We start from the raw sequence: 228,043 nt of genomic DNA, 5'->3' as shown, positions 1-228,043 counted from the left end.
CTATCGAGGTTCAACCATGGCGTTTTCCAAGATTGTCCCGGCTCTCGCCCTCGCATTGGCCGCCACCCATGGCATCGCGCAGGACTTGCCCGCGGGCCCCATCCGGATGCTGGTCGGCTTTGCACCCGGCGGCGGCAACGATGTGATTGCCCGCCTGGTTTCGACGCAGTTTCAGTTGAATACCAAGACCACCGTCGTGGTCGAAAACAAGCCCGGTGGCGGCAGCACGATCGCGACCGCCGAGATGACGCGCGGCAAGCCCGATGGCTCGGTGCTGCTGCTCGGTTCGGTGGGCGGGCAGGCGATTGCGCCGTCGATCTACAGCAAGCTGCCTTACGATCCGGTCAAGGGCGTGCAGCCGGTTTCGCTGGTCGCCAAGTCCGCCAACGCGCTGGTGGTCAACAACGATCTGCCGGTCAAGACCGTGCAGGAGCTGGTCGCCTATGCAAAGGCCAACCCGGGCAAGCTGAACGTGACGTCGCCGGGCAACGGCACCATCTCGCACCTGTCGGCCGAGCTGTTCAAGAGCATGGCCGGCGTCTCGATCACGCATGTGCCTTACCGCGGCGATGCGCCGGCGATGCAGGACGTGATGGCGGGCCAGGCGCAGATGACGTTTGCCAGCCTGCCGTCGGCGAAGGCCGGCGCGGATTCCGGCAAGGTCCGCATTCTGGCGGTCACCAGCACCAAGCGCGTCGAGACGATGCCGAACGTACCGACGATCGCCGAGTCCGGCGTGCCGGGCTATGAGGTCGTGTCGTGGTACGGCGTGTTCACCACCGGCGGCACGCCGATGCCGACGGTCAACCGCCTTGCACAGGAAATCGCCGCGGTGATCGCCCAGCCGTCCATCCGCGACGCGATCGCCAAGCAGGGCATGGAGCCGAGCGCGCTCGGTCCGGTCGAGTTCACGCAGCTGGTCAATCGCGACACGCAGAAGTGGGCCAAGGTCGTGAAGACCGTCGGCATCAAGCTGGACTGAATGGCCTGCGGTCCGCTGGCCGGCGGACCTGCCGCCGCCGCGAGGCTGTGCGGCGCGACGCCGAACCTGGTGCCGGTCCGGTAGCGCGTGGCGATGTATTCCTCCCCGGAATACATCGCCGAAAAATCTTCACGCCGGACTTCGCGCGCTACTCCATACTCGCTGCATCATCGAACGCAGCGATCGTGGAGGAGCACCGTGAAAATTGCATGCGCATGGATCTTGATGGCGGGCGCGCTGGGCATGTCGATGCCGTCGGCACAGGCGGCCTGGCCCGAGAAGCCGATCAAGCTGATCGTACCGACCGCGGCCGGCGGCGCCCCCGACATCGTTGCCCGCCTGTTCGGCGACGCGCTGTCCAAGCGGCTGGGCCAGGCCATCGTCGTCGAAAACCGGCCCGGCGCCGGCGGCAACATCGGCATGCAGGCATTGCTGCAGGCGCCCGCCGACGGCTACACCATCGCCTACGGCAACAACGCCACGCTGGCGACCAACCGGTTCCTCTATAGCAAGCTGCCGTACGATCCGGACAAGCTCGTGCCCATCGTCGGGCTCGTGACGACGTTCAATATCCTCGCGGTCAACAATGCGCTGCCGGTCAGGTCCGTGCGCGAGCTGATCGCCTATGCGCAGGCCAATCCCGGCAAGCTGTCGATGGGGTCCGCCGGCAATGGCACGACCAGCCATCTGGGCGGAGAGTTGTTCAAGACCCTGGCCCATCTCAATATCGAACACGTGCCATACAAGGGCAGCACGCCGGCGCTGCAGGACCTGGTCGGCAATAACGTGCACCTGATGTTCGACAACGTGCCGTCGATCGGGCCCTATGTCAGCAGCAACAAGGTGCGGGCGCTCGCCGTGACATCGACCAGGCGCTCACCGCATTTCCCGCAGGTGCCGACGATGGACGAAGCCGGCATCAAGGGCTACGAATTGACCGCATGGGCCGGCCTGGTCGGTGCGCCCGGCATGCCGGCCGAGGTGGTCGACCGGCTCAATCGCGAGGTCAATGCGGTGATCCGCGACCCCGGTTTCCGTGCGCAGCTGGACCGGCTCTCGTTCGAACCGCTGGGCGGATCGCCGCGCGACTTCCAGGCGCTGGTGACATCTGAGACCGTGAAGTTCGGCGAGCTGGTGCGCAAGAGCGGCGCCAAGGTCGATTGAGGGCGAACGGCATGCCATCTCATTTCGATCTGATCATCCGCAACGGCGACCTGATCGACGGCAGCGGCGCGCCCCGACGCTGCGCCGACGTGGCGGTGCGCGACGGCGTCATCGCCGCGATCGGCGTCGCACCCGACGCCACCGCCGACGAGGTCGTCGATGCCGCCGGCATGGTCGTCGCGCCCGGATTCATCGACACCCATACGCACGACGACTGGATGGTCTTCCAGTCGCCGCAGATGCTGCCCAAGGTGACGCAGGGCGTCACCACGATCATCGCGGGCAACTGCGGCATCAGCCTGTTTCCGCTGGTCACCGACACGATTCCGCCCGCGCCGCTCGACATCATGCGCGGCGGCTTCGTCTTCGAGTCGGTGAGGGACTACCGCGAGGCGTTCGCCGCGCGGCCCGCCGCCGTCAACGTATCGGTGCTGGTCGGCCAATCGACGCTGCGCGCGCGGCGTGTGGGAGAGCTGGGACGCCCCGCGCGCGACGATGAGATCGAACACATGCGGCGCGACGTGGAGCAAGCCCTGCTGGAGGGCGCGATCGGCGTTTCCACCGGCACCTTCTATCCGCCGTCGGCGGCGGCGCCCGAGCAGGAGATCCTGCGGATGTGCGAGCCGATGCGGCGGCTGGGCGGCGTGCTGGTCTCGCATATGCGCGACGAAAGCGACAAGGTGGCCGAGGCGATCGACGAGACGGCTCGCCTGGGCCGCGCGCTCGAGGTGCCGACCGTGATCTCGCACCACAAGCTGGTCGGCAAGCGCAATCATGGCCGCAGCCGCGAGACGCTGGCGCAGGTGCGGGAACTGGCGCAGAACATGCCGCTCTGCATGGACTGCTATCCGTACGCAGCGTCGTCGACCATGTTGCGCCCGGAACGGGTGGACCAGTGCGACCGCATCCTGATTACATGGTCTGCCTCGCATCCCGAGGCGGCGGGCCGATATCTGGAGGATCTGGCGCGGGAGTGGCAGCGTTCGCGGCGGGAGGTGGCCGAGGCCTTGCTGCCCGGCGGCGCGGTGTACTTCATCATGGACGAAGGCGATGTGCGGGACATCCTGCGCTACCCCGACACGATGATCGGCTCCGACGGCATTCCGTCCGACGAAACGCCGCATCCCCGGCTGTGGGGTACCTTCCCGCGCGTGCTGGGGCTGTACTCGCGAGATCTCGGCCTGTTTCCGCTCGAGCGCGCCGTTCACAAGATGACCGGTCTGCCCGCACAGCGCTTCGGACTGCAGGGAAGGGGCCACCTCGCCGTCGGCAAGGTCGCCGACATCGCCGTGTTCGATCCGGCAACCGTCCGCGACTGCGCGACCTTCGATGCGCCGACGCAGCCGTCGGTCGGCATCCGCGACGTGTTCGTCTCGGGCCAGGCGACGCTGCGCGATGGCGTGCCCACCGCCAACCGGCCCGGACGCTTCGTGACGTCGACCCTGGTCAGGTCGGGCGCGCCGGCGTGAGCCGATGTCGCGGGCGGTGCGCGTCAGCCTTGGCCGTCTGCAGCAGCCAGTCGAGAAAGGTGACGAGGGTAGGGTTGGCGCGCTTCTCGTCGAGGCAGACGAAGTAGTACGACTTCGGCGACAGATAGCTGGTGTCCGACAGCCGGATCAGGCGGCCGGCCCGCAGGTCGTCGCCGGCCACGAATTCCGGCAGCAGCGCAATGCCCATGCCGCTGACCGCGGCCTGCAGGCCCATGGTCAGCAGCCCGTAGCGCGGACCGTCTCCCGGCCTGGCCACCTTGGCGCCGATCTGTGCGAGATAGGCCGGCCATGCGTCCAGCGCGGTATGTTGATGGAGCAGCGGCAACTGCCGCAGGGCCTGCGAGAGCGAGCCACCGCGCGGCAGCCGGTCCGGCGCGCACACCGGGAACAGCTCCAGCGGCATGACCTCGACGCCGAAATGGCCGGGCGGGGGTCCGCCGCAGTACATGATGGCGGCGTCCAGGCCGCTGTGGGGCAGGTCGACAGGCCCGACCTTGGTGGTGATATTCAGCTGGATCTGCGGATGCTGCTTGGCAAACTGGAGCATGCGCGGCAGCAGCCAGATGTTGCCCAGCGAGACCGGCACCGACAGGTCGAGCCGCCCGCCGGAGCCGCGGCCGGTGAGCACTTCGAGCGTGGCTTCCTCGAGCAGGTTCAGTACCTGCGTGACGCGCTTGAGGTATTCCGTGCCGGTCGCGGTCGCGACGACGCCACCCTTGCGCCGGTCGAGCAGCCGCACGCCGAGGAAGTTTTCCAGCTCCGTCAGCTGCTTGCTGACCGCACTCTGCGTCAGGCACAGCTCGTCGGCGGCCTCGGTCACGCTTCCCTTGCGCACGGTCGCTTCGAGAGCGACCAGATTGGCAAGGGCAGGCAGGTTCCGGCTGGTGGTGCTTTTCATCGCGACATCCTCGGGGCGGGCGGCAGCTTTCGGTGCCATGGCGGAAAACCGGGGCTGCGCCATTGTCGTTCATGTATTCCGTGAAGGAAACCAACACGATGTCCGATCGTTCTGCGGATGAAAGGGCCACCACCGCTGATCCGGCGGCCACCAGCGAGATGGCCCCGGCATCCGATATCTTCGAATTGCCGATCGCGGAACTGGCGCGCCGCATGGACGCCGGCACGCTGACCGCCGAGCAGCTGGTGGCGGGCCAACTGGCGCGCATCGAGGCGTTCGATCGCGCGGGCCCGTCGATCAATGCGATCAGCCACCTGCACCCCGACGCGCTGCGCGAGGCGACTCGGCTGGACCGTGAACGACGCCGGTATGGTGCCAGGAGTCCGCTGCATGGCATCCCGATGGTGGTCAAGGACAATATCGACACCGCGGGATTGCCAACCACGGCCGGCTGCGCGGCACTGTACGACGCGCAGCCCGCGGCCGACGCGCCGGTGGTCGCACGGTTGCTTGCCGCCGGTGCGATCGTGCTCGGCAAGGCCAATATGTCGGAGCTTGCCGCCTCCAATGGACGCTTCGGCTACAGCTCGGCGAGCGGCCTGACCTTGAATCCATACCGGCTGTCCCGCAACGCCAGCGGCTCCAGCAGCGGCACGGGCGCCGCAGTGGCGGCCGGCTTTGCGGTGTTCGGACTCGGCACCGATTCGTTCGGGTCGGTACGCGGACCGGCCTGTGTGCATGCGCTGGTCGGGGTTCGTCCGACCCATGGCCTGCTGGAGGCGGCCGGCGTGCTGCCGCTGGCGCAGTCCTTCGATACGGTAGGACCGCTGGCCCGCAGCGTCGACGACGCGGCCCTGGTGCTGGGGGCGCTGGCCCCACAGGCCGGATTTGGCCACACGGACGACCGGCTTGCCGGCCGGCGGCTCGGTATCGTGATGGATTTCAACGGCGCCAACGACGAGATCGACGCGCTGTTTTCGCGAGCATGCGCGGACCTGGTGACAGCGGGTGCGTCCATCGTGCCGGTCGCGCTGCCGGCCGATGCGCGGCAGCTGTACGAGCGTGTGCTGGGCGATATCGCGCGAAGCGAATGGGCAGGGCAGCTCGACCGCTATCTGGCCGCGCTGCCGTCGTCATGCCCGCGCGATACGGCGGCGCTGCTGGCGCGGATCGATGCACTGGAGGGCGATGCGCAAGGTGGCGATGCGCAAGGTGGCGATGCGTCGATGGCCGGCGCGCGAATCGCCGATGCGTCGCGACGCTCACCGAACCCGGTGACGATCGCCGCGCTGCGCCATGCCCTGGCAACGCGCAACGAACCGCCTCGCCTCGGCCTGTCCGCCGCGCGCGCATTCGGCGCTGCGCTCGCCGGCCTGATGCAGTCCAGTGGCTGTGCCGCGCTGGTGTTTCCCACGCTCGCGTGTCCGGCGTCGCCGCGCTTCGATCGCAACGATCCGACCTACCGCTGCCGCGTCTCCAATCCGCTGGCGGCGATGCACATGGCCAGCGCGGCCGGCTTTCCCGAGATCAGCGTGCCAATGGGCTGGACCGAGGCCGGCGTTCCGGCCGGGCTGTCGCTGCTGGGCCGTGCCGGCGACGACCGCCTGCTGCTCGGCATCGCCCGCGATTACGAGGCGGCGACGCGGCATCGCCGGCCGCCGGGCTTGGGGTAGCGCTCCACACGGGCCCGGAAGCGCCCGAAAAACGACGAGATCGGCAAAGCGCATTGGCGGCATGCCTTTACCCGAATCGATTCCACTGGACCGCGAGGACCGGCCGCAGGACGTACAGGTATTTCTTGTGGCGTACGGTGTCTCCCTGCAAAATCGCCCCCAATCGCGAGTTGGGGCTGACTGGCCGCGTTATGATCTTGAAAAAATTAGATGGCCATTTACGATCAGACCAATACGCCGATGCGCCGCCGTTTCAGCCCAACCCGTATTGCGGAAATTCTGTTTGGCGGATTGGCCAAGGGGACCCTGGCCGTTATGGCAATTGGCCTTGTGGTACTGGCGGTTCTCTCTGGTGACGTCACAGGCCTCACCGGCTTGCCGGACACGCGGCGACATTGGGCGATCTTCGCTGGCATCGTCGCCATCGTGGCGGCAGGAGCGGTGATCTACTACCACAGCATGCGGTAATTCGTGGTCGCCCATGGAGTTATCGTCATTACCCACCCAACATTGAGGTTGCCGACGTTCGTGCCGTGGTGGGAGCAGTCTTAACGGCGAGACACTATCACGCTTGCGCGGCTGCCGGCACCACCGCCGGCCGCGGACCGCGCGCCAGCATCGCCATCGCCGCCGCAACCAGGCACATCGCGCCCGCGGCATACAGGGCCGGCGTATAGGTCAGCAGCAGCGTCCGCGTCATGCCGGCCCCATATGCGGCAACGGCCGCGCCCACCTGGTGGGCGGCAAACACCCAGCCAAACACCATCGCCGCACGCTCCTTGCCGAACGCGCTGCCCGCCAGCTTGACGGTGGGCGGCACCGTCGCGATCCAGTCCAGGCCGTAGAACATCGCGAACACGGACAGGCCAACCAGCGTGAAGGTGGAGTGGGGCAGCCAGAACAGCGACAGCCCGCGCAGCGCGTAATACCAGAACAGCAGCTTGCGGTTGTCATAGCGGTCCGACAGCCATCCGGACAGGATCGTGCCGACGAAGTCGAAGGCGCCCATCATGGCGAGCGCGGACGCGGCGGGCACCGGCGCCATGCCAAAGTCGCCGCACAGCGCGATGAAATGCGTCTGGATCAGGCCATTGGTGCTCAGGCCGCAGATGAAGAACGTTCCGGCCAGCACCCAGAACGTGCGATCGCGGATCGCTTCCCGCAATACCAGGAACGGGCCGGACCAACGCATTGGTGCGGCGGGCGCTGCCGCGACCGAGGTGCTGGGCGCCTCGCCGAACGGCAACAGGCCGACGTCGGAAGGACGATTGCGCATCAGCGCGGCGACCAGCAGCGCCAGCAGCGCGCACGCGAGCAATACCGGCAATACCGCGGTGCGCCAGCTGACATGTTCGATCAGCCAGGCGGCCAACGGAAGGAAGGCGAGCTGGCCGGTTGCCGCGCTCGCAGTCAGAATGCCAATCACGAGGCCTCGCCGCTGGCTGAACCAGCGATTGGCAATGACGGCGCCCAGCACCAGCGCCGTCATGCCGGAGCCGGCGCCGAGCATCAGGCCCCATGCGATGAACAGCTGCCACAGCGTGGTGGCCACCATGCCGAATCCCATGCCGCCGGCGATCAAGGCCAGGGCCGTAAATACGATGCGGCGCACGCCATAGCGGTCGATCAGCATGGCCGCGAAGGGCGCCATCAGCCCGAACAGCGCAAAGCGAATGGCCAGTACGGTCGAAATCCTGTCGGTGTTCCAGCCGTGTTCGTTCGACAGCGGCACCAGCAATGCCCCCGGCAGTCCGAGCGCCGCCGCGGTGGTCAGCATGACGAGGAAGGCCAGCGCTGCAACGATCCAGGCGTAGTGGATGCCGCGCCGTTCGAGGCGGCGCGCAAGCAGTTCAGCAAACATGTTCGAGGTCGGGGAAAGGAGGGTGGATTCGACGGTGGATACGCGCTGCTCGGACAAAACAGGCAAAAAGGGGCCCGCGTTCCCGACAATGGGGAACGAAACGACATGGCAAATCGAATGAGGCCACACGCGCGACAGCGAGCGGCGACCGGTCAGTCTTCGGGTGCCGCCGGGCGCGAGGTTCGCTTCTTGCCTCGGGTCGTGGTCTTGGCGGTGTCAGCGGCGTTGCGGGAGGGCGGTCGGTTTTCCCCGGCGACCGGCCGGGTCAGCGCGGCGAGCGTCGCGGAAAGAATCTGCTCGGACAGCGGCGCGCCGTGCGTGGCGCGGGCCAGCATCACGGCGCCCATCATCATCGCCATCTCGGCCAGCGCCCTGTCACGCCGCGCGTCGTTGGGGCCCGGCAGCGTGCGCTCCCACTGCGCGATCAGGCCTTCGAGGCCCTCGATATAGGACTGGCGCACCGGCTTGTCCGCGTTTTCGCGCGCGACGTCGGCCGCAAGCGCCACGCCGGCGCATCCCGCCCCAGGCGCATCGCGATGCCGCTCCGACAGATAGGGCACGATCACCGCGGCGCGCGCCGCATCGGCGTCCCCGGGATGGGCGTCGATGCGTTGCCGCCATCGCTCCAGCGCCTCGGCAAACGCGCGATCGCAAGCCGTGGCCGCCAGCGCGTCCTTGGACGGGAAATGGCTGTAGAAACCGCCATGGGTCAAGCCGGCGGCACCCATCACATCGGCCACGCTGATGCCCGTCAGACCGCGCTCGCGGAACAGGCGCGACGACGCCTGCTCGATCGCTTCACGGTTCTGGCCGGCTTTTTCGCGGGAGGATCGCGGCATGATGCTTCTCTATGCTGAGTCAATGGACAGCATATTAGATGATGGGTGTCATGTATTCAAGGGGCTGCATCGGGACGATCGGTCTGCATGCATGAAGCGCGTGCGGGGCAGGGACGTAACGGTTTGACTTGATTGTCTTTATTGGCGAGCCAGGTCACACGACGTCGCCAGCAGCATCTGCGGCCGCTGGCGCAACGGTTCTCCGTCCAATGGAGCCGCGACAGTGCCGATCCGTTGCGCCCCGCAGGCGAGATAGAACGGTTCGGCATACGGCTCCGCATCGATGGTCAGGTGCTTGACGCCGTGACCGGCAGCCAACGCCGCCGCATGCCGCAGCAGGGCTCGCCCAACACCACGCCGCATGTAATCCGGTGCGACCCAAAGATGCTCGAGCGCCCATGTCACGGCGTCCGTCGGCAACACCGAATGGAATCCGGCGATCGATCCGTCGATTTCCGCAACGTAGGTCAACGATTGAGCGACATAGGAACCTGTGATGGTCAGGTCCTCGCGCCATGCTTGAAGTTGGGCCTGGGTATATGGCCAATGCGCCTTGGCTTTGTTGGCGATCTCAGTCAGCAAGGGCGCCTCGCATTCGAGGCCGCGTCGGATCTTCATTGGTGGTGCTTCGTGCAAAACCGTATTTTCCAACATCAGGTCCTGGCGGCCGAGCGCCTCGTTCAGCGTCGGCACCCCGGGCAGGTTCGGCAACCGATGCGTTTGTGCCAGGGTCGCGGCGATCGCTGACCGGCGCTCAGCGTCGTAGGTGTCGAGCGGCCGGTATCCGCCTTGCCGCGGTCGACCATTGCGCGCTTCCAGGCGAGGTTGTGTGCATCGTGGATGCCCAGCGATGCGCCTGCCGCTGCGCCACCAACCAAAGCCAGCACGACAAGACAGACGGCGCAGTCGGCTGGACCCGCGCGAGAAGTGAAAACTACCGAATTCTGATTTTGCTTAATTCGGTTTTTTCAGAACTCAGTCTTTCCTTAATTGAGATTTACCTTAAATCTAATATTAATTTTTCGTCTGCTCTTTAAATATGTCTAAATCTGAAAACAATGTTACTTGGTGGTCTTTTTGCAATCTCCGTGTTAAAAATTCCCATGTTCTAATTTTGGAGCAGAGGCAATGAATGGACGGAGCGGCAATTTGTGTCCACCGATTTATGTCATTCCCGGACAAGGCGATAATCCCGTTGGCGCATTGCTCCCTCTGTACCAAAGCGGCCAACTCGCGCGTGCATCGATAGACGAGACGCTCGATGTCATCGAGACAGCGCTAAGCGAACATCATGACGGCTTCGACCCCAAGCTCGTCCGCAAAGTGCTGCTGGGCGTCGCGCCCATCGATGCAATTCCCGTTGGTGTGCCGCAGATGTCGGCATTCGCGACGGCTGTGTGCGTGCACCGGGTACTCGAACGCCAGGGCTGGTGCCCGTTCGCGATCATCGGGCAGAGTCTTGGCGAAATCGCGTCGCTTGTCTGCTCGGGAGTTTGGAGCATCCCCGACGGCGCTCATGCGGTCCTCGCTATGAATTCGGCGTTTCGACCATTCGAGGGGCGAGGCGGAATGGTGGCGATGATAGCGTCCGAAGCCGATACGCTGATGCTGCTCGACACTCTCAGCGATAGCGAACTTGTGCTGGCCTGTGTGAACGCGCCGCGGCGAACCATCGTCAGCGGCCCCGATGCCGCGCTTGCCGAACTGGCGGCCCTGGCGCGCCGTCATAGCATCGGGTCTCAAAAACTTCCGGTCCCGTATCCCGCTCATCACCCGGCATTGCAAGCCGCCGCGGACGAATTCCATGATGCGATCGCGAAATTGCCGCGGCGGGATTTCCAGGTTCCGGTCTATTCCGCGGTCTCGCGTCGGCGCTACACGAATTCGGACAATCTGCCGCGGCTTCTGGCCGATTGCTTCACCAAGCCATACCACATGCCGGCGGCGCTGGAACACGCTGGTATCGGACACGATGCGATTTACGTCGACCTCGGCATGACCGGAATCATGAGTCGCTGCATTCGCGCGATATTGCCATCGGCTAATGTTTTGGTGCCAACTCGCGCCAATCCACTGTCCCCATTTGAAAGGGATATTTCCAATGTATAGCTTTCTCCAACGGAAAATGAGGTGAGAAATCATGGTCACACCTGAAATGTTCAAACGAGCCCACATTGACGATATCGAGGAGGTCGAGGCTGCGCCCGGCATCTTCGTCAAGATGCTGCACCACACCGACGAGGGTGTGATGGTTCGCCAGATTCGATTCGCTCCGGGCGCAGTCCTCCCCATGGAAGACACTCATGACCTTGGCCTGGAAATGGTCTACGTGCTCGAGGGCACGTTCGCCGATGATGCGGGACGCTATCCCGCAGGTTCGCTCCTGTATGGCAAGAAGGGCTCTTCGCACATTCCGGCGAGCCCCGAAGGATGCACGGTTTTCTCCATCAACTTCGTTGACTGACCGACAGGAGGGGGCATGAGCGCCGACAACATCATCGAGTTCTTGCGCTGGTACGCGGGCGAACGACTCAACTCTCGCCTCATTGACGAACACCGACGGCCACCCGTCTCACTGCCAGCCGACCTGGCTTCGGGAGGGCTGCTCGGCCTAAGGATCGGCGCGGAGCACGGCGGCCAGAGCCTCTCCGCGCGCGACACCGCCCGTGTCCTGGAGCAGCTCGGCGCAATCGACGGCAATGTGTCGCTGCTGACGACCGTGCACAACGCGGTGGGAGTCGACCCCATCCTCGCTTTCGCGAACCAGGACACCAAGGACAAGGTGCTTCCCGTTTTAGCTTCCACGGGGGCGCTGGCGGGCGTGGCGGCGACCGAGCCGGAGGTCGGCACGAACTTCCAGGCGATGACGTCGCGGGCCGTGCGCGATGGTTCCGGTTACGTCATCAACGGCACCAAGTCAATGATTTCGCTGGGCGGCTGGGCCAAGTACATCAACCTCACGGTGCGCCTTGACGACAGCCTGACGACGTTCCTCGTGCCGACCCAGACGCCGGGGTGGGTGCCCGTTTCCGAAGCCCTCACGGTCGGAATGCGGGCCGTGCCGCAGCATCACATCGAGATGCGCGACATGCGGCTCGACGCCGATGCTGTGCTCGGCGGGGTCGGCAATGGCGCAGCTGTTGCGACGCACGCTTTCCAGACTGGCCGCTGGATGCTCGCTGCTGGAATCGTCGGCACGATGAAGCGGTGCCTCCAGCTGGCCACCCGCTACGTCTCGCGTCGTACTGTGGCGACCGGGCCGCTGTTGACCAATGGCCGGATTGAAGAAATTCTGAGTGGTTGCGTCGCTTCCGTTGACGCTGTTGATGCGGTAACACGCTTGATCTATGACCGCCTTGACGAGGGGCGCGTCGTTGATTCCACGTACTACACGGTATGCAAGATCGTCAGCGGCGAGCGGTCGTGGAGCGTGATCGACACTTGCGTGCAGCTCATGGGGTGGCGCGGATTCCTTGACTCGAACCCCGTCACGCAGAACTTCAGGGATTACCGAGTTCTTAGGGTCTTCGAAGGTTCCACGGATGGAATCGCCGGCTACCTTGGACGTTCAGTGCTGAAGAACCCAGGAAAGCTGCACACCCTCTTGACGGAGGACTTTCCGGATGCAGATTGTCTTGCACCCCTCTGGTCAGCTCTTGACGAAGCGTCTGCATCATTCCGGTCACTTTCCCCGCAGCGTCAGCACCGTCTCGCCGACCGTACAGCCCATGCTGTGGCGTGGGCCGTGACCGCAGCAGCGCTCCAGAAGGAGGGCGGCGAAACTCGCGCGCACACTGTCGAGTGGGCCACGCGCAGCCTCTCGGGTGCATTGCAAGCCATGCGGCGATCGCACCACGAGGAAGCGAGCGTACTCGCGTCCGCGAAGCTCTCGGAGTACATCGATTCGTACGAGGATCAGATCGGAGACATCGAGCAGGCGTACGGTGGCGAGGTACACACGCTCGATCCGCTGCTGCGGCGCACCTTGTAGGCGTCTTCGTGGCATCGCTTTTGGACTGGGAGCTCGATATCTGGTGGTGACTCGATGTCGGCTCGCCAAATACGCCGGGCTACCTTCAACGCGTACGCGAAGAAACGGAAATCCGGAAGATCGCAGCGTCTTTTACAAGCCTTTCTCATTATGTGATTCAGTTGGGCGTTCGATCTTTCCGGATTCGGTAGCCGGACTTCCATCGCGACTTTTCCGGCATCGACTCGACGTGCGGCGAAAGTGCCACGAGCAGGCGGCGTTCATTCGTAGGGCAGGCGCCAGGCGGTTTCCGGACCGCCGCCTGCGGCCTGCATCGCCGGCCCACTGAGCGAGGTGGGCTCGACGGTCAGGGTTGCAGTCACCAGCAGCCGGTCGTCAGGGCGCGACGACGCTCGGTACGTCCGTATATTGTTATGTCATTTAACATAACAAACATTATCGGCGGTACGGTCAGGCATGAATTGAAATGTCCGCTTCGGGATGATTGGAGATGTCCGAGCTCCCGGGCCCGCCTTAGCCAAATGCACGCCGGATCTTCCTCGCGATCCTCAGCGCCCACGTACCACGCCGCGGCGTTCCCGGAACGTGATCGACCAGCGCAATTCCTTGGTTGGCTCGACGCTGTGTTGCCACTGCCAGCGTGCGTCGCCTTCTATCCGGTAGATCGATCTGGGCTCCACGTCGAGCGCCACAATTTGGCGTCGTAGCGACGTGCTGTATGGATAAGGACGGAAGCGCAGTCGCGCGACACCACCGAGCGATACGCCGAAGATGCGCTCGAAATCGGGCACGTCACGGTGCCAGCCCAAGGGCGTGTCCGGCGCGTACTCCGCCACCAGGGTATGGGCCAAACGTTCGGGCGACATTTCGGCCCATTGCGCGACGCGTTCGCGCAGCGGCAGCAGCCGTGCGTCGAGGGGCTGCGCAGGCAGCAGTTCGTTGCTGTCGAAGTCGTAGCTGCCCCCGAAGCTGACCACCCGCCGCCGGGCCAGATAGCCCTTGTACCGCGCCGCCTGCAAAGGCAGAGATCGAATGATGTCGATCAGGGACGCTTCTTCATCAGGCGAAAGGAAATCGGGCTGGTAAATCAGCCCAGGAATCGAGGCCTCGATCGGGCCCTCGCCGAACAGGCTGAATTGATCCATCACGTTCCTTTTGAATCCCGCTGCCGGGTGCGCGGCGGACCGCCGTTTCGCGCTCCTGGGGGGCGATGCAGGACAAAAAGGTTAGCACGTCGCGTCGCCTCGATTCGGCAGGGGCGGCTTCGATCTCGGCCTCGCCGGTTCGACTTCGCCAGCCAGCCAATAAGGATCGCTATGAAAGTGTGGCGATGGACGCCGTGGCGTGTTCCGTTTCGTGCACAATCGCGCTTCGAATACCGCAAAAGCCACCGCCGAGGAGATTCCACGATGAAGAGAACCCAAAACGCCCTGGCCGTCCTTGCCCTGGTCTGCCTGCCCTGCTCTGCCTTGGCCCAGCCGGCCAATTCGACCTTGAACCGCATCAAGGACAGCGGCACCCTGCGGATCTGCACGCCTGGCGACTACAAGCCGTTCAGTTTCGAGAAGGCGCCCGGCACGTTCGAAGGTCTCGATGTCGATCTGATGCAGACGCTGGCTACGGCCCTGCAAGCCAAGCCGCAATACGTCAAGACGAGCTGGGCGAACCTGATGCCGGATTTCGTCGCCGGCAAATGCGATATCGCCGTCGGCGGTATTTCGGTCACGCTGGAACGCCAGCGCCAGGCTTATTTCAGTGCCCCATACATGATCAATGGCAAGACGCCGTTGACCCGCTGCGAGAACGCCGCCCGGTTCCACACGATCGAATCGATCAATCAGCCGGCGGTGCGGGTCATCGCCAATCCGGGCGGAAGCAACGAGCGCTTTGCGCGGACGCATTTCGATCGCGCCCAATTGAAGATCCATTCGGACAACCTGACGATCTTCGACGAGGTCATCAAGAAGAATGCCGATGTCTTTGTCACGGAAGCCGCGGAAGCGATCGTGCAAAGCAAGGCGCATCCCGAGCTATGCGCGGTCAATCCGCAGAAACCGTTGCAATACGCCGAGATGGCGTACTTGCTGCCGCAGGGCGACGAGGTGTTCAAGCACTTCGTCGATCAGTGGCTGCATCTGAGCACCGCTACCGGCGATTTCGGTCGTGTGCGAGCCAGGTGGCTGCCTGAGTAGGCGTTTTTGGAATTGCAATGACGATTGGCAACGCATTTCTTTCAATTGCATTCGACAATGCTGTTCCATTGCCATTTCCATGGCAATTAATTCTGTATTGAATCGGCCGATACACCGGTAGCGTATAAAGCGGGCACACTCCCCGTCTTGACGCCGAGGCCGACCCGGCAAGCAGTGGTGCGGCCCTTATCCGCGACCGGCCACACATGGAAGACGAGACAGGAGGCCGCCAGCCCGATGCGCTGCCGCCCCTGCTGCTCAGTGCTTTCTGTTCCGCGACGACGGCCGGCGTGCGCGAGCTTGCGGCCTTGCCCGCCGATGTCCTGGCATTCGGTTATCTGGGCGAGCGTATGCCCGACGGGTCCATGCGGTTGTTCCGCCTGGACACGATCGCGCTCGGCGCAAACGACGCCCCGTCTGCAAGCGCACCGCCGCTTTGGTTGGGCGCGGCGCTGTTCAAGGAGCCGCCGCTGACGGCAGCCGTCGCGCCGCCTGGCGATAGCTTGTTCCTGCTGCAGGGCGCCCTGCCCGCTTATCGTGGCCAGGCGCGTGGTACCCCTGTCTATCTGCTGCCGTTGCGGTCGGACTGGGCTGCCGGCACGCTGGGCTATACCCTGTCCGCGCTGCCGCCGGGCGGGCAACTGCCCTTGTCCGTGCCGCTGGCGACGTATCTGCGCGCGCAGATGCTGCTGCTTGCCCGCCTGGCGCCGGGACTGTCCCGGGACGAATCCATCGCCATGGCGCTGGCGACCGCCGAACTGGCCGCCACCCTGCTGCGGACATGGGCCCATGCCGCTGCCGCCTCCCCGCCGGCGGCCACTGCTCCGCCCGGCAGCGCCGTGCCCTCTTCCGCCGCCGCACGGATCTATCGCGCGGCCCTTGCCCATATCGCCTCCCACCTGTCCGATCCGCAGCTGACCGGCCAGCGTCTTGCTCGTGCCGTCGGTTGCTCGCGCCCGACGTTGTACCGGGCCTTCGCCATGCACGGTACGACGGTGGCAACGCAACTGCTGGACGCCCGCATGGCGCATGCGCGGGCCCTGCTGGAAGCCGGCGGCGATGCCGTGAAGCTCGCAGGCATTGCCTACGACTGCGGCTACGCCGATGTATCCGCATTCATCCGTGCGTTTCGCCGGACTCACGGGCTCACCCCACGGCAATGGCGCGATCGCGCGCATTCCCTTCCTTCGAGGGGGGTGAGACAGCCTGCCGACCGGTAGAGACAAACTGCCTGCTGCTGCCCTGTGTCTGCCACCTACGCTGGGTCGCGTCGACGACGTTTGCGTTGACGTTCTCCCCTCCAACCGAAGGAGCATGCAATGAGCGACCAGCAACAGGCACAACAGAACTTTCTCGCGGCGATCGAGGCGCAGATGCGCACGATGCTCGGCAGCCAGCTCAATGGCGAGCTGCGGGCGCTGATCTATCCGCCGGGATTCAATTTTCAGACCACCGTGGGTGCGAACGCGTACTTCAACCCGTTCACGCTGAAGGTGCTGGATTACCCGACGATCGACGGCGGCAACGGTGCGAAGACGCTCGACAACACCGACAGCTATTCCGGGCTGTATATGCGGCTGCTCAAGAGCGCTTCGTACCAGTTGTCCACGGCCGACAATACGCGCGTGCAAAAGGCGCTCGACGACGCAGCCGCGCAGCAACAGGCGCTAATCTCCGCCTGGGAGGAAGCCTACGGGACGATCCGGCTCGACGGCTCCGGCTTCGCCAACAAGGCGCTGTACATCAATGACGTCGTGCGCAAGGAGTACGGCAACGATCCGTCGAAGCTCGACGCCAGCGTGCGAATCGTCTATCTGACCTGGGCACTGGCGGCCGCTCCCGCGCTGACGGTCAAGCAGGCACAGTTCGATGCGCTGCAACGGCTCAATGCCGCGGCGGCCAACGTGCTGAACCCCAGCGCCAGCAACGGTGGCCTGCAGGTCGAAGACGGCAGCTACGTCGCCGCTTTCGACAACATTCCGACGCCGACCGAGCTGCTCGGGCGGCTGCGCAATACCGGCAATACGGTCACCGTCAAGGCCAGCGTGGCCTACAGCGAGAGCGGAACCACGTCGATGTCGGTCGGCGGCGGCGCAGGCGTGGCCATCCCGCTGGACTTCCTGTCGATCTCGGTGGGCGGCTCGGCGCAGTACAACCTGGACAAGATGATGTCGCGCAATCAGTCGATGTCGGTCGAGATGGCGTTCACCGGCGTCACGCCGATTTCGCCGTCGCCGCGCGTGCTGTCGGCCAACGGCCAGAGCGGCTGGTACGACAAGGTCATCGTCGACGAACTGGCGCGCAACAAGGCTGGCGACGACTTCACCGGTTTCTATCTGAGTTCGGACGAATGGAAGGGGCGCGCCGTATTTGGTCCGCAGGGCCGCTTTACCCGTGCCCGCACCCTCGTGCTGAGCCAGCGCCCGACCGTGACGCTGCGTTTCCACAAGGCTGACGCGTCGTCGATCAAGTCGATGTTTCAGGAGAACGTCGGCGTCAAGCTGAACCTGTTCGGGCTGATCCCGCTCGGCCACGCCGAGCAGTCCTACAAGACCACCAGCGCCCGCAGCGACGATGCCAGCGGCGACGTGGTCGTGACCTTCGGACCCGACAGCTTTGACGGCGGCACCGTCAATCCGCGGGACCGTACCTGCTACATCGTCGGCGCCGTGCTCGAAGAGATCGACGGCAAGTAAGCACGCGCGGCCCGCGGTGGCGCCGTGGGCCGTTGATCCATGCCCTGCCCTGCCCGGCTCGCGTCGCCACGCCTTGCGTCGCGTCGTGGGCCGAGCCTTACCTATCCGGTGACACCATGGCCAATATTGCCCCCTTCTTCAATACCGTGGCGCGGCAGCTGACCGCGTCCGTGCCGCGGCCGCATGCAGGCCAGTACCAGATCGTCGATGCCCCGCAGCGGGCCGCCTCGATCGGCTGGCAAGCGGTTTCCGTCCATCCGCTGCAGGTGCTCGAGACCGAGTACCAGCGTCTGGTGCGCGAGCAGCGCGCACAGGCGCAGGACGTCAATGCGAAGCGGGAGGCCGAAGCCGCGGCGCTGGCCCGCTTCTTCGTGCTTGACACGCAGGCTCCCGAGCCGCTGGATATTCCCGATTCGCCGTTGCGGACCCAGCTGCGCAATGCGCCGATGGCCGATCAGCGCCTGCAGGCAATGCGCGAGCAGCTGGAGCGCTGCGAGCGTCTGGCGTCGGCCAATCCGGCGCTGCCGCTGGCGCCGGCATTGGCCGATGCCGTCAACACCTTTCTGCAGCAGGCCATCGGTCTGTGCACGCTGGCGGTGCCGGTGCGCACGGCGGATCTGGTCGCCGATCCGATCTGGGCTGCACTGCAGTACTTGCACTTTATTGACCAGGCCAGCCCGCAGGATGCCATCGGGGCATGGCGGGCCGCCAATGCGGCCAAGGACCCCGCCTCGCTGATCGACGACCTGCATCAGAACGTCATGCGGCCGCTGTCGTCAGCGGCATTGAGCGTGGCTTCGGTGCGGGCGCTCTACAACATCCGCGATTTCTACCTGTACCGGCTGATGCATCGTTTCGAGGGCTATGCCGCGCAGGGCCGTATGGACCTGGAGACCAAGGCAGTCATCAGCGGCGCCGCGACGGGATATTTGCACAGTTCATTCGACTGGCTGACGCCTTGGCACGAAGCCCGCGTGCGAGAGCTGGCCGACGCGATCGCAAACCTGAACCAGCAGCTGCGTCAGCAATTTCACCGCAACGAGGACTGCCTGCGCTTCTTTTTGAAAGGCGGCCGCGCGCTGTACACGGCGTTGGGGGCGCCTGCGGAAGGCGGCAACGACTGGGACACCGGCGTGCTGATCGATCCGACGCTGCCGGCGGCGGACTGGTATGCCGCGTTCGGCGCGGTCAACGATCTGGTGTTGTCCAAGATGGACGTGTTCCGCTTCCAGTTCAACGCGCTGATGTACGCCCATGCCAACGTACTGAACGCCTGGCGGCCGCCGCAGCCGCAAGCGCAACTGGCGGGCGTGCATGACGCGCTGCCGGAGGCGTCGCCCTATAGCGAAGCCGCGATGCACGCGGAGGATCAGGCCGAACGCCTCGGTGCGGCGCCACGCGCCGTCACGGGAATCGTCCTTGCCAATCTCGGAGACCCTTCCGGCCCGGTCGGCATCAATGGGGAGTTGATCGATATCGGCATCGCCACCCGCAGCTCGGTGGAGCTGCGCGAGCACTGGAGCGAGGTGCGGATCGGCGATCGCCCCGGTGTATCGCAGGTGCAACTGCCGGTGCCGGATCTGGGCTATTTCGTCGACGACTTCAGCACCATCGTGCGCGAGGCCCTGTCGACGGGCCAGCCGCCCCGGGACACCAAGCTGGCGAAGCGGCTGGAGCGTCTGGACCGGGCCCTGGGCAGCGGCGATGCCGATTTGCGCAACGCCGTCGCCGCACGCCGACAGGCCTTGGCGGCCGCCGTGCCTGCGTGCGCCGCGGCGCTGGGCAACGCCGACGATACGGTGGCGCGGATACGCGTCTGGTCGCTGGCCGGCCTGCTGGCGGCCTTGCAGGCTTCGACACCGGCGGTCCAGCAAGGCTGGTGCCACGCGCTTGACGCGTGGCTGGCGCCCCAGCTGCGCGCCGGCACGTGGGTCAATCTTGCCGCCGTGAATTTCATCTGGAACGCGATCCGCGACGACGGCGCGTTGCGCGATGCCGAGCGTGCGGCGCGCTGCCGCGAGATTCTGGCCGTGCTGGGCGCGGTGGCGCAGCTGGCCGACACGGCCATGCAGAGTCTGGCGGCACGCGAGCAAGGGTTGACCGCGGGTGAGCCGGGGGCCCGGCGCCTCGATCAGGCGCTGCAGGCGCTAGGCGTCATGCAGATCGCGCTCGACGAGGCGCGGCACGCCGGCACCGTGCTGCTGACGGGTGCCGTGGCGGTACGCCAACAGGCATTGCACGCCGGCCTCACCGCGCAAGACTGGGCCGCCGCCTGGCCGGTCGATGTGGTCGAGGCCGAAGTCCACCTGAATGCGCCGCTGGCGCAGCCGGTTGCCGATACCGTGGCACGCATGCTGATACGGCCGGCGTCGGTCAACCCGTGGCGCTGCTCCCAGTTGGCCGACGGCACCGTGCTGGTTCAACGCGCCAACAGCGACTGGCGCGTCGACGGGACACTGCCCGATGCCGATCCGATCGTGATGGCGCTGCGGCTGGTGGTGCCGGGCGATGCCGACGCGGTACGCGCCGCGGATGTCATCGATGGCCAATCGGTGCAGGCACAGCGGCCGCTGACGCTGTCCTATCGCGATCGCGGCGGCCATGCCGCCGACTTCCGCGTGCGGCAGGCGCTGCGGGCGACGGCCGATCTGGTCGGAGAGGATATTCTCGGCCGCCCCCTGTAATCGGAGGACCGTCGAGCGCTGACCGCATTTGGGCCGGCGGTTGGCGCTCGACACGCGGCTTCAGCAAGGGCTCATGGCGGGAGCGGTATCAGCGGCGCTTTCCTTTGCTGCCGTTCAACACCGCCGCCGCCCGCACCAGCTCCTTCAACGCCTTCTCGTCGATCTGCGCGCCTTGCTGGAAATCGATGGCGCGCCTGGTATTGCCGTCCAGGCTTGCATTGAACAGCCCGGCGGGATCCGGCAGCGCCGCGCCTTTGGCGAAGGTCATCTTGACGACGCTCTTGTAGGTCTCGCCGGTGCAGATGATGCCGTTGTGCGACCACACGGGAACGCCGCGCCATTTCCATTCTTCGATGACGTCGGGAGCGGCTTCCTTGATCAGCGCGCGCAGCCTGGCCAGCATTTCGCCTCGCCAGTCGCCCAGCTCCTCGATCCGTGCATCGATCAGCGCGGAGGCGGATTGGCCTTGCTGCAATTCGTTATTGTTCATATCGGATTCCCTTCCTATTCGAAGCGCGCGCAGTGCAACGTTCACTGGCTGGGGCACGGCATTGCCGTGTGACAATGCGGACCATTGCCACCCTGCCCGCTTCGACCCGTGACCTTCCTAGCCTATACGGCGCTGTTCGTGCTGACGGCGCTGGCCGAGATCGTCGGCTGCTATTTGCCCTACCTGGTATTAAAGCAGGAAAAGAGTCCGCTGCTGCTGATTCCCGCGGCGCTGGCATTGGCGGCGTTCGCCTGGTTGCTGACCTTGCATCCCACGGCCGCGGGGCGCACGTATGCGGCCTATGGCGGCGTCTATATTGCGGTCGCGCTGCTGTGGCTTCGCCTCGTGGATGGCTTGCCGCTGACGCGCTGGGATGTCATCGGCGCGTCCGTGGCATTGGCCGGCATGGCCATTATCGTGCTGCAGCCTGCGTCTGGGACCGGCACGGGTTGATTGCGGATCGGCGTCCGAGAGCATCCGATCCGATCATCGCCGTACCGGTTCCGGCGGCGCGCCGGCCGTTCTGGCGACGGACCGGTCGATGATCCACACCACCAGCATCGTGATCCCCATCAGCGGGAATATCGCACCCAATACCGCCAGCCCTGCCACCCATGCACGCATCGGCGGCGGGCTTGCCGGACGCGACGGCGCGCCCAGCGCATTGGCCGGTTTTCGCTTGATCCACATGATGAAGCCAGTGATCGCCAGCGCCATCAGGCCCAGCGAGATCACGGCGCATACGATCTGATTGGCCATGCCGAAATACCTGCCCATATGGAGCGAGGAGCCGTACGACACCGCCTTGGCGACGGCGCCGTAGTCCTCATAGCGGATATCGCGGACGATATTGCCGCTGTGCGGATCGATATGCAGCGTTCGTTCTCCCCTGGGATCGTTGGGGAAGCAGGAAACCGAGTAGACCGAGCCGGTGCCTGCCGGCAGCGCGACCTGGCATCCCGGACCGGCACCGCGCGCGCGGACGATGGCCAGTACCCGATCCAGCCCGATGGCTGCATGGCCGGTGGAGGCGACGGAACGGGCTGGCACGGCGGTCAATCCCGTTGCCCATGGCACATCGCCAAGCGGCAGCGACTCCATGGTCTTCGTGTGGCCCCGATGGTCTTCCAGGCCGGCATCGCCCCCATTGCCTCGATCGCGGGCCGGTGCGTGCATGTGCCCCGCTCCGCCATCGGCCGGCCGTCCCAGATTCGCCGCGGTGGTGATGGCCTTGAACTGCTTGCCCCAGAGAGCGGTCCACGGCAGACCGGACAGCACGAACAGCAGCGCGCCGACGGCGAGCGACACGCCGAGCAGTAGGTGGATTTCCTTCCACCGCCCTCGCCTGCCGCTTGCCGGCCGCATCCGAAACGCGCCAACGCCTGATTCGCGCAAGCGCGGCCACCACATCGCCAGGCCGGTGGCGATCATCACCAGCGTCCAGCATCCGGCCAGTTCCATCAGCACTTCGCCGGGCTTGCCCGCGAGCAATGCGCGATGCAGCATGCGGACCTGCTTCATCAAGCGGTCCTCGACGCTGAGGCTGCCCAGCACCGCGCCGGAGTACGGGTTCAGATAGAGGCTTTCGCTGTTGCCCGAGGGCAGCCGGAAGATGAATTCGGAGCTGGCGCGCGGGTCATTGCGCAACGTGTACGTCGTGGCGACTGCTCCGGCCGGGGCCGCCGCTCTCGCCCGCTCCAGCAGCGTTTGCGCCGGAAGCGGTTCGCCCTGCGGCGTTACGCGCAATAACTGCGGATACAGCCATGGCTCGATTTGCGGTTGGAAGCAATAGATCGTGCCGGTGATTGCCAGCACGATCAGAAACGGCATCACGAACAGGCCGGCATAAAAATGCCAGCGCCAAAGCGTGCGGTGGGCGGCAGAGGTTCCGGAACGGGTTTGGGAAATCGACACGGGCATCGGCGCGCGGTGATGGTGTAAATCTCTTGGGAAATGCGCCATTGCGGCGCGAGTCCGTACTTTGCGACGAAATCCCGCGGCGGTCCTGCGTCATGGTGTCGCATGTACCGCTAAAGGCGTGGCAAATAGAATCGGGCAGCAAAAAAAAACAACCGCCTCTCTTGGTCGCGCGCCTTTTCCGCCGACACATCCATTTGCCCATGGCCCGATTTCTTCCACGCGAGGTGGCGCTAGCCGCTGCCGCCGTTTGCCTGTCCGCCCAAGCCGCCGATCCATCGCCGGAGATCCACGAACTGGCACCGGTCACCGTCCATGCCGGCGGCCAGACCGGGCTGGACGAACCGGCCTCGATCGGGTCGAATCTCGGCCTGACACCGATGCAGACGCCGGCCAGCGTGGACGTCATCGCCCGCGACCAGCTTGAGATCCGGGGCGATGTGTCGCTGGTCGATGCCATTACCCGCGCCCCGGGGCTGTCCGGGCTTGGCCATCCCGGCAATGGCGGCGCTTCGCTATCCGCGCGAGGCTTTACCGATGCGGCTTCGGTCATGCGGCTCTACGATGGCGTGCGCCAATACGGCGGGATCGGTGTCACCTATCCGTTCGATACCTGGTCGGTCGAACGCATCGAGGTGCTGCGCGGTCCCGCCTCGGTGATCTATGGCGAGGGCGCGATCGGCGGCGTCGTGAACGTGGTGCCGAAGAAGCCGACGCGCGGTCCGATCGAGAACGAAATCCAGGCGACGATCGGCACGGAAAACACCCAGCGGCTCGCGTTCGGCAGCGGCGGCGCCATCGACGAACGCTGGTCATACCGCTTCGATGTCAGCGGCAATCGTACCGATGGGTCGGTGGATTTCGGGGATTCGCGCAATCTGTCGGTGTCGGGCGCGCTGCAATGGGATCCGACGCCCGAGCTTGCGCTCAAGCTGAGTTACGCCAAGGGCTGGCAGCAGCCGGCACGCTATTTCGGCGTGCCGCTGATCAATGGCCGCCAGGATCCGTCCTTGCGAACGCGAAACTACAACGTCAGCGACAGCCGCATCCAGTACGACGACCAGTGGACCGAACTGTCGGCGCGGTGGACGCCGAGCGCCGATCTGACGGTTCGCTCGCGGGCCTACTACATCGACAGCAATCGCCATTGGCGCAATGCCGAGTATTACGACTATCTGCCGGCGAGCGGCCTGATCCAGCGCTCGTCCTATGTCGAGATCCTTCATGACCAGTGGCAGGTCGGCAATACGACCGACGTGGTCTATCGCCATGCGCTGTTCGGCATGAACAACAGCCTGTCGGTCGGCTTCGACATCAATCGGGCATCGTTTCGCCATACCAACAACTCCCCCTACTCCGGCAGCACCGTCGTCGATCCCTACACGTTCGAGCGCGGCCAGTTCATCAACGTGGCCGGCACAGCGCCGCGCTACAGCAACGAGGCGGTCCAGTACGCCTTGTTTGCCGAGAATCGGCTCGAAATCACGCCGCGCTGGTCGGTGTTGGGCGGTTTGCGCTATGACCATGCGCGGATCGAACGCCACGATCTGATGGCCCATCGCGAGGCGTTCGACAGGACCTTTTCGCACGTCGGCTGGCGCGCCGGAACGGTCTACAACCTGACGCCGAATCTCGCGCTATACGCGCAATACTCGGAAGCCGCCGATCCCGTCAGCGCGCTGCTGATGCTGTCGTCCTCCAACAGCCATTTCGACCTGTCCACCGGCCGCCAGATCGAAGCCGGCGTCAAGCAGGACTTCTGGAACGGCGAAGGGGAATGGACGGTCGCGGCTTATCACATTGTCAAAAAGAATTTGGTCACCCGCGACGCAGCCAATCCCGCGCAAAGCGTACAGGTCGGCGAACAATCGTCGCGTGGAATCGAGGCCAGCGTCGGCGTCGAATTCCTGCGCGGCTGGCGGCTCGACGCCAATGCGGCGCTGCTGCAGGCGCGCTATGACGACTTCACGGAATCGGTGAACGGCACGGCGGTCTCACGGGCCGGCAACGTGCCGACCGACGTGCCCGAGCGGCTGGCCAATGCCTGGCTGACCTGGCGCTTCCTGCCGGAATGGACAGCAGGCGCCGGCATCCGCTATGTCGGCCGCCGTTTTGCCGACCGAGCCAATACGCTGGAAATGCCGGCCTACACCACCACGGATCTGCTGCTGCAATGGCGGCCGCGCAAGAACACCACGCTGTCGCTGCGCGGCTTCAATGTGTTCGACCGGCACTATGTCGCGACGGCTTACTACAACCCCACGCAGTGGCTTCAGGGGGCAGGACGGCGCGTCGAATTGACGGTCAATCACCGGTTCTGAGTCGTGGTATTGCCTTGACGATGCGGCATCATAGTGCCCTGGCGCGGTAGGAAAGGCCTACCGCGGTTGGGTTTGCCTTGCTTGCGCCGCTTTTTTTCCGGCAAGGCACGCACCCTGTTGGCAAGCATCGGATCGTGCAAATCACCACCTACGACCATTTCACCTTCGACCTGGCGCGCTTTGGCAATCCCGTCGAGCTTTGCTCGCTGCGTGTCGGCGAGCATGACTTCGGATGGCGATGCCGCTTTACTGTGCCAGTGCGCAAGGGTGGCGACGGCGGGCGATACCAGACGGTACAGGTACGCTTTCTCCATCCGTTGTCCTCCCCCGACTTTGCAGGCTGGTCCGCCCGGCGGTTGAGCATCGACGCCTCGCGGGGAACCTATCGTGCCGGTCGCTGGCAGTCGCTGGACATCAGCGCGCCCGATCTGACGCGATTGCCCTCGCCGCCACGATGGTTTGCCACCGATCGCGACGTGGCGGATTTCGAGAAGCCGCCGGACGATGATGCTGGCGAACAGCAGTACGAATTGCGCGACGACGCACTAGTGTTTGCCGCGTACGACGGACAGGTCTGCGTGCCATGGAGCGAGGTCGTCGCCATCGAATTGACGCGGTATGCCGACGCCCATTCCTGCAGCGAGATCCCGTTGCGGCGAATGAGTTTTCAACTGATGCAAGGCTGCGAGCAACAGTTTGCGCCGCCACGTAGCGCGTCGGACCCGTTCTATGCGTCGCTCCAGCGGCGCTTCGGCATCGAACTCGCGCAAATCGAAGCGGTTCTACAGGCGTCGCGACCTTGCAAGCGGGTGCTGTGGACTCGCTTGCCGATGTTGAAGCTCGACCCGGCCCCGATACTCGATGGCTCGCAAATTGCGGATGCGCTGGCGGCGTGGGTCGATGCAGGCAGCGCGGGCCTGCTGCAGGCCGGCCCCCTGACCATAGCCGAGCTGGATCTGCATCGCCACGATGAACCGTTCGCAAATTTCCCGCCGCGCAGGGCTTCTTTCCGGTTCTCAGGCATCAACGGGTTGACAGACAAGGCGGCGTTGGTTCAGGTGGTAAAGGGGATGCGCGTAGCGGAAGGCGTTGCGCCGGAAATTCGTCCAGATTCGCACATGTTCATGGATTGGCGGAACGACCGGATCCACATCAGCTTGCACTTCGACGTACTCGGCCACGGTTGGCTGAACCTGACAGACGCGGACTATCTTGCGAGGATCCGCGGGCGTTGGCCGCACTGGCAGGAATGCGCCCCGGACGTGTGGTTACCGCTCGGTTTCGAGGTCAGTTCGGTGGACTATGACGGCGTCGATACCGACTCGATATTGCCGCGCGTCGATCCACTTGATGACATGAAGCAAATCGTGCTCTGGACCGCAGGCGATTGGCAGGGCTTCAGCAGCAAAGTCTGGAGTTTCCGATGGCGAGTTGGCGAATTGTCGGCCATCGATACGTGGGAGTCGGATATCTGCGCGGACCGTGGCGGACCTTACTCTCATCTGGCCCTGACGCTGAACGCGGGCGCACGATTTGATATTCGCAGCCGTGAGCCGGTCGATGTCGATATCGTTCGAGCGTTCTTCCGTTGCGGCGGCCATGGAGTCGAAGCTGGCGGGAACCATGCGCGTGGCACTATCGACCGTATCGCCTAGTCTCAGTCCATCGGAATCGCGTCCCTCATGGCTTCCTGTTTGATCGTGTCCTTGCGCCTTTGTGCTTCATCGCCATTCCCGCCATGGCAACGCTGCTGCTCGGCGGATGCGCCCTGCCGCCGCTCGCGGACCGGACGCCTTCCCACGCACTGACACCAGAGCAGTCCCGCGCTACCGCACTCGGGCGTGCCTTGGCGCCGGCCCTGTCCCAGCGCCCGGGTCTATCGGGTATTCACGCGCTGGCCGATCCGCGCGAGGCCTTCGCCGCGCGGGTCCATGGCGCGCGCATGGCCGAGCGCACGCTGGACGTGCAGTACTACATCTGGCGCCTGGACACCACGGGCACGCTGCTGCTCGATGCGCTGCATGAAGCGGCCGAGCGCGGCGTGCGGGTGCGTCTGCTGCTGGACGACAACGGTATTTCCGGGCTCGACGAGATCCTGTCCGCGCTGGATGCCCATCCCAATATCGAGGTCCGCCTCTTCAATCCATTCGTGGTGCGGTCGCCGAAATTCATCGGCTATCTGACCGACTTTCCCCGCCTGAACCGGCGCATGCACAATAAATCGTTCACCGTGGATGCGCAGGCCACCATCGTTGGCGGTCGCAACGTCGGCGACGAATATTTCGGCGCCACCGATGGCGTGCTGTTTTCCGACCTGGATGTGCTGGCCGTCGGGCCGATTGCGGCCGATGTCGAACGGGAGTTCGATCGCTACTGGGCCAGCGCCAGTGCCTATCCGATCAATGCGATCGTGCCGCCTGTCGCACCGGACAGGCTCGAGCAGCTGACCCGGGAGGCTGCCGTCGCGCGGCGCGACCCGGCCGCCGAGGCCTACATGAACGCCCTGAAGGCGATGCCGGCATACCGCCGCATCCTCGATGGCACCTTGGCGTTCGAGTGGGCAAAGACCCGGATCGTCAGCGACGATCCCGCCAAGGTTCTGGGCAAGGCGCCGCGCCATGCGCTGATCGGACATCAGCTGATGGAGACCATCGGCGTGCCGGCGCGGGAACTCGATCTGGTATCCCCCTACTTCGTTCCGACCAAGTCCGGCGCCAACGCCTTCACGGACCTGGCGGCCAAGGGGGTCAATGTGCGCGTGCTGACCAATGCAGCCGAGGCGACGGACGTCAAGGTAGTGCACTCCGGCTATGTCAAATGGCGCTGTGCGTTGCTGGAATCCGGCGTGCAGTTGTTCGAGTTGAAGCGCGAGATCGCGGCGCCGGCGGACAAGGCCGATACCACGCCGCCGACCAGGCCAGAGGAGCGCGCCGGACCGTTCGGCAGCTCCGGCGCGAGCCTGCACGCGAAGACGTTCGCCGTGGATGCGCAGCGCGTCTTTGTCGGCTCGCTCAACTTCGATCCCCGCTCGGCGAATCTGAATACCGAACTGGGCTTCGTGATCGAGAGCCCCACGCTGGCGGGCCGCATTGAATCGGCGTTTGGCACCAGCGTCCCGCAGAACGCCTACGAGGTCCGGCTGTCCGACAACGGCAGCCTGTACTGGCTGGAACGGCGCGGCAACGACACGATTCGCCACGATACCGAGCCCAACACCAGCTGGCTGGAGCGCGTCTGGATCCGCGGGCTGTCGTGGTTGCCGATCGACTGGATGTTATGACGGTGTGATAGGCGAGCACTGACGGTAGCGTGCAAGGCCGCTACGGCGGGAATCCCTGCGAGCGGCCGCCGCATTGCGCCAATGGGCTATTGCGCTGTTGCGCTACTGCCCTATTGCGCGCCCTGCTCGCCCATCATCGCGTCCGGATTCATCCATACCGGCTCGAACAGATGGCCGTCGGGATCTTCGAACGTGCGCAGATACATGAACCCCATGTCCTGCGGTTCACGAATGTCCGCGCGGCCGCCAGCCGATTTCGCGGCCTCGACGATGGCGTCCACATCCTCGCGATTGTCGATCGTCAGCGCGATCAGCATGGCGCTGGTTTCGCGCCCATCGGCGATCGGCTTGCTGGTGAAGGTCCCGTAATAGGCGTGCGTCATCAGATGGAACGTGATGGTGTCCGACCACACCATCGACGACGTCTGGTGGTCGCTGAACTGCTCGTTCTTGACGCAGCCGATCGCCTCGTAGAACCGCGTCGCCGCGGCAAGATCGCGGACCGGCAGGTTCAGGAAAATCATCTTAGCCATCGTGTCTCCTCCGTTGGTTTTACTGCAGGGGGCGCGTGCGCGCCTCGGGTTGCTGATGTCCGCCTGGATTCTCGCGGGGATATTCGAGCTGCATCGCGACCAGGGATTCGGTTCGCGCGCCATAGCGCTGGCCGATGCCGTTCAGCGCCTCGTCCAGCGCCCGCGCCGGCTGCGATTCCGCGGCGAGCGCTATGGTCCGGCCTCGATCCCAGTCCGTGCCGACGTGCTCGGGCACCAGGCGAATGCCGTTTCTCGTCTGGATCGGCCCCGCCCGCTGGGCGAACGATACGGCCTGCGAACGGTATGTCCGCGACCACGCGTCGGCCACCAGCGCCAGCGACACCTCGTCGACGCCAGGCCGTAGCGCGATGCCCAGCCGCTCGCGATTCCAGAACGCCATCGTATTGCCGATCGCCGTCAAGGCGAATGGGCGCGTAAAGGTGAAGGCATCGCTGTCGTGGCGCGCATCCCAATGCGGCAGGCCCAGGTCGCGGGCCACGGCCTGTGCCCTGTCGCGGCCCGCGACGGCTTCGATCAGCGTCAACGTCATTGGCATCGACGCGGAAATGCCGGTGGTCGTGGCGACACGGCCATCGACGACGATGCGCCGGTCGGCAACGTAGCGCACGGTCGGATGCTTGTCGAGCAAGTCTTCCAGGTAGTACCAATGGGTGGTGGCGCGCTTGCCGTCGAGCAGCCCCGCCGCGGCCACGACCTTGGCGCCGGCGCAGATGCCGATGACCGTTGCGCCTTTGGCCGCCTGGCTGCGGATCCATTGCAGCACGGCCGGATCGTCGTCGCGGCTCATCGCTGGCACCAGCACGTAGTCGGCGCCCTGGGGATGCTGTGCGTCGAACTGCGCGATCGTCGCGTCCGGCTCGACTTGGAGCACGGGATAGAGCTTGACCGGCCCCGGCTGCGTCGCCAAGGCAGTCACCTCCCCGATGTCGGCGCGGCGCAGGATGCCGTAGGGCATCAGATAGTCGGTGGTCTCGGTCGCGTCATTGATGCCGACGATGGCAATCACCGGGCGCGGCCGCTTCTGGGGCTTCAGCGCGGCCAGCGTGGCTGTCCGCTCCGCTTCGGCGATCGCCGGCGGTTCAGCGGGAGCGGTGGCGGGCGGCAGGGACAGCAGCCACGCCGCGCCGGCGGCCAGCGCGACGGCCGCGATACCGAGCGCGATCCATGCTGCCAGACGTAGGTTCAGTAGGTTCAGCGGCTTCAGCCGGTTCCACCGGTTCATCGTCGTGGTCTCCTCCTTGGCGTGAGCCAGACCACTAGCTTAGGCGGACGGAATCCCGACGCCAAGCCACGCCAAAGTGTCCACATTGGGCGAGATCGGCCGATGCCGGCATGGCGCGTCGGCAGACGGTAGCCGTTGCGCCTTCGCGCCCTACCCCTTTCGCAATCCTTCCACCGGGTCGGTCTCGAACGCCTGCCACAGCGCATCGCGCCGCTGCAGCGCCTCGATCACGGCAGGCTGGCGTAACTGCGCGACGGCGGATACCAGTGCATTGCACAAGAAGAACGCGGCGGTGTACGAATCGAATGGCGATGCGTTGGCGGTGCGTACAAGCAGATGGTGATCGGACAGCGGCACCAGCGGCGCGGCCGGGCTGTCGCAGATCGCGACGACGCGCGCGCCCCGTTCGCGGAAAGCACGGGCGATGCTGACCGGCGCGCTCGAATAGCGCCGGACGCTGAAGGTCAGCAGCACGTCTTCGGGCTGGACCCACAGCATGGCGTCGGTGGCCGTCACCGCGCCGGCCCCGAGCTCCTGCACATTGGGCCGGCACATGTTCAGATGCAGCGCCAGCCAGGCGCTGACCGGTGCGCTGTTCTTCTGCGCCAGGATGAACAGGCGCCCTTTTCCTCCGGCCAGCAGCCGCGCGATCGCTTCGAACGCGGCGATGTCGAGCGATTCGTGCGTGGCCGTCAGGTTGTGCTGGTCATGCATCAACGCGTCGTCGAGGCACGCCCGCAAGGTTCGCTTGCCGCCGATCAGCGCCGGTGCGCGCTGACCCGCGGTCGGCAGCGCGGCAGTCACGCTCGCCCGCGCTTCGCGCTGCGCGTCGGCATAGCTGGCATAGCCGAGCTTGGCGAACAACCGCACCACGGTCGACGCGCTGGTCCCGTGCTGCGCCGCCAGCGCGGTCGCCGATTCGAGCAGCACGTGCGGATAGCCGCGCGTCAATGCATCGGCCAGTTCGCGCTCGCGCGCGGTCAGCGTGGCCGCCTCGCGCGCCAGCCGGTCCAGCAGCGTGGCGCCATGATCGGCGGTCTCCTTGCGGGAATTCGTCATATTGACACCCTGCAATGTGTATTGCATGATGATATCACCATTGCAACGATCGTTTCATCGCCTGTTTCTCGGCCGATTCACGCACGTTGCACAACGCGTTTCATCACGCCTTTCATCGCGTACCGTTCCCCGGCCGCGAACAGGAACCCCATGCAGGATAGAGAAGTAGCCCAGGGCGAACAGGCCCTGCTGGACTGGCTGCAAGGCCAGCAACAGGCGATGCAGGACTTGCTGCAGAAGATTGTCGACATCGACAGCGGCAGCCGCCATGAAGCCGGCGTGCAGGCCGTGGCCGAGGCGCTGCGCGCGCATCTGGAAGCGGCCGGCATTGCCGTGCGTTTCCATGCGGTGCCCGGATACGGCGTCTGCCTCGATGCGCAGGTGTCCGGCTCCGGCGAGGGCCTGCCGGTCCTGCTGATGGGGCATATGGATACGGTCTATCCCGAAGGCACCGCGGCCAGGCGGCCCTTCCGTGTCGAGGACGGACGCGCCTACGGTCCCGGCGTCGCCGACATGAAATCCGGCCTGGTGCTCAATGTGTTCGTTGCCGAGGCGCTGGCGCGGCTGGGCCGCCAGGCGCCGCCGGTGCGGCTGTTCTTCTCGTGCGACGAGGAGATCGGTTCGCCGGCGACCCGCGAGCGGATCATGGCGGTTGCCCGCGAAGTTCGCGCCGTGTTCAACGCCGAGCCGGGCCGCGTCAGCGGCAACCTGGTGACGGGTCGCAAGGGTTCGATGGTGGTCGAGTTCGAGGTCGAGGGCGTGGCCGCGCATTCCGGCATCAACCACGCCCATGGCGCCAGCGCGATCGACGCATTGGCGCGCAAGATTCTCGAACTGCATGCGCTGACCGACCCGGCCTCCGGCGTCACCACCAATGTCGGCTGCGTGCAGGGCGGCATCGTGCCGAACATGGTCGCGCCGCATGCCAAGGGGCAGCTCGATGTGCGCTTCACCGCGGAAACCGATATGGACGCGCTGTACGGCCGCATCCGCGAGATCGTCGAAGCCGAATCGATTCCCCGTACGCGCGGCCGCATCACCGACATGCGCCGCACGATGCCGATGGCGACGACGCCCGCGTTCCTGCTGTCGCTGTATCAGCGCAGCGCCGAACGCGTCGGCTTCACCGTCGACGGCGAGTTCACCGGCGGCGCGGCCGACAGCGGCCTGACCAGCTCGGCCGGCACGCCGACGCTGTGCGGCACCGGCCCGGTCGGCGGCCATCCGCACACCGAGCGCGAATACTGCGAGCTCTCCACCTTCGTGCCACGGGCCCAGGCCCTGGCGCTTGCCGTTCTCGGACTCCGATGAGCGGCAGGCCCGCCTTCGAGCCAATTCACAAAACCATCCTGCCTTTCTGATCATGCAGAACCTGCCCTTCTCCCGCCGCCGTTTCGTAGGTCTTGGCCTGAGCGCCGCTGCCATCGCCGCCGCTGCGCCGCTTGGCGCCGTGGCACAGGAAAACTGGCCGTCGCGTCCGATCACGCTGGTGGTGCCGTTCCCGCCTGGCGGATCGGTCGACATCATGGCGCGCCAGTATTCGGAGCCGCTGTCGCGCATTCTTGGCGTGCCGGTCGTCGTCGACAACCGCCCCGGCGCGGGTGGCTCGGTCGCGACCCAGGTCGTCGCGCGCAGCAAGCCGGACGGCTATACCTTGGTGGTGTCGTCGCAGAGCAGCCACCTGGCCAATCCGCTGACGCAGCCGCGCATCGGCTACGACCCGATCAAGGATTTCGAGAACATCGCCATCCTGGGCCGCCAGCCCAATGCGCTGGTCGTGCATTCGAGCCTGCCGGTGCGCACGTTCGCCGAATTCATCGCCTATTCGAAGAAGAATCCCGGCAAGCTCGACTACGGCAGCGGCGGTGTCGGCAGCATGGGCCAGCTCAATGTCGAGATGTTCAAGGCCAGCACCGGTGCGGTGGCCACCCATATCCCGTACCGCGGCGGCTCGCAACTGATCACGGCGGTGCTGAGCAACGAGGTGCAGTTCATCCTGGATAACCTGGTCATCATGCTGCCGCACGTCAAGGACGGCAAGGTCCGCGCGCTGGCGGTCGCTTCGGAACAGCGGCTCGAGCAGTTGCCCGACGTGCCGACGCTGGCTGAACTGGGCTATCCGGAGCTGAACCTGAGCTCGTGGACCGGCATCGCGGCACCGGCTGGCACGCCGCAGCCGGTGGTGCAGAAGATCTACCAGGCAGTGCGCAAGGCAGCGAGCGATCCCGCGATGCAAGCCGCCCTGCGCTCGCGCGGCGTGGTCCCGCCCGAAGACATGGCCCCCGCCGCCTTCGAACGGATGATGGCCGACCGCCTGCAGCGCTATGGCGAGGTGGTCAAGCGGGCGAAGATTTCGGCGGAGTAAGGGGCGTTCAGCATTCGGAGCAGCCGCTGAGGCTTCCATCCCCCATTCGGCATCGCCGATGATCCCCGCCTACCGGCGGGGATTACGACGTTCGGAACAGCCTCTCGTCCCAACGCACCGGCTCCGGCGCCGAGACGACGAGCTTGGCTGTGTCCGGGTGCATCGGATTGACTAGCGCGTTCCACTCGAGAGGAGCTACGACCGAGGGCACGATCAGCACGGCGGATCTCATGTCGGCCAGCCAGCGATCGCCGAAGCCGCGAGCCGCGCGGGGATCGTCCAAAGCGTCCCAGCCCCTCGGCAAGTCGTTCGGGCCTGCGCGTTCGATCCCGATGTCGTCGGGCACGTTGGCGACCACCACGACATGCTGCCTCGGCACCTTGCCGATGCGTGAGTGAACGAGAACCTCGAGCATGGCACCTGCGAAGCTGAGGGCGCCGTAGATGACAGGACGGCCCGGGCTGTTGAAACGGCCCCCCATGAGCATGGCGCCGGTACCGTTCCACACGTCATGGCGGCGGTCTGCGATCCGGTAGATCAGCATCACGCAGCCATGCCATAGAAAAGCCTCCAGAGAACTTCCTCGACCCGCTTGGCACCGAGCTCCGTCATCGATACGTCGAGCGGTGTGTTGCCGGCCAAGAGCGGATGCGGCGCATGCAGAAACTCTCGGGCATCCTCTTCGTCATCCCATACGAAATTGGCCGTCGCGAAGATCCGAGCTAGCCGCTCGGTTTTTTCGGACTCGTCCGGCGTCAGACGATCCTTCCGGCGTTTGAAGGTCGCCTCTGGCACGATCCGCGACATCAACATCCGTCGCTCCTCTGACGTTCGTACCACGTGCTCGACGATTTCTCGCAGTGCGGACTTTGGCAATCCTTCTCGCACCGCTGCATCGAGCTCGGCAAGGGAGGCGCGGGGCGGCGAAAGCGCCATGGCGGCGCTGATGCGGTCCGGCGGAACGACCAACATATCGGCACCCATTGGATCAGTTGATTCCAAATTGTAGTCCATTTGATCTCCGCCAGCTAAGTAAGTGGACGAAGAATCTCTCCGATTGAGGCTGTGTGTCGTTTCGTACTGTTACCGCTGTCGTTTACCGACATTAATGGTCGGTCCGATATAGGTGGCGGATGCTGCTTCGGCATGGTCGTCCGTTCGCCTGACACAAACGGGGGTAACCATGAAGCCAGCGTCTCGCTTTCGACAGCGCGTGTTGACCGCCGCCTTGGCGCTGCTCGGCTGCTGGCACGGGGTGGCGGGCGCTGCTGAGCCTCGTGGGGCGCCCGCGCCGGCGGTCGCGCCGGGCACGGTGGTCGCACCCATCACCGACGTCGGCACGCTGAGCGGGTGCACCAACCCGATGATCGGCAAGAACGGCGATACCGGCAGCGGCAAGCGGGCGGTGTTCGTCGACGTCAAGCAGATGCGGCCGGACAGCGAGCCGGTCTACGAGAAGAACGCCATCTTCTGGACCTCGCGCGAGAACCGGCCCGGCCAGAGCGTGTTGATGAGCGGCGCCTTTACGGCGAACCGCAAGACCGTGCGTCTGGTGGCCCTCACGTCCGGGATGACGGACTGGCGCAGCGCGGTCCGTGCCAGCGCAATCACGGTGCCTGCCGTCAATCTGAGCTCGACGGGGTTGACCTTCACCATCCCGGCGAACCTCAAATACGGCCCCTACGCCTACCGCATCGAGGACCAGGATCGCGCGGTGCCGGCGCTGGAGGGCATCGTCAATCGGCCGGAAATCCAGTGGATTCTCGGCACGCCGGATACCGATTCCAGTCTGGAGGCGCCGGCGCATGAACTGGTCAATTGCGGTGCGGAGGCCGGCGGCAAGCTGCGGCTGTTCGGCAAGAACTTCAACGGCAGCAAGGAGGCTTATCTGCAATCGGCCGACAACCGGCTCTATCCGCTGACGGTCGAGCACGCCGACGACACGGCGATGGTGGCCGGCGTGCCCGCCGGCATGGCGCCCGGTTCGTACCACGTCTGGATCGGCTCACAGCACAAGGACCTGACCGCCGCGCTGCCGGTGCCGATCCGCATCCAACCCGCGCCAAAGCCGCCTGCCGTGGTGTCGTGCCCCGGACTGACGGGCGATGGTGTCACCGACAACGCCGCCGTGCTGCAAGGCTGTCTCGACAAGAACCGCAGCAATGGCGTGCGCACCGTCTTCAAGCTGCCGGCCGGACAATTCGCCATTTCACGAACGATTGCGCTGCGCCGCCATCAGTATCTGGTCGGCGAATCCGAGGACGCGACGACGCTGCTCGGCAAGGCGAACAGCGCCGCGGCAACGCCCGCGTCGTGGATCACGGGCGAAAGCCATTTCGGCGTGGCCTCGCTGACGCTGCGCGCGCCCCATCGCGAAACGATGCTGCGGGCCGCCAACCTCGGCAGCGATCCGCGCGCGAACGGCCATATCCTGATCCAGCGGGTCAATTTCGTCGTGTCGGCCGACTACACCAACGGCGCGGGAAGCGCGCAGCTGATCAAGATTGCCGGCCCGGACCTGCGCATCGTCAATTCGACGCTGAGCTCGCGCAAGACGATGTCGATCGACTACGGCGACGGCGTGCTGATCACCGGCAACCGGGCGACCAAGGGCGATTACGGCATCGCCAACAGCCAGAACGTCGTCGTGACCAAGAATCTGTTCGGCGCCCAGGACGAAATAAACGAAGGCGTGGTGATCGGCGCCAGCCGCCCGATGATCAGCGGCGCCACGGCCAACGCCACGCGCAACTTCTATCTCGGCTACAACCTGTTCCGCAACATGACGTACACGCCGACCAACCAGTTCTTCACGACGGACGGCGGCGGTGGCGCGTATCTGGGCAGGCTCGCCGCCAGCTCGGCCAGTTCGGTGACGCTGGCGCGCGATCCGAACTGGGACATGGTCGGCACCAGCAATCCGGAAAACGTCGTGATGTCGATCGTCGCCGGCACCGGAGTCGGTCAATACCGGCATCTGAAATCGATCAAGGGCCGCGTGATGGAATTGGCGACGCCCTGGGACGTGGTGCCCGATTCGTCCTCTGTGATCAACATCACCACCGGCTATCTGCGCATCACCGTCAGCCACAACGAATTCCGCAACATGCATGGCCGTGCGCTGAATTCGATCCTGTTCTTTGGCGGCGTGTTCGACAGCGTGATCGACCACAACTACAACATGAACGCCGGCGACGGCATCGCCATCGCCGCCTATGGGCCCTATGGCGACAATACCTATCTGCCGACCTTCAATATCGATTGCCTCGATAACACCGTCGCCGAGGATGGCGACCCGGTCTTCGTGATGCGCACCGCGGCGCGCAACGTCACGCGCGGGCTGGCGGTGATGGGCATGCCGGGCGCGACGCTGTCCGGCATTCTGGTACGGGGCAATCGGGTCGCCAGCCCCGGCATGATCTTTTTTCCGAACAGCTTCAAGGACAACTACTCGATCCTGGTCGAACAGAACCAGGCGCGCGTCGAACCGTGGTTCGGCGGATCGAGCGGTCCGCCGGGGGCGATGATCCGGAACAACCGTCCGTAGGCGCGGGCGCGAGGCCCTTCGGCGAGGGACGCGAGCCTATGCCAGCGCGGGTCCGCCGCCGGCCGCATCGCCGCGCATCGTGGCCAGCGCGCGCAGCGACAGATGGGCGAACCAGTAGACCAGGAACAGCATCCCGAGCACGCGACCAATCGTCACGCCGGCAAACGCGGCCGGCCCCGGCATCAACAGCGCGATTGCCGCCGAGATCGCCGCGGCGATCAGACCGCTGAGCACGACGCCCGCGACCGCCACGCCGGCAAACGGTAGTCGCCATCCTTTGCTCAGCGCGGAGAATTCGCCGGCCGATGCGCGCTTGCGCAGCGCCAGATACGGCATCAGCCGCATCGCCAGCCACGCCTGCGCGGCGAGGTTGGCCGCGGCATACAGCAGCGGGACCGTGGCAAGAAACTGGATCAGTGCGCACAGCACGATATAGGTGCCGACGTAGTGCGCCAACGCGCCGCGCTGGCCGGAAACGGCGTCGCCCGACGGCCCGGCGGCGGGGTAAGCGCCCGCGATCTGCGCAATGGCGCCCGGCATCGACCACAGTGCGACCAGCAGGATCAGCGCAAGCTGGTACAGCACCACCAGCAGCGTCTGTGCGACGCCGCGCGCACCGCCGTACAGCGCCTGCACCCAGGGCGGTACGACACCGGTCATCAGCATGACCAGCGGCAGCCCGAGAAAGACGGCACCGGCGATCAGCAGCACCACGATCGGGCCGACGGCGAGTTTGAGGGCGCGGGAACTGACGAAACTGGCAAGCGTGGCACGAAAGGCGGCGAGCGACGGCTGCATGGCGATTGGCGTGGAGTGCAAAGTGCGGCAGCCTAGCACATCGGTCCCACGCCGCGCGCCTTGCCGGTGCGCTACATCCGGTACCGCAGCCCGACGAACATACTGCGCGGCGCACCGGGGGCGATGAAGCGCGACGTCGCCGCATCCTGCGGCGCCACGTGCGGCTGCACCAGACGTCCGTCCGGCAGGATGTTCTCTGCCAGCTGGCCATAGCTGGCATAGCGGCGATCGAACAGGTTGTCGACGCGGGCATACAGCTCGAGCTGCTTGCTGACGCGATAACTGGCGCGCAGATTGACGGTGGCATAGCCGGCGGTATCCCAGCGGCGTGCATCCGGTGCCCTGCCCGGCCGCGGATCGCTGGCCAGGCCGTCCTCGTTGCCGCTGATCACGCTGGATGACACGGCCAGCACGTCGGCGCCGATTGCGAACGACGGCGTCACGCGCCAGTCGGCGCCGAACTTCAGCGTGTGCCGGGGCAGCCCGGCAAGCCGCATGCCGGGACGGACATCGATCGTGCGCTCGCCGGCCAGGATACGTCCGTGAGCCTGGTACGTAGCCTGCAGATAGCTGTAGCCAAGCCGCAGCGTCACCGCATCGAGGCGCCAGTTGGCCAGCAGGTCCACGCCCTGGTGGCGGGTGCGATCGAAATTCGAGAAGTAGCCCTGCTGGCTGTTCGGCGCGCGCAGGAACAGGATGTCGTCACGGTTGTCGGTGCGGTAGGCGGTGCCCGACAGTTCCAGGCCGCGCGACGGCCGCCAGCGCGCCCCGACCTCGTAGGTGTGCGAGACCACCTGCTTCAGGTACGGATCGGCCTGCAGGCCCGCCGGCAGGCGGCACGGCTGCGCGGGATCGGCGCAGCCGAGTTCGATCACCGTCGGCACGCGATTGCTCTGCGCGGCGCTGGCAAACAGCGTCAGACCGGCGCCAACCTGCTGGGTCAGGCCGATCGCTGGATTGAGCTTGCTGTAGGTGAAGCGCTCCGTCGGCTTGTCGCTGCCGTCGCTGTCGATCAGCGTGCTGGTCACCTTCAACCGGTTCCAGCGGGCCGACAGGTTCAGATGGGTCGTCGGCGTCAGCGCCCACAGATCGGCCAGATAAACGCCGATCGCGCGCGACTTGCCGTGGGCGCCCGAGAACAGCTCGACCTCGGACCCGGGCGCGGCCGACACGCCGCGGTCCGCGCTCAGCAGCGCCTCCTGTTCGTACTGGGCGTAGCGCACCCGGTTGGCGTCGAAGGTCACGCCCATGTTGATGCGGTGTGCGCCCAGTTCCTTGGCCAGGCTCAGTGCGGCGCCCTGGCCCCGCTGGCGGGTGTGGGTCGTGTTCAACACGGCCGGATGCAGCGCGGCGCCCTGCTCGCGCGTATAGCCACAGTCGTCGTCGGCCGGCGAGCTATCGGCGTTGAAGCCGTCCTCGCAGGCCTCGGCATATTCGGCGTAGTCCTCGCTGACGTCGCCGTTGACGGTGTCGCGCCGGCTGTGGCGGACGTATGCCATGGCGGAGATGCGGGTCGTGTCGTCGAGCCAGTGGCTTCCGTTCAGCGTGGCTTGTGTGACGCGGTTGCGGGTCTGGTCGGGGTAGGTGAACACCGCGCGCCGGTTCCCCGCATACAGGTCGGGCAGCACGGCACTGCCATCGAGCCGATAGTCCGGCACCAGCCCGTTGCCGACGAGCCGGCTGCTGCCATGCAACAGAGACAGGTCCCACTCGGTCGCCCCGCTGCTGCGGCCGGCCTTCACGAACAGATTGCCGAGCCGGCCGTCGGAATGGTCGCGCCAGCCATTCTCTTTGAACAGCGTGCCGGCGACGAAGCCGTGCCAGCCGTCCTCGCTGCGCGCGCCGAACGACAGGTCGGCGCGCTTGCGGGCACCGCTGCCGTACGAGATGTCGGCACCGAAGCCCTGCGAAGTCAGCCCCGATTTGGTCGTCAGCGCCAGCGCGCCGCCCAGCGTGTTCAGGCCGTACACCGGGTTTGAACCCGACACCAGCGCGATATGGTCGAGCGCGGCTTCGGGAATCATGTCCCAGTTGACCACGTCGCCGAACGGCTCGTTGACGCGCACGCCGTCGAGATAGACCGACAGGCCCTGCGGCACGCCAAGAATCGACGAGGCGCGGAAGCCGCGGTAGGTCACGTCGGCCTGGAATGGGCTGCCCTGGATCTCGTTGACATTGACGCCGGCCAGATTGCGGCTCAGGTACTCGACAAGATTGCCGGCGCGCGGACCGGACGCAGTGTCGCGCTCCGCGCCCTGTACGGTGTATGGCAGCGTATCGCGCTCGACGCCGATGCCGGGCAGCGGCGCGGCGGCGACGATGGTGACCGTCGGCAGCGAACTGTCCTGTTGTGACACAGTGCTGCCCTGTTGTGCAACAGCGTGGCCGGCGCCGAACATCGCGATCGCGCAGGCCATGGCGATGGCACGGGGAATGGGGGACCCGGTACGGCGCGTCGCGGCGGGCGCGCGGGGCCTGCCGGCGGCGGCAGCGGTCCGGTTGGCTGACATCTTGCATCTCCTCCTGGTATCGAGCGGACCTCTGTCGGGCCGCACGATCCCGTCGAGCAGGTTCCATACCCCGACGGCCGGGAAAAACTCCCGACCGGGACGGGAACCGGCTCGCCAGGCCGGGATCGATGCGCCGCGCAGCCACGCCACCAGAGCGCGGGGCCGCCTCGATGGAAACGAGGAGACCCCTGCCATGCCCCTGTCCCGCCATCTGCTGCTTCGGGCCGCGCCGATCGCATTGCTGAGCCTGGTCATCGCCACGCTGTTCGCGCTGGCCACGGCCGCAGGCGATATCCGCAGCGAACGGCGCGGCGCCGATGCCACCGCCAGGATGTTCCGTCATCTCGCGGGATTGCAGGCCGACCACGCCGAGGCCCGTAACGGACATTTGCGCGCCCTGCGGGACATCGCGGCTTCCGGCGCGCTGCGCCATCTGCGCCTGACACTGCGGGACGATCGCGGCGTGGTGCTCGTCCCGCAGACCGGCGCTGCCGGCAGTGAAGCGCCCGCGGAACCGGCCGCGTCGTGGACCATCCCGGCGGCCGAGGGGGCCGGATACCGCGTGGCGTTGGACTGGAATCCGCGCAGCGAGGAAAGCGAGGCGCTGAACACCTTCGCCGGCCAGCTGGCGACGTTGACGCTGTACAGCGCGCTGCTGTTTGCCGGCATCGCATGGTCGGCACGACGGGCATTGGCCCCGCTGCGCGGGATGCTGGCGGCAATCCGCCGCTACGAGCACGCCGAATACGATGCCGCGCTGCCGCCGACGCGGATCGCCGAACTCGACGCGATCCGGGGCGCGTTGCAGCAGCTCGCCGCGGCACTGGCGCAGGCGGAGGCTTCCCGCCGCGCGCTGAGCCTGCGGCTGCTCGACGCACAGGAGCACGAGCGGGCCCGGATCGCACGCGAACTGCACGACGAGCTCGGCCAGACGTTGACGGCCATGCGGGCCGACGCGGCCTACCTGTCGCGCCGGCTGACGCACGACGCCGCGCTGCGCAGTGTGTCCGACGGGCTGTCACAGCATGGCGCGCGCATCCAGCAGGATGTCCGCTCGCTGCTGCATCGGCTGCGGCCGCATGGCACGCAGCCGGGCAACGGGCCGGTCCCGCTGGCCCGCATGCTGCAGGACCTGCTGCAAGGGTGGCGCGCGCAGCCGGATTCGCGCACGGACTTTCGCCTGGAGATCGAGCTCGGCGCGGTGGCGGTGCCGCCGGCGCTGGCGCTGGCGCTCTACCGCATGACGCAGGAGGCCCTGACCAACGCCGTGCGGCACGCGGGCGCCGCGACGGTCCAGGCCCGCGTGGCCGCCAACGCCACCGGCGACATCGTCTGGTGCGTCGAGGACGACGGCGTCGGCATCGGCGATCTCGACGCCGCGTTCGAGGCCGGTTGCGGATTGGGCGGCCTGCGCGAACGGGCGTGGGCACATGGGGGGCAACTGGAGCTGAGCGCCTCACGGTCCGGCGAAACGCGACCGGGCCTGAAGCTGCTGGCCCGTTTCCCTGGCGCACTGGCGGCCCAGCCTGCTGCCGTCGCGGCGATTTCGCCGGGTGTGGCAGTTGCGGCGGACCATGCGCCGGACACCGTGGCCCGGGCCGGCGGCCCCGGCCACGGCCGCGTGCCGGAGCTGGCCTGATGATGCCGCTGCGTGTGGCGCTCGCCGACGACCATGCGGTGGTCCGCGCCGGCTACCGCCGCCTGCTGGAGCTGGATGACGGCCTGCAGGTGGTCGCCGAGTTCGCCGATGGCGACGCCGCCTACCTCTGGCTGAGCCGCCATCCCGCCGACGTGCTGGTGCTGGACCTGTCGATGCCCGGCCGCGGCGGGCTGGAAGTGCTGCGCTGCCTGAAGGCACGCGTGCCGGCGCTGCGCGTGCTGGTCTTCAGCATGCACGACAGCCCGGCCATCGTTGCGCAGGCGCTGCGCGCGGGCGCGGACGGCTATCTGACCAAGAGCAGCGCACCGGACCTGCTGGTCGACGCGGTGCATCGCGTCGCGGCCGGCGAGCGGCCGCTGTCCGACGACATCGCCGCCGTCGCCGGCGAGGGCGACCCGAAGGCGCTGCCGCACATGCGCCTGTCGCCGCGCGAATTCGATCTGTTCCGCCTGCTGGCGCGCGGCATCGCGATCGAGGACATCGCCGCGCAGCGCTACCTGAGCACCAAGACGATCGCCAACTACCAGACGCTGATCCGCAAGAAGCTGGGGCTGGCCAATGTCGTCGAGATGTACCGCTATGCGCGCGAGCACGGACTCGACTGAAGCCTGGCTGCCGGCAGCCGCAACACGATTGCTCCATTTCAGGACACCGTGCGCAACGTGTCGGTGAGCGGCGCAACAGTGGCGGCGCGCCTTGCCGCGAAACCGATGCCGGAACGCGGCGAACGGCCAGTGGCACGCTCCTTGCGCTGATGGGAGTGGACTGGCCGGACACCCGGTCGTCAAGACAGCAGCGCAAGCGCAACACGAACGATTCGTCAGGAGACACCACCATGAACCATGCGGAACTGAAGTTCCTCGATATCGAATTCCCGTACAAGGCGTCCTACGACAACTTCATCGGCGGCAAGTGGGTACCGCCGCAGTCGGGCCAGTACTTCGACAACGTGTCGCCGGTCACGGGACAAGCCTTCTGCAAGATCGCCCGTTCCAACGCCGACGATATCGAGCTGGCGCTCGACGCGGCCCACGCCGCCAAGACGGCCTGGGCCCGCACGTCGCCCGCCGAGCGCGCCAATGTGCTGAACCGCATTGCCGACCGCATGGAGGCCAATCTGCAGCGCCTGGCGGTCGCCGAGACGATCGACAACGGCAAGCCGCTGCGCGAGACCATGGCAGCCGACCTGCCGCTGGCGATCGATCATTTCCGTTATTTCGCCGGGGCGGTGCGCGCGCAGGAAGGCGGCATCTCGGAGATCGACCACGACACCATCGCTTACCACTTCCATGAGCCGCTGGGCGTCGTCGGCCAGATCATTCCATGGAACTTCCCGCTGCTGATGGCGACGTGGAAGCTGGCGCCGGCGCTGGCTGCGGGCAACTGCGTGGTGCTCAAGCCCGCCGAGCAGACCCCCGCCTCGATCATGGTGCTGCTCGAAATCATCGGCGACCTGCTGCCGCCGGGCGTGCTCAACGTCGTCAACGGCTTCGGCCTGGAGGCCGGCAAGCCGCTGGCGTCGAACAAGCGCATCGCCAAGATCGCCTTCACCGGCGAGACCACCACGGGCCGGCTGATCATGCAGTACGCCAGCCAGAACCTGATTCCGGTCACGCTGGAGCTCGGCGGCAAGAGCCCGAACATCTTCTTCGCCGACGTGCTGGACAAGGACGACGCGTTCTTCGACAAGGCGCTGGAAGGCTTCGCGATGTTCGCGCTGAACCAGGGCGAGGTCTGTACCTGCCCGTCGCGGGCGCTGATCCAGGAATCGGTCTACGACCGCTTCATGGAGCGCGCGATCAAGCGCGTCGAGGCGATCAAGCAAGGCCATCCGCTGGACCGCAGCACGATGATCGGCGCGCAGGCCTCGCAGGAGCAGCTCGAGAAGATCCTGTCGTACATCGACCTGGGCAAGCAGGAAGGCGCGCAGTTGCTGACGGGTGGCGAACGCGCCCAGCTGGGCAACGGGCTGGAGAACGGCTACTACGTCAAGCCGACCGTGTTCCGCGGCCACAACAAGATGCGGATCTTCCAGGAGGAGATCTTCGGGCCGGTGGTATCGGTGACGACCTTCAAGACCGAGGAAGAAGCGCTCGAGATCGCCAACGACACGCTGTATGGCCTTGGCGCCGGGGTCTGGACGCGCGACGGCACGAGGGCCTACCGCTTCGGCCGTGCGATCCAGGCCGGCCGCGTGTGGACCAACTGCTATCACGCCTACCCCGCGCACGCGGCGTTCGGCGGCTACAAGCAATCGGGCATCGGGCGCGAGAACCACAAGATGATGCTCGACCACTACCAGCAGACCAAGAACCTGCTGGTCAGCTACAGCCCCAACGCGCTCGGCTTCTTCTGACCGACGGGCCTGGCAACGGCCCTCGCCCGCGCGAAGCCGAATCCTGGCGCCTTGTTCTGCCGCGAGCGGCAAGCACGCCGGGCGCTCGGCCTTCGCTCGGGCGGGGGCATCTTCGCGGAATCCGACGATGAATACCCCCTTGCCCCCACGCGTCATCGCCACCGACGCCGCGCTCGCGCTGATCGCGCGGCTGATCGCCGACCACGGCCCCATCCTGTTTCACCAGTCCGGCGGCTGCTGCGACGGCAGCGCGCCGATGTGTTTCCCCCGCGGCGAATTCCTGGTCGGCGGCAGCGACATCAAGCTCGGCGAGATCGGCGGCGCACCGTTCTACATGAGCGAATCGCAGTTCGAATACTGGCGGCACACCCAGCTGATCATCGACGTGGTGCCCGGCAACGGCGGCATGTTTTCGATCGAACGTGCCACCGGCATGCGCTTTCTGACGCGCTCGCGGCTGTTCGGCGACGAGGAAGCCGAGCGGCTCGCCGCGACGCCGCCAGAGCGGGCGACGGTCGACTATCCCGACCTCGCCGCGTGATGGCGCCCGCGCAGACCCTCCCGATGCCAAGGCGCCGCGCCCTCGCAATCGCCCTTGGTTCGCTGGCCGCGAGCGCGGCGTTTCCCGCCGTCGCGGCCTGGGCCGATGCCGGCACCACTGCGGCCGCCGATTACCCGTCGCATCCGCTGACGCTGATCGTGCCCTGGCCCGCGGGCGGCGCCACCGATCTGTCGATGCGGGTATTGGCCGAACTGGTCGCACACGAGCTCGGCCAGCCGGTGGTGGTCGAGAACCGCGCCGGAGCGGGCGGTGCGCTGGTCGGCGCCCTGCTCGCCGTGGCAAAGCCGGACGGTTACACGATCGGCCAGTTGCCGGTCACGGTCTACCGGCTGCCGCACCAGCAGAAGACGACCTGGCAGCCGCTGCGCGATATCCAGCCGGTGGTGATGATCTCCGGCTATACCTTTGGCGTGGTGGTGCCGGCCGACAGCCCGTTCCGCAGTTTCGGCGACCTGGTGGCCTGGGGCCAGGCGCATCCGGACGCGTTGACGGTCGGCTCGTCCGGCATCGGCACCACGCCGCATCTGGCGATCGACGACGTGCTCGGGCGCCACCATATCCGCTATGTGCATGTACCTTACCGCGGCATCGCCGACCAGATGCTCGCGGTATCCGGCGGCGCGCTGATGGCCGGTGTCGGCGCGACCGGTTTCGCACCCTATGTCGACAGCGGACGCCTGCGGCTGCTGGCGCTGTTCAGCGAACACCGGTCGCCGCGCTGGCCCGAGGTGCCGACCATGAAGGAGCTCGGCTATCCCGACGCGGTCCACAACTCGCCCTACGGCATCGGCGTGCCGCGCGGCACCGATCCGCGTATCGTCCGGCGGCTGCACGATGCCTTTGCCCGCGCGATGCGCCACCCCCGGCATCTGGCCGAGCTGGCCAGGTACGACCAGGAACTGACCTATCTCGATACCGCGCGGTACGAGGCCTATCTGCGCGGGGTGTGGGCCCGCGAGCGCGACTTCGCGCAACGGCTGGGCCTGGCCGCCGGCAAGGAGCCATCGTGATGGGTTCCACCCTCGCCCCCGCGATGCGCGCGGACGCCGCATCGAACGAAGCACCGTGCGATACCGCGCCGGCGCTGCGCTGCGACGGACTGGTCAAGCGTTTCGGCAGGCAGGCTGCGCTCGATGGCGTTTCGCTTTCGGTGCGCCCCGGCGAATTCGTTGCGTTGCTGGGGCCGAACGGCGCCGGCAAGACCACGCTGTTCCAGATCCTCAGCGGGCTGTTCGTGGCGGACGCGGGGCGCGCCGAGGTGATGGGCGCCGACATGCGCGAGCATCCGGCCCGCGCGCTGGCCCGGCTCGGCATCGTCTTCCAGCAGCCGGCGATCGACCTGGACCTGCCGGTGCGCGACAACCTGCTGTTCCATGCCGACCTGCATGGCCTTGCCCGGCGCCAGTCGCTGCCGCGGATCGCCGCCCTGCTCGCGCGCTTCGGCCTGGCCGAGCGCGATCGCTCGCCGGTGCGCGCGCTGTCGGGCGGCAACCGCCGCAAGGTCGAACTGGCGCGGGCGCTGCTGCACGAACCGGCGCTGTTGCTGATGGACGAGGCCACGGTCGGACTCGACCCGGCTTCCCGCATGCAGATCGTCGACGAGGCCCGCCGCCTTGCCGCGGGGCAATCGACCGCGGTGCTGTGGGCCACGCATCTGGTGCAGGAGGTTGCCGGCTGCGACCGCGTCGTCGTGCTGCACAGGGGCAAGGTGCGCTTCGACGGTCCTCCGGCGATGCTGTGCGACGCCACCGGGCAGCCCGATCTCGAAGCGGCCTTCCTGGCCCTTACTGATTCGGAGGCATTGCCATGAGCCATCTGCCACCGGTGCCGCGCATCCGCTGGATCGTGGGCGCCACGCTTGCCGTGACCGCCGTGCTGGTCCTGGCCGGATGGTCGGAGGCGGCACCACCAGCGGGCCGCGGCCAGGTGATCGTCTCCAGCGAAAAGGACGGCAGCCTGATTTTCTACGAGGCCGCCAGCCGGCAGATGTCCGCCGTGTTGCCGCAATGCCGCCGGCCGCGCCATCTGCAGCTGTCTCCCGATCGCAGCCGGCTCTATGTCGCCTGCAGCGACGACGATCGCGTCGACGTGGTCGATGTCCGCGCGCGCAAGACGCTGGCCGTGTTGCGTGTCGGCGACGATCCCGAAATCTTCGACCTCAGCCCGGACGGCAGGACGCTCTACGTCTCGAACGAAGAAGAGGCGCTGCTGACCGCGGTCGACACGGCCACCGGACAGAAGCGTTTTTCGGTGGCCGTCGGCGAGGAGCCGGAAGGGGTCAAGGTCAGCGCCGACGGCAAGCGCGTCTACGTCGCCTCCGAAGTGGCCAATCTGGTCCACGTGATCGACGTGGACAGCCGCAAGATCATTCGCCATATCCCGGTCGGCAATCGGCCGCGCCGCTTCGCGCTGTCGCCGGACGGCAAGGAGCTGTGGGTCAGCAACGAGCTCGCCGCGAGCGTGTCGATCATCCGCACCGACACGCTGCAGGTCGTGCACGTGCTGACGTTCGCACCGAAAGGCTTTCGCGCGGACGACGTGACGCCGGTGGGTATGGCGCTGTCGCGCGATGGCCGGCGCGCCTATGTGGCGCTCGGACGGGCCAACCATGTGGCGGTGGTCGACGCCGCGAGCCGGCGCGTGCTCGACTACGTGCTGGTCGGCAGGCGCGCGTGGGGCCTGGCGCTGACCCGCGACGATGCGCTGCTGTACGTGACCAACGGCCTGTCGGACGACGTCAGCGTGGTCGACACCATGCGCGCCAAGGCAGTGGCTACGCTGAAGGCGGGCCGCGTACCGCATTCGGTGGTCATCGATGACTAGGCTGGCCCGGCTGCGCGCCCTGGCCGGCGCCTGCGCACTGCTGGCCGGTATCGCGACCGCTTCCGCGGCGGAGCTGCGGATCGGCGTCGTCAGCCTCGCCGACGATCCGCGCTACGAGCCCAAACGGCTGGAACAGCGCTATCCGGGCCACCCGGAGGGCCGGCCTTTCGACGGCATGCGCGTGGCCGCGGCCGAATCCCGCCTTGCGCTCGAGGCCGCGGGGCTGACGCTGAAGCTCGAAGCGGCCGAAGCCCGCGATGCGCAGGCCGCGGCCCAGGCCGCCGCGGCGCTGGCGCGCCAGGGTGTCCGCTATATCGTGCTGGACCTGCCCGCCGATGCCGTCCGCGCGGCGGCCCGTGCGGTCAAACCGGCCGACGCCCTGCTGCTCAATGTTTCGGCCGACGACGACGCGTTGCGCGGGGAAGGCTGCGCCCCGCATCTGCTGCACACGCTGCCGAGCCGGCGCATGCAGGCCGACGCGCTGATGCAGGCGCTGGCCGCCCGCAAATGGCGCAAGGCATTGCTGCTGACCGGACCCGCCCCGGAGGATCGCGCGTGGCAGGCGCTCTATCAGCAGGCGGCCCGGCGCTTCGGGGTCGCGTGGGCCGCGCAGCGCGATTTCCGCCTGTCGAACGATCCGCGCGAACGGGAGCTCGCCAACGTCCGCCTGCTGACCGGTGGGCCCGACCATGACGTCGTGATCGTCGCCGACGCCGATGGCGAGTTCGCCCGCACCGTGCCGTATGCCACGCAGCTGCCGCGCCCGGTTGCCGGCGCCAACGGGCTGACCGCGATGGCGTGGCACCGCGCGTGGGAGCGCCACGGCGGCCCGCAATTGAACCGGCGCTTCGTCAAGGCAGCCGGGCGGCCGATGAGCGGACACGATTGGGCGGGATGGGTGGCGATCAAGGCGGTGGTCGAAGCGATGACGCGCGCGCCGAAGGCGCCGTTTGCCGAGCAGGCGAAGGCGCTGCGATCCGGCGACATTGCCATCGACGGCTTCAAGGGCCCGCGCCTGAGTTTCCGGCCCTGGGACGGGCAGCTGCGCCAGCCGGTGTTGCTCGCGCATCCCGACGGCGTGGCGGCGGTCGCCCCGCTCGACGGTTTCCTGCATCCGAAGAACAACCTCGACACGCTGGGCGCGGATGCGCCCGAGAGCGCGTGCCGCCGCTGATCCCCATGCCCCCCATCGCCATGCCGACCTCTCCCCTGCTCCACCGCTGGCGCGCGCTGCGCGCCGTCGCCGGGCGCGAATTGCGCAAGTTCCTGCGCCAGCCCGGGCGGCTCGTCTCGTCACTGGTGCGGCCCCTGCTGTGGTTCCTGGTATTTGCCGCAGGCTTCCAGAACGTGTTCGGTGTCGCCATCATTCCGCCCTACGACACCTATGTCGAATACAAGGTTTATCTGACCCCCGGCCTGCTGGCGATGATTGCGCTGTTCAACGGCATGCAGTCTTCGCTGGCGATGGTCTACGACCGCGAAATGGGCGTGATGCGGCTGCTGCTGACGGCGCCGCTGCCGCGGCCATGGTTGCTGGCATGCAAGCTCGCGGCCGGTGCGCTGCTGTCGCTGCTGCAGATGGCCGTGTTCCTGCTGGTTGCCGTGCTGTTCGACGTGCCGGTTGCCTGGACCGCGCTGCCGATGCTGCTGGCGGCAATGACGCTGGTTGCACTGATGCTCGGTGCGCTCGGCCTGGCGCTGTCGGTGCATGTCCGCCAGCTGGAGAACTTCGCCGGCATGATGAACTTCGTGATCTTCCCGATGTTCTTCATCAGCACCGCGCTGTATCCGCTGTGGAAACTCGAGGAATCGGGGGCCGAGGCGATCCACCAGTTGGCGCGGATCAACCCGTTCACGCACGCGCTCGAGGCCATCCGTTTCGCGCTGTATGGCCAGGCGGCATGGGGCAGCCTCGCCGTGGTGGCCGCGTGTGCCTGCCTGTTCTTCGGCGTGGCATTGTTCGGCTACGACCCGCAGCGCGGCATGGCAAGGCCGCTGGGGAAGCGGGCATGAGCCGGCCAGCCTGGCCCCGCCGCCATGGCGGGCGCAGCCGCGGGTGGTTCGGCACGCTGCTGGCCCTGGCGGCGGTACTGGCCGCGGCACGGGGGCATGCGGCGGCCGATGCCGATCCCTTCGCCTCGCCGCAATGGCCCACGCTGCGCGCCGAGATGCTGGGCAATGCGCCGGCGGTATTCGATCCGCGCGTCAAGGTTATTGGCCCCGCTTTCGCCGAGGATGCGCTGAACGTGCCCATCGCGTTCGATGCCTCCGCGCTGGGCGAGGTCGACAGGATCGTCGTGGGCGTCGACCGCAATCCGATCCGCCAGGTGCTGACCTTCACGCCTGGCAGGCTCAAGCCCGCCCTGTCCTTCCGCTTCAAGCTGGAACAGGGATCGCCGGTGCGGGTGGCGGCGCGCACGCGCGACGGGGTCTGGCATGTCGGCGGGCTGCTGGTCGACGCCGCCGGCGGCGGCTGCACGGTGCCCGGCGTGACACGCAAGGATGGCTCGTGGAGCGCGACGCTGAACCGGGTCGAGGCCCGGCGCTTCGCCGCGCTCGATGGCGGCGGTGGCCGCGTCCGGATCCGCGTGATGCATCCAATGGATACCGGCCTCGTGGCGGGCATCCCTGCCTTCCATATCGAGCAGCTGGCCCTCGTCGACGGCCGCCGCGAACCGCTCGGCACGCTGGCGCTGCACGAGCCCGTTTCGGAGAACCCGATCTTCTCGTTCGACCTGCGCGAGCCGGCTGCCGAACCGCTGGCGGTGACCGGCCGCGACAACAACGGCAACCGTATCGACGCCAGGGTGCTGCCATGAGCAACAGGCTGGCCACGATCGCCCTGCAGATTGCCCTGCTGTTGCCCGCATCGGCATTCGGCGACGGGCTCGCGGAGAGGCCGCTGCAGCCGCCAGACTACCGCCTCGCGCCGCGCGGCATCGGCGACGGCGTCTGGCTGCTCGAGGGCGCGAACGCCGACTTCGCGGTCGGCAACGGCTGCAACATCATCAATACCGCCTTCATCGATACTGGCGATGGCGTGGTCGTCGTCAATACGGGACCGTCGCGGCGCTACGGCGAGCAGCAACGCGCGGCGATCGCCAAGGTAACTGATGCGCCGGTCCGCCTGGTGCTGAATCTGAACCTGCATCCCGACTACTTCTTCGGCAACCAGGCCTACGCCGACGCGAAGCCGGCGGCGCTTGCCGGCACCGTCGCGGGTGCTGCGCGCGAGGCGGGCTCGTATGCCGACAACCTGTATCGGCTGTGCGGAGACTGGATGGCCGGCACTGAACCGGCGCCGCCCGCCACGACGATCGAGCCGGGACAGCGCACGATCGGCCGCCATCGCTTCGAGCTGCTGCACCTGCAGGGCCATACCGGCGACGACCTGGTGCTGATCGACCATACCGCGCGCGTGATGTTCGCCGGCGGCCTCGTCTTCCGCTCGCGCGTCCCGACCACGCCGCACGCCGACATCGCACGCTGGCTGGCCAGCCTGGACGTGCTGGAACGCCGGATGCGCGAGGACGGCTTGCGTCTGCTGGTGCCAAGCCATGGCCCGGCGCTCGATCGCGCCGATGCGATCGCACAGACGCGGGATTACCTGCGTTGGCTCGACGCGCGCCTGCGCCGAGCCGCCAGAGAGGGCCGCGATCTCGCCGAGGTCATCGCGATGCCGGTGCCGGCGCCCTACTCGGAATGGGCCGCGATGCCGGCCGAATACCTGCGCAACGTCACGCACCTGTACCCCGCGTACGAACGCGAGGCATTGGCGCCATGAACGCCTGTGCCGGGCTCGGCCAAGAGGTGCTCCATTCCGCGACAGCGGTTGTTGCGCGGTAGCGCGATACGGCCCGGTACGGCGCATCTGCGCAGTCGGTCGCGGCGCGAAATGGCCCGCCAACAACGGGAATTTTTCACGGCTGGCGTGGCACGCGATTTGCGGTTTGGCGCACCGGCGCGGCATTGCCGATCGGCCCGTGCCGCGCCTACCGAAGAACCACCGGGAAAACCGCAGCAAAGATGATCGAAACCGATGATCGACAAAAAGAGAGAGGAGCAAACGATGAGCAAGTTGAAGGTGCTGGTGCTGGCAACCGCCTGCGTGGCCAGCTTCGCCGCGCGTGCCGCGGTAACGGACGCGATGATCGAAAACGACGCGAAGAGTCCCGGTGATGTGCTGTCGTGGGGAATCGGACCGGAGGGCCAGCGCTTCTCGCCGCTGGCAAGAATCAACACGAAGAACGTCGCACGCCTGGTGCCGGCGTGGTCGTTCTCGTTCGGCGGCGAGAAGCAGCGCGGCCAGGAATCGCAGCCGTTGATCCATAACGGCAAGATGTTCGTTACCGCATCGTATTCGCGGATCTTCGCGCTCGATGCGAAGACCGGCGCCAAGCTGTGGAAGTACGAGCATCGGCTGCCCGAAGGCATCATGCCCTGCTGCGACGTGGTGAACCGCGGCGCGGCACTCTACGACAACCTGGTCATCTTTGGCACGCTCGATGCGCAACTGGTGGCGCTCAACCAGGACACCGGCAAGGTCGTGTGGAAGGACAAGATCGACGATTACGCGGCAGGCTATTCGTACACGGCGGCGCCGATGATCGTCAAGGGCCTGGTGCTGACCGGCGTGTCCGGCGGCGAGTTCGGCGTGGTCGGCCGCGTCGAGGCGCGCGACGCGAAGACCGGCCGGATGGTCTGGGTCCGCCCGACCGTCGAAGGGCACATGGGCTATCGGTTCGACGCCGAGGGCAACAAGATCGAGAACGGCATCACCGGCAACCTGAACGCCAGCTGGCCCGGCGAGACCTGGAAGACCGGCGGCGCGGCGACCTGGCTCGGCGGCACCTACGATCCGAAGACCGGGCTGGCCTATTTCGGCACTGGTAACCCGGGGCCGTGGAACAGCCACTTGCGCAAGGGCGACAACCTGTACTCGTCGTCGACGGTCGCCATCGATCCGGCCACCGGAAAGATCGTCTGGCATTACCAGAACACACCGAACGACGGCTGGGACTTCGACGGCGTCAACGAGTTCGTGACCTTCGATCTCGACGGCAAGCGCGTCGGCGGCAAGGCCGACCGCAACGGCTTCTTCTACGTCAACGACGCGCGCGACGGCAAGGTGCTGAACGCCTTTCCATTTGTCCGCAAGGTGACCTGGGCAAAGGACATCGATCTGAAGACCGGCCGGCCCAACTTCGTCGCCGAAAGCCGTCCCGGCGATCCCGCGGACCAGAAGAAGGGGCAGTCGGTGTTCGCGGCGCCGGGCTTCCTCGGCGGCAAGAACCAGCAGCCGATGGCATACAGCCCGCAGACCCGCATGTTCTACGTCCCGGCCAACGAGTGGGGCATGGACATCTGGAACGAGCCGATCACCTACAAGAAAGGCGCGGCCTTCCTTGGCGCGGGATTCACCATCAAGCCGCTGAACGAGGACTATATCGGCGCGCTGCGCGCGATCGATCCGAAGACCGGCAAGATCGTCTGGGAGGTCAAGAACAATGCCCCGCTGTGGGGCGGCGTGATGACGACCGCCGGCGGCCTCGTGTTCTGGGGCACGCCCGAGGGCTATCTGAAGGCGGCCGATGCGAAGACCGGCAAGGAGCTGTGGCAGTTCCAGACCGGCAGCGGCGTGGTGGCGCCGCCGGTCACCTGGGAAGAGAACGGCGAGCAGTTCATCGCCGTGGTGTCGGGCTGGGGCGGCGCCGTGCCGCTGTGGGGCGGCGACGTCGCCAAGCGCGTCAACTTCCTCGAGCAAGGCGGCTCGGTCTGGGTGTTCAAGCTGAGCAAGGTCTGAGCGTTTGTCCGAAGGGCCGGCCCTCGGCGGTGCCGGCCCAGCAAGAGCTGGAGAATTCCATGCAGAAAGAACGAAATCGACGTATCGCGCCGCGCGCAGCCGCCCTTGCCTTCGGCCTCGCGCTTGCGGCATCGGCACAGGCGGCACCCGATATCAAGGCGCTGGCGGACAAGAACGGCTGCTTCTCCTGCCATGGCATGCAGGGCAAGCTGGTCGGCCCTGGCTTCGCCGAGGTTGCCGCCAAATACAAGGGGGACGGCGAGGCCGCAGGCAAGCTGGCGCGCAAGATCCAGGAGGGCGGCAAGGGGGTATGGGGGCGGATTCCAATGCCGCCGCATCCATCGCTGAAGGACGAGGAAGCGAAGCAGCTGGCGGCGTGGGTGCTGGAGGCCGGCTGAACGGCGGCCCGTGCGAGGCGCGATGTTCCATCGCCCTCCATGGTCCTTCATCACCCTCTCCCTAGCCCTCTCCCCAGCCCTCTCCCGCAAGCGGGAGAGGGAGCATGGTGCCGGCAGCGCGACGGCTCGCCGCGCGACTCGCCCTCTCTTCCGCTCTTCCGCTCCGCCGCTCCGCCGCTCTGCCGCTCTCGCGCTCTACCTCTCGCTCAACCGCAGCGAATTGGCATCGGTGCGGAACAGCAGCGGCGCCTCCTTGCCCCGCTCCACGCGTCCCTGGGCCAGCACGGCGGCCAGGCGGCCCTGCGCCACGATGGCACGCAAGCGATCGTGATCGCCGGACCGGTCGCAGACCGGATCCGTCGCGTCGGCGTCGCCGGTCAGTTGCCATGCCTGGCAGCGGCAGCCCCCCGCGTCGGCCTCCTTTTCGTCGCAGGACCGGCATGCGCCCTTCATCCACGCGGTGCCGCGATAGCGGTTGAATGCGTCGCTGTCGAACCAGATCTCGCGCAGTGGCATGTCGTTGACGTTTGGCAGCGCGAGGCCCGGCAGCATGCGGGCGGCGTGGCAAGGCAGCGCCGTGCCGTCGGGCGCGACGCCCAGAAACGTCGTGCCCCAGCCGTTCATGCACTTCTTGGGCCGCGTTTCGAAATAGTCCGGTACCACGAACAGAATGCGGCAACGCGAGCCGATGCGCCGCCGATAGCGCTCCACCACGGCCTCGGCTTCGCGCAGTTGCGCGGCATCGGGCATCAGCGCCAGGCGGTTGCGCCAGGCCCAGCCGTAGTACTGGGTGTTGGCCAGCTCCAGATACTCGGCGCCCATCTCCAGCGCCATGTCGATGATGGTGCCGACATGCGGCAGGTTATGCCGGTGCAGCACGCAGTTCATCACCATCGGATAGCCGTGCGCCTTGATCATCCGGGCCACGCGCCGCTTCAGGTCAAAGGTGCGCGTGCTCGACAGGAAGTCGTTCAGCTCGCGCGTCGAATCCTGGAAGGAAAGCTGGATGTGGTCGAGCCCCGCCTCGCGCAGCGCCCCCAACCGTTCGTCGGTCAAGCCGACACCGGAGGTGATCAGGTTGATGTAGAAGCCGAGCCCGCGCGCATGCGCGACGAGCGCTTCGAGATCCTTGCGTATCAGCGGCTCGCCGCCGGACAGTCCCAGCTGCACCGCGCCCAGCGCTCTGGCCTGCGTCAACACGTCCAGCCACCGCGCGGTGTCGAGCTCCTCGCCGTGCCGCGCATAGTCGACCGGATTCGAGCAGAACGCGCAGTGCAGCGGGCAGCGATAGGTCAGCTCGGCCAGCAGCCACAACGGCGGACCGGGGCGCGCTGCCCCCTCAGGCGAGCCAGCCGCGTTCGAATGCATGTTTGACAAAGGCATGGACCTCCGCGGCGATTCCTTGTACGTCGTACGCGCCCTGCAGTTCGTCGATCAGCATGTCGAGTGTCCGTGAGCCGTCGCAGCGCCGCAGGATTGCCGCCGCGCTGTCGTTCAAGGTGACCATGCCCTCGGGATACAGCAGCACCCAGGCCTGTTGGGCCTCCTCCCATTGCAGGCGCAGCGTCCGATGCAGGGTCGGCATGCCGGTGTGCGGGGATGACTGGGATGGCGGGGATGGCGCGGTCATGGATAGGCCCTCTCGATGGCATCGAGCATCGACCACAGCACGTCGAGCTTGAACTGCAGGATCTCGAGCGCGCGCCGCTGCTCGGCCGGCGTACGGAAATGTTCGAGTGTCACGCGCAGGCCGTGGTCGACATCGCGCTGGGCGAGCGGGATGCGCGAGCGGAAATAGTCCAGCCCGTCGCGCTCGATCCATGGGTAGTGCTCCGGCCAGCCTTCCAGCCGCTGCCGGTGGATCTCCGGGGCGAACATCTCGGTCAGCGACGAGCACACCGCCTCCTGCCACGGCGCGCTGCGCGCGAAATTGACGTAGGCGTCGACGGCGAAGCGCACGCCGGGCAGCACCAGCTCCTGCGACCACAGCGCCTGGCGCGGCAGGCCCACCGCCTCCCCGAGCCGGACCCAGGCTTCGATGCCGCCGGGCTCGCTGTCCGTGCCGTCATGGTCGACGATGCGCTGCACCCACAGCCGGCGTGTCTCGCGGTCCGGGCAGTTGCCCAGGATGGCCGCGTCCTTCTGCGGGATGCGGACCTGGTAGTAAAACCGGTTGGCCACCCAGCCTCGGATCTGTTCCGGCGTGCAGCGCCCCGCCGCCATGCGGCGATGGAATGGGTGATGAATGTGGTAGCCCGACTGCTTCGCGCGCAGCCGCGATTCGAATTCGGCGGGGCTCCACGCGGTGGCCTGCGTCATAGCGCGATCTCCATGCCATCCCAGGCGACCTCGATGCCGCGCGCGCTCAGATGGCGGCGCTGCGGCGACCGTTCGTCGAGAATCGGATTGGTGTTGTTGATATGGATCAGGATCTTGCGCGATGCCGGCAGCGCGTCGAGTACCTCGACCATGCCGCCTGCGCCCGACAGCGCCAGATGGCCCATCTCGGCCGCGGTCTTGTTCGACAGCCCCTGCCGCAGCATCTCGTCGTCGGTCCAGAACGTGCCGTCGACCAGCACGATATCGGCGCCGCGCAGTTCCTCCATCAGCTCGGCTGTCACGTGCCCGAGGCCGGGAGCGTAAAAAACGCGTCTGCCGGTGGCGGTGTCGACGACGCGCAGGCCGATATTGTCGCCACGCTGCGGCGCCTGCCGGTTCGGCGAATACGGTGGTGCCTTGCTGTCGAGCGGCACGGGCGTGATGGTGGCGCGCTGCAGCGGCGCAATGCGCAACGGCTTGCCATCGAGCGGCAGCGGATGCGGCTCCAGACCGCAGTAGTGCGACAGCACGCGCGACAGCGGCAAGGCGTCGGACAGGTCGGCGAGCACCGGCGCGGTCGCATATAGCGGCAGTCGACGACCGTGCTCGCGCAACATCAGCAGCCCGGTGACATGATCGATCTGCGCGTCCATCAGCAGCACGGACGCGATGCCCGTGTCGCGCCGCTGGCGTGCCCGCTGCAATGCCGGCGTGGCGCGGATCTGCGCCAGGATGTCGGGGGATGCGTTGACCAGCAGCCAGTCCAGCCCGTTCTCCGTCAACGCGATCGAAGACTGCGTGCGTGGCATCGCCGAAACCGCGCCGCGACGCACGCCGTCGCAATTGGTGCAGTTGCAGTTCCACTGCGGAAAGCCCCCGCCCGCCGCGGAGCCCAGAACCTTTAACGTCGTCATCGCGGTGCCACGCGCCGTACGCGCCTTGCGTTCGTGTTGCAGTCCCCGCGGACGCGGGGACCATCGGCTGATCCGCTCGACGTCAGCGGTTGGCGATATACATCGTGATCTCGAAGCCCAGGCGAAGATCGGTATAGGCGGGCGTGGTCCAGTTCATGAGGTCTCCTTCGATGTGGTTGCTTGGCACGGACTGTGATTGCCGAGTCGGAACGGGCGGCGGCGCAGTGCCCCGCCTTTCCGCATCGACGATGAGGCAACATCCATGCCCGACACCGCACAGCGGCAACGCCTTCCCGGCGGTTCCGCAGACCGCGTCTTCCGGCTGCGCACGGCGGACATGCACAGCCTGAACGTGCGCCTCCATGGCCGCGCCGACGGCGTTCCCTGGCTGGTGCTGCATGGCGGCCCGGGCAGCGGCTGTTCGCCGTCGATGGCGGACTGGTTCGATCCGACGCGCCACCTCGCGATCCTCGCCGATCAGCGCGGCGCGGGCCGGTCGCGCCCTGCCGGCACGCTCCGGCGCAACACCACCGGTGCGCTGCTGGCCGATATCGAACGGCTGCGCGCGGTGCTGGGCGTCGAGCGCTGGCATGTGGCCGCCGGCTCATGGGGCGCCGCGCTGGCGCTGGCCTACGCCGCGCGGTGGCCGCAGCGCGTCGCCGGCCTGGTGCTGCGCGGCACCTTCCTGACCGGCCGCGACGATATCCTGCGGCTGTTCGCCGCGCGCGCCCGCGGCATGTCGGTGCCGCCTCCCTTGCGCACCGCCGTTGCTGCACCGCAAGCACGCGGCAATGGGGCCGACGCACAACGGCGTTGCGCCGTACGGCTGCTGCAGAATGGAACAGGTGTTCAACAACGGGACACCGCAAGGCGGTGGCGCGCGGTGGAAACGGCGCTGCTGGGCGGACGCGCTGCCCGTCATCGACGGGGCCGTCCCGCCATGCGCGAGGACGAAGTGCTTCGGCGCAAGTACCGCATCCAGGCGCACTACCTGCAGCGCCGCTGCGGATTGGGCAAGCCCGCGCTGCTGCGTTGCGCCGCCAGCATCGCGCGGCACCGGATTCCCGCGATCCTGCTGCATGGTGCGCGCGATCGCGTCTGCCGGCCCGGCAATTCGGCCCGGCTGCTGGCGGCAATGCCGCATGCCGTCCTGCGCGTGTTGCCGCAGGCAGGACATCTGGCCACGGGGCCAATGGCCGAGGCGTTGCGCGCGGCGATCCGGGAGCTGTCCGCGTGACGGGCGGCCGCCGCGTGTTCCTGCGGCGTGCCGCCGGCCTGGGACTGGCCGCGCTGTGCGCGCGCCGCGTGGCCGCGGCGGCAGGCGCGGGGAAGCCGCTGATACTGTCGCCGGTGGCGCCCGGCATCTACACCGGCGCGGTGGAGCGCGACGACCTGCCGCTCTCGCCATGCCTCGTCGCGATCGGCCCGGACGGTGTGCTGGTCGTCGATCCCGGCCCGAACCGGAACCACGGCCGCCGCCTGATCGCGGCGATCCGGCGACGGACCGCGCTGCCGGTGCGTTGGGTCGTCAATTCGCATCCACACCCCTGGCAGGTGTTGGCCAACGCCGCCTTCGCGGAATTGCGCCCGCGCCCTGCCTTCCTGGCGTCGACGGCGACAGCCGACGCGATGCGATCGCGTTGCGACGCCTGCCGCCGTCTTCTCGTGGCCGAACTGGGGCCCGCAGCGATGGCGGGCACGGGCATCGTGCTGCCGCGGCCTGCGCTGCGGGACGGCATCCCGCTCGAGGCGGCCGGACTCCGCTGGCAGGTGCGGCTCTTCGCCAACGCGCACAGCACCTCGGACACCGCGTTGTATGCGCCCTCGCTGCAGCTGCTGTACGGCGGTGGCTTGGTCACGGGCGACCAGGTGCCGGATCTGCGTGACGGCTCGCTGACGGGCTGTCGCGCCGCGCTGCGCGCGCTCGCGGCCCTGCCCGCGACCGTCGTGGTCGGCCGTGTCGCCGGGCCGCCGCAGCGCAGCCTGGCACCGACGCTGGCCTACCTGGACAGCCTGGACAACGCGATCCGGCAGGGGCTGGCTCGCGGCGTGGACGCGGCCGACGCGACGCGCGCGGTGCCCGGCGACGCCTTCCGGCACTGGCGCGGCTTCGTGCCGCGGCACGCGCTGAACGTACAGCGCGCTTGGCTGGAGCTGGAGGATCAGTGGATGCGGACCGCGCCGGCCGGGCCATCGTGAGGCATGGGCCCAGGAATGGGCCAACGACCCCGCCAACGGCCGGGCCAACGATTCGGCCAACGCGGGGGCAGGCTCAGTACGGGGCGTCCGGGCCGGCCTCCCCGTCGCTCTGCAGCAGGCGGTCCGCCTCGCCGAGCTTGCGGTAGACCGTATTGCGCGAGATGCCGAGCGCCTTGGCGGCCGCCGAGATATTGCCGTGATGCGCCTTGACGGCTGCCACGATCGTCAGCGCCTCGACATCGGCGAGCCGCGTCGGCCGCAGCGGCTGCGACGGCGAGCCCGCCGGCGCGAAGTTGGGCATCCCGCCGGGCGGCGCGGCCGACACCGCAGCCGACGCCCCCGGGCCCGCTTCGTTGCGTTCGCGCCAGTCGTCAAGGAAGTCGTCGGGCAGGTGCGACACGTCGATCTCGTCCTCTCCCTCCGCCATCAAGCGCGCCGTGTTCAGCAGGTTGGCCAGCTGGCGGATATTGCCCGGCCAGTGGTAGGACGCGAACATCCGCATGACCGGCTCCGCGATGCGCAGCGGCGGCGACGCCCCGCCATGCCGCGCCAGCACCTTGGCCGCGACCACGTCGAGGTCGCTGCGGTCGCGCAGCGCGGGCAGCCGCACCACCAGGCCATTGAGCCGGTAGTACAGGTCCTCGCGGAAGCGCCCGGCCGCGACTTCCTCGCGCAGATTGCGGTTCGTCGCGCAGATCAGCACGAAGTCCACCTCGATGACCTTGTTGCTGCCCAGCGGCGTCACCGAGCGTTCCTGCAGCGCCCGCAGCAGCCGCACCTGCAGATGCAGCGGCATGTCGCCGATCTCGTCGAGGAACAGCGTGCCGCCGTTGGCCAGCAGCATCTTGCCGATGCCGCCCTTCTTGCGCGCCCCGGTGAACGCGCCCTCCTCGTAGCCGAACAGCTCGGACTCGAACAGCGTCTCGGGAATCGAGGCGCAGTTGACCGCGACGAACGGGCCCTGCTGGCGCTGGCTCTCGGCGTGGATCGCACGCGCCAGTAGTTCCTTGCCGGTACCGGTCTCGCCGCAGATCATCACCGGGATATCGCGGCCGACGACCTTGCGCAGCTTGCCGATCACCGCCGCCATCTGCGGATCGCCGGTATCGAGCTCGTCCAGGCCGCCGGGCTGGGCGGCGTTCGGCAGCCGGCTGCGGCGCGGCACGGCCGTCTCGCGGGCCTCGGGCATCAGTCCGCCGGACGGGACCACCGTCGAGCGCGTGATCTCGACGCGGGCCCAGACCTTGACCCCGCTCGACAGCTGCAGCGGCATCACGCCACCGGGGGCGCTGCGCAGCGCGTCGAACAGCTGCCCCATCGACAGCCCGAACAGCGACGAAAACGTATGCGCGCGCAAGGCGCCGACCGACAGGCCGAGCTGGAACTGCCCGCTGCGATTGGCCGACAGGAAGCGCCCGCCGGGCGTGAACGAAGCCAGCCCTTCCGCAATGGTGCCGATGAACTCCTGGCGCGCATGAAAATGGACGCGCACCATGTCCTGGAACGCGTTTTCGAACAGATGGTTCTCGATCATCTGCGCGGACATGCGCACCAGCGCCATCGTGTGCTTGTGGAAGCCGCGATGGTCCCCCGTGACATCGAGCGCGCCGACCGTCTTGCCGTAGGGATCGAGGATCGGCGAGCACGAGCAGGTCAGGAAGTGATTGGCACGCAGGAAGTGTTCGTCGCCATGGACCAGCGTCGGCAGCCCCTCCGTCAGCGCGGTGCCGATCGCGTTCGTGCCCTTGCTCTCCTCGGACCACACCGCGCCGGGACGCAGCGCGACCTTGTCGGCCTTCTCCAGGAAGTCGTCGTCGCCCAGCGAATGCAGGATCAGTCCGGCCGTATCGGTCAGGATCACCATGCTGTGCGTGTTGACGATCTGGTCGTACAGCATCTCCATCACCGGCAGCGCGTGCGTGAACAGCGACTGGCTCTTCTCGATCTGGCTGCGCAGGTCGACCGGAGCGACGGGTCCGAAGTCCGGTGTCTCGTAGGGGCGCAAGCCGTAGGACTGCGATCGCTGGTGGGCCTGGGCGATGGTGTCGGCGTGCGTGCCGCCGTGCGGCTCCGGCTCGTGCGGGGTCATGGGATGTCTCCTGTTCGGCTGCCCGGCATCTTGGTGCCGGATCTTCGGCGATCGGGGCGCCCGCGCGGAGCGTTGCGCCCGGGCACTGTTGCATTGTGGAGCAAAATGCTTGCCAGGGTGTTGAATTCGAGGGCGCCCCGGCGGCCATGCTGCAACGCGGGCGACGCCGCCGCATGGCAATTCCCGCGGTTTCCGGGCCTGGCGCGAGTGGCACAGCTCTTGCGGACGATCGGGGCAAACGATCCCGACAACATCAGGAGACCACGATGGCGACTTTCCGCCCGACTTTCCGCCCGCTTTTCCGTCCCCTCCTCTGCGCCCTTGTCCTCGGCGCTGGCCTGACCGCCGCCGCGATCCCGGGTGCCGCGCACGCCCACGGCGACGTCACGCCCCAGGCGGTCGACACCAGCACGTTGCCGCAGCTTGGCAAGGAGTGGAAGCAGGAAAACCCTTACCGCACAGGCCCGGCTCACGACGAGGCGCTACGCATCGGCAGCTCCGCCTATAACCAGAACTGCGCGCGCTGCCACGGGCTCGACGCGATCTCCGGAGGCATTGCGCCGGACCTGCGCAGTCTCGATTCGGACTGTTCGGCGCTGGCCGACCCGAAGAAGAAGCAAGGCTGCTACAGCGAGATCGACCAGTACTTCGCCACCACCGTGCGCCGCGGCCGCACGCGCGACGGCCGCGTCTACATGCCGCCCTTCGACGAAACGCTGACGCAGGAAGCCGTGTGGGCGCTGAAGACCTATCTGGAGTCGCGCCGGCCGCAGTGAGCGCGGGCGGCGATGCCTGTCGCGCTTCGGCGCGGCTCGGTGCGCCGCGGTCGCTCCCCTTCTTTTCCGTTCGCCCCTTCAGGAGACAACGATGCCCCCGATGTCCCACGCGCCTTCGATGCGGGCAGCGCTCGCACCGAAGGCGACCCCGCGCCGCCGCGCCATCGCGTTGCTGTTGCTGTCGGCCGGACTCGCCTGGTCGGCCGGCGCCTGGGCCGATCTGGCCCGAATCCGAGAGAGTGGCCGACTGAAGGTCGCCGTCTACAAGGCCTTTGCCCCCTTCTCCGATGTCGTCGATGGCAAGCCGACCGGCGTCGATGTCGCGATCGCGGAAGCGCTGAGCCGCCAGCTGAATCTGTCGCTGACGCTGCTGCCCTTCGACGCGGACGAGAACATGGTGGACGACCTGCGCAACATGGTCTGGCGCGGCCACTATCTCGGCTATGGGCCGGCGGACGTGATGCTGCACGTGCCGGTCGATCGCGCCTTCATGCGGGAGAACGACAAGGCGACGATCTTCGCGCCGTACTATCGCGAGCAGTTCGTGCTGGTGCACGACACCGCGCGGCTGCCGCAGATCCGCGACCTCGGCGATCTGGCGGGCCTGCCGCTCGGCGCCGAAGCCGGATCGGCCGGTGCCAATGCCCTGCTGGCCGGCGCCGGCGGCGCGCTGCGAGACAAGGTCCGCATCTATCCGTCGCCGCGCGACAGCTTGCGGGCGCTGTTCGCCGGCGAGATCGCGGCCGCGATGGTCACGCGTTCGCAGTACGAGAGCGCGCTGAAGGACGAGGGTCGCGCCGCTTCGCAGTACGCGGCCGCGGAAGTCTCGTCGCCGCTGCTGCCGCCGCGCGGCTGGGCGGTCGGCATGGCGGTCAAGGCCGATAACAAGGAACTGGCCGACGCGGTACAGCGCGCGCTCGATGCGCTGCGCGGCAGCGGCGAACTGCAGCAGATCTTTACCGCGGCCGGACTGACGCCGGTGGCGCCGTGAGGTCGTGATGTCGTGATCCCCGATGCAGTGATGCGGTGATGCGGTGATGCCGCCGGGTCTCAGGCTTTCGAGGACCCCGCGGGCCTCGCGCGCGACTGGCGCGCTTTGCCGCGCGCGGCCTTGGCCGGACTCGCGGCGGGCGGCGTGCTCTTGCTGTCGGCGGCGCGGTCGGCGGCGCTGTCGGCGTTCATCCGCTCGAGCCGCGACAGCGTATCGACATACGACAGCAACTGCTGCAGATAGCCCGGCGACAGCTCGCGCATCGCCGACAGCGCGCGGTGGATCAGATGGTTGGAGTTCAGCGGTCCGGCGTTCTCGGGGACGCGTTCCAGCGATTGACGCCAGGCGCGATCGGCGCTCAGACGGGTCCATGTGCGGCGCACATAGTCGACCAGGGCCGGATCCGGTTGCGGCGGATGCCTCGGCGCGATCGCCGCGGCTGCCGGGCCCTCGCCTTGCGCGTCCGTATCGCCTCTGAGCTCGCACGCCAGCGCCGCCAGCGGTCCCGGCGTGCGCGCGCCTCGCTGTGGATTGTGCTCGGGCTCGCCGGACTTGCCGGCTGCTTGCTGAAGCGCGTCGTCATAGGCCTGAACGAGTGCGGCGAGCCTGTCCTGCAGGCGCCGCCGCGCCTCGCCGCCTTGGGCTTCCATCCGGCGTGCCAGTCCCTCCAGCAGGCGAAAGCGGACCGGATCGACGCGATCCGCCCCGCTGTCGCGCCATGCGTCGATGCGCGCGCGCATGTCGTCCGCATCCAGGCTAGCCACCGGACTTCCCTGTTCCCATCGACACGCGCGGAATCGGCGCGATCTCGACGCGGCGGTTGCGAGCGCGGCCCTGCGCGTCCTTGTTCGACGCGACCGGCTGCTGCGAGCCGAACGCGGCCGAGAACACCGACGCCGCCGGCACGCCCGCATCGATCAGCGCGCGGGTCACCGTCAGCGCGCGCTGGGCCGACAGCTCCCAGTTGTCGGCGAACTGGCGGTTGCCGTCGCGCACCTGCCGGTCGTCAGTGAAGCCGCTGACCATCAGGATCTCGTCCCGATTGCGCAGATAGGCCTTCAACGGCGCCGCCAGGCTCTTGAGCACGTCCTGTCCTTCGGGTTGCAGCTCGGCGGAATTCAGCGCGAACAGCACGTTGCCGCTGATGCCGATGCGTCCGTTCACCAGCGTCACGCGCCCTGCCGCCAGCGGCCCGGCCAGCGCCTTTTCCAGGCTCTCGCGGCGATGCATTTCCTGCTGGCGCTGCTTGACCTCGTTGTCCAGCCGCGAGGCGAGTTCGAGCTGGATGCCGATCACGCCCAGCAGAATCAGCACGAAGGCGCCGAGCACGACCGACATCAGGTCGCCGAAGACGGCCCAGGTCGGTACGGCCGGCTCGACGCCGGCGTCGATCTCCTCTCTCATGCCGCCTCTGCGTCGGGTGCGCGCCGGCCGGCGACATGCTGCAGGTCCTCCAGGATCTGCTTCTGCGAACGCATGCTGAGATCGACCACCTCGCGCGCCTGCGCCACGTAGTAAGCCAGCTGCTCGTCGCTGCGGGCCATCGACTTGTCGAGCGCGGCCTCGATGCGCTGCAGATGCGCGACCAGCTTGTCGTTCGATTCGCTGAACAGCTGCACCGCCACGCCGAATGCTTCGCCCAGGCTGGCCACCTCGGCCGCGCTGCCGGTGACCTGCGCCGCGACGTCGGTCAGCTTGCCGGTCTCGGCCTCCACCTTGTCGGTGAAGCGCGAGCCGATGCGTTCGAGCAGTTCCGCACTGGTGCCGACCAGCGTGTCGACCGCCTCGCGTTGCGCCGTCGAGGTCCGGCTGACCTGGTCGAGCAGCGTGGACAGGCTCTCCATCAGGCGCGTGCGTTCTTCCAGCATCGCGTTGTCGCGCGCCATTTCATCGGACAGCTTGCGCCGCAGTTCGGCAATGGCGTCGGCGGCCACGCGCGGCGCTTCGCCGGCCACCTGGGCCAGACGGGCGACCTCGGCGATGGTGGCACCGGCCTGCGCCTGCGTCTGCGCGGTGATCTCGTGCGCGGTGCGCTCCAGTGTCTCGCAGATCTGTTGCTGCCGGCTCGCGGTCTGCGCACCGGTCTGTTCCCATTGCTGGCGCAGTGCGGCGGCGATGCCATCCAGCGTCGCGCTCCAGTTGGCAAGGCGCTGCTCGTCGTGCGCCGCCAGTTGTGCGCGCAGGTCGGCCTGCGCCCGTGCCACCGTGGTCAGCAGCGTGCTCGCATTCTGTTCGAACGCGCCCGTGGCCGCCGCCAGCGCCTGCTGGTTCTCGGTCGCGATCGCGCCGATCGCGCGCTCATGGCTGGACAGCGTCGCGCTCCAGTTGGCGAGGCGCTGCTCGTCCTGCGCGGCCAGTTGCGCCCGCAGTTCGGTCTGTGCCTGCGCCACCGTGGCCAGCAGCGCGCTGGCGTTCTGTTCGAACGCGCCCGCGGCGGCCGCCAGCGCCTGCTGGTTCTCGGTCGCGATCGCACCGATCGCGCGCTCGTGGCTGGACAGCGTCGCGCTCCAGTTGGCGAGCCGCTGCTCGTCCTGCGCGGCCAGTTGCGCCCGTAGTTCGGCCTGGGCCTGCGCCACCGTGCCGAGCAGCGCGCTGGCGCTGCCCTCGAACGCGCTCGCGGCGGTGGCGAGCGCCTGCTGATTCTCGGCGGCGATCGCGCCGATGGTGCGCTCGTGGCCGGACAATGCCTCGTTCCAGCGGGCCGACGCAGCGGCTGCCGCGGTGTCCATGCGCTGAGCGACCTGCTCGAGCAGGCCGGCCGAGCGCTGCTCGAAGTTCGCGGCGAAGCCATCGAGCGTGCCGCGCAGGCCTTCGGCCAGCGCCGCGGTGGTGCGCCGGTGGTCCGCCAGCGCCTCGTTCCAGAGGCCGGCCGCCTGGGTCGTGGTGGCATCGAAACGGGATGCGAGACCTTCCAGTTGCTGCTGCATCGACTGCGTGACGGTGTCGCGCAGACCGGCCGCTTCGCGGGCCAGGCCCGTCATCGTGGCCTCCACCGCCGGCTGGATTGCCGCGCTGGCGGCCCGCGCGCTTTCCGCGACGCCGTCCTTCAGCGACTGCTCGACCGACGCGGCCAGGCGCGTGTAGACCGCCTCCGTCTTGCCATGGAACGCGTCCTGACTGGCGGCGAGCCGTTCGGTCAGCGCCTGGCTCTGCTGCTCCATCGCGGCCATCATCGCGTTCAGCCGGTCCACCAGCACCGGCATCGTCTCCGCCTGGCTCTGCATCAGCCGGAACGCCTCCTCGCGCTGGTGGGCCCGCGAATGGACGCGCAGCGTCGTCGCGATATGGGCGTCCAGCGCCTGCGCCGCGTCGATACGCTCGCGCCGGCATAGCGCCGACAGCAGCCCCAGCATGGCCGAGGTCGCCACGCCCGCCACCGAAGTACCGAAGGCAAAGCCAAGGCCCTTGACCGGCGCCGCCAGCGAGGCGCGGATCGCCTGCAGATCGGTTGCGGTTTCCAGCGCAAGGCCGGTGCCCTTCAGCGTGGCGACCATGCCCAGAAAGGTGCCAAGCATGCCGAGCAGCACCAGCAGCCCGACGAAATACGAGGTCAGCGCGGGACCGGGCAAGGCCACGCGTTCGCCTTCGACACGCAGCCGAACGGCCTGGCGCAGGCCCGGATCGATGCGGTCGAGCCAGGCGCCCAGGCTGGCCGGCGTCTCCGACAGGCCGTTGACCGCCTGCGTCAGGCTCGCCGTCGCGCGGCGATAGCGTTGCAGCTCGAAGGCGCCACCGACATAGAAGCCGCCGATCAGCAGCGTCACGGCGAACGCCAGCGCATTCGAGCCCGCGTAGCCGGCACCGATCCAGCAGACGGCCAGCAGGCCGGCGAGGAACACAACAAGTTGAATAGGGAATCGGGTCATGATGTTCTGATTAGCTGCCGGATCGATTCGCGCCAAGCGCCGCGACCAAGCCCTCCACGGGTTGGAAACGCAGGTCCAGTTCGGCCAGCAGCAGGTCTTCCATGTCTCGGCGGAACACTCGGCGCCACGCGCCCGGCGTGATCGTCACCGCCACGCCAGCGGGCTCGGCCCTTTCGGCGGCATTGGCGGCATTGGCGGCATTGTGGGTATCGGGCGCTTGCGCGGCTTCGGCGGCTTCGGTTGCATCGGCGGCCGCAATCTGGGCCAGCGCGCGATCCTCGGCCTGCCGCAAGCGCTGATAGCGCGCCTCCAGCACGGCCGGCAGGTTCGCCAGCAAGGCTTGCTCGCGCGCGCCCATCACGCGTTCCATCACCGCATCGAGCATGGCAAGCCTGCCTTGGCCTGACCGGCGGGCCAGGGCCGCACGCAGGCGGCCGCGCAGATCGCCGATGGCGGTCTCCATCCGCTGCTGCAACGTCAGATAGCGTTGACGGTAGATCGCGAAGTCGGCTGACGCATCGAGCGCCTCCGCCGGCAACGGCCGGACCGGACTGCGCCGCCCCCGGGCCGAAGCGCGGTCGTCGCGGATCGCGTCGACCAGCATCGCCCGCACCCGCTCGCAGTCGGCCGCTTCGTCGCTGGCGACGCGCGCGGCGGCCGCCGGCGCGGCCGGCGGGTTGCCATTGAGCGCCGACGAGAGGGCAATCGCATCGGTCCAGCCCAGCCATTGGCTCAGCTGGCCGGACAGCGACGGCGCCGGTTCGGGGGCCTGGGCTTCGGTCAGGTGCGCAAGCAGCCGGATCAGCGTCTGTCCGCCGGGGCCTGCGCTCGGGGGCACTTGCAACATAGCGCCTGAGTGAAAAACCCCGCAGTTTACACTGCCGGGGCCCCGTTCCGGCCGCTGTGCGGGCGAGCGTGCCCCAGCCCTCGTCCCGCGCTCATCCAGGAGCCGGTTTGCGGTCCGCCTGGCGCAGCGCGGCGCGGAAATGATCGACAGCCAAATTGGCGTGCCCGTGCAGGCTCGCGACCACGATGGTGGCCATCGTGCGGGACGGGTCCTGCAGGGGCACGAAGGCGAGCGACTCGCTGCGCAGGCGCGCCAGCGAGCGCGGCACGATGGCGGCCCCGACGCCAATCTCGACCAGCGTCAGCACCGTCGGTATCACGCTGTCCTGCACGAAGCGCGGCGACTTGCCCGCGTCGGCGAACATGGCCTGCAGCATGCCGCGGAAGTATGGCGACGCCTGTTGCGAATAGCCGATCAACGGCAACGTCGCCGCCTGGTCGACGCTGACGCGGCGGCGGCCGGCCCAACGATGGTCCCGCCGCAGCGCCAGCATCATCGGTTCGCGAAAGACCTCGAAGCGGTCGAACTCCGGATCCATCGACATCGGCCGCATCACCGCGACATCGATCGTCCGCGCGCGCAGCATCGCCTCCATCGTCACCGAATTCATCTCGCGCAGGTCGAGCGTGACTTCCGGATGCGCGACGCGGTAGCGGTACAACGCGTCCGCCACGGGCGAGTACGCGGCGGTCGGCGCGATGCCCACCACCAGCGAGCCGCCCTCGCCTTCGGCGGCCTGCCGCACCGCGCGCAGCATCACGCGTGTCTGTCCCGCGATGGTGCGGGCGTGCTGGTACATGACCTCGCCGGCCGGCGTCAGCCGCACCGATCGCGTGGTACGGACGAACAGCGGCGCGCCGACCATGGCCTCGAGCCGCTTGATCTGCTGGCTGAACGGCGGCTGGCTCATGAACAGGCGCGCGGCGGCACGGCCGAAGTGCAATTCCTCGGCCGCCGCGCAAAAGCACGCCAGCAATCGGTCGTCGAGAAACATTATGTCGGTATTGGTCATAATGTCGCATTGATTTTGAATTGGACGGTACACACTAGTGTAACTAGCATGGGGGCATCTTTCGGTGCCCCATCGTGAATCGCTATCCCGTCCCCTCCGTTTCTTCCTTCCCCACCCTGGTCAGGGCCGACGATCTGACGAACTGGGTGCGCCGCGTGGCCGATCAGGATCGAGCCCTGCATGCGTGGGTTCGGCTTGCCGGCGAGGCCGCGCTTCGCGACGCCGGTTCGCTGTCCGGCCCGCTGCAAGGGATGCCTTTCGGCGTCAAGGACGTGCTCGACGTTGCCGGCATGCCGACGCGGTGCGGCTCGCCCGCCAGTCCGGACGACCCAGCGCCGGCCGACGCCGATTGCGTGGCGCGGTTGCGCGCGGCAGGCGCCGTGCCGATCGGCAAGACCGTGACGGCGGAGTTCGCCCATGTGACACCTGGGCCCACGCGCAATCCCGCCAATGCGGACCACACCCCCGGCGGCTCGTCGAGCGGATCGGCGGCGGCAGTCGCGGCCGGCATGGTCCCTTTCGCGCTCGGTACGCAGACCGGAGGCTCGATGATCCGGCCGGCAGCGTTCTGCGGCGTGGTGGGTTTCAAACCGACTTATTCCGTGCTGTCGCGCCGCGGCATGCGCGTGATGTGCCCCTCGTTGGACGTGATCGGCTGGCATGCCGACACGGTGGACACCGCGGCGCGCGTTGGGGCCGTGCTGCTGCCAGGCGCCGATGTCGATCGCCGCGCCGCATTGCGCATCGGATTCCTGCCCGAGCCGCCCGGATATCGGCTCGAGCCGGCAGCCGCGAACGTCCTCGACCACGCGCGTCGCGACCTGCTGGAACGAGGCCATGCAATAGCCACCGTTGCACCGCCGGCGTCCTCGGCGCGGCTGCTGGAGGCGCATGGCGTGCTGGTGGCCTATGAAATGGCGCGCAGCCTGGCGGCCATCGCGACCGCCGCCGATGCGCTGCTGAGCCCGGCGCTGCACGACACGATCCGCCGTGGCCTGTCGTTGTCCGATGCCGATCATGCGCAGGCGCGGCGCCTGCAGGAGTCCGCGCGCAACAGCTGGGAACACAGCTTCGGCGACATCGACCTGGTACTGACCAGCAGCGCACTGGGTCCGGCGCCGGCCGGCCTGTCGCATACCGGCAATTCCGGCTTCAACAAGGCTTGGTCGGTGCTGGGCTGGCCCTGCCTGCATTTGCCCGTAACGGTCGACGCCGCCGGACTGCCGATCGGCGTGCTGCTGGTGGCTCGGCCTGGCGCCGACCGGCAACTGCTGGCCTGGGCCGGCCGCCTGCATGCGGCAATCGACCGGCGCCGCGGCGTGTTGCCTGCGAGCCGGACCGCTTACTCTTTCCTATCTTGACGGAGACATCCACCATGAACCTCGCCATCCGCAAAGTCGCCGGCCGTGCCGCGCTGCTGGCAGCTGCGGCGCTGACCGCTGCGGCGCCTGTCGCCCAGGCCGCCTACCCGGAGCGCCCCATCGCCATCACCGTGCCGACCGCACCGGGCGGCACGGTCGATATCGTCGCCCGCATCATGGCGGAGCAGCTCGGCGGCACGCTGGGTCAGCCCGTCGTGGTCAACAACAAGGCGGGTGCCGGTGGCGTAGTGGGTACGCAAGCCGCCAGGCGGGAAGCGGCGGACGGCTACAACCTGCTGTTCACCGCCAACAGCAATCAGCTGATCGTGCCGTGGGTCTACAAGAAGCCCGGCTTCGATCCGATCAAGGACTTCGTGCCGATCGCGGCGGTCGGGATCGTGCCCAACGTGCTGTGCGTGCATCCGTCGTTTCCCGCCAAGGACCTGAAGGGCTTCCTCGCCGAGGTGAGGGCGAATCCCGACAAGTACCGCTATGCCTCCGCCGGCAGCGGCACGCTGAATCATCTGCTGGGCGAGATGATGAACGAGAAAGGCGGCCTCAAGATGCAGCACATCCCGTACAAGGGTGTCGCCCCGGCGATGACGGATGTGCTGGGCAACCAGGTGCCGATGCTGTTTGCCAGCCTGCCGTCCGCGGTGGAAGCGGTAAAGGCCGGCAAGCTGCGCGCCATCGGCGTCAGCAGCGCGACGCGCGCCCCGCTGCTGCCCGACGTGCCGGCAATCGCCGAACAGATTCCCGGGTTCAGCGGCGACCTGTGGGTTGCCTTCTACGCGCCGCGCGGAACGCCGCAGCCCGTGGTCGACCGGCTGCATGACGCGATCAAGACCGCGCTCGCATCGCCGGCGCTGCAGCAGCGCTTCCAGCAGTTGGGCGTGACCGTGCTGCGCGACGGCCCCGAGCAGCTCGCGGCGCGGCAGCAGAAGGAATTCGCGCAATGGAAGCAGATCGTCGAGCGGTCCGGCGCTGCGGTGGACTGAGCGCGGGGAGCGGGCGTCGGACGTGCAGGCGGGCTACGGCTGTGGCTGCGATTTGAGCTGTTCGTTGGCCAGTTCCAGCACGCGCAGCGCTTCGTCGAAGACACCGGTATCTGCCGGATCTGCGGGCCCTTGCGCTCGTACGCCGTCCCGGTCGGCCGCGACCCCGCGTATCAGCGAGTCGAGCAAGCCGGGCTGCTGCTGTTCCGCGCGCTGCAGCAGCATGTGCAGCAGGTAAACGCAGGCGTCGATGCGGTGCCCTTCGGCGTGTTGGGGAACTTGGGCGCTCATCGTCATCCTCCCTGGTCGGTATCACCGGAATGTTGGCCTGGGAAAGGCACTGTCCGGCTCGCGGGCATTCTACCGTGGCCCAGCGGGCCGCCGGAGGCATGGCGGTGTGCGATGGAGGCGCCGTTTCTTCGTTCCTCGGCGCAAATCGGAAGCGCGCTGCGGCAGCGCTCGCGACAATCGCGCGGTTCGCGTCGCGAACATCAACTTGACCGCGGTGGCGGCGGATCAGCAAGCCAGCCGGCACGCCACGGTCTTCCGCCCAACGCCTACCCCCTTCTTCCATCATGTACACCACCTCCACGGGCGCTGCCGCGCCCCAGCAATCCATTTCCGAGCCATTACCGCTTCAGTCCGACGTCGATCTCGCCGCAGCAGGCGAACTGCCCGTACCGCCCCTACTGGCCCTTGGTGCCGACGACGCGCGGGTCGCGCTCGAATCGCGCGATGACAGTCCTGTACTGAGCACGGTATTCGAGGCGCTCGAGCACAGTGGGCAGCCGCATCCCGGCGCTCATCTCCGCGAACTGCTCGGCGCGCTGCTACAGAACCGCGGTGCCCGCCTGAGCAATTGCCTGGTGCGCGATGTCGAGCAGTTCGCCGGGCTGGCCAATCAGGGGCGCGGCGCCGCGCCGTGGGAAACGCCGAGGGCGTATCTGGCCAGGCTCCTCGCCGATGCAGGGAGTCCGCAGGCGGCCGCGGCGCTGACCGGCACGATGGCCGCGTGCTCGCAGCTGCAGGAGCAAGCCGCGCGCCTCGCGCTGCGTCCGGGCGCTTCCCCTTCGTCGATCTCCGCCATCGAATCAGGGCTGCCCGCCATGCCGGCGGATCTGCAGGCTGCATGGCTGGCCGAATGGCTGGCGTGGCCGCAGCCGCCCGCCGGTGTCCAGGACAAGGCAATGGCGCTGATCCACAGCGGTCAATTGAGCGATGCGGCGCGGACCAACCTGCTGGCCAAGGTTACCGTGCGCAATCTGATGAGTCCGCCGGCGAGTTCGCCGGCGGCGCTGCATCCGCTTTGACGGCCGACCGCTAGCGCCCGGCGGGCTGCGCCGGCACTGCCGCCCTCGCCTTCTGCCGCAGCTCCTCGGCGCCGCCGACCTGGCGGAACAGCGGTCCGCCGGGCGCGAAGCTGTCGGCAATCTTCAGCGGACCGATGACCACCGGCTCGAAGCCGGCGGCGCGCACCAGTTCCGAAGCGGTGTCCAGCGCGGCCCGATCGTCGCCGGCGATCGGGATCGCGATCCGCGGTTCCTGGTGGTGCCGGGTCGCGAAATCGCTGGCGCTGGTGAAATTGAAGGCGCGCACGATGCGCGCGCCGGACAGGTACTTCGCCGTAGTGAGGCCGATCCCGTTGGCCAGGGCGTCCTCGCCGGCGGCGCCATCGCGATGGCGATAGGCGTTGGTGGCGTCGAGCACCACCTTGCCGGCCATTCCGCGGCCATGCTCCTTGCCGATCTCGGGCAGCGCACCGTAGGGCACGGCGATGAACAGCACGTCGCCGAAAGCGACCGCCTCGGCCACGGTGCCGGCCCGGGCAAGCGGTCCAAGCCCGTCGACCAGCGGCTTCAGCTGTTCCGGATGCCGCGACGAGAACAGGACCGGATAGCCGGCCTTGACCCACAGCGCCCCGACCGTGCCGCCGATGCGGCCACTGCCGATCACGCCGATCTGCATCGGCTTGCTGCCCGAGGGCCTGGGCACCGACTGCTGTGGCGATGGCGATGGCGATGGCAATTGGGCCGACGCCAGTCCGGGCCATGCGGCAGGCAGCAGCATCGCGCCACCACCGATGGCCAGCAGCCGTCGCCGGCGCGGATTGGGCCGCTGCCGCGGCGGCAATGGATGCGAAGGCGGCAACAGGCGCGAGGGCCGGCGCAATAACGGGCGATCCATGGCGATGTCCTCCGAACGGCGAACGGCGAACGGCAAGCGGCGGCAGGCGGCGCCGCGCGAACGCTGCGCTGGCCGCGGCCAATGTCGCCACTCTAGGCCAAAATACGGCCGCGCTCCATGTCGCACTACAATGGCCGCGGCGTGGAATGCCTGTCCCAGGCCACCGCATCCCGCCGCCTGATTTCGCACAGCGGCCCCTGCACCGCCGATCGTTTTCCCCGCATGGATCCCAGCCTCGACGTCAGCCTCGACCGATCGTCATCGGAACCCCTGAGCGCGCAGATCGCCAGCAATCTGCGTGTAGCAATCCACGAGGGGCGGCTGGCGCCCGGTGCGCGGCTGCCATCGTGGCGCGACCTCGCAGCCCGGCTTGGTGTGGGCCGCGGCACCGTGCGTAGCGCCTATGATCGGCTGCTCGACGAGCGGTTGATCGTCACGGCGGGAGCAGCCGGTACCCGCGTCGCCGCGCAGCCGGAGCGCCCCGAACCCGCCGCCGAGCCGATTCCGGCGTTCAACGCACCGCTGAGCGGCATCCTCCACGACTTCTCTGCGCCGCCGCTGCCGTTCGAAATGGGCGTGCCGGCGCAGGACGCGTTTCCCGCCAAACTGTGGTCCCGGCTGCGGGCACGGGCGCTGCGCACCGGCGCGATGTCCCCGGTTACTTATCCCGATCCGCGTGGCGCGGCGATGCTGCGGGCGCAACTGGCCGGCTATCTGGCGATCGCGCGCGGCATCCATTGCGCGCCGGATCAGATCGTGCTGACGGCCGGCTATCGCGGCGGACTGGGCCTGACGCTGGCGGTACTGCAACTGGCCGGCCGCGCCGCATGGATGGAAGAGCCGGGCTATATGGTCACGCGGACCGGCCTGCAACTGGCGGGGCTGCGCCCGGTGCCGATACCGGTGGACGCGCACGGACTCGACGTCGAACGCGGCCTTGCGCTGGCCCCGGAGGCGGTGCTCGCCGTGGTCACGCCCGGGCAGCAGGCGCCGATGGGCGTGGCGATGTCGCCGGCACGGCGTCAGGCGCTGCTGCGCTGGGCCGCCCGCACGCAGGCGTGGATCGTCGAGGACGACTATCTGAGCGAACTGCAGCTACAGGGCCGCGCCGCACCGGCGTTGGCGGCCGCCGATCGGCACGGCCGTGTGATCCATATCGGCACGTTCAGCAAGACGATGAGCCCTGCGTTGGGACTGGGCTTCGTGGTGGCGCCACTGCCGCTGGCCGAACGCTTCGCCGAGGTGGCCGGCTGCCTGGCTCCCGCGCCGAACCTGGCGACACAACTCGCGTTTGCCGAGTTCATGGCCCAGGGCCACTATCTGCGCCATCTGCGGCATATGAAGGCACTGTATGCGCAGCGGCGCGACGCGCTGCGCGCGCGCCTGGGGCCGCAGGCGGACGTCGATGCGATGGCCGGGCTGGCGGTTCACCTTCGGCTGCCACCCGGCAGCGACGATCGCGCGATCGCGGCCGAAGCGGTGCGCCGCGGCATCGCACCCTCCGCGGTATCGCGCTGGTATGCCGATCCGCAGCAGGACCCGCGGCAGCGCGGCTTGCTGCTCGGCGTCACCAATCTGAGCGACGCGCGGCTGGGACCGGCTTGCGACACGTTGATGGCATTGCTGGCGGAGATGCGCTGACCCTTGCCGGGGCGCTATCGTGTGCCGAGCCGCGATGGAGCCTGCATTCGATGGTGCCTGCACTTGCTCGGATCTTGGTACTGTTCCGGCCCACCCCGCCACCCCTACCATCCCCACGTATCGATCCAGGCGGATCTCCGCCGTTTTCAATCGTGGGGTGTCATGAGCAAGCAAGTCGTTATCGTCGGGGCCGGTTTTGCCGGCATGTATGCGGCGCTGGCCGCCGCCAGACTGCGCGATCGCCACGGCGTGGCGCCGGACGCGATCGAGATCGTCGTGGTGGCACCCGAAGCAGCCATCACGCTGCGGCCACGTCTCTATGAACGCGCGCCGGCCACCATGGCGGCGCCGCTCGATGCGCTGTTCGACACCGTCGGCGTACGCTTCGTCGCGGGCTGGGTCGAAGCCGTCGACGCCGCGGCCGGCCGCATCGTGCTGCGCGACGGCGAGGGCCGGCACAGCGAGATCGGCTACGACCGGATGGTGCTTGCCGCGGGCAGCCGTTTGGCGATGCCGGCGCTGCCGGGCCTGGACCGCTTCGCGTTCAGCGTCGATCAGCGCGAAGACGCGATCGCGCTCGATCGGCATCTGCATGCGCTGGCCGAGCGGCCGTGGTCGGTCGCGCGCAATACGGTCGTGGTGGCCGGCGGCGGTTTCACCGGCATCGAGACCGCCGCCGAAATGCCGGCGCGCCTGCGCGTCGCGCTCGGCGAAGACCGCGACGTGCAGGCGATCGTGGTCGAGCAGGCGGACGCGATCGGCCCCGATCTGGGGCCGGGGCCGCGGCCTGTCATCGAACAGGCACTGGACTCACTCGGTGTGCAACGGCGCCTGGGCGTCGCGGTGACGGCGGTCGATGCGAAGGGCATCACGCTCAGCGATGGCAAGCGCATCGATGCCGCCACCGTCATCTGGACCGGCGGTGTCCGCGCAACGCCCTTGACGCAGCAGATCCCGGGCGAACGCGATCGCGCCGGACGGCTGCTGGTCGACGGCGATCTGCGGGTGCCTGGCGCGCCAAGCGTGTTCGCGGCTGGCGATGCGGCCAGCGCGCAGACCGACGAGGCCGGCCACCGCACGCTGATGTCCTGCCAGCATGCGATGCCGCTGGGGCGCGTCGCCGGCAACAACGCGATGGCCGATCTGCTCGGCGTGCCGGCGACGCCGTATGCGCAGCCCCGCTATGTCACGTGCCTGGACCTCGGCCCGTGGGGCGCGGTGCTGACCGAGGGCTGGCAGCGCGAGGTCCGGCTGTCCGGTGCGGCAGCGAAGGCGCTGAAGCGGCAGATCAACCAGCAGTGGATCTATCCGCCGCTGGCGCATCGCGGCACGGCCTTTGCCGTGGCCGAGCCCGGATATCACCCGACGGCGGCTTGATGACCATTGCGGCTTCGTCGTGGCGGCCGGTGGATCATCGGATTGGCCGCTCCGCCAGGTTCAGCAGGCATCCCGCGACGCAGCCCATCAGCACATTGCCCAGCCCGAACACCGCGGCGGCGGCGGCCCAGTCATGGGTGGCGGCGAAGGTGGCACCGCTCGCCCCTGCTACCAGGCCGAACGCGACACCGGCAACCGCCCCGGCTGCCACCTTCGGGTAATCGGACCAGAAGCGGCTACAGAGGCCTTGCTGGCGGGCATCGGCGTCGACACGAATGCGGGATTCTTGCAGCAGCCCGTAACCATCCTCCCAGGTGCGATTGACATCGAGCGCCGCCATGTCGATTGCGAGATGGGTCGGAAGCAACGGGGTACGGTTTGTTTGCATGATCGGACTCCTGTCATCTGGTGATTCGGAAATGGTGGGAGGCGCGGGGCGCCGATCGCCGACCGACTACACGGAACGGCGATGCGCGGATCGTAGGTGTCGCACTGATACCGGCGAAGTGGTCCGTCCTGCATGCCGCCCAATTACGTACAAGGCAAACGCAAAAGCACAAGTACGCGGTTCCTTCGCGCCGGCGTTGGGCAGCCGAACGGTTAGCGTCCGCAACGCGTCGGGCCGCAGCGAACTCGCGTCGCCGTGCGGTCCACCGCCGTCTACGATGAACTGGCAGGCCAAACAAGCGGCGAGCGCCCTGCTCCGCAGCCTGCCAGGAGACTCACCATGACCACACCGAACACCGACAAGCTGTTCACGGGCCCGATTCCCGAGCTGTACGAGCAATACCTGGTACCGATGATCTTTCAGCCCTATGCCGACGACATCGCTGGCCGTGTCGGCGCGCGGCGCCCTGCCCGCGTGCTCGAGATCGCCGCCGGCACCGGGGCTGTCACGCGCGCGATGGCGAAGGTGCTGCCCGACGAAGCGCAGCTCGTCGTCACCGACCTGAATGCGCCGATGCTGGCGCGTGCGGAGGCGATCGGCCTCAGCGGCCGCGTGGCCGAATGGCGCCAGGCCGATGCGATGCAATTGCCGTTCGACGACGGCAGCTTCGATCTGGTGGTGTGCCAGTTCGGCGTGATGTTCTTCCCGGACAAGGCAAGGGCCTTCGCCGAGGCGCGCCGGGTACTGCAGCCCGGCGGCACCTTGCTGTTCAACGTCTGGGATCGCATCGAGGAGAACGAGTTTGCTCACGCGGTGTCGCGCGCGCTGGCCGAATGCTTTCCGGACTCCCCGCCCGACTTCATGGCCCGCACCCCGCATGGTTACCACCAGCGGGACAGGATCGAAGGCGACCTGCGCGCCGGCGGTTTCGCCACGGCGCCCGATTTCGACACGGTAGCCAGGCGCAGCCATGCGGATTCGGCGCGCGTGCCGGCGGTCGGCTTCTGCCAGGCCACGCCGATGCGCGCCGAGCTCGAGGCGCGCGGCGGCGATGCGATGCAGCGCGCCACCGACTATTGCGAGGCCGCGCTGCGCAGCCAGTTCGGCGAGGGACCGATCGAGGGCCGGATATCGGCGCATGTGGTTGCTGTGACCGCCTGACGATGTGCGTGGCATGACGGAGCGGCGCGATCGCTGGTGTATGCTTGCCACGGCGCCTGTCGTGCCGCGCTCGCGCATCACTCTGCTCCATCACCTGCTTCATCACCTGCTCCGTTACCCACACCGCATGAAAGACCCGAGGCCGAGCGCATCCGTCCCGCCCCGACGCATCACCATCCACGACGTGGCCCGGGAGGCCGGCGTATCGCTGACGACGGTATCGCATGCGCTGAACGATCGCGGCGTCGTCGATCCGGCCACGCGGGCGCGGGTCAAGCAGATTGCCCAGCAGCTCGGTTATCGGCCCAGTGTCCGCGCGCAGCGGCTGCGTTCGGGACGCGCCAACAGCATCGCGCTGGTGTCGTCGATGCCGTTCGCGGTGGCGGGCGGCACCTCGCGGCTGGGCTTCATGATGGAAGTGGCGGCAATCGCCGCCGAAGCGGCGCTGGGCCGCGGCATCGGCGTGGTGCTGGTGCCGCCGCTGGAGGGTGCGGGCGGCCTGCTGGACAGCCTGGACATCGATGGCGCCATCGTGATCGAGCCGGTCGCCAGCGACGCGCATATCGCGCTGCTGCGCCAGCGCGGCGTCAGCATCGTGTCGATCGGCCGGGAGCCCGGCACCGACGATCCGGTCCCCTTCGTCGATCTGCAATCGGAATACACCGCGCGGCTGCTGCTCGAGCATCTGCACGCGCAGGGCCGGCGCCGCATCGGCCTGCTGATCGGCGCCACGCCGCGCCAATCCTATGTCGAGACCGAGCGCGCCTATCGCGCCTTCGTCGCCGAGGCCGGCCTGCCCTGCCATATCGTCACCGCACAGGAGAGCGAAGGCGAAGCGGGCGGCGCGGCCGCTTGCGCGGCGCTGCTGCGCGAGCAGCCGGACATCGATGCGCTGTGCGCGCCGGTCGATGCGTTCGCGGTCGGCGCGATCGCGCATGCGCAAGCGCTCGGCAGGCGCGTGCCCCAGGACCTGATGGTGGTGACCCGCTACGACGGCATTCGCGCGCGCAGCCATCAGCCGCCGATCACGGCGGTCAATCTGCATCTGGAACGGGTCGCGTCGCAGGCCGTCGAACTGCTGTTCGAACATGTCTCGGGCCGGCACGAACGCGCTTCCGTCGCGGCGCCGCTGCCCGAGCTGGTGCCGCGCGAGTCGTCGGCTGCGTCGGCGACATCCACTCCCCCCGCGACGTCGGCGACATCGGCGGCCTAGGCGGCGTCAGCCGCGCACCAGCACCACCAGTCCCGATACCAGCGCGAACACCAGCACGCCGATACGCAGCATGCGCTGGTTGATGCGCCGGTGCACCAGATGGCTGGCCAGCATGCCGGCGCCGAGCACCGGCAGCATGCCGAGCGCGTAGTGCCACTGCGGCGCGCCGAGGCGCTCGCTTACCGCCAGTACGATCAGCGAGATGACCTCGCCCACCAGGAAGCACAGCGCAACGGTGGCGCGCAGCGTGGCCACCGGCGCGTGCTGGTAGGCCAGCGCGAGCGGCGGCCCGCCGACGCCGGTGGCGGTCTCTGTCACGCCGGTGATCAGGCCGGTCGAGGCGAACGTCATCCTGCCCGGCGTGAAAGCCGGTGCGATCAGCGACACCAGCGCGGCCAGGATGGTGCTGCCGCCGACCAGCGCATTGAGCCAGGCCATCGGCACCGCCACCAGCACCCACAGGCCACCGAAGGTACCGGCGAGCCGCCCGGCGCTGATCCAGCCGGCGCCGCGCAGATCGATCGCATGCCGCTCGCGCCAGGCCACATAGGCGTTCAGCGGCAGCATCGCGATCAGCAGCGAACCGGGCAACATCGCGGGCGCGGCCAGCGCCAGCACCGGCACCACGATCAGCGCAAAGCCCATGCCGGTGGTGCCCTGGATCAGCGCGCCGGCGAACACGGCGAGCCAGACGCTCAGCATCGTCGTATCGAGCATCATGCCTGCGCCCCGCCCTTTGCGGTCCGCAGCCAAGCCGCGCAGGCGGCGCGATGGACGTCCGCCGGATCGTGCAGCTTGGTGATCGGCGCGTTGGCGATGGTCTGCTCGGCCATCTGGCGGATCTCCGCCATCAGCGCACGCGCGTCCCAGTCCAGCGGCCAGCCGTCCCACAGGCGCAGCCGCCCGTCGACGAAGACGCCGCGGATCTGGTCGCGATTGGCCAGCCGCACCAGTTCCCAGCTCAGGTCCCACGACGGCGTCAGCTCCGGCACATCGCAGTCGACCAGCAGGAAGTCCGCCTGCTTGCCGGCCGCGATCTCGCCGGTGACCTTGCCCAGGCCCGCCGCATCGGCGCCATCGTGCGTCGCCATGTCGAGCCAGCGCCAGCCCGCGCCGCAGGACGAATCGCCGACGCCGATGCCGAAGGCAAAGCGCTGCGCGGCCTCGGCATAGTCGAGCAGTCGGAAGCCGTCGCTGCGGGTGCCGTCGGTGCCCAGGCCCAGGCGTACGCCGAAGGTCGCCATGGTTTCCGCAGGGGCCACCGCATTGCCCTTCCAGGCGCTGGCGACGGGGTTGTAGGCGACCGCCGCGCCCCGCTCGGCCAGCAGGCGGATTTCGTGCGGGGTCACCAGCGTCGCGTGCGCCAGCAGCGCGGCGGGGCCCAGTGCGCCGACCGCTTCCAGATGTTCGATCGGCCGCTGGCGGCGCGCATTGAGCGAGCGCTCCACGGCGACCAGGTGTTCGTTGGCGTGCGTCTGGAAGACGCGGCCCGCTTCCTCGCACAGCCGATAGACGTCATGCAGCATCGCATCGCTGGCCACCTCGGGAATCGAGATCGCCAGCGACGGCACCACCAGCGGGTGATCGTCGTACATCGCCAGATGGCGCTCGGCCCGGCGCACGATGGGCGCGGCGTCGAGGGTCTGGCCGCCGGGGCGATCGTTGCAGATCAGGCCCAGCACGCAGCGCAAGCCGGCCTCGCCGACGGCCTGCGCGATCGCCTCCAGCCCGGCATCGGCACGGGTACCGGCATCGCACACCGTGGTGAAGCCGCCGCGCAGCGCCTCGAGTGCGGCGAGCTTCGACGACAGGTACAGATGCGTCTCGGTCAGGCTGCCCTCCAGCGGTACCCACACGCGCCGGAAGATCTCCGACGGCTCGCCGAACACCAGTGACTTGCCGAACGATTGCGTCAGATGATGATGGGTGTCGATCATCCCGGGCATCAGCAGCATGCGTGGCAGCGCCAGCGTCGGCAGATGCGGGAACTGCGCGGCGATCTGCGCGGCCGGGCCGACCGCGGCGAAGCGGCCATGCTGCACCACGATCGCATGGTCACGCACGATGCCGTCGCGCAGCAGGGTCCATTCGGGGCGCAGGATCTGCGGGCGGTCGAAGGACGCGGGGCGCAGTGCGGCGTGCTCGGGATTGGAATTGGGATCGGGCAAAGCGGAAGGAAAAGGCGACATACGTTCTACGGGTTGCGGCGCATGCATGCAGCGGCATGCGCCTGGGTGAATCGCTCCCTCTCCCGCTTGCGGGAGAGGGTTGGGGAGAGGGAAACCGGCGGTGGTCCAACCAGCCGCGTCAGCCATGACGAGCGCCCTTTCCCTCTCCCCCGCCCCCTCTCCCGCACGCGGGAGAGGGGAGAAAACCTGGTGGGCCCTTCTCTCCCCGCAATCGGCAGAGGGAGCACCGACGGGGCGATCAAGCGCGAACTCAATGCGCGACCGGCACCTTGCCCACACCGCGCCGCAGGCCGGTATGGAAGAACAGGAAGTTCATCAGCGCCGCGGTAATCGCGCCCATCGCCACGCCGTTGCCGACCAGGATGCGGATGTTGGCCGGCACGCTGGCATAGATGCCCGGCACCAGGATCGGCAGCAGCCCGACCGCGAGCGCCACCGCGACGATGTACATGTTGGCGTGGTCGCGCAGGTCCACCTTGCGCAGCATGTCGATGCCCATGGTGCCGACGATGCAGAACACGATCAGCCCGGTGCCGCCGACCACGGCCTCGGGAATCGCGGCGATCAGCGACGACACCGGCGCCAGCAGGCCGAACACCACCAGGATGCCGCCCGAGACCGCGGTGACGAAGCGCGAGCGCACGCCAGTCGCCCGCACGATGCCGATGTTCTCGCCGCTGGTGATGATCAGCGAGGTCCCGAACAGCCCGCCCAGCAGCGAGGTCAAGGCGTCGCCGCGAATCGTGCGGGGCACGTCGCGCTGCTCGTCGATCGGCTTGCCGACCGCATCGCCGATCGCAATGGTCTGGCCGGTGGCCTCGACCATCGACACGATCGAGAACACCATCAGCGGAATCGCCGCGATCAGGTCGAATTTCGGCATGCCGAATGGCAAGGCCGACGGCAGCGCCAGCACGGGCCACAGCGACAGGTGCTCGCCATGGAAGGCGCCGATTCCCACCGCCACCAGCGCCCCGCCGAGCAGCCCCAGCAGGATCGCCAGCTGCCCCAGCATGCCGGTCAGCACGCGCGAGAACAGCACGGTGAAGGCGATCGTCGCGAATGCCAGCAGCAGGTTGACCGGCGCGCCGAAGCCGGGCGTGCCCGGCTGGCCGGCGATCAGCTTGCCCGATACCTGCGCCAGGTTGATCGCCACCAGCAGCAGCATCGTGCCGACCACCGCCGCCGGGAAATAGCGCAGGCAACGGCGAAACACCGGCAGCACGAGGAAATAGAACACGCCGGTCAGGATCACCGCGCCGGCGGCGGTCTGCACATCGGTCTGCTGCGCGATCAGGATGAACAGCACGATCGGCGCCCCGCCCGGCAGCATGATGAAGGGCAGCCGCGCGCCGATGCCCTTGGGGCCGAACGACTGCAGCAAGGTGCCGAGGCCGCAGATCACGAAGGTCGCGCTGAGCAGCTGCATCGCCAGCGCGGGCGGGAAATTGAGCGCCTTGCTCATCAGGAATACCGAGGCGATCGGCGAGGCGGCCATCACCAGCACATGCTGCATGCCGAAGGCGAACAGCCGCCGCCATGGCAATACCTCGTCGACAGCCGCGATTGCGGGTTGGGACATGGGGGTCTCCTCCTTGGATGACAGCGGCGTCTATTGGTGAATGCGTCGGTGGCGCGATCGGTGGCCGCGCCCGTGCGTCTGGGCGTCTATGCGCCCGTCTGTGCGTATTTCGCCGCTGAATGTTAGAAAACTGCTGAACCAAAACGTTTTGGTTAGTCTATGCGAAGGCCGGCAGCCATGCAAGCGGCCGGCCGAAACCAGCGGTATCGGCTGTGTTGCCCGCTGCTGCGGGCCACCAAGGCCCGGCGCAAGCGTGAGCTGGATGGGTGCGAAGGAAACGCGTGAAGGAATCAGGCCGGCAAGGATCCAGCCGCGGTTGCGTTCAGCCCCAGCGTGGACTTGAGCATCTCGTAGACCTGCCGCGTGGCCGGATTGATCACGTCGGGACGCATCCACAGGTAATACGCGACATCGGGCAGTCGCGGCATGCCGTCGTTCTCGCCCAGCACGCGCATGTCCGGCCCGAGCAGTTCGATGCTGCGCGCGGTTACGCCCAGTCCGGCGCGGATCGCGGCCTTGATGCCGATCAGGTTCGGCGCCAGATAGCCCGGCCGCCACGGCACCTGCGCCAATTCCAGCGCCTCCAGCGCGAGGCGGCGGAACAGGCTCGGTTCGTCGGCCAGGATCAGCGGCACCGGTCGCGAGATGTCATGGACGTAGTCGGCCGCGCAGATCCACACCGTCGGCGAAGTCCGCAGCACCACGCCCTCCAGCGTCGGATCGCTGCGCGTCGACAGCGTCAGGTCGATCTCGCCCCGGCGCAGCGACTCCATCAGGAAGGGGCTGCGCCCGACGTGGATTTCCAGCTGCAGCTTCGGCGAGCTGCGCGCGATATGCGCGAGCAGCGGCGGCAGCATCGTGTCGGCGATATCGTGCGGCGCGCCGATGCGCAGCGCCCCTTCCAGATTGCCTTCGCGCAGCGCGCGCAGCGCCTCGTCATGGATCGCCAGCATGTGCTTCGCGTATTCGAGCAGCTTCTGGCCATGCGGCGACAGCCGCTTGCTGCGGCCCTGCTTGTCGAACAGCGGCAGCCCGACCTGCTCCTCCAGCCGCTGCATCTGCTGGGTTACCGCGGACTGGGTCTTGTGGGTCGCGTCGGCGGCGGCCGCAAAGGTGGTGTGCTCGGCGATGGCGACCAGCGTCCGCAGCAGTTCGAGATCGAGGTGGCGCATGGGAATAGAAAGGTGTGGTCGGCAATGTGCCGACGACCATCGCGTCATTCCCGCGAAGGCGGGAATCCAGCGTCTTTCAAAGCCACTGGGTCCCCGCCTTCGCGGGGACGACGGCCAAGTATATATAAGACTTACTTATATGTTTGCGCAATATTCTAAGTTGTTCGCCCCCATCGCGTTCAGTACAGTGTGGCTCCAGACCCGTATCCATCCGCATCTATCCGCATAATTCAGGAGTTTTCGATGAGCCTCGCTCCCGCCCGCGCCGAAGCCCGCACCGCAGCCGTCCAGGGCGCCATTCAAAGCATTAAGGATATTGTTGAAAACAAGGCGCTGACGCGCGAGGCGCTGGACCGGGTGCTGGCCGTGGTCAAGGACCTGGCGGCCCATCGCGAATGGTGGAGCGAAGCCGATTTCGCGCCGCCCGAGGCCGGCGAGCGCCAGGCCCGCTATCTGATCAGCGAAGACCCTGACCAGCGCTATGCGCTCTATCTGAACGTGATGCGCCCGGGCAAGCGGATTCCGCCGCATAACCACACCACCTGGGCCTGCATCGCCGCAGTCGAGGGCGAAGAGCAGAACTACGTCTATCGCCGACTCGACGACGGTTCGCAGCCTGGCATCGGCCATCTCGAGCAGAGCGATACCGTGCGCGTCGGCCCCGGCGAAGGCATCGCGCTGATGCCCGACGACATTCACTCGGTCGAGATCCAGGGCGACCAGGTCATCCGCCATCTGCACATGTATGGCCGCGCGCTGGAAACGCTGAAAGAACGCATCGCGTTCGACCTCGAGACCGGCCGCTACCAGGTGATGTCGGTCGGCGTGCAGACGCGCCGCTGATTTCCGCGCGGCCCGTCGATCCGCGCCAGCGCATCGCGCGACGACCGCCACCTCCGACCGATTCCCCTCCCCTTGCCACCTATGGCTGTCCTCGGCCAGGGGAGCGTTTTGCCTGAATTCCGCCGGCCACCAGTGTCGCAACCGCTGGCCCATGAACCTGCAATGCCCCGCAATGACCCCGCAATGACCCAATACGTAGACGCCCCGACCCTGAAGTCCTGGCTGCATGACGGCGCCGAGATCGCGCTGCTCGATGTGCGCGAACACGGCCAGTACGGCGAATCGCACCTGTTCCTCGCGGTGCCGCTGCCGTACAGCCGCCTCGAGCTCGAGATCGGCCGCCTGGTGCCGCGCCGCGATGTCCGCGTGGTGGTCTACGACCATGACGAGAGCGTCGCCGTGCCGGCCGCCGCCGCGCTGCTCGCCGCGGGCTACACCGACGTGCACGTGTTGCGCGGCGGCACCGCGGCCTGGGCCGCGGCCGGCTATGCGCTGTTCGCCGGCGTCAACGTGCCATCGAAGACGTTCGGCGAACTGGTCGAGCACAAGCTGCATACGCCGCGCATCGGTGCCGAGCAGCTGCATGCGATGCAGGCGCGCGGCGACAAGCTGGTCGTGCTCGACGGCCGGCCGCTGTCCGAATACCGCAAGATGAATATTCCCGGCGCGATCTGCTGCCCCAACGGCGAGCTGGCCTACCGGCTGCGCGACCTGGTGCCGGACGACGACACGCCGATCGTGATCAATTGCGCGGGACGCACGCGCAGCATCATCGGCGCGCAGACGCTGATCAATCTGGGCGTGCCCAATCCGGTCTACGCGCTGGAGAACGGCACGCAGGGCTGGTATCTGGCCGACTACCAGCTCGAGCACGGCAACGATCGCCACTATCCCGAGAAGACCGGCGCCAGTGACCTGGAACCGATGCGCGCCGCGGCGGCACGGCTCGCCGAACGTCACGGCGCCGAGACGGTCGGCGCCGCGACGGTACAGGGCTGGGCCCGCGACACCGCCCGCACGCTGTTCCTGTGCGACGTCCGCACCCCGGAAGAATTCGCGCGCGGCTCGCTGCCCGGCGCGCAGCATACGCCGGGCGGCCAGCTGATCCAGGCCACCGATCAGTACGTCGGCGTGCGCGGCGCACGGCTGGTGCTGTTCGACGACGACGGCGTGCGCGCGCCGGTGGTCGCGAGCTGGCTGCGCCAGCTGGGGCACGACGCCCATGTGCTGGCGGACGGCTTGCGCAGCGGCCTGGCGCTTTCGCCCGCTCCCGCGGCCGCACTGCCGGCACTGGCCTCCGTCGATGCGGCACGTCTGGCGCGCGAGCTCGACAGCGGCGAGGTCGTCGCGATCGATCTGCGCGCCAGCATGGATTACCGCAAGGCGCATGTCCCCGGTGCGCGGTGGTCGATCCGCCCGCGCCTCGCCCACGACATGGCCGGCGACGCGCGCCCGCTGGTGCTGATCGCCGATCAGCCGGAAATCGCCGCGGCCGCCGCGCTGTCGTTGCCCGCGCCGCAACGGGCGCTGGCGCGCGTGCTCGACGGCGGCATCGCGGCGTGGAAGGCCGCCGGCCTGCCGCTGGCCGCGTCGCCGAACGAGCCCGCCGACCACGACTGCATCGACTACCTGTTCTTCGTGCACGACCGCCACGACGGCAACAAGGCCGCCGCCCGCCAGTACCTGGCGTGGGAAACCAATCTGATCTCCCAGCTCGACGACGCGGAGCTGGGCAGCTACCGCCTGCCGTAGTACCCACCACGCCTGGAGGAGTCCCCATGAAAAGAACCATATCCCTGTCGATGCTCGGCCTGCTGACCGCGGTGCAACTGGCCGCGGCCCCGATCGCCAGCGCGCAGCCGCTGGCGCCGGTCGGCGGCTATCCGAGCCAGCCGATCCGCTTTGTGTCGCCCTTCCCCGCCGGCGGCGGCAACGATGCGATCACGCGCATCGTCACCAACAAGCTGGCCGCCGTCACCGGCCAGCCCGCGGTCGTCGACAACCGCGGCGGTGCCGGCGGCAATATCGGCGCGAAGCTGGTGGCCGAGACCAAGCCCGACGGCTATACGCTGCTGACTTCGCAGGTCTCGCTGATGGCGGTCAATCCGACGCTGTACTCGTCGGCCGGCTTCGATCCGATCAAGAGCTTCACGCCGATCACGCAACTCAATGCCGCGCCACTGGCCATCGTCGTTGCCGCCGATTCGCCGCTGAAGACCTTTGCCGACCTGGTCACGCAGGCCAAAGCCGAGCCGGGCAAGCTGACCTATGCGACGCCGGGCAACGGCACGCTGTCGCATCTGGTCGGCGTCGTCCTCGACAAGGACCACAAGATTGCGCTGACGCATGTGCCCTACAAGGGCGCAGGCCCGGCCATTACCGACCTGCTCGGCGGCCAGGTGGCGACGCTGATCACGTCGACGTCATCGGTCGCGGGCTTCGTGCAGAACGGCAAGATGCGTGTGCTGGCGGTGACGAGCCCGAAGCGCCTCGGCGTATTCGCCAAGGTGCCGACGCTCGACGAGCTCGGCTACAAGAACGCCAGCTTCGAGGACTGGTACGGCATCTTCGCGCCAGCCGGCACCTCGCCCGAGCGCGTCGCCTACCTGCGCGCCTCGATCGTGCAGGTGCTGCAGTCGCCCGAGGTCGTCAAGCTGATCCACGACGGCGGCAGCGAGGTCGTGGCCAGCACGCCCGAGGCCTTCGCGGCGCAGCTCAAGAGCGATATCGCGAAGTGGTCGCGCATCGTCAAGCTGTCGGGCGCGAAGATCGACTGATTGCCGATGCCGACGCCGTTGCGCGGTGCCGGGTCCGTTCGCGGCCGGCACCGCGCCTGAGTCACCCGCCTCCGCCGCTTCCGTCTCACACCATTCCGCATCCATTCGGCGCCGCCGCTCCGCCGTGATGGCCGCCTTGATGCCGCTCTGACGCCATGCCCGATCCCACCAGACATTCGCCGCTGACCACGCTGATCCACGCCGGCAAGGCGCTCGACTACCCAGGCGGCCGCCCGGTCAATCCGCCGGTGGTGCGCAGCAGTACCGTGCTGTTCGACACCGTCGCGCAGCAGCGCGAAGCGCGCGCCCGGCGCGGCGAGGAACGCCTGTTCACCTACGGCGCGCGCGGCACGCCGACCAGCTTCGCGCTCGAGGACGCGGTCTGCGCGCTCGAAGGCGGCTACCGCACGCGGCTGTATCCAACCGGGCTGGCGGCAATCGGCATGACGCTGCTGGCCTATCTGCGTCCGGGCGACCATGTGCTGATGGCCGACTGCGTCTACGAACCGGTGCGCAATCTGGCCAACACCTTCCTGCGCGACCACGGCATCCGCGTCGATTTCTACGCCGCCGACGGCCACGATATCGAGGCCCGCATCGAACCGAACACGCGCATGCTGTACGCCGAATGCCCGGGCTCGCTGGTCTACGAGATGTGCGACCTGCGCCAACTGTCGGCGCTGGCGCGCCGGCGCGGGCTGCTGCTGGTGGCCGACAACACCTGGGGCTCCGGCCTGCAATACCGGCCGCTGGCGCTCGGCGCCGATGTCTCCATCATGGCCGCGACCAAATACCTGTCGGGCCATTCCGACGTGATGATGGGCACGGTGACGACCACCAAGGACGCCTGGCAGCCGCTGTCCACGCTGGCCGACAGCTTCGGCATCGCGGTCAGCCCCGACGACGCCTATCTGGTGCTGCGCGGCATCCGCAGCCTGGCGCCGCGGCTGGCGATGCACGAGGCCAATGCGCTAGCGGTGGCCGACTGGCTGACGCAGCGCGCGGAGGTCGCCACGGTCTTCTGCCCCGCACTGCCCGCCGATCCAGGCCATGCGCTGTGGCAGCGCGATTGCACGGGTACCAACGGCCTGCTTTCCTTCGAACTGCGCGGGCACGGGCTGGCGGCCGCCGAGCGCTTCATCGACGCACTGACGCTGTTCGGCATCGGCGCGTCCTGGGGCGGCTACGAGAGCCTGGCCACGCTGTCCGACCTGGGGCGCGCTCGCAGCGTCGACGACTGGTCGGCGCGCGGGCCGATCGTCCGGCTGCATATCGGCCTCGAGGATCCGCGCGACCTGATTGCGGATCTCGAGCAGGGACTGGCGGCGATGGCGCGTTGACATCCCGGTTCATCGAGCAGTTCGCTTGCTCCACCGCGGCCTGCGCGCCATCCTTTGACCACGATATGGCGGAAACTGAGTTGTCTTCGTATGAGGGTACCGAGAGGCGGTAGCCGGATCCGAGCCCTACTCTTCGGCCGCGTCTGCATTGCGTTGAAGTGCACCCGCACGACCAAAGTCCTGGAAGGCGTTTCTCAACGCCATCGCGGATCTCCTATGCGTTTAAACGCACCTGTTTACCGATTAAATATTGCTTATTTTTAGAAAAATTATTTAAACATCACATTTCAGTCGTCCTGCCGGGTATTCCGTCGAGCCAGTTTCGGCCGGGCGATAGCGCGTCTCATCGAGCCGTCAAAATCGCGTTTTCGGGCCCGCTCGGCAAAGCAGGTAAACTACTGCCCGTTCGCCGTACCGGGGACGACCCGGAACATGCCTTCACCGTCCGCCCTGCGATAGCCGGAACGACGCGCGAGGTGGGCGCCGGCGAACCCACCATCAGGCCTTCGGGCCCACTCTAGCGGCGCCGGACTGTCCGGCATCGCGCAGGCTTGCCCGGCTCCACTGCCGGCATTCGCCGCCAGCAAGGCAACGTCGCCCACTTCGACCCTCGCCCGGGATAGGCGCCATCGCGCACGTCCCGATGACGACCCGCGTGCCCGCGCGGGACTGGTACCGCGGGCCATCGGCCTGACGGGTCCGCCGGCGCCCCGTGCGCCGGACGGGTCCGACCTCGGAGGACAATCCATGAAGAAGACAGCCAGCCCCTGGCTGCTGGCGGCCGGGCTATTGCCCGTCGCCGCTCTCCCCGGCGCCGCGCAAGCCGAGCCCGGCGTCACGCTGTACGGCATCGTCAGCTCGGCGGTGCGCTACACCTCGAATCTCGACGGCCATCACAACGACCAGGTCGGGCTGGTGTCCGGCGGCATGGTCGGCAGCCGCTTCGGCCTGAAAGGCGACGAAGACCTCGGCGGCGGCAATCACGCGATCTTCCAGCTGGAAGCGGGCGTCGGCAGCGACGACGGCCGCCTCGGCTACAACGCGTTCTTCGGCCGGCAGGCCTATGTCGGCCTCAAGGGCGACTGGGGCAGCCTGACCTTCGGGCGGCAGTACAACGCACTGAACAATATCGGCTGGGCCTTCAATCCGCTCGACCACGGCTGGGGCAACTTCTGGTCGGACCCGCTGTACCTGGGCGGCGACATCTTTATCCAGGACTACCGCATCAACAACAGCGTGGTCTACCAGCGCACGATGGGTCCGCTGACCGTGCAGCTCGACTACGGCGCCGGCGAGCAGCCCGGCAGCATGGTCCGCGGCACCACGCTGGGCGGCGGCGCGCTGTACCAGCAAGGACCGGTCGCCTTCGGCGTCGCCTACGACCAGCGCAAGAACGACGATGGCAGCGGCACCGTGCGCAACTACACGGTCGGCGGCTCGTATGCGTTCGGCAAGGCCAAGGCGTTCCTCGGCCATATGGGCCGGCGCGAATCGGCGACCGATGCGCGCCATGCGATCGCCTTCGCCGGGCTGGGCTATCAGCTGACGCCGGCGCTGCATCTGTCCGGCGCCTACTACCGCTACTGGCAGAACGGCAACGTCGCCACGCAGTTCCAGGACGTGCCGGTGCCGCTGGGCAGCGGCAATGCCGACAGCATCGCGGTGGTGGCCGACTATGCGCTATCGAAGCGCACCCACGTCTACGTCGAGGCCGATGCCGCACGGGCGCGCGGTGGCGCGGTCGGTCGCGAGACCGAGTACTGGGCCGGCACGCCGGCGCTCGACGTCGACAGCACCACGCGCGTCGGCGTGATGGTGGGCATGCGCCATCACTTCTGATCGTTCCTGGCCGCGCGCTGGCCGCGGAACAGCACCCAGCGCTCGGCGGCCTCGAAGAGGCCCTGCGCCAGCAGCGCGAGCAGCGCCGACGGTATCGCGCCGGCCAGCAGCAGCGTGTCATCGTTGAGCGCAAGGCCGGTGGCGATGCGTTCGCCATAGCCGCCGGCACCGACGAAGGCGGCCACGGTGGCGGTGCCGACGCTGATCACGACCGCGGTCTTGATGCCGGCCAGGATCACCGGCAGCGCCAGCGGCAGTTCGACATGACGCAGCCGCTGGCGGGCGGTCAGCCCCAGCGCGCGGCCGGCGTCCGACAGGCCGGCCGGCACCTGCTGCAGCCCGGTGCAGGTATTGCGCACGATCGGCAGCAAGGCGTACAGAAACAGCGCGACCATCGCCGGCCACAGGCCGATGCGGCCAAGCAGCGGAATCAGCCCGGCCAGCAGCGCGAGCGACGGGATCGTCTGCAACATGCCGGCGATCGCCAGCACGACCTGCCCCAGCCGCCGTCGGCGCGCCGCGACGACGCCCAGCGGCACACCGACCACCACCGCGGCCCCGACCGCGCCGGCTACCAGCGCCAGATGCTGGCGGGTCAGCCGCCAGGTATCCGGGCCGAGCAAGGCGCCTAACAGCCCTGCCCGCTTGTCGGCCGCGTTGCCCTCCGGGATCTCCCCGGACATCTGCGCCGACTTTTCCTCGGCCCCACGCTCGCCCGCCAGAAACCGCCGCGCCACCGCCGCGAAGCTGGCCCCATCGAGCTCCGCCTGCGCATTCATCGCGATCATCCGTTCGCCGTCGATACGGCCTTCGAGCTCGGCGATCGCACGCCATGCGGCCGGATGGCGCTGCGGCACATCGAGCCGATACAGCACGATCGCGTCATAGCGCGGAAACACCTGGCGGTCGTCGTCAAGCACGCGCAGCCGATAGGCCCGGATCTTGGCGTCGGTCGAATAGATGTCGATCGCGTCGACCTGTCCGGCCACCAGCGCTTCGTAGGCAATGCCGTGGTCCAGCCCGACCGGCTGCTGGGGCAGGCCATAGCGGCTGGCCAACGTGTGCCAGCCGTCGGCGCGGCCGAGGAATTCGTGCGACAGGCCGAGCCGCAGCCCCGGTGCGCGTGCCAGGTCGGACAGCGTGCGCAGGTTGTCAGGCGCGGCTGCGGCTTGCGCAGCCTTGCCCCTCTCGCCGCGCACGGCGATCGCATAGGTGTTCTGGAAACCGAAGGGCACCGCCGCGCCCAGCCCCAGTGGCGCGAGGGCCGCGTTGATCTGCGCCAGCGTCGCGGTGGCCGGCAGCTTCAGCAGTTCGGCAGCGACGGTGCCGGTGTAGTCCGGATACAGGTCGATGCTGCCGGCGCGCAGCGCGGCGAACACGATCGCGGTATTGCCGAGTCCCGCCAGATGGCGGGCGGGCCCGGCGCTCGCCGCGCTCTGGGTCAGGATTTCGCCGAGGATGTAGGACTCGGTAAAGCGCTTCGAGCCGACCTTCAGCGGGGCGTTGGCGGCGGGCGGATCGCCCTGCGCCCAGCCGGAAAGCGGCATGCCGCATCCGAGCAGCACCGCGACCGACAGCGCCATCAGCAGGCTCGACAGCGGTCTCCATCGCGGACCGAAAGGCCGGCCGCATGATTCCTTCATCGCATTTCTCCACGCGAACGATCGGCTCATGATAGCGACCCACCGCCCGGCCGCCCCCGCAGCAGGACGCCCGCCCGCGCCCGGTCGCAGAAGCGTATGCCGAAATAGTATTTGCCTTTGGCATCATAAGCGCGCAAGAATGCGATATACGCATACTCACCCGCCATGGAAATCCGTCAGCTCGAAGCCTTCGCAGCAGTGATGTCGACCGGCAGCGTCACCGCCGCCGGCCGCCTGCTGGGCCGCTCGCAGCCGGCGATCACGCGCTCGATCCAGGAGCTGGAGAGCGAACTGGGCTTCGCGCTGTTTGCCCGCAGCGGACCGCGCGTCAGCCCGACCGAGCGCGGCTTCCTGCTATACGAGGAAGTCGAGCCGGTGCTGCTCGGCATGCAGCAGATCCGTGCCAGCGCCGCGGTGATCGGCCGCGAAGGCAGCCGCTCCCTCAACGTGGTGGCAACGCCGGCGCTGGCCGCCGGGCTGGTACCCGCCGCACTGGCCGCCGATCCGTCGCTGCCGGCGCAGATCCATCTGCACAGCGCCTCGCCCGAGAAGGTGGTGCACGCGGTGCTGACTGGCGCCGCCGAGGTCGGCGTCACCAGCCTGCCGCTCGAGCATCGCGGCGTGGCGGTGCACTGGATCGGCGAGGTCCAATGCGTGGCGGCGCTGGCCGCCGGCGATCCGCTGGCGGCCGCCGATACCGTGCCGCTGGCCGCCTGCGCCGAACGCGCGCTGGTGACGATGCAGAACCCCTACCGGCTGCGCCAGCTGGTGGACCGGGCGCTGGAGAGCGCCGGCATCGCGGTGCCGTGCCGCATCGATACCAATACCTCGCTGAACGCGCTGGCGCTGGTGCGCGCCGGGCTGGGGCTGGCGGTGCTCGAGCCGGTGACGGCCTATGGCCTTCCGGTCGACGGCGTGGCCGTGCGGCCGATCGACGTGCCGATCCCCTTCCATTTCTGCGTGATCACGCCGCAGGGACGGCCGCCGACGCCGGCGGTGCAGAGCCTGACCGAGCAATTGGCGCTGGCCGCGGCGCGGCTGTTGCCGGGCTTCGTTCGGCGAGACCCGCGCGAGGGCGACAGCGTGATGCCGCTGGCGCCGCTGGTGCCGCCGCTGGTGCCGCCGCTGGTGCCGCAATCCGAAGCGGTCAGCGACGCCGGCACCGCACGCGGGCCGGCCCGTCCCGCCCTATCCCGACAGAACGATTGATGTCAGCCTGAAGTGCTCTCGATGTCCACGACCGATTCCACACTGTCTTCCGCTCCCGCCGGCCTGCCCGCGCTGGAAGCCCGCCTGCGCCAGGACCTCGCCTGGCTGGACCTGCCCGCCAAGCCGTGGGTGCCGCCGCGCCAGTTCGACGGCGCGCCGGTGCTCGACGTCGCCATCATCGGCGGCGGCATGGCCGGCCTCGCGGCCAGCGCGACGCTGAAGCATCTGGGCATCGCTGCCCGGATTTTCGACCGTGCGCCGGCGGGTTTCGAAGGGCCATGGGCCACCACCGCCCGCATGGAAACCCTGCGCTCGCCCAAGCAGCTGACCGGCCCGGCGCTCGGCCTGCCCGCGCTGACGTTCCGCGCCTGGTTCGAGGCGCAATTCGGCACGGCGGCATGGGACGCGCTCGACAAGATTCCGCGCCTGCAATGGATGGACTATCTGCGCTGGTATCGGCAGGTGCTCGATCTGGACGTGGCCAACGAACACACCGTCGATACCGTGCTGCCCCGCGCCGACGGCCTGGTCGAACTGCGGATGACCACACCCGCCGGCCCACGGCGCGTGATGGCGCGGCGCGTGGTGCTGGCCACCGGGCGCGATGGCCTGGGCGGCCCGCTGCTGCCATCCTTCGCGCAGGACCTGCCGGCCCATCTGTGGGCGCACTCGTCCGATCCGATGGATTACCGCCTGCTGCGCGGCAAGCGCGTCGGCGTGGTTGGGGCCGGCGCATCGGCGATGGACAGTGCCGCGACCGCGCTGGAGGCCGGCGCGGCCAGCGTCGACCTGCTGATCCGCCGCGCCGAGATTCCGCGCATCAACAAGAGCAAGGGCTCGGGCAACCCCGGGCTGACGCACGGCCACTACGGACTGCCCGATCAGTGGAAATGGCGGCTGCGCCATTACATCAACAGCGAACAGGTGCCGCCGCCGCGCGGCAGCACGCTGCGCGTGTCGCGCCACGACAATGCGCGCTTCCATGTCGGCTGCCCGATCGAGCGAGTCGAAGTCCGCGGCGGGGTTGGCGGCGGGGGCGACAGCGATACGCTGCGCGTGCACACCGCCAAGGGCGTGTTCGAGCTCGACTTCCTGCTGCTGTCGACGGGCTTTCGCGTCGATTTCGGTGCGCGGCCGGAGTTCTCGGTCATCGCACCGCAGATTCGGCTGTGGGGCGACCGCTTCCAGCCGCCGGCCGGCCAGGAAGACCCGGAACTGCGCGATTCGCCCGACCTGGGCCCGGTATTCGAATTCCAGGAGAAGACGCCCGGCGCCTGCCCCGGCCTGTCGCGCGTGCACTGCTTCTGCTATCCGGCCGCGCTGTCGCACGGCACGATTTCGGGCGACATCCCGGCCATCAGCGACGGCGCGCGCCGGCTGGGCCAGGGCATCGCCGCGCTGCTGTACCAGGAAGACGTCGAGACCCATTTCGCCGTGCTGCAGGCCTATGCCGAGCCGGAGCTCTACGGCGACGAATGGACGCCGGCGCCGCCGCCTGCGCTTCAAGGGCAATGAACACGATCGGCCGTGATGTCGTTCCCGCGAAGGCGGGAACCCAGCGTCTTTGGAAGTTCTGGGTCCCCGCGTGCGCGGGGACGACGGATTCGCTGGCAAGCGCCGAACCCTGTTCCTTCGCTGACCGCTGACTTTTCTGGCTTTTTCCTTCCGACACCATGACTGCTTCGTCCACCCCAGCCAACGCCACCGCCGAACTCGACCTGATCGACCGCCTCGCGGGCCTTGCCGCCGGCAGCGCCACGCATGCGCTGCGTCATCAGCGCGACAAGGTCGCCGTCGCGACCGAGGGCAGCTATCGCACGATGTTCGATCCGGCCCTGCCCGGCCTGTCGCTGACCGAACGCCTCGCGGTCGCGCTATATGCGTCGCGGCTGACGCCGTCGGCCGAACTGGCCGCGCACTATCTGGATCGGCTGCGCGCGGCCGGCGCCGATGCCGAGACGGTGGCGGCGGCCGACGGTGCGCGTCTCGATGCCGTCGCCGATGCGCGGCTGCGCGCGATGCTGGCCTTCACGCGCAAGCTGATCGAAAAACCGGTCGAAGGCGACCGCGCCGCGCTGCTGAGCCTGCCGGCCGCCGGACTGTCAACGCCCGAAGTCGTGACGCTGGCGCAGCTGATCGCCTTCCTGTCATACCAGGCGCGGCTGGTCGCCGGTCTGCGCGCGTTGAGCGGCGCGTCGCAGGGCGAGGCGCTGCCGAGCGACCTGGCGCCGGCCGCTGCGGCGACCACGAGGCCGGGCGACATCATTCGCATCAACGGCTTCACCAATGAAGTGCTGGACTGGAAGGCATGGCTCGACGTGGTGCCGGTCGACCGGGCGACGCCCGAGCAGATCGCCGTGCTCGAGGAAAGCCATCCGAAAGCCAAGGTCTCGGACTACTACCTGTTCCTGGTGCACCAGCCGGAGATCCTGCGGCAGCGTTCGGCGGCCTTCAACGCGATCATGTACGCGCCCGGCGGCATGGCGCGCGCCGAGCGCGAACTGGCGAGCACCGTGGTGTCGTGCATCAATGGCTGCGTCTACTGCGCGTCGGTCCATGCGCAACGCTTCGAACAGCTGGCCAAGCGCAACGACGCGATCGCGCAGGTCTTCGACAATCCGCGCACGGCGGGCACGACCGCGCGTGAGCAGGCCATCGCGCGCTTCTCGGTCGCGCTGACCGAGCACCCGGACCGCATCGGCGCGGCGTCGCTGGCGGCGCTGCGCGAAGCCGGATTGAGCGATGCCGAGATCCTCGACGGCATTCACGCCATTGCGATCTTTGCGTGGGCGAATCGGTTGATGTTGAATCTGGGCGAGCCGGTGGTGGCAGTGCAAGCGTAAGGGGTTGTTGGGCCGCTGTTTGCCCTCTCCCCGGCCCTCTCCCGCAAGCGGGAGAGGGAGAACACCAACGGTATTTTTTTGCTCCCGTTGCCCGCCTTCCGGGTAGTGGGAGAGGGAGAACATCGGCGGTGTTTTTGCTTCCCTTGCCCGCCTTCCGTGTAGTGGGAGAGGGAGAACATCGGCGGTATTTTTGCTCCCCTTGCCCGCCTTCCGGGTAGTGGGAGAGGGAGAACATCGGCGGACTTTGCTATCGCGCTTGGTTGCTCCCCTCGCCCGCTTGCGGGAGAGGGGCCGGGGGAGAGGGCAAGCGGCGCTCGCCAACCGCCACCGTCCGCGCGCTACTCCTGCCCCCCAGGCGCCAGCACATCGCGCGCGCCATTACGTCCCATCGGCGAAACCAACCCCGCCACTTCCATCTGTTCGATCAGCCGCGCCGCGCGGTTGTAGCCGATGCGCAGATGGCGCTGTACCGCCGAGATCGACGCGCGGCGCGACGTCAGCACGAAGGCCGCGGCCTCGTCGTACAGCGGATCGGCCTCGGCATCGCCGCCGGGTCCGTCGCCGAACAGATCGCCGCCAGTGGCTTCAGCCGGATCGGGCGCGAGAATGGCGTCGTCGTAATCCGGCTCGCCGAACTGCTTCCAGTGCTCGACCACGCGATGGACTTCGTCGTCGCCGGCAAAGGCGCCGTGCACGCGTTGCGGATAGCCGGTGCCCGGCGGCAGGAACAGCATGTCGCCCTGGCCCAGCAGGCTTTCGGCGCCCATCTGGTCCAGGATCGTGCGCGAGTCGATCTTCGACGAGACCTGGAAGGCCACGCGCGTCGGGATATTGGCCTTGATCAGCCCGGTGATCACGTCGACCGACGGGCGCTGCGTGGCCAGGATCAGATGGATGCCGGCCGCGCGCGCCTTCTGCGCGAGGCGCGCGATCAGTTCCTCGATCTTCTTGCCGGCCACCATCATCAGGTCGGCCAGCTCGTCGATCACCACCACGATCAGCGGCAGCGTCGACAGCGGCTCGGGCGCGTCCGGCGTCAGCGAGAACGGATTGCGGACCTTGTCGCCGGCGGCCTCGGCGGCGCGGATCTTCTGGTTGTAGCCGGCGAGGTTGCGCACGCCGAGCGCCGACATCAAGCGGTAGCGCTTCTCCATCTCGCCGACGCACCAGTTCAGCGCGTGCGCGGCCTGCTTCATGTCGGTGACCACCGGCGCCAGCAGATGCGGGATGCCCTCGTACACCGACAGCTCCAGCATCTTCGGGTCGATCATGATCATCCGCACATCGTCCGGCGTGGCCTTGTACAGCATCGACAGGATCATCGCGTTGATCGCCACCGACTTGCCCGAGCCGGTGGTGCCGGCCACCAGCAGGTGGGGCGCGCGCGCCAGATCGGTGACCACCGGATTGCCGGTGATGTCCTTGCCCATCGCAAGCACCAGCCGCGAGGCATGGGCCTGGAACGACGAGGCGGCGACGATCTCCGACAGGCGGATCATCTCGCGGCGGGCATTGGGCAATTCGAGGCCCATGCAGGTCTTGCCGGGAATCGTTTCGACCACGCGGATCGAACTGACGCCGAGCGCGCGCGCCAGATCCTTCATCAGCCCGACCACCTGCGCCCCGCGTACGCCCATCGCGGGCTCGACCTCGAAGCGCGTGATCACCGGACCGGCCGACGCGCCGACCACGGACACCGGCACCTTGAACTCGGCCAGCCGCTGCGCGATCAGCTCGCCGGTCTCGGCCAGATGCTGTTCGGAGACCTGCTCGGCGTGTTCGACGGCCGGTTCCAGCAGATCGATGCCGGGCAGGCGGTAGTCGACGATGCGGGGCGGCGGTGGCGGGACGATCGGCTGAGCCGGTGCGGCCGGTCTTGCCGTCGCATTGGCGACCGCGGGCGGCGCTGCGGCGTCGAGCGGCACCGCGCGGCCGACCACGGCCGGCAGCACGATGCGGGGCTTTTGCGCCGGGGGCGGCGTGGGGTCGGCTGTTTCCGGTGCGGCTTCGCGCGCGGCTTCCGAAGTGTGTTCCATCGTGCCGGCGGACGCTGCGGCGACATCGTCCGGCTCGTGCCACGGCGGTTCCCAGGCTGGCGTGGGCATCGCCGCGGGCGCCGGCTTTGGAGTCGGCTCGATGTTCGGCTCGGACGCCGGCTCTGGTTGAGGCTCCGAGTCCGGTTCGAAGGTCGGCGGCAATGCGGCCATCGGCGTCGCGTCATCCGATTGCGTCGGCGCGGCCTCGAGGACCGCGTCGACCGGAATGTGCTGAGCTTCGATCGGAGCGGCCGGCCCGCCGTCAGCCGCGAGCTCGCTGCCCGGCTGGCCCTGTTCGGCGCCAGCCAGTGCGCGCAGTTCGGCCAGCAGCGCCTGCGCCTCGGCGCGGATCGCCGCGTAGGCGGCGGTCTGCTCGGCGTGCGCTGGCTCCGCTTCGGCCCGGTGAGATTCGGCCGGCGCGGCCGTCGGTTCCGCGACGGCTGTGGCTGTAGCAGTGGCCACGTCGTCGGTCGGCACGGTGGCGCCCTGCTCCACGGCCGGCGCCGCCGTCGGGGAAGGCACCGCTACGTTGCCGCCATTCGCCGGCACAGCGCTCGCCGCCCTCGCCTGCGGCTGCGCTGCGGGCAACGTCGTGATTGCGCTGCGCAAACCCAGTTGCGGCTGATGGAAGGGACTGGCGACGACGGTCGCGCGCAGTTGCCCGCGCGACGAAGCGGCGGCGGCAGCGGACGCGGTCGATGCCACAGCGGCCGTCGGCGCAACGGCTGCCGGCCGCGATGGTGCCGAAGCGGTCGTCCTGGCGGGCGGGGATTTCTGCGCTGGCGCGGTTGCCGCGGCGCTCGCCGGTGGAACGGTTCGGGTCGGTTGCGTCGGATGCAGCCAGATTTCGCCGGGCTGTGGCGGCGACACGCGGGTGCGCGGCGGCGGTTGCCACGCCGGCGATCGTCGGGCCGACACCGCTTCGATGCCCTTGTGTCGGGCCGTCGGGCGCCGGACGCTGTCGTCGCCGACCGGCGTCCATCGCGTGGCCGCGGGAGCCGGCATGGAAGCTTCACGCAGCGGACGCGACGCGGCAGGCACCGCTTCTTCGCTGGCATCGCCGGCAGCGGCATGGCGCCGCGGCTTGCGTGCGAACAGGCTGGGCCAGGTCTCGCCGAACACCATCGGCGCGGCCAGTGCCAGCACACCGAGCATCAGCAGCAGCGCGCCGGTCCAGCCGAACAGGTCGGCCGCGATGCCGGCCACCCCTGCCCCGGCGGCGCCGCCGGAGGACGCGCTGGGCTCCACGTCGGACGAGGCCGACGCGCTGGCGGTCAGCGCCTCGAGCGCCGCGCTCGCGCACAGCGTCAGCGCACTGCCGAGCCAGACGCGCAGCGTGCCGGGCCCGGAAAACACCGGCTGTCCTGCCAGCATGCGCGCGACCATGCGCCACGCCAGCGGCAACAGCCAGAAGGTCGACAATCCGAACCAGCCCAAACCCATATCGCTACGCCATCGAAAAAACCACGGGCAGCGATTGTAGCGGTTATGCCGCCGGTGCCGTCCCTGCCACAGCCAAAAAACGCCGCGCGCGGCGGATCAATTCAGCGGCCCGCCGGCTCCGCCGACGCTGAAGCGGCCCGCACCGAGCAGCATCACCGCGACCGCGGCGCCGAGGAACATGCCCTGCAGTTCCAGCTCCCAGCCACCGCTCTTGTTGAGCATGCCCAGCTGATGCATATGGACCAGGCCGACCGCGAACAGCATGTTGATGACGATCACCAGCGCCGCGGCGCGCGTCCACAGGCCAATGATCAGCAGCACGGGCGCCAGCACTTCGCCGATGTAGACGCCATAGGCGAGGAAGGAAGGCAGGCCCGCCTGGTCGACCATCTGCACGATGTGGCCGGGGCCGTTGATGACCTTGGCGATGCCGTGCAGCAGGATCAGTATTCCCAGCACGATGCGCAGCACCGCCTTGCCCAGATCCTGAGAACCATGAGTAGCAGCCATCGATGTCACTCCTTTGGTGGTTGACGCAAACGGGTCCCCGGTTCGATCCGTGCGCGGACGTTGTAGGCGCCTTGCGCTGCACGCGAGGCGCCCCTGTACCTTAGCGCCGGTTCGCGTGAAGGTAAAGCCGCAAATGCTTGTGGAGTCCTTGCTGGGCGCGGGTTGTGGCGCGGATCGCAACACCGCGGCATGCCGCCCCGCGCCGAACCGTCCGCACGACGGCGGATCAGCCCGGGGCCGCCGGCGGCAGCGGCTGGTTCATGCCGGGCGGCATGATCGGCTGCATGCCGGCCTGGCGCACGTTCTCGGGCAGGATCTCGGTCAGGAAATCCAGGAAGCGCCGCACCGCCGGCGGCATGCCGGTCCTCGATGGGAAGACCGCGTGCAGGGTCCCGACCGGCATGCGCCATTGCGGCAGCAGCACTTCCAGCTCGCCGCGCTCGATCGCCTCGCGGCAATACATGCGCGGCAGCATCGCGACGCCGATGCCTTCGACCGCGGCCGACAGCAGCACCGCGAACTCGTCGCAGACCAGCCGGGGATCGTAGGGAATCTGCGTGGGCGGCTCGTCGCCGATCGACAGGTTCCACACATGGCGCCCATCGTGCGGCTTCTGCCCGACGCCCGGCACGCCGGCCAGCGCCTTGGGCGTGCGCGGCCGGCCGATCGCGTCGAGCAGGCCGGGGCTCGCCACCAGCGTCAGCGGACTGGAGCCAAAGGTGCGGATCGCCAGCGACGAGTCGTCGAGCACCTCGCGCACGCGCAGCGCCAGATCGTAGCCCTCCCCGATCACGTCGACGCGCCGATTGGTGGCGTCGATCTCGACCCGCACGCCGGGGTTCTCGCGCATGAAGCGCCCGATCGACGGCGCCAGGAGGTTCTGCGCGATGCCGACCGCGCAGGCGACGCGCAGATGTCCGCCGGGCTGGGCGCGCGCCTGCTCGACGACGTCGCGCGCGGCCTGCGCCTCAGACAGCATCGCCTTGCAGCGCTCGTAGAACGCCTCGCCCAGCGGCGTCACGCGGACCTGCCGCGTGGTCCGGCGCAGCAGCTGCACGCCGAGCTCCTTTTCCAGCTGGGCGATGCGCCGGCTCAGGCGCGACTTGGGCACACCGGTGGCGCGGCTGGCGGCGGAGAAGCTGCCGTGCTGGACCACCTGGGCATACAGATAGAGATCGTTGAGGTCTTGCATGGTCGCCATCGTAAGGGCTGAACGGCCGGCGTGGCCGGGGTAGCTCGTTCTATAGGCAGAACAATAATTTCCATTATGGATCACTACCGACATCAATCGCCAGCCATTATCTTTCCTCCCATCCAAACCAATTCCGATGTGGAGAGCGTGATGAAGATTCTGCAAATCGATTCGAGCGTACTGGGCGACAACTCGGTGTCGCGCAGCCTGACGGCGCAAGTGGTGGCGGATCTGCGCGCCCGCCATCCGGAGGCCACCGTGACCGTGCGCGATCTGGACAAGGAGGCGGCGCCTCACCTGTCCGGCCATCTGCTGCCGGTGCTGGGCGGCCCGAAGGAAGGGCTGGACCCGGTGCAGCAGGCCGAACTGGAGCGCACCGAGGCCTGGCTGAAGGAATTCCTCGAGGCCGACGTGCTGGTACTGGGCGTGCCGCAATACAACTTCGGCATCCCGAGCCAGCTCAAGGGCTGGATCGACCGGATCGCCCAGGCCGGCCGCACCTTCCGCTACACCGAAAACGGTCCAGTGGGCCTGGCCGGCGGCAAGAAGACCATTGTGGTGTCCTCGCGCGGCGGCGTGCGCCAGGACCCGAACGGCCTGGATCTGCACGAGGTCACGATCGACACGGTGCTGCGCTTCCTCGGCATCACGGACATCACCTATGTCCGCGCCCATGGCCTGGCGATGGGGCCGGAATACCGGACTGCCGGCCTCGATGCCGCCCAGCGCGAGCTGGCCGCGCTCAACGACGAGAACGGCCGCCTGGCCGCCTGATCGCGGCGCTGCTGACAGGCCTCTGACGGCAAGCGCCGTCAGAGGCTGCCCGACTCCCCGCAGGGAGGGATCGCGTCTATGATGGAGCGGTTCGTACCTGCGGTTTCGGCGTACGCCCACTCGGGGGAGCAGGCGCTGCCGCGCGATGCGCGGGCTGGCCGGAACCGGCCACGGCGACGGTGCCAGGCAGGCATCGCCGCGCCATCGACCCCGGAGCCCGCATGCCCTCTTCCCTGTTGCCCGCCAGCGTCGTCCCCCCTCCGCAGGAGCCGGCGCTGCTGTCCCGGTATCGCCATATCCGCGCCGCCACCGAAGCGATGGTGGCCGATATCAGCGACGCCGACGCGACGGTGCAATCGATGGACGATGCCAGCCCGGCCAAATGGCATCTGGCCCATACCACCTGGTTTTTCGAGGAATTCGTGCTGACGGCGCGCATCCCGGACTACGAGCCGGTCGATGCGCGCTACCGCTATCTGTTCAATTCGTATTACGAGGCCGTCGGCGCGCGCCATCCGCGCCCGCGCCGGGGCCTGCTGACCCGGCCCACGCTGGACGAGGTGCTGGCCTACCGGGAAGCGGTCGACGAGGCGATGTTCGATCTGCTGATGCGCGCGCAGACCGACGAGGAAGCGGCGCTGATTGAACTCGGCCTCAATCACGAACAGCAGCATCAGGAGCTGTTGCTGACCGACATCCTGCATCTGTTCGCGCAGAACCCGCTCAAGCCCGCGTTCGCGCCCGAACTGGTGGCCCCGGTGATCGCCGATCCGCGGCCCGCGCCGGAATGGCTGACCTTCTCCGGCGGCGTGGTATCGATCGGCCATGAGCTCGGCCAGGATCGCGCCGGCTTCGCGTTCGATTGCGAGGGGCCGCGGCACCAGGTGCTGCTGCGCCCCTACCAGTTGTCTTCGCACCCGGTGACCAACCGGCAGTGGTTCGAATTCATCGAGGATGGCGGCTATCGCAGCGCCGGGCTGTGGCTGTCGGACGGCTGGCGCTGGGTCGGCGAGCAAGGCATCGAGGCGCCGCTGTATTGGGAGGAGCGCGACGGCACCTGGTGGCAGATGACGCTGCGCGGCATGCATCCGGTCGATCCGGAGAGCCCGGTCACCCATATCAGCTACTACGAGGCCGATGCCTTCGCGCGCTGGGCCGAACGCCGGCTGCCGACCGAGGCCGAATGGGAGCACGCGGCGCGCAACCTGCCGGCCACCGGCAATTTCCTGGAAGGCCGCGCGCTGCGGCCGCTGCCCGACCGGCAGAACACCGCCGGCGCGCTGCGCCAGATGTACGGCGACGTTTGGGAATGGACCGCCAGCGCCTTCCTGCCTTATCCGGGCTTCCGCCCCAGCCCCGGCGCGGTCGGTGAGTACAACGGCAAATTCATGAGCAACCAGATGGTGCTGCGCGGCGGCTCGTGCGTGACACCCGAGTCCCATATCCGCGCGACCTACCGCAATTTCTTCTATCCGCACCAGCGCTGGCAGTTCACGGGCGTGCGGCTGGCGGACGATGCCTAGCCGGCCGTTGCCGCGATCCGCTTGATCGCTCGGCCGGATCGGCCGGCTGTAGCGATGGTTGGCTCCCTCTCCCGCTTGCGGGAGAGGGATGGGGAGAGGGAAATTGCGCCCGTTCTTCCGCTGCCGTCTGACATGACGAGCGCCCTTGCCCTCTCCCCCGACCCCTCTCCCGCACGCGGGAGCGGGGAGCAAACCCCGGGGTCGCTCAGGCCCGCTTCACCAACCCGCCTTCCCCTTGCCGCCGTCCATCGGCGTGTCCGGAAACTGCTTCTGCCAGCGCGAGCGCAGCCCCTGGGCGATTTCCGGCTGGTTATAACGGTCGGCGAAATCGATCGCCGTCATGCCCTGCTGGTTGCGGATCCGCAGGTCGGCGCCCTCGTCCAGCAGCAGCTTGACCGTCTCGATATGGCCGCCACGCGCGGCCATCATCAGCGGCGTGGTGCCGTTCGGGCTTTCCGCGTCGACATAGGCCGACTCTTCCAGCAGGTAGCGGACGATCTCCAGATGGCCGTTGGTGGCCGCGTAGTGCAGCGGGGTCCAACCGGTCTTGTTGATCTCGACCTGGCGCTGCTCGACCATCAGCTTGACCATGTCCAGCTGGCCTTGCAGCGCGGCCATCATCAGCGCGGTTTCGCCGGCGGCATTGGTCTTGTCGAAATCGAGGTTCTTTGCCTGGATCAATGCTTCGGCGGCCTTCAGCGACTTCTCGCGCAGCGCCGCCACCAGCAGCGGATCGCCACGGCGGTCGGTCAGGTTCGGATCGACGCCGCGCGACAGCAGCTTCCGCACTTCATAACCGTTGTCCAGTTCGACCGCCAGCCGGAGGTCGTCGGCCGGCGCCGCCAGCGCCGGCAGCGCGCCGCCGGTCAGCGCCGCGGCCAGCACCGTGGCCCGCATCGACGCCAGCAAAGGGCTGCGCAGCGACTTGATATCAAGCATTAGCAGTCCTTTCTATGTGCTTGAACAGATTAAAGAAGTTGTCCGTCGTCTGCTGCGCGACCTGCTCCACCGGCAGCCCTCGCAGCGTGGCGATGAACTCGCCGACATGCCGCACCCAGGCCGGCTCGTTGGTCTTGCCGCGGTACGGCACCGGCGCGAGATACGGCGAATCGGTCTCGATCAGCATCCGCTCGAGCGGCACCTTGCGCGCGGTCTCCTGCAGCTCGACCGCGTTCTTGAAGGTCACGATGCCCGAGAACGAGATATGGAAGCCCATGTCCAGCGCCTGCCGGGCGACGTCCCAGGTCTCGGTGAAGCAGTGCAGCACGCCGCCGACTTCGCCGGCATTCTCTTCACGCATCAGCCGCAGCGTGTCCTCGGCCGACGAACGGGTATGGATGATCAGCGGCTTGCCGGTCTGGCGCGCGGCGCGGATATGGGTGCGGAACCGCTCCCGCTGCCATTCCATCTCGTCGATGCTGCGGCCGTTGAGCCGGTAGTAGTCCAGCCCGGTCTCGCCGGTGCCGACCACGCGCGGATGGTTCGACAGCGCGACCAGCCGCTCGACCGTCGGCTCCTCGGCACCGTCCTCGTAGTCCGGATGCACGCCCACCGAGGCGTACAGGTTCGCATGCTGCTCGGCCAGCGCCAGCACGCGCGGGAAATCCTCCAGCGTCACCGAGATGCACAGCGCATGGGTGACCCGGTTCTCGCGCATATGCGCCAGCAGTTCGGGCAATCGCGCGGAAAGGTCGGGGAAATCGAGGTGGCAATGGGAATCGACAAACATGGCAGATCGGGGAATCAGGCGGATTGGGCGGACGGGGACAGATCAAGCGCTCTGGTCGACGCGCCGCCCCACGATGATCAGGTCGCGCTCGATGCCGTCGAGCACCGCGACGCGCGGCAGCTCGCCCCAGCGGGCAAAGCCGAGCCGTTCGAACAGCGCCAGGCTGGGCGCGTTATGGCCAAAGATGAAGCCGAGCAAGGTATTGACGCCGATCGCCGGCGCGTGGGCCATCGCCCGTTCCAGCAGCAGGCGGCCCAGGCCCTGCCCGCGAAAGCGCTCGTCCAGGTAAATGGACACCTCGCTGGTGGCGCCATAGGCCGGCCGGCCATAGAAATCCGAATAGCTGAGCCAGCCGGCCAGTTGGCCGCCAGCGTCCTCGACCACCCACAGCGGCCGGCGCTCCGGACCGTGCGCGTCGAACCACGGCTGACGCGAGGCGACGCTGACCGGCTCGGTGTCGGCGGTGACCATCCGCGAGGCAACCGTGCCGTTGTAGATCGCGACGATGCCGGGCAGGTCCTGGCGCTGTGCGTCGCGCACGGTGAAACCGCTTGCTTCCATGTTTCTCTTCTTTTTTAAATCAAACTGTTATGGCAGTAACTTCACGTCTTTTATGAGAAACGCGCCGCCGGTGTGAGCGATGCTTAAACCGGCTGCCGCGGGAACAGTTGCCGGTAGTCCATCAGCACCGCCTCCATCACCAGACGCGCCGCCAGCGGATGCTGCTCATGGCGGCGGTGCTGGACCAGTCGTCCGGCGAAAGCCTGCAGCCGATGCGCGTCGGTCGCCCCGGCGCAGCGCCGCAGCGCCGCCATCTCGCCCGGGAAATAGCGGGCTGCGCCCTCGCCGCCGAGGCATAGCGCCAGCAGATCGTAGGTCCAGCGCTGCAGGATGCCCAGCACCGACGGCACCGGCAGCTTCTGCAGCTGCTCGGCGGCGGCCAGCGCGTCGAGGGCCGGGCCGGTGGCGAGTTGCCCCAGCAGCCAGCGCTGCAGCGGCAGTTCTTCGGCCTCGGCCGCATGCAGCGCCGTCAAAGGGGCCCCGCCGGCCTGCGCCAGCTGGGCCGGCGCATCGGCGACACCTTGCGCGCGCAACCATTCGAGCGCAGCCTGTTCGCCCGGCCGGCGCAGCGCGACCTGGCGGCAGCGCGACAGGATGGTCGGCAGGATCCGGTCGATCCGGTCGGTGACCAGCAGGAACACCGTCGCGGGCGGCGGCTCCTCGAGCGTCTTCAGCAGCGCGTTGGCGCCTTCGTTCTGCAGTGCGTCGAGCGGGTAGATCACGACCGGCCGCAGCCCGGAGCGGTGCGTGCCGATGCCGACCGCCTCGATCAGCGCCCGTACTTGCTCCATCCGGATGATCTTGCTGGGCGCCTTCTTCTTCCCACCGCCCTCGTCGGCCTTGGCGTCGGCATCTGAATCGCCGCCTTCCATCGCCTCCGGGCGCACCACGGTGAAGTCCGGATGGTTGCCCTGGCCGAACCAGTGGCAGGCCGCGCAGGTGCCGCAGGGCTGGCCATCGGCGAGCGGGGTATCGCACAGCAGCGCCTGGGCGAAGTGCAGCGCCAGGTCGCGCTTGCCGATGCCTTGTTGGCCATGCAGCAGCAGCGCGTGCGGCAGCCGGTCGCGCAGCGCCATCAGTTGCTGCCAGTCTTCGGTTTGCCAAGGATAGAGCATGGAAATCAACGAGTTATCGGCAAAAATTGATGTTGTTTGAGAGCATGGAACGTTGTTGCGGATTCGACAACGACGATACCGCGCTCCCTATCATCGAGTCTTGATACTGTATGTGCTTCAAAGACTTGCGAGAATTTCCTCAAGCGTCTTCTGAATATCCGCGATCGGCCGCGTGCTGTCGATCAGACGGAAGCGCATCGGTGCCTCTTCTGCCCGCCTCAGGTATTCGGCCCGGGTCCGCGCAAAAAAGGCGGCCGACTCGGCCTCGAACTTGTCCGGCTCGCGCGCGCCGGCCAGGCGGGCGCTGGCGACCTCCAGCGGCACATCGAACAGCAGCGTCAGGTCCGGCTGCAGATCGCCCTGCACCCAGCGCTCCAGCGTTTCCAGCCGCTCCCGGGCCAGGCCGCGGCCGCCGCCCTGGTAGGCGAACGTCGCATCGGTAAATCGGTCGGAGATGACCCAGTCGCCGCGCGCGAGCGCCGGTTCGATGACTTCGGCCAGATGCTCGCGGCGGGCGGCAAACATCAGCAGCGCCTCGGTCTCCAGATGCATCGGCCGGTGCAGCAGCAATTGGCGCAGGTCCTCGCCCAGCGCGGTGCCGCCTGGCTCGCGGGTCGTCACCACTTGCCTGCCCTGCCCCAGCCGCTGCTGCAGGCGCTCGGCGAACCACGCCAGGTGCGTGCTCTTGCCGGCGCCGTCGATGCCTTCGAAGGTAATGAATGTTCCGCGCATGGCGATCGTGTTCGTGATTATTTGCCGCGCTGGTATTGATCGACCGCGCGATTGTGTTCGGGAAGCGAGTTGGAGAAGTGGCTGGTGCCGTCGCCGCGGGCGACGAAATACAGCGCGTCGGTCGGCGCCGGCGTGGTCGCCGCCGCCAGCGACGCCACGCCCGGCAGGGCGATCGGCGTGGGCGGCAGGCCGGTGCGGGTGTACGTATTGTACGGAGTGTCGGCCTGCAGATCGCGCTTGCGCAGGTTGCCGTCGAACACCTCGCCGATGCCGTAGATCACGGTCGGATCGGTCTGCAGCATCATGTTCTTGCGCAGCCGGTTGATGAAGACGGCGGCGATCATCGGCCGTTCGGCGGCCTGGCCGGTCTCCTTCTCGACGATCGACGCCATGATCAGCGCGTCGTAAGGCGTCTTGTACGGCAGGTCGGGCGAGCGCGCGTTCCAGGCCTCGTTCAGGCGCCGCTGCATCGCCCGGTAGGCGTGCTTGTACAGCTCCACATCGCTGCTGCCGCGGGCGAACAGATAGGTGTCGGGGAAGAACAGCCCCTCGGCCGAGGGCTCGGTGGCGCCGATCGCCTTCAGCAGGTCCGCCTCGCTCATCCCCTTGGTGTCGTGGCGCAAGGCCGGATGGGCATCGACGGCCGCGCGCATGCGGCGGAATTCCCACCCCTCGATCACCGTCAGCACATGGTGGTTGACCTCACCGCGCGCGATGCGGCCGATCACCTGCAGCGGCGTGACGCCGCTCTCGAACTGGTAGCCGCCCGCCTTCAGGCTGGCGTGGTTGCCGGTCGCCCGGGCCAGCAGCACGAACAGCCGGGTATCGATCGGCACGCCGCCGCGGGCCACCTGACGGGCGACGCTCGGCACGCTGGAATTGGGTTTGATGATCACTTCGAGCGGCGAGCTGCGCAGCGTCAGCGGCTGGTTGGCCCACCAAGCGAAGGCGCCGGCGGCGGCCAGCGCGAATGCCACGGCGGCCAGAACCAGCCGGGAGAAAAAACGTTTCATCGACAAGCTTGGGTAAGGTGCGGATAAATGCGCTCAACGGGCGGATCTGCGCGCGGATCTGCGTGCAGCCTGCGTGTATCGGTGCCGCGGGCCCTGCCGCGCAGCGCCAACAGGGCAAAGCGGCAGAGGTGGAAGGCCCCACCGGTGACCAGAAGTCGGCCGCCGGCCGCAATGGCGGCAGACCCATATAATACCGGGAGCCTTGTCAGGAGCCGCCGCTCACCGAGTCACAAGTTGTGACAGGCCCTGCACAAGCCATCCGCCAACCCGTGCCGGCCCGCGCGCCGGCTCCGAATCGAAGTCGATCCATGCACGCCCCCAATCCCGCCCGCGCCGCCCAGTTCGCCGCCCTGCGCCAGGACGGCGTCGTTTGCCGCCCCGCCGATCTGGGCCTGATCCGCGTGGCCGGCGATGATGCCGCCACCTTCCTGCACAGCCAGCTGACCAACGCCGTCGAGGACCTGCCGCAGGGGCAGGCCCGGCTGGCCGGCTATTGCTCCGCCAAGGGCCGCCTGATGGCGACGCTGCTGATCTGGCGCGACGCCCACGGCATTGCCATGCAGCTGTCGGCCGACCTGCAGCCGGCGATCCAGAAGCGGCTGACGATGTTCGTGCTGCGCGCCAAGGCCAGGCTGACGGACCTGGGTGCCGAGTCCGGCATCGTCGGCGTGGCCGGCGCCAAGGGCGACAGCGCGCTGTCGGCCGCCGGCCTGCCCGCGCCGGCAGAACCTTGGGCCACCGCCAACGCCGGCGAGGCGACCGTGATCCGCCTGCCGGATGCCGACGGCGTGCCGCGCTGGCAGATCGTGGCGCCTGCCGCGCAGGCCGATGCGCTGCGCGCATCGCTGGGCACCACGCTGCTGCAAGCCGATGCCGAACTGTGGGACTGGCTGGATATCCGCGCCGGCATTCCGCGCATCGTGGTGGCCACGCAGGAACAGTTCGTGCCGCAGATGATCAATTTCGAGCTGATCGGCGGCGTCAATTTCCGCAAGGGCTGCTATCCGGGTCAGGAAGTCGTCGCGCGCAGCCAGTACCGCGGCACGCTCAAGCGCCGCATGTGGCTGGTCAGCGGCGAAGGCGAGACGCCGGACGAAGGCGCCGAGATCTATCGTGCCGACGATCCCGGCCAGCCGAGCGGCATGATCGTCAACGCGGCGCCCAAGCCCGATGGCGCCGGCTGGGACGCGCTGGCCGAGCTGAAGATCGATGCGGCCGGCGCGAGCCTGCATCTGGGCCATGCCGAGGGGCTGGCGATCACCGTGGGCGAGCTGCCCTACCCGGTGCCGCTGCTGGCGACCGATCCGGCCGCCTGAGGCCGGCCTTCCACGGTCCGCAGCAAGACGCCGCAAGGAGACGCCACGATGAGCGACCACCTGTTCGTCTACTTCCGCGTGCGCGAGCAGGATGCCGCCGAGGCGCTGCCGCACTGGCACCGCTGGATGGCCACGGTGGCCGAAGCCACCGGGATCGGTGGTACGCTGATGCGCAGGCCCGAAACCCGCGCCGGCCTGCAGACCTGGATGGAGGCCTACGCCGACGTGCCGCCGGCCTTCGATGCGACGCTCGACGGCCTGTGGCGGCAAAGCGGTTTGCAGCACTGGCTCGAAGGCGAGCGCCAGGTCGAACGCTTCGTCGACCTGGACCTGTTGTAGCGCGGCGCCGCCCGCAGCGATGCGGCGGTCCGCAACAAGGAAAGGCTTATGTGTTTGATCCTCGTCGCCTGGCAGGCCCACCCCGACTATGCGCTGGTGGTCGCGGCCAATCGCGATGAATTCTATGTCCGCCCGGCGGCGCCGGCGCACTGGTGGGACGATGCGCCCGAAGTGCTGGCCGGCCGCGACCAGGCGGACGTGATCGGCGAGCCGGGCACCTGGATGGGCGTGACCGCGGGCGGCCGCTTTGCCGCGCTGACCAATTACCGCGCGCCTTCCGAAAAGCGCACCGATGCCCGCTCGCGCGGCGAACTCGTGGCCGGCTTCCTGCGCGGCGAGGCGTCGCCCGAGCAATACGTCGGCGATCTCGCGCGCGGCGCCGGCATCCGCAGCCCCGCCGCCTACAACGGCTTCAACCTGCTCGCGGGCGATCTCGACGCGCTGTGGTGGTACAGCAACCGCTCGCCCGACGGCGCCCCGCAGCGGCTCAAGCCCGGCCTGTACGGCCTGTCCAACGCGCTGCTCGACACGCCGTGGCCCAAGGTGCGCAGCCGCGTCGGCGCGCTGGCCGAGACGCTGGCCGCCGACACCGGCGCACCCGGCGCCAGCGTCGAGCCCTATCTGGCGCTGCTGGCCGATACGCGCCAGGCCTGCGATTTCGAACTGCCGCAGACCGGCGTCGCGCCCGAATGGGAGAAGCTGCTGTCGTCGGCCTTTATCCGTTCGCCCTCTTACGGCACGCGCGCCAGCACGGTGCTGCGCGTGCGCCACGATGGCCGCTTCGACCTGAGCGAGCGCAGCTTCGACGCGTCCGGGCCGATCGGCGAGGTCTCGTACCAGGGCCAGATGAACGTGGTCAGCAGCGCGGGCACGATTCCGGCGCCGCGCTAAAGTCCAGCTGTCGTTCCCGCGCAAGCGAGAACCCAGTGGCTTAGACAGGCGCCGCTGGCAAAGACACTGGGCCCCCGCCTGCGCGGGGGCGACAGGATATGGACTGTCAGGCGGCAAGATAGCGCCGCACCGTGCGCGCCCCGGCCAGCGCGATCCATCCCATCGTCAGCGCCACCAGGCCGAGCCCATAGCGCAGGTCGCTGGCATGCGCGACGCCGCCGATCATCACCGGACCCAGCATCAGCCCGATATAGCCGAAGCGTGCCACGCGCGAGATGCCCTCGGCCGGGGGCACACCTGGCAGCCGCGATGCCGCCACGAAGAAGATCGGAACCATATTGGCCGCCCCCAGGCCCATCATCGCGAAGCCCAGCAGGCTCGCCCACGGCGCGGGCCACAGCAGCGCCAGGCTGATGCCGACGAAGGCCAGCCAGGCGCTCGCCGTCAGCGTGCCGGCGTCGCTCCAGCGCGCCCGCGCCAGATCGCCGGTGAAGCGGCCGACCGCCATGCCGCCCGAGAACGCGGCATAGCCAAAGCTGATCCAGCCGATCGGCGCCTGCGCGATCTCGCGCATATAGACGCTGGTCCAGTCGTACATCGCGCCCTCGCCCACCAGCCCGAGAAACGCCATCAGGCCCAGCAGCCACAGCGCGCGGCCGGGGTGGTCGTGCCCCTTGCCGGCGTGCGGCGCGGTCGGGTGGTCGGGCAGCAGCCAGTGCTTCGACGCCAGCCCCACGCCGGCGGTCAGCAGCGCCATGCCGATCGCGTGCGCCAGCGGCGCGACCTGCAGCGACAGCAGCAGCCCGCCGACCGCCGCGCCGACCATGCCGCCAAGGCTGAACATGCCGTGCAGCGCGGACATGATCGGCTTGTGGCGATTCGACTCGACCGTGGCGGCCTGCGCGTTCATCGCGACATCGAACACGGCGCTGGCCATGCCGAAGGCGATCAGCGCGGGCACCAGCGCGTAGAAATGCGGCATCGCCAGGATCGCGATGGTGGCCAGCCCATAGGCGACGCCGCCCGACACGCAGGCGCGCGTGCTGCCGACCCGGGAGATCCAGCGTCCCACCGGGCCCATCGCGACGATGGCGCCGAAGGCCACCGCCAGCATCGCCATCGACAGCACGGCATCGGACAGGCCGAAGCGCGCCTTGATCGTCGGGATATGGACGCCCCAGGTGGCGAAGGTCGCGCCATTGACGAAGAACAGCGCCATCGTGGCCCAGGTGGCCGGCGCGGTACGCTGCGGCGGAGGCGGATCGGGCGGTGCGGGGGGATGCGGGGCCGAAGCGGACGGCCGCGGCAGATCGGTGGACAGGTCGTTCATGCGAGACGGTGGGTACGGCTCGGTATGGTCCTGCATGGTCTCATACCGCCGCCGCGCCGGCCGTCGGCCGATGACTGACGCGCGGGTGCTCGAGCGTCGCCCGAGCGTCGCTCGAGCGTGTTCGGCCCTTGGAGGCTAGCCTCCCAGCCGCTTGCGCATCTCGATATGGGGAATGCCGGCTTCCTCGAACGGCTCGCCGACCTGCTGGAAGCCGACGCGCGCGTAGAACGGCGCCGCATGCGACTGCGCGTTGAGCACCAGTTCGGGATAGCCGAGTGCCTCGGCCTTGGCCATCAGCGCATCGAGCACGCGGGCGCCGACGCCGGTGCCGCGCGCGCTGGCCAGCACCGCCATGCGGCCGATGTGGCCGTCCGGCAGCAGGCGGCCGGTCGCCACCGCGACGCCCTGCGCGTCATAGGCGATCGCATGCCAGCTGGGCTCGTCCCATTCGTCCCACTCGAGTTCGACCGGTACGCCCTGTTCTTCGACGAACACGGCATAGCGGATCGCGCGCGCGGTCTCGCGCGCTTCGGACCAGGGCAGCAGGCGAACGGTAAGGGTCATGATGCAGGGATGGCGCGTCGGTTGGCGAGGATCGGCATGATACCCGCGTCGGACCGATCTTTCAGCGGACCCGGGGGTGGCCCGTGCCGCGGCCCTTCATCTTGTCGAGATGGGCAGGCTTACTGCTCCGGCGCCACCGCCTCGTACGCGACGATCGCCTCGCGCACGGCCGCCGGCACCGGGGCCGAGCGCTGCGTCGCCGGATCGGCGCAGACGTAGACGATCTCGCCGGTGATCAAATGCTCGTCGCCGCGGTACATCTCGACGCGGAACAGCATGCTCGAGCGGCCGATGCGCGCGATGCGGCCGCGGATGTCGAGCATGTCGTCGAAGCGCGCCGAGCCGTGGTACTCCAGCGTCGACTTGACGACGTACATGTCCACGCCATGCGCGTGCAGGACGTCCTCGGGATAGCGAATGCCGACCGCGCGCCAGTACTCGGTCACGCAGATATCGCAATAGGTCAGGTAATGCGCGTTGAAGACGATCGACTGCGGATCGACCTCGGCCCAGCGCACGCGCAGCGGCATGCTGTGGCGAAATTCTTCCTTGGCCATGCGGGGTCCTCGGGTAAGACAGCGTCCGGGAAATTCGTCGCCCCCGCGATTGCGGGGGCCCAGCGGCTTTTCCCATTTCCGCGTGGCGCGGCAAGCCACTGGGTCCCCGCCTGCGCGGGGACGACGGGATCAACGGCCCTCGGCGAGGGCCAGCGCGCATATTGCTGCCGCGGCTTACTGCGGCCGAGCCAGGCCCAGCTTCTCGATGATCGCCTTTTCCTTCTTGACCGTATCGGCCGCGAACTTCGCGTACTGCTCGCTGTTCATGTAGAACGGCTCCATGTCGAACTTGGCCAGCGACTCGCGGTAGTTCGGCATCTCCATCGCCTGCTTGAACGCGTCATGCAGCTTCTTGACGATCTTCGGGTCGGTGCCCTTGGGCGCGGCCAGGCCGAACGGCGAGGTCTGCACGATGCCCAGGCCCAGCTCCTTGAGCGTCGGCACGTTGGGGAAGCGCGGCGAACGCTTGTCGCCCCACACCGACAGCAGGCGCAGGCGGCCCTGCTCGACGTACGGCGCCCAGGCCGGCGTGTCGGCCACCGACATCACGTGGCCGCCCAGCAGCGCCTGCATCGACTCGGAATTGCCCTTGAACGGGATGTGCGAGAACTGGACGTTCTGCTTCATCGCCAGCTCTTCCATCGTCAGATGCAGCGTCGTCATCGAGCCGGGCGTGCCGTAGGTCAGCTTGCCGGGATTGGCCTTGGCGTAGGCGATGTACTCCTGCATCGTCTTGATCGGCGAATCGGCCGGCACGACCAGGCCGAACGCATAGCCGGCCAGGTTGATCACATAGGTCAGGTCCTTGACCGGGTCCCAGTTGATCTTGGTCGTGTACGGCAGGCGGAACACCGGCAGCGGGATCTGCGCCAGCGTATAGCCGTCGGGCGGCGTGGCCTGCATCATCTGCGCCGGCAGCACGCCGCCGGCACCGGGCTTGTTCTCGACGATCACCGGTTGGCCCAGGATCTTCGAGGCGTTCTCCGCGAGCACGCGGAACGGGATATCGGTGGAACCGCCCGCGGTATAGCCGATGATGAGGCGGATCGGCTTCTGCGGGAAATTGTCCGCCTGGGCGTGGGCCGCGGGGGTGGCGGCCAGGCCGGTTACCGCGGCGGCGGCGATGGCGCCCGCGCGGGCGAGGAAGTGGCGGCGTTGCATCTGTAGTCGTCTCCTGTTGCTACAAGGTACTGCTCGGGTACTCGTGGATTGCCTGAAAAAACCGGGGTTCTGCGACCGCCTTGGCTTGGCATCGAGCGCGGCCCTAGTTGGGCGGCGCGGTGCCGAAGGCCGTCCGCAACGCGCGCACGGCATCGTCGTGCGCGCGCGCCACTGCCGGGACGAAGCGTCCCAGCTTGAAGAAATCATGGATCATGCCGGGGTAGTCCGCCACTTCTGCCGGCACGCCGGCGGCGCGCAGCTTGCCGGCATACGCGACGCCTTCGTCGTGCAACGGATCGTAGCCCGCCACCGCGATCCAGGCGGGACAGCACCCGGCCACCTCCGCACCGCTGCCGCCGCCATCGAGCGGCGCAAAGCGCCAGTCGTCGCGGCTCTGCTCGCGGTCCAGATACTGCGCGAAGAACCACTGGATCATCGACGCGGTCAGCAGATAGCCGTCGGCCAGCGCCCGCTGCGACGGCGTGTCCTGGCGCGCGCTGGTGCCCGGATACAGCAGCATCTGCAGCACCGGCGCGAGGCCGCGGTCGCGCGCCTCGACCGCACAGGCCGCCGCCAGCGTGCCGCCGGCGCTGTCGCCGCCGAGCGCGATGCGATTCGCATCCACGCCCAGCCGCGGCGCCTGCTCGAAGACCCAGTGCAGCACGTCGAACGCATCGTCGACGGCCGTGGGGAATTTCCATTGCGGTCCGAGCCGGTAGTCGACCGACAGCACCATCGCATCGGCGCGCGCGCACAGCAGCCGGCACAGCGGCTCGTGCGTGGCGATGCTGCCGACCGTGAAACCGCCGCCGTGGAAGTACAGCAGCAGCGGCAACGGCTCGGCCCAGTTCGCCTCGCGCGGCGCATAGAGCCGTACCGGAATCGGATGGCCGTCGCGCGCGGGTACCGTCATGTCCTCGACGCTGTGCACCGGCGCCGGTGCCACGTCCAGGATCAGCGCGCTCTTCTCGTAGGCGGTCTTGGCGTCGGCCGGGTCCAGATGATGCAGCGGCGGCCGCTTGGCGCGCGCCACCATATCCAGCAGCTGCGCAATCTGCGGATCGAGCGGCTGAGCCGGCATGCCGGGCACGCTGGACTGGGGCGAGGACGCGGGGAACGCGGACGGGACGGCTGACATGAAGACGAGGCGATCGATGCGGTGGATCCGGTGTAACGGTGAACTGCGCGGCTGGAATTCCGGTGAAGTTCGAATTGTGAACGAGCGTTCGATTTTAGTATGATGCCAACGCTTTGTGGGCATACCGGCATGGAAAATGTGGCAATGCGACACCGCGTTTGCCCCCTCCCCACCCGACGGAAAACGCTGCGACAATCGTCCGGGCCTGGATTTGCACCGCGGCGCCGGCATGGCAGCGCAGCACGATACGACCGCCCATCGCCCGCACCGACATAACAATCACGGAGACAAGCACGATGGCCTTTATCTATTACCTGACCCATATCCATCTCGATTTCGGCGCGGTCAAGCTGCTGAAGTCCGAATGCGAGCGCATCGGCATCCGGCGGCCGCTGCTGGTCACCGACAAGGGCGTGGTCGCCGCCGGCATCGCGCAGCGCGCCATCGACGCGCTCACCGGGCTGCCGGTGGCCGTGTTCGACGACACCCCGTCCAACCCGACCGAGGCAATGGTGCGCCAGGCCGCCGCGCAATACCGCAGCGAGGGCTGCGACGGCCTGATCGCGGTCGGCGGCGGTTCTTCGATCGATCTGGCCAAGGGCATCGCCATCCTGGCCACGCACGAGGGCGAACTGACGACCTACGCGACCATCGAGGGCGGCAGCGGCAAGATCACCGAGCGCGCCGCGCCGCTGATCGCGGTGCCGACCACCTCGGGCACCGGCAGCGAGGTCGCGCGCGGCGCGATCATCATCCTCGACGACGGGCGCAAGCTTGGCTTCCATTCCTGGCATCTGCTGCCCAAGGCGGCGATCTGCGATCCCGAGCTGACGCTGGGCCTGCCGCCGGGGTTGACCGCGGCCACCGGCATGGACGCGATCGCGCATTGCATCGAAACCTTCCTGGCCCCGGCCTTCAATCCGCCCGCCGACGGCATCGCGCTGGACGGCCTGGAGCGCGCGTGGGCCCATATCGAACGCGCGACGCGCGACGGCAGCGACCGCGAGGCGCGGCTGAACATGATGAGCGCGTCGATGCAGGGCGCGATGGCGTTCCAGAAGGGGCTCGGCTGCGTGCATTCGCTGTCGCACCCGCTCGGCGGCTTGAAGATCGACGGCCGCACCGGCCTGCATCACGGCACGCTGAACGCGGTGGTGATGCCCGCGGTGCTGCGCTTCAATGCCGATGCGCCGAGCATCGTGCGCGAGGACCGCTATGGCCGCCTGCGCCGCGCCATGCATCTGCCTGCCGACGCCGATGTCGCGCAGGCGGTGTACGACATGACCGCACGGCTGGGCCTGCCGACCGGGCTGGCCGCGATGGGCGTCACCGAGGCGATGTTCGACAAGGTCGTGGCCGGCGCGCTGGCCGACCATTGCCACAAGACCAATCCGAAGGAGGCCAGCGCCGACGACTACCGGCGTATGCTGGCGGAATCGATGTAGGGCTCAATCGCTGCAAGCCGCGGTTGATGTAAGCCGCAGTGGATGTAAGACGCAGTCGGTGTAGGGCGCAATCGTGTAAGGCTCGATCCGATGCCACCCGCATCGGGCGCAAGGAGGCAGGCATGGCTGGCGAACACTTGCAGGTGGTGCACGGCGATATCACGCGGATGGAGGTCGATGCCATCGTCAACGCGGCCAACAGCGGGCTGCTGGGCGGAGGCGGCGTCGATGGCGCGATCCACGGCGCCGGCGGTCCGGCGATCATGGCGGCCTGCCGCGAGATCCGCGATCGCGAGGGCGGCTGCCCGACCGGCGAGGCGGTGATCACGACCGGCGGCCTGCTGCCGGCGCCCTATGTGATCCACGCGGTCGGCCCGGTCTGGCGCGGGGGCAACGACAACGAGGACGCGTTGCTGGCCAGCGCCTATCGCAGCAGCATCAAGCGCGCGGCCGAGCATCGGCTGCGCACGCTGGCGTTCCCCAATATCAGCACCGGGGTCTACGGCTTTCCGCGCGAACGTGCCGCCGATATCGCGATCGCCGCGGTGCGCGAGGCGCTGGCCGACGCCGACACGATCGAACAGGTGACCTTCGTCTGCTTCGACGACGAGAACTACCGGCTGTATCGGGAGCGGCTGGGGGCGTTTGGCGGGCTTTGACGGTGGCGGGATGGCGGGCGCTGCTTGCCCTCTCCCCCAACCCCTCTCCCGCTCGCGGGAGAGGGGAGCCAACACCCGGCAATGCAAGAACGCCCGCGACACCACTTGTGCCCGCAAACCGAACTCCCCTCTCCCGCTTGCGGGAGAGGGGTCGGGGGAGAGGGCAGCGGCGCTCGCCACCCTACCCCATCCCGCTACCCCAACGCGCTCCGAATCAATAGATTGATCCGCTCCGGCTGCTCGTGCACGACCCAGTGGGTGCCTTCGGGAATCCGTTCGAGCCGCAGCTGTGGCACGAAGCGGTCGAGCCCGTCGACCAGCGACTTCGGCAGCGCGCGATCGTTCTCGCCCCAGATCACCAGCGTCGGCACGCGCACGACGAAGGCCTCCGGATCGAGGCGCGACAGATCGGGCGGCGGCTCGCCCGGCGCCGGCGGATGCAGCGGCGAGGCGCGATAGTAGTTGACGCTGCCGGTCAGCGGATGCGAACCGCCCTCGCCCGGCTGCGACCACGCGGCCAGATACTTGTCGCGCGTGTCGCCGCTGAACCAGTCGGGCGGCGCGTCGCCGCCCGACAGCAAGGCGGCCAGCTTCGCATGGTTGTCGGCCGCCAGCACCTCCTCGCAGCCCGGCTTGCGCAGCCAGTTCATATAGGCCGATGCCGCCTGCTGCCGCGGATCCTCGGCCAGCGCCCGGGCGAACAGATACGGGTGCGGCGCGTTGACGATGACCAGCTGCTGCACCAGCGACGGATACTGGATCGCCAGGTTCCAGCACACCGCCCCGCCCCAGTCGTGCGCCACCACCACGCAGCGGTCATAGCCCAGCGCCGCGATGAACTGGACCAGATCCTCGACCAGATGGCGCGGCTTGTAGGCCTCGACCGCGGCCGGCTTGCTCGACAGATTGAAGCCGCGCAAATCCGGCGCAACCGCGAAATGGGTCTGGCCGAATTCGGCGAGCTGGGCCTCCCACGCGTACCAGAACTCGGGGAAGCCATGGACAAAGAGCATCAACGGCTTGCCGCGCTGCCCCGCGCTGGCATAGTGCAGCCGCGTGCCATTCGGCAGCGAGGCGTACTGCAGATGATGGATCACTGCCGATGTGCTCATGGTCTCCTCTCTGTGTGGTGCAAATGCCGTCGTCCCCGCGAAGGCGGGGACCCAGTGGCTCCCGGCGACGCGGAGAAAGTCACTGGGCCCCGCCTTCGCGGGCGACGAGCGTGGTCGTCAATGGAACGGCATGCACGCTCCATGCCTGCGGCGCGAAGCGCCTGCCTCAGCCGCGCAGCGCCGCCACCAGCTCGTCGCGCACCTGCGGCTTGCCGGCGAACGGGTCGCCGGGATTGCGCTGCCCGACGATGTCCTCGAAACGCTGCTGCACCGGCGCCAGCGCGTGCGGATGCGAATAGATGTAGAAGCGCTGCTCGCGGATCGCGTCGAAGGTCATCCGCGCCACGTCCTCCGCGCTTACCTTGCCCGACGTGACGGCCTTGTCCGACAGCGCTTGGGCAACCAGCTGCGAGCGCGTCGGCGGCGCCTCGTTGCTCAGGTCCGCCGGGCGATTGCGGTGCGACTGGTGAATGCCGGTCGGCACGAAATACGGGCACAGCAGCGAGCAATGCACCTGTTCGGTCACCAGCGCCAGGTCCTGGTACAGCGACTCGGACAGCGACACCACCGCGTGCTTGGACACGTTGTAGATGCCCATCGCCGGCGGGTTCAGCAGCCCCGCCATCGATGCGGTATTGACGATATGGCCTTCGTACGAGGCATCGCGCGCGGCCGCCTCGAGCATCAGCGGCGTGAAGATGCGCACGCCGTGGATCACGCCGTGCAGGTTGACGCCGAGCACCCAGTCCCAGTCCTTCTGCGAGTTCTCCCAGACCAGCCCGCCGGCGCCGACGCCGGCATTGTTGAACAGCAGGTTGACCTCGCCGAACGCCTCGATCGCGGCATCGGCCAGCGCCTGCACCTGCTCGGCCTGCGAGACGTCGACGCGCAGCCCGATCACGCGGGCGCCCTGCCCGCGCAGTTCGGCCACGGTCGCATCGAGCGCATCCTGCTGGACGTCGGCCAGCACCAGCCGCATGCCGAGCGCCGCGCCAAGGCGCGCGAATTCCTTGCCGAATCCCGACGCGCCGCCGGTGATCACGGCCACCCTTTCCTGGAACTGTTTCATCGTGGTCTCCTGGTGGTCCCCTTCGCGCGTCAGTCGAGCAGGTCGGGCTGTTCCTTGACGATGCGCGCGTACAGCGGCTGGAACTGGAACCAGCCGGCCTGGGCGGTGCCGACGATCGAGTACGCCTGGCGCGCCGCCGCGTCCGAGATCGTCTTCGGCGCGCCGCCGGTGCGCGCCGCGGCCGCCTCGGCCAGCAGCTGCACCTGGCACGAGCGCTCCATCGTGATGAACCACCAGGCCGCTTCGTCGACCGTGCGGCCCACGGTCAGCAGACCGTGGTTCTGCAGGATCACGGCCTTGTTGGGCCCCAGCGCATTGGCGATGCGCTGGCCCTCGTCGAGCTCGACCACCACACCGCCGAAGTCATCGTAGACCGCGTGGTCCTGGTAGAACGCGCAGACGTCCTGCGTCAGCGGATCGAGCGGCCGGCCCAGCGTCGACCAGGCGCGCCCGTAGGTGCTGTGCGAATGCGCGGCTGCGACTGCGTCCTCGCGGGTCTGGTGCACACGCGAATGGATCGCGAAGGCGGCGGCGTTGACCGGGTGATCGCCCTCGACCACGTTGCCGTGGTGGTCGCAGCGGATCAGGTTCGACACCTTGACCTGGCTGAAGTGGACGCCGAACGGGTTGACCCAGAAGGTGTCCGTAAACTCGGGGTCGCGCGCGGTGATATGACCGGCCACGCCCTCGTCGAAACCGAACTTCGAGAACAGCCGGAAGGCCGCCGCGAGCCGCTGCTTGCGGTGCAGGCGCTCCTCGGCGTGGGTCTCGAAGCGCGGCGGACGCGGCAACACGCGGTACTTGGCCTTGATTTCCTCGGGCAGATCGGCGCCGATCTCGTCGGCGCGGCCGGCACGCTGCGGTGCCTGGATGGGAGCGTTCATCGCGGTCTCCTGCATTAAAGGGCGGGGAAAGAGCGGAGAAGGAGCCGGCCGATCAGATCAGCTTGACCAGCTGCTTGCCGAAGTTCTTGCCCTTGAGCAGGCCCATGAAGGCCTCGGGCGCGCTCTCCAGCCCCTGCGCCACGCTCTCGCGGAACTTCAGCTTGCCCTGCGCCACCGCGCCGCCGAGCTCGGACAGCGCCTGCGGCCATACGTCCATGTGCTCGGAAACGATGAAGCCCTCGATCTTCAGCCGCGACACCAGGATCAGCTGCGGGTTCTTCATCGGCAGCGGCTCGCCGTCATAGCCGGCGATCATGCCGCACACCGCGATGCGGCCGAACGCGTTCATCCGCGACAGCACGGCATCGAGGATCTCGCCGCCGACGTTCTCGAAGTAGCCGTCGACGCCCTGCGGCGTGGCTTCCTTCAGCATCGCGTACAGCGCCTTCGGGTCGGACGCGGCCTTGTAGTCGACGCAGGCATCGAAGCCCAGCTCGTTGACCACGTAGTCGCACTTCTCCTTGCCGCCGGCGATGCCGACCGCGCGGCACCCGGCCATCTTGGCCAGCTGCCCGACCACGCTGCCCACCGCGCCCGAGGCCGCGCTGACCACCACGGTCTCGCCCGCCTTCGGCGCGATGATGCGGTTCAGGCCGTACCAGGCGGTGACGCCGGGCATGCCGACCGCGCCCAGATAGGCCGACAGCGGGATCTTGCTGGTGTCGACCTTCTGCATGCCGCTGCCGTCGCTGACGCCCATCTCCTGCCAGCCGAACATGCCCAGCACCTTGTCGCCGACCGCGTACTTCGGATTGCGCGAGGCCACCACCTCGCCGACGGTGCCGCCGATCATCACCTCGTCCAGCGGCTGTGGTGTCGCGTAGGACTTGCCTTCGTTCATGCGGCCGCGCATGTACGGATCGAGCGACAGATAGTGGTTGCGGACCAGCACCTGGCCGTCGGCCAGCTCGGGCACCGGCACCTGCTCGAGCCGGAAGTTGTCCGGCGAGACGGCGCCGCTGGGACGGGAGGCGAGGACGATGCGCTTGTAGGTATCGGACATGGGCGGTTCCTTTGTCAGGGAGTCGTGGGACGTTGGACTTCGATGTTGGCGTCGGGTTTGGTGTCGACCCAGCCGCTCAGCGCTGCATCAGCGCGAGCGCCAGCGCACGATAGGCGCGCAGCGTGATCGGGTCATTCGCGGCATTGCCGGCGATCGGGTGCGAGGCATAGCGCACGATGGTCATCTCGGCCTTCGGGTCGACATGGATGCGCTGGCCGAAGATGCCGCGCGCCTCGAACACGCCGTGATCGTCGTGCGAGACCCACCACATGTCGCGATAGCTCCAGCCAGGCAGATGAGCATAGACCGATTTGGCGAACTTCGCGCGGTCGCCGCCGCCGCGGATCTCGGCCACCACCGCGCCGGGGATCACCTGGCGGCCGTTGAAGCGCCCGTCGTTGCGCATCGCCTCGCCGAAGCGGGCCAGGTCGCGCAGCGTGGTGCTGATCGCCCCGCCGCCGCCCGGCGTGCCGATGCTGTCGACGGTGAAGTAGGCGTCCTCCTCGGCGCCGAGCGGCTGCCACAGCTTGTCGGACATCAGCTTCGGCAGCGGCACGCCCGATGCGCGCTGGACGATCCACGCCAGCACCTCGGCATTGACGGTCTTGTAGGCGAAGGCGCGGTCGTGCTCGCCCTCCTTGCGCAGCGTGGTCAGGAACTCGTAGAAGGTACGCGGGCCCGCATAGTCGGGCGCGCGCGGGATCATGCCGCCGGCGCGCGCATAGTCGTTGACCTCGGCCTTCGGATCGGCGTAGTCCTCTGAGAATCTGACGCCGATCGTCATGTCCATCACCTGGCGCACGGTGGCGTCACCATAGGCGGTGTCGGCGAGCTCCGGCACGTAGCGCGTGACCGGCGCGCTCGGGTCCAGCTTGCCCTCGACGGCGAGCATCGCCGCCAGCGTGCCGACGAAGCTCTTGGTGATCGAGAACGCGGCGTGCGGCAGCTGTGGCTGCAGCGCGCCGAAGTATTTCTCGTAGACGACCTTGCCCTTGTGCATCACCAGGATGCCGTCGGTATAGGTCAGCGCCAGCATGTCGGCGAAGGTGCGGCGCGTGCCATCGGCATCGACGAACGGAACGCCGCCGATATCGCGCTCGGCGCGTGGCAGTGCCGAGACCGGGCCCGGGCCGCGCCAGACCGAAACGGTCGGCACCAGCTCGCGCACATGCGAGAAGGTCCAGCGGTGCCGTGGGAAACCGTTGCTCTTGCCGCTGAAGCTGATGACCTTGTCCGGCGCCGGCGGAAAGCCCTGCATCCATCCCAGCGTGATGGGATCGGTCGCGGCGGCATCGGCGTAGGTGCGTGCCGGCGGGGTCTGTGCTTGCGTGGGATTCGTCATGGCGGTCAGCAGCGCGGCCGCGACGGACAACGCGGTGGGAGCGAAACCGGGAACAATACGGGGGAAGCTGCGGCGAAGGCGCGTGCGCCCGCGTCGAAAGGCCTGCATGGTGTCTCCATTTGTTTTTCTCTTTGGATTCGGTTGGTGCGGATTGCTTGGTGCCGCGGTACCCGGCGCGGGCAGCGTCAGCCGTCGGCGCCGGTATCCGCCGCGGTGTCGGCGCGCTGCGGCGGCGAGCGGCGCACGTACTTGAACGTGCCGGAGCTGCGCGCCACCAGCTTGCCGTCGGCGTCGACGATTTCCGCCTCGCAGAACGCCATCGACGTGGTGCGATGCACGCAGTCGCCGCGCGCAATCAGCGTGCCACGCCCTGGCGCCATGAAGCTGGTCTTCATCTCGATCGTCACCACGCCGCGGCCGTCCTCGGTATCGGCCGACCGGCAGGCCACCGCCATCGCGACGTCGAGCAGCGTCATCAGCACGCCGCCATGCGCCATTTCCCAACCGTTGTGATGGCGTTGCTCGATGTCGAGCTCGAGTTCGCTGACGCCGCCGCCCATGTGCGTGCAGCGCAGGCCGAGGTTATCGACGAAGGGGATCGGGATCGGGAAGCCTTTGCGCGGCTCGGTCATGGTGTGATGGTCCTTAGGGTGGTGGCGATGGCCTGGGTGTCGGTCGGGATGCGCTACTTTGCCCTCTCCCTCGATCCCTCTGCCGCAAGCGGGAGAGGGAAAAGAACCATCGAATCGCCGATGGTGTTCTCCCTCTCCCCTCATGGGGAGAGGGCTGGGGAGAGGGGTGGTCTCAGCGCACACAATCTCAAACCGCGCTGACGCCCCCATCCACCGCCAGGATCTGCCCGGTAATGTGCTTGCCCGCCTCCGTCGCGAACAGCAGCGCCGCGCCCTTCAGGTCCTCGTCGTCGCCGAGGCGATGCAGCGGCACACCCTCGCACATCTTGTCGACGCCAAGCCGCGCCAGCGAGCCCTGCGTCATCTTCGACGGGAAGAAGCCCGGCGCCAGCGCGTTGACGGTGATGTTGTGCTCGCCCCATTCGGCCGCCAGCGTGCGCGTGAAATTGACCACCGCGCCCTTGGACGTGTTGTAGGCGATCGTCTCCATCGTGCCCGGCGGATTGCCGGCGAGCCCCGCGATCGACGCGACGTTGATGATGCGGCCATAGCGGCGCGGAATCATCGATTGCTTGCCAATGCGCTGCGTCAGCAGGAACAGGCCGCGCACGTTCAGGTTCATCACCTTGTCCCAGGCCTCGACCGGATGGTCCTCGGCGGGCGCGCCCCAGGTTGCGCCGGCATTGTTGACCAGGATGTCGACGTGGCCCAGGCGCGCCAGCGTCTCGTCGGCCAGCCGCGCGATCTCGTCGTCGCGCGAGCCATCGGCGGCGATCCAGTCGGCCTCGATGCCGCGCGCCTTCAGGTGTTCCTGCGCCGCCTTCAACTCATCGGCCTTGCGCGCGGACAGCACCAGCCGCGCGCCCTGCTCGCCCAGCGCCTCGGCGATCTGCAGGCCGAGCCCGCGCGAGCCGCCGGTGATCAGCGCGGTGCGCCCTTTCAAGTCGAACAATTCAGCGATGGTCTTCATGGTGTCTCCTCGTTATTCGGTGCTGCGGGGCCGGGTGCGCCGGCTAGAACCAGGCGTCCTGCATGTCCAGCGTGGTGCGGTCCAGCGACGCCAGCAGATCCAGCTGCGGTCCGACCTTCGGCAATTCCCAGCGGAAGAAATAGTCCGCCGCCGCCAGCTTGCCGCGATAGAAGTCCGCGTCCGCATGGCCCGACGGCCGCGCCGCCAGCGCGGTGTGCGCCAGCATCGCCTGCTCCAGCCAGATCCAGGCGACCACCACGTGGCCGAACGCTTCGAGGTAGACCGAGGCATTGGCCAGCGTGACCGCCGGATCGCCGGCCGCCCACAGTTGGGCCGTGACGTCGGCCAGCCGCGCGACGCGCGCGGCCAGCGCGCGGGCATGCGTGCCCAGCGCCGCGTCGCCGCTAGCCATCGCGCGCTCGATCGTCCCCTGCACCACCTGCCCCAGCGCCTTGAACGCGGCGCCGTCCTTCATCACGACCTTGCGCCCGAGCAGGTCCAGTCCCTGGATGCCGTGCGTGCCTTCGTGGATCGGGTTCAGCCGGTTGTCGCGATAGAACTGCTCGACGTTGTACTCGCGCGTATAGCCGTAGCCGCCGTGCACCTGGATCGCCAGGCTGTTGGCCTCCAGGCACCATTGCGACGGCCAGCTCTTGGCGATCGGGGTCAGGATGTCGAGCAGCAAGGCGAGGCGCTGATGTTCCGCGGTATCGCCGGCCGTGGCGGCGGCGCGCTCCTCGTCGACCAGCCGCGCGCAGTACAGGTTCAGCGCGAGCCCGCCCTCGACGTAGCTCTTCTGCGCCAGCAGCATGCGGCGCACGTCGGCATGCTCGACCAGCCTGACCTGCGGGCTCGACGGGTCCTTGCCGCCGGGGCCCACCGGCCGGCCCTGCGGCCGGTTGCGCGCGTAGTCCAGCGCGTGCAGATAGCCGGTATAGCCGAGCATCACCGCCCCGAGGCCGACGCCGATGCGGGCCTCGTTCATCATGTGGAACATGCAGGCCAGGCCGTGGTGCGGCTCGCCGACCAGATAGCCGATCGCGCCCGCCTTGCCGCCGGGACGGTAGCGCGTGCCCTCGCCGAAGTTCAGCAGGCAGTTGGTGGTGCCGCGATAGCCCATCTTGTGGTTCAGGCCGGCCAGCACCACATCGTTGCGCTCGCCGAGCGAGCCGTCGGCATTGACCAGGAACTTGGGCACGATGAACAGCGAGATGCCCTTGACGCCGGGAATCAGCTTGCCGTCCGGGCCGGGGATCTTGGCCAGCACCAGATGGACGATGTTGTCGGACACCTCGTGCTCGCCGGCCGAGATCCACATCTTGTTGCCGCGCAGCCGGTATTGCGCGCCCAGCGGCGATTCGCCCTCGTACTCGGCGCGCGTGGTGATGTCCGACAGCGACGAGCCGGCCTGCGGCTCGGACAGGCACATGGTGCCGAAGAAGCGCCCTTCCAGTTCCGGCTTGACGAATGTCTCGATCTGCGCCGGCGTGCCGTGCGTCAGCAGCAGATTGGCGTTGCCGATGGTCAGGAACGGATAGGAGCTGGTGCCGACGTTGGCGCCCTTGAAATACGCGAAGCCGGCCTTCTCGACCACCACCGGCAGCTGCATGCCGCCCAGTTCGTAGTCCTGCCCGGCCGCCATCAGGCCGGCCTCGCAAAACGCCTTCAGCGCGGTCTTGACCTCGGGAATGATGGTGACGGTCTCGCCGTCGAAATGCGGTTCCTGCTGGTCGTTCTTCTTGTTGTGCGGCGCGAACAGATCGGTGGCGATCTTCTCGCAGGTATCGAGCGCGGCATCGAAGGTCTCGCGCGAGTGGTCGGCATAGCGCGGGATGCGCGTCAGCGTTTCGACATCGAGCCACTCGTAGAGCAGAAAATCGAGGTCGCGGCGGGAAAGGATCAACGACATGGCGATTGCCGCTCCTTGGGATGGGAATGGATTGGGGATGCGGGCGTGGGTTGCCCTCTCCCCCGGCCCCTCTCCCGCGAGCGGGAGAGGGGAGCAGACCGATGGCATGTCAAAGCCCGCCGGTGTTCTCCCTCTCCCGCCTGCGGGAGAGGGCCGGGGAGAGGGCAAGCCGCCCCATCCCAACAAAAAAACCGCTCAGCCCGCCTCGCCCATCCGTGCAATGGTGCCCTGCGCGACCGCGCACAGCTTTTCCTCGCCGTCCCGGACGGCGAAGACATCGCAACGGACCACGGCCTGCTGCCGCCCGCGGCTGATGCACTCGGCGCGCGCGATCAGGCGCTCGCCCAACGCGGGGCGAACGTAGTTGATCTTGTATTCCGAGGTCACCACCGGCGCCGCCATCGCGGCGCCGCCGGCATAGGTCAGCGCATTGTCGGCCAGATAGCTGACCACGCCGCCGTGGGCGAAGCCATGCTGCTGCTTCAACGGTTGCCGCAGCGGCAATTGCAGCTCGGCACGCTGCGGCGTCAGCAGGGTCAGCTCCGCGCCGAGCAGCACCGAGAACGGCTGCTCGGCGAGGATCGCGCGGCCGTGGGCCAGCAGGTCGCCCGGCTGGCCCAGGTCACGCGGCTGGCCACGCTCGGACGATGCCTCGGCGGAGCCGGCGGCCGGTGCGGTGGACGGTGTGGTGGACGAAGCGGAAGACACCGCGGCCTGCGCTTACAGCACCTCGAACAGGCCTGCCGCGCCCTGGCCGCCCCCGATGCACATGGTGACGACCACGTACTTGACGCCGCGGCGCTTGCCTTCGATCAGCGCATGGCCGACCAGGCGAGCGCCCGACACGCCGTACGGGTGGCCCACCGCGATCGCCCCGCCGTTGACGTTCAGGCGGTCCATCGGAATGCCCAGCGTGTCGGCGCAGTACAGCACCTGCACGGCGAACGCCTCGTTCAGCTCCCACAGGCCGATGTCCTCGACCTTCAGGCCGGCCTTCTTCAGCAGCTTGGGCACGGCGAACACCGGGCCGATGCCCATTTCATCGGGCTCGCAGCCGGCCACCGCGAAGCCGCGGAAGGCGCCCAGCGGCTTCAGGCCGCGCTGCTCCGCCAGCTTGGCGCTCATCACCACCGCCGCCGAGGCGCCGTCCGAGAACTGCGACGCATTGCCGGCCGCGATCACGCCGCCCGGCATCGCCGTGCGGATCTTCGACACGCCTTCGTAGGTGGTATCCGGACGGATGCCCTCGTCGGCCGAGACCGTGACCTCGCGCGTCACCAGCTGCCCGGTGGCCTTGTCCGCCACGCCGGCCAGCACCGTCAGCGGCACGATCTCGTCGTTGAACTTGCCGGCCTCCTGGGCTGCCGCCGCGCGCATCTGGCTTTGCACGCCGTATTCGTCCTGGCGCTCGCGCGGGATGTTGTAGCGCTTGGCGACGTTCTCCGCGGTCTGCAGCATGCTCCAGTAGATCTCGGGCTTGTTCTTGACCAGCCAGCCTTCCTGGATCATGTGGCGGTTCATTTCCTGCTGCACGCAGGAGATGCTCTCCACCCCGCCGGCGACGAAGATGTCGCCCTCGTCCGCGATCACGCGCTGCGCGGCCATCGCGATGGTCTGCAGGCCCGACGAGCAGAAGCGGTTCACCGTGGCGCCCGGCACCGTCACCGGGCAGCCGGCGCGCAGCGCGATCTGGCGTGCGATGTTGGCACCGGTCGCGCCTTCGGGGTTGGCGCAGCCCATCAGCACGTCCTCGACCTCGCCCGGCTCGATGTTGGCCCGCGCGATCGCGTGCTGGACCACATGGCCGCCGAGGGTGGCGCCGTGCGTCATGTTGAAGCCGCCCTTCCAGCTCTTGGCCAGACCGGTCCGTGCGGTCGATACGATCACTGCCTCGTTCATTTGTTGCTCCTCAGTATTCTCGGTGTCTGGTGTATCGATGTCTCGATGTCTCGGTGCCCATGCGCTGTCGCACGGGCCATCTCAGCTCAGCAGCTCGGCGGCACGCACCCTGCCGACGCCCGCCTCGGCGAGGCTCGCCCAAGCGGCGTCCAGCGATCCGTTCAGGTCGATCGCGCGGCAGGCGTCCTCGACCACCACCGCATCGAAGCCCGCCGCGCGCGCGTCCAGCGCGCTCCAGGCCACGCAGTAGTCGGTCGCCAGGCCGACGCAAATCACGCGGCGCACGCCATGCTCGCGCAGATAGCCGGCCAGCCCGGTCGGGGTCGTGCGATCCGCCTCGACAAAGGCGGAATAGCTGTCGACCTCGCGATGATGACCCTTGCGGATCACCAGCCGCGCGTGCGGCACCGCCAGTTGCGGATGCAGCTCGGCCCCCGGTTGCCCCTGCACGCAGTGCGCGGGCCAGAGCACCTGCTCGCCATACGGCAGCGTGGTGGTCTGGAACGGCGCCGCGCCGGCATGGTTGGCCGCGAACGACACGTGGTCGGCCGGGTGCCAGTCCTGCGTCAGCACCACATGCGTGAACGCCTCGGCCAGCCGGTTGATCACCGGCACGACCTGGTCGCCTTCGGGCACGGCGAGCGCGCCACCGGGCATGAAGTCGTTCTGCACATCGATCACCAGCAGGCAATCGCTGTTGCCGAAGCGTCGTTGCATGGTCGCGTCCATTGCGTCGGTGCCGTGCCGTTCGCCGCTCAGCCGTTGAAGCCCTTGCCCTCGGCGGCCAGCTTCTTGAGCAGCGGCGCCGGCTCCCACGCTTCGCCGTGGTAGCCCTTGGCATAGCGCTGCATCGACAGCAGCACGTTGTACAGGCCGACCTGGTCCGCATACAGCATCGGGCCGCCGCGATGCAGCGGGAAGCCGTAGCCGGTCAGGTAGACCATGTCGATGTCCGAGGCCTTCGAGGCAATGCCTTCCTCGAGAATCTTCGCGCCTTCATTGACCAGCGCGTACACCAGACGCTCGACGATCTCCTCGTCCGAGATCTTGCGGCGCGTGATGCCCAGATCCTTGGAATGCTGGACGATCATCTCGTTGACCTGCTGGTTCGGATACGGCTTGCGGTCGCCCGGCTTGTAGTCGTACCAGCCCGCGCCGGTCTTCTGGCCGAAGCGTCCCATCTCGCACAGCAGATCGGCGGTCTTCGAATACTGGATGTCCGGCTTCTCGACCGCGCGGCGCTTGCGGATCGCCCAGCCGATGTCGTTGCCGGCCAGGTCGCCCATGCGGAACGGGCCCATCGCGAAGCCGAACTTCTCGATCGCCTTGTCGACCTGCTCGGGCAGCGCGCCCTCGTCCAGCAGATAGCCGGCCTGGCGGCTGTACTGCTCGATCATCCGGTTGCCGATGAAGCCGTCGCAGACGCCCGACACCACCGCGGTCTTCTTGATCTTCTTGGCGACCTGCATGACCGTGGCCAGCACGTCCTTGCCGGTCTTGTCGCCGCGCACCACTTCCAGCAGCTTCATCACGTTGGCCGGGCTGAAGAAGTGCATGCCGACCACGTCCTGCGGACGCCTGGTGAACGAGGCGATCTTGTTGACGTCGAGCGTCGAGGTGTTCGAGGCCAGGATCGCGCCGGGCTTGGCAACCTCGTCCAGCTTCTTGAAGACGGTTTCCTTGACGCCCATTTCCTCGAACACCGCCTCGATGATCAGGTCGGCGTCCTTGATGTCGTCATAGGACAGCGTGGTCGACAGCAGGCCCATGCGCTGCTCGACCTTCTCCTGCGTCAGCTTGCCCTTCTTCGCGCTGTTCTCGTAGTTGCGGCGGATCGTCGCCACGCCGCGGTCCAGCGCTTCCTGCTTGGTCTCCAGAACGGTGACGGGGATGCCCGCGTTCAGGAAGTTCATCGAGATGCCGCCGCCCATGGTGCCGGCGCCGATCACGGCAACCTTCTCGATCTTGCGGGTCGGCGTGTCCGACGGCACGTCGGGGATCTTGCTGGCGGCGCGCTCGCCGAAGAAGGCGTGGCGCAGCGCGCGCGATTCCGGCGTATTGACCAGGAACATGAAGCCTTCGCGCTCCAGGCGCAGGCCCTCGTCGAAGGGCTTCAGCGAAGCGGCCACCGCCTCGACGCACTTGCCCGGCGCGGGGAAGTTCTTCGCCACGGTGGCGACGGTATTCTTGGCGAAGGCGAGGAAGCCCTCTGCGTTTTCATGGCGCACCTTCAGGTCGCGCACCTTGGGGTGCGGGCCCGACGCGGACGCCGCATTGCGGGCGAAGGCGATCGCCGCGGGCAGCACGTCGCCATCGACGATCTCGTCGAACAGCTTGGTGCCGGCGAACTTCTCCGACAGCACCGGATTGCCGGTCACGATCATGTTCAGCGCGGCCTCCAGGCCGATCACGCGCGGCAGGCGCTGCGTGCCGCCGGCACCCGGCAGGATGCCCAACTTGACTTCGGGCAGCGCGATCTGCGCGCCCTTCGAAGCGACGCGGTAGTTGCAACCCAGCGCCAGTTCCAGGCCGCCACCCATCGCCACCGAATGCACCGCGGCGACGACCGGCTTGGTCGAATTCTCGATCACCTTGATCACCGAATGCAGCGTCGGCTCCTGCGTCGCCTTCGGCGTATTGAACTCGCGGATATCGGCGCCGCCCGAGAACGCCTTGCCGGCGCCGGTGATGACGACCGCCTTGACCGCGGCATCGTCCAGCGCACGGGTCATGCCTTCGACGATGCCAAGCCGGGTGCTGTGACCCAGGCCGTTGACAGGGGGATTGTCGAGCGTGATGACGGCGATGCCGTCCTGAACCTGATACTGCGCTGTCATGCTGGTTCCTTTGGTGTCTTGGTTGTCTCGGGATTCGAATTCTCGAATATTGTTTTACTTCGGCTGCGCCATCGGCATCGCGGTGCGCCTCGGGAATAGTAGGCGCGAGCCGGCCGTCCGGGGAGGCGAGCGAAACAAGCATACACAAAATAGAACGGTCGTTCAATTTCTATTTTGGAGGAGAAATTCGCCGCCGCAGACACAAAAAAGCGCGCCATGCGGGGGCTGCATGGCACGCCTTCATGGCATGCATGGTCGAAACGGAAGCGGTCGATAACACCCTGCTTAACAGCCTCTTTGGCAGTCTCTTTAGCGGCCTCTTCAACAGCCTGTTCCGGCCCTCAAACCTCCAACCACTCCTTGCGCACCTGCGCATTGCCCTTCAGCTCGGCCGGCGTCCCTTCGAAAACGATGTGCCCGTGGCCCATCACGTAGACGCGCTGCGAGATGTCCAGCGCGATCGCCAGCTTCTGCTCGATCAGCAGCACCGACACGCCGCGCTCCTTCAGCACCTTCAGGTAGTCGGCAACCTGGGCGACGATCATCGGCGCGAGCCCCTCGGTCGGCTCGTCGATCAGCACCAGGTCGGGGTCGCCCATCAGCGTGCGGCACAGCGTCAGCATCTGCTGCTCGCCGCCCGACAGGACGCCGGCCGGCGTGTTCTCGCGCTCCTTCAGGCGCGGGAACAGCGCGAACATGTCGTCGGTGCTCCAGCGCGGCCGGCTCTGGCGCGGGTTCGGCTTCTCGCCCAGCAGCAGGTTCTGGCGCACCGTCAGCGTCGGAAAGATGTCGCGATTCTCGGGCACGTAACCGACGCCGAGGTGCGCGATCTCGAAGGTACGCCGCCCCAGGATCTCGTCGCCGCGAAAGCGTACCGAGCCCTCGGCCTTGACCATGCCGAGGATGGCCTTGGCCATCGTCGAGCGCCCCACCCCGTTGCGTCCCAGCAGCGCGACGATCTCGCCCTCGTCGATATGCAGATCGACGCCATGCAGGATATGGCTCTTGCCGTAGTAGGCGTGCAGCCCTTGCACCTCCAGCATGCGCTTGCCCATCAGTGCGCCCCCTCGCTTGCGCCCACCGCGCCCTCGCCTTCGCCCTCGTCCAGCGTCGTGCCCAGATAGGCTTCCTTGACGCGGCGATCGTTGCGGATGGCCTCCGGCGTGCCGGTGGCGATCACCTCGCCGTAGACCAGCACCGAGATGCGGTCGGCCAGCCCGAACACCACGCTCATGTCGTGCTCGACCATCACCAGCGTCTTGCCCACGGTGACCTTGCGGATCAGCTCGACCGCATGGTCGGATTCCGAGCGGCTCATGCCCGCGGTCGGCTCGTCCAGCAGGATCACGTCGGCGCCGCCCGCGATCGTGATGCCGATCTCCAGCGCGCGCTGCTCGGCGTAGGTCAGCAGGCCCGACTGCGTATGGCGGCGATGCTGCAGGCCGATCAGCTCCAGCACCTCCTCGGCCCGTTCGCGCGCATCGCGCAGCTCGGACAGCCGGTGCCAGAACGAGTACTTGTAGCCGAGCGCCCACAGCACCGCGCAGCGCAGGTTCTCGAATACGGTCAGCCGATGGAAGATATTGGTGATCTGGAAGCTGCGCGACAGCCCCTTGCGATTGATCACGAACGGCTGCAGCCCGCCGATCTCCTCGCCATTGAGCCGCACCGATCCCGAGGTCGGCGCGAACCGGCCGGAGATCAGGTTGAAGGTAGTGGACTTGCCCGCGCCGTTGGGGCCGATCAGCGCATGGCGCTCGCCGCGCGCAATGTTCAGCGTCACGCCGCGGATGATCTCGGTCTGGCCGAAGCGCTTGCGCACATCGGTCAGCTCCAGCGCCGCCGTGGTATCCCGCCTCATGCCGCTCCTCCCGCGATTTCCGCCTGCACTTTGTCCCACCGCAGCCGCGCCTGCCCCACCGTGAAGCGCCATGCGGCCAGCCCGACCAGCCACAGCGCCGCCGCCACGCCCCACGGCGCCAGCGTGCCGGCATCGAACGCGATGCCGAACAGCGTCATCGCGGTGCCATTCGCGCTATCGACCTGCACCTTGTAGACCAGCTCGACCGTCAGGATGATCGCCGCCAGCAGCACCACCCCGGCCAGGGCGCACAGCCCGTAGGACGGCAGCATCTGACGGAACTTGCCGCGCGCCACCAGCGGCAGCTGCATCATCAGCAGGCTGGCCAGCCCGCCCGGCACGAACATCACCATCAGCACGAAGAACAGGCCCAGGTACAGCAGCCACGCCTTGGTCAGGTCCGACAGCGCGACCGCGAACAGCACGAACACCACCGCGCCGACGATCGGCCCGAAGAAGAAGCCGGCGCCGCCGATGAAGGCGGCCAGCAGCACGCCGCCGGAGCGCACCGCGCTGACGTTCTCCGCCGACACGATCTCGAAGTTGATCGCCGCCAGCGCGCCCGAGATACCGGCGAAGAATGCCGACAGGATCAGCACCAGATAGCGCACGCGCTGCGTGTTGTAGCCGATGAACTCGGCGCGCTCGGGGTTGTCGCGAACCGCGTTGGCGATGCGGCCGAGCGGCGTCTGCGTCCACGCATACATCGCGGCCATCGACAGCAGGCACCAGATCGCGATCAGGTAGTAGACCTGCCGGCCGGGGCCGAAGGTGATGCCCAGGAACGGCTCGCCGACCACGCGGTTGGTCGAGATGCCGCCCTCGCCGCCGAAGAATTCCGGGAACATCAGCGAGCTGGCGAACACCATTTCGCCGATGCCCAGCGTGATCATCGCGAAGGTGGTGCCGGACTTCTTGGTCGTCACGTAGCCAAAGATGACGCCGAAGAAGGCACCGGCGAGTCCCCCGACCAGCGGCAGCAGCGACACCGGCATCCACACGGTGCCGGCGCCGGCCATGTTCAGCACATGGACCGCGATGAAGGCGCCCAGGCCCGAGTAGACCGCGTGCCCGAACGACAGCATGCCGGTCTGGCCGAGCAGCATGTTGTAGGACAGCGCGAACACGATCATGATGCCCATCTGCGACATCAGCGTGATCGCAAACCCGCCGGTAAAGATCAGCGGCAGCACCAGCATCAGCAGCGCCGTGGTGCCCCACAGCACCCAGCGGCCCAGGTTCAGCGGCCGGTAGCGCATCGTGCGGCCGGTGACCGTGGTGTCTTGCGTGCGTTGCATCGTCGATTCCATCGCGTCAGCTCTCCCGGGTTCCCATCAGGCCGCGCGGGCGGAAGATCAGCATCACGACCAGCAGCAGATACGGCAGCACCGGGGCGACCTGCGCCACCGTCAGCCGCCACAGCGAATAGAACGGCGTTTCGCTGGTCACGTTCAGCCCCAGCGAATTGAACATGCCGGCGAGCGACGCGTCGATGGTGACCGCGAAGGTCTGCAGCAACCCGATCAAGATCGACGCGATGAACGCCCCGACCAGCGAGCCCATGCCGCCGACCACCGCCACCACGAACACGATCGAGCCGACCGCGGCGGCCATCGACGGCTCGGTGACGAAGGCATTGCCGCCGATCACGCCGGCCAGGCCCGCCAGCGCGGCGCCGCCGCCGAACACCATCATGAAGACGCGCGGCACGTTGTGGCCCAGCGCCTCGACCATCTCCGGATGCGTCAGCGCGGCCTGGATCACCAGCCCGATGCGGGTGCGCGTCAGCACCAGGTAGATCGCCACCAGCATCGCCAGCGACACCAGCATCATGAAGGCGCGGTACTTGGGGAAGGCCGAGGTGAACACGGTAAACAGCGGCCCGTCGAGCTCGGCCGGAATCCGGTACGGCACCGCCGCCAGGCCCCAGACCAGCTTGACGCCTTCCTCGATCAGGTAGGCCAGGCCAAAGGTGAACAACAGTTCGGCGACGTGGCCGTACTTGTGCACCGCCCGCAGGCCGAAGCGCTCGACCAGCGCGCCCGCGAACGCCACCAGCAGCGGCGCGGCGATCAACGCCGGCCAGAAGCCGATCTTGGTCGAGATCGAATACGCGAAATAGGCGCCGAGCATGTAGAAGCTCGCATGCGCGAAGTTCAGCACGCCCATCATGCTGAAGATCAGCGTCAGGCCCGACGACAGCATGAACAGCAGCAGCCCATAGCTGATGCCGTTCAACAGCGAGATGATGAAGAATTCCACAGCCAGTCCTTCCATCTGGCGCCGGGCCGGCGGCAAGTGCCGCCGTCCGGCGAAGGCGAAGCGAGGGCGGGCGCGGCGGCCGTGTCTGCGCCCCCAGGGGCCGGCAGCATACCACCGGCGCTGGCGGTCAGAGGCCGCGCGGGCGCGCCGCGTGTGGCGCGTCCGGGATCAGCCTGGACGCTTCATCTGGCAGGAGGTGGGCTGGGCGGCGACATGCGCGTCCAGCACCGCGTTGGTCTTCCAGCCGTAGCCGGTGTTTTCCTGGTCGTACTTGACTTCCTTGCCGTCGACCTTGGTCCAGGTCGCGATGGTCAGCGGCTGCTGGGCCTGGTGGTCGGTCGCGCGCATCTCGACGGTGCCGTTCATGCTCTCGACCTTCATGCCCTCGAGCGCCTTGGCCACCTTGACCGGATCGGTCGACTTGGCGTTCTTGAAGGCCTGGCTGAGCATCGCGATGCCGGTATACGAGGCCATCACGTAGAAGTCGTCGTTGTACTTCTTCTCGTAGCCCTCGATCACTTCCGAGCCGCGGAAGCCCTTGTTGTTCGGGTTGTAGTAGCCGACGTAGCGCACGCGCTCGGCTCCGGCCGCCCCCATCGCGGTCGGCACCCCGGTGGTGGCCGCGTAATAGGTGTAGAAATTGGCGGTCAGCCCGGCGTCCTTGGCCGCCTTGATCAGCAGCGCGAGGTCGCTGCCCCAGTTGCCGGTGATCACGGTATCGGCGCCGGCCGCCTTGATCTTGGCCACGTAGGGCGAGAAGTCCTTGACCTGCGCCAGCGGGTGCAGGTCCTCGCCGACGACCTGGATGTCCGGTCGCTTGCGCTTCAGGTATTCCTTGGCGGCGCGCGCGACCTGGTGGCCGAACGAGTAGTTCTGGTTGATCAGATAGACCTTCTTGACGTTCTGGTCCTGCGCCAGATAGGTGGTCAGCGCCTCCATCTTCATGTCGGAGTTGGCGTCCAGACGGAAATGCCAATAGTTGCATTTCGAGTTGGTCATGTCCGGATCGACCGCGGCATAGTTCAGATAGATGATCTCCTTGCCGGGGTTGCGCTCGTTGTGCTTGGCCACCGCGTCCTGCAGCGCCAGGCCGACCGACGAGCCGTTGCCCTGCACCACGTAGCGGATGCCCTGATCGACGGCCTGCTTCAGGATCGTCAGGCTTTCCTGCGGCGACAGCTTGTTGTCGAATCCCACGACCTCGAACTTGTGCCCGCCGGCCCAGTTCTTCTGATTGGCCAGCTCGGCGACGTACTGCCAGCTCTTGAGCTGGTTCTGGCCGACCGGCGCCATCAGGCCCGACAGCGGATCGATGAACGCGATCTTCACCGTATCGGCCGCGGCGGCTCCCGAACCGAGCGCAGCCATCAATGCCACGCCGGCGACGAGCGGACGCAATCTGATCATGGTTTGTCTCCTTCTCTCTTTCTCTCGTTGGCTATCGTGATGAGCGGGCGCTCGGGGCTGCCGCTTTTATGCTGTCTCGCGGCTTGCCCGATGGTCCCGTTTGCTTCTACGGCGGCGCCATCAAAGACGCCCCCGGCTGCTGCACGTGCCCTGCGACGGCCCTGGTTCAGGCCGTCGGCAGCCGATAGTCCTTGAACTGCTCGCGCAGCTTCAGCTTCTGCATCTTGCCGGTGGCCGTCAGCGGGATCTCGTCGACAAAGGCCACATCGTCGGGGATCCACCATTTGGCGACCTTGCCCTCGAAGAAGCTCAGCAGCTCCTCGCGGGTCAGCTCGGAGCCAGGCTTCTTCATCACCACCAGCAGCGGCCGTTCGTCCCACTTGGGATGGTGGACCGAAATGCAGGCGGCCATATGTACCGCCGGATGCGCCGCGGCGACGTTCTCGACGTCGATCGACGAAATCCATTCGCCGCCGGACTTGATCACGTCCTTGCTGCGGTCGGTGATCTGCATATAGCCGTCGGCATCGATGGTGGCGACATCGCCGGTCGGGAACCAGCCGTCGGCCAGCGGCGAGCTGTCGCTGCGGTAATAGCGGTCGATAATCCAGGGGCCGCGCACCATCAGGTCGCCAAAGGCCTTGCCGTCCCACGGCAGCTCGCGCCCCTCGCCGTCGACGATCTTCATGTCGACGCCGTAGATGACGCGGCCCTGCTTTTCCAGGATGGCCTGCTGCTGCTCCGGCGGCAGCGATAGATGCTTGTTCAGCAGCTTGCAGGTGGTGCCCAGCGGCGACATCTCGGTCATGCCCCAGGCATGGATCACCTCGACATCGAGCGCGTTCAGCGCCTTGATCATCGCCGGCGGCGCGGCCGAGCCGCCGATCACCGTGCGCTTGAAGCTGGAGAAGCGCAGCTGGTTGGCCTGCACATGCTGCAGCAGGCCGAGCCAGACCGTCGGCACGCCCGCCGAAAAGGTGACCTGCTCCTGCTCGAACAGCTCGTACAGCGAGGCGCCGTCGAGCTTCGCGCCGGGGAATACCAGCTTGGCGCCGACCAGCGGCACCGAGTACGGCAGGCCCCAGGCATTGACGTGGAACATCGGCACGACCGGCAGGATCACGTCCTTGGCCGAGCAGCCCAGCGCGTCGGGCAAGGCGGACGCATACGAATGCAGCACCGTCGAGCGATGCGAATAAAGGGCGCCCTTCGGATTGCCGGTGGTGCCGGACGTGTAGCAAAGGCTCGACGCGGTGTTCTCGTCGAAGCTCGGCCAGCTGTAGTCGCCGTCCTGGCCCTCGATCAGGTCCTCGTAGCACAGCAGCGGCAGCTTCGATTCGGCCGGCAGGTGCGCGCGGTCGCTCATCAGCACCCAGCCCTTGACCTGCGGGCAATGCGGCGCCAGGCCCTCGACCAGCGGCAGGAAGGTCAGGTCGAAGAATACATAGCGGTCTTCGGCGTGATTGACGATATAGGCCAACTGCTCGGGGAACAGCCGCGGGTTGATCGTGTGGCAGACCGAACCCATGCCCGATACCGCGTAGTAGATCTCGAGGTGGCGGTAGCCATTCCACGCCAGCGTGCCGACCCGCTCGCCGGGCTGCACGCCCAGCTTGCCCAGCGCCTGCGCCAGCTTGCGGGCGCGCAGTTCGCAGTCGCGGTAGGTATAGCGGTGGAGATCCCCTTCGGTGCGCCGCGAAACGATTTCGGTGCTGCCGTAATGGCGGGCGGCGTGGGTGATGATGGAGGAAATGAGCAACGGCGCGCCCATCATTTGTCCCATCAATGCCATGGGAATGGTCTCCTTTATCGGTGGCGATGTCCGCCGCGGCAACGCCGAGAAGCGAACAATCGTTCTTTTTTTAGGCCGACAAAAACCTTCCAGCGGAAGGCGTCGGCAGACACGCTCGCACTTTCCATCGATGCACTACGCCGGTGCACTGCGGGCGTGCAAGCGGGCGGCATGACGGGAAGACTGCCGGTGATGGCCGCGCCGCGCGACGGGTACAAGCAGGAGCAAGCGTGAACAAGCGGGAACACCGGCCGCGGCGCCGCGGTCAGACCAGGGAAAATGCGGCGTGCAAGTACAATACTGCCAGCCATGTTGCACCTCAACATGTCGTTTTCCCTAGCCTGCAAGCGCACTTCCAGGCAGGCCTCCGATTGCAGGCTGTTGCACCGCGCCGGTCCCCAGCCACCCTCCGCGACCATTCGCGCCCGGCGCGTGATGCCAAGGCCCCGACCTCATGTCCTCTGATCCGACCTCAGCTGTCTCCCCCACACCGGCCCCGTCGTCGCCTGCAACCAGCACGCAGCCGCCCTTCTCCGTGGCGCCGGGGTTTGCCGCGCTCGGCGAACGTTTCTTCACGCGCCTGCGCCCCACGCCGCTGCCCGCGCCATATCTGGTGGCCGTGGCGCCCGCCGCGGCGGAACTGCTGGGCTGGCAATGGAGCGACGGCGCCAGTGCCGGCAACCCGCTCCCGCCGGACTTCGCCGAGATCTTCATCGGCAACCGCGTGCCGGACTGGGCCGATCCGCTGGCCACCGTCTACTCGGGCCACCAGTTCGGCGTCTGGGCCGGTCAGCTCGGCGACGGCCGCGCGATCCGCATCGCCGAGGCGCAGACCGCCAACGGCCCGTGGGAAATCCAGCTGAAGGGCTCGGGCAAGACGCCGTATTCGCGGATGGGCGACGGCCGCGCCGTGCTGCGCTCGTCGATCCGCGAATACCTGTGCTCGGAGGCCATGGCCGCGTTGGGCATCCCGACCACGCGCGCGCTGTCGATCGTCGGCTCCGACGCGCCGGTACGCCGCGAGACCATCGAGACCGCCGCGGTGGTCTCGCGCCTGGCGCCCACCTTTATCCGCTTCGGCCATTTCGAGCATTTCGCCGCGCACGACGACGTGGCGGCGCTGCGCCAGCTGGCCGACTTCGTCATCGACCGCTTCATGCCGGAATGCCGCGACAGCGCCGGCGGCGAGATCATCAGCCCCTACCAGGCGCTGCTGCGCGAAGTGTCGCTGCGCACCGCCGACCTGATGGCCCAGTGGCAGGCCGTGGGCTTCTGCCATGGCGTGATGAACACCGACAACATGTCGATCCTCGGCCTGACCATCGATTACGGCCCGTTCGGCTTTCTCGACGCCTTCGACGCCAACCATATCTGCAATCACTCGGACACCCAGGGCCGCTATGCCTACAGCCAGCAGCCGCAGGTCGGCTTCTGGAACCTGCATTGCCTGGCGCAGGCGCTGCTGCCGCTGTGGATCGAGCGGGAGGACGGCCAGGCGCCGACCGAAGCGGCCAAGGAGGCCGCGATCGAGGCCGCGCACGCCGGCCTCGATCCCTTCCGTGACCGCTATGCGCAGCGCTTCTTCCAGCTGTACCGCGCCAAGCTGGGCCTGGCCAGTGCCGATATCGACCACGCGGCCGACGAGGCGCTGCTGACCGACCTGTTCCGCCTGCTGCATACCCAGCGGGTCGACTACACCTTGTTCTGGCGCAACCTCGCCCGCATCTCCTCGGCGGACGGCAGCCGCGACGCGCCGGTGCGCGACCTGTTCATGGACCGGGCCGGCTGGGACGCGTGGGCCGAACGCTACCGCGCCCGCCTGCGTGCCGAGAACTCGGACGACGCGGCCCGCGCGGCGTCGATGCTGGCCGTCAATCCGAAGTACGTGCTGCGCAACCATCTGGCCGAGGTGGCGATCCAGCGCGCCAAGGAGAAGGACTTCAGCGAGGTGCAGCGGCTGCTGGCGGTGCTGTCACGGCCATTCGACGAGCAGCCCGAGGCCGAGTCGTATGCCGCGCTGCCGCCGGACTGGGCGTCCGGTATCGAGGTAAGCTGTTCGTCCTGATATCGGTCCCCATCTCGAACCGATCCATCGAACCCAACACCGATCGCCCCCACAAGGATCCGCATCATGCCCGTCAACAAGACCGAAGCCGAATGGCGCGCGCAACTGTCCGACATCGAATACCGGGTCGCGCGCGAGGCCGCCACCGAACGCGCCTTCACCGGCCGCTACTGGGACCACTGGGACCCCGGCATCTACCGCTGCGTGGGTTGCGGCACGCCGCTGTTCGAGTCCACTACCAAGTTCGACGCCGGCTGTGGCTGGCCCAGCTACTTCCGGCCCATCAACGGTGAGGTGATCGACGAACACGTCGACCGCAGCCACGGCATGGTCCGCATCGAGGTGCGCTGCAAGGAATGCGGCAGCCATCTGGGCCATGTGTTCGAGGATGGCCCGGCGCCGACCGGCCTGCGCTATTGCATCAATTCGGCTGCGCTAAAATTCGACGACCGCGAACCCGAACCGGGCTCCGGCGAGGATGCTGGCCACGCCGGCAAGTCCGGCACGCCTGGCTGAGCCGCAGCGCTGACCAACGCACGCTGACCAACGCACGCTGACCCGCCGCGGCCAGACCCCACGATAACGATTCCGCGATGCCGCCCGCCGGCATCGCCTTCCCCGACGGACCCGCATGAAATTTCTGTTCGACCTGTTCCCGGTCATCCTGTTTTTCGTCACCTTCAAGCTGGCGGGCATCTTCGCCGCCACCGCGGTCGCCATCGCGGCCACCATCGTGCAGATCGGCTGGGTCTGGCTGCGCCACCGCAAGGTCGAACCGATGCAGTGGATCAGCCTGCTGATCATCGTGGTGTTCGGCGGCGCCACGCTGCTGCTGCACAACGAGACCTTCATCAAGTGGAAGCCGACCGTGCTGTACTGGCTGTTCGCGGTCGCGCTGCTCGCCTCCGCCGCGATCTGGCGCAAGAACCTGATCCGCGCCATGATGGAAAAGTCCGTCAAGCTGCCCGAGCCGGTCTGGGGGCGCCTCAATACCGCCTGGGCCGGCTTCTTCGCCGTGATGGGCGTGCTGAATCTGTGGGTGGCCTACCAGTTCTCGACCGACATCTGGGTCAACTTCAAGCTGTTCGGCAGCATGGGCCTGATGCTGGTCTTCATCGTCGCCCAAAGCCTCTGGCTGTCGCGCCATATGAACGAAAACGCGCCCGAAAAAGCGCAGGAAAGCGCCCGCGATTGAGCGTGGGCATCGCAACCATGAACCACGTCTCTTCTTCGTTGCCTCCCGAAAACTCCGGAAGCCCCGAAAGCCCCGCCGGCGATACCGCCGCGCAGATCGATGCGCTGCTGCGCGCCGAACTGGCCCCGTCGCAACTGACGGTGCGCGACGACAGCGCGCTGCACGCGGGCCATCCGGGCGCGGCCTCCGGCGGCGGGCACTATCATGTCACCATCGTCAGCGAGCGCTTCGCCGGCGCGAGCCGGGTTGCCCGGCATCGCATGGTGTATGATGCGCTGCGCAGTCTCTTCCCCATGCGGATCCATGCCCTGGCAGTGTCCGCATTCACCGAGCAAGAGTATTCCGCGCAGTGACCATCATCCGCGCGGTGTCTGCACAAGCCTCTGCGCAAGTATCTGCATAATCGTCCAGCCTTCCCCAGACTTCCCAACACTGATTCCATGAAGACCACTGTCCTCTCGTTCAGCCTGGCGGCTGTGCTTGCCGCTGGCAGCTTGCCCGCACTCGCCCAGAATGCCGCCGTCGTCAATGGCAAGGGCATTCCGTCGGCCAAGCTCGACAAGCTGATCGCCGGCACCGGCCAGCCGGATTCCCCGGAGCTGCGGGATCGCGCGCGCAATATGCTGATCGACCGCGAACTGCTGGTGCAGGAAGCCACCAAGCGCGGCGTCACGCAGAACCCGGACGTGCAGGAGCAGCTGGAACAGGCGCGCCTGAACGTGCTGGCCGGCGCGGTGTTCGAAGACTATGTGCGCACCCACGGCACCAGCGATGCCGAGCTGCGCAAGCAATACGACAAGATCAAGGCCCAGTTCGGCAACGGCAAGGAATACCGCGCCCGCCATATCCTGGTCGAGAAGGAATCGGAAGCGGTCGCGATCATCGCCAAGATCAAGGGCGGCGCCAAGTTCGCCGACGTGGCCAAGGCCTCGTCGAAGGATCCGGGCTCGGCCGCCAACGGTGGCGATCTCGACTGGGCCAGCAGCAACAGCTATGTGCCTGAGTTCTCGGCCGCGATGGCCGGCCTGAAGAAGGGCCAGATGACCGAGACCCCGGTCAAGACCCAGTTCGGCTGGCACGTGATCCTGCTCGAGGACGAGCGCGAGACCAAGATCCCGACCTTCGAGGAAGCCAAGCCCCAGCTGCAGCAGATGCTGATGAGCGACCAGAACTGGCAGCGCGAGCAGTTCCAGTCGATGATGAAGTCGCTGCGGGACAAGGCCAAGATCCAGTAAGCCATCCCGTCATTCCCGCGCACGCGGGAATCCAGCGTCTTTGGCAGGCCACTGGGTCCCCGCCTGCGCGGGGACGACAAAGAAAAACCGGCGCTTTAGGCGCCGGTTTTTCTTTGGGGCGGCGAGACCTTGGCCCGCCCTACTTCGTGTCGATCTTCACCGCGATACCATCCTCGGTCACGGTGATCGCGCCGGGCTCGACCTGCTTGCCGTTGACCTGCAGTTCCTCGGGCTTGAAGGTGTGCAGCGGATAGTCCTTCAGCAGTTCCTGCGCCACCAGATTGCCCACCGCATTGAGCTGCGCGCTGTATTGGCCCGGCACGCCGTCGACCTGCACCTGCTCGACGGTCGGGTTGTCGAGCAGCACCGCGCGCTTGACCGGGTCGTAGCGCAGGCCGCTGTTCAGCGCCAGCGTGCCGTTGATCGGCGGCGCCGGCAGCAGGCTGTTCGTCAGCTGCGCATCGACCTGCGTGGTGATGCGGTTGCCCGCTGCATCGAGCGTCAGCCGCGGCCGGGTCAGCCGGACGTCAAGCACTTGCGCATAGCGCAGCGTCGCCGGAAAGCGGCCTTCGACGGCGCGCTGCAGTTCCTGTTTGGTGAAGGTGTATTCGCCGGTCCAGATGTTGTAGCCGGCGATGGCGGCGCCCGAGAGCACGGCGAGGCCGGCACCGAGGCCAAGCGCCGCGGCGGTTGCCGTGGCCGCCAGGGGCCGCCGGAGGCCCCGGCGGCGGCCATGCGAAGGGATCGAAGACATGCGCGATGCTGGAGTGGTCACCTCGGTCAGACCCGGGCGGCGTCCCGGCGTTCCACCATCGGCGGTCCAGGGCGGCAATGGCTCAGTAGTGCGGCGGTATTTCGTGCACCGACCCGTCGGCCGCGGTGCCCGTGGCGGCGGGCAATTGCTGGTACAGCGCCTGCATTTGCTCCTGCAGCAATTCGATCTGCCGCTGCTGCTTCGCGACGGTCAGGTTCAGCGTTTCCAGCAGGTCTTCCTGGAAGGCCAGCTTGACCTCCAGCTCGGTGATTCGCGATTCCATGAGGTCCTCCAATGCCAGATGTCAGACATACGGGCGGGCATGCGCCCGCGGGGCGCGCATTGTACCGGACCGGCGCCCCGGCCCGGGCCACCGCGGACGGGGTTGTCAGCACATCATAGAGCGTGTACGCTTGCGCGAGTCGTGCCGCGGAGAGCATTCGATTTCGGTCTGATTCCGATAGATCGCCCCCGCCGACGCACCGGCCGTCCCATGACGGTCGTGTGACGGTTTTCCACCCCTTTCGGTTCCGCTTGGGTTCCATGACGCCTGTACGCCGCGCTTCTTCGATTGCCGATCCGGTCCTGCCGACCGGTGGCGCGCGCGCGTCGGCGCCTCCCCGCGTTTCTCCTGTCTGGTCGCCGCCGGCCGCTGTCTGCTCGCCGCCGGCTGACGTCGCCGCCGTCGTGGCAGGCGTAGCACCGCCGCGCGCTGTCGTGGCCGGTGTTGCACCGCCGCCGCGCGCCGTCGTCGCAGCGGTCGCCCCGCCGCCCGCGGCGGTCCTCGGCTGACCCCAGCCGACCTCCACTCTTCCGTCTGACCGTGCGCGCCCGGCGCGCGCGAACGCCATTGCCGCCTGCTGGATGCCGCGCATCGCGCCGATGCCGGCTCGCAATCGCCGCCGGCGTTCGCTCACGGTCGACCGAAGCCCGTCACACCAATGACAGGTGAAACCGATGAACTTCCAAAGATTCGCGCATGCGGCGCGATCGACGTTGTCCTTGCTGTCCTTGTCGGCGCTCTCGTCGGCGCTGTTGTCGGCGCTGTTGTCAGCATTCTCGTCCCGATCGACCTCGTCCCGGCCTTCCTCCTCCCGACCGTCCCTGCGCTCGCGCGTGAAGCTGCCGGATACCTGGGCCGCCCACGGCTCCACCGCGCTGTTCGTGCTGCTGTGGAGCAGCGGCGCGATCGTCGCCAAATGGGGCCTGGCCTATGCCTCGGCCTTTGCCTTCCTGACGCTGCGCTTCGTGCTGGCGTTCGGCGTGCTGCTGGCGATCGCCGCATGGCGCCGCCGCTGGCTGCCCGAGCCCGGACAGCGCGCGCGGGTCGCAATGGTCGGGCTGCTGCTGACCGGCTGCTATTCGATCTGCTACCTGCTGGCGCTGGACCGCGGCGTCACGCCCGGCATGCTGGCCACACTGCTCGGCGCCCAGCCTATCCTGACGCTGCTGCTGACCGAGCGCCGCTTCTCCCCGCTGCGGCTGGTCGGGCTGATGCTGGCGCTGATGGGACTCGTGATGGTCGTCTACCAAGGCGTCGGCATTGCCGGCACCCCGGTGGCCGGCATGCTCTATGCGCTGACCGCGCTGGCCACGATGACGGCCGGCACCATCGTGCAGAAAGGCATCCGGCAGGCGCCGATCGACGTGATGCCGCTGCAATACGGCATCGCGCTGCTGATGTGCCTGGCGCTGCTGCCGTTCGAGCCGATCCACGTCTCGTGGACGCCCGCGCTGCTGCTGCCGCTCGGCTGGATGGCGCTGGTGATCTCGATCGGCGCAACGCTGCTGCTGTACCGGATGATCCAGGGCGGCAATCTGGTCAACGTGACCAGCCTGTTCTACCTGGTGCCCGCCGGCACCGCGGTGCTCGACTATCTGATCCTCGGCAACCGGCTCGCGCCGCTGGCATTGGCCGGCATGGTTACGATCCTGCTCGGGCTGGCGCTGGTGTTTCGCAACAAGCCCGGCGCTTGATGAGTCCGTGCGACGTCGCTCCGCCGGCCGCCACTGCTCAGGGCGGCGGCCGGCGCCGGCGGGCCAGCACCGCGCCCAGGATCAGGCCGACCACCAGGGCGACCACGATCCACAGCCATGACGCGGCCGTCGGTGGCGCCGTAGCGGGCGCCGTCGGCGACCCGGGGGCGGCGGTTGGCGTCACGCCGGCCATCGTCGCGGTCAGCGCCTGCCAATCGGCTTTCGTGATCTGCGTCATGCGGGCCGCATCGGGCAGCCCGAACACGCAGATCTCGCCGCCCGGCAACTGGCAGAAGCGCTCGGCCGGGCAAGCCTTCAGGATCTGTGGGGTTTCTCCCGTGCCACACCGTGCGCCGGCGCTCTTGAGCACCTGCAGGGTGACGTCGGGATGCTTGGTCAGTTGTTCCGGCATGGTGCCTCCCGCTGACATCGGCGACGAAACGCGTCGCAAGCGCGAGGCCCCTGCCCCGCCTTACTTCCAGAACCCAGTATGGGACTGGGCCGCCTCGTCTTCCAGCATCGGACCGTGCACCTCGATCTGGCGCTGTCCTCGCGCGAAGACCTCGCGGCAAGGCAGCGAGAAAGTCGGATTCTCCGGATGGTCGCCGGTCAGCCCCAGCAAGGTGTGCTCCGACAGCGCATAGACCACGCGACCGATATTGCACCAGTAGATCGCGCCGGCGCACATGCAGCAGGGTTCGGCGCTGGTGTACAGCGTGCAGCGTGCCAACTGTTCCGGACTCAGGCGCTTGGCGGCCAGCGCCGCTGCGGCCAGCTCCGCATGCTGCGTCGGATCACCCTGCGGCGGCATCGAGTTGTTGCCGGCCGAGGCGACGATATTGCCGTGCTCGTCCGCCACGATCGCCGCGAAGGGATGGCGGCCGTTCTGCTTCGATTGCTCGGCCAGCGCGATTGACTCGCGCAGCAGCCGCAGGTCCAGTTCGGACAGCGTGGAGGTGGTGGTACGGGTCTGGGTGTCGATGGCTGGCATCGGACGATTCTCCTGGCAAAGATGCGCGTGATGGCGCGATTCGATTCGATTCAAATAGATTGCGGCCGGCATGGCCGCGTGGGATCAGGACTGGCCCGGGGCGACGGCATGCTCGCTGTCGGTCACCGCGGCCTGCGATGTCCCACGATTGAGCAACAGGTTCAGCAGCACGGCCGTGATCGCGCCGAGGAAAATGCCGCTGTCGAGCACCAGCTTCAGCGGCCCTTCGACGCGCTCGAACAGCGCCGGCAGCGACATCGGCAATACGCCCACGCTGACCGACACCGCGACGATGATCGCGTTGCGCGTGCCGTCGAACTTCACGCGCGACAGCTCCTGGATACCGGCGACCGTCGTCATGCCGAACATCACGATCGCGCAGCCGCCCAGCACCGGCCGCGGTACCGATGCAATCAGCGCGCCAAGCTTCGGGAACAGGCCCATCAGCACCATGATCGCGCCCGCCGAGGCGACGACATAGCGGCTCTTGACGTTCGAAAGCGCGATCAGCCCGGTGTTCTGCGTGAACGCGTTATAGGGAAAGCTGTTGAAGACGCCGCCCAGCATCGTCGACAACCCATCGGCGCGGAACGCGTCGCCCAGCGTGCGCTGCGTCGACGGCCGGCCGACGATGGTGCCGATCGCCAGCACATTGCCGGTGGTCTCGGCCATGATCACCAGCATCGCCAGCAGCATCACCAGCGTCGGCATCGGGGCGAACGACGGCGCGCCGAACGCGAACGGCGGGCTGATCTCGAACCAGGCGGCACGCCCGACCGCGTCGAAGCTGGTCATGCCGCAGGCCATCGCGATCGCGGTGCCCGCCAGCAGGCCGATCAGCACCGATAGATTGCCGATAAAGCCGGAGAAGCGCGCATAGACGAACAGCGTGATGGCGATCGTCGCCAGGCCGAGCAGCAGGTTCGGCGTCGCGCCAAAGTCCGGTGCCGCGGGATTGCCGCCGCCCAGCCAGATCGCCGCTGCGGGCATCAGCGTGACGCCGATGATCACGATCAGACTGCCGATCACCACCGGCGGAAACCAGCGCAGCAGCCGGCTGAACAGCGGCGCGATCGCGATGGTCAGTGCACCGGCGGCAATGACGGCACCGAACACATGGCTGAGCCCGTATTGCTGGCCGATCAGGATCATCGGCGCGATCGCGATAAACGAACAACCCTGGATCAGAGGCAGGCGCGCGCCAAAGCGCCAGAACCCCAGTGTCTGGATCAGCGTCGCGATGCCCGAGGTCAACAGATTGGCATTGATCAGCGTGACCATCTGCTGCTGGGTCAAGCCCAGCGCGCTGCCAAGAATCAGCGGCACCGCGACGGCGCCCGCGTACATCACCAGCACGTGCTGCAGGCCGAAGCTGGCCAGCTGCCGCACCGGCAATCGTTGGTCGACGGGGTGGACGGCCGGGCGGACGTCCGGGTGGTTGGCCGATTGACAGGCCGATTGATAGGCCGAGTCACCGGCCGAATGAGCGGCCGGCTCCTGCGGCATCGGTTCTGGTCCCGCCTGCTGCTGCGAATGCATCGTGGTCTCCTCCGTCTGGTCTGTGGTCCCGCGCTTTTGCGCCGGCCGGATCGGTGCGCCATAATCCGGCGGGTTTGCGCGGCGGGCCAAATCGGCAGCCATCGATTTTTTTGATAGGCAGTTTTTTGACGGGCAGGAGTCAGGCAGCGATGCGCTATTCGCTCGATCAGCTGGAAATGTTCACCCTGGTGGCCAGCACCGGCTCGTTCTCGGCCGCGGCCCGGCAGTTGCGCAAGACGCAGTCCGCGGTCAGCACCGCCATCGCCAATCTGGAGGCCGACCTCGGCCTGGTGCTGTTCGAACGCGGCGGCAAGGCGTCGACGCTGACGCCGGCCGGAGAAAAGCTGCGCAACGAGGCCGAACTGGTGCTGGAGCGCTGCCTGCAGTTGGAAGCGCATGCCAACGAGCTCGGCGAACGCGTCGAGCCGGCGCTGACGCTGGCGATCGAGGTCCCTTACTCCACCCTGATGCCGCCGCTACGCGACTTCGCCGAGCGCTTTCCGCATGTCGACCTGCAGATCCGGCATCCGCTGCATGGCGATGTGGCCGAACTGCTCGCGCGCGGCGAAGCGGACCTGGGCATCGCGTTCTCGCAGCCGGCCTACCCGCGCGATCTCGGCTTTGCCCAGATGGGCAAGCTGATCCTGTCGCATGTCGCCCACCGCGACCATCCGCTGTCGAAGCTGAAGCGCGTCGATTTCGCCGACCTGCGTGCGCACCGGCGGCTGGTGTTCAGCGGCCACAACCACAAGCTGCCCAGCAGCGAATACCTCGATGCGACGCGCTGCTGGCAGGCGGAGAGCTACGCGGCGCTGCTGGAACTGGCGCGCACGGGCCTAGGATGGACCACGCTGCCGCGGCAACTGATCCTGTCCGAGCTGGCCTCAGGGGAACTGGTCGAATTGCCGCTGACCGCTTATCCGTACACCGACTGGCTGGTTGGTGTGGATCTGATCTGGGCGAAGGCGCATGTGCTCGGCAAGGCCGGGTTGTGGTTGAAGCGCCGGCTTGGCGAGCACAAGGTGTATGAAGTGGATCGGGAGGGGAAGAGGACGACGTTGTAGCGCTATATCAGGGCGATGCAATCGCACGGGCCAGCGCTTCTTCCGTACCCCAATGGCGCAAGAAAACCAGTTCGTCAGCCTTCGACAGTTCGCCTTTGGCGCGATAGACCATCGCCGTCATCACGGCCCCAGTCTGCACCGGCCGATCCTCCGGCTCGCCAATCCCGGAGTCGCTTCGCCACTCCGCCGGAAATCGCGGCCAGCGGCATGTTGCCTGGCTCAGCTTCTGATAGAAGGTCTCCATGACGCCCGGGCGCATTTCAAGCTTGTATTGTTCAGCGCTTGGCATTCCGCAGAAAGTCGTATAGACGGGGGGAAGGTGCCTCGGAATGGCGCGATACCCTTCTGGAGCGTTCTTGGGGATGTATTCAACCGTGGGCCCCTCTTCCATGTAGAGGCGGATGTATTCCCACAGACCTGCGGTGTACTCGTATGAAGGCATGGTGGGCCCGACGAAGATCACGTCCTCGTCCTCACCGGACATGTCGGCAGGATTGGCAGGTGGGTGATATAGCGCCAGCGCTTTCAGAATCTGTCGATCCTTAGGTGCCCTACCCTCCGGAGCCAGCACAGCCAATAGCCGGTCCCAGTCATACACCTTGTTCCCACCGCAGCAGCGGGGACGCAGCACATAGACCTGTCGCGTCTTGCGATTGAAGCGGATCCGGCCGCGCGCGTACGTAAAGAACGCAGTGCGGCCCGCCATATGGTCAAAGAATATGATCAAGAGAGTCGCCGCGCCGATTGCCATTGGGAAGAACAACAACCACCCTCCCCAAAACAGCGGCGCCATATCGGGCTCGTAAGGAAGCGAAGAAAAGAATGGAACAATGGTTCCGAACAAGAGGGGGTGAACGGCCACGCTGTACCAGGCCCAGATGGCTGGCGGGCAGAATATCAATACCGTTGCTGCCGCCATCGCGTACTTCCATTGATATTCCCAACCTGGATTGGTCATCTCCAGGTAGGCATCGTTCTGGGCGTACACGGAGTGATTTGGCAGAATCACTCCCTCCTGATCCAGGCTCTCCTTGACGCTCCACAATCGCTGATCATTGAGACCGAGGCGTTCCCGGCTTCGAGCGATGGAGCCTCGGCTGCGCCAGTAGTCGTACTCACGAGGGAACATTGTCGCAGCGACTCCCGTGACTAGCCGCCTGCCCGTACCACAAACGACTGTGTCGTCGTGAACGGCACCAGGGCACCGTTACCCCGAGTTGAACAACGCATGCCGTTCATTGCCCGGCGCGCCGCGTTGTCGACCGGCTGGAATCCGGACGGCTTTTCCAGCGCGGTGCGGGCAACCGAACCATCCTCACCGATCCACACGCGCACCGTCACCGATACAGGCTTGTCGGGCAGCTCGCTGACCAGGCTCAGGCGCGGCTGCGAGCAGCCGACGTTGGGCGGCAGCCCTTCCCGATAGTTGACCGGCGCGGGCGCCGTGGGACGCGGTGAGGTTTCTTCATTGCGGCAGATCGCCTGCTGTTCCTCGAACACCTTGCGCATCGCCTGCAACGTGTTCGGCTGCGTGGCCGCGCCGGCAGACCACTTGGCTGCCAGCGGAGCGGGCAGAGCCTTGCCTACCACGGCAGATTCCTCGGGCGTCAGCCGGAAAACGAGATTGCCCGACGCCAGCCGTTCGGCTCGCGCCTGCTGGATGCGCTTGCCTTCCGGGGTATCGAGGAAGCGCGTCAGAGCAAGGAACTCGTCCCTGGAGAAATCCTCGGCGAGCGGATAGCCGATCCGGTTGGCGACGGTGCGCGGCTCCAGGGCAGACAGGCAGGCCGCGCGCGCCGGCGGCACCTTGTCGCCTTGCTGCTTCAGCGTGCCTTTTGCGGCGGCGATGACTTCGCCGGTGGCGACGGCTTCGGAGACGCGCTTCACGGCGACTCCAAAGGCATCGTCCTTAACATCAGCAGCGGCAATTTGGGCAGCAAGCGTCAACAGAACAGCTGTCAATGCCGTCCTTGGCATGCGCAAATCCGGATCACTGAAAATCGAGCCACTCCTGCCATCATCGCTACTACCGCTCCTCGATTTCATTCAATTCCCTTAGCCGCGATCTGGCCAGGAGTCATCTGTGCTCCTCCGGCCGCTTGCTCAATATGCGGCGGAAAACGCAGCGGAGAATTCGCGTTCCGTGGTTTGCGGAGTGATTCACCCTCATTAATAATGTTCCCTGTCCCCTCCATGTAACGTCTGATATGTTCCCATATCTGAAGGCAGGGCTCATCTCCCCACGTAAAATTATCCCCCACAAAAACCAGCTCCTTCAGCATGGAGGGATTATTCTCATCGCCCCACAATAGGGCCAGTTCAAACACCTGCTTAAACCCTACACCGGTAAACTGTGTCGTCTTGTAGATCCTAAAATGAGCATCATTCCAAGAGCGCACGGAGACTACAGGTTTAGTGGGACACCAGAACTTGAAGAAACGCGGAAGCCTTACCGGAAAATACGCCACCTCTTTCGTCTTTCTGTTAAACATGATCGGCCAGTCCGGGGGCGACTGCAAAAGCAGATTTCGACACCAAATTCCGGTCAAAACAATAATAATCAATGCCGTGATCACAATAGTGCAATTTATCACCGCCAACACTGATGGATAGGAGACCGCTCGTGACATTACGAACGTAAGCATCCACAGGAACAACAGGAATGAAAAACCACACAAAGCAATTGCAAACCACACCCAATAGGTCGTCGCCGCCCTCCCGAATGGCGAACCGACCAACAAGGCATCCGGATAGGCACCGACAATAGAGCCATGTGAGTTTGCATCGAGGTAGACCGGCTCATTCGCGGCCGCTTTTGCAGCGCGCACCGGATAAGTGCGTAGGCACCCGAAGCGGTTGATTAATGAATCTGGTATTTCAAAGTACCCCTCCGGCTTTCCCCATTTTTCTAAAACGACCTTCCTGGCAGCATCATCCAAAAGCATTGATTAATCTCGCAAATATTCTTCGACTATCACCACTTCATCGCCGGACGCGCTCGCAATTGGTGCGAACACCGTCACCTTTGCGTAGGCATCCTTGTATTGGAAACCGTCGACCTTCGCAGACACCACATGCTCAGCATAGCCGTCTTCTTCCCATTTCCTGTGATTTCCATGTTGCGAACCATGCTGACCACTAACGAGGGGAGCGATCTCACCGTTCCCATAATGGCGAAAGCCCGCGATCATCGACTCGCCGCGGTTACCTTTTGCATAAATTCGCATTTCCCAAGGCAGCTTCTTACTAAGCGGCTCGGGTAACTTGATGCGTAGCCGTGCCTCCTTCGTATACGTCGGCATCCCTGCGCCCATCGGAATAGGGCTCATGAATCCCATATGGCTTGAAGCTGACGACGAGGCCAAATTATCCAGTAGACTCATGCCAAATGAATAGTCCGCCTCCATGGCCAGCAACACCTTGTTTGCTTCCACAGATTCTCGCTGAATGCTGCCCCATTTTTGCGAAGCCGAGCCCCACAGCGTCTTCGCCGCCCATTTCTCCGGTGGCTTGTCCTTAAATATCATGACAACAAAGGCCACCATCACGCCTAATGCAATGAGCAATAAACCCCAGCCTGTGGCGGTAAGTCCTAACAATGTTGCCGATGATCCAGTTATAACGCCTACCGCCGCCGCCGTTGCGCCAAAATATATAAACGTTTGAATAACATAGCCGGTCAACGCCGCTTCATCTCCATCATCGTATGCTCGTCTGGCATTGATGACAGCCTGAACAAGGTCTATGGCGGTCGCTAGTGCAGTTAAAGAGCCGGCTACAAACTTTAGGCCTTGAGTAGCCAGGCCGATTCGGTTGAGGTAAACAACCCGTATTTCCAATCCAGCACCAACGAAACCCAAGCCAGCAGACAAGAGTCCTAGGGCAGCGTCATTCCGTTCGTCGTTGCTTCCTTTCGAGTAATCCTTCCACGCCTTCGCTATGACGAACAACTGTAATGCTGCAGACCCCAACGACAGAACGGCGGAGCCATGTGTCATGGTCGCGACCGTGTTTCGTGCCTTCTCTTTAACGCCTGAAAAATCAAGCGACAGTGCCATATCGGCAAGCTTTCCGCCGTAGATCTCTGCCGGCCGTACAACGTACTTTGCCGCAGCCGAGCCTACGCCCTTCGCGTGGACAAAGATGGTTTCCGGCGCACCTTTCGCAAGGAGATACACGTCAACCATTCCCATCGCAGCCATTGGCGCGCCATTCATCTCCAACGCCGTCGCACCTTGCAAAACAAGGCTCTCGACTTTGCGCTCGGCCGATTTAGTGGTCGCAGTCACCGCCTGCCGTACTTCGCCCATCATGGTATGCCATAGAGCAGCAGCCTCGCTCAATGTAACGCTAACGCGCATGAGGGTGACTGGCGAGGACTCGCCCTTGACCATCAGCGCCATTGTCGCGAGCTTTAACTTGTACCGCAGTTGCTCTGGCAAATTGCCCGCCTTTTCTAATCCAGCGGACACTGCGCTGACGATCGGGATCAAATCCTGAGCGACCTCCCGCACTACGGCCTTGAATTTTTCGCCGGGCTCTAGGTCCGCGAGAGTCTTAATGGAGTCAAAACCTTTTGACCATTGATTAGGGTCTTCGGCCCATTTTGCGAAGGTCATCTGATTGCCAAGAAGGGCGCGCCACAGCAGCGCCTCATCCATGGTGGGTTTCAACAGCAAAAAATCTTTGAAGACTTCCTGACCTCTTGCCGTCATGGGGCCGCCAAGCGTCAATTTGCAGACACATTTCGCATACGCAAGGCCGTCTGCCCGGTTTGCGGTATCGAAGTCGTTCTTCGTTACGACCTTGCGTGCGTCGCTCTGCAACCAAGCTATGTAGTCCTGCTCAACTCGCTCGCGCTTCCTTTGGTCCTCTTTGACCATTAGGTGGTACTGCTGGATAAACTCGCGATGCTTGGGGGCCTTACGTCCTCCCTGCAAATTATCCAAGACATCTCCGACCAACTCATTGGTCTGGTAATTGATTTCCCTCGCATTGGGGATATCAATTGTTCCATTCAAATTGTCGGGATACCAATGATTTGGGTTGGGCGACCTTTTCACTAGTCCCGGCTGGAACCGCGCATCAGGGGGCAATTGCTTATTAGCCACCATCGCATCGAACTGCTTTCGCGTCACGGCCTTGCCCTGCAGATGCGCGAAGCTCGCGTTGGTGCGCCTTCTGTCGGCGCCGTTCTGTTCGATGATCTTCAGCATGCCCTCAATCTGGAGAGCCGATGGCAAGAGCTCTGGGCCCTTTTTCTGGAGCCATCGGGCAGCATCATTGCAAAGCGTCAGCCTCCGTTGCGCCGCCTCAGTCGTCACGCCGACAGGATCTGGCACGCTAACAATCATCAGATTGGCGTCAGTAAACTTCTTGGACGGGTCGGCCGCCACAAGCTTGCGCGCTTCAGCCATCAAGTGCGACGCCCATTCCCGTCGTTTCTTTGGGGGCTCGTCGTCGAGTATGTGCGGCTGGTCCTTCTTTCCCTGTTTGGAGTCCTTGGCTTGTGGCTCATTCTCCGTCAGCTGATGCCCCTGAAACGGATTCCCGCGCAATGCCTCGGGGTGTGTCTGCGCAAGCTTGGGCTTATAGTCGGCGACGCATTCCTCGATGTTGAGCACCGACATGGGCAGCGAACGTTCAGCCCTTCCCGCCTTTGCGTCAATGCATGCCATGCGCTTGCTACGCAGGCTTTCATTCGCGGCATAGCGCTTGCGTACGGGCTCGCTCCACGGATGGTCGCTGAAGCCGACCCACACGCGCTGTGTATTGGCGGCGTCTGGAATGACGAACAGCATGGCGATGGCGTACGCCTCGGTCCGCTTGCAGTAAAACGCCTTCGGATCCTCGCCGGCTGCCCCCAGGGCGACCGGCGTCAGATATCCGCCCTCGTCGACATGGAACAGTTGCCAGCCACCTTGCTGCTTCAGTTCCGGCGTATGAGGATGCTCGTAGTACGCATGAAGGTAGCCCTTGCGCAGCGTTCGCATGACATAACCGGACGCGGTGAGTTTCTGATCCGCCACGCCCTTTAAAAGAGGCTCGACGTATTTCCTGCGTGCGTTGGCATAGGCCGCGTCTGCCAACCCCGGTCGCACCAGCAACACAGGCAGCCCCGTCTTCACACAGGACGGGCACCCCTGCCCGCCACAAGCCGTGGCCGTCGCCGCTGCCGCATTGGCACGCGAGCCGTAGGTCATTACTTGTCCTTCTGCCATGTCTTGGATCCGATGGTTGTGTTGCGTCGAATTGAGCGGATGAAAGCCGGACGCTGCGGCGCTATGCCGGCACTTCCGCGCGCTCCAGGTCGCGCCGGATGGCGTCCCAGCCTTCCGGGTCGGGGATTTTTTCCAGGGCCATGCCGAGCGGAATGCCTTGCTCGCGGGCCTCTTCGACCGCCCTGATGATGCGGGAGTGTTCGGTCAATCTGGGATGCAGCATCAGCTGATAGGCGCCGAGCAGCACGATGTCGGCGCTTTCTGTAAGACCGATGCCGCGAGCCGATGCGACCGCATGGTCCGCCTGCTTCAGGTAGTCTTGCGGCAGTTCGTCCTCGAAGGCGCGCCAGCCTCGCAGCATCTGCTGAACCTCTTCACAGCGGTGTGCGTGACGCCATTGCGCCTGCGACAGTTGCAGCGGCGGCATTCCTGCGGCAATGGGCGCCAGCGGAACTGGTGGCCCGACATACCGCACTACGGCACCACGCCGATCCAGTACGAGCCATTGTCGGATAGGCTGCATCAGCGACGCCTGCTGGCCGGACTCGAGCACCGGCCACATCCATTCGAGCACGCGCCGATCTGCGAGACGGAAATAGCGAATGCCGTGCCCCGGTTCGATCGGCGACATGATGTTGGCAAAATGCCGGGCCAGTGCGTCGCCGGATTCTTCGGACAGCAGCCAGCCACCGACGGCAAATCCGCGCGTGCTTTCGAGTTCCGGGTTTTCGAGCTCAGCAATGGATGCGACAACGCTGGCTTCCAGTATCTCTACCGCGGTCGCTCGCAGCCCCAGTAGGTACGGGCGTTTGTCGTGATCGATGCCCGGCCGGCGAATCGGAATGTCCCAACGCTGAAGCGCCGCCGCCTCGACGCGCTCTGCATCGATCGGCTCGTAGAGCATCGGATCGATCAGCAGGTACGCACGCAGGCTGTCGTCGGCTTGCAGCGACGTGCCGATTTGCTGGATCAGGTGGTCCGCATCGATGGCCATGGCTATAGCACCGCGCTGCCGCTGGCCGCGGCAGCATCGTCCTTGGTGGGACAAGCCTTGAGGTCGCCCTTGGCAAGGTCGGTACTTGCCTCCCCGCCCCCCGGCCCCACAAACCGATGCCCCGCCCCCTTGAACTGCACCTTCCCGGGCGCGTGCAATTCGATCTTCCCGCCCAGCACGCGAATCTGCGCCCCGGCGGCGTTCAGCAGCACATGCTGTTTGCCTTCGACCGTGACATTGGCCTGCGTCGAGGCGATCGTCACGGTGCGCTCGGCGGCGTAGCGGCTGGCGCCGGTCAGGCTGGCGACTTCGACCTTGCCGGTCGCGGCGTGAAGGGCCATGCCTTTGGCGTCGCCGCCCTTCTGGGCGGTCTGCGTACCTTGGCCACCCGCTCCGGAGGCCGCACCCGATCCGCCTTGCCCATCGGTAAACAGGCTCAAGCCATCGGCCACCGCGACGGCCAGATTGCCGCCTGCCGCCAGATTGACATGCTCGCCCGCCACCAGCGTCGCATTGGTCCCAGCGACCAGCACCGCATCGGCCGGCGTCGACAGTGCCACGCCCTTCGGGCCCGACACCACGAGATGCGGCTTGCTGTAGGCAATCGCAGAGCCGCCGTCCTCGGCCTTCGCCTCGGTACGCAGCACCTCCGCGCTGCGCTTCAGCGATTCGAGCGCCGGCAGCGCATCGGCAGCAGGCTCGCCGGGCAGCGCGGCCTTCTGCTTGGCGGCCTGCTGCGCCAGCGTGCGGGCGAGCTCCAGGCTGTCCTCGACCTGCGTCGCGGCCTGTTCGCTCTGCAGCAGCGGTTGCGTGACGCTGCCATCTTCGGCGGCGATCAGCAGGCCGGATCCGGCGCGGACGCTGCCGGAAGCGTCGGTGGCGAGCGCCGCGCCGTGGCCCAGGTCCGCCTCGCGGGCGTTGTCGCGCTGGAACAGGTGGTGGCCCAGCGTCAGCGACGTCGCGGCCTGCGTGGTCGACAGCAGCGTGCGGCTCTGGCCCTCGGTGTCGTCGAACACCAACTGGTTGTAGCCGCCGTTGCCGGTCTGGCTGGCGGTCAGCGCCTGCGTCTTGATGCCGGACAGCACGGCGTTGTGCGCGTAGGCTTTGTCCTTCTGCCCCTCGCCGGCGAACCAGGCGGGCGCATTGCCGGTCGCGTTGGCGGCGCCGGCCTGTTGCTTGTTGATCTGCGCGTCAGGCTCGCCGGCGCCGTTGTAGGCCGCGCCGACGACCACCGGCCGGTCGATATCGCCGTTGACGAACTCGACCACCACTTCCTGGCCAACGCGCGGCAGCGCGACGCCGCCCCAGTTGTCGCCGGCCACCGGCGTGGCAACGCGCAGCCAGCAGCCCAGTGCGGACTCGGCCCGGGCGTTGTCGTCGCCGGCCGGGTGAGATTGGCGGCTGGATGAACGCCCGCCGCGCTGCCAATGGAATTGCACCTTGATGCGATGGTCCCGATCGGTATGGACAGGACCGCCGTCGCCGACGACCAGTGCGGTCTGGCCGCCGCGCACGGTGGGACGCGGATGCAGCAGGCGGCCGTCGTCGCCGCGCAGCGCGGGGCGGTATGGCACGCTCGCGCGCACGGCGGTGAAGCGGTTGCGGTACAGCGGCAGCGTTTCGTTGTCGCCGGCCGGCGCCAGGCCCGTCATCGCCAGCAAGGCTTGGCCGAATCCCTCGTTGAAGTTGTTGCGGGCCTCGTGCGTAACCGACAGCACCACGAAGCGGCGGCCGTCGTCCTCGTCGCCATCGTGCTCGTAGTGATCGAGCAGCGAGAACGTGGTCGCCGGCGCCAGCGTGCGCACCGTGCCGCCGCCATGGAAGGCCTTGTTGCGAACCTCGAGCGATTCCATCGCGATGCGCGCGATGCGCTGCGCCTGCTCGGCATCCTCGAACGCGTACTGGCCGACGTAGTCGGTGTCGGTCAGCGGGCTGGCCTGTTCGCCATTGTCGTGGTGGGTGCTCAGCGTGGCGCTGCGCAGGGAGGCGGTGCGGTAGTCCCAGGTCGCCAGCTCGACCGCATTGGTCTGCCACTGGCGCTCGCCCTGCCATTCGGTGATCACGTCCTCCGAAGCGGTCGCATCGGCGCGGCCGAAGCGGATGCTGGCCTGGGCGTTGTCCTTGAATACGTCGTTGCGATCGGCGATCACCATCCGATGCAGGCCGAGGGCGTCGCCATCGGCAGCCTCGTGCTCGAAGTAGTAGAACAGCCCTTCCTCGGCCAGCAACCGCGTCACGAAGTCGAAGTCGGACTCGTCGTACTGCGTCACCACGCTGCGCTTCGGATAGATCGCGGCGTCGGCCACCGCCCAGCGCCATTCCGGCACCAGCTTGCCCTGCCCGCGGTAGTCGCCCAGCACGCTGTCGACGACTTCGATCACCGACATGTCCTGGAACAGGAAGCTGTCGCGCCGATGCCGCAGGAAGGCCAGCCACGGCTCGATCATGAGCCGGTAGCGCGCCAGACCGCCATTGGCGCCGACGCGCTCGAACACCGTCACATGGCCGTGCAACGCGCGCGGCTTGCCGCGGCTGCGCTGCGTCAGCAGATCGATGCGCACCGGCTGGCCGAGCAAGGCGGCCGGATCGAGCTTCGCGTCGTCCGACAGCGCCGACAGCTCGATACGAAAACCACCGCCATCGAGCTGTTCGCGCGCGAGCAGACGCTCGGCCAGCAGCACGTCGTCGCCCAGCGGCGTCGCTAGCCGCAGCAGCCGGTCGTGCTGGCGGAAGGCGGCGCGCAATTGCGCCGCCAGTTCATGCGCCATATCGGTCAGTACGCCCATCGCTGCCTCGACTGTGAGTTACGGTGTCAATCGACTCAATTGATTCAATTGGCCTCAATTGACCTTGTAGCGGAAGCCGCCGTTCTTGTTGACGCCGACCTTGATCTTCTGGATCGCCTCGCCCTGCGCCATCTTCGCCAGCACGGACTGCGCGATCTCGGGCAGCAGCGTGCCGTTCAGGATATGGTCGACCGCGTGCGCGCCGGTATCGACCTCGGTGCAGCGCTGCAGCACCGCCTCGGTCACGGCGTCATCCCATTCGAAGACGGCGCGGTGGTTCTGCTGCACGCGCTCGCCGATGCGGCGCAGCTTCAGCTCGATGATCTCGACCAGCGTGTCGTCGCTGATCGGGTAGTACGGCACGACCTTGGTCCGCCCGATAAACGCCGGCTTGAAGGTCTTGTACAGCGTCGGGCGTAGCGCCTCGGTCAGCGCGTCGGCGTCCGGCAGTTCTTCGGCCGACTTGTTGAGGCAGGCCTGCATGATCGAGGCCGAGCCCGCGTTCGAGGTCAGGATGATGATGGTGTTGCGGAAGTCGATGGTCCGGCCCTCGGCGTCCTCCATCCAGCCCTTGTCGAAGACCTGGAAGAACATCTCCAGCACGTCCGGATGCGCCTTCTCGATTTCGTCGAGCAGCACCACGCTGTACGGGTTGCGGCGCACCGCCTCGGTCAGCACCCCGCCCTCGCCATAGCCGACATAGCCCGGCGGCGAGCCCTTGAGCCCCGACACGCTGTGGGCCTCCTGGTACTCGCTCATATTGATGGTGATCAGCTTGCGCTCGCCCCCGTACAGGATGTCGGCCAGCGCCAGCGCGGTCTCGGTCTTGCCAACGCCGGACGGGCCGACGAACAGGAACACGCCGCGCGGCTTGTGCGGGTCCTCCAGATTGGCCGCCGCGGTACGCACGCGCTGCGCCACCGCTTCGAGCGCGTGCGGCTGGCCGACCACGCGCTCCTCGAGCAGCGGCTTCAGGTTCATCACCGTGTGCAGCTCGTCCTTGACCATGCGGCCCAGCGGAATGCCGGTCCAGGCCGAGACGATCTCGGAAACGACCTGGCCGTCGACCTGGATCGGCACCAGCGGCGTTTCCCCCTGCAGTTCGCGCAGTTCAGCCTTCAGGCGCGACAGTTCGTCGGCCGGGGCCGCCGGCGCGGCGGCCTTGCGACGGCGCCCGGCGGCGGGCGCGATATCGCTGTTGGCAGCGACCGGATCGGCTTCCTCTGCAGCGCTATCGGCGGTCGCCTCACCGGCACCCGCATCGCGCGAACGCAGCAGCGCGACAATCCGTTCGACCAGCTCGCGTTCGCGTGCGAGCCGTTCGTTACCCGCGGCAATGCGCTCGCGCAGCGTCTGCTCCTGCTTCTGCAACTCGGCCAACCGTGCCTGATGCTGTCCGCCGGTCGTCAGCTCGCGTTGCAGCGCGCCGATCTCGACGGTCAGGCGCTCCAGCGCCTTCTGGTCCTGTTCGATCTCGGCAGGCGTGGCGCTCTGCGCCAGCGCGACCTTGGCGCAGGCGGTGTCGAGCACGCTGACGGCCTTGTCCGGCAATTGCCGGCCGCTGATATAGCGGTGCGACAACCGCACCGCCTCGGTGATCGCCTCGTCGAGCACGCGCACGTCGAAGTGCCGCTCCATCAGGCCGACCATGCCGCGCAGCATCGCCGAGGCCAGCGCTTCGTCCGGCTCCTCGACCTTGACGACCTGGAAGCGCCGCGCCAGCGCGGCATCCTTCTCGAAGTACTTCTTGTATTCGGCCCAGGTCGTGGCCGCGATCGTACGCAGCTCGCCGCGCGCCAGCGCGGGCTTCAGCAGATTGGCGGCGTCGTTCTGGCCGGCCTGCCCGCCCGCCCCGATGATGGTGTGGGCCTCGTCGATGAACAGGATGATCGGCTGCGGGCTGCGCTTGACCTCGTCGATCACATTGCGCAGCCGGTTCTCGAATTCGCCCTTGACGCTGGCGCCGGCCTGCAGCAGGCCCATGTCCAGCGTACGCAGTGCAACGCCGCGCAGCGGCGGCGGCACGTCATCGGCAGCGATGCGCAACGCCAGCCCTTCGACCACCGCGGTCTTGCCGACGCCGGCCTCGCCGGTCAGGATCGGGTTGTTCTGCCGGCGGCGCATCAGGATGTCGATCATCTGGCGGATCTCGGCGTCGCGGCCGATCACCGGATCGATGCGGCCGTCGCGCGCGGCGGCGGTCAGGTCGACGGTGTACTGGTCCAGCGCCGGGGTCTTCGACAGCGCGCCCTGCCCCAAGGGCTCGTCGGCCGCCGCGGCGCCGGCGTCCGCGAACGCCACGGCCTGCTCGGCCTCTTCCGAGCCCTTGGTCAAGACGGCCAGTTCATGCTTGAGGCGCTCGACCGGGAACTGGCCGAAACGTTTGGAGCCGCGCTCGGCCAGCGGCGCCAGGCTCGGCTCGGTCAGCAGCGCCAGCAGCAGATGGCCGGAGCGGATGCGCGTGGTCTGCGAATCGAGCGAGGCGATCAGCCAGGCATGCTCGAACAGCTTCGGCAGCCACGGCGAGAACGCCGGCGTGCGCCCATTGCCGGTCTGGAAGCGGCCCAGCTCCCTGTCCAGATCGCTTTGCAGCGCGGCCGGATCGATGCCGCTCGCCCTGGCCGCGACCGACACGTCGCTGCGGGGATTCTCCAGCAGCGCCAGGAACAGATGCTCCAGGTCGACCTCATAGTGGCCGCGCGCCATGCACAGCGAGGCGGCCCGTTCGGCGGCCTGCCGGCTGGTGGCATTGAGCTTGGCGATCAGCGTCTTCAAGGGGGTGGCCATGATGGCTCGGCTCCGGTCTATCAATGAATGGGCGACAGCGTGTAATGCGCGTCGCTGCGATCCTGCGTGGCGGGTCGCGAAACGAGGAAGGTGTCCCAGCCGACATGGCCGCTGCCTGCGGCGCCGAGCCGGGACCCGGTCACGTCCTGCCGGCGCAGGATCGGTTTGACTTCGTATTCGAGCGTGGCGCCGCCCAGCACGGTCAGCATCTTGCGAAGCGCCAGCGCGCCCTCGGCGCCGGGCAGGAAGGCGCGGTACTGCTCGCGCGCCAGCGGCCCGATCCAGACGCGCACCCGCAGATCGCGCTGCCAGACCCGCTGACCGGCCAGCGCGGTGGCGCCGAGCACGTTATTGACGCCGCCCAGCCGCGACCACTGCGACGGCGGCACCCGATACCAGCCGCCGACGAACTGCTCGACGCGGAACGGCACGCGGAAATAGTCGGCCAGCACCTGCTGCAGATACGACGCCGACATCGGCCGATGCCGCACTGCCGTCGCATAGCCGGCGACCGCTTCGTCGTGGATGGTCCCCGGCGTCTCGTGCAGGCCGCGGCGGACGCCCGCATCGGCGACGCCGGCCAGCGACAGCAGCAGCGGCAGGTAGTGGCGAGTGCGGTCGACCTCGTGCTGGAACGGCAGCCGGTATTTCTTCCACGCCAGATAGAACAGCGCGGCGGCGCGGTTCGAGAAGATATCGAAGAAGGCGCGCGCAGCGCCGTCGCGGCGCATTGTCTCGCGCTCGGCCACCACTTCGGTGTAGTGCAGCGGCAGCGCGCCCTGCCCGCCCAGCATGCCGAAGAAGGCCGGCGTCACGACCACGTCGTCGAGCGGGCGTTGTGCCAGCGCCTCGGCGAAGCCGGCATCGCTGTCGAGCGCCTCCTTGGCGAGGCTACCCGCCTCGATCTGCACGATTTCGCTGGCCGGGAATGACAGCGACAGCGCGTTGGGAAAGCGCACGCGCGTGGCGAGCTGGTGCTCGGGAGTGTCGGCGACGCGCGCGATGGCATTGCCGTTCACTGCCCCGTTCACCGTGCGATTCGCCACGCCGTTGGCCGCGCCATGCACGCCGCCATTGGCATCGCCCTGCGCCCGGCCCTGACGGGCGAACTGAATCTGCAGCAGCCGCACCGCCTGGAAGAACTGGAAGCGATACGGCTGCCGCAGCAGCCGCCGTATCACACCAGGATCGATTCGCCGCTTCGGGGAGCGCATTGGATCAATTCCTTGCCGGTGCGGCGCGAGACGGCGACGAGCTGCACGAAGCTGTTCAGATGGACGTACAGACCGAAGAAATGGTCCATCACGCGGATGAAGCGGTGCAGGCCGGTGCCGACAAAGGCTTCCTCGTCCAGCGTCAGGCGGACTTGCAGGCCGCGCACGAACGTCGCGAACGGCTTGCCGGCCAGCCACTGGGTGGTGGGCTGATAGTCCAGTCCGACGATGCCTTCGATCTGCCGCGCCGAGATGCCGCTGCGGGCCAGGTCATGCAGGCGCAGCATCTCCTTGAGCGCCGGCAGGCCGTCCTGCACCAGCGACAGATGGTTCAGCGCCAGCAGCGAGATCAGGCGCCATTGCGCCGCGCGGCCGCCCGGCAGCCGCAGCGACGGCGTCGGCTTGCGCAGGAACGTGATCTGCCGCGCGATCGATGTGCCTTCCATCGTCAGATCGCCGTCGGCATGGCCGAACGACAGGCTGGCCGGCAGATCGCGATTGGTGCAGGTGACGTCGATGCTCAGCGTATCGGTCTGCGGCTGCGCCGGATCGAAATCCAGGTCGACGATCGAGATCTCGGTTTCGTAGCCGGGACTGCGGCGCGCCACCAGCTCGTCGCGCCGCGCCAGCCAGAAATGGCCAGCGCGGTTCGGATCGTCGGCGTGGTGCAGCGAATAGAACGGCCGGAATTCGATCACGTCGTTGCCATTGGCGGTCTCGCGCACCAGATGAACGCGGTCGATCGAATAGATGTCGTAGCCGTGCGCGCGGCGGCCGTCGGCCACCACCGGATAGGCGCTGGCCGTATGCTCGATGCGGATCGGGTCGGCCTTCTGTGCGAACAGGTTGACCACCGGTGTGCAATGCAGCCGCAGATGCTCGGCCTGCAGGCTCTCCAGCAGGCGCGCGGTGTGCGAGTCGCTGCGGATGTCCGTCATCACCAGATGCAGCTGCAGGCGCCGGGTGTTGCCGCCGGCCGGCCCCAGCGCGCGCCGCAGTGCCGCCAGGTCGATGTCGACGAAGTTGAATTTCTCGGCGAAGGCGAAGTGTTCGGACAGCAGCCGGTAGGCGGGATGCGAGCGCGCCGGCGTGTCGATCAGCGCCTCGTCGGGGGCAAAACCCACCTCGCGCAGCGGCACGGCGGACAGCCGCTGCCAGACGCCAGGCCTCGGGCCTTCGAGATACGCTGCCGCGGTATGCAGGAACAGCGCGTCGCCGAGCGCGGCGACGAAGGACGGCTCGCCGTCCAGATAGACCCGCAGCGTATCGAGCGCCAGCGTGTCGAAACCGCCCCGCTCGCCCTGGTATTCGAGCGAGACCGTCAATGCACCGGTTGCGCCCTTGGGCAGCACGGTGGCGGCCGGCGCCACCGCCGCGCCCCGATAGCTGGCCTCGGCAATGCGGACCGGGGCAAACGTCACGTCGTACGCGGTACGAAAGCGGCATTCGACCCGGTTGACCGGCCGCGTGCTCAGCATCGTGCCGCGCGGCACCGTCATCGGCGCGGACAACTGCGCGGCCGCGCCACGGACGTCGAAGTGCGCGATGGAGCAGGACGGAAACGGCCGCAGGTAATGCGGATACATGACCTCCAGCAGCGCTTCGGTCAGTTCCGGGTAGTCGTCGTCGAGCTTCTTGCTGATGCGCGCCGTCAGGAAGGCGAAGGACTCGACCATCCGCTCGACGTGCGGATCGTCGCAACCGTCGGCCGACATGGCGAGCCGCCCCGCGATCTTCGGATATCGCTCGGCGAAGTCGCGCGAATACCGGCGCAGGTAGGCCAGTTCACGCTCGTAGTAAGGCAGTAGCTCTTCCATGGCTGCTCGGCGGTCGGTGCGTGGCGGTGGCGGGTTGGATTGGCTCGGGCATGGATTGGGACAATGACCCGTTCATGGATCCGTGCATGGACCCGTTCATGGGTCAAGGACCATGCGCCTGCCCTGTCAGGTTCGTCCGCGCGTCACCGAGTACTGCAGCGTCGACGGCTGCAGCAACGCATCGAAGCTCACTGGCTCCCGCGCCGGCCCCACCAGCAGCATGGCGGTGATGCCGAAGCACAACGCATTGGTGTTGCGCTCGCTGACATCCAGCGACACGGTGACATTGCGCAGCCGCGGCTCGTGGCGCTCGATGGCCTTGGTCAGCGACTGGCAGATGTAGTTGCGGTCGTAGTAGCTGGCCAGACTGAGCCCGGCGAAATCATTGAGCCCGTACGTCAGCAGCGAACGCTTGCACTCCGGCAGGCCGCTCAACTGCGCTTCGTCGATCACGATGCGCGTATTGAGCAACGCCTCGATGTCGCGCGCCACCGTCGACTTCAGCTCCTCGAGCGTCAGCTGCCGCATCGCGGTGGGCAGCGGCGCGTGGGGCTCGTCGTCGAACAGCTTGTCGAGCAGACTCGGTTCGAAACCTTTCATGGCAAGCGCCGGCACCCCGGCAACCCGCGCGTTGCCGCGCCGAATCGCCAGGATGCCGGCATTCGCTTCAACCGATCATCGGCCAGCATCGCCCCCAAGGAACGGCATCAGACCGAGTAGGTCTTGTCGTTCTTGGTCAGGCTCCAGGCGCCCTGCGAGTTGCCGCCCTGGTTGCCGCCGATCTTCTGCTGGGTGTACTTCCACTGCACCGCGGCGTACTTCAGCGAGAACTTGTCGGTCGGCAGGCCTTCGGCCGCGACCTTCGCATCCACCGCGCCCAGGATCGCGTTCTTCAGCTTGATTTCCAGGTACTTGACGCGCTTGCCTTCGCCGTCCGCGCGCATGAAGTCGATCGTGACCTCGTCGAAGGTCGTGCCGCCCGACGCGTGCTGATACAGCAGCGGGCTCACCACGTCCATGTCCTTGGTAAAGATCATTTCGCCGTGCTCGCAGCGCTCGGCGGTGTGACCGCCAGCGGTCGAAGCGGTCGCCGAACGCGGCTGCTTGATGTTGTGCTCCCAGCTGAGGACTTCGATCCAGTCCTTGTGGTCCTTGTCCTGGGATTCACCCTTGATGGCGGGATTACCGAACTTGACGTAGATATCCTTCATGAGACCCTCGATGAGATAGTGGCTTTGTTTCGCCTTAGAAAGTACTGCTGCCTCGGCCGTCGGACGCCGGCACAATGCCGGCACCGACGGCAACCGGTTACGAGTTGGCGGCCTGCGGCAGGTCGGCGACCAGGCGCAGCGAAATCGACAGCTCGTCGAGTTGGAAATGCGGACGCAGGAAGGCTACCGAACGGTAAGCGCCGGGCTTGCCCGGGATTTCGGAAACCTGGATCGACGCCTCGCGCAGCGGGAACTGCGCCTTCTGCTCCTGGCTGGCGTTGTCGTCCAGCAGAACGTATTGCGAGATCCAGCGGTTAAGGAAGCTTTCAACGTTCTGGGCCGAAGCAAAGCTGCCGATCTTGTCGCGCATCATCGCCTTCAGGTAATGAGCGACGCGCGAGACCGAGAAGATGTACTGCAGCTGGGCGGACAGCACCGCGTTGGCATTGGCGCTGTCGGTGTTGTACTTCTTCGGCTTCTGCACCGACTGCGCGGCGAAGAAGGCCGCGTAGTCGGAATTCTTGCAATGGACCAGCGGGATGAAGCCCAGGTCGCTGAGCTCCTTCTCGCGGCGGTCGGTGATCGCGATCTCGGTCGGGCACTTGAGCGCGATCTCGCCGTCGTCGGTCTTGAAGGTGTGGGTCGGCAGGTCTTCCACCAGGCCGCCACCCTCGACGCCGCGAATCGCCGCGCACCAGCCGAAGTCCTCGAACGCCGCGGTCAGCCGCGCGCCGAAGGCCCAGGCGGCGTTGCACCACAGGTACTTGCTGTGGTCGGTGCCGTCGACGTCCTCGACGAAGTTGAAGCCCTCGACCGTGGTGCCGTCCTTCGGGTTGTACGGCAGACGGCCCAGGAAGCGCGGCATCGTCAGGCCGACGTAGCGCGAATCCTCGGACTCGCGGAACGACTTCCACTTGGCGTATTCGACAGTGTCGAACACCTTGGCCAGGTCACGCGGCTTGCCCAGGTCGGCGAACGACTCCAGCCCGAACAGCTCCGGCGAGGCCGAGGCGATGAACGGCGCATGCGCGGCCGAGGCGACGTGCGACATCTGCTCGATGAAGTAGATGTCTTCCGGCTGGCGCGTGATCTCATAGTCGCCGATCAGCGCGCCGAACGGTGCGCCGCCGAAGGTGCCGAACTCTTCCTCGTAGACCTTCTTGAACAGCGCGCTCTGGTCGAAATCGATCGCGGTCTTGAAGTCGCGCACCAGGTCGCGCTTGGTCGCATTCAGCGCCTTGATCTTAATCATCGTGCCGGTCTGCGTTTCCTTGACCAGGTACGACATGCCGCGCCAGGTGCTTTCCAGCTTCTGGAATTCCGGTGCGTGCATCACGGCGCTCAACTGCGCCGAGATCAGGCGGTCCAGCTCGGCCACGCGGGCATCGAGCGTCGCCGACAGGTTGTCCGACACCACCACGGTGCCGTCCAGCACTTCCTTGACCAGCTCGCCGATGATGTCCTTGGCGCGCGCGTGTTCGGCGTCGGACTTGGCGACACGACTCTGCTCGACGATCTCGTCGAGCAGGCTGGCATTGGCAACGGGCGCCGCCTGCGCGGCGACTGCGGCTTGCGTCTCAGGCATCCTGACCACCCTTCGGTTCCTTGCCGCCATGGCCGAGCTGCTGCAGCTTCTCGGTATTGGTGAGCACTTCGCTAAGCAGATCTTCGAGCTTGTCGTTGCCGGCGAGCTTGTTGCGCAGGTCGGCCAGCTTCGAGCGGGCCTCGAGCAGCTTGCGCAGCGGCTCGATCTGGTCGACCACGGCTTCCGGGCTGAAATCGTCGAGCGAGCGGAATTTCAGGTCGACGCCGAACTTGCCGCCATCCTCGGACAGCTTGTTGGGGACCTGAAAAGCCGCGCGCGGCTCGACCGCCGACATCACGTCGTCGAAGTTGTCCCGATCGATATTGACGAACTTGCGGTCGCGCAGCTTGGGCAACGCGACTTCCGACTGGCCGGACAGGTCCGCTACCACGCCGACGACGAAGGGCAATTCCTTCTGCTCGATGGCGTCGCCCTTCTCGACGTCATAGGTGAGCTGCACCCGGGGCGGACGCACCTTCTGCAGACGCTTCTGCACGCTTTCCTTCTTGGCCATGCGGATTCTCCGGTTGTTCCGGTCGTGTTTGTCGGGGTGTTCGGGACGTGGGTGCCTGGCCGTGGATCAGCGCAGCGCGCCGAACGGATCGGCGGAACCGGTACCGGCATTGGTGGCCGCCGGAGCGGCGGCCGGAGCGGCCGGAGCCGCCTGTTCGGCGGGCGCGGCCTTGGCGCGCGGCGCCGGACGCGCGACCGGACGCTTGCGCACCGGCGGCTTCTTTTCCTCGGGGAACAGCACCTGCTCGCCCAGCGTTTCGCGCAGCATCTTGGCCAGTACCTGCGCATCGGTGCGCACGTCCCCTGCCAGCGCGCTGTCGTCGCGCAGCTCCATCACCGAGCGGCGCGCTACGCGCAGGCCGCTGACGGCCAGGATGCTCTTGGCCTTGCGATCGTTGCTGTCGCGCTGCAGTGCCTCTTCGGCAGCGAGGATGGCCTGCGGATATTTCTCGTCGGCGTACTGGATCTGCGCGATCTGCGACCACGGCTCCTGGCGAGCGGGGTTCGCCTTCGCGATCTCTTCGTACAGGCTCACCGCCTGTTCACGCTGGCCACCCTTCAGGGCCGCGTCGGCCTGCGCCATGCTTTGCGTGAATGCCTCTTCCGATTGCGGACCCGAGGTGCTCCCTGTGGAGGCGCAACCGGAAAACAATGCGGCGGCACCAATGGCAATTGCAAAAGATCGTGAAAAGCGAAAAGGGATCATGGCTCTGACCGTCGCGTGGCTTTGTTGTTGACGTATTGTTCAATGCCTTCTCCGCGCTGGATAAAACAAAGCGGAGTAATTGATTGGTAAGCGATATTGGCCCAATCGGCGCGCAATAGTACACTCTGCGCGTCGCCGCTGACAACCATACCGAGGGTAGGTTCCAGACAGTGAATTAAATGAAACTGAACTCTGGTTTTCGCGCGGCAATGCATCGTTGTGCAAGCCATTACATAACACCGCCGCCAGACGTCAGGGTCGCCCGCCATATAGCACAGGCCAATAAGAAGAATCCGATTTGTATGACTTTTTTACAATTCTTTATAAAACCCCGGATAGCTCTGGCCGGGCTGGCCGTCGTCACGCTGGCGTCATGCTCCGTTGGTACGCAAGTCCTGGCCGGCGCAGCCGGTGGAGCGCTGGAAGCGTTGGGAATCAAGCCTACCAACGTACCGGATGCGCAAAAGCCGCCGCGGCAGGTACCATTGCGGCTTTATGCCGGCAATAACCTGAATGCGGCCAATGACAACCGCGCCGCGGCATTGGTGGTACGGGTTTACACCTTAAAGGAATCGACCGCCTTTATGCAGGCGCCCTTCGACGCCTTTGTCGATCCGGCGCGGGAAAAACAGGTGCTCGGTTCCGAATTGGTCAACGTTCGCGAAATCACGCTGATTCCGGGTCAGCGTTATGACGTGATGGAAAAAGTCTCGCGCGAAGCGGGTGCGATCGGCGTGGTCGCCTTGTTCCGCAGTCCGGCGCCGCAGCGCTGGAAATTCGCCTTCGATGCAGCAAAGGGAGAGAAGTCCGGTATCACGATCGGCCTGCATGCCTGCGCGATGACGCTGACCGCGGGCGAGCCGCTGACGCCCAGCGATGGCGTGCCGCGGTCCTCGCTGAACCTGCTGTCGCCGACCAGTTGCCGGGCGTGAGAGCGCAGCCATGATGGCATCCATTGCCCGCGGCCGCGCCGATCGGGACAAGAAAGACAACAAGGCTATACAAGGCTAATTGTGAGCGATTCCGCCAAGATCCTCTGGGGCGAAGGTCTATTCCTTCGCCCGCAGCATTTCCAGCAGCAGGACGCCTATCACGAGGCGCGGCTGCACGCCACCGCGCAGGCGATCCAACCCTACGCCTGGGGGGTGCGCCACGCCCGCTTCGATACCGACGCACTCGCCAGCGGCATTCTGCGCATCAGCGAACTGTCGCTGTTCTTTCCCGACGGCGAATGGTATTGCGCGCCGCAATCGGACGAGCTGCCGGCGCCGCTTGCCCTGGCCAATCTGCCGGCCGGCGTTTCGGAATCGACGTTCCATCTCGCGCTCTATCCGCTGCGCGATTTCGGCGGCAACTACCGCGAAGCCAGCGAAGGCTCGCCCTCTTCCCGCTTCGTCGGCCACCAGCGCGACACCGCCGATCTGTTTACCGAAGCAGAACCGGCATCGATCACCTATCTGAAGAAGGCGGTCAAGCTGGTCGCCGATTCGGAACCGCGCGACCAATATATTTCGCTGCCGATCGTCCGCGTGCGCCGCACGGCCACCGGCGGTTTCGAACTGGACGAGAATTTTGTCGCGCCAAGCCTGGCCATCAACGCATCGGCCGTGCTGTATCAACGGCTGCGCCGACTGCTCGATGCGCTGCAGGCCAAGGTCAATGCGCTGTACGGCTTCCATCGCGAGCCGACCAAGAACATCATCGAATTCCGCTCCGGCGATATCGCGTCGTTCTGGCTGCTGCATACGGCCAATGCCTCGTTCGCCGCGCTGTCGCACCTGTATCACCATCCCGAAGTCCATCCCGAACGGCTGTTCCAGGAATTGCTGCGCCTCGCCGGCGCGTTGATGACCTTCTCCAAGTCGTACTCGCTGGCCGACCTGCCGGTCTACGACCACGGCAATCCGGGCAAGGTCTTCGCGCAACTGGACACGATGGTGCGCGAGCTGCTCGATACCGTCATTTCCACGCGCTATTTCGCGATTGCGCTCGACGAATCGCGGCCATCCTTCCATCTGGGCCGCCTGGATTCCGGCAAGATCGACGACAAGACCCGCTTCTACCTGTCCGTATCGGCCGACATGCCGACCGTCGAACTCGTCGATGCGATTCCCGCGCGCTTCAAGGTCGGTGCGCCCGACGACGTCGACAAGCTGGTGCTGTCGTCGATGCCCGGCGTACCGCTGACCTATACGCCGCAGGTGCCGCCGGCCATCCCGGTGCGCCCCGGCGCCTGCTATTTCGCCGTCGAGGCGCGCGGGCCGTTGTACGAACGCATGCTGCAGGCGGGCACGATCACCATCTATACGCCGGCCGGTATCCGGGAACTTCAACTTGAACTGATCGCGGTGACCTCATGAGCTCCACTTCGATGCCCTCGCTGTTTGGCGACGCCCCCGCCGGCGCGGCCAGCACCTTTGCCGATTCGGGCGACGCCTCGCGCCACGCGCGCACGCTGCTCGATCTGCTGTACGACGGCTTCTTCATGCTGTTCCTGCTGCGCAATGGCCAGCCGCCCGACAGCGCCGAGAACTTCCTTGCCAAGGTACGCGGGTTTCTCGACGAGTTCGACCGTGGCGCCAAACGCCTCAACGTGTCGGCCGACGATGTCTTCGACGCCAAATACGCGTTCTGCGCGGCGATCGACGAGACCATCCTCGCCTCGGACTTTGCGATCCGTGCCGATTGGGAACGTCGCCCGCTGCAACTGGTGCTGTTCGGCGAGCAACTCGCCGGCGAGACCTTCTTCACCAAGCTCGAGGCCCTGCGCGCGCAGGGCGCCCCGCGCCTGCAGGCGCTGGAAGTCTTTCACATGTGCCTGCTGCTGGGATTCCGCGGCAAATACATCCTCGAAGGACCGGAGAAGCTGTCCTACCTGACGGCTCGGCTCGGCGACGAGATCGCCGCGATCAAGGGCAAGCGCGCGCCGTTCGCCCCACACTGGCCGCTACCCGACAAGATCGCGCACACGCTCAAGCGCGAGACGCCGCTATGGATCTTCGGCGCCGTGTTCGCGCTGATCGCGCTGCTGGGATTCCTCGGCCTGTCGTCGGTGCTGAACAAGCAGACCAACGATGCGATGCAGGAGTACTCGCAGGTGATCAAGCTCGGTCCGCGCTTCTCGCATCTGACGATTTCCCTGCCGTAAGGCCGACGTCCATCGATCATCGGACGGCCCTGCCCTGACAGCGCCCCAACGCCGGACGCCAACCACCACTTCGCCAAGGTTGCCATGATGCCCACCACGTCGCTGCCGTCGGCCGTACTTGCCACGCTGCTCGGCCAGGGCACGAGGCAGATCGCGCTCGACACCCCGCTTCGCGAAGCAAACCTCATCGTGGAGCGCTTTACCGCGATCGAGGCGGTCTCGCGGCCCTTCGCCATCGAGATCGACTGCCTGTCGCCGTCGGCGCATCTCGATACGGTCGAGCTGGCGCGCCAGGAGATCACGCTGCGGCTGATGCTGGCCGATGGCCGCTATCGCGCCTGGCACGGCTTCGTCGTCGATTGCGCGGCAATGGGCGGCGACGGCGGCCTGGCCCGTTACCGGCTCACCGTGGCGCCGTGGCTCGAGCGCCTGCGCGGCCGCGTCGACTGCTACGTCTATCAGGACAAGAACGCCCAGGAGATCGTCGAGGAAGTCTTCCGCGACTATCCGGCCGCCAACTTCCAGTTCACCGTCTCACAGCCGCTGCGGCGCCGCTCGATCTGCGCCCAGTACCGCGAGAGCGATTTCGACTTCGTGCAGCGGCTGCTGGCCGAGGAAGGCCTGTCCTACCGCTTCGAGCACCTGCAGGGCGAAGACGACAAACCGGAAGGCAGCCGGGCTCGCCATCGTCTGGTGGTGTTCGACAACGATGCCGAACGCCCGCCCTGCCCCCAAGCGAGCATCCGCTTCCATCGTGCCGACATGACCGAGGAATCGGACACGATGACGGTCTGGTCCACGCGGCACAGCGTCGGGCCCAATGCCGTCACCGTCTCGTCCTGGGACTACAAGACGCTGACCGCCGCCTCGGCGCAGGCCAATGCCGCGGCGGTGCCTGGCGAGTGGCCCACGCTGGAATCGTTCGACGCGCTGGGGCCCTATCGCTATCCCGATGCGGCGACCGCCGACCGTGCGGCACAACTGCGCATGCAGGCCGAGGAAAGCGGCTTTGTCCGCTTCGACGGCGCCGGTACCGTGCGTCAGTTGGGCGCCGGTCAGCGCTTTGCCCTGACCGAACATTTCGCAGCTGACGGCGACGAGTTCGTCGCGCTGTCGGTGCGCCACGAGGCGGCCAACAACCTCGGCGCCGATGTCGCCAAGCTGCTCGGCACCACCGACATCGAGGCTGGCGGCTATCGCAACACGCTCGAAGCGGTGCGGGCCGATGCCCCGATCGTGCCGCGCTTCCGCGCCAAGCCGACCGCCCCGGAAGGCCAGACCGCGATCGTCATTGCCGAGGGCGAGACGCCCCTTCACACCGATCGCGATCATCGCGTGCGCGTTCGCTTTCCGTGGCTGCGGGCCCCTGCCCCGGCTGACCAAACCGGCCAGGCGGGCCAAGCCGCGGCCTTCACCGATCCCGGCTCTGATGACCTGACCCAGGTCACCGCCTGGGTCCGCGTCGCCGGCGCCATGGCGGGCCCCAACTGGGGCACGCACCACCTGCCGCGCGTCGGCACCGAACTGCTGCTGACCTTCCTCGACGGCGACATCGACCGGCCGCTGGCCGCGATGCAGCTGCACAACGAGCAGGACACCCCGCCCTGGGCCAACGACGACAAGCCGCTCGCTGCGATGCTGTCCGGCTGGCATACCCGCGGCCTGGGCGGCGATGGTTATAACCAGTGGGTCGTCGACGACTTCAAGGGCCGGCTGCGCATGCGGCTGGCCAGCTCCGCGGCGCAGACCCAATTGAATCTGGGCTATCTGGTCGCTCAGGACCCGCAGGATGCGCAGCGCGGACCGTGGCGGGGCACCGGGGCTGAGCTGCGCAGCGATGCGTGGGCGGTGGTGCGCGCCGGCCAAGGCCTACTGCTATCGACCACCGCTCGTCCGCGCGCCACCGGCACCGTGATGGGCATGCCCGAGGCGATCGCGCTGCTCAAGGGCGCGCAACGCACCGCCGACCGCCTGTCGACCGCCGCGCAGACGCAGACCGCCCTGTCCCTGGCTGCTAACGAGCTGTTCGAACCACTGCTGACGATGGTCGAGCCTGAGCAGGACGGGCACTACGCCGACACTGTCAACGGCCAGGACGCCAAGCAGCCGGACGGCAAGCCGGTTGAGCGATTTGCCGAGCCGCTGTTGGTGGCGGAGGCGCCAACTTCCATCGCGGTCGCCAGTCAGGAAACCACTGCGGTCTATTCGGGCCGACACCTGCACGGCACCGTGCAATCGGACTGGCAGCTGACCGCCGGCAAGACCATCGCGATGGCAGCGGCCCAAGGCGTGTCGCTGTTCGTGCAGCGTAATGGCTTGAAGGCCGTTGCCGCTAACGGACCGCTGTCGGTGCAGGCGCATGGCGGCGCGATGTCGATTTTGGCGGACAAGGAAGTGGTGGTGACTTCGTCGAATGAGGCGGTCGAACTGTTGGCACAGCAGAAAGTCGTGCTGCATGGCGCTGAGTCTCGTATCGTGCTTGATGGCGGCACGATTACGTTCGAAACGCCGGGGATATTTGAGGTCAAGGGAGCGGGTCACCCATTTTCTGCGGGCGCTTCCAACGCGGCGGAGATACCCGCACTGCCGTTTGGCGCAGTGACATCGACAAACGCCCTGGAGCTGTATTACCGCTACGACGATATGAAGCCGGTTGTGGGCGCCCCTTACCGGATAGCCTTCGCTGACGGCACGACACTGAGCGGCAATCTAGATGAGCAAGGATACGCGCGCATCGATAATCCGCCGGCATCCGGCACGGTGTTTTTTGGCTACGACTCCCGAGAGCCGTTTAGCGTCGATGATCGCGCCCCCAATACCTTGAAGGGCTTCGCCCCGGCATCCCCGGAGGATGCCAAGGCTGCACTGGATCGCTACATCGCCCAAGAAAAGGAATATCTGGAGGATAACTACTTCCCTGACGAGATTGCGGCGATGGACGAAGGCTTGGACGAATTCGAAGACATGATTAACGACTACGAATACGAGGGCGAAGTGGAAACTCCGGTAATGGACGAAGACAGCAGTGATGACCACAAGGAAATCATGCTCGGGGAAGCCAGCGCTGAAGAAGGTGCCGCATGAGCAGCGCCATTCAGCGGGCCCAGCAAGATACCCTCGGTGAGATTCTGACCTGGGTGGGCGAAGTCGTCGAAGGTCGCGGCGATTCCATTGCACAAATGATCGTCACCACAGTGCTCGGTTGCATCCCGTTTGTTGGACAAGCCGTCGATGCGTACAACATCCTGCGATGCATTTGGCTCCTCACCCGCAATGCACGCAGCACGGACAACTGGATCGAACTGGTACTCAGCCTTATCGCGCTTGTCCCCGGAATTGGCGACGCCTTGAAGAATGTGTTCAAGGCTCTGCGTAACGGCAAAGCAATGGGGCGTATCCTCGACTCGCTGCCCCGCTCTGTGCGAGGCAATATCGAGAACTGGTTTCGCAATCTGAACTGGGCTTCCTACACCCGGGAATTGACACGCAATGTCGACGACATTCTCAGCGGACTCATCAATGTCCTTGACCGCCACGTAGTTGAATGGGTGATGGGACGCGACGGCGTCCGCCGGTTGGTCGCCCAGCTCAATTCTTTGAAGCGAATGGCGGCGCAGAAAATCAATGAGGCAATGGACACGCTGCGTCGGGCACACCAGCAGGCGATGATGCAGCCGCTTCCGAGCACCACGGCTCACGTTCCAGCCGCTCCGCGTGCGCCCCGCAATCCCACGCCACAATCTCGCGCTCCAGCTACGGTAAAGACGACAACGTCTGGCACGGCTGCACCGCGAGCTGGGCAGGCGACGGCAACGCAGCGGCAAAGCCAGCGAGCAAAGCAGTCGCGTTCATACACTGGCGTCTCTGGTGAACACATCTCGGATTATTACTATGTAAAGCGGCAGAGATCTCGCGCCAAAGTTAGCAATAGCGGTGTCTTGTACGAAATGACACAGCCGGGACACCGTGGCATTGACCATGTGTGGCATTCGGAAAGGCTTCCGTTCAAATACCGTATTAGCGATACCAAGGGAACGACCGCTGGCTTTCACGGTAAGCTGGAAACGGCCGAATCAGTCTGGGCTGGATTGAGATATGGCTTGGATGCATATCTCGGCGAGGACAAGACAACCAGAGTCCGAAACGCCGTCGGCAACACGGTAGGAGACGGTAGACAACTAAGCCATCGTTGGATTGCCAGAAAGATTTCCAGCGCTCGTATCTCTGCTGCACATTCGAGGGCGCTAGTAGCATCGATTCAGGAATGGGAAAGGGCTGGCTTCAAGATCTCGGCGCAAACGACGTTCGAAGATGGTGAGATAAGTCGGACGTTGGCCAGATGTCCCTATGACCGAAGCCTCATTACGGTCGTCGGCCCAAACCATAACAAGCACAAAACAGCGACAGGAGCAGTGAGTCCCCGGTGTTGTAAGGCAACCACATCACATCAGATCGCAACCGAGTTCGTGTTGCCTACCACACTGCTTGCCGAGTGAATATCGATTATGAATAGCAATCAGCCCGACTGGAAGCGTTGGTTCCAATGGAAAGCGTCAGAAGGCGACTTTGCGGGGCGTCGCGAACCCCTGATGCGATATGAAACCTATGAGTTTCAATTTAAAAATCATTTAGGCGGATTGGCTTCCGTCACCATTGATCTTCCGAAATATATCGCGAAGTCCAAACCTGACGGGCTGATGACTTCGACGCGGCGGCGTCTTTGGGACATCCTGGACTGGATGAGTCTGTTGTACTCTTCAGGGGCCCCTGTTTCACACATCGCAGATGCATGGCCACACGCCATTCGTTGGGCAGAAGAGTACGGTCAGTTCCACGCGGACTACCACGCCTCTCCCGATGCAGACAACTACGTCACACCACACGCGACGCTACGCGACGAGGAATACTGGATAGTCGCCCTTCGCATGGTTTGCTTCGGTATTCTCAGCGGATTCGGGCGCGACATGCCGCGCGTCATGGCCTTCCTCGACTATGGCAATGAGGACATGGGTGTACGCGATGGACTGATTGAACGATTGGTCGCCCCCTTCGTTGCCGACCGTGGCCCTCCGCCAAGCGAAGCGACTCGTCATCTTCCATACCGCAAACTATTCAAGGTCTTCGATGCTTCGCCGAGCGAACGCCCTGCTCTAATGGCGAAGTATCTCAACGAGTGGTATCACGCCAGCCGCAGAGAACCTTATGTCGATCAGCATGGTGAAGCAGACGTATCGTTCTACGGCTATTGGTCTTGGGAGGCCGCTGCAACTACAGTCGTGCTTGATATCGATGATTCCAGCTATCGTGATATGTCGTTCTACCCCAGAGACTGGGTGGACTACGCACGAAGTGAAAACGCTGGACCACCTTCCGATATTGCACGGAAATCCTTTGCCGCTGGAGATACGGTTCCGAGGACGGGATGGTGGTTCACGCCAGCATTGTCGAGGTCGCGCCGTCACTTTCAACAAGGCGACACGTTTCCCAATATCGAAGGCTCTCAGTACGGCACGACATTCTGGCAGTGGGATGTCGATCAATCCGACCCGAAACTGTAAGCATCAGCACGTCAGCGCGTATCAGGCCGCAGAGCTTGCTGACGGTCCGTAGCACCATGCACACATTCGTCGCCAGGGACTTTTGCAAGCATGGGACTACGGAATTTGTCGACAACCGCTTGTGCTTGCGCGGCAGTGCCTGTCGAAGCAAAGGCATTACGTATGCAGTTTAACGATAAGCGGCGTCAGCAGTTCTCGAGCGAAGAAGGTTATCAATCTGCTTGCAAGGACCTCACCGAAGTCATCGAACTGCTTGAAGCTGCACCAGCCGGCTCGGGAAGGAACGAAGCGGAAGGTTGGTTGATTTTCTACCGCATGGCCGCCCAGCACATCTTCGACAAGCTAACGTTACGGTACACCGCTGGAGAGGCGATCGATCCGCTCCGTCAAGAACTGGAGCACGTAGTGGCTGCATACGAGCGCGCCACAAAACAATTACGAAAGTATGAGCGTGATCCTAATGCCATCGGTTTTGATATTGGCTCGTTCGATGGATACTGCCCATGTATTGGGCTAATCAGCCTTTGGACTTTGTCATCGAGGAGTTCCTTGCCTACGCGCCATTAGACCGCTACGAGTGCGATGTTCTGCTCGCCACAAAACCTTTCGCAACACTGGCCGACGCGATGTCGACGGACGACAATGTCGCGGCACTCAAGGAACTACAAAAGTTCCTGAAGCGATGGTACAAAGATCTAGCCGCTGCGCCATGGCACGACACGCACAAGTCTTCGAGCCAGGCCGGCTACTACGGCTACTGGTCCTTCGAAGCAGGCGCTGCTGTTTTACTGCTTGGCATCGAGGACGACACAAGCCTGCACTCCTTCCTCTACTACCCGAAGGATCTGGTTGCTTGGGCAAAGGCAAACATAGGGCTACAAGACAGTGGTGAAACCACAGCCTTGCGATGCGGTGCGGACCAGGGTCGCAGTGCTGGCCGGCGGGCTCAGATGACCCCCGTCAGGATCCAGCCTGTCAGGATGCTCCCGCAGGCGCTTTTCGGAGCAATGGAAATAATGGTGTTCAATGAGACAGATATATGAATGCCAATCATCCTGACTGGAAGCGTTGGTTTCAATGGAAGGCGTCAGACGACGACTTTGCGAGACGTCGCGAACCATTGATGCGATTTGAAACCTATAAGTTTCAATTTAAGAATCATTTGGACGGGATGGCTTCTGTCACCATTGACCTTCCGAAGCATATCGCGAAGTCCAAGCCTAGCGGTCTAATGACTTCGACCCGACGACCTATCGCTCGTGCCGGGCGCTCCGTATAAGCTGGTTTTTGACGATGGCACCGTACTCGATGGCACGCTCGACGACAACGGCTTTGCGCGCATTGAAAACGTCCCCAACAGCCCAGCCAGGGTCTATTACGGTGAAGACCCGCGGCCTTTCCAACTGGAGGCAACACTCCCTCCAAATACGCTGAAGGTGGGCTCGGAAACCAACGAGGAAGCGTTGGCAAACATCGAACGCTATTTGGCGGAAGCCGATGAGTTCTGGGAGTCTCGGGCGACAGCGGAACAAAAGGAATATCTGGCTCTCCTTAACGACTCTCCGATGAGGACCCGGGAGAAAACCTGTGGAACTACCTCGACGCACAGCAGCAGAAAGAACTCGAAGGTGAATTGCGGGGAGATAAAAAAGCATGAGCGGTACCGCTACGCTTCCGAGGATGGGGAGAGCCGCCCCGCCCTCCAAACGACGGGGCTGGTTCCAGTCGCTTGCCGACGAAGCTGTCAGCTTCTTCAAGGGCGACAACAATGCACCTTGGGCCATTCTGGCCGAGACGGTGATCGGCTTCGTACCCGTGGTCGGACAAGTTGTCGACGCGCGGGACATCATCAAAGGTCTGGTGGAAGTATCCGGCGCTCCCGCCTCTCCAGCTGCCTGGTTCAACTTGATTACCGCGCTCATCGGCGTCATTCCGGGCGGCGGCGACGCAGTGAAGCGCAGTCTGCGCGCAGTCAAGAGTGGAACTGCCAGCATTGACAGCCTGCTTGATGTCATCCGCAGATTCGGCAAGGGCGACCCAGAGAAATTCCTTCGTGAAATGCTGGACCCGAGCAAGCTTCAGAAGTTGCTCGACGACATGCTGGGCAATCCTGCGCTGAAGCGTCGGCTGGGACCGGATGCGCAACGACGCCTCGACAGCATTCGCCAGAACTTGCGCCAACAGTTCGATGCATTCAAGCGCGAAGTCGATGGCTGGTTAAAACAAGGACGCAAAACGTCGGCAGAAGCAGCCCCCGCAGCTCGCCGTCGTCAGGATCCCGTGCCCGCCAAGCCGCAGACCAAGGCGGATGCCGGCACAAAGAGCCGTGCCGACGCCAACGACCGGGCCAATACCAATCAATCGAAGTCATCGGAACTCGCACGTCGGACGCTAGGGCAACTTCAGCAGAAGGCGCTCGGCGTCCTGGGCGAACACATGGCGGACTATCATTGCCAGGAGATCAAGCGTTGGGGAAAGCAGGCCCAGCATGACGGGGGCCACCGAAATCCTGCGAAGCTGAACGATGATAGCGAACTGGTTCAATTGTGGCCGCTGCGTGTTCGTGGCAGAGGGATCGATGCAGTTTGGGAGTCCAGTGGCACCAAGCCATATGCCATTGTGGAGGCGAAGGCAGCTATGATGCCACGAAGCGGCTTCCGTCACTGATAAGAGACTTGAGGGACAAAATCGGAACAGACGCATCCCCTTCAAACCGCGGTGGAGGCAAACGAGGAGGTGCCCGAAATCATGGCAGCCAAACGCCCAAGCCATATGATCCCTCACGCATGCCAATGAGTCACGGCTGGATCAAGTTGAGACTCGGAGCCGCGGTAAAAGACGAGCGACTCGTCCAAAAGATAAGATATACCGGTTACAGTCGTCATGTACTCTTCTTCTCCGTGCCACATGGGGTCGCACACTCCGAAGCTCTATTACGTCATATAGCTAACGGAGCTGTCCGACATCAGGAACACGCGGCGCATCCCGTTACGCAGGAATGGTTGGATCATGACTTGAATAGGTTGAGCGAAAGCCGACGTATGCGCTCAACCGGTGGACCGGAACGATAAGTATATTGCTATGGACTTTCATCTGAAGCGGCGACAGCAGTTTTTAACGGAAGAGAACTACGTGGCAAGTGGCGCCGCGATGCGTGACGGCATCCAGCTTTTTGATAGCCACCCAGCCGGCGTTGGTGATACAGAAGAAGAGCGTTGGTTAATGGCTCGTAGCTTCGTCGCGGACGACCGATTCAACTTGCTTTGTCTTCGTTATACCGCCGGCGAGCCCATCATCGAATTGCGTGGCGAACTCGAGTCCGTCATATGTGCGATCGAACAATTCGCTGCCTTGGAGCGCGACTATTATCAGGAGCCTGATCGCTCACCCTTCGTCTTTACATCGATAGACGACTACTCACGGCTTCTTCAGCTTATCGGTCTGTGCTATTTGCTGCATCGTCGAGATTTGCTACCCCGCATTGCTGACCTGTCTGATTACTTTCGTGGCCAAGACGCTGTCTACGAAGACCTTCTCGGCTTCTCAATCACAGGTCGGCCTGATGTCGACGAGTGGTTCTGGGACAAGCCGTACGGCGACCTTATCAAGGCGTTCTACAAAGACAACGAAGCGCAGCGCCTTGACTTGTTGCATCGGTTTTTAAAACGTTGGTACAAGGACTTGGCGGGCACCGGTTGGCACGACGCTCATAAGCCCGATAGCCAAGGAAGAACCGGGGGGTACTACGGCTATTGGTCCTTCGAAGCGGGCGCAGCCGTACTGCTTCTCGGGATCGAGGACGACAGCAGTTTGCACTCGTTCTTGTACTACCCGAAAGACATGGTTGCCTGGGCCAAAGCAAACGTAAGGCTGCAAGAGAACACAAATACATCGTCAGCCGCCGCGATGCGATGCGAGCCAAGTCAACCATGTCCACGCGGTGGCTATTGGCTAAGCCCGGCCAAAGCGAACTCGCGTCGCTACTTCAGTGCAGGAGAAATCATGCCCGACGTGTCATCGGACTATGGCACAGTCATCTGGCAGTGGGATGTTGATCAATCCGACCCGAGATTGTAGGTATCAGCACATCAGCGGAAGCGTATTACACCGTAAAGCTTGTTGTTGCGCTCCCGTAGCACCATGCCACAATTGTTGCTGCGACACATTCGCCGCAGGGGCCTTCGGCAAGCATGGGACCATAGAACCTGTCGACAACGCTTGGTGCTTGTCGAACTGCGCTTGCACGCCAAGACATTTCGTATGAATTTTAACGATAAGCGGCGTCAGCAGTTCTTGCGCGAGAGGAGCTATCAAGCCGCTTGCAAGGACCTCTCCGAAGTCATCGAACTGCTTGAAGCTGCACCAGCCGGCTCTGGACGAAACGAAGCGGAAGGTTGGTTGGTTTCCTACCGCGTGACCGCCCAGCACATCTTCGACAAGCTAACGCTGCGGTACACCGCTGGAGAGGCAATCGATCCGCTCCGTCAAGAACTGGAGCACGTAGTGGCTGCATACGAGCGCGCCACAAAACAATTACGAAAGTATGAGCGTGATCCTAATGCCATCGGTTTTGATATTGGCTCGTTCGATGGATACTGCCCATGTATTGGGCTAATCAGCCTTTGCTACCTACTCCATCGCCGAGACTTGCTTCCCCGTATTGCGGAGATGCTCGACGGGCCGGACAAGGTAAACGCCGGCATGGACTTTGTCATCGAGGAGTTCCTTGCCTACGCGCCATTAGACCGCTACGAGTGTGATGTTCTGCTCGCCACAAAACCTTTCGCAACACTGGCCGACGCGATGTCGACGGACGACAATGTCGCGGCACTCAAGGAACTACAAAAGTTCCTGAAGCGATGGTACAAAGATCTAGCCGCTGCGCCATGGCACGACACGCACAAGTCTTCGAGCCAGGCCGGCTACCACGGCTACTGGTCCTTCGAAGCAGGCGCGGCTGTTTTACTGCTTGGCATCGAGGACGACACAAGCCTGCACTCCTTCCTCTACTACCCGAAGGATATGGTTGCTTGGGCAAAGGCAAACATGGGACTACAACAGAGCGGAGGCACCTCGACAGGCGCAATGCGATGCGAACCAGGCGAGCCGTGCCCGCGTGCTGGTTACTGGATGACCCCCGCTAAAGCGAACTCTCGTCGCTATTTCGGTGCTGGCGAGATCATGCCGGATATTCAATCTGACTATGGCGCCGCCATCTGGCAGTGGGATGTCGACCAAGGCGACCCGAAACTGTAGGTCTCGGCTCGCCACCGGTTAGTAAAGCTTGCTGAGGGCTGTCCGTAGCACCATGCCGCCATTCTTGCCGCGACACAGTCGCCGCGAGAGCTTTTGGCCACCATGGAACGACGGACCATGACGCCCGATCCCTTGAAGGACACCACGTGACTACGCCACTGTACGCTCAGGAGATCTATCTGCTGGAACGCTATAGTTCGCCTGAGTATTTCGACAGCATGCGGCGCGCCTGGGAAGCCATGTTGATTCATGTCGAAGACTGCTTGGCGCGTTTCATGACGCAGCCGCCTCCCGACTATCGCAATCGCCCTCTCCCCATGCAGCCGGACGTGGTTTGGGGCCAGCGTGTGCTCCCAAATTTTCGCCGAACCTCCCTAGTCCTGGATGCCGGCTTTATCAAGCTCACTCACGGGGACGCGTCCGGACTGTTTGCTGCTGCCGGCATCAATGGCGACGTACGAGGACAAAGGGATTTTTTCTCCGATTGGTTCGATGAGGTGGACCCAGATGCAGGGGGGCTGTATCACGAGCTGCTCTACAAGGCCGATATGTATGCGTCAAACATCAGTGCTACGGTAGAAGCGGGGTGGCCGCAAACTGTACTTTCCACAGATTATTCGGCTCGCCATCAAGGTCCACTTGACGCGCCTGCAGAATGGCCGAAGTATGGACTGGACGCCACACAAAGAGTCCGGACTGGTGAGCCCGTTAAGGAGTCTGGCATCTACCTTCCAGATATCGATTATTCTTGTGCACAGTTCTTGGTGGCCGGTAAACCGGCGCCCCCCGCATTGGTTGGATTCGATGGCCAACAGTATGTGTCAGCGAATCTGGCTATCTGGACGCGTGTGCGGCGAATCCGAGGCGAACGCGTCACCGATGCCTCGCATGTCTATTGCCAAGGGCAGACACAAGAAAAGCCGGCGACGCGTGCATGAGCGGTACCGCTACGCTTCCGAGAATGGGGACAGCCGCCCGCGCTCCAAACGACGAGGCTGGTTCCAGTCGCTTGCCGACGAAGCTGTCAGCTTCTTCAAAGGCGACAACAATGCGCCTTGGGCCATTCGAAGTTAGGACCCGACGGAATCGTTGGCTTCGCTATTGCGCGATCTAAGGGACAAGGGCGGCAAAGATTCTGCCCCGGCGGGTAAGGGCTCTGGCAATAGAAAGGCACCGCGACCACGGCCGGAGCACCGTCAGCAAAAGCCAACAGCCGGCAAGGCCACGTCGGCGCGGTTCGGAATCGATAGACGCAAAAACATGACTTTTCAGCAAGCACGTCGGCAGAAATTCCTTAGCGAGGCGACCTTTCAGCGGGAAATGGACGAAATCCCAAAATCGATCGCCTTGCATTCGAGCAAGCCATCCGGGGCCACACGCTCCGAAGCGGAAGGATGGGCACTGTCCTACCACGCGATCGCGAACGCGACGTATGAAAGGCTCTCTATCAGATATACAGCTGGCGACCCCATTGAGTGCCTGCACAGCGATCTGGAGGCAGTCCTTACGGCCTATGAGGAATTTGCCGAGGCCGACCGCGCGTTGCACGAAGACCCTGACCGGCCCGCTTTTATTTTTACGTCGGCCGACGACTATAGCCGTGTCATGCAGCTCATCGGCCTTTGTTATCTTTTGCATCGGCGGAACCTGCTGCCGCGAGTGTCTGCCCTTTGCGACGGCTTCCGCGGAGAAGATGCAGTCTATGAAGAACTTCTATCCTTCGCTCTTCCTGATCGGCCCGATGTCGACGAATGGTTCTGGGATATTCCGTATGGCGATCTGGTGAGGGCGCTCCATTCGGAATCCCACGACGAAGAGCTTTCTGTTCTCACGTCCTTCTTGAAACGCTGGTATAAGGGGCTCTCGGGAACTGCGTGGCACGACACACACAAATCTGTAACCCAAGCCGGCTACTACGGCTACTGGTCCTTCGAGGCAGGCGCTGCTGTTTTACTCCTTGGCATCGAGGACGACACAAGCTTGCACTCCTTCCCCTACTACCCGAAGGATCTGGTTGCTTGGGCAAAGGCCAACATCGGGTTACAAGACAGTGGGTGACACCACGGCCTTGCGATGCGGTGCGGACCAGGGTCGCAGTGCTGGCGGGCGGGCTATCGGATGACCCCCGTCAGGATCCAGCCTGTCAGGATGCTCCCGCAGGCGCTTTTCGGAGCAATGGAAATAATGGTGTTCAATGAGACAGATATATGAATGCCAATCATCCTGACTGGAAGCGTTGGTTTCAATGGAAGGCGTCAGACGACGACTTTGCGAGACGTCGCGAACCATTGATGCGATTTGAAACCTATAAGTTTCAATTTAAGAATCATTTGGACGGGATGGCTTCTGTCACCATTGACCTTCCGAAGCATATCGCGAAGTCCAAGCCTAGCGGGCTGATGACTTCGACCCGACGGCGCCTTTGGGACATCCTGGACTGGATGAGTCTGTTGTACTCTTCAGGGGCGCCTGTTTCGCACATTGCAGAAGCATGGCCACACGCCATTCGTTGGGCGGAAGAATACGGTCAGTTCCACGCGGATTACCATGCCTCTCCCGATGCAGACAACTACGTCACACCACACGCAACGCTACGGGACGAGGAATACTGGATAGTCGCCCTTCGCATGGTTTGCTTCGGCATTCTCAGCGGATTCGGCCGCGACATGCCGCGCGTCATGGCCTTCCTCGACTATGGCAATGAGGACATGGGCGTACGCGATGGACTGATTGAACGATTGGTCGCACCCTTCGTTGCAGACCGTGGCCCTCCGCCAAGCGAAGCGACTCGTCATCTTCCATACCGCAAACTATTCAAGGCTTTCGATGCTAGCCCCGGCGAGCGACCTGCTTTGATGGCGACATATCTGAACGAGTGGTGTCACGCCAGCCGCAGAGAACCTTATGTCGATCAGCATGGCGAGGCAGACGTATCGTTCTACGGCTATTGGTCCTGGGAGGCCGCTGCGACCACAGTCGTGCTCGATATCGATGATTCCAGCTATCGTGATATGGCGTTCTACCCTGGAGACTGGGTGGACTATGCACGCAGTGAGAGCGCTGGACCACCTTCCGATATCGTGCAGGAACCGTTTGCCGCCAGAGAAAACGTACCGAGGGCTGGATGATGGCTCACGCCAGCATTGTCGCGATCGCGCCGCCATGCCAACAGGGGGAGACGTTTTCCGATGTCGAGGATTCCCAGACGGCGCGACATTCTGGCAGTGGGATGTCGATCAACCCGACCCGGAACGGTGGGCATCAGCCCGTCAGCACGTATCACACCGTAGAGCTTGCTGAACACTATCTTTAGCACCATGCCGTCTGCGGCGGAAGAAGGTGATGGTGATATGACCACAACAACCGAACTGTTTACCAGCGAAGAGCTTGAGTAGTTCATCTCCCTGCTGGAAGAGTGGCCCAACTCTCAGTATGGCGATGACGCCTCGATGCTCAGCGTTAGTCCGTTTGTGACGTTCTACTTTTCATACGACCCCGAACGCCACCTTGACGCATCGCTGACCATGATCGACACGCTGGAGGCCTTTGAGGCGCTATCCGGCAGCCCGTTCACAATCGCAACTCACCCGGATTCAGAGCGCCCGCATCCTTACGGTTCCAAGAGACTTGGCAATCTTCGCGACTGGGCAAAGAAGAAGAGAGCCGATGATGACTTCCTCTTCAAACTGACCGATGAACCCAATCACCGAAGCTCGCCCGCAACAGCGGCCTATTGCTGCCGGGCGGCCTGGTGGCCAGGTCTACGGAACGGCTACTCTTACATACAGTTCTACTATCGCTGGCAGTGGTGGCTGGACAATCGCGAAGCATGGCAACGCTTTGTGTTGAAAACAATCGACGCACTCAACGCAGATCAGGTCTATAGCGGCTTCACCGTAGCCAATCCTCTGGAATTAGGCAGTCGGTCTGAAGCCAATGTCTGGGAGCGCGCGCTTGCCGAACACTTTCTCGGACTCGACATCGACTACCCCTTTGCCATGAAACATCTTGCCGATGGGCTGCCATTCGGCATCCGCCCTCCCACCTGGGGATTTTTTCTATCGGACAACTGGCGCACACGACTTGCTTGCACAAGAGACGAGCTTCGAGACCGCCTGCGGCACGCCGACATCCATATGATCGACTGCGACAGCGGCATTTGGATCGAGCTTGGCTCGAAACCGGATCTGTACCCCGTGAGGAGCGGCGTACCTGAACTGCCATCTATCCTGAACCGCGTGCTGAAGCCGATTCGCCACCAGAGGCTCGACCTTACCGGATTCGGTCAGTGGGATGGAGACCCTAACGAGCGATTTAATGTGACCGACACACGAAGATGGTTGAGCCGGTTCGATGAAACCGGTGACTGGCCCTGCGCCGATGCTCGACAGCGGCTCCAGCGGACATTCGACCGTCGTCCACCTTCAACCCCTTGAGAAACGCCATGTCCAGCGGACGACGGCCGCTTTCCGGGAAGGCAGGAACCATATGAAGTTTGTCGAACAACGCCGGCAACCGTTCTTGAGTGAAAGCAACTACCGCATGGAGCTCGAAGGCCTCCTTGCATCCATAGATTTGTTTTCAATACAACCATCTGGCGTTGGCAGGAATCTACAGGAAAGGTGGTTGGCGTCTGCTGAGACCATCGCGTCGAAATACTTCGAACTATGCCTGCTGAAATATACAGCTGGAGATGACATTTCAGCACTGCGCTCGAACCTTGACCAAATCGTCTCGGCGTACGAGGACTTGGCTCAACAGAATCGGAACTTTCACGCGGAACCCGACCGTCCGGTGTTCTCATTCGCGTCCCTGGACGACTATTGCCGGCTCCTGCAGCTTATTGGCCTGTGCTACTTATTACATCGGCGCGATCTATTGCCCCGCATTGCCAAGCTTTGCGACGCATTGAAGGGCGAGGATGCCATCTATGAGGACCTGCTGGCCTTTTCCCTCAGTGACCGCGTCGACGTTGATCAATGGTTTTGGGACAAGCCCTACGGCGACTTGATCAAAGCATTTTACAAAGACATCGAAGCAGAGCGCATTGCATGCTTGCGGACATTCTTGAAGCGTTGGTACAAAGACCTTTCCAGCACCGGATGGCACGATGCTCACAAGCCCGATAGCGAAGGAAGAACTGGGGGCTACTTCGGCTACTGGTCCTTCGAAGCAGGCGCAGCCGTTTTGCTGCTTGGCATCGAGGACGACACAAGCCTGCACCCCTTCCTCTACTACCCGAAGGATATTGTTGCTTGGGCCAAAGCGAATATGGAACTTGGAAATGACCTGGATGCCTCAGCAACCGGCATACGGTCTGGTGCCGACCAATCGTGCTGATCGGCCACGATAGCGTCTCGCCATAGGCCGGCTGAGATGTCTCACGACCCGTGGCAGAGCTGCGACCAGAGGATCATTGCATCGGAACGGATGGAGACAAACATCGTACCGCCCCCGGATCGGACGGCCAGAGAAGGCGCAGAAGATGAGTACGACCCATGGAGTTTTTACCCCGGAACAACTTTCCGACTTTGTCCAGAACCTGCAGGAGTGGCCGGCGACCGCCTGGGGTAGTACTGACTACGAGCTTGGAGTTTCCCCTTTCACAACCTTCTACTTTTCGTACGAGTCGACACGGTCAACCGAGACCGCACAATTGCTCGTTGATATCCACGAAGAGTTCGAGGCATTGACAGGGGTGAAATACGAAACGTGCACACGCCCCCGGCACGAGCCGCCCACACCCATACGGATCAAAGCGTCTACCCGAGCTGCGCCAGTTCGCCAAAGAGGTCAAAGCCGACAAGCATTTTTCCTTTGATGTTTCAGACAGCAAGAATACCGCGTCCTCCCCTGTCGTCGGCGGCTACTTCTGGCGCAATCCGGCGTACATAAACGATGCCGATGACACCGACCGCAGATGCTACTCGCACATTCAGCTGTACCACGCCTGGCAGTGGTGGCTGGACAACAGTGCAGCATGGCGCCGTTTCTTGTTTTCGGCGATCGACCGATTGAAACCTCAGCAGGTCTATAGTGGGTTCGCGATGGCCAATCCCCCTGCTTTCGGAACGCGATCCGAAGTTTCGGTGTGGGATAGAAGCTTGGCGATGCACTTCTATGGCCTGGACACCGACTACCCCTTCAGCATGGGGTTCGGGCTTACCAAGGGCATACGTACACCAACGTGGGGATTCTTTCTCTCGGATAGTTGGCGCAAGAAACTTCACTGTTCCCGAGAGCAGGTGCGCTCGCAGCTACGGCATCCCAGGATCACCATCACGGACTTTGAAAATGGACAATGGATAGAGCTGGGTGACACTCCACAGCTATATCCGGTGAGTGAAGGCATTCCGGAGTTACCCGTGCGTCTGAACGAACTGCTTCGACCCATTCGGAACAACGATCTCGATTTGGTCGGCAGCGGCGAGTGGGATGGCGACCCAAACGTTCGCTTCACCCAATGCGATTCTCGGAGGTGGTTGGGGCGCTTCGATGAGGAAAGCGATTGGCCGAGCGCGGAAGCACACATGCGGCCAGGCGCTCCATCTGACGACAATCAATGACTGAAGCAAAGCTGACACCGTACGACATCCCACGCAACCTTGATCAGGACGCGTGGTATCTCTACCAGATTACGGCAATTTCGCACTACGAATTGTGTGCCCGGCTATGCGAGGAATTTGCGGAGATCTTCAATACCTACCTAACGGGTCATGGACTCCACGGGGCAGCTCGCCTCGATTACTGGGTCTCGCGCTACCTAACGCATGCTGAAAACATTAGACGTGGCATAGGATTTATCAAGAACGGCGGTGATTACATACCGATGGTTGACATCCTCAATGCTCCCGCAACCGATTATCGCGGCCTCGTGGAACAGCCGCTAGGGTGGATGAGCGATGAACAGCGCAAGCAGTGGGACCATGTGTTTGGACGACTTAGCTACGCATGTGGCATCGGTAGCACCGCCTTACGGAACAACCTTACTAAAGGGATCCATTGGTTAAATCGCCGGTCCATTGGTAAAGATCAAGTCTACCTTGACCGGGATGATAGCAATGCGGGAGACGCGGCCACTGCGATTCAGTCCGCTGAGAAATACGGAGTCATTTCGGCGCCCAGCTCCTTTCCAATGCATCCGGTCGACGTTGGTCAGAGCGTGTGCCCTGGTGAGCGCTGCCCCCGTACAGGCGTATGGGTACCTAAACAATGGTTGGACGGTGCCACAGATCTTAGTCTTGCGTTCGGTGTTGAAGGCCGCCCCATGCAACCAGCATATCGAATAAAGGGGCTCGAGCTTAATAACCCTTTCATTGGATACGATGAAGAGATGGCAGCGGAGTATGAAGCCATAGCAACCGGTTCGCCGGTTACGGAGGCAGTAGACACCACTTGGTATTTTGTTTGGGATCCCATGCACAAGACGGATCCGGTTGACAATCTGCGTTTGCGCCGGGAAGCCGGGCGGTAAAATTGAGACTCCTTGCCGTTTCCGCCCTTACATTTGCCTTGACTCTTTGCCCGGGAGGGGTACTTTCCGCCCAAGCCTCTGCAGGCTCCGCAGTGTCGCAAGGACCCACACGGGAAAGCGCTGAATCAAGCCTCACGCTGTTCTACAAGCCTGGACGGACGAAAGCGCAGATCGACGTCTCCGTCAACGAATCGGTCATCACGCGGATCCAACCAGGCGAGACCATCAAGCTGCTTCCCTCCTCCGGTCCTCTCACCGTCCACCTGGCCGCGTTACCACTGCGCGGCGAGGGCTCGGCGCCCACGCTCGCATGGCGAACAGAAATCGAAGAAGGCAAGAGCAAGCATGTGGTCGTACAGGTGAGCAACACAGGCATCAGCCTGCTTGAACGACGACGTTATGTGCGAGCACGTCCGTTCGCCAAGACCTTTGCTCTCGATGGGGAGGACAACAGTTGGGTCGACGTATCGCCGCCCCCACCCAATTCACTGCGTCGAAACGATGAGGCGCCCCGACACAAGATTCAGTGGTCGTCGCCAAGATCATGGCCTGTGCGTGTCCTCTTCATCCCCGGCGATGCACTCTACGAGTTCGACAAGAAGGGAAACGTCACACGCATGGACGGGCGGCAACCGTCTACGCCCCTGTCGATAAAGCAGGAGCAACGCGGCAACAAACCTGCCTGGTCGAATGGCAATGTCTTCCATTTGGTCAGCGGCAACGCCGTCTTCGACGACAAGGTCGAGAGCGCACGAACATTCGTCCTGACAAAAGGGGGACGGGTCTGTCCAGCCATGGTTATCGCGGAAGCGTATAGGCTTCTACACGAGCTCCCGTCTCCCATTTTCAGCGGAGCATGCGAACAGGCCGTCCAATGGCGGCAATCGGGCACGCCCGTGTGGGCATATCAGTCAGACGCGAACAGCTGCGAGCCGCCCGGGTTGCTATGGAGCGTCCAGTATTTTCGCGATCCCGTGCGACCGCTCGCGGATTCCGAAGGCAAGTGCGTGTATGGATGCTCCGCGGAACTTATCCAGTCCGACCATCCTGCGACAAACCAAAAACAATGATTTGATAGCAGCTCCGCCACAAGATCATCTCCAGACGAAATGGCAAAATGAGTACCCCGCTCTCCCCGCAGGAAATTTACCTACTGGAGCGCTACAGCTCCGTAGAATATTTCGACGCCATGCGCCGTGCTTGGCAAGATATGCTGGACCATCTTGAGGAGTGCCTGGCCCGCTTCGTGACACAGTTGCCGCCCGATTATCGTGCTCGTCCACTACCTTTGCAGGCCGATATCGTCTGGGGACAGCGCGTGATTCCCAATTTTCGCCAGACTGCGAAGCATCTAGACGATGGCTTTATCAAGCTGACACATGGCGACGCCGAAGGCCTATTTGCTGCAGCGGGTGTTACGGGAGGGGTTCGCGGACAGCGTGATTTCTGTTCTGAGTGGCTGGACGAGGTAAGTTCCCATGCGGCAGCGCGCTATGAGGAACTGCTACACGGTGCACATGGCTACGCCATCAATATCAGCACAACCGCGAACAGCGGCTGGGTCGCCACCGTCCTGACAACAAATTACTCCGATGATTTTCACGGCCCACTCGATCCACCTGCGACTTGGCCACGGTATCAACTCGACGGCACGGTTCAGGTAAGAACCCATGAACCGGTACCCGAGTCCGGCGCTTATCTACCTGAGATTGCGGACTCCTGCGCGCAGTTCTTGATTGCTAACCGATCGGCGCCGCACGCGCTCGTAGGGTTCGATGGACAACAATACGTTTCCAAGGGCGCGGCCCTGTGGACACGCGTTCGTCGGTGAAGCACAAGACAGGTCTCACCGCTGAAGCTGACAAGCCTTACGTGCATTCGATATGGACTTTCAAGCCAAGCGACGTCAACGCTTTTTGAATGAAGCGAGCTATCAAACTGCCTGCCTTGAGTTGGCTGGGGGCATCCAACTGCTGGAATCCGCCCCTGCCGGCTCAGGCCGCTCCAAGGCTGAGGGTTGGTTGATCTCATACCGTGTCGTCGCGGAAGACCTTCTCAATTTGCTCACGCTTCGCTACACCGCGGGTGAGCCGATCGAAACGCTTCGTACGGAACTGGAAAGCGTCGTCGCGGCACACGAACGGGCCACTCGGCAGCTACGCGAATACGAGGGTGACCCCAATGCAGTCGGGTTCGATATCGGCTCATTCGATGGCTATTGTCCCTGCGTAGGATTGATCGGCCTTTGCTATCTTCTACATCGCCGCGATCTGCTTTTCTCGCCTACGCACCATTGGACCGTTATGAGTGCGACATACTTCTAGCGACGAAGCCCTTTGCCTCTCTGGCCGATGCGATGTCAAGGGAAGATAATGACGCAGCGCTAAGCGAGTTGCAGAAATTTCTGAAGCGCTGGTACAAGGATCTAGCCGCAGCACCGTGGCATGATGCCCATAAGTCACCAACCCAAGCCGGCTACTACGGCTACTGGTCCTTCGAGGCAGGCGCGGCCGTTTTGTTGCTTGGCATCGAGGACGACACAAGCCTGCACTCGTTCCTCTACTACCCGAAGGACCTTGTCGCTTGGGCGAGGGCGAACATAGGACGATGAACAAACAAGAGATCAACTGGGAGAGGTGGGCCAGTTGGAAGGTCCAGGAAGAACGCTTTGAAAAGAAGCGCGAATCACTCCTCCGCTACCCCACTTACTCGAAGCGTTTCGATGACAAGCTCGGCGGGATTGCTTCCGTGACCATCGATTTGCCAAAGCACGTGTCAAAGGCAAAGCCTGGTGGCCTGATGACGTCAGCCCGTCGCCGCTTGTGGAACGCATTGGATTGGATGAGCCTCCAGTATTCCGCAGGAGGTCAAGTCGATCAGATTTCGGAGGTCTGGCCCCATTCGATGGCTTGGGCTGAAGAGTATGCGAACTTCCATGAGACGTATCACACCACTCCGGAAGCCGACAACCAAATCACACCGCATGCCGCGCTGCGTGACGAGGAATACTGGATAGTCGCCCTTCGCATGGTTTGCTTCGGCATTCTCAGCGGATTCGGTCGCGACATGCCGCGCGTCATGGCCTTTCTCGACTATGGCAATGAGGACATGGGCGTACGCGATGGACTGATTGAACGATTGGTCACACCCTTCGTTGCAGACCGTGGCCCTCCGCCAAACGAAGCGACTCGTCATCTTCCATACCGCAAACTATTCAAGGTCTTCGATGCTAGCCCCGGCGAGCGACCTGCCTTGATGGCCACATATCTAAACGAGTGGTATCACGCCAGCCGCAGAGAACCTTATTTCGATCAGCATGGTGAGGCAGACGTAGCGTTTTACGGCTACTGGTCCTGGGAGGCCGCTGCGACCACAATCGTGCTCGACATCGATGATGCAATCTATCGGGATAAGCCGTTCTACCCCAAAGATTGGACCGACTACGCGAAAACTGCGCCCTGCTCCATCGTCCGGTATGACCAACAGATCGTTTGACCCCACAGACACGACGCGACAGTCGCGGTAGATTCGCCTGTCCCACATCATCCGTCGATCAGATCCGCATTCTTTCAAGCGAACCAGGAATCTGTGCACTCAATCATGAAATTTCAGCAAGCACCGGCAGGAGCGGCTCCGCGAGGCGACGAAGGATTTGGTAGCCTGGACGAAGGGATATGTGGCCACAAGCCGTTAGGCAGCATATCGCATTGGCAACGTCACCGTTAGGATAAGAGTGAAGCTCGTATGGGAACAACTCAATTGCTCTTCACAGAGGAAGAGCTTTCTGACTTTACGAGTGCGCTGACGGAGTGGCCCTCCACCGCGTTCGACAATGGCTACTCCGAGGTTGCCGTTTCCCCCTTTACAACCTTCTACTTCCTTTATGAGCCTCACAGCTGGCGCGATACATCATTGTTGATGGTAGATACGCACGAGGAGTTCGAGCGCCTGACTGGCCATCCCTACAGGATTGCGACGCATCCGGTAACAGAACGACCACATCGATACGGCTCCAAGCGCGTCCCTAATCTTCGATCTCTCATCACGAAGATGAAGGGGAGCGAAGCTTTTCTGTTTAGCTTCACAGACGAAGAAAACACGAACTCGTCTCCCGCCATAGCAGGCTGCTTCTACAGGAAGCGGGATTACCTGAACAAGCGGGATCGGGATGATGATCGTCCCCCGGCCTACTCCTACGTGCAGTTTTATTATCGGTGGCAATGGTGGCTAGACCATCAGGAAGACTGGCGTCGGTTCCTCCTCAGCACCATAGAAAAGCTCCGCCCCGAACAGGTTTACAGCGGGTTTTCCATCGCGAATCCGCTGGCGTTTGAGGCCCGATCTGAGATTTCAGTATGGGAGCGCAGCTTGACGGAACGCTTCTATGGCTTGGACATCGACTACCCATTTGGCATGTCGATGGGGATGGACGAGTCTTTGCCGGCCGGCCTAAAGCCTCCAACCTGGGGCTTCTTCCTTGCGGACCACTGGCGAGCGAAGCTTGATGTAAGCCGCGAGCATGTGGTTGCGGTGGCGAAGGCAGCAGGAATCCGAGTTTACGACTGCAAGACTGGATTGTGGTTGGAGCTTGGCGATGAGCCACGCTTGTATCCCGTTGCGGACGGCGTTCCTCCAATGCATGTCGCGCTCAATGCCCTACTGCGACCGCTTCGCAACGATGCCCTTGATCTTGTCGGTACAGGGCAATGGGACGGCGATCCGAACGTCCGCTTCAACCGGCGCGACGCCAAACGATGGCTAGGCCGCTTTGATAAGGAAAGCGATTGGCCAAACGCCGCCGCCCGCATACGAAAAAACGCGGTCTCGCGAAGCGAACCAACCTGAGCTTCGATATGAGGATGAACCGACGAAGATCGATAGAACGCGTCGAATCACGAATCACGAGAGTGTAACGAGAAAAGTTCGGCAAATGAGCACAAAAAGCGCAAAGCCCTATGACCAACGACGCAACCTGGATCAGGATGCATGGTTCCTATACCAGACCACCTCCCTTGCCTATTACGATCTGTGTGTCCGTCTGTGTGAGAACTTCGCCGAACTCTTCAACACTCTCATCGCCGGCCGGGGATTGCACGGCGCTGCGCGCCTCGACTACTGGGTCTCACGCTACCTGGAACACGCCGAAAACATTCGGCGCTGCATCCGATTCATCAAAACTGGGAGCGACTACATCCCGATGATCGATGCTCTCAGGGCCCCTGCAAGCGATTATCGCGGCCTCGTAGAGCAACCCCTCGGCTGGATGGGCGATGAGCAGCGTCAGCGTTGGGACCGTGCGTTTGAACGGCTGAGCTATGCGTGCGGAACCGGTAGTGTAACGCTGCGCAACAATGAAACGAAGGGGACAGATTGGCTGAACCGTGCGTCAATTGGCAGGGAACGGGTATATTTGGATCGCGACGATAGCCACGTGGGCGATCGCGCTGACGCCGTCCGTTATGCGGAGGAATACGCAGTCTTGACGAGGCCCGCGGCATATCCAAAGTGTTCCGTTGATATGACCCGGCGCGCAAAGCCCGGCTCGCTCTGCCCGCGCACCGGCGTATGGGTACCGGATCAATGGTTGGATGGGGCAAACGACTTTAGCGTCGCGTTCTGCGTCTATGGACGTCCTATGCAACCGGCATATCAGGTGTACTGGGGTGAGCCCATCGACATCTGGGCGGAGTTCCCCATGCCGGAAGACAGTGATGTGGAGGACCGGTCAATTACCTTCCTCGAAACAAGAGCTGTCGATACGAACTGGTATTTCGTTTCGCAGTAGGCCACTAAGCTCCGACGCTGTGGCCAAGTTTTCTGCTACACGGATACCTTTCTGCCGGGCCCAGCCGGCGCTCGTGACACAGAATCGGAAGCAAGGGCCGACGGCAATAGAGTGTAAACAACATGAGCCTCTCTTTCTCTGAACGACGACGGCAGGACTTCCTCAGCGAGCAGCACTGGCTGCAGGAGGTGATCGACATACCCGAAGTTCTCTCGATGCATGCAAGCGGGCCTTCGGGCGCAGCGGACTCCGAGGCAGAGGGATGGACTCTTTCACTTCAGTCCATTGCGCGTATCCGCTATGAGTACCTGTCACTGAAGTACACGGCAGGCGAACCGATCCATTCGCTACGCGCCGACTTGGATGCCGTCGTCACTGCGCATGAGGCGGCCACTGAGCAACTGCGCAAATATGAGCGAAATCCAAACGCCATAGGGTTGGATATCGGATCGTTCGATGGCTATTGCCCATGCGTTGCGTTGATCGGTCTGTGTTATCTGCTCGACCGGCGAGACGTGCTTCCAAGAATCGCAGCTTTGCTTGACGGCCAGGACAAGGCAAACGCTGGCATGGATTTCCTCATCGAGGAGCTCCTGGCGTACGCTCCCATGGACAGGTATGCATGCGATACCCTGCTGGCGCCGAAGCCGTTCGAGTCCTTGGCGGACGCGATGTCGACGGATGATAATGAAGCGGCGCTAAAGGACCTGCACAGGTTTCTTGGACGTTGGTACAGGGATCTTGCCGGCGCTCCGTGGCACAACACCCACAAGTCCAAAGGCCAGGCCGGTTACTTCGGGTACTGGTCATTTGAGGCAGGAGCAGCCGCCCTATTACTGGGCATTGAGGACGATAGCGCCCTACACTCTTTTCCCTACTATCCGATGGATCTGGTTGCCTGGGCCAAAGCAAACGTAAGGCTACAAGCGGATGAGGACACCTCGACAGCCTTCGCCCGGCGGTGAGAGCCAGTACCGATGGAACGGTGATCCGGCAGAAGGATCTCGATCAATCCGGCCCAAGACTGTAGGTATCGGCCCCTCAATGAACGTCGTATCAAGCCGTAAAGCTTTCTAAGGTCCGTCCGTAGCACCATGCCACCATCCTTAACGCAACCCGTTCGCCGCAAGGACTTTGGTAAGCATGGGACTACGGATCATGACGCCCGCCCCTTTTGTTCCGGTTCATCTCATCGTTGCTCTGCTGCGCCAGAGCAGCCGACTGATCGCGTTGGAAACGGCGCTGGCCGGCGTCAGCCTCATCGTCGAACGCTTCTCCGCAATCGAAGCCGTATCCAACTCCTTCGCCATCGAGATCGACTGCCTGTCGCCGTCCGCGCATCTCGATACGGTCGAACTGGCGCGCCAGGAAATCACGCTGCGGCTGATGCTGGCCGACGGCCGCTACCGCGCCTGGCACGGCTTCGTCGTCGATTGCGCGGCAATGGGTGGCGACGGCGGGCTGGCGCGCTACCGGCTCACCGTGGCACCATGGCTCGAACGCCTGCGCGGCCGCGTCGACTGCTACGTCTATCAGGACAAGACCGTGCAGGAGATCGTCGAGGAAGTGTTCCGCGACTATCCGGCCGCCAACTTCCAGTTCTCCGTCTCGCAACCGCTGCGCCGCCGCTCGATTTGCGCGCAGTACCGCGAGAGCGATTTCGACTTTGTGCAGCGGCTACTGACCGAGGAAGGCCTGTCGTATCGCTTCGAGCACCTGCAGGGCGAAGACGACAAACCAGAAGGCAGCCAGGCTCGCCACAAGCTGGTGGTGTTCGACAACGATGCCGAACGCCCACCCTGCCCCCAATCAAGCATCCGCTTCCATCGTGCCGACATGACCGAGGAATCGGACACGATGACGGTCTGGTCCACGCGGCACAGCATCGGACCCAATGCCGTCACCGTCTCGTCCTGGGACTACAAGACGCTGACCGCCGCCTCGGCGCAGGCCAATGCCGCGGCGGTGCCTGGCGAATGGCCGACGCTCGAAGCGTTCGATGCGCATGGGCCTTATCGCTATCCCGATGCGGCGACGGCAGATCGCGCGGCACAACTGCGCATGCAGGCCGAGGAAAGCGGCTTTGTCCGCTTCGACGGTGCCGGCACGGTGCGCCAGCTGGGCGCAGGCCAGCGCTTTGCCCTGACCGAACATTTCGCAGCTGACGGCGACGAGTTCGTCGCGCTGTCGGTGCGCCACGCGGCGGCCAACAACCTCGGCGCCGATGTCGCCAAGCTGCTCGGCACCACCGAGGTCGAGGCTGGCGGCTATCGCAATACGCTCGAAGCGGTGCGGGCCGATGCCCCGATCGTGCCGCGCTTCCGCGCCAAGCCGACCGCCCCGGAAGGCCAGACCGCGATCGTCATTGCCGAGGGCGAGACGCCCCTTCACACCGATCGCGATCATCGCGTGCGCGTTCGCTTTCCGTGGCTGCGGGCCCCTGCCCCGGCTGACCAAACCGGCCAGGCGGGCCAAGCCGCGGCCTTCACCGATCCCGGCTCTGATGACCTGACCCAGGTCACCGCCTGGGTCCGCGTCGCCGGCGCCATGGCGGGCCCCAACTGGGGCACGCACCACCTGCCGCGCGTCGGCACCGAACTGCTGCTGACCTTCCTCGACGGCGACATCGACCGGCCGCTGGCCGCGATGCAGCTGCACAACGAGCAGGACACCCCGCCCTGGGCCAACGACGACAAGCCGCTCGCTGCGATGCTGTCCGGCTGGCATACCCGCGGCCTGGGCGGCGATGGTTATAACCAGTGGGTCGTCGACGACTTCAAGGGCCGGCTGCGCATGCGGCTGGCCAGCTCCGCGGCGCAGACCCAATTGAATCTGGGCTATCTGGTCGCTCAGGACCCGCAGGATGCGCAGCGCGGACCGTGGCGGGGCACCGGGGCTGAGCTGCGCAGCGATGCGTGGGCGGTGGTGCGCGCCGGCCAAGGCCTACTGCTATCGACCACCGCTCGTCCGCGCGCCACCGGCACCGTGATGGGCATGCCCGAGGCGATCGCGCTGCTCAAGGGCGCGCAACGCACCGCCGACCGCCTGTCGACCGCCGCGCAGACGCAGACCGCCCTGTCCCTGGCTGCTAACGAGCTGTTCGAACCACTGCTGACGATGGTCGAGCCTGAGCAGGACGGGCACTACGCCGACACTGTCAACGGCCAGGACGCCAAGCAGCCGGACGGCAAGCCGGTTGAGCGATTTGCCGAGCCGCTGTTGGTGGCGGAGGCGCCAACTTCCATCGCGGTCGCCAGTCAGGAAACCACTGCGGTCTATTCGGGCCGACACCTGCACGGCACCGTGCAATCGGACTGGCAGCTGACCGCCGGCAAGACCATCGCGATGGCAGCGGCCCAAGGCGTGTCGCTGTTCGTGCAGCGTAATGGCTTGAAGGCCGTTGCCGCTAACGGACCGCTGTCGGTGCAGGCGCATGGCGGCGCGATGTCGATTTTGGCGGACAAGGAAGTGGTGGTGACGTCTTCCAATGAGGCGGTCGAGATTCTGGCGAGAAACACCGTCGTGCTGCATGGAGCCGATTCGGCAATCCGGTTGGAGGGGAATGCGATTACCTTCGAGACGTCAGGCCTGCTCGAAGTCAAAGCGACTCAACATGCGTTCGCCGCGTCGGATGGCAACCCAACAATCCCTCCCCATTCGACCTCAGCCACCGTGGCCCCGCCCGGGTACTTCGCTGTCCGCATCACCCGGCCATACGAAGCGGAATCCACAGTCGGCAAGCCCTATGTGCTGTGCCTGGGATTCCAGATCTTCGAAGGAAATGTCCCGGCCAGCGGAGTCATAGCGCATCCCATGGTGCCAGGCACGAAAACCGCCACGCTGACAATTCATCCGTTCGACCATCAACACAGGCCGTGGCAATGGACATTGGATCTACGCGTGCAGGCCGATACGAAGGATCACCGCGGCATCCAGTCCCGACTAAAAAATCTCGGCTTCTATGATGGCAATCTCGACGGAGTCTGCGGCCAAAGAACCCGGGCGGCACTGCGGGCGTTCCATGAGACGGTCAAGATGCCCTCTTCCTCCGGCCTACATGCGGATGCGCTGACGTCGCTTAGCGCCCAGCATGACATCTGACTCTCGGCCCCCATGCGATACGGCAACTTCGACCTTCAGCGCGACGATCACGATGGCGTCGTTCGAGACAACCGCCCGCCGCGTTGGGGCGGGCTCGTTGACCCACCTATCTCTCCGTCCACCGGCGAGACGCCTCAAGATCAGGGTGGGGCGACGCTCGTCGTACCCCAATACGTGCAACAACTGCAGCGCGATCTTCGATCCCTCGGGTTCGGTGTCGTGGGCGTACCCAGCGGCTACTTCGACCGTTATACAGAGTGGGCAGTACGCGAATTCCAGATCTATGCGGGGATGTCGCATGTCGCGCAATTCAGTGCAGCACGACTTCGAAGTCTCCTTCCCGCGAGCCAACTCGGCACGCCGTTGGCCGAGCACGCGCATGATGTTGCATCGCTAGGAATGCGCGATGACCCGAGTCCGGCAGAGTCACTCTATGTTGCGACGCTGTCCCGCGTCCCCAACACCTGCAGATACACAGGTCCGATATCGGGAGTCGTCAACCAAACGACTCGGGATGCCCTGGACCACTGGGTGCACCACAACTACCGTTGCCCTGTGGTCATTGAGGCGTGGACGGTGGACGCCCGAACGCAGGCTCGTACCCGACCGTTTGTCAAAGGGATAAACATCTGGCGACACGATGAGATCACGCACGTAGGCGTAAAAAGCGGACCCCGGTGGGAGACCCACACCCGAATGTTCTTTCGAGACTTCACGCGCTACTACTGCTATCCCAGCACGCAACGGGACGACCATTACCAACCACTTGGCAGCTACACCAACTACAAGGGCTACGGCGGCCCCGTCAGCACTGTGCCAGCGCACTGCTGGCCCGAAAGCGAAATGACTCCGGAACGCTTAATCGAGGGAAGAACGTTGGCGGCACTACAGGCGGACCCGCGGTGTGCCACGGCATCGACGTACAGGGTAGTCAGAGCCACGGCCGAGCAGGAGTGCCTGGCAGCGTTCGACTCCGTCAACGCATACGACGACGCTCTTGTTTCTATCGGGCCGTGTCATTGGACATTTGGCGTCCTGCCAGCCAAGGGCTACCACAATGGCGAGCTGGCCGGGTTCCTCGCCTATGTGCTACATCACCATCGATCCGACTACATTACGGCCTTCGGCAATTTCGGGCTCTATCCGTCCGCCGCGTGGGTACGGAGCAACCAGGGAGCGCTATGGAACGCTGGCCAGCGCAAGTATGCCGGCTGGATTCGCCAGCACGCGCCCGTCACAAGTCCCGCCGAGGCGCCGGACAATCTCGGCAGACTCGCGGAAGTCAGCCGCCAGCTACCAGAGGCGAATTACTACAAGACGTGGCACTGGTTCTACCGGTGGGTGATGGCAGGCCGATGTGTACCGGGCGTTCGTAGCTCGATGTGGGATATGGTACGGCTCCGATTAAGAGACATCCTCGCTATTCCAGTGCAGGCAAGAACAGGAACCCAGCAGATAAAGGGCGCCCTCGGAACGGTCCTCACCTCGGAGAAAGCTATCGCGATCGTGCTACGTTGGCACATCTTTCGTCCCGCACACGTGGCCGGCAACGCGGTAGGGGACTCCCTGCATAAGGCAATACAGGCGAACCCAAGTATCGATTGGGCACTACCGCTGAATCGTTGGACCGATCTGCACGAGAAGGCCCTGAGCCGACAACTATTGACGGATGCGACCGCGATCACCGATAGCCAGAAAGCTCTTGCATCCTGGCCGGCATACGCCGGACGGGAGATCCGCAAGTACTCCCTGAACCACGAGTTGGGACCGCTTTCAGAAGCGCGACACTCCTTCGTGTTGGACACCACAGGACTGTGACATTGATGCTAAAGAAAATCATCGTGATGGCTGCCGCGGCGTCCGTGGTAGCGCTGACGGAGGCCGGAAGTCTCCATTCAAGCGAAGGAATTCAGCGGTTCTGCAACAAGGCTGCTGACGACCGCATTTTCGACATCAAGTTTCGTGATGACGGAGCCGTCTCCGTGTGCTTCCCCGGTGAGGACGACGTGGATTGTTTCTATTCGTACACACAGGGAAAAACGTACTTGCACTCGCGTCCCGACCTGAACAACGATGGTCTTCCTGACGTCATCGTAAAGGACTTTCGATCGGCATACGGGCTACATGAGGTGGTTCATTTGATGGCATTCGTCCAGTGCAAGGACAAGACTTTCCTTCAGGTAGCCGATGAAATGCTCACGGATCTGAAGCCAATACGCCGTGCCAAGCCACAGCAGTTCAGTGATCTGAGGGCCAGCCGCGCGTGCTATGACGAGAAACTCGAGCGGGTGCGGACACGCTTCTTTCGGCTTAGATTTGACAGGAAGGCATTCTTTTACGGCCCGCCCGATGGGGACCCGGAGTTGAGCCAGTACTGCACCGATAAGGAGCTCTCCCTTCCATCGTCGGCTCTCATCGGTCCGGCGCACTAAGGGCGTGAAACTGCAACTCTTTCGGGACCCCGTTCACCTCTGCCGAGGCCGGAACCTTCCGCTTCACCACTATCCCGAGCCTTAGCTGCGCGCATCGATCGTCGCTTGTCGCTCCCGTGGCTCCCAAGACTTCTTACCTTGGCTTCCGCGAGAACAGCAGGCGACACCAATCGGCAATACCTTCGGCGCCATGCTCCTGAACGTCCGCAGGCGCCACAACCTTGCGGTTTGCACCGATGTCCCATACCCCGGGGTAGCTATCAGGTCCGCAATCCATCTCACCGTTGGGAGACGCGAAGTGTCCATCTGCCGATAGCCTTCCCTTGGCACGGGCGCCATCATATGCAAAACCGTACTTCTGAAGCTCCTCCAATGGCATTGACGGAACATAGGCCCCCGGGATGTCAACAAGATTGCGCGAGGTTCCTATTCGCGCGATTGTCGCAAGAAAACTTGGCGGCGTTGTTGAGATGGGATCTATGGACAGATAGATACCCTTGTTGATATTTAGATCAATCAATGTTCCTGCCGCCGCTGGAATGCTCTTCTTCGATGGACGAGCTTGTTCGCACCGAGACAAGTCCTCCATCAAGACATACTCAGTGTCCGAGACAATGAGCGCAGCACCATCGGACGACGGCTCAGCACTGTCAGCCTTGAACCCAAGCTTGCAGACAAGCGTTTTGCCATTGCCGTCTTGTATCGCCACTTCTCGACCATCCGACCGGAGCGCAAAGCTCGGGTTAACAAAGGCCTCCGCTATGCCTAGGCCGGGCGATAAAAGGCCGAGGAAAGCAGACAACAACACTTCTACTGTCAAAGGGGACATGCCTGCCGATGCGCAGGTACCACTGCAGGCGCCGGAGAGAGGAATGTCGGAGCCCGTCTTGCGCCGGCTTTTCCGCATCATCATCTCTCCTTTCCTCCGGGCCCACTGGGATCGATACCATGCCGAAGCTGCGCATCGGAGCCTTTCAGGGGATAGTGCGGCGACCATAAGGCATACATCGTCACGAACACCTTGATCTCGCCGTTCCGAAGAAAGTGAACGGCGAAGTGCCCGACTTCGTCGTATCTCGGCACAGGCACTACGCGTTCCCGGTAGTTCTTGTCATGCTCGTCGGTCCAACCGATCTTCACTGCGAGGTCTGGTCTCCATGATTCTGGCACCGCCACGCAGCATACGAAGCCGCCTCCGCCTTCGTGTGCACCAAGATAGGTGCCTCCTTTCCCATCGACTGTAAAGTGCCCGATATCCTTATCCGTATGGTTGTAGCCGACGATGTTGGTGCCGACCACTTCGCTCTCGCATGCGGACAACATCCACATTGATATCGCGAAGACAACTACCTTCGCAACGCGACGTACTGACCTATTTTTACTCGATCGCCGCGCGACATTGATAAACACAAGTGCGCTGGGAACGTCAACTTGTTCCATGTGGTTGATAACCTTCGCGCAAAATATATTTCTTCGCACACGCCTCATTTTTTGCACAGATTTCACCGGGCGACAACCTTAGTGGCTCAGGGGCTCGCGGCCCTGGCGAGTATCTCGAAGGGAAAAGTCGTACTTTTCCGTCCGGAAAAAAAGCAATCCAAAGAACGCTCGGATAATCCTCCGTATATGGCTCCACCTCTACTTCAGCCCTATGGAGCGCATTCTTGTCTTTCTGATAAAGCGCTTCGTCCCGCCACTCAACGGTCATCGTCATGCCGGGTTTCCATTTGGCAGGAACACCTACGCTTCCAGCGAAACTAGTCCCCCCGGCCCAACTTCCCATGCCACCCGCCCAGACTCCATTGACATAGACAACGCCCAACGGCATGTCCGTGTAGTTCAGAATGGATAGCTTCAGCCCCCAGCCTTCGTCTTCCTCCTCGGCATGTCTTTTACAGCCGGACAACACGAAGACGGCGATTAGAACAGCGGAAAGAATCCTAACCATGTTAGACCTAAGGGTGGGTAGATACCGACGGGACGTATGGCTATCATAGCCTCTCTGAATAGCGACGGCCTGCTCGGATCTCGCAAGGCCGTTGGCTGTTGGGCAAACGCATCTTCAAGATTGGGGTGCATGGCCGGACAATGCCAATCGGTCATATCCAAACGCCGGATATCTTGGACTCGCGTCCGAGCCGTGCCGGAGAATGCGTAGGTGACGGCTCAATGGCACTGCCGCCGTCGTCCAACATATCCCTGCATTGGAATGCCGATCCGAATCAAGCCAGGCTGACTGACATTCGAAACGATGACGGAACGACAACCTGACTGGCAAGACTGGTTCGGGCAAAAATTACCCAGCACCAGTTTGAAAGAAGCAAGCGGGAACCGCACTTCCGCTTCAAAACCTACGACAAGCGTTTCAACGACAAGTTGGGCGGTCTGGCAACCGTCACTGTGGACCTGCCAAAGGCCACCGCACGGCGGAAGGTCGGCGCATTGACGATGGCCACTCAACAGCGTCTTTGGGATGTGTTGGACTGGATGAGCATGCAATACTCCGCCGGCACAGACGTTCAATGCGTCGCGCGGGTATGGCCCTTCGCGCTCGAGTGGGCCCTGGAATATGCCTTGCACCATGAGCAGTATCATCGCAGCCCAGAAGCCGACAACTACGTGACACCTCATGCCCCGTGACGAGGAATACTGGATCGTTGCCCTTCGCATGGTTTGCTTCGCCATCCTCAGCGGCTTTGGCAACGATATGCCGCGTGTCATGGCCTTCCTGGACTATGGCAACGCCGATATGGGGGTACACGACGGACTTATCGAGAGATTGGCCGCGTCATTCGTCGGCTCCCGAAATTTGCACCCGACGGACACGACGCGCCATCTTCCGTACCGTAGGCTAATCACTGTTTTCGATGCCGATCCCGGCGCACGTCCAGCCCTTATGGCGAAGTACCTGGCGGACTGGTACCACCTCAGCCGAAGCGAGCCCTAATTCAACCAGCAGGGCGATGCCGATGTATCGTTCTACGGTTATTGGTCCTGGGAAGCCGGCGCAGCCACCGTTGTGCTGAATATGGATGACTCGGGCTACCGTGACATGCCGTTCTACCCCCGTGACTGGGTCGACTACGCACGGACACAGACGTAGGCCAGCAGCCGATTCACTGATGTAGGCCCTTGTTGGCGCTCATGCCCAGGAGGGGCACTCCTTGCACCGTATCAAGTCGACCAGGAATGGCGAGCACTTGGACAATACGAGAATGCCTACCCTGTCTCGCCCGCAGCGCCCGCTCCGCGCGCTCCGAATCACCATCTCGGCCTTGGCATTCGCACTTACCGCATGCTCGGAGTCGCAGCCGGGGCTCAACGCAGATCCGAGCGCCTTCGGGACGCATCTCCGCTTGCAACAGCCCGCCCGCGACGTTCGATTCGAGGTCGTAACGTTGCCCGAATCCAAGAAAGGCGATGACGGAATCGGCCCAACCGACTATGTGTCGGTGATCGGCGTGGCGACGCTGTCCGATTCTGATGTGAAGCGCATTTCCGCGGAATCGTCGTATCGAGGCAACGCCACCATTCCCAGGGCCTTCGTTCGGCCATGGCTTGGTAAAGACGCCACCGTCGCGCTGGAAGAAGCCCTCCGCGGCGCGCGTCCCATCTACGACGCACGGTGGATGGTGAGCAGACCATCCGGGCGCGCATTCGGCGTTCCGGTTGCCGGCAGCAGGTGGTTGTTCTACGTCGAATACGTCGGCCCCGGCTGAGTCTTGGGGCACTGAATTTGCAAGATGGCCATGGGCTGCCGGCGCTCTTCGCTACCTGTGCGCGCACCGTCGTTGCACGGCGCGCAGCAGCTCAAGTTGGCTTCCAAGCAGAATCAGGCGCATATCGAGCTGCTGCCACGAGCCTGGTTCAAGGGCCCCTTCTATGTCGCCTCTCAGGGCATCGTATTTTTCCGAAACGGCTCTCAGATCGACCGGGCATGCGATAGCCGATGCGGCCGCTATCGTGTCATGAATCGTCGAGACATATCCATCCTCCACCTCGTCATAGCAGCTCTTCGCTATCAAGCCACACCCACTCTTGCACGAGGCCAGGGCCATACTCTTCGTCTTCATGCAAGCGGCGATATCGTCCTGCACGACGGATGTGGCAGCGTGGGAGGCCGACATGCAGAACAGGAACGGCAGGCACATCAAAGAATGAGAAAGTCGCTGTGTCATAGCGTTCGTCAATCTGGATAGCGCTTCAGGTGCACGTCGCCCTCTATCGAACCGTCGCGAGCATTCGCCTTGTCGCTCTCAACTGGCCGGCCCAGCAGCGCTCGTACTGCTTGCAGCCAGAGGCCTTTCCCAGCAGGAAAGTAAAGCTCACAACTTTGCTCTCCAACGGCAGAACTGCAACGTAACATTGCCCGCCATATGGCATCCAATCACTACCATCATGCCAGCCGCAAAGGGGAAATGCTTCCAGTATCAACCGCCCGGCGAGCGTTCTCCGTCGTACGGGTTCCGTAGGACCGAAGACTCTCAATTCGCTGCCTTCGTCAAGCCAATAGGGAAGCTCCCCGCCGCCCCTGTTGGCGCACGTATTCAGAGGCAAAAGACAGACAGTGCCCGCATCGGCATCACTCTCTCCGATCGCATGACGCCGATGCAATGTCAGGTTGTAGGCCTGAGCAGGCGTGCTGCCATCACCTCGCTCAGCACTCCCCGCCTCCGTTATCGATTGGTAGCGTGTGGCGTCGAACTCGAAGGAGACGGACTCGCCGGAAAAGCGGCGATGCTGGCCATCGGCAAAGAGCGTTGTGCTGGCGAGCGCCAGGGACAGGATCAATGCGATGTGAAGCGTCACTGCGATATGCCACCGGTTCCCTTCACTGACTAATACGCGCTTCACGTGCGACCCCCGTCATTCGGAAATCCTTACTGATCTCCATAGGCCGACGATGTCATCCATGCGGACCTTTCCCTGCCCCGATACATGGTTCTGCAGCACGAAGGAACTGTACAGAAAGCGCCGTTTCGGCAGAAACGAGACGGCCACGTGACAGCTCGACGTGGCGCGGTACACGGCCGCGCCCTCCTCATCGCAGTCGATGACGGCACCGAATACCGTATGTGCCAGCTTGAGATCTTCCATCACTTCCATTGGATGCAGCGACAACCCGGTAGCGACACTGACGCCTCGCGGGCCGCGGCCGCCGTCAGCAAATAGCCGTCCGTCCTGGTCCGTCATAACGCCGAAGTCCGACAGGAATTCCTGGCTCGAAGAAACACACATCAGACCGACAGCCTGGGCTGCTTCAGGAAGCCCGAACGAGACACACGTCGTACCGGCATATCGGGAAGACAGCGCGGTGTTGGGCTTCGCCTTCAGCGCCTTTGGGACACATATGCCTGGTCCGCCGGCCAACAGATCCATCCGGATGCAGTCGGCCGCAGCAATGGCAGGCACACATCCAAAGACGAGAAGGGAAATCAAGACGTACTGTCGGATGGTCATCTGGACTTGTTGGCGACTGACGACGACAAGCGGCCGTGGCTCAGGGGGATTCACTGAAACAGGCTACTTTCGATCAGGCCCTTGACGGCATTGAACCCCATGCGCCCCGCACTGGCCGGAATGCACCCCGTCATCAGCAGGGTTGTCGATCCATTGCTTCTTATCGCACTGGTACATCGTTCTCTTTCCTCCGTTTCAACCGCCTCGGACGGAGAGATGGTTTTGATCGTGCTTACCCTTCGGTCGTACTCGACCACCATATATCCAACCCCCTCTTTGATCGTCGAGATGCTGTGCAAGACCGATATGGGATAACTGGAATAGCCGGTGGCCGCATGCTCCGCTGGTTCTGGCATTCGGAATTCGACTCCTCCGCCTGGCTTCGACATAAAGTTGGACGGCACTTGTCTTATGGTTTCTACGATATCCCCGCGAAGCACCGAGATCGAGAAAACCCACGGCCGCCGGTGCGCATGATGCGGAGAGCCATTGTAGTGATAGAAGCGCGCGCACCGACCAAGGTCTTCGGCGCGCACCGGTTGCGCCTCGAAACCATACCGCTTCGACGGAATGGAGACGCCACAGCCGGCCAAGTCGTCCGCAATCGCGGCGGAGCACAGGACCAACATGGCGGCAGGCATATAGGAAACGAAGCGCACTATGTCGTCTCACTGGTTTTCGAGCCGGCACAACGATTGGGAACAGCCCCACGCAGCCATCCCTGAAACACGTTCATTCACCTTCTATCTCGCACTTCAGCGGGCTCGGGCTCACCCGCATGTGCCGAACATGGTGTCATTGACCACGTTGCCAGACGCCTTGCGCTTGGTGTAGTCGAAGCGATCGATCAGTACGTGAGGCACGGAAGGGTAGTCGGACAGGGCCACCTTGATCTTCCCGTCCTGGTGGAAATGCACTTCGAAGTACCGCGGATCCGCCGGCACCGGTCCCTCGAGCAACACCGTCTGCCGACAGCGGGGCACATCGCCGTCGCGCTTCCATTCGATCCGAACCCCCAGCGGTAATGGGGTATCGGCTGGAATTGCCGCGCAGCAAGTACCGCCACCATAGCTGTGTTCCTTGGACGAAACCTCGATATTGCCGCCCCCTGCACCATTGACCCAGAAGTCGCTGATATAGGTGTCGGTGTAGTTGTATCCGACGATTGTCAGGCCCTCCATCTTCGCCGGCGTACGGTACGTTCCAGTGGAGCCGCTGGCGCCGCCAAGCGCCGGTCCGTCGCTCTTCTCCATCCGTCGGATGCGCTCCCCCTGCTCGCCATGGAGCTTGGCAACGGTGTCGACCCTACCCTCGCACGCCGTCATCGTACAAAGAAGGAGAGCGGCGGCAGCCCTGGCGCGCCATGGCTCAAATTCTTGTACCAGCACATGCACCCTCAATATCAATTTACTCCGTGGGGGTGATAACCCTCACGCCGAATATACTTCTTTGCGCAAGCCTCGCTTTTTGCGCAGACGTCACCAGGTGACTGCCTTAACGGTTCCGGCGCTTCTGGATGACCTGGCCCATACATTGAAGGAAAGAGCCTTACCTTACCGTCCGGGAAAAACGCAACCCAAAGAAAACTCAGGTAGTCGCCGTTATACGGCTCGACTTCTACCTCAGCCCTATGGAGAGCGTTCTTGTCTTTCTGATAGAGCGCATCATCCTGCCACTCAACGGTCATCGTCATGCCAGGCCTCCATTTGGTAGGAACGCCTGCACTTCCAGCGAAGCTCGTCCCTCCTCCCCAACTTCCCATGCCACCCGCCCATACCCCGTTGACATAGACAACGCCCAGCGGCATGTCCGTGTAGTTGAGAATGGACAGCTTCAGGCCCCAGCCTTCGTCTTCCTCGGCTGCTTGCTTTTCGCACGCAGCCAACATGAAGACGGCGATTAACACCGAACAAAGAACCTTAATCATGATCGTCCAACGGCATTCTCGTCCTCGTGGTTGAGCTCATCATCTTGCTAATCCAGGGTTACCTTCCTTCCGGAACGCCATTTCCCGAGCCGTACTTCCAGCCACCCGGACACTTGGGAACTGAAGCGGTATCATCGGCGTATGACATGTTATGGGTGCAGATATCCTTTGATACCATATCGAAGTCGATCTGTAATGCTCGATTCATTAATCGGATAACCCTCACCCTGCCTTATCCTGATCGGAAACTCTATGCCTTTCACATCCTGGTTCGCTACCATGCGGGGTTTTCTCGTCCAGGAGCAAAATGGATGGGCTTGGATCAATTTCAGGCTCCCCTCCTCCACATGATATAGCTCACAACTCATGTAGTCCCCAACCCGCAGTTGCACAGCAACGATACGGCCACTACGCCCATAAAATTTCCAATCCACGGCATATGCGATCTTGGCACCCGAAACTGGCTGCGCGAGGGATCGTTTGACGTCGTGTGCATCCTTAATGCTTACAGCCGGCACCCGGGGATCCACATGATCGGCGCGTGAGGTTCGGCATATCGCCACCGCCACAAAAAGCAGCCAACATACGTGCAAGACTATCTTCGGATAGTTCAACATTATCCGATCACGAATAAATCGCTCTCATTGGATATATTTTTTTGCACACGCCTCGCTCTGAGCACAAACATCCCCTGGCGTAAGCCTCAATGGTGGGGGCGACTGCGGAAACCCCGGGGCGTATGATGAGGGGAACAGTCTGATCTTGCCGTCAGGAAAGAATGCCACCCAGAGGAAACTGGGGCGCTCCCCTGTGTAGGGTTCCACCTCTACCTCAGCCTTATGAAGAGCATCCTTGTCTTTCTGATAGAGCGCATCATCCTGCCACTCAACGGTCATCGTCATGCCGGGCCTCCATTTGGTAGGAACGCCTGCACTTCCAGCGAAGCTCGTCCCCCCTCCCCAACTTCCCATGCCACCTGCCCACACTCCATTGACATAGACAACGCCCAGCGGCATGTCCGTGTAGTTGAGAATGGACAGCGTCAGGCCCCAGCCTTCGTCTTCCTCGGCGGCATGTCTTTCACAGCCGAACAACAAGAAGACGGCAATTAGTGTGGACAAAATGATCCTAGCCATGATCGTTTGACGACATCGAATGCTGCTACCGCGCATCCCGCGCAACTCTGGGGGTCACCTTCGCAGCGATGCCCCTCGCCAGGGCAAGGAACGATGCTTCATCGAGCGGCGTAATCCCTGCCTTACGGGCAAAGTCGGAACGTTGAATGACGTGAAGCGTCACGCTGGAACTGCCCTGTGCGTGGGGACTGCCTAGAGCTACAACCAAGTAGCCATGATCAACGGTTCCATCCTCGCGACGAAGGCGGACGAACGACTCAAGGGCCTTCACCCCAGCGATCGTAGTACGGCGGTAGCGGTCCCTCCAGATGCTCGTTACCTCGCGACGATTCTGGTACAGGTGGGTCCAGAAGAAGTCCGACACACCCTCGGGATCCCGCATCCTCGCGTTCAGCTTCGCATTTGGCGGAGCGGCTGACTTGTCCTCCAGACCGATGATCACGTCGGGCTGCCCTTTCAGGCGATAGCTGGCCGCTACATATCGAGGCGCAACACCGTCATCGGGCAAGAACACATAGGGCATGCACAGGCCGCGCTTTGGAGGCACAGTGTTTGGAACCCTCGGCATCGCCCCCGCCACCAGGGAGGCGAACGCCTCCTCGTCGGCTTTGGCGTCGCTGTCGTGGGTACTTAGCTTCCACCACAAGCCGGAATCGCTGACCGTGGTAAACGCGGAGAGTTGACTGCCTACACGCCAAGCCTTGCCGCCAGGTCCTGCCCAGTCCAAGTTGTCGAAAGTCGCGCGCGTGCCATACACGTCGTTGCCATCGCGCGCTTTCAACATGGCGCCATCCTTCGTCATCCGACTATCGACAGCGGCTCGTATCACCCCGCGTTGGCTATCGCTCATGGGGTGCGTAATCAGCAGTGGCCCGCGATCACCAAGATTCACGTGAAATGCACGCTCGCCGTCGGGATAGCGTGCCGGCGGATCGCGGCGCAGATCGCCACGAATGCGCTTGGCGACTTCCACAGGATCCCAGGCCGCCTGGTCGGCCGGCCCAGGCAATTGCAGTTCCAGCCGCCCTACGCATTCGGGGAGCCATTGCCCACTCGCCACGGCGGCCTGGCCAAATGCCAGCGGCGAGCATGCCAGGGCCGCAGCAGGAATCAAGCTACGGACAATACCTTGCCTCATGCTCCGCTCCGTTCCACGGGATATTGCGAGGATGGAAGACGACTTTCCAATATCAATCCACCGGTATCGTTCTCGTTGTACTTTGGAACTAGCTGGCACCTCGTCTCCGGTTGCGGAACATCCGACTGCGACCAGCAATACCGCGATACCCATCGCGCCGATACCGATTGAACGCACCCCATATCTTTCTTTCCCTTGAACACGTCAGTGATGCAGATTCCTGATCTTGACGCTTGCGGCAATTTCGCGTGCCAGCGCAAGGAACGAAGACTGGTCCAACGGTGCAACGCCAGCCTTCTTGGCGAAATCGGCGCGCTGTATGACGTAAAGCATCACACTCGAGCTGCCCCCGGTGCCCGGGCTACCCAATGCCACGATCAAGTAGCCATGGTCGATGGTTCCATCCTCGCGACGAAGACGCACGAATGACTCCACGCCCTTCACCCCGGCTATCGTGATGCTGCGGTAGCGGTCTTTCCAGACGCTTCGGACTTCCTCGCGATCCTGATACCGGGCGGTCCAGAAGAAGTCCGAGACACCCTCTGGGTCGCGCATCCTGGCATTCATCTTCAGATCCAGCGGGGTGGCGGACTTGTCTTCCAAACCGACAATGACATCGGGCTGCCCCTTCAGGCGATAGTTGGCCTCGACAAAGCGTGGCGCGACCCCATCGTCAGGAATGAAGATATATGGCATGCACAAACCTGGCATCGTGGGGACCACGTTAGCGTCACGGGGTCTCGCCTTGGCCACTGCTGACGCAAAATACGCTTGTTCGGCAGCGACATCGCCATCACGATTGCTGAGCCTCCACCACAATCCGACCTTCCCAACTTCAGTAAATGCCGACAACTGGCTGCCAATACGCCAGGCTTTGCCTGTCTGACCCGCCCAGTCCAATGGTTCGAACTTCACGCGGTCCCCGTAGACATCCTTGCCATCGCGAGCCTTCAACATGGCGACATCCTTCTTCATCCGCACGTTCACGGCGTCGCGCATCGTCGTGCGCGCTGCGTCGCTAAGCGGATGCGTAATCAGCGACGGCCCGCGACTGAGGTTCACACGAAAGGTACGCTCCCCATCGGGATAGCGCGTGGCGGGTTCAATGCCTAGGTCTCCACGGATGTCCTTGGCAACCTCGTCCGCATCCCAGGCCGCCTGTTCGGCCGGCCCAGGCAATTGCAATTCCAGTCGCCCTACGCACTCGGGGAGCCATTGCTGACTTGCTATGACCTCCTGGCCATATAGCAACGCGCAGCATGCCAATGCGGCGGCAGGAATCAAGCCGCGGGCAATTACTTCCCTCATACCACGCTCCGTTCAGGCGACTGCCGGGATCTCGCCCATCGGCGACCGCAACCGCGAGGGTTTCGCCATCCTTGCGGCGGCGTCGTTCTCCATGGGGAACTTGCTAAGCCACTACGCTTCATAGCGTTGACCATGACGATGGGCATTGGCCCCAAGACGGAGAGCTCCAGTCATGCGCTCACGCCCGGGTGGGCCGACCGCGCCGCCAAAGCGCCTGTCTAACGTCGCCTTACGCTGCACCGGGTCGCAGTCGAATGGAATCAATAATGGCGTCCCACAATTGCATGGCTTGCTCATCGGACTGTTCAGCCCATTGTGGCGAGACGCGACAAACGCCGCCCGCCGCAAGGAGATCCAGATTGGCTATCATTTTTGCGCATCGACAGGAGCGATTGGATCCACACCTGGCCTCAATTGCGCCTCTGCCCCTTTAAGGGGATATTGCGGGTGCCATAGCGCGTAGTTGGTCACGAATATCTTTATTTCGCCGTTCCTCAAGAAGTGGACCGCCACATCCCCAACCTTGTCGTACTTCGGCACCTCCACAATGCGCTGTCGGTAGTTCTCGTCAAATTCGTCGGTCCAGCCGACGGTCATGGTCAATCCGGGCCGCCATGGAGTTGGCACGCTAGCGCAACACGCAAATTTCCCGCCACCCGCATGAGGATGCATGTAAGCGCCGCCTCCTCCATTGACTGTGAAGTGGCCGATGGCCTTGTCGGTGTGGTTGTAGCCGACAACGTTGGCACCGATCAACTCGTCGCCACACGACCCTAGTGCGCATGCGACAAAGGCGACGGCAATCCACCTCATTGGTACACCTCACGCGCGTATCGACGAATCGCCCGGCGTAGGCGCATGGTGCCTTGCAGTTCCACGCGGCCCCTGTGACAAGTCTTTCTTACCTGTTGGGCGTGTTTGTATTGCATCCTCAGAAGTTCGATGCGCCTCTTCTGCTCCTAAGGTAAGCCTGGTTCAATTTAGCTCTTTCTCGCATTTTGCGATCGTTGCGGCATTCCCACCGTAGAACGTGTCATATGAACAAAGACGTTTACGTATTGGATCAAAGTTCAAGCGCAAGCTTGAATCAATATATTGAAAATCCGCCGACTGCTTGATTCTTATCGGAAATTCAATCAATTTGGCATTCCCTTCGGGTGCGACAAATGGCTTTCCCGCCCATTTGCAAAATGGGTGGCCCTGAATGATCTTAGGCTTACCACCTTCCAGCTGGTACAAGACGCAGCCAGAATATCCACCATTCAATTGCTGCACAACAAGAATAGTGCCTTCTTGTCCGTATAATTTCCAATTTACGACGTAATCAATGCGGGAGCCGGGATCGAGTTTAATTTTGTCTTGAGGCGCGCCACCTTTCTTTATCGAAACATCGGGCATTCCGTCGGCTGCTGAAGCCCAAGATTTCCATGAAACTGACAATAATGTGAAAAGAATGGCAATGGACAAGCCTCCCATCATGCAGGCCGCAAAATTTCCCGTCGCTTCGATCATTTCCTCTTTTCATACCAACACCATTGAACAGCTGCCTTCCATGCGAAAGCCATTGCATTCGGCCCGGTGTGATTCAGAGGGTCGGAATGCCGTTGCCGAGAAGGCGGCGAAGTGCTTCTGAAGCTTGGCGTTGAAGATAATCTGTGCCTTCTTCGACACCGGTCCCAACGAGATCCGCCCCCGTCTTCTTTATTGCGGACTCGAGGTCTGTCACCGCGTCCTTAGCCTTCTCCATGGTGCGCTCCGGTAGCGATGCGACTTCGCCCCAAATCGCCATAACTTTTTCGCCAAGCGTTTTTTCGGGTTGGTAGTGAGTTCGCCACCGCAGATACCCCCAGATCGAAGACCATTCACGGCCTTTGGTCTCCGTCGGCAGCTGCCCCTTTTCATAAGCTTCTAGCTGGGCCAGTTGTTCACCTGTCAGCGGTAGCGGCAAGACCTTCCCGCCTCCCCCCTTATGAATAGGCATATAGCGCATTGCAGTTCCATGTGGATCTCGGGACAAGTCCCTATCCAGCTGTTGGAAGTCTTCGTGCTGCTTCTTAAGACGCTCCATGCGCTCCTTCTGTTGCAGCTTCCAGACTTCTTCGCTCGTGGCCCCGAGCGGTTTGAACCAAGCGCGCGAGTCGTGGACATGGTCGTCAAAAAATCGGACCACACGGCTGTCGAGGGGCTCCTTATGATTCCAAATAGATTTCACCTCACGCCATTGCTTGACCTTCTCGCCAGCAACTTGCTGATACAGCTGGCCCATAAGCACTGGGCCCGCAGCGACGGGTGTCCATGCGAGACCCGAGCGGCGCATCCAGCCGTCGATTAGCCCGGACGCTTTCTCCATGGCGGGCAACGCCGCCGCTTCGGCCTGTAGCTCGCGATTGGCACTTCGCAGATCCTCAGCGTCTTGACGGCTAAATTTCTCCGCACGCTTGAAGAATGGTTGGTTTTCCAATGCCTCCGGCGTACCTGGCAAGCGGAGCTTTCGCCAGCGTAGATACATGCCGTATTGGGCTTTAGCGGCGCCTGTCGTCCCGCCGCCGTGAATGGACACGACCTTGTTCGCTACATCAACGTAGTCGTTGTAGGCGCGGGCTAGGGAGGCCGAGATCCAGAAAGCAGCCCTGGACTTTGGCACAACGCTTGGTGCATTGATGTCTAGCGGAACACCCGCGGCAACGGCTTCTCTGTACATTCGCGCCAGGGGAATTTGTGACAACTTACAGCTATCATCGGGCGCGCCGGTCTCATTGCAGCTCTTCCCTTGCTCGCCAGGCACATATCCGCCGCCGAGGTCAGAATGTACACCTGGGTAAACAAGCTCCAGACAGTTTTCGGCCTCCGCTTTATCGAGAGGGAAGGAGCCCCTCACCTCGTGCGCTGAAACCAGATGTACAGTGCGTCGAACATACTTGGGAATACGGAGATATTCCTCCTGTGCCCATCCGCCGTGGCCCTCAAACAGTAGGAAGCTTTGAGCGAATCCAACGGAGGCAACGGTATCGAAGATTCCAAGAAAATCCACCTCGACCCGTACCCCAGCAATCGTCATATCCTTGTCTAGTGCATCAGTCAACCAGTTGCAAAAGACGCGTGCAGCGGCAGCTCCTCGGGAAAATCCAAATATTGACAAATGGATTCTTTTCAAAGCGGGCTTGCTTGCCACGAGCACGGGCATCAGTTTGGAACGCAAATAATCGCGCCGCCGCTTCAGTACAGCCCGGCGCCCTGAGTGATTGGGCGACATAGCGGCCGTATCTAAAATATAGCCGGTAGTTCCCAGGGTTCCGGCATTACGCAATTGCTCAACTTCCGTCTGTCCAGCCGATCGGAGCAGCCGATCCGTCATATTGACGTCCGTAGACATCATTTTGACAAAATCTTGATCTGTCGTGCCTAAAGCATCAGACAAATCCGTACCAAAAAAACGCGCATGCAAGGCATTGGATATCTGTAGCAACGCCCAGTTGATTCGTGCCTCACCGCCCCACCCTGCTCCAAGCCCGGCACGAGAGTCGTACCCTCGTCCGGTATCGCTTGTTTCTTTTTCGAAAGGAGTACCAACGCCAGCACAATAAAATTTATAACGATTTTTATCACCCACCGGAATGGCGAATGCATCGAAAAGCCTTCCAACATTGCTATGCGCATTCTTGGGTGCATCTCGATCTTTGTTGTTATTTGTGCCATCGAAAAATACACCTATGTGCATCTCCTCGCAGCAGCGTGAGGCCGCCCTTTCCATCTCCTTGGCCAGTTTTTTTGCCTGCTCTTCTCGTGTTAGAGAAAGCGGATTCGTCGCATCAACCTTCTCAAGCAACATCGTCCCCTCACTTGATGTATTTTTTTGCACACATCTCATTTTTGGCACACACCTCTCCCGGTGTGAGCCTCAATGGTTCGGGGGACTGTGGAAACCCCGGCGCGTAATTTGACGGGAACAATCTGATCTTTCCATCAGGAAAAAATGCTATCCAAAGAAAACTGGGACGCTCTCCTGTATATGGTTCCACCTCGACTTCTGCCTTATGAAGAGCATCCTTGTTCTTTTGATAAAGCGCGTCATCCTGCCATTCAACAGTCATTGTCATGCCGGGCTTCCATTTGGTGGGGACACCCACACTTCCCGCGAAACTGGTTCCCCCACCCCAACTACCCATGGCGCCTGCCCACACTCCATTGACATATACAACGCCCAATGGCATGTCCGTGTAATTGAGGATCGACAGCTTCAAGCCCCAGCCTTCGTCCTTCTCGACGGGATGCTTTTGGCAGCCGGCCAACAAGAAGACGGCCATTAGGGCGGACAAAATGATCTTGAACATGATTGTTTAACTACGTCAAAAGAGAATTGGATTTGCCCTCGGAATCGCTGCCAACCTCAGAAATTGAGGACAGCATATTTTTGTGCTCCAGTACTGCTAGGACCGATCGATACACTTCAGCGTCATGGGTTTCGGGAGGGGCTTCCCGTAGTACCTTTGAAATACAAGAATGCGCTTCGGACGGACGGCCAGTGAACCGCCCAAAAATGTGCGTCGAGCGCTGAATAAACGTCAGCACGGCATCGGCACGTGCGAGCGACGCAAGGTCATCTACTTGGCGATCGCTTAACCGCAATGGTCCGTCCGCTCCGACATGTGCATCGACGCGGCCTCGAACACATTGCAACTCCGCTGACCGATCGGCGTACCACCACGTGCCTTTCCCCAACACGCGGGTGCGCTGCTCCTCGTCCAACACCAACAGCAACTGCTGTAGTGCGCGCGTATCCGCGATCCGTATCAGAAACGCCGTGTCGGACGAATCGACGGCTTCCAGCTGTCCGCGCAAGTGGTGCATGCAGGCATCGAAGCCATCGGGCCAATGCAAGAACGTCAGCATGGGCTTTGCATTCGCGCGCCGAAGAGCCAGTTCCAGCATCGCAGTTCGCAATGACTTGTCGTTCGGCAATGCGACAAGCTGTGGCGCGATCTCGGCCAGGCCGGGCCCCTCATAAAGCCCTTCAAAGAGCGATTTGATCCTGGTTTCGGGAAACCGCCTATGCAGTGCGGGCACGAAGCCGGTGTCGAAGCCGCAATCGACGAGCATCAGGATCGATGCGTCGCCGAAGGCGGCCTGTAGCCGAGACAGGAAATCCACCGGATAGTCATCGACCCAGCGCGGCTCGGACAACATGGGACGAGAACTTACGGCTGCGTCTCTATCAGCCATTTTTCAAGGCCAATGCGTGGCCCCCTTCCATCGCGTGCTTCATGCATTCAACGCACACGCTCTGTGGGAATGCGGGCAAGGGATATGTTCCGCTCACCGGCCCCTCAAACTTCCGCTGCGCACTCTTGTAAGTAATCGCCCCCGGGCACTCCACCGTAATATTCCCACCCTCAATCGTGATCGACGCCCCGCCAGCCGTTGCCACCCGAATCCGCTTGGCCGCAGCAAAGTCCACCTGCATATTTGCCGACACGACCTTGAGTTCATCCTTGGCCTGCAGCTTCATCGCATCGTGCTGCGCCTGCACGTCGATGTCTTCGCTGCCCGCGATCAGCTTCAGGCCGGTGTCGCCCTCGCCCGCTTTCTCCAGCGCCGCGGCGATGCCGATGGCTTGACCGCTGTGCAATCGTGCCTGCTTGCCGATCGCCAGGTTGGTGTCCTGGCCCGACACCATGCCCAGCGATTTGCCGTTGACCATCTGCAGCTCCTGCCCCGCAACCATGGCAAGGCCGGCACGGCCGGCCAGTTGCACGATGGCTTCGCTCGGATGCGGCACCTTGCCTTGCGTCTGCTTGTTGCCGCTGGCGGCGTCCTGCATCGCGGCGTCCAGGTCCTTGCCGTCGACCATGCCGGAGGCCGCGGTTTCCAGCTTGGCCAGAGGGGCCTCGTCGTCCTTCGCGGTCAGCAGGGCTGCCGTCTGGTGTTTGACCGAGCCATCGCCCAGCTTCTGCGTCAGCGACTTCGCCTGGCGGATCAGCGCGATGCCGGCGGCGTTGTCGCCGGTCGGCACCGGCCGCTGGCTCTGCGCATCGCGATAGGTGCTGATCAGCACGCCGGCCTTGCCACGAATCGCGCCGTAGCCGTCGGTGCGCAGCTCGAAGCCTTCGCCGCGGAAGCTGCCGCGGTAGTTGTCCTGCTGGTGGATCAGGTGGCCGAGGTTGAGTTGAGTGTGCTGGACCGTCGTGGCGAACTGCGTGCGCAATTGCCCATCGCTGTCGTCGAACACCAGCTGGTTGGCGCCGTCGCCCCCATGTTCGCGGCTCTTGAAGCCGCTCAGTGCGGCGGCGTTGCGGTGGCCTTCCTGATCAGCGCTCATGCCGTGCCACGCGGGCGCATGGCCGCCGGCGACATTGGCCTGCGCACTGGGCGCGGTGTCGCTGCCTTGCTGATACACCGAGGCATCGGCGGCAGCGGCCTGCTTGCCACCCGGCGTCGGCGCGATGCCACCCTCACCCTGCCCGTTGTACAGCGCGCCGATCACGATCGGTTGATCGATATCGTCGTCAGCGAACTTGACCAGCACCTCCTGGCCGATCCGCGGCAGCCATTGCCAGCCCATGCCGACACCGGCCTGGCGCTGCGCCACGCGGACCCAGCGCGTGCTGCGGTCATCGTCGCGCTCGCCCTTTTGCCACGGGAAGCGGACCCGAATCTCCCCGCGCGGGCTGACGTGGTGTTCGGCATCGCCGCTCGGCTGCGTCTCGCCTTGCGGGCCGACCACGGTCGCGGTCTGCACGCCGATCGCGGTCGGCGTGGCGAACAGCCTGGCGCCGTTGCCGTCGACCACGCGCGGGCGCCACGGGCGTCGCGCATCGCAGGCGCGGAACAGATTGGCGTAGCCGTATTGCTCGGCGGCCTGGCGCAGCGACGCCGTCGGCACGCTGCGCTCCACCGCATCGCCAAGCGCCAGGAAGCCCATCGTCATCGGGCCGTTCTCGGGCGCGCTGGGCGGCGTATCGAAGCACAGCGCGGCCTCGAGCGGGCCCAGCCGCTGGCCCAACGCGGCGCGCGTCTCCGCCGCGAGGTTGTTCAGGCCGCAGTGCTCGACGATGTCGAGCAGCAGCGGATAGGCGGCCTCGGCATCTTCCTGTTTGGGCAGATGCGGACAATCGGAGACCGCCACACGGGTGCCGCTGACGAAGGTGCGCACCGTACCCTGCCCGGCGAACAGCTGCGCGCGGGCCTCGATGCTCTCCATCAACTGCTCGGCCAGCCGCTGCGCGCCGGCGGCATCGCCGACCACCGACTGGCTGACCGACAGATAGGGCTCCGGGCATTGCGCGCCGCCGCCGAGCTTGGCTGGCGCATGGCCGCGCAGCGTGCGCTTGCCGTTGCCGTCCCACGCCACCACCGCGACGCCGGGCACCGTCACGCGGCTGTGGCAAGCGAGCTGCTGCACGGCGTCGGCTTCTTCCTGGCTATGCGCGCGGTGATAGCGAACGCTCGAAACCTGACCTTCCGGCAATTGCGGGCTGTCCGCGAAGATCGTCAGCGCATGCCCCGACGGTGCCTGCTCGTCGTCGACGAAGGCGAAGCCCAACCCCGCCTCGGCCAGCAGCCGCGACAGGAACGCGTAATCGGTCTCGCGATATTGGCTGACGTGTTCGCGCGGACCCAGCGTGTCGATGCGCTGCTGCGCGCCCGCCGTATAGCGCCACACCGCATGTGGCGCGTACGGCGACAGGATCTGTTCGGCGATATCGGCCAGCGTGCGGTTCTGGAATACCTGGCTATGCCGCTGCTGCGTGGCCAACCACAGCCACGGCACCACGGTCAGCCGATAGCGCGCCAGGCTGCCATCGGCGCCCAGCTTCTCGGCCTTGCGCACCAGGCCGCTGCGGCGAATGCGCCCGCCATCGGCCAGCGTGGTCCACAGCGTGACCTTCGCACCGAGCAGGGACATCAGCGGCAGGCGGGCATTGGCGCTGACCGCGACGATGCGCCATTCGCTCAGCTCCGACAGCGCCTCGCGGCCGAGCCAGGCCTCGACGGCCAGTTCGCCGACGGCCCCCTCGCCTTCGAGCTGGAACAGCCGCCGCGCCGGGGAAAACAGGGTCTGAATCAGGGTGGTGTGGTCCATGGCGGTTCGGTGTCGCAGCGGGTGTCGCAGGGGATATCACAGCGGATGTCGAGCGATCGGCAAGCCCGATCGGTTGCCCGACAACGCCAATGGCCGCGTCGATGCCGCGGCCATCTGCTCTGTCAGCACCCTTGCCTCTCGGCCGTCATTACTGCGAACGCTGGGCGGTGCCGCTTTTGCGCGTCCGCGACGCGGTCGTGGTTTTCTCTTCGGGCGTGGGGGCCAGCAATGCCGCCAGCAATTCGGCATCGCGATCATTGCCGGTATTGGCGCCCGCCTTTTTTGAAACTCGGCGCGTATTGTTGGAGGCAATACGCGAGCGCTCGGTTTTCGTCTTCCCTACAGTCGTAGGGTTCGAATTGGAACGCGAAGCACCCTTGGTCGCCGTATTCGAATGTTGCCGTTTTGTCACGGTCTGATTCGATGCAGTGATCTTCGTTTTATTTACTTCTTGGTTTAGCGTTTTTTTATTCGGTTCCTTGGCGGCGACCGTCGTCGATTTGGCGTGACGGTCCGCAGCGCTCTTGTCATGATCTGGCGCCGCATTTGCTGCCAGCGCGGTACCGCCGGCCAGTGCCGCGGCACCGAGGCCGGCTGCGGCCAGATCGCCGGATGGCATCTTGCCGAGATTGTCGAGAGCATCGTCATCGGCATCGCGCTCGGGGCTGACATCGACGATGGTAGCGGAGCTGGCCGGCGCTTCGACGGAAGCGGCCGCGCCTGCCGCGGCGGCCTGCATGTCGGCGGCCGGGGCCGCGCTGGCGGCGGAATTCGCGCTTTCAGCCGGCACGACGGTGGCCACCGTTGGGGCCTCGACGTCGTTGCCCTTGCCCAGCCAGAAGGCCACGGCGCCCGCGCCGACCAACAGCAGCGCCAGCGTGGCGAACACGCCGTGGCGCTTGATATCGGGAGTCTTCTTCTTGACAGGAGCGTGACTGGCGACCCGCCCTTCGAGGCTGGCCAGGATGCGCGTATCGGGTCCCTGGCTGTCGGCATTGCCCGAGCCGAACAGCGACGGTGGTCCATTTCCTTTGAAGTCGTCGCCGTGGCTCATCTTTTGGCTCTCGAATTGCAATAAAATGCGCGTCGGACAGCGCAGGGATGGAATTGAGTTAAGCGATCGGCAACATAACTCGAAGACAGGGCCCGAGCAGAAATTCGACGAGGTGGCGCCAGCTGCCGATGCGGACGAAGCGCGCAGATTTTATAGCTGGCCGCAACAAAAATGCAAATATGTGAACGGCGCCGTCACAACTCGCAGACGGCGATATTTTTGCAGCCGAATGTCAGCCCGGAATCGAGCCAAATAAAATGTCACAAAATGTAACTATTGAAGCCGTTGTCATGGGCGGTTTGGACGGCGCGCGGTACGCGCACTGAGCGGATGATCTTTATTACGCTGTTCCTGTATTTCGCGCTGATGGTCGCGATTGCGGCCATTCTGCTGCTGCCGGACGTGCGCGAGCGCGTGCTGCTGGCCGCGCGCACGCAATGGCAGCGGCTCAGTATCCATGCCAGCGCGGCAAGCCAGCGATCGGCCGGAACCCTACGAACGTCGGCTTCCCAGGCAGCCGATTCGATGGAAGCATTGCGCGCCTTCGTTGCGCGCCGAAAGGTCTTTCTGCTGTGCGCGGCGGGCGTCGTCGCGACCCCGCCGATCGTTGCCCTCGCCTTGCGACCGAAACTGCTGTTCGAGTACGATGACGCGCTGCGCGAGCCGGACCAGAAGATTTCCGCTTTATTGAATGGCGAACGCCTGGTTCCGCCGGCGCCATTGCCGCCGGAAGTATTCACCACGCAGGAAGTCGAACGGATTCGCCCGACCATTCGCGAAGCCAGCCGCAATTGGGATCTGCTCGACGCCGATTTTCGTCAGCGCCTGCTGCTGGTCTACAAGATCATGCGCGACGAGCATGGCTATGAAATGGCGCTGCTGGAGGGCTATCGCAGTCCGGAGCGCCAGGCCAGGCTGGCCGCGATGGGCACGCATGTCACAAAGGCGGGCGCCTATCACAGTTACCATCAGTTCGGCCTGGCCGCGGACAGCGCCTTCTATCGCGACGGCAAGCTGGTGATCAGCGAAAAGGATCCGTGGGCAATGCGCGGATACGAGTTGTATGGGCAAATCGCCGAGTCCGCGGGGCTGACCTGGGGCGGGCGCTGGAAGATGATGGATCTTGGGCACGTCGAGTTGCGCCGGCCCGGCGTGCTCGGCAAGAAGCCCGGCTAGCGTGCGATGTGCGGGGGCATGGCGCACGCAACGGCGGCCGGCGAAAGCAGGCTGCGAATCGATAGCTGGTGGCGGGATCGCCCTTCTCAGTCGAGAGAACAACAATGACACGGCCATTTATCGTATTGGGTGACAAGACCGACCACGGCGGCGTCGTGATCAGCGCGTCGGGCACCACGTCGACCAACGGCAAGGGCATCGCCTGCGTCGGCGATCGCGTGACCTGTCCGAAGTCGGGTCATGGCGAAACCACCATCGTCACCGGCGATTCGACCGTGATCATCGATGGCCGCGCCGCGGCCCGCCACGGCGACAAGACGGCATGCGGCGCGACGCTGCTGTCCAGCCAGGGAGTCACCGGCAGCGCGTAAGCCGGCGCGCCCTTCCGCTGCTGCGCTTCCTGTGCCGACCCTCCCCGACACCATGCTCGCACGCCTGTTCCGTTCCGGCCTGATCCTGTTCGCCGTCTTCGCGCTGGTCTGGACCGCGACGATCCTGTGGTGGCAATCGATCCATCGGATGCCGACCACGACCGATATCGTCACGCATCTGTTCCTGCTGCCCGCGGGCATGATCGCGGGCTATCTGGTCATCCGCCGCGCGCTGGACGGCATTCGGCGCAATGTCGCGGCCGCGGTCAGCACGCCGGCGGCCGCCGCGCAAGACGGCGGGGACTCGGCCGACGGCGCCATGCCCGACGACGACCCCACCCGCCGTTGGCGCGCGCTGGTGTTGGGCGCCGCCCTGCATACCGCCAAGGGCGGCGACACGGCCGCCACCGCCGCGGCCACCGCCGAGCAGCAGCGGCCGGACGTCGTCGACGTGCTGGGCGATGGCGTGCCGATCTTCGCCGCGCCTGCCGAGGACATCGATGTCGATGGCACCCGCGAGGCGCTGGAGCAGGCCTTCGCCGAGCTGCCGTGGAATGACGAGGCCGTGCGCACCGTCGCGCTGGCCAGCGACGTGGCCGAGCGGCTGGTGGCGCAGGTGCTGGAGCAATATCCCGGCCTGTATTTCCCTGCCGCCGATGAGACAACCACGGCGCCGCAGGCCGAAGAACCGCCGCGGCTGGTGCTGACGCTGCTGCTGCCCGAGCGCTGGCAGGCGCCGATGGCGGCGGCCGCCGGTCAATATGTGCGCGGCCGCCTGACCGGGTTGTGGCCGGTCGAACGGATCTCGATGGAGACGCTGACCGCCAAGGGCGACGGCGATGCGATGGTCCAGGTCGATCGCGCAATCCTTGCGCTGCATCGCGAACCGACGCACGAACTGCGCGGCGTGATCGCCGCCGATTCGCATATCGGCGCAGAAGCAATCGACCGGCTGCGCGCAACCAACCGGCTGTTCAGCGCCCAATGCGAGCACGGCGTCGCGCCCTCCGAGGCGGCGGCGGGCATCCTGCTGTATCCGCCGCAGGGACCGCTGGCCGCGATGCTCGCGCAGGACGCGCCGCCGGCGTCGATCGGTCGCGCCACGCTGACGCGGCTCGATGCGCCGACGCCCGACAAGGGCCAGCCGCGCACCGCGGCGCTCGATCAGGCCATTGCGCAGACCGTGGCGCTGCTGGCCGATCCGGCCGACGACGCGAAGACGAAAGACGACGACCAGGCAGAGCCGGCCACTGAACCCGCGCCGGCGCCCCAACCGGTCGTGGTTACTGCGGACATCAGCCCGCATCCGGTCCGCACCGTCGAACTGGCGCGGGTGTTCTCCGAACGCTTTGGCGAACTCGACGTCAGCGCGGACCTGCTGGCGGTCGGCATCGCCTGTGGACACACCGGTAATGCCGGCGCACTGCTGGCGATCGTGCTCGCGCATCAGCAGTGCACCGAGCGCGGCGGCCCGGCACTCGCACTGACCGCGGCCGATCCGCAGCAGCGCGGCGCGATCGCGGTATTGCCGCCGGCCACCACCTAGCGGCCATCTGCCCCAAGCCCGAACACGCACAAGCTCGCACCAAGCCCAAGCACAAGCGCAAGAACCAGCACACGCATTCGCAAACCGCAGGCCACCATGCATCGATTCCTCAGTTTCCTGACCAACACGCGCACGCTGTCCGTGATAGGCGTCGTCGCGCTGACGCTCTTCCTGCTGCTGGCGGCCGATACCTTCGAGGTGGGGCTCACCTGGGTCGGCATCGTGCTCGGCCTGCTGGTGGTCGCATGGCTGATCGCCTTCGCATGGCGTCACTATCGCGCACGGCAAGCCAGCGGCAAGCTCGGCGCACTGCTGGAACAGCAGGCCAATGCGGCGGCCCAGGAAGCGCCGCAGGAAAAGCGCGGCGAGGTCGAGGCGCTGCGCACGCGGCTGGTCGATGCGGTCAAGACGATCAAGACGTCCAAGCTCGGCCAGCTGTCGGGCAACGAGGCACTGTACGAACTGCC

General features: G+C 65.3%; 203 protein-coding genes and 2 pseudogenes (1 of these 205 cut by a window edge). 101 read left to right on the top strand and 104 right to left on the bottom strand.

What is annotated here, in order from left to right; all coding sequences use genetic code 11:
* The first annotated feature begins 16 nt into the window (after window positions 1-16).
* The 3 genes from M1D55_RS17445 to M1D55_RS17435 all read left to right on the top strand — a co-directional run bounded on the left by M1D55_RS17445 (window position 17) and on the right by M1D55_RS17435 (window position 3,615).
* Complete coding sequence (locus M1D55_RS17445) at window positions 17-982, top strand: Bug family tripartite tricarboxylate transporter substrate binding protein (RefSeq protein WP_023263865.1); 966 nt, start codon at window positions 17-19, stop codon at window positions 980-982.
* Between the two features lie 198 nt (window positions 983-1,180).
* Entirely contained in the window at window positions 1,181-2,146 is a 966-nt protein-coding gene (locus M1D55_RS17440; RefSeq protein WP_456281406.1) for a Bug family tripartite tricarboxylate transporter substrate binding protein, read from the top strand.
* Between the two features lie 11 nt (window positions 2,147-2,157).
* Window positions 2,158-3,615 (top strand): N-acyl-D-amino-acid deacylase family protein, encoded by a 1,458-nt coding sequence (locus tag M1D55_RS17435; protein ID WP_456281405.1) that lies wholly within the window; start codon window positions 2,158-2,160, stop codon window positions 3,613-3,615.
* Here the strand turns inward: M1D55_RS17435 and M1D55_RS17430 are convergent.
* Complete coding sequence (locus M1D55_RS17430; RefSeq protein ID WP_456281404.1) at window positions 3,593-4,534, bottom strand: LysR substrate-binding domain-containing protein; 942 nt, start codon at window positions 4,532-4,534, stop codon at window positions 3,593-3,595. The two genes, M1D55_RS17435 and M1D55_RS17430, sit on opposite strands and share 23 nt — an antisense overlap.
* A 98-nt stretch (window positions 4,535-4,632) precedes the next feature.
* Here M1D55_RS17430 and M1D55_RS17425 point away from each other — a divergent pair, with 98 nt between their 5' ends.
* The gene (locus M1D55_RS17425) at window positions 4,633-6,207 is read left to right on the top strand and encodes an amidase (protein WP_456281403.1); all 1,575 of its coding nucleotides are present in this window, start codon (window positions 4,633-4,635) and stop codon (window positions 6,205-6,207) included.
* A gap of 33 nt (window positions 6,208-6,240) precedes the next feature.
* On the opposite strand, the pseudogene M1D55_RS17420 reads toward M1D55_RS17425, so the two are convergent.
* Window positions 6,241-6,358 (bottom strand): annotated as a pseudogene (locus M1D55_RS17420) (DNA polymerase beta superfamily protein); the annotation flags it as partial.
* Window positions 6,359-6,417: 59 nt separating this feature from the next.
* Between M1D55_RS17420 and M1D55_RS17415 the strand changes: the two are divergent.
* A complete protein-coding gene (locus M1D55_RS17415; RefSeq protein WP_456281402.1) occupies window positions 6,418-6,675 on the top strand; it encodes a hypothetical protein in 258 nt (85 codons plus the stop codon).
* 97 nt (window positions 6,676-6,772) lie between these two features.
* Here M1D55_RS17415 and M1D55_RS17410 read toward each other — a convergent pair whose 3' ends face one another.
* From M1D55_RS17410 to M1D55_RS17400, 3 genes are all read right to left on the bottom strand, one after another.
* Window positions 6,773-8,068 carry an MFS transporter gene (locus tag M1D55_RS17410; RefSeq protein ID WP_456281401.1) on the bottom strand — a complete coding sequence of 432 codons (1,296 nt, stop codon included), beginning with the start codon at window positions 8,066-8,068 and terminating at the stop codon, window positions 6,773-6,775.
* 152 nt (window positions 8,069-8,220) lie between these two features.
* Window positions 8,221-8,907 (bottom strand): TetR/AcrR family transcriptional regulator, encoded by a 687-nt coding sequence (locus tag M1D55_RS17405; RefSeq protein ID WP_456281400.1) that lies wholly within the window; start codon window positions 8,905-8,907, stop codon window positions 8,221-8,223.
* A 138-nt stretch (window positions 8,908-9,045) separates the two neighbouring features.
* Window positions 9,046-9,618 carry a GNAT family N-acetyltransferase gene (locus M1D55_RS17400; RefSeq protein ID WP_456281399.1) on the bottom strand — a complete coding sequence of 191 codons (573 nt, stop codon included), beginning with the start codon at window positions 9,616-9,618 and terminating at the stop codon, window positions 9,046-9,048.
* A gap of 417 nt (window positions 9,619-10,035) precedes the next feature.
* Here M1D55_RS17400 and M1D55_RS17395 point away from each other — a divergent pair, with 417 nt between their 5' ends.
* Genes M1D55_RS17395 through M1D55_RS17385 form a run of 3 tightly spaced genes read left to right on the top strand, consistent with a single transcriptional unit; the run spans window position 10,036 to window position 12,898 of the window.
* A complete protein-coding gene (locus M1D55_RS17395) occupies window positions 10,036-11,016 on the top strand; it encodes an ACP S-malonyltransferase (RefSeq protein ID WP_082928298.1) in 981 nt (326 codons plus the stop codon).
* Between the two features lie 31 nt (window positions 11,017-11,047).
* Window positions 11,048-11,371: a cupin domain-containing protein gene (locus M1D55_RS17390; RefSeq protein ID WP_082928297.1), complete on the top strand. Its 324-nt coding sequence runs from the start codon at window positions 11,048-11,050 to the stop codon at window positions 11,369-11,371.
* A gap of 15 nt (window positions 11,372-11,386) precedes the next feature.
* Window positions 11,387-12,898: an acyl-CoA dehydrogenase family protein gene (locus M1D55_RS17385; protein WP_082928296.1), complete on the top strand. Its 1,512-nt coding sequence runs from the start codon at window positions 11,387-11,389 to the stop codon at window positions 12,896-12,898.
* A 548-nt stretch (window positions 12,899-13,446) separates the two neighbouring features.
* Here M1D55_RS17385 and M1D55_RS17380 read toward each other — a convergent pair.
* Window positions 13,447-14,043 carry an alpha-ketoglutarate-dependent dioxygenase AlkB gene (locus M1D55_RS17380; RefSeq protein WP_456281398.1) on the bottom strand — a complete coding sequence of 199 codons (597 nt, stop codon included), beginning with the start codon at window positions 14,041-14,043 and terminating at the stop codon, window positions 13,447-13,449.
* 264 nt (window positions 14,044-14,307) lie between these two features.
* Between M1D55_RS17380 and M1D55_RS17375 the strand changes: the two genes are divergently transcribed.
* The 4 genes from M1D55_RS17375 (at window position 14,308) to M1D55_RS17360 (ending at window position 20,470) form a co-directional block, all read left to right on the top strand.
* Window positions 14,308-15,090, top strand: a complete 783-nt coding sequence (locus tag M1D55_RS17375; RefSeq protein ID WP_064573591.1) for a transporter substrate-binding domain-containing protein — start codon at window positions 14,308-14,310, stop codon at window positions 15,088-15,090.
* Between the two features lie 206 nt (window positions 15,091-15,296).
* Window positions 15,297-16,310, top strand: a complete 1,014-nt coding sequence (locus M1D55_RS17370) for a helix-turn-helix transcriptional regulator (protein WP_456281397.1) — start codon at window positions 15,297-15,299, stop codon at window positions 16,308-16,310.
* Window positions 16,311-16,409: 99 nt separating this feature from the next.
* Entirely contained in the window at window positions 16,410-17,786 is a 1,377-nt protein-coding gene (locus tag M1D55_RS17365; RefSeq protein WP_456281396.1) for a hypothetical protein, read from the top strand.
* Window positions 17,787-17,902: 116 nt separating this feature from the next.
* Complete coding sequence (locus tag M1D55_RS17360; protein ID WP_456281395.1) at window positions 17,903-20,470, top strand: hypothetical protein; 2,568 nt, start codon at window positions 17,903-17,905, stop codon at window positions 20,468-20,470.
* Window positions 20,471-20,558: 88 nt separating this feature from the next.
* On the opposite strand, the gene M1D55_RS17355 is transcribed toward M1D55_RS17360, so the two are convergent.
* Window positions 20,559-20,960, bottom strand: a complete 402-nt coding sequence (locus M1D55_RS17355; RefSeq protein WP_456281394.1) for a DUF1801 domain-containing protein — start codon at window positions 20,958-20,960, stop codon at window positions 20,559-20,561.
* A gap of 108 nt (window positions 20,961-21,068) precedes the next feature.
* On the opposite strand from M1D55_RS17355, the gene M1D55_RS17350 reads away from it, so the two are divergent.
* A complete protein-coding gene (locus M1D55_RS17350; protein WP_006576311.1) occupies window positions 21,069-21,413 on the top strand; it encodes a YnfA family protein in 345 nt (114 codons plus the stop codon).
* Window positions 21,414-21,446: 33 nt separating this feature from the next.
* Here M1D55_RS17350 and M1D55_RS17345 read toward each other — a convergent pair whose 3' ends face one another.
* On the bottom strand, window positions 21,447-22,880 hold the full coding sequence (locus M1D55_RS17345) for a PepSY-associated TM helix domain-containing protein (protein ID WP_456281393.1): 1,434 nt from the start codon (window positions 22,878-22,880) through the stop codon (window positions 21,447-21,449).
* A 200-nt stretch (window positions 22,881-23,080) separates the two neighbouring features.
* Here M1D55_RS17345 and M1D55_RS17340 point away from each other — a divergent pair, with 200 nt between their 5' ends.
* The 3 genes from M1D55_RS17340 to M1D55_RS17330 all read left to right on the top strand — a co-directional run bounded on the left by M1D55_RS17340 (window position 23,081) and on the right by M1D55_RS17330 (window position 28,478).
* Window positions 23,081-25,198, top strand: a complete 2,118-nt coding sequence (locus M1D55_RS17340; protein WP_456282731.1) for a TonB-dependent receptor — start codon at window positions 23,081-23,083, stop codon at window positions 25,196-25,198.
* A gap of 134 nt (window positions 25,199-25,332) precedes the next feature.
* On the top strand, window positions 25,333-26,853 hold the full coding sequence (locus tag M1D55_RS17335; RefSeq protein ID WP_456281392.1) for a hypothetical protein: 1,521 nt from the start codon (window positions 25,333-25,335) through the stop codon (window positions 26,851-26,853).
* Between the two features lie 83 nt (window positions 26,854-26,936).
* The gene (locus M1D55_RS17330; protein ID WP_456281391.1) at window positions 26,937-28,478 is read left to right on the top strand and encodes a phospholipase D family protein; all 1,542 of its coding nucleotides are present in this window, start codon (window positions 26,937-26,939) and stop codon (window positions 28,476-28,478) included.
* A gap of 110 nt (window positions 28,479-28,588) precedes the next feature.
* Here the strand turns inward: M1D55_RS17330 and M1D55_RS17325 are convergent, their stop codons facing one another.
* From M1D55_RS17325 to M1D55_RS17315, 3 genes are all read right to left on the bottom strand, one after another.
* Window positions 28,589-29,011 (bottom strand): VOC family protein, encoded by a 423-nt coding sequence (locus M1D55_RS17325; protein WP_064573579.1) that lies wholly within the window; start codon window positions 29,009-29,011, stop codon window positions 28,589-28,591.
* A gap of 19 nt (window positions 29,012-29,030) precedes the next feature.
* Entirely contained in the window at window positions 29,031-30,218 is a 1,188-nt protein-coding gene (locus M1D55_RS17320; protein ID WP_438820956.1) for a DJ-1/PfpI family protein, read from the bottom strand.
* 186 nt (window positions 30,219-30,404) lie between these two features.
* Window positions 30,405-31,313 (bottom strand): MurR/RpiR family transcriptional regulator, encoded by a 909-nt coding sequence (locus M1D55_RS17315; protein WP_053821825.1) that lies wholly within the window; start codon window positions 31,311-31,313, stop codon window positions 30,405-30,407.
* A 150-nt stretch (window positions 31,314-31,463) separates the two neighbouring features.
* Between M1D55_RS17315 and M1D55_RS17310 the strand changes: the two genes are divergently transcribed.
* On the top strand, window positions 31,464-32,624 hold the full coding sequence (locus M1D55_RS17310; protein WP_456281390.1) for a M20 family metallopeptidase: 1,161 nt from the start codon (window positions 31,464-31,466) through the stop codon (window positions 32,622-32,624).
* A 52-nt stretch (window positions 32,625-32,676) separates the two neighbouring features.
* The gene (locus M1D55_RS17305) at window positions 32,677-33,678 is read left to right on the top strand and encodes a Bug family tripartite tricarboxylate transporter substrate binding protein (RefSeq protein ID WP_006578080.1); all 1,002 of its coding nucleotides are present in this window, start codon (window positions 32,677-32,679) and stop codon (window positions 33,676-33,678) included.
* Between the two features lie 82 nt (window positions 33,679-33,760).
* Here the strand turns inward: M1D55_RS17305 and M1D55_RS17300 are convergent, their stop codons facing one another.
* Entirely contained in the window at window positions 33,761-34,222 is a 462-nt protein-coding gene (locus M1D55_RS17300; RefSeq protein WP_023263887.1) for an RES family NAD+ phosphorylase, read from the bottom strand.
* Complete coding sequence (locus M1D55_RS17295) at window positions 34,222-34,650, bottom strand: antitoxin Xre/MbcA/ParS toxin-binding domain-containing protein (RefSeq protein WP_456282730.1); 429 nt, start codon at window positions 34,648-34,650, stop codon at window positions 34,222-34,224. Before M1D55_RS17295 ends, M1D55_RS17300 begins: the two co-directional genes overlap by 1 nt.
* Before the next feature lie 244 nt (window positions 34,651-34,894).
* Between M1D55_RS17295 and M1D55_RS17290 the strand changes: the two genes are divergently transcribed.
* Window positions 34,895-37,225 carry a glycosyl hydrolase family 28-related protein gene (locus tag M1D55_RS17290; protein WP_456281389.1) on the top strand — a complete coding sequence of 777 codons (2,331 nt, stop codon included), beginning with the start codon at window positions 34,895-34,897 and terminating at the stop codon, window positions 37,223-37,225.
* Between the two features lie 36 nt (window positions 37,226-37,261).
* On the opposite strand, the gene M1D55_RS17285 is transcribed toward M1D55_RS17290, so the two are convergent.
* Both M1D55_RS17285 and M1D55_RS17280 read right to left on the bottom strand, forming a co-directional pair.
* Window positions 37,262-38,023 carry a hypothetical protein gene (locus tag M1D55_RS17285; RefSeq protein WP_456281388.1) on the bottom strand — a complete coding sequence of 254 codons (762 nt, stop codon included), beginning with the start codon at window positions 38,021-38,023 and terminating at the stop codon, window positions 37,262-37,264.
* Window positions 38,024-38,094: 71 nt separating this feature from the next.
* On the bottom strand, window positions 38,095-40,533 hold the full coding sequence (locus tag M1D55_RS17280) for a TonB-dependent receptor (protein WP_456281387.1): 2,439 nt from the start codon (window positions 40,531-40,533) through the stop codon (window positions 38,095-38,097).
* A gap of 193 nt (window positions 40,534-40,726) precedes the next feature.
* On the opposite strand from M1D55_RS17280, the gene M1D55_RS17275 reads away from it, so the two are divergent.
* The 13 genes from M1D55_RS17275 to M1D55_RS17215 all read left to right on the top strand — a co-directional run bounded on the left by M1D55_RS17275 (window position 40,727) and on the right by M1D55_RS17215 (window position 54,135).
* The gene (locus M1D55_RS17275) at window positions 40,727-42,172 is read left to right on the top strand and encodes a sensor histidine kinase (protein WP_456281386.1); all 1,446 of its coding nucleotides are present in this window, start codon (window positions 40,727-40,729) and stop codon (window positions 42,170-42,172) included.
* Window positions 42,172-42,798, top strand: coding sequence for a response regulator transcription factor (locus tag M1D55_RS17270; protein ID WP_006578023.1), 627 nt, complete (start codon window positions 42,172-42,174; stop codon window positions 42,796-42,798). Before M1D55_RS17275 ends, M1D55_RS17270 begins: the two co-directional genes overlap by 1 nt.
* A gap of 230 nt (window positions 42,799-43,028) precedes the next feature.
* Window positions 43,029-44,549, top strand: a complete 1,521-nt coding sequence (adh, locus tag M1D55_RS17265; protein WP_006578022.1) for an aldehyde dehydrogenase — start codon at window positions 43,029-43,031, stop codon at window positions 44,547-44,549.
* A 127-nt stretch (window positions 44,550-44,676) separates the two neighbouring features.
* Window positions 44,677-45,090, top strand: coding sequence for a DUF779 domain-containing protein (locus M1D55_RS17260; protein WP_006578021.1), 414 nt, complete (start codon window positions 44,677-44,679; stop codon window positions 45,088-45,090).
* 23 nt (window positions 45,091-45,113) lie between these two features.
* The gene (locus M1D55_RS17255) at window positions 45,114-46,121 is read left to right on the top strand and encodes a tripartite tricarboxylate transporter substrate binding protein (RefSeq protein WP_456281385.1); all 1,008 of its coding nucleotides are present in this window, start codon (window positions 45,114-45,116) and stop codon (window positions 46,119-46,121) included.
* Window positions 46,122-46,144: 23 nt separating this feature from the next.
* Window positions 46,145-46,921 carry an ABC transporter ATP-binding protein gene (locus M1D55_RS17250; RefSeq protein WP_456282729.1) on the top strand — a complete coding sequence of 259 codons (777 nt, stop codon included), beginning with the start codon at window positions 46,145-46,147 and terminating at the stop codon, window positions 46,919-46,921.
* Window positions 46,918-47,934: a PQQ-dependent catabolism-associated beta-propeller protein gene (locus M1D55_RS17245; protein WP_456281384.1), complete on the top strand. Its 1,017-nt coding sequence runs from the start codon at window positions 46,918-46,920 to the stop codon at window positions 47,932-47,934. Before M1D55_RS17250 ends, M1D55_RS17245 begins: the two co-directional genes overlap by 4 nt.
* Complete coding sequence (locus M1D55_RS17240; RefSeq protein WP_456281383.1) at window positions 47,927-49,108, top strand: ABC transporter substrate-binding protein; 1,182 nt, start codon at window positions 47,927-47,929, stop codon at window positions 49,106-49,108. The genes M1D55_RS17245 and M1D55_RS17240 overlap by 8 nt, the downstream gene beginning before the upstream one ends.
* A gap of 5 nt (window positions 49,109-49,113) precedes the next feature.
* On the top strand, window positions 49,114-49,947 hold the full coding sequence (locus tag M1D55_RS17235; protein WP_456281382.1) for an ABC transporter permease: 834 nt from the start codon (window positions 49,114-49,116) through the stop codon (window positions 49,945-49,947).
* Complete coding sequence (locus M1D55_RS17230) at window positions 49,944-50,753, top strand: quinoprotein dehydrogenase-associated SoxYZ-like carrier (RefSeq protein ID WP_456281381.1); 810 nt, start codon at window positions 49,944-49,946, stop codon at window positions 50,751-50,753. The genes M1D55_RS17235 and M1D55_RS17230 overlap by 4 nt, the downstream gene beginning before the upstream one ends.
* A complete protein-coding gene (locus M1D55_RS17225) occupies window positions 50,750-51,718 on the top strand; it encodes a quinoprotein relay system zinc metallohydrolase 1 (protein WP_456281380.1) in 969 nt (322 codons plus the stop codon). The genes M1D55_RS17230 and M1D55_RS17225 overlap by 4 nt, the downstream gene beginning before the upstream one ends.
* 285 nt (window positions 51,719-52,003) lie before the next feature.
* Window positions 52,004-53,737 (top strand): PQQ-dependent methanol/ethanol family dehydrogenase, encoded by a 1,734-nt coding sequence (locus tag M1D55_RS17220; RefSeq protein WP_006578064.1) that lies wholly within the window; start codon window positions 52,004-52,006, stop codon window positions 53,735-53,737.
* 59 nt (window positions 53,738-53,796) lie between these two features.
* A complete protein-coding gene (locus M1D55_RS17215; RefSeq protein ID WP_064573563.1) occupies window positions 53,797-54,135 on the top strand; it encodes a c-type cytochrome in 339 nt (112 codons plus the stop codon).
* A gap of 195 nt (window positions 54,136-54,330) precedes the next feature.
* On the opposite strand, the gene pqqE is transcribed toward M1D55_RS17215, so the two are convergent.
* The 5 genes from pqqE to pqqA all read right to left on the bottom strand — a co-directional run bounded on the left by pqqE (window position 54,331) and on the right by pqqA (window position 57,525).
* Window positions 54,331-55,503, bottom strand: a complete 1,173-nt coding sequence (gene pqqE / locus M1D55_RS17210) for a pyrroloquinoline quinone biosynthesis protein PqqE (RefSeq protein WP_456282728.1) — start codon at window positions 55,501-55,503, stop codon at window positions 54,331-54,333.
* Window positions 55,475-55,720 (bottom strand): pyrroloquinoline quinone biosynthesis peptide chaperone PqqD, encoded by a 246-nt coding sequence (pqqD, locus tag M1D55_RS17205; RefSeq protein ID WP_006578067.1) that lies wholly within the window; start codon window positions 55,718-55,720, stop codon window positions 55,475-55,477. Before pqqD ends, pqqE begins: the two co-directional genes overlap by 29 nt.
* A gap of 41 nt (window positions 55,721-55,761) precedes the next feature.
* Complete coding sequence (gene pqqC / locus M1D55_RS17200) at window positions 55,762-56,454, bottom strand: pyrroloquinoline-quinone synthase PqqC (RefSeq protein ID WP_456281379.1); 693 nt, start codon at window positions 56,452-56,454, stop codon at window positions 55,762-55,764.
* Window positions 56,451-57,368 carry a pyrroloquinoline quinone biosynthesis protein PqqB gene (gene pqqB, locus M1D55_RS17195; protein WP_456281378.1) on the bottom strand — a complete coding sequence of 306 codons (918 nt, stop codon included), beginning with the start codon at window positions 57,366-57,368 and terminating at the stop codon, window positions 56,451-56,453. Before pqqB ends, pqqC begins: the two co-directional genes overlap by 4 nt.
* Window positions 57,369-57,450: 82 nt before the next feature.
* Window positions 57,451-57,525 (bottom strand): pyrroloquinoline quinone precursor peptide PqqA, encoded by a 75-nt coding sequence (pqqA, locus tag M1D55_RS17190; protein WP_006578070.1) that lies wholly within the window; start codon window positions 57,523-57,525, stop codon window positions 57,451-57,453.
* A gap of 105 nt (window positions 57,526-57,630) precedes the next feature.
* Here pqqA and M1D55_RS17185 point away from each other — a divergent pair, with 105 nt between their 5' ends.
* Together M1D55_RS17185 and M1D55_RS17180 are read left to right on the top strand one after the other, a co-directional pair.
* Window positions 57,631-58,605, top strand: a complete 975-nt coding sequence (locus M1D55_RS17185; protein WP_456281377.1) for an alpha/beta fold hydrolase — start codon at window positions 57,631-57,633, stop codon at window positions 58,603-58,605.
* Window positions 58,602-59,567, top strand: a complete 966-nt coding sequence (locus M1D55_RS17180; protein WP_456281376.1) for an MBL fold metallo-hydrolase — start codon at window positions 58,602-58,604, stop codon at window positions 59,565-59,567. The genes M1D55_RS17185 and M1D55_RS17180 overlap by 4 nt, the downstream gene beginning before the upstream one ends.
* 73 nt (window positions 59,568-59,640) lie before the next feature.
* On the opposite strand, the gene M1D55_RS17175 is transcribed toward M1D55_RS17180, so the two are convergent.
* Window positions 59,641-61,656 carry a sigma-54-dependent Fis family transcriptional regulator gene (locus M1D55_RS17175; protein ID WP_456281375.1) on the bottom strand — a complete coding sequence of 672 codons (2,016 nt, stop codon included), beginning with the start codon at window positions 61,654-61,656 and terminating at the stop codon, window positions 59,641-59,643.
* A gap of 266 nt (window positions 61,657-61,922) precedes the next feature.
* Between M1D55_RS17175 and pedF the strand changes: the two genes are divergently transcribed.
* Together pedF and M1D55_RS17165 are read left to right on the top strand one after the other, a co-directional pair.
* Complete coding sequence (gene pedF / locus M1D55_RS17170) at window positions 61,923-62,432, top strand: cytochrome c-550 PedF (protein ID WP_006576851.1); 510 nt, start codon at window positions 61,923-61,925, stop codon at window positions 62,430-62,432.
* Window positions 62,433-62,532: 100 nt separating this feature from the next.
* Window positions 62,533-63,423 (top strand): substrate-binding periplasmic protein, encoded by an 891-nt coding sequence (locus M1D55_RS17165; RefSeq protein ID WP_456282727.1) that lies wholly within the window; start codon window positions 62,533-62,535, stop codon window positions 63,421-63,423.
* 59 nt (window positions 63,424-63,482) lie between these two features.
* Here M1D55_RS17165 and M1D55_RS17160 read toward each other — a convergent pair whose 3' ends face one another.
* From M1D55_RS17160 to M1D55_RS17140, 5 genes are all read right to left on the bottom strand, one after another.
* A complete protein-coding gene (locus tag M1D55_RS17160) occupies window positions 63,483-64,187 on the bottom strand; it encodes a DUF2894 domain-containing protein (protein WP_456281374.1) in 705 nt (234 codons plus the stop codon).
* Window positions 64,180-64,827, bottom strand: a complete 648-nt coding sequence (locus M1D55_RS17155; RefSeq protein ID WP_006578208.1) for an OmpA family protein — start codon at window positions 64,825-64,827, stop codon at window positions 64,180-64,182. The genes M1D55_RS17160 and M1D55_RS17155 overlap by 8 nt, the downstream gene beginning before the upstream one ends.
* The gene (locus M1D55_RS17150; RefSeq protein WP_456281373.1) at window positions 64,824-67,289 is read right to left on the bottom strand and encodes a DUF802 domain-containing protein; all 2,466 of its coding nucleotides are present in this window, start codon (window positions 67,287-67,289) and stop codon (window positions 64,824-64,826) included. Before M1D55_RS17150 ends, M1D55_RS17155 begins: the two co-directional genes overlap by 4 nt.
* A 10-nt stretch (window positions 67,290-67,299) precedes the next feature.
* Window positions 67,300-68,136 carry a DUF3348 domain-containing protein gene (locus tag M1D55_RS17145; protein WP_456281372.1) on the bottom strand — a complete coding sequence of 279 codons (837 nt, stop codon included), beginning with the start codon at window positions 68,134-68,136 and terminating at the stop codon, window positions 67,300-67,302.
* Window positions 68,137-68,227: 91 nt separating this feature from the next.
* Window positions 68,228-69,148, bottom strand: coding sequence for a LysR family transcriptional regulator (locus M1D55_RS17140; RefSeq protein ID WP_456281371.1), 921 nt, complete (start codon window positions 69,146-69,148; stop codon window positions 68,228-68,230).
* A 74-nt stretch (window positions 69,149-69,222) separates the two neighbouring features.
* On the opposite strand from M1D55_RS17140, the gene M1D55_RS17135 reads away from it, so the two are divergent.
* Both M1D55_RS17135 and M1D55_RS17130 read left to right on the top strand, forming a co-directional pair.
* Window positions 69,223-70,509, top strand: coding sequence for an amidase (locus M1D55_RS17135; protein ID WP_456281370.1), 1,287 nt, complete (start codon window positions 69,223-69,225; stop codon window positions 70,507-70,509).
* Between the two features lie 14 nt (window positions 70,510-70,523).
* Window positions 70,524-71,507 (top strand): Bug family tripartite tricarboxylate transporter substrate binding protein, encoded by a 984-nt coding sequence (locus M1D55_RS17130; RefSeq protein ID WP_456281369.1) that lies wholly within the window; start codon window positions 70,524-70,526, stop codon window positions 71,505-71,507.
* A gap of 33 nt (window positions 71,508-71,540) precedes the next feature.
* Here the strand turns inward: M1D55_RS17130 and M1D55_RS17125 are convergent, their stop codons facing one another.
* On the bottom strand, window positions 71,541-71,795 hold the full coding sequence (locus M1D55_RS17125; protein WP_006577351.1) for a hypothetical protein: 255 nt from the start codon (window positions 71,793-71,795) through the stop codon (window positions 71,541-71,543).
* Between the two features lie 284 nt (window positions 71,796-72,079).
* On the opposite strand from M1D55_RS17125, the gene M1D55_RS17120 reads away from it, so the two are divergent.
* Window positions 72,080-72,814, top strand: coding sequence for a hypothetical protein (locus tag M1D55_RS17120; protein ID WP_456282687.1), 735 nt, complete (start codon window positions 72,080-72,082; stop codon window positions 72,812-72,814).
* Between the two features lie 10 nt (window positions 72,815-72,824).
* Here M1D55_RS17120 and M1D55_RS17115 read toward each other — a convergent pair whose 3' ends face one another.
* Complete coding sequence (locus M1D55_RS17115; RefSeq protein ID WP_456282726.1) at window positions 72,825-73,571, bottom strand: NADPH-dependent F420 reductase; 747 nt, start codon at window positions 73,569-73,571, stop codon at window positions 72,825-72,827.
* A 234-nt stretch (window positions 73,572-73,805) separates the two neighbouring features.
* Here M1D55_RS17115 and pdxR point away from each other — a divergent pair, with 234 nt between their 5' ends.
* Together pdxR and M1D55_RS17105 are read left to right on the top strand one after the other, a co-directional pair.
* The gene (gene pdxR / locus M1D55_RS17110; RefSeq protein ID WP_456282686.1) at window positions 73,806-75,329 is read left to right on the top strand and encodes a MocR-like pyridoxine biosynthesis transcription factor PdxR; all 1,524 of its coding nucleotides are present in this window, start codon (window positions 73,806-73,808) and stop codon (window positions 75,327-75,329) included.
* Between the two features lie 162 nt (window positions 75,330-75,491).
* Complete coding sequence (locus M1D55_RS17105) at window positions 75,492-76,706, top strand: NAD(P)/FAD-dependent oxidoreductase (protein ID WP_456282685.1); 1,215 nt, start codon at window positions 75,492-75,494, stop codon at window positions 76,704-76,706.
* Between the two features lie 34 nt (window positions 76,707-76,740).
* Here M1D55_RS17105 and M1D55_RS17100 read toward each other — a convergent pair whose 3' ends face one another.
* Window positions 76,741-77,094, bottom strand: coding sequence for a hypothetical protein (locus tag M1D55_RS17100; protein ID WP_064573545.1), 354 nt, complete (start codon window positions 77,092-77,094; stop codon window positions 76,741-76,743).
* Between the two features lie 339 nt (window positions 77,095-77,433).
* Here M1D55_RS17100 and M1D55_RS17095 point away from each other — a divergent pair, with 339 nt between their 5' ends.
* A complete protein-coding gene (locus tag M1D55_RS17095) occupies window positions 77,434-78,255 on the top strand; it encodes a class I SAM-dependent methyltransferase (RefSeq protein ID WP_006577676.1) in 822 nt (273 codons plus the stop codon).
* Window positions 78,256-78,382: 127 nt separating this feature from the next.
* On the top strand, window positions 78,383-79,468 hold the full coding sequence (locus tag M1D55_RS17090; protein ID WP_456282684.1) for a LacI family DNA-binding transcriptional regulator: 1,086 nt from the start codon (window positions 78,383-78,385) through the stop codon (window positions 79,466-79,468).
* A gap of 6 nt (window positions 79,469-79,474) precedes the next feature.
* On the opposite strand, the gene M1D55_RS17085 is transcribed toward M1D55_RS17090, so the two are convergent.
* The 4 genes from M1D55_RS17085 to M1D55_RS17070 all read right to left on the bottom strand — a co-directional run bounded on the left by M1D55_RS17085 (window position 79,475) and on the right by M1D55_RS17070 (window position 84,411).
* On the bottom strand, window positions 79,475-80,185 hold the full coding sequence (locus M1D55_RS17085) for a sulfite exporter TauE/SafE family protein (RefSeq protein ID WP_006578529.1): 711 nt from the start codon (window positions 80,183-80,185) through the stop codon (window positions 79,475-79,477).
* Window positions 80,185-81,657: an amidohydrolase family protein gene (locus tag M1D55_RS17080; protein ID WP_456282683.1), complete on the bottom strand. Its 1,473-nt coding sequence runs from the start codon at window positions 81,655-81,657 to the stop codon at window positions 80,185-80,187. Before M1D55_RS17080 ends, M1D55_RS17085 begins: the two co-directional genes overlap by 1 nt.
* 250 nt (window positions 81,658-81,907) lie before the next feature.
* Window positions 81,908-83,239, bottom strand: a complete 1,332-nt coding sequence (locus tag M1D55_RS17075; protein WP_006579457.1) for a uracil-xanthine permease family protein — start codon at window positions 83,237-83,239, stop codon at window positions 81,908-81,910.
* 290 nt (window positions 83,240-83,529) lie between these two features.
* Window positions 83,530-84,411: a LysR substrate-binding domain-containing protein gene (locus tag M1D55_RS17070; RefSeq protein WP_006579456.1), complete on the bottom strand. Its 882-nt coding sequence runs from the start codon at window positions 84,409-84,411 to the stop codon at window positions 83,530-83,532.
* A gap of 243 nt (window positions 84,412-84,654) precedes the next feature.
* Between M1D55_RS17070 and M1D55_RS17065 the strand changes: the two genes are divergently transcribed.
* The 5 genes from M1D55_RS17065 (at window position 84,655) to M1D55_RS17045 (ending at window position 91,210) form a co-directional block, all read left to right on the top strand.
* The gene (locus M1D55_RS17065) at window positions 84,655-85,254 is read left to right on the top strand and encodes a cysteine dioxygenase family protein (protein ID WP_006579455.1); all 600 of its coding nucleotides are present in this window, start codon (window positions 84,655-84,657) and stop codon (window positions 85,252-85,254) included.
* 183 nt (window positions 85,255-85,437) lie between these two features.
* Window positions 85,438-87,006, top strand: a complete 1,569-nt coding sequence (locus tag M1D55_RS17060) for a rhodanese-like domain-containing protein (RefSeq protein WP_064573541.1) — start codon at window positions 85,438-85,440, stop codon at window positions 87,004-87,006.
* 50 nt (window positions 87,007-87,056) lie between these two features.
* The gene (locus M1D55_RS17055) at window positions 87,057-88,031 is read left to right on the top strand and encodes a Bug family tripartite tricarboxylate transporter substrate binding protein (RefSeq protein ID WP_231906286.1); all 975 of its coding nucleotides are present in this window, start codon (window positions 87,057-87,059) and stop codon (window positions 88,029-88,031) included.
* 155 nt (window positions 88,032-88,186) lie between these two features.
* Window positions 88,187-89,371: a cystathionine beta-lyase gene (gene metC, locus M1D55_RS17050; RefSeq protein WP_456282682.1), complete on the top strand. Its 1,185-nt coding sequence runs from the start codon at window positions 88,187-88,189 to the stop codon at window positions 89,369-89,371.
* Window positions 89,372-90,118: 747 nt separating this feature from the next.
* A complete protein-coding gene (locus M1D55_RS17045) occupies window positions 90,119-91,210 on the top strand; it encodes a porin (protein WP_456282681.1) in 1,092 nt (363 codons plus the stop codon).
* Here M1D55_RS17045 and M1D55_RS17040 read toward each other — a convergent pair.
* Window positions 91,201-92,757: a glycine betaine ABC transporter substrate-binding protein gene (locus tag M1D55_RS17040; protein ID WP_456282725.1), complete on the bottom strand. Its 1,557-nt coding sequence runs from the start codon at window positions 92,755-92,757 to the stop codon at window positions 91,201-91,203. The genes M1D55_RS17045 and M1D55_RS17040 overlap by 10 nt on opposite strands.
* 261 nt (window positions 92,758-93,018) lie before the next feature.
* On the opposite strand from M1D55_RS17040, the gene M1D55_RS17035 reads away from it, so the two are divergent.
* The 3 genes from M1D55_RS17035 to M1D55_RS17025 all read left to right on the top strand — a co-directional run bounded on the left by M1D55_RS17035 (window position 93,019) and on the right by M1D55_RS17025 (window position 96,905).
* Window positions 93,019-94,062 (top strand): LysR family transcriptional regulator, encoded by a 1,044-nt coding sequence (locus tag M1D55_RS17035; protein WP_456282680.1) that lies wholly within the window; start codon window positions 93,019-93,021, stop codon window positions 94,060-94,062.
* Between the two features lie 21 nt (window positions 94,063-94,083).
* On the top strand, window positions 94,084-95,577 hold the full coding sequence (locus M1D55_RS17030; RefSeq protein ID WP_006579957.1) for a SidA/IucD/PvdA family monooxygenase: 1,494 nt from the start codon (window positions 94,084-94,086) through the stop codon (window positions 95,575-95,577).
* A 158-nt stretch (window positions 95,578-95,735) separates the two neighbouring features.
* Entirely contained in the window at window positions 95,736-96,905 is a 1,170-nt protein-coding gene (locus tag M1D55_RS17025; RefSeq protein WP_006579958.1) for a CMD domain-containing protein, read from the top strand.
* A 338-nt stretch (window positions 96,906-97,243) separates the two neighbouring features.
* Here M1D55_RS17025 and M1D55_RS17020 read toward each other — a convergent pair whose 3' ends face one another.
* From M1D55_RS17020 to M1D55_RS17010, 3 genes are all read right to left on the bottom strand, one after another.
* Window positions 97,244-100,384 carry a DNA translocase FtsK 4TM domain-containing protein gene (locus tag M1D55_RS17020; RefSeq protein ID WP_456282679.1) on the bottom strand — a complete coding sequence of 1,047 codons (3,141 nt, stop codon included), beginning with the start codon at window positions 100,382-100,384 and terminating at the stop codon, window positions 97,244-97,246.
* 96 nt (window positions 100,385-100,480) lie between these two features.
* On the bottom strand, window positions 100,481-100,894 hold the full coding sequence (locus M1D55_RS17015; protein ID WP_064573534.1) for a DoxX family protein: 414 nt from the start codon (window positions 100,892-100,894) through the stop codon (window positions 100,481-100,483).
* Between the two features lie 226 nt (window positions 100,895-101,120).
* Complete coding sequence (locus M1D55_RS17010) at window positions 101,121-102,086, bottom strand: LysR substrate-binding domain-containing protein (RefSeq protein WP_064573831.1); 966 nt, start codon at window positions 102,084-102,086, stop codon at window positions 101,121-101,123.
* Window positions 102,087-102,236: 150 nt separating this feature from the next.
* On the opposite strand from M1D55_RS17010, the gene M1D55_RS17005 reads away from it, so the two are divergent.
* Window positions 102,237-102,860: an FMN-dependent NADH-azoreductase gene (locus tag M1D55_RS17005; protein WP_064573532.1), complete on the top strand. Its 624-nt coding sequence runs from the start codon at window positions 102,237-102,239 to the stop codon at window positions 102,858-102,860.
* A gap of 221 nt (window positions 102,861-103,081) precedes the next feature.
* Window positions 103,082-104,383 (top strand): ergothioneine biosynthesis protein EgtB, encoded by a 1,302-nt coding sequence (egtB, locus tag M1D55_RS17000; protein ID WP_023263599.1) that lies wholly within the window; start codon window positions 103,082-103,084, stop codon window positions 104,381-104,383.
* 216 nt (window positions 104,384-104,599) lie between these two features.
* Here egtB and M1D55_RS16995 read toward each other — a convergent pair whose 3' ends face one another.
* The 6 genes from M1D55_RS16995 to mltG all read right to left on the bottom strand — a co-directional run bounded on the left by M1D55_RS16995 (window position 104,600) and on the right by mltG (window position 109,533).
* Entirely contained in the window at window positions 104,600-105,322 is a 723-nt protein-coding gene (locus tag M1D55_RS16995) for an ankyrin repeat domain-containing protein (RefSeq protein WP_456282678.1), read from the bottom strand.
* Complete coding sequence (locus M1D55_RS16990; protein ID WP_232205672.1) at window positions 105,315-106,112, bottom strand: TatD family hydrolase; 798 nt, start codon at window positions 106,110-106,112, stop codon at window positions 105,315-105,317. The genes M1D55_RS16995 and M1D55_RS16990 overlap by 8 nt, the downstream gene beginning before the upstream one ends.
* A 42-nt stretch (window positions 106,113-106,154) precedes the next feature.
* Window positions 106,155-106,673, bottom strand: a complete 519-nt coding sequence (locus M1D55_RS16985; protein ID WP_232205673.1) for a GNAT family N-acetyltransferase — start codon at window positions 106,671-106,673, stop codon at window positions 106,155-106,157.
* Window positions 106,674-106,756: 83 nt separating this feature from the next.
* A complete protein-coding gene (locus tag M1D55_RS16980) occupies window positions 106,757-107,788 on the bottom strand; it encodes a DNA polymerase III subunit delta' (RefSeq protein ID WP_456282677.1) in 1,032 nt (343 codons plus the stop codon).
* Window positions 107,789-107,905: 117 nt separating this feature from the next.
* Entirely contained in the window at window positions 107,906-108,520 is a 615-nt protein-coding gene (tmk, locus tag M1D55_RS16975; protein WP_064573519.1) for a dTMP kinase, read from the bottom strand.
* A gap of 17 nt (window positions 108,521-108,537) precedes the next feature.
* Window positions 108,538-109,533, bottom strand: coding sequence for an endolytic transglycosylase MltG (mltG, locus tag M1D55_RS16970; RefSeq protein ID WP_006578264.1), 996 nt, complete (start codon window positions 109,531-109,533; stop codon window positions 108,538-108,540).
* Window positions 109,534-109,841: 308 nt separating this feature from the next.
* Here mltG and ygfZ point away from each other — a divergent pair, with 308 nt between their 5' ends.
* From ygfZ to M1D55_RS16955, 3 genes are read left to right on the top strand one after another with little or no spacing between them, the layout of a single operon-like run.
* The gene (gene ygfZ, locus M1D55_RS16965) at window positions 109,842-110,849 is read left to right on the top strand and encodes a CAF17-like 4Fe-4S cluster assembly/insertion protein YgfZ (protein WP_456282676.1); all 1,008 of its coding nucleotides are present in this window, start codon (window positions 109,842-109,844) and stop codon (window positions 110,847-110,849) included.
* Window positions 110,850-110,897: 48 nt separating this feature from the next.
* Window positions 110,898-111,188, top strand: a complete 291-nt coding sequence (locus tag M1D55_RS16960) for a DUF4936 family protein (protein WP_006579545.1) — start codon at window positions 110,898-110,900, stop codon at window positions 111,186-111,188.
* Window positions 111,189-111,236: 48 nt separating this feature from the next.
* Window positions 111,237-112,079 carry an NRDE family protein gene (locus M1D55_RS16955; RefSeq protein WP_456282675.1) on the top strand — a complete coding sequence of 281 codons (843 nt, stop codon included), beginning with the start codon at window positions 111,237-111,239 and terminating at the stop codon, window positions 112,077-112,079.
* A gap of 106 nt (window positions 112,080-112,185) precedes the next feature.
* Here the strand turns inward: M1D55_RS16955 and M1D55_RS16950 are convergent, their stop codons facing one another.
* The 5 genes from M1D55_RS16950 to M1D55_RS16930 form a co-directional block, all read right to left on the bottom strand.
* Window positions 112,186-113,298, bottom strand: a complete 1,113-nt coding sequence (locus tag M1D55_RS16950; protein ID WP_456282724.1) for an MFS transporter — start codon at window positions 113,296-113,298, stop codon at window positions 112,186-112,188.
* A gap of 246 nt (window positions 113,299-113,544) precedes the next feature.
* Window positions 113,545-113,973: a GNAT family N-acetyltransferase gene (locus tag M1D55_RS16945; RefSeq protein ID WP_006579547.1), complete on the bottom strand. Its 429-nt coding sequence runs from the start codon at window positions 113,971-113,973 to the stop codon at window positions 113,545-113,547.
* Between the two features lie 119 nt (window positions 113,974-114,092).
* Window positions 114,093-114,530 (bottom strand): YbgC/FadM family acyl-CoA thioesterase, encoded by a 438-nt coding sequence (locus M1D55_RS16940; protein WP_456282674.1) that lies wholly within the window; start codon window positions 114,528-114,530, stop codon window positions 114,093-114,095.
* Window positions 114,531-114,704: 174 nt separating this feature from the next.
* Complete coding sequence (locus M1D55_RS16935) at window positions 114,705-115,691, bottom strand: tripartite tricarboxylate transporter substrate binding protein (RefSeq protein WP_064573510.1); 987 nt, start codon at window positions 115,689-115,691, stop codon at window positions 114,705-114,707.
* Between the two features lie 103 nt (window positions 115,692-115,794).
* Window positions 115,795-116,772, bottom strand: a complete 978-nt coding sequence (locus M1D55_RS16930) for an alpha/beta hydrolase (protein WP_456282723.1) — start codon at window positions 116,770-116,772, stop codon at window positions 115,795-115,797.
* A gap of 353 nt (window positions 116,773-117,125) precedes the next feature.
* Between M1D55_RS16930 and M1D55_RS16925 the strand changes: the two genes are divergently transcribed.
* On the top strand, window positions 117,126-118,274 hold the full coding sequence (locus tag M1D55_RS16925) for an iron-containing alcohol dehydrogenase (RefSeq protein WP_456282673.1): 1,149 nt from the start codon (window positions 117,126-117,128) through the stop codon (window positions 118,272-118,274).
* A gap of 122 nt (window positions 118,275-118,396) precedes the next feature.
* Window positions 118,397-118,933, top strand: a complete 537-nt coding sequence (locus tag M1D55_RS16920; protein ID WP_456282672.1) for an O-acetyl-ADP-ribose deacetylase — start codon at window positions 118,397-118,399, stop codon at window positions 118,931-118,933.
* 194 nt (window positions 118,934-119,127) lie between these two features.
* Here the strand turns inward: M1D55_RS16920 and M1D55_RS16915 are convergent, their stop codons facing one another.
* From M1D55_RS16915 to M1D55_RS16830, 18 genes are all read right to left on the bottom strand, one after another.
* On the bottom strand, window positions 119,128-120,045 hold the full coding sequence (locus tag M1D55_RS16915) for an alpha/beta fold hydrolase (RefSeq protein ID WP_064573505.1): 918 nt from the start codon (window positions 120,043-120,045) through the stop codon (window positions 119,128-119,130).
* A 166-nt stretch (window positions 120,046-120,211) separates the two neighbouring features.
* Window positions 120,212-121,114 carry an SDR family oxidoreductase gene (locus M1D55_RS16910; RefSeq protein WP_064573501.1) on the bottom strand — a complete coding sequence of 301 codons (903 nt, stop codon included), beginning with the start codon at window positions 121,112-121,114 and terminating at the stop codon, window positions 120,212-120,214.
* 29 nt (window positions 121,115-121,143) lie between these two features.
* Window positions 121,144-121,998, bottom strand: a complete 855-nt coding sequence (locus M1D55_RS16905) for a class II aldolase/adducin family protein (protein WP_064573499.1) — start codon at window positions 121,996-121,998, stop codon at window positions 121,144-121,146.
* A gap of 52 nt (window positions 121,999-122,050) precedes the next feature.
* Window positions 122,051-123,061 (bottom strand): NADP-dependent oxidoreductase, encoded by a 1,011-nt coding sequence (locus tag M1D55_RS16900; protein ID WP_456282671.1) that lies wholly within the window; start codon window positions 123,059-123,061, stop codon window positions 122,051-122,053.
* 76 nt (window positions 123,062-123,137) lie between these two features.
* The gene (locus tag M1D55_RS16895) at window positions 123,138-124,403 is read right to left on the bottom strand and encodes a serine hydrolase domain-containing protein (protein WP_052511281.1); all 1,266 of its coding nucleotides are present in this window, start codon (window positions 124,401-124,403) and stop codon (window positions 123,138-123,140) included.
* A 185-nt stretch (window positions 124,404-124,588) separates the two neighbouring features.
* The gene (locus M1D55_RS16890; protein ID WP_006577666.1) at window positions 124,589-125,035 is read right to left on the bottom strand and encodes a PaaI family thioesterase; all 447 of its coding nucleotides are present in this window, start codon (window positions 125,033-125,035) and stop codon (window positions 124,589-124,591) included.
* Between the two features lie 187 nt (window positions 125,036-125,222).
* Entirely contained in the window at window positions 125,223-126,005 is a 783-nt protein-coding gene (locus tag M1D55_RS16885) for an SDR family oxidoreductase (protein ID WP_232205684.1), read from the bottom strand.
* Between the two features lie 43 nt (window positions 126,006-126,048).
* On the bottom strand, window positions 126,049-127,914 hold the full coding sequence (locus M1D55_RS16880; protein ID WP_456282670.1) for an acyl-CoA dehydrogenase: 1,866 nt from the start codon (window positions 127,912-127,914) through the stop codon (window positions 126,049-126,051).
* 195 nt (window positions 127,915-128,109) lie between these two features.
* On the bottom strand, window positions 128,110-128,535 hold the full coding sequence (locus tag M1D55_RS16875; protein WP_064573824.1) for a PaaI family thioesterase: 426 nt from the start codon (window positions 128,533-128,535) through the stop codon (window positions 128,110-128,112).
* A gap of 99 nt (window positions 128,536-128,634) precedes the next feature.
* Window positions 128,635-129,813: an acetyl-CoA C-acyltransferase gene (locus tag M1D55_RS16870; RefSeq protein ID WP_053821888.1), complete on the bottom strand. Its 1,179-nt coding sequence runs from the start codon at window positions 129,811-129,813 to the stop codon at window positions 128,635-128,637.
* 81 nt (window positions 129,814-129,894) lie between these two features.
* The gene (gene pncA / locus M1D55_RS16865) at window positions 129,895-130,530 is read right to left on the bottom strand and encodes a bifunctional nicotinamidase/pyrazinamidase (RefSeq protein ID WP_064573823.1); all 636 of its coding nucleotides are present in this window, start codon (window positions 130,528-130,530) and stop codon (window positions 129,895-129,897) included.
* A 38-nt stretch (window positions 130,531-130,568) separates the two neighbouring features.
* Window positions 130,569-132,650, bottom strand: coding sequence for a 3-hydroxyacyl-CoA dehydrogenase NAD-binding domain-containing protein (locus M1D55_RS16860; RefSeq protein WP_456282669.1), 2,082 nt, complete (start codon window positions 132,648-132,650; stop codon window positions 130,569-130,571).
* Between the two features lie 341 nt (window positions 132,651-132,991).
* Window positions 132,992-133,705 carry an ABC transporter ATP-binding protein gene (locus M1D55_RS16855; RefSeq protein WP_023263652.1) on the bottom strand — a complete coding sequence of 238 codons (714 nt, stop codon included), beginning with the start codon at window positions 133,703-133,705 and terminating at the stop codon, window positions 132,992-132,994.
* A complete protein-coding gene (locus tag M1D55_RS16850) occupies window positions 133,705-134,511 on the bottom strand; it encodes an ABC transporter ATP-binding protein (protein WP_064573492.1) in 807 nt (268 codons plus the stop codon). The genes M1D55_RS16855 and M1D55_RS16850 overlap by 1 nt, the downstream gene beginning before the upstream one ends.
* Window positions 134,508-135,821: a branched-chain amino acid ABC transporter permease gene (locus tag M1D55_RS16845; protein WP_064573491.1), complete on the bottom strand. Its 1,314-nt coding sequence runs from the start codon at window positions 135,819-135,821 to the stop codon at window positions 134,508-134,510. Before M1D55_RS16845 ends, M1D55_RS16850 begins: the two co-directional genes overlap by 4 nt.
* Window positions 135,822-135,825: 4 nt before the next feature.
* Complete coding sequence (locus tag M1D55_RS16840) at window positions 135,826-136,773, bottom strand: branched-chain amino acid ABC transporter permease (RefSeq protein WP_064573489.1); 948 nt, start codon at window positions 136,771-136,773, stop codon at window positions 135,826-135,828.
* A gap of 168 nt (window positions 136,774-136,941) precedes the next feature.
* On the bottom strand, window positions 136,942-138,180 hold the full coding sequence (locus tag M1D55_RS16835; protein ID WP_006576140.1) for a branched-chain amino acid ABC transporter substrate-binding protein: 1,239 nt from the start codon (window positions 138,178-138,180) through the stop codon (window positions 136,942-136,944).
* 166 nt (window positions 138,181-138,346) lie between these two features.
* Window positions 138,347-139,972, bottom strand: coding sequence for a 3-(methylthio)propionyl-CoA ligase (locus M1D55_RS16830; RefSeq protein WP_064573485.1), 1,626 nt, complete (start codon window positions 139,970-139,972; stop codon window positions 138,347-138,349).
* 454 nt (window positions 139,973-140,426) lie between these two features.
* Here M1D55_RS16830 and M1D55_RS16825 point away from each other — a divergent pair, with 454 nt between their 5' ends.
* The 5 genes from M1D55_RS16825 to M1D55_RS16805 all read left to right on the top strand — a co-directional run bounded on the left by M1D55_RS16825 (window position 140,427) and on the right by M1D55_RS16805 (window position 144,467).
* Window positions 140,427-142,037 carry a protein adenylyltransferase SelO gene (locus tag M1D55_RS16825; RefSeq protein WP_456282668.1) on the top strand — a complete coding sequence of 537 codons (1,611 nt, stop codon included), beginning with the start codon at window positions 140,427-140,429 and terminating at the stop codon, window positions 142,035-142,037.
* A 66-nt stretch (window positions 142,038-142,103) separates the two neighbouring features.
* On the top strand, window positions 142,104-142,553 hold the full coding sequence (msrB, locus tag M1D55_RS16820) for a peptide-methionine (R)-S-oxide reductase MsrB (RefSeq protein WP_456282667.1): 450 nt from the start codon (window positions 142,104-142,106) through the stop codon (window positions 142,551-142,553).
* Between the two features lie 115 nt (window positions 142,554-142,668).
* Window positions 142,669-143,232, top strand: a complete 564-nt coding sequence (locus tag M1D55_RS16815; RefSeq protein WP_064573482.1) for a septation protein A — start codon at window positions 142,669-142,671, stop codon at window positions 143,230-143,232.
* Between the two features lie 17 nt (window positions 143,233-143,249).
* Complete coding sequence (locus M1D55_RS16810) at window positions 143,250-143,585, top strand: BolA family protein (RefSeq protein WP_023263649.1); 336 nt, start codon at window positions 143,250-143,252, stop codon at window positions 143,583-143,585.
* Window positions 143,586-143,672: 87 nt separating this feature from the next.
* Entirely contained in the window at window positions 143,673-144,467 is a 795-nt protein-coding gene (locus M1D55_RS16805) for a peptidylprolyl isomerase (protein WP_053821898.1), read from the top strand.
* Between the two features lie 139 nt (window positions 144,468-144,606).
* Here the strand turns inward: M1D55_RS16805 and M1D55_RS16800 are convergent, their stop codons facing one another.
* Window positions 144,607-145,221 carry a DUF1439 domain-containing protein gene (locus M1D55_RS16800; protein ID WP_260732160.1) on the bottom strand — a complete coding sequence of 205 codons (615 nt, stop codon included), beginning with the start codon at window positions 145,219-145,221 and terminating at the stop codon, window positions 144,607-144,609.
* An 82-nt stretch (window positions 145,222-145,303) separates the two neighbouring features.
* Window positions 145,304-145,504, bottom strand: a complete 201-nt coding sequence (locus M1D55_RS16795; RefSeq protein WP_006576148.1) for a SlyX family protein — start codon at window positions 145,502-145,504, stop codon at window positions 145,304-145,306.
* Window positions 145,505-146,178: 674 nt separating this feature from the next.
* Between M1D55_RS16795 and M1D55_RS16790 the strand changes: the two genes are divergently transcribed.
* Complete coding sequence (locus M1D55_RS16790) at window positions 146,179-147,198, top strand: DMT family transporter (protein WP_456282666.1); 1,020 nt, start codon at window positions 146,179-146,181, stop codon at window positions 147,196-147,198.
* 37 nt (window positions 147,199-147,235) lie between these two features.
* On the opposite strand, the gene M1D55_RS16785 is transcribed toward M1D55_RS16790, so the two are convergent.
* The 3 genes from M1D55_RS16785 to M1D55_RS16775 all read right to left on the bottom strand — a co-directional run bounded on the left by M1D55_RS16785 (window position 147,236) and on the right by M1D55_RS16775 (window position 149,728).
* Window positions 147,236-147,610, bottom strand: coding sequence for a Clp protease/crotonase-like domain-containing protein (locus M1D55_RS16785; RefSeq protein WP_232205691.1), 375 nt, complete (start codon window positions 147,608-147,610; stop codon window positions 147,236-147,238).
* A gap of 60 nt (window positions 147,611-147,670) precedes the next feature.
* Window positions 147,671-148,189 (bottom strand): nucleoside deaminase, encoded by a 519-nt coding sequence (locus tag M1D55_RS16780; protein ID WP_043437575.1) that lies wholly within the window; start codon window positions 148,187-148,189, stop codon window positions 147,671-147,673.
* Window positions 148,190-148,273: 84 nt separating this feature from the next.
* Window positions 148,274-149,728 carry a nucleobase:cation symporter-2 family protein gene (locus M1D55_RS16775; RefSeq protein ID WP_456282665.1) on the bottom strand — a complete coding sequence of 485 codons (1,455 nt, stop codon included), beginning with the start codon at window positions 149,726-149,728 and terminating at the stop codon, window positions 148,274-148,276.
* Window positions 149,729-149,877: 149 nt separating this feature from the next.
* On the opposite strand from M1D55_RS16775, the gene M1D55_RS16770 reads away from it, so the two are divergent.
* Window positions 149,878-150,792 (top strand): LysR family transcriptional regulator, encoded by a 915-nt coding sequence (locus M1D55_RS16770; RefSeq protein WP_053821903.1) that lies wholly within the window; start codon window positions 149,878-149,880, stop codon window positions 150,790-150,792.
* A 7-nt stretch (window positions 150,793-150,799) separates the two neighbouring features.
* On the opposite strand, the gene M1D55_RS16765 is transcribed toward M1D55_RS16770, so the two are convergent.
* The 14 genes from M1D55_RS16765 to M1D55_RS16700 all read right to left on the bottom strand — a co-directional run bounded on the left by M1D55_RS16765 (window position 150,800) and on the right by M1D55_RS16700 (window position 170,626).
* On the bottom strand, window positions 150,800-151,921 hold the full coding sequence (locus M1D55_RS16765) for a DUF6708 domain-containing protein (RefSeq protein WP_456282664.1): 1,122 nt from the start codon (window positions 151,919-151,921) through the stop codon (window positions 150,800-150,802).
* A 20-nt stretch (window positions 151,922-151,941) separates the two neighbouring features.
* Window positions 151,942-152,769, bottom strand: a complete 828-nt coding sequence (locus M1D55_RS16760) for an energy transducer TonB (RefSeq protein ID WP_456282663.1) — start codon at window positions 152,767-152,769, stop codon at window positions 151,942-151,944.
* Between the two features lie 65 nt (window positions 152,770-152,834).
* Window positions 152,835-153,737, bottom strand: a complete 903-nt coding sequence (locus M1D55_RS16755) for a DUF6708 domain-containing protein (RefSeq protein WP_456282662.1) — start codon at window positions 153,735-153,737, stop codon at window positions 152,835-152,837.
* 3 nt (window positions 153,738-153,740) lie between these two features.
* On the bottom strand, window positions 153,741-156,995 hold the full coding sequence (locus tag M1D55_RS16750; RefSeq protein WP_456282661.1) for a T6SS effector BTH_I2691 family protein: 3,255 nt from the start codon (window positions 156,993-156,995) through the stop codon (window positions 153,741-153,743).
* Between the two features lie 79 nt (window positions 156,996-157,074).
* Complete coding sequence (locus M1D55_RS16745) at window positions 157,075-158,007, bottom strand: DUF4123 domain-containing protein (protein ID WP_456282660.1); 933 nt, start codon at window positions 158,005-158,007, stop codon at window positions 157,075-157,077.
* 2 nt (window positions 158,008-158,009) lie between these two features.
* Window positions 158,010-160,793, bottom strand: a complete 2,784-nt coding sequence (locus M1D55_RS16740; RefSeq protein ID WP_456282659.1) for a type VI secretion system Vgr family protein — start codon at window positions 160,791-160,793, stop codon at window positions 158,010-158,012.
* Window positions 160,794-160,847: 54 nt separating this feature from the next.
* A complete protein-coding gene (gene tssH / locus M1D55_RS16735) occupies window positions 160,848-163,580 on the bottom strand; it encodes a type VI secretion system ATPase TssH (protein WP_456282658.1) in 2,733 nt (910 codons plus the stop codon).
* Window positions 163,581-163,600: 20 nt separating this feature from the next.
* Window positions 163,601-164,794, bottom strand: coding sequence for a type VI secretion system baseplate subunit TssG (gene tssG, locus M1D55_RS16730; RefSeq protein ID WP_456282657.1), 1,194 nt, complete (start codon window positions 164,792-164,794; stop codon window positions 163,601-163,603).
* The gene (gene tssF / locus M1D55_RS16725; RefSeq protein ID WP_456282656.1) at window positions 164,758-166,611 is read right to left on the bottom strand and encodes a type VI secretion system baseplate subunit TssF; all 1,854 of its coding nucleotides are present in this window, start codon (window positions 166,609-166,611) and stop codon (window positions 164,758-164,760) included. The genes tssG and tssF overlap by 37 nt, the downstream gene beginning before the upstream one ends.
* Before the next feature lie 126 nt (window positions 166,612-166,737).
* The gene (gene tssE, locus M1D55_RS16720) at window positions 166,738-167,211 is read right to left on the bottom strand and encodes a type VI secretion system baseplate subunit TssE (protein ID WP_023263644.1); all 474 of its coding nucleotides are present in this window, start codon (window positions 167,209-167,211) and stop codon (window positions 166,738-166,740) included.
* 107 nt (window positions 167,212-167,318) lie between these two features.
* The gene (locus tag M1D55_RS16715) at window positions 167,319-167,822 is read right to left on the bottom strand and encodes an Hcp family type VI secretion system effector (protein ID WP_006577978.1); all 504 of its coding nucleotides are present in this window, start codon (window positions 167,820-167,822) and stop codon (window positions 167,319-167,321) included.
* A 97-nt stretch (window positions 167,823-167,919) separates the two neighbouring features.
* Window positions 167,920-169,407 carry a type VI secretion system contractile sheath large subunit gene (gene tssC, locus M1D55_RS16710; protein ID WP_006577977.1) on the bottom strand — a complete coding sequence of 496 codons (1,488 nt, stop codon included), beginning with the start codon at window positions 169,405-169,407 and terminating at the stop codon, window positions 167,920-167,922.
* Complete coding sequence (tssB, locus tag M1D55_RS16705; RefSeq protein ID WP_006577976.1) at window positions 169,400-169,921, bottom strand: type VI secretion system contractile sheath small subunit; 522 nt, start codon at window positions 169,919-169,921, stop codon at window positions 169,400-169,402. The genes tssC and tssB overlap by 8 nt, the downstream gene beginning before the upstream one ends.
* A gap of 66 nt (window positions 169,922-169,987) precedes the next feature.
* Window positions 169,988-170,626, bottom strand: coding sequence for an outer membrane protein assembly factor BamD (locus M1D55_RS16700; RefSeq protein WP_064573452.1), 639 nt, complete (start codon window positions 170,624-170,626; stop codon window positions 169,988-169,990).
* Between the two features lie 302 nt (window positions 170,627-170,928).
* On the opposite strand from M1D55_RS16700, the gene tssJ reads away from it, so the two are divergent.
* The 29 genes from tssJ to M1D55_RS16555 all read left to right on the top strand — a co-directional run bounded on the left by tssJ (window position 170,929) and on the right by M1D55_RS16555 (window position 204,380).
* Entirely contained in the window at window positions 170,929-171,558 is a 630-nt protein-coding gene (tssJ, locus tag M1D55_RS16695) for a type VI secretion system lipoprotein TssJ (protein ID WP_064573450.1), read from the top strand.
* Between the two features lie 81 nt (window positions 171,559-171,639).
* A complete protein-coding gene (tssK, locus tag M1D55_RS16690; RefSeq protein WP_006578249.1) occupies window positions 171,640-172,986 on the top strand; it encodes a type VI secretion system baseplate subunit TssK in 1,347 nt (448 codons plus the stop codon).
* Window positions 172,983-173,774, top strand: coding sequence for a type IVB secretion system protein IcmH/DotU (gene icmH, locus M1D55_RS16685; RefSeq protein ID WP_456282655.1), 792 nt, complete (start codon window positions 172,983-172,985; stop codon window positions 173,772-173,774). The genes tssK and icmH overlap by 4 nt, the downstream gene beginning before the upstream one ends.
* Window positions 173,775-173,858: 84 nt before the next feature.
* Window positions 173,859-176,858 (top strand): type VI secretion system Vgr family protein, encoded by a 3,000-nt coding sequence (locus M1D55_RS16680; protein ID WP_456282654.1) that lies wholly within the window; start codon window positions 173,859-173,861, stop codon window positions 176,856-176,858.
* Window positions 176,855-178,270, top strand: coding sequence for a hypothetical protein (locus M1D55_RS16675; protein WP_456282653.1), 1,416 nt, complete (start codon window positions 176,855-176,857; stop codon window positions 178,268-178,270). Before M1D55_RS16680 ends, M1D55_RS16675 begins: the two co-directional genes overlap by 4 nt.
* A 9-nt stretch (window positions 178,271-178,279) precedes the next feature.
* A complete protein-coding gene (locus M1D55_RS16670; protein WP_082928280.1) occupies window positions 178,280-179,332 on the top strand; it encodes a PoNe immunity protein domain-containing protein in 1,053 nt (350 codons plus the stop codon).
* 162 nt (window positions 179,333-179,494) lie between these two features.
* Window positions 179,495-179,899 (top strand): hypothetical protein, encoded by a 405-nt coding sequence (locus M1D55_RS16665; RefSeq protein ID WP_456282652.1) that lies wholly within the window; start codon window positions 179,495-179,497, stop codon window positions 179,897-179,899.
* Window positions 179,836-180,375 (top strand): PoNe immunity protein domain-containing protein, encoded by a 540-nt coding sequence (locus M1D55_RS16660; protein WP_456282651.1) that lies wholly within the window; start codon window positions 179,836-179,838, stop codon window positions 180,373-180,375. The genes M1D55_RS16665 and M1D55_RS16660 overlap by 64 nt, the downstream gene beginning before the upstream one ends.
* Window positions 180,376-180,985: 610 nt before the next feature.
* Window positions 180,986-181,999, top strand: coding sequence for a hypothetical protein (locus M1D55_RS16655; protein ID WP_456282650.1), 1,014 nt, complete (start codon window positions 180,986-180,988; stop codon window positions 181,997-181,999).
* 414 nt (window positions 182,000-182,413) lie between these two features.
* Entirely contained in the window at window positions 182,414-183,409 is a 996-nt protein-coding gene (locus tag M1D55_RS16650) for a PoNe immunity protein domain-containing protein (RefSeq protein WP_456282649.1), read from the top strand.
* Between the two features lie 144 nt (window positions 183,410-183,553).
* Window positions 183,554-184,588, top strand: a complete 1,035-nt coding sequence (locus M1D55_RS16645; RefSeq protein ID WP_456282722.1) for a PoNe immunity protein domain-containing protein — start codon at window positions 183,554-183,556, stop codon at window positions 184,586-184,588.
* A gap of 146 nt (window positions 184,589-184,734) precedes the next feature.
* Window positions 184,735-185,526, top strand: a complete 792-nt coding sequence (locus M1D55_RS16640; protein ID WP_456282648.1) for a hypothetical protein — start codon at window positions 184,735-184,737, stop codon at window positions 185,524-185,526.
* A 322-nt stretch (window positions 185,527-185,848) separates the two neighbouring features.
* Window positions 185,849-186,646, top strand: coding sequence for a PoNe immunity protein domain-containing protein (locus M1D55_RS16635; protein ID WP_456282647.1), 798 nt, complete (start codon window positions 185,849-185,851; stop codon window positions 186,644-186,646).
* 149 nt (window positions 186,647-186,795) lie between these two features.
* Entirely contained in the window at window positions 186,796-187,716 is a 921-nt protein-coding gene (locus tag M1D55_RS16630; protein WP_456282646.1) for a PoNe immunity protein domain-containing protein, read from the top strand.
* A 396-nt stretch (window positions 187,717-188,112) separates the two neighbouring features.
* A complete protein-coding gene (locus M1D55_RS16625) occupies window positions 188,113-189,024 on the top strand; it encodes a type VI immunity family protein (protein WP_456282645.1) in 912 nt (303 codons plus the stop codon).
* Window positions 189,025-189,076: 52 nt separating this feature from the next.
* A complete protein-coding gene (locus M1D55_RS16620) occupies window positions 189,077-189,928 on the top strand; it encodes a PoNe immunity protein domain-containing protein (RefSeq protein WP_456282644.1) in 852 nt (283 codons plus the stop codon).
* 431 nt (window positions 189,929-190,359) lie between these two features.
* Window positions 190,360-191,154, top strand: a complete 795-nt coding sequence (locus M1D55_RS16615; protein WP_197498293.1) for a type VI immunity family protein — start codon at window positions 190,360-190,362, stop codon at window positions 191,152-191,154.
* Window positions 191,151-192,062: a hypothetical protein gene (locus M1D55_RS16610; protein ID WP_082928276.1), complete on the top strand. Its 912-nt coding sequence runs from the start codon at window positions 191,151-191,153 to the stop codon at window positions 192,060-192,062. Before M1D55_RS16615 ends, M1D55_RS16610 begins: the two co-directional genes overlap by 4 nt.
* Before the next feature lie 92 nt (window positions 192,063-192,154).
* Entirely contained in the window at window positions 192,155-193,132 is a 978-nt protein-coding gene (locus M1D55_RS16605) for a hypothetical protein (protein WP_456282643.1), read from the top strand.
* Window positions 193,133-193,179: 47 nt separating this feature from the next.
* Window positions 193,180-193,893 carry a hypothetical protein gene (locus M1D55_RS16600; RefSeq protein ID WP_156526385.1) on the top strand — a complete coding sequence of 238 codons (714 nt, stop codon included), beginning with the start codon at window positions 193,180-193,182 and terminating at the stop codon, window positions 193,891-193,893.
* A 52-nt stretch (window positions 193,894-193,945) separates the two neighbouring features.
* The gene (locus M1D55_RS16595) at window positions 193,946-194,386 is read left to right on the top strand and encodes a hypothetical protein (protein WP_231906255.1); all 441 of its coding nucleotides are present in this window, start codon (window positions 193,946-193,948) and stop codon (window positions 194,384-194,386) included.
* A 32-nt stretch (window positions 194,387-194,418) separates the two neighbouring features.
* Window positions 194,419-194,673, top strand: a complete 255-nt coding sequence (locus M1D55_RS16590) for a PoNe immunity protein domain-containing protein (protein ID WP_064573429.1) — start codon at window positions 194,419-194,421, stop codon at window positions 194,671-194,673.
* Entirely contained in the window at window positions 194,670-195,557 is an 888-nt protein-coding gene (locus M1D55_RS16585; protein ID WP_064573428.1) for a PoNe immunity protein domain-containing protein, read from the top strand. Before M1D55_RS16590 ends, M1D55_RS16585 begins: the two co-directional genes overlap by 4 nt.
* Window positions 195,558-195,806: 249 nt before the next feature.
* Window positions 195,807-196,907 (top strand): type VI immunity family protein, encoded by a 1,101-nt coding sequence (locus M1D55_RS16580; protein ID WP_082928275.1) that lies wholly within the window; start codon window positions 195,807-195,809, stop codon window positions 196,905-196,907.
* 85 nt (window positions 196,908-196,992) lie between these two features.
* A complete protein-coding gene (locus M1D55_RS16575; RefSeq protein ID WP_064573426.1) occupies window positions 196,993-197,847 on the top strand; it encodes a hypothetical protein in 855 nt (284 codons plus the stop codon).
* A gap of 122 nt (window positions 197,848-197,969) precedes the next feature.
* Window positions 197,970-198,812 (top strand): PoNe immunity protein domain-containing protein, encoded by an 843-nt coding sequence (locus M1D55_RS16570; protein WP_064573424.1) that lies wholly within the window; start codon window positions 197,970-197,972, stop codon window positions 198,810-198,812.
* A gap of 193 nt (window positions 198,813-199,005) precedes the next feature.
* On the top strand, window positions 199,006-201,948 hold the full coding sequence (gene tssI / locus M1D55_RS16565; RefSeq protein WP_456282642.1) for a type VI secretion system tip protein TssI/VgrG: 2,943 nt from the start codon (window positions 199,006-199,008) through the stop codon (window positions 201,946-201,948).
* A gap of 12 nt (window positions 201,949-201,960) precedes the next feature.
* Window positions 201,961-203,766 carry a peptidoglycan-binding domain-containing protein gene (locus tag M1D55_RS16560; RefSeq protein ID WP_456282641.1) on the top strand — a complete coding sequence of 602 codons (1,806 nt, stop codon included), beginning with the start codon at window positions 201,961-201,963 and terminating at the stop codon, window positions 203,764-203,766.
* Window positions 203,767-203,771: 5 nt separating this feature from the next.
* Entirely contained in the window at window positions 203,772-204,380 is a 609-nt protein-coding gene (locus tag M1D55_RS16555; RefSeq protein ID WP_456282640.1) for a hypothetical protein, read from the top strand.
* A 133-nt stretch (window positions 204,381-204,513) separates the two neighbouring features.
* Here the strand turns inward: M1D55_RS16555 and M1D55_RS16550 are convergent, their stop codons facing one another.
* The 3 genes from M1D55_RS16550 to M1D55_RS16540 are packed head-to-tail and all read right to left on the bottom strand — an operon-like array spanning window position 204,514 to window position 206,328.
* Complete coding sequence (locus M1D55_RS16550) at window positions 204,514-205,293, bottom strand: hypothetical protein (RefSeq protein WP_157072066.1); 780 nt, start codon at window positions 205,291-205,293, stop codon at window positions 204,514-204,516.
* On the bottom strand, window positions 205,290-205,820 hold the full coding sequence (locus tag M1D55_RS16545; RefSeq protein WP_253281396.1) for a DUF3304 domain-containing protein: 531 nt from the start codon (window positions 205,818-205,820) through the stop codon (window positions 205,290-205,292). Before M1D55_RS16545 ends, M1D55_RS16550 begins: the two co-directional genes overlap by 4 nt.
* Window positions 205,807-206,328 carry a DUF3304 domain-containing protein gene (locus tag M1D55_RS16540; RefSeq protein WP_456282639.1) on the bottom strand — a complete coding sequence of 174 codons (522 nt, stop codon included), beginning with the start codon at window positions 206,326-206,328 and terminating at the stop codon, window positions 205,807-205,809. The genes M1D55_RS16545 and M1D55_RS16540 overlap by 14 nt, the downstream gene beginning before the upstream one ends.
* A 681-nt stretch (window positions 206,329-207,009) precedes the next feature.
* Here M1D55_RS16540 and M1D55_RS16535 point away from each other — a divergent pair.
* From M1D55_RS16535 to M1D55_RS16525, 3 genes and pseudogenes are all read left to right on the top strand, one after another.
* Window positions 207,010-207,327, top strand: a complete 318-nt coding sequence (locus M1D55_RS16535) for a hypothetical protein (RefSeq protein ID WP_456282638.1) — start codon at window positions 207,010-207,012, stop codon at window positions 207,325-207,327.
* Window positions 207,328-207,354: 27 nt separating this feature from the next.
* A pseudogene (locus M1D55_RS16530) lies at window positions 207,355-207,483 on the top strand (PoNe immunity protein domain-containing protein); the annotation flags it as partial.
* 112 nt (window positions 207,484-207,595) lie between these two features.
* Window positions 207,596-208,099 (top strand): hypothetical protein, encoded by a 504-nt coding sequence (locus M1D55_RS16525; protein WP_456282637.1) that lies wholly within the window; start codon window positions 207,596-207,598, stop codon window positions 208,097-208,099.
* A gap of 502 nt (window positions 208,100-208,601) precedes the next feature.
* On the opposite strand, the gene M1D55_RS16520 is transcribed toward M1D55_RS16525, so the two are convergent.
* The 16 genes from M1D55_RS16520 to M1D55_RS16445 all read right to left on the bottom strand — a co-directional run bounded on the left by M1D55_RS16520 (window position 208,602) and on the right by M1D55_RS16445 (window position 224,483).
* On the bottom strand, window positions 208,602-209,189 hold the full coding sequence (locus tag M1D55_RS16520; RefSeq protein ID WP_456282636.1) for a hypothetical protein: 588 nt from the start codon (window positions 209,187-209,189) through the stop codon (window positions 208,602-208,604).
* A 57-nt stretch (window positions 209,190-209,246) separates the two neighbouring features.
* Window positions 209,247-209,840, bottom strand: a complete 594-nt coding sequence (locus M1D55_RS16515; protein ID WP_456282635.1) for a hypothetical protein — start codon at window positions 209,838-209,840, stop codon at window positions 209,247-209,249.
* 50 nt (window positions 209,841-209,890) lie between these two features.
* Window positions 209,891-210,481, bottom strand: a complete 591-nt coding sequence (locus M1D55_RS16510; RefSeq protein ID WP_456282634.1) for a hypothetical protein — start codon at window positions 210,479-210,481, stop codon at window positions 209,891-209,893.
* Between the two features lie 129 nt (window positions 210,482-210,610).
* Window positions 210,611-211,093 (bottom strand): DUF3304 domain-containing protein, encoded by a 483-nt coding sequence (locus M1D55_RS16505; protein WP_456282633.1) that lies wholly within the window; start codon window positions 211,091-211,093, stop codon window positions 210,611-210,613.
* A gap of 149 nt (window positions 211,094-211,242) precedes the next feature.
* A complete protein-coding gene (locus M1D55_RS16500) occupies window positions 211,243-211,767 on the bottom strand; it encodes a DUF3304 domain-containing protein (RefSeq protein ID WP_456282632.1) in 525 nt (174 codons plus the stop codon).
* Between the two features lie 641 nt (window positions 211,768-212,408).
* The gene (locus M1D55_RS16495; RefSeq protein ID WP_456282631.1) at window positions 212,409-212,903 is read right to left on the bottom strand and encodes a DUF3304 domain-containing protein; all 495 of its coding nucleotides are present in this window, start codon (window positions 212,901-212,903) and stop codon (window positions 212,409-212,411) included.
* Window positions 212,904-212,928: 25 nt separating this feature from the next.
* Window positions 212,929-214,041: a hypothetical protein gene (locus M1D55_RS16490; protein ID WP_456282630.1), complete on the bottom strand. Its 1,113-nt coding sequence runs from the start codon at window positions 214,039-214,041 to the stop codon at window positions 212,929-212,931.
* 204 nt (window positions 214,042-214,245) lie between these two features.
* Window positions 214,246-215,349, bottom strand: a complete 1,104-nt coding sequence (locus tag M1D55_RS16485) for a T6SS immunity protein Tli4 family protein (protein WP_456282629.1) — start codon at window positions 215,347-215,349, stop codon at window positions 214,246-214,248.
* A gap of 229 nt (window positions 215,350-215,578) precedes the next feature.
* A complete protein-coding gene (locus M1D55_RS16480) occupies window positions 215,579-215,719 on the bottom strand; it encodes a T6SS immunity protein Tli4 family protein (RefSeq protein ID WP_456282628.1) in 141 nt (46 codons plus the stop codon).
* Window positions 215,716-216,105, bottom strand: a complete 390-nt coding sequence (locus M1D55_RS16475; protein WP_456282627.1) for a DUF3304 domain-containing protein — start codon at window positions 216,103-216,105, stop codon at window positions 215,716-215,718. The genes M1D55_RS16480 and M1D55_RS16475 overlap by 4 nt, the downstream gene beginning before the upstream one ends.
* Window positions 216,106-216,324: 219 nt before the next feature.
* A complete protein-coding gene (locus M1D55_RS16470; protein ID WP_456282626.1) occupies window positions 216,325-216,861 on the bottom strand; it encodes a hypothetical protein in 537 nt (178 codons plus the stop codon).
* 73 nt (window positions 216,862-216,934) lie between these two features.
* A complete protein-coding gene (locus M1D55_RS16465) occupies window positions 216,935-219,208 on the bottom strand; it encodes a T6SS phospholipase effector Tle1-like catalytic domain-containing protein (RefSeq protein ID WP_456282625.1) in 2,274 nt (757 codons plus the stop codon).
* Complete coding sequence (locus M1D55_RS16460; protein WP_456282624.1) at window positions 219,186-219,680, bottom strand: DUF3304 domain-containing protein; 495 nt, start codon at window positions 219,678-219,680, stop codon at window positions 219,186-219,188. The genes M1D55_RS16465 and M1D55_RS16460 overlap by 23 nt, the downstream gene beginning before the upstream one ends.
* A gap of 10 nt (window positions 219,681-219,690) precedes the next feature.
* Window positions 219,691-220,533: a DUF4123 domain-containing protein gene (locus tag M1D55_RS16455; protein ID WP_456282623.1), complete on the bottom strand. Its 843-nt coding sequence runs from the start codon at window positions 220,531-220,533 to the stop codon at window positions 219,691-219,693.
* A gap of 28 nt (window positions 220,534-220,561) precedes the next feature.
* Window positions 220,562-223,429, bottom strand: a complete 2,868-nt coding sequence (locus tag M1D55_RS16450) for a type VI secretion system Vgr family protein (protein ID WP_456282622.1) — start codon at window positions 223,427-223,429, stop codon at window positions 220,562-220,564.
* Window positions 223,430-223,577: 148 nt separating this feature from the next.
* A complete protein-coding gene (locus M1D55_RS16445; protein WP_456282621.1) occupies window positions 223,578-224,483 on the bottom strand; it encodes a hypothetical protein in 906 nt (301 codons plus the stop codon).
* A 330-nt stretch (window positions 224,484-224,813) separates the two neighbouring features.
* On the opposite strand from M1D55_RS16445, the gene M1D55_RS16440 reads away from it, so the two are divergent.
* The 4 genes from M1D55_RS16440 to tssM form a co-directional block, all read left to right on the top strand.
* Window positions 224,814-225,659 (top strand): M15 family metallopeptidase, encoded by an 846-nt coding sequence (locus M1D55_RS16440; RefSeq protein WP_064573402.1) that lies wholly within the window; start codon window positions 224,814-224,816, stop codon window positions 225,657-225,659.
* Window positions 225,660-225,763: 104 nt separating this feature from the next.
* Window positions 225,764-226,030 (top strand): PAAR domain-containing protein, encoded by a 267-nt coding sequence (locus M1D55_RS16435; RefSeq protein WP_006575567.1) that lies wholly within the window; start codon window positions 225,764-225,766, stop codon window positions 226,028-226,030.
* A gap of 52 nt (window positions 226,031-226,082) precedes the next feature.
* Entirely contained in the window at window positions 226,083-227,576 is a 1,494-nt protein-coding gene (locus M1D55_RS16430; RefSeq protein WP_456282620.1) for a hypothetical protein, read from the top strand.
* A 96-nt stretch (window positions 227,577-227,672) separates the two neighbouring features.
* Window positions 227,673-228,043 carry the 5' portion of a type VI secretion system membrane subunit TssM gene (gene tssM, locus M1D55_RS16425; protein WP_456282619.1) on the top strand. The gene runs 3,595 nt beyond the window's last position, so the window shows 371 of its 3,966 coding nt (coding positions 1-371); its start codon is at window positions 227,673-227,675; its stop codon lies off the right edge, out of view.

This window comes from Cupriavidus sp. JZ107 (assembly GCF_053903255.1).
The sequence above is the reverse complement of the archived record's forward strand: the minus strand, read 5'-3'. Positions and strand labels throughout refer to the sequence as shown.

What these genes read in the sequence shown, in the direction of transcription:
- M1D55_RS17390 (WP_082928297.1), top strand. Translation starts at nt 11,048, where the DNA reads ATGGTCACACCTGAAATGTTCAAACGAGCCCACATTGACGATATCGAG.
- M1D55_RS16630 (WP_456282646.1), top strand. Translation starts at nt 186,796, where the DNA reads ATGAATGCCAATCATCCTGACTGGAAGCGTTGGTTTCAATGGAAGGCG.
- M1D55_RS17175 (WP_456281375.1), bottom strand. Translation starts at nt 61,656, where the DNA reads ATGACCCCGCACGAGCCGGAGCCGCACGGCGGCACGCACGCCGACACC.
- M1D55_RS17270 (WP_006578023.1), top strand. Translation starts at nt 42,172, where the DNA reads ATGATGCCGCTGCGTGTGGCGCTCGCCGACGACCATGCGGTGGTCCGC.
- M1D55_RS17165 (WP_456282727.1), top strand. Translation starts at nt 62,533, where the DNA reads ATGTCCCACGCGCCTTCGATGCGGGCAGCGCTCGCACCGAAGGCGACC.
- egtB (WP_023263599.1), top strand. Translation starts at nt 103,082, where the DNA reads ATGCCCTCTTCCCTGTTGCCCGCCAGCGTCGTCCCCCCTCCGCAGGAG.
- M1D55_RS16570 (WP_064573424.1), top strand. Translation starts at nt 197,970, where the DNA reads ATGAGCCTCTCTTTCTCTGAACGACGACGGCAGGACTTCCTCAGCGAG.
- tssF (WP_456282656.1), bottom strand. Translation starts at nt 166,611, where the DNA reads ATGGAAGAGCTACTGCCTTACTACGAGCGTGAACTGGCCTACCTGCGC.
- pqqC (WP_456281379.1), bottom strand. Translation starts at nt 56,454, where the DNA reads ATGACGCAGGCCACCGCGTGGAGCCCCGCCGAATTCGAATCGCGGCTG.
- M1D55_RS17080 (WP_456282683.1), bottom strand. Translation starts at nt 81,657, where the DNA reads ATGTCGCCTTTTCCTTCCGCTTTGCCCGATCCCAATTCCAATCCCGAG.
- M1D55_RS16660 (WP_456282651.1), top strand. Translation starts at nt 179,836, where the DNA reads ATGTATTGGGCTAATCAGCCTTTGGACTTTGTCATCGAGGAGTTCCTT.
- M1D55_RS16985 (WP_232205673.1), bottom strand. Translation starts at nt 106,673, where the DNA reads ATGGAAGCAAGCGGTTTCACCGTGCGCGACGCACAGCGCCAGGACCTG.
- M1D55_RS17285 (WP_456281388.1), bottom strand. Translation starts at nt 38,023, where the DNA reads ATGCAGCCGTCGCTCGCCGCCTTTCGTGCCACGCTTGCCAGTTTCGTC.
- M1D55_RS16700 (WP_064573452.1), bottom strand. Translation starts at nt 170,626, where the DNA reads ATGATCCCTTTTCGCTTTTCACGATCTTTTGCAATTGCCATTGGTGCC.
- M1D55_RS17150 (WP_456281373.1), bottom strand. Translation starts at nt 67,289, where the DNA reads ATGACCCGATTCCCTATTCAACTTGTTGTGTTCCTCGCCGGCCTGCTG.
- M1D55_RS16890 (WP_006577666.1), bottom strand. Translation starts at nt 125,035, where the DNA reads ATGACCGAGCCGCGCAAAGGCTTCCCGATCCCGATCCCCTTCGTCGAT.
- M1D55_RS16595 (WP_231906255.1), top strand. Translation starts at nt 193,946, where the DNA reads ATGGACTTTCAAGCCAAGCGACGTCAACGCTTTTTGAATGAAGCGAGC.
- M1D55_RS16835 (WP_006576140.1), bottom strand. Translation starts at nt 138,180, where the DNA reads ATGATCAGATTGCGTCCGCTCGTCGCCGGCGTGGCATTGATGGCTGCG.
- tssG (WP_456282657.1), bottom strand. Translation starts at nt 164,794, where the DNA reads ATGCGCTCCCCGAAGCGGCGAATCGATCCTGGTGTGATACGGCGGCTG.
- M1D55_RS17425 (WP_456281403.1), top strand. Translation starts at nt 4,633, where the DNA reads ATGTCCGATCGTTCTGCGGATGAAAGGGCCACCACCGCTGATCCGGCG.
- M1D55_RS16855 (WP_023263652.1), bottom strand. Translation starts at nt 133,705, where the DNA reads ATGGGCAAGCGCATGCTGGAGGTGCAAGGGCTGCACGCCTACTACGGC.
- M1D55_RS17255 (WP_456281385.1), top strand. Translation starts at nt 45,114, where the DNA reads ATGCCAAGGCGCCGCGCCCTCGCAATCGCCCTTGGTTCGCTGGCCGCG.
- M1D55_RS16440 (WP_064573402.1), top strand. Translation starts at nt 224,814, where the DNA reads ATGATCTTTATTACGCTGTTCCTGTATTTCGCGCTGATGGTCGCGATT.
- M1D55_RS17225 (WP_456281380.1), top strand. Translation starts at nt 50,750, where the DNA reads ATGAGCAACAGGCTGGCCACGATCGCCCTGCAGATTGCCCTGCTGTTG.
- M1D55_RS16915 (WP_064573505.1), bottom strand. Translation starts at nt 120,045, where the DNA reads ATGAGCACATCGGCAGTGATCCATCATCTGCAGTACGCCTCGCTGCCG.
- M1D55_RS17035 (WP_456282680.1), top strand. Translation starts at nt 93,019, where the DNA reads ATGGAAATCCGTCAGCTCGAAGCCTTCGCAGCAGTGATGTCGACCGGC.
- M1D55_RS16455 (WP_456282623.1), bottom strand. Translation starts at nt 220,533, where the DNA reads ATGTTGTCCGAGCCGCGCTGGGTCGATGACTATCCGGTGGATTTCCTG.
- M1D55_RS16940 (WP_456282674.1), bottom strand. Translation starts at nt 114,530, where the DNA reads ATGGCCAAGGAAGAATTTCGCCACAGCATGCCGCTGCGCGTGCGCTGG.
- M1D55_RS16850 (WP_064573492.1), bottom strand. Translation starts at nt 134,511, where the DNA reads ATGAGGCGGGATACCACGGCGGCGCTGGAGCTGACCGATGTGCGCAAG.
- ygfZ (WP_456282676.1), top strand. Translation starts at nt 109,842, where the DNA reads ATGCACGCCCCCAATCCCGCCCGCGCCGCCCAGTTCGCCGCCCTGCGC.
- M1D55_RS16500 (WP_456282632.1), bottom strand. Translation starts at nt 211,767, where the DNA reads ATGATTAAGGTTCTTTGTTCGGTGTTAATCGCCGTCTTCATGTTGGCT.
- M1D55_RS17070 (WP_006579456.1), bottom strand. Translation starts at nt 84,411, where the DNA reads ATGCGCCACCTCGATCTCGAACTGCTGCGGACGCTGGTCGCCATCGCC.
- M1D55_RS16925 (WP_456282673.1), top strand. Translation starts at nt 117,126, where the DNA reads ATGGCCTTTATCTATTACCTGACCCATATCCATCTCGATTTCGGCGCG.
- pqqD (WP_006578067.1), bottom strand. Translation starts at nt 55,720, where the DNA reads ATGCCGACCCTGCATCGGACGCTGCGCCTGCAATGGGAGGAGGCCCAA.
- M1D55_RS16675 (WP_456282653.1), top strand. Translation starts at nt 176,855, where the DNA reads ATGAGCAGCGCCATTCAGCGGGCCCAGCAAGATACCCTCGGTGAGATT.
- M1D55_RS17030 (WP_006579957.1), top strand. Translation starts at nt 94,084, where the DNA reads ATGTCCACGACCGATTCCACACTGTCTTCCGCTCCCGCCGGCCTGCCC.
- M1D55_RS16670 (WP_082928280.1), top strand. Translation starts at nt 178,280, where the DNA reads ATGAATAGCAATCAGCCCGACTGGAAGCGTTGGTTCCAATGGAAAGCG.
- M1D55_RS17130 (WP_456281369.1), top strand. Translation starts at nt 70,524, where the DNA reads ATGAACCTCGCCATCCGCAAAGTCGCCGGCCGTGCCGCGCTGCTGGCA.
- M1D55_RS16510 (WP_456282634.1), bottom strand. Translation starts at nt 210,481, where the DNA reads ATGCCTGCCGCCATGTTGGTCCTGTGCTCCGCCGCGATTGCGGACGAC.
- M1D55_RS17060 (WP_064573541.1), top strand. Translation starts at nt 85,438, where the DNA reads ATGACCCAATACGTAGACGCCCCGACCCTGAAGTCCTGGCTGCATGAC.
- M1D55_RS16470 (WP_456282626.1), bottom strand. Translation starts at nt 216,861, where the DNA reads ATGATCGAAGCGACGGGAAATTTTGCGGCCTGCATGATGGGAGGCTTG.
- M1D55_RS17340 (WP_456282731.1), top strand. Translation starts at nt 23,081, where the DNA reads ATGGCCCGATTTCTTCCACGCGAGGTGGCGCTAGCCGCTGCCGCCGTT.
- M1D55_RS17090 (WP_456282684.1), top strand. Translation starts at nt 78,383, where the DNA reads ATGAAAGACCCGAGGCCGAGCGCATCCGTCCCGCCCCGACGCATCACC.
- M1D55_RS16430 (WP_456282620.1), top strand. Translation starts at nt 226,083, where the DNA reads ATGCTCGCACGCCTGTTCCGTTCCGGCCTGATCCTGTTCGCCGTCTTC.
- M1D55_RS16880 (WP_456282670.1), bottom strand. Translation starts at nt 127,914, where the DNA reads ATGTCGTTGATCCTTTCCCGCCGCGACCTCGATTTTCTGCTCTACGAG.
- M1D55_RS17275 (WP_456281386.1), top strand. Translation starts at nt 40,727, where the DNA reads ATGCCCCTGTCCCGCCATCTGCTGCTTCGGGCCGCGCCGATCGCATTG.
- M1D55_RS16485 (WP_456282629.1), bottom strand. Translation starts at nt 215,349, where the DNA reads ATGAGGGAAGTAATTGCCCGCGGCTTGATTCCTGCCGCCGCATTGGCA.
- M1D55_RS16800 (WP_260732160.1), bottom strand. Translation starts at nt 145,221, where the DNA reads ATGTCTTCGATCCCTTCGCATGGCCGCCGCCGGGGCCTCCGGCGGCCC.
- M1D55_RS16815 (WP_064573482.1), top strand. Translation starts at nt 142,669, where the DNA reads ATGAAATTTCTGTTCGACCTGTTCCCGGTCATCCTGTTTTTCGTCACC.
- M1D55_RS16550 (WP_157072066.1), bottom strand. Translation starts at nt 205,293, where the DNA reads ATGATGATGCGGAAAAGCCGGCGCAAGACGGGCTCCGACATTCCTCTC.
- M1D55_RS16920 (WP_456282672.1), top strand. Translation starts at nt 118,397, where the DNA reads ATGGCTGGCGAACACTTGCAGGTGGTGCACGGCGATATCACGCGGATG.
- M1D55_RS17360 (WP_456281395.1), top strand. Translation starts at nt 17,903, where the DNA reads ATGGCCAATATTGCCCCCTTCTTCAATACCGTGGCGCGGCAGCTGACC.
- adh (WP_006578022.1), top strand. Translation starts at nt 43,029, where the DNA reads ATGAACCATGCGGAACTGAAGTTCCTCGATATCGAATTCCCGTACAAG.
- M1D55_RS16665 (WP_456282652.1), top strand. Translation starts at nt 179,495, where the DNA reads ATGCAGTTTAACGATAAGCGGCGTCAGCAGTTCTCGAGCGAAGAAGGT.
- tssH (WP_456282658.1), bottom strand. Translation starts at nt 163,580, where the DNA reads ATGGCCACCCCCTTGAAGACGCTGATCGCCAAGCTCAATGCCACCAGC.
- M1D55_RS17085 (WP_006578529.1), bottom strand. Translation starts at nt 80,185, where the DNA reads ATGCTCGATACGACGATGCTGAGCGTCTGGCTCGCCGTGTTCGCCGGC.
- M1D55_RS16910 (WP_064573501.1), bottom strand. Translation starts at nt 121,114, where the DNA reads ATGAAACAGTTCCAGGAAAGGGTGGCCGTGATCACCGGCGGCGCGTCG.
- tssC (WP_006577977.1), bottom strand. Translation starts at nt 169,407, where the DNA reads ATGCCTGAGACGCAAGCCGCAGTCGCCGCGCAGGCGGCGCCCGTTGCC.
- M1D55_RS16495 (WP_456282631.1), bottom strand. Translation starts at nt 212,903, where the DNA reads ATGGCTAGGATCATTTTGTCCACACTAATTGCCGTCTTCTTGTTGTTC.
- M1D55_RS16870 (WP_053821888.1), bottom strand. Translation starts at nt 129,813, where the DNA reads ATGAACGAGGCAGTGATCGTATCGACCGCACGGACCGGTCTGGCCAAG.
- M1D55_RS16620 (WP_456282644.1), top strand. Translation starts at nt 189,077, where the DNA reads ATGAAGTTTGTCGAACAACGCCGGCAACCGTTCTTGAGTGAAAGCAAC.
- M1D55_RS17370 (WP_456281397.1), top strand. Translation starts at nt 15,297, where the DNA reads ATGGAAGACGAGACAGGAGGCCGCCAGCCCGATGCGCTGCCGCCCCTG.
- M1D55_RS16830 (WP_064573485.1), bottom strand. Translation starts at nt 139,972, where the DNA reads ATGGCATTGATGGGACAAATGATGGGCGCGCCGTTGCTCATTTCCTCC.
- tmk (WP_064573519.1), bottom strand. Translation starts at nt 108,520, where the DNA reads ATGCGCGGAACATTCATTACCTTCGAAGGCATCGACGGCGCCGGCAAG.
- metC (WP_456282682.1), top strand. Translation starts at nt 88,187, where the DNA reads ATGCCCGATCCCACCAGACATTCGCCGCTGACCACGCTGATCCACGCC.
- M1D55_RS17045 (WP_456282681.1), top strand. Translation starts at nt 90,119, where the DNA reads ATGAAGAAGACAGCCAGCCCCTGGCTGCTGGCGGCCGGGCTATTGCCC.
- M1D55_RS16805 (WP_053821898.1), top strand. Translation starts at nt 143,673, where the DNA reads ATGAAGACCACTGTCCTCTCGTTCAGCCTGGCGGCTGTGCTTGCCGCT.
- pqqB (WP_456281378.1), bottom strand. Translation starts at nt 57,368, where the DNA reads ATGACGACGTTAAAGGTTCTGGGCTCCGCGGCGGGCGGGGGCTTTCCG.
- M1D55_RS17065 (WP_006579455.1), top strand. Translation starts at nt 84,655, where the DNA reads ATGAGCCTCGCTCCCGCCCGCGCCGAAGCCCGCACCGCAGCCGTCCAG.
- M1D55_RS17325 (WP_064573579.1), bottom strand. Translation starts at nt 29,011, where the DNA reads ATGGCTAAGATGATTTTCCTGAACCTGCCGGTCCGCGATCTTGCCGCG.
- M1D55_RS16785 (WP_232205691.1), bottom strand. Translation starts at nt 147,610, where the DNA reads ATGCCGGAACAACTGACCAAGCATCCCGACGTCACCCTGCAGGTGCTC.
- M1D55_RS17435 (WP_456281405.1), top strand. Translation starts at nt 2,158, where the DNA reads ATGCCATCTCATTTCGATCTGATCATCCGCAACGGCGACCTGATCGAC.
- M1D55_RS16445 (WP_456282621.1), bottom strand. Translation starts at nt 224,483, where the DNA reads ATGAGCCACGGCGACGACTTCAAAGGAAATGGACCACCGTCGCTGTTC.
- M1D55_RS17020 (WP_456282679.1), bottom strand. Translation starts at nt 100,384, where the DNA reads ATGGGTTTGGGCTGGTTCGGATTGTCGACCTTCTGGCTGTTGCCGCTG.
- tssI (WP_456282642.1), top strand. Translation starts at nt 199,006, where the DNA reads ATGACGCCCGCCCCTTTTGTTCCGGTTCATCTCATCGTTGCTCTGCTG.
- tssB (WP_006577976.1), bottom strand. Translation starts at nt 169,921, where the DNA reads ATGGCCAAGAAGGAAAGCGTGCAGAAGCGTCTGCAGAAGGTGCGTCCG.
- M1D55_RS16545 (WP_253281396.1), bottom strand. Translation starts at nt 205,820, where the DNA reads ATGGAACAAGTTGACGTTCCCAGCGCACTTGTGTTTATCAATGTCGCG.
- M1D55_RS16745 (WP_456282660.1), bottom strand. Translation starts at nt 158,007, where the DNA reads ATGGCCATCGATGCGGACCACCTGATCCAGCAAATCGGCACGTCGCTG.
- M1D55_RS17395 (WP_082928298.1), top strand. Translation starts at nt 10,036, where the DNA reads ATGAATGGACGGAGCGGCAATTTGTGTCCACCGATTTATGTCATTCCC.
- M1D55_RS17025 (WP_006579958.1), top strand. Translation starts at nt 95,736, where the DNA reads ATGACTGCTTCGTCCACCCCAGCCAACGCCACCGCCGAACTCGACCTG.
- M1D55_RS16935 (WP_064573510.1), bottom strand. Translation starts at nt 115,691, where the DNA reads ATGCAACGCCGCCACTTCCTCGCCCGCGCGGGCGCCATCGCCGCCGCC.
- pedF (WP_006576851.1), top strand. Translation starts at nt 61,923, where the DNA reads ATGGCGACTTTCCGCCCGACTTTCCGCCCGCTTTTCCGTCCCCTCCTC.
- M1D55_RS17235 (WP_456281382.1), top strand. Translation starts at nt 49,114, where the DNA reads ATGCCCCCCATCGCCATGCCGACCTCTCCCCTGCTCCACCGCTGGCGC.
- M1D55_RS17230 (WP_456281381.1), top strand. Translation starts at nt 49,944, where the DNA reads ATGAGCCGGCCAGCCTGGCCCCGCCGCCATGGCGGGCGCAGCCGCGGG.
- M1D55_RS17295 (WP_456282730.1), bottom strand. Translation starts at nt 34,650, where the DNA reads ATGTTGGTCGTTCCGCCGGACCGCATCAGCGCCGCCATGGCGCTTTCG.
- icmH (WP_456282655.1), top strand. Translation starts at nt 172,983, where the DNA reads ATGAGCTCCACTTCGATGCCCTCGCTGTTTGGCGACGCCCCCGCCGGC.
- M1D55_RS16535 (WP_456282638.1), top strand. Translation starts at nt 207,010, where the DNA reads ATGCCCCGTGACGAGGAATACTGGATCGTTGCCCTTCGCATGGTTTGC.
- M1D55_RS17120 (WP_456282687.1), top strand. Translation starts at nt 72,080, where the DNA reads ATGTACACCACCTCCACGGGCGCTGCCGCGCCCCAGCAATCCATTTCC.
- M1D55_RS17445 (WP_023263865.1), top strand. Translation starts at nt 17, where the DNA reads ATGGCGTTTTCCAAGATTGTCCCGGCTCTCGCCCTCGCATTGGCCGCC.
- M1D55_RS16995 (WP_456282678.1), bottom strand. Translation starts at nt 105,322, where the DNA reads ATGCTTGATATCAAGTCGCTGCGCAGCCCTTTGCTGGCGTCGATGCGG.
- M1D55_RS17305 (WP_006578080.1), top strand. Translation starts at nt 32,677, where the DNA reads ATGCAGAACCTGCCCTTCTCCCGCCGCCGTTTCGTAGGTCTTGGCCTG.
- M1D55_RS17310 (WP_456281390.1), top strand. Translation starts at nt 31,464, where the DNA reads ATGCAGGATAGAGAAGTAGCCCAGGGCGAACAGGCCCTGCTGGACTGG.
- M1D55_RS16715 (WP_006577978.1), bottom strand. Translation starts at nt 167,822, where the DNA reads ATGAAGGATATCTACGTCAAGTTCGGTAATCCCGCCATCAAGGGTGAA.
- M1D55_RS16825 (WP_456282668.1), top strand. Translation starts at nt 140,427, where the DNA reads ATGTCCTCTGATCCGACCTCAGCTGTCTCCCCCACACCGGCCCCGTCG.
- M1D55_RS17250 (WP_456282729.1), top strand. Translation starts at nt 46,145, where the DNA reads ATGCGCGCGGACGCCGCATCGAACGAAGCACCGTGCGATACCGCGCCG.
- M1D55_RS16590 (WP_064573429.1), top strand. Translation starts at nt 194,419, where the DNA reads ATGTCAAGGGAAGATAATGACGCAGCGCTAAGCGAGTTGCAGAAATTT.
- M1D55_RS16905 (WP_064573499.1), bottom strand. Translation starts at nt 121,998, where the DNA reads ATGAACGCTCCCATCCAGGCACCGCAGCGTGCCGGCCGCGCCGACGAG.
- M1D55_RS16460 (WP_456282624.1), bottom strand. Translation starts at nt 219,680, where the DNA reads ATGTTCAAGATCATTTTGTCCGCCCTAATGGCCGTCTTCTTGTTGGCC.
- M1D55_RS17345 (WP_456281393.1), bottom strand. Translation starts at nt 22,880, where the DNA reads ATGCCCGTGTCGATTTCCCAAACCCGTTCCGGAACCTCTGCCGCCCAC.
- M1D55_RS17105 (WP_456282685.1), top strand. Translation starts at nt 75,492, where the DNA reads ATGAGCAAGCAAGTCGTTATCGTCGGGGCCGGTTTTGCCGGCATGTAT.
- M1D55_RS16885 (WP_232205684.1), bottom strand. Translation starts at nt 126,005, where the DNA reads ATGAAGACCATCGCTGAATTGTTCGACTTGAAAGGGCGCACCGCGCTG.
- M1D55_RS16980 (WP_456282677.1), bottom strand. Translation starts at nt 107,788, where the DNA reads ATGCTCTATCCTTGGCAAACCGAAGACTGGCAGCAACTGATGGCGCTG.
- M1D55_RS17185 (WP_456281377.1), top strand. Translation starts at nt 57,631, where the DNA reads ATGCCCGACACCGCACAGCGGCAACGCCTTCCCGGCGGTTCCGCAGAC.
- M1D55_RS16750 (WP_456282661.1), bottom strand. Translation starts at nt 156,995, where the DNA reads ATGACCTACGGCTCGCGTGCCAATGCGGCAGCGGCGACGGCCACGGCT.
- M1D55_RS16780 (WP_043437575.1), bottom strand. Translation starts at nt 148,189, where the DNA reads ATGCCAGCCATCGACACCCAGACCCGTACCACCACCTCCACGCTGTCC.
- M1D55_RS16655 (WP_456282650.1), top strand. Translation starts at nt 180,986, where the DNA reads ATGAGCGGTACCGCTACGCTTCCGAGGATGGGGAGAGCCGCCCCGCCC.
- M1D55_RS16770 (WP_053821903.1), top strand. Translation starts at nt 149,878, where the DNA reads ATGCGCTATTCGCTCGATCAGCTGGAAATGTTCACCCTGGTGGCCAGC.
- M1D55_RS17330 (WP_456281391.1), top strand. Translation starts at nt 26,937, where the DNA reads ATGGCAACGCTGCTGCTCGGCGGATGCGCCCTGCCGCCGCTCGCGGAC.
- M1D55_RS16435 (WP_006575567.1), top strand. Translation starts at nt 225,764, where the DNA reads ATGACACGGCCATTTATCGTATTGGGTGACAAGACCGACCACGGCGGC.
- M1D55_RS16650 (WP_456282649.1), top strand. Translation starts at nt 182,414, where the DNA reads ATGGACTTTCATCTGAAGCGGCGACAGCAGTTTTTAACGGAAGAGAAC.
- M1D55_RS16895 (WP_052511281.1), bottom strand. Translation starts at nt 124,403, where the DNA reads ATGACGAATCCCACGCAAGCACAGACCCCGCCGGCACGCACCTACGCC.
- M1D55_RS17355 (WP_456281394.1), bottom strand. Translation starts at nt 20,960, where the DNA reads ATGAACAATAACGAATTGCAGCAAGGCCAATCCGCCTCCGCGCTGATC.
- M1D55_RS16845 (WP_064573491.1), bottom strand. Translation starts at nt 135,821, where the DNA reads ATGGAATCGACGATGCAACGCACGCAAGACACCACGGTCACCGGCCGC.
- M1D55_RS16575 (WP_064573426.1), top strand. Translation starts at nt 196,993, where the DNA reads ATGAGCACAAAAAGCGCAAAGCCCTATGACCAACGACGCAACCTGGAT.
- M1D55_RS17280 (WP_456281387.1), bottom strand. Translation starts at nt 40,533, where the DNA reads ATGTCAGCCAACCGGACCGCTGCCGCCGCCGGCAGGCCCCGCGCGCCC.
- M1D55_RS17005 (WP_064573532.1), top strand. Translation starts at nt 102,237, where the DNA reads ATGAAGATTCTGCAAATCGATTCGAGCGTACTGGGCGACAACTCGGTG.
- M1D55_RS17430 (WP_456281404.1), bottom strand. Translation starts at nt 4,534, where the DNA reads ATGAAAAGCACCACCAGCCGGAACCTGCCTGCCCTTGCCAATCTGGTC.
- M1D55_RS16505 (WP_456282633.1), bottom strand. Translation starts at nt 211,093, where the DNA reads ATGGAGAAGAGCGACGGACCGGCGCTTGGCGGCGCCAGCGGCTCCACT.
- M1D55_RS16610 (WP_082928276.1), top strand. Translation starts at nt 191,151, where the DNA reads ATGACTGAAGCAAAGCTGACACCGTACGACATCCCACGCAACCTTGAT.
- M1D55_RS16480 (WP_456282628.1), bottom strand. Translation starts at nt 215,719, where the DNA reads ATGATAGCCAATCTGGATCTCCTTGCGGCGGGCGGCGTTTGTCGCGTC.
- M1D55_RS16540 (WP_456282639.1), bottom strand. Translation starts at nt 206,328, where the DNA reads ATGGTTAGGATTCTTTCCGCTGTTCTAATCGCCGTCTTCGTGTTGTCC.
- msrB (WP_456282667.1), top strand. Translation starts at nt 142,104, where the DNA reads ATGCCCGTCAACAAGACCGAAGCCGAATGGCGCGCGCAACTGTCCGAC.
- M1D55_RS17405 (WP_456281400.1), bottom strand. Translation starts at nt 8,907, where the DNA reads ATGCCGCGATCCTCCCGCGAAAAAGCCGGCCAGAACCGTGAAGCGATC.
- M1D55_RS16950 (WP_456282724.1), bottom strand. Translation starts at nt 113,298, where the DNA reads ATGGCGCTGTTCTTCGTCAATGGCGCGACCTTCGCCACCTGGGGCGTC.
- M1D55_RS16795 (WP_006576148.1), bottom strand. Translation starts at nt 145,504, where the DNA reads ATGGAATCGCGAATCACCGAGCTGGAGGTCAAGCTGGCCTTCCAGGAA.
- M1D55_RS16600 (WP_156526385.1), top strand. Translation starts at nt 193,180, where the DNA reads ATGAGTACCCCGCTCTCCCCGCAGGAAATTTACCTACTGGAGCGCTAC.
- M1D55_RS17415 (WP_456281402.1), top strand. Translation starts at nt 6,418, where the DNA reads ATGGCCATTTACGATCAGACCAATACGCCGATGCGCCGCCGTTTCAGC.
- M1D55_RS16555 (WP_456282640.1), top strand. Translation starts at nt 203,772, where the DNA reads ATGCTAAAGAAAATCATCGTGATGGCTGCCGCGGCGTCCGTGGTAGCG.
- M1D55_RS17115 (WP_456282726.1), bottom strand. Translation starts at nt 73,571, where the DNA reads ATGCTGCTGCCTGCCGCATGGCCCGGACTGGCGTCGGCCCAATTGCCA.
- mltG (WP_006578264.1), bottom strand. Translation starts at nt 109,533, where the DNA reads ATGAAACGTTTTTTCTCCCGGCTGGTTCTGGCCGCCGTGGCATTCGCG.
- M1D55_RS16810 (WP_023263649.1), top strand. Translation starts at nt 143,250, where the DNA reads ATGAACCACGTCTCTTCTTCGTTGCCTCCCGAAAACTCCGGAAGCCCC.
- M1D55_RS16740 (WP_456282659.1), bottom strand. Translation starts at nt 160,793, where the DNA reads ATGGGCGTACTGACCGATATGGCGCATGAACTGGCGGCGCAATTGCGC.
- M1D55_RS17215 (WP_064573563.1), top strand. Translation starts at nt 53,797, where the DNA reads ATGCAGAAAGAACGAAATCGACGTATCGCGCCGCGCGCAGCCGCCCTT.
- M1D55_RS16585 (WP_064573428.1), top strand. Translation starts at nt 194,670, where the DNA reads ATGAACAAACAAGAGATCAACTGGGAGAGGTGGGCCAGTTGGAAGGTC.
- M1D55_RS16775 (WP_456282665.1), bottom strand. Translation starts at nt 149,728, where the DNA reads ATGCATTCGCAGCAGCAGGCGGGACCAGAACCGATGCCGCAGGAGCCG.
- pdxR (WP_456282686.1), top strand. Translation starts at nt 73,806, where the DNA reads ATGTCGCACTACAATGGCCGCGGCGTGGAATGCCTGTCCCAGGCCACC.
- M1D55_RS16580 (WP_082928275.1), top strand. Translation starts at nt 195,807, where the DNA reads ATGGGAACAACTCAATTGCTCTTCACAGAGGAAGAGCTTTCTGACTTT.
- M1D55_RS17260 (WP_006578021.1), top strand. Translation starts at nt 44,677, where the DNA reads ATGAATACCCCCTTGCCCCCACGCGTCATCGCCACCGACGCCGCGCTC.
- M1D55_RS16525 (WP_456282637.1), top strand. Translation starts at nt 207,596, where the DNA reads ATGCCTACCCTGTCTCGCCCGCAGCGCCCGCTCCGCGCGCTCCGAATC.
- M1D55_RS16930 (WP_456282723.1), bottom strand. Translation starts at nt 116,772, where the DNA reads ATGCCGGCTCAGCCGCTCGATCCGCAGATTGCGCAGCTGCTGGATATG.
- M1D55_RS17410 (WP_456281401.1), bottom strand. Translation starts at nt 8,068, where the DNA reads ATGTTTGCTGAACTGCTTGCGCGCCGCCTCGAACGGCGCGGCATCCAC.
- M1D55_RS17365 (WP_456281396.1), top strand. Translation starts at nt 16,410, where the DNA reads ATGAGCGACCAGCAACAGGCACAACAGAACTTTCTCGCGGCGATCGAG.
- M1D55_RS16900 (WP_456282671.1), bottom strand. Translation starts at nt 123,061, where the DNA reads ATGTCCGATACCTACAAGCGCATCGTCCTCGCCTCCCGTCCCAGCGGC.
- M1D55_RS17015 (WP_064573534.1), bottom strand. Translation starts at nt 100,894, where the DNA reads ATGGCTGCTACTCATGGTTCTCAGGATCTGGGCAAGGCGGTGCTGCGC.
- M1D55_RS17010 (WP_064573831.1), bottom strand. Translation starts at nt 102,086, where the DNA reads ATGCAAGACCTCAACGATCTCTATCTGTATGCCCAGGTGGTCCAGCAC.
- tssJ (WP_064573450.1), top strand. Translation starts at nt 170,929, where the DNA reads ATGACTTTTTTACAATTCTTTATAAAACCCCGGATAGCTCTGGCCGGG.
- M1D55_RS16955 (WP_456282675.1), top strand. Translation starts at nt 111,237, where the DNA reads ATGTGTTTGATCCTCGTCGCCTGGCAGGCCCACCCCGACTATGCGCTG.
- pncA (WP_064573823.1), bottom strand. Translation starts at nt 130,530, where the DNA reads ATGCAACGACGCTTCGGCAACAGCGATTGCCTGCTGGTGATCGATGTG.
- M1D55_RS17245 (WP_456281384.1), top strand. Translation starts at nt 46,918, where the DNA reads ATGAGCCATCTGCCACCGGTGCCGCGCATCCGCTGGATCGTGGGCGCC.
- M1D55_RS16680 (WP_456282654.1), top strand. Translation starts at nt 173,859, where the DNA reads ATGATGCCCACCACGTCGCTGCCGTCGGCCGTACTTGCCACGCTGCTC.
- M1D55_RS16755 (WP_456282662.1), bottom strand. Translation starts at nt 153,737, where the DNA reads ATGCTTTTGGATGATGCTGCCAGGAAGGTCGTTTTAGAAAAATGGGGA.
- M1D55_RS17055 (WP_231906286.1), top strand. Translation starts at nt 87,057, where the DNA reads ATGCTCGGCCTGCTGACCGCGGTGCAACTGGCCGCGGCCCCGATCGCC.
- M1D55_RS17145 (WP_456281372.1), bottom strand. Translation starts at nt 68,136, where the DNA reads ATGTTGCAAGTGCCCCCGAGCGCAGGCCCCGGCGGACAGACGCTGATC.
- M1D55_RS16960 (WP_006579545.1), top strand. Translation starts at nt 110,898, where the DNA reads ATGAGCGACCACCTGTTCGTCTACTTCCGCGTGCGCGAGCAGGATGCC.
- M1D55_RS16790 (WP_456282666.1), top strand. Translation starts at nt 146,179, where the DNA reads ATGAACTTCCAAAGATTCGCGCATGCGGCGCGATCGACGTTGTCCTTG.
- M1D55_RS16490 (WP_456282630.1), bottom strand. Translation starts at nt 214,041, where the DNA reads ATGAGGCAAGGTATTGTCCGTAGCTTGATTCCTGCTGCGGCCCTGGCA.
- M1D55_RS17315 (WP_053821825.1), bottom strand. Translation starts at nt 31,313, where the DNA reads ATGACGAATTCCCGCAAGGAGACCGCCGATCATGGCGCCACGCTGCTG.
- M1D55_RS16560 (WP_456282641.1), top strand. Translation starts at nt 201,961, where the DNA reads ATGCGATACGGCAACTTCGACCTTCAGCGCGACGATCACGATGGCGTC.
- M1D55_RS16625 (WP_456282645.1), top strand. Translation starts at nt 188,113, where the DNA reads ATGATCGACACGCTGGAGGCCTTTGAGGCGCTATCCGGCAGCCCGTTC.
- tssE (WP_023263644.1), bottom strand. Translation starts at nt 167,211, where the DNA reads ATGAAAGGTTTCGAACCGAGTCTGCTCGACAAGCTGTTCGACGACGAG.
- M1D55_RS17300 (WP_023263887.1), bottom strand. Translation starts at nt 34,222, where the DNA reads ATGCTGATCTACCGGATCGCAGACCGCCGCCATGACGTGTGGAACGGT.
- M1D55_RS17385 (WP_082928296.1), top strand. Translation starts at nt 11,387, where the DNA reads ATGAGCGCCGACAACATCATCGAGTTCTTGCGCTGGTACGCGGGCGAA.
- M1D55_RS17095 (WP_006577676.1), top strand. Translation starts at nt 77,434, where the DNA reads ATGACCACACCGAACACCGACAAGCTGTTCACGGGCCCGATTCCCGAG.
- M1D55_RS17380 (WP_456281398.1), bottom strand. Translation starts at nt 14,043, where the DNA reads ATGGATCAATTCAGCCTGTTCGGCGAGGGCCCGATCGAGGCCTCGATT.
- M1D55_RS17140 (WP_456281371.1), bottom strand. Translation starts at nt 69,148, where the DNA reads ATGACCAATACCGACATAATGTTTCTCGACGACCGATTGCTGGCGTGC.
- M1D55_RS16765 (WP_456282664.1), bottom strand. Translation starts at nt 151,921, where the DNA reads ATGTTCCCTCGTGAGTACGACTACTGGCGCAGCCGAGGCTCCATCGCT.
- pqqE (WP_456282728.1), bottom strand. Translation starts at nt 55,503, where the DNA reads ATGCATTCGAACGCGGCTGGCTCGCCTGAGGGGGCAGCGCGCCCCGGT.
- M1D55_RS16860 (WP_456282669.1), bottom strand. Translation starts at nt 132,650, where the DNA reads ATGACAGCGCAGTATCAGGTTCAGGACGGCATCGCCGTCATCACGCTC.
- M1D55_RS16515 (WP_456282635.1), bottom strand. Translation starts at nt 209,840, where the DNA reads ATGACCATCCGACAGTACGTCTTGATTTCCCTTCTCGTCTTTGGATGT.
- M1D55_RS17125 (WP_006577351.1), bottom strand. Translation starts at nt 71,795, where the DNA reads ATGAGCGCCCAAGTTCCCCAACACGCCGAAGGGCACCGCATCGACGCC.
- M1D55_RS17075 (WP_006579457.1), bottom strand. Translation starts at nt 83,239, where the DNA reads ATGTCCCAACCCGCAATCGCGGCTGTCGACGAGGTATTGCCATGGCGG.
- M1D55_RS16760 (WP_456282663.1), bottom strand. Translation starts at nt 152,769, where the DNA reads ATGCCAAGGACGGCATTGACAGCTGTTCTGTTGACGCTTGCTGCCCAA.
- M1D55_RS17155 (WP_006578208.1), bottom strand. Translation starts at nt 64,827, where the DNA reads ATGAGAGAGGAGATCGACGCCGGCGTCGAGCCGGCCGTACCGACCTGG.
- M1D55_RS17240 (WP_456281383.1), top strand. Translation starts at nt 47,927, where the DNA reads ATGACTAGGCTGGCCCGGCTGCGCGCCCTGGCCGGCGCCTGCGCACTG.
- M1D55_RS17040 (WP_456282725.1), bottom strand. Translation starts at nt 92,757, where the DNA reads ATGCCGCTTTCCGGCTGGGCGCAGGGCGATCCGCCCGCCGCCAACGCC.
- M1D55_RS16635 (WP_456282647.1), top strand. Translation starts at nt 185,849, where the DNA reads ATGACTTTTCAGCAAGCACGTCGGCAGAAATTCCTTAGCGAGGCGACC.
- M1D55_RS16450 (WP_456282622.1), bottom strand. Translation starts at nt 223,429, where the DNA reads ATGGACCACACCACCCTGATTCAGACCCTGTTTTCCCCGGCGCGGCGG.
- M1D55_RS16990 (WP_232205672.1), bottom strand. Translation starts at nt 106,112, where the DNA reads ATGTTTGTCGATTCCCATTGCCACCTCGATTTCCCCGACCTTTCCGCG.
- M1D55_RS16945 (WP_006579547.1), bottom strand. Translation starts at nt 113,973, where the DNA reads ATGACCCTTACCGTTCGCCTGCTGCCCTGGTCCGAAGCGCGCGAGACC.
- M1D55_RS17100 (WP_064573545.1), bottom strand. Translation starts at nt 77,094, where the DNA reads ATGCAAACAAACCGTACCCCGTTGCTTCCGACCCATCTCGCAATCGAC.
- M1D55_RS17375 (WP_064573591.1), top strand. Translation starts at nt 14,308, where the DNA reads ATGAAGAGAACCCAAAACGCCCTGGCCGTCCTTGCCCTGGTCTGCCTG.
- M1D55_RS17220 (WP_006578064.1), top strand. Translation starts at nt 52,004, where the DNA reads ATGAGCAAGTTGAAGGTGCTGGTGCTGGCAACCGCCTGCGTGGCCAGC.